We start from the raw sequence: 210588 nt of genomic DNA on the forward strand, positions 1-210588 counted from the left end.
GCCGGGGCCGGCTTCGCTTCTACGACGGGCGCCGGCTGCACCTCTTCGGCCGGGGCCGGCTTCGCTTCTACGACGGGCGCCGGCTGCACCTCTTCGGCCGGGGCCGGCTTCGCTTCTACGACGGGCGCCGGCTGCACTTTCTCATCTGGTGCCTGCTTGGCCTCGTCAGTAGCTTTCTGCTTAGGGTCGCCGGTCGAAGCTGACTGAACTTGGTCCGCAGAGTCAGATAGTGTTATACTTTCGTGCACTGGCACCGGATGATTAATACCCATCGCTTCTGCCTCAGCGGCAAAGGTTTGGGGCATTATGGTCTGCGGCATGACACCATAACCCATAACTACCAAACCTAACGCCAGTACAGTGATCAACCTTTTCAGTTTTCACTCCCCCTTTCCGCAAAAATTTTTTCGGGATGCGGGGCAATAACAAAACCTTAGCATATATCATTATAACTTAGGCAACTAGGCCTTTTCAGCAAGTAACATCTGTATGCTCTAGCATCTAACCTCCAGTCCGGTAAAATATTAACAGAGAACTGCCAAAGGGTCTTTAGATAACTTCAATGATTGAAGGTCCTACAGGAGATTTCAAACCTGCATCGGTAATAACGGAATCAATCAAATCTACATCATTGATCAGATTGACCCCCGTTGGGAATGTGTTCAGGTTACCGGCCACCTGTCCAACACTAATATTTGCTTTAGCCATATATGTCCATGAATCAAAAACGCCTTTACCCTGTGATAAGTTAGCATTATTGCGCAACTGGTTTATTTGATTAAAACCTGTAATAATGGCTACAGCCATAGGTCTTTCCCTCCCTAAAATTAATGAACCTAATTATAGTCTATGCCGGTAAAATTATATTGTGCTTTAGACCCAATCACGAATTTAGTATTTCAGACATAACTTAATAAATAAAAGGCAGGTGATAAACTATGATGGTGGGTTCCCTGCAAATTAATATCAATACATTACGAATAGCTGATGTCGATACCGGTTCTGCTGTAGCAATTGGCAGCAATTATTTTAATGACTGGCGAACCCATAGCAAGGTGAACAGCGGTTTCGGCAGGCTATCCGGAGACTGTAATGCTTTTCATGATCTTATAGCAAGTGTCGAAGACCCAGATTCTGTTGATATGTTCAGCAAAGAGTTTATAGGCGAATCTTACGGACACCCATTATTAGAAAGGAGCCAAAAATGAAGACGGAAATATATATAGGCAACTCTCATTTAACAGTTGCTCAGAATAATGCCGTACTAAATTACGGCGAAAGCAGCCTTCAGGGATGGCGAACACGGTCTAAAACCAATTATTCTTTTGGGCGGGTTAACGGAGACGGCAACTTGATTGGCAGCCGCCTCAATTTACTGAGTGACCCGGATATCTTCGACATGACTGTTAAACCGCTAAATTGTCAGGTGAAAAAGGGGTAATTTGCCTATGAACAGTTTTAATCCTTTTGATGGTCAAAATTTTAATCCCTTTGATGTATTAAAGGAAAGAAATATACCTAGTGTTTCTATGTGGTTTGAACAAATGAAACAATTCCCATGGCTGGAAAAATACATAAACGATATACTGGGACCCAATTTTTGGCGTCAAATTACCGGAGGAAAACAGCAATCTTTTTCCTCCAAAACAGAAGTATTCGAAACTTCCGACGAAGTTATTGTTAAATTACCGATACCGGGTCTCGAAAAAACGACGGATATAAGGGTTAAGTTAAGCGGAGTAACTTTGTGGATTGAAGCAAGTCCACCGGCAAATATTGTTGAACTTGACCATGACAGGATAAAACTGCACAAGGATGCCGAACCTGTCTCGCCGCGGAAAATATCGCACACTGTGAAATTACCGGCACCGGTAAATTATCTTGATGCTAAAGCCATCTATAAATCCGGCACTCTGGAAATTAGATTGCCTAAGGAATTCAATTCGGAAGACACGCATGATATCAGAGTAAATTTTCTGTAACACAGGTAAGAAGGAAAAAGTTCACCCATTTAAAAATTGGTGAACTTTTTCCTGTACAAAATACTGTCGCTCGCTGGCCAGCCACTGTAATGGTGAAACAAGGCAACGATTGTTTCACCATTACAGTAGTCATCACTGGACATGGCAACCGGTCATAAATTTTATTGAGCCCTGTAGCTCATTCTCACTTTTGGAATATAATTTTTTTTGACCTCCATTCCCTGCACTTGCTCCGTTTCTTTATTTTCCCCTTGTTTAACTGATTGCTTGTTTTCATGCAGCGCCTTTTTTTGGCTTTCCCCCTCTTGAGATTCCATTTTAATCACTTTGCCGCCGTAATTTAGTCCCACGCTTAGCACTCCGCTCAATTCTTTAACATCAATTGCATCCAGGTTTATTTCGAACTTATCTGTATGCATATGTTCTATTATTACCTTCTCTATGGTCCAGCACTTATTTTCTATGACATTACGTAATTTCTTTTGTTCCTTTTCCAAGTCAGTTAATCTTTCACGTAGTTCGGCCAGGCCATTTGCTTTGGAAAATGCGGGTGAATTGTTTTTATGCGGTTTAAATATGTTGTTTAAGTAATCCCAGAGCAAAAAACAACCCCCCGAATTAATTTTTAACTACCAATATTTTGCCTAAAATAGCAACTTCTTCGGCACATCTTTTATTTCTTTTACATATTATATAGTATGCACTTTTGAGAAGTATGTGCTCATAACCTACCAGAGAAAATAAAAGAGACCCTTGCAGGTCTCTTATGTATTGGAGCTCAAATTATTTTGCAAAAACATGGTTACCGATTTTTTTGGTGATTATACGTGACCAAACCCATTTACTTGTTGCGGTAGAAGGATTCCAGTAATAAAGAGCCCCACCCGTTGGATCCCAACCACTCAAAGCATCCTGAACCGCTTTATAGGCCGTCTGGTCCGGACGCAAATTGATCTGCCCGTCAGCCACACAACTGAAAGCCAGTGGTTCATAAATAACTCCGGCTATTGAATTGGGGAAGTTTGGGCTTTTTACCCTGTTCAGAATAACTGCAGCTATAGCCACCTGCCCCTCGTAAGGTTCGCCCCTTGCTTCAGCATAAACAACTCTGGCCAGCAGGTCCAGGTCAGAACGTGATGCACTCCTGGATACGGTAACGGTAGGACGGCTGAACCGCTGAGGAATTGTTAAAACTTGTCCCACATATAAGGTATCCTTCCAGTAATTGCTGGCAGACTTAATCGCCTCAACGGTGGTACCAAATCTTTTGGCAATCAGATACAGGGTATCACCTTTCTGCACCACATAGCGGTTACCGGAACTAACTGACGAACTAACAGGTATGTTTAACCTCTGGCCAGGGTAAACGGTATTACTGGTTAAACCGTTACTGGCTTTAAGAGCTGCAGCCGATACGCCGAAGCGTTGCCCTATCAAGTAAAGGGTATCACCCTTCTTTACCGTATATGACACGGCTGCCTCAGCTTTGAATACAAAAAAGCCTCCCAATGTAACCGCCAACAACAATACTGCTAAAGTCAACGCAACAGACCGTTTCATAAAATTTCCTCCTTTCTTAACGCCTCCGGAGTTAGCTGACGGGTTCGGGTGGAAAGGACAACCCTACACATAAGTGAACCTTATGCGATTCACCCCTGGCTGGAATAGCCTTAACTGGTTCCTCCGTACCTAAAATGGATTCGGCTTGACAGGGACAAGTTAATTATACCCTCTTTTGGCAGGGAACAGGATACCTTAAATATTCCCATAATAGCCAACAAATACCTTACAGCCAAAAAATAAAGAATTAGCTATTTAAACTGAGGAAAAGGGTTTCGTCTGAATTTTTGTTCTTCTTTTCATTTTGAAACTTTCTCCGACTAACCACCGTCAGTAAACAGTATAATATCTTTAAAGGCCGGAAACATGCTATAATAAGACTAAAATGATAGTTTTGAAGGAGGAAGTGTATTATGGAATTGGAAGTCAGGCTCTTTGCAGGGTTGCATAGATATGTGGAGGGTACGAAAAGCGGCGAACCTTTTACTGTCCATGCAGGCGAAAACGCTACCATCACTGATCTGCTTAAGCAACTTGGCATACCGGAAAAAGCGGCCTTTGTTACCCTGGTTAACGGAAGCGCTTCGCCCGCCTCAACAGTTTTAAAAGATAGAGACAGGGTGGGCATTTTCCCGCCTGTAGGAGGAGGTTAAAGTACAAAGTAAATCTGTTTTACCGGAACTGCAACGTCAATTAAGTTCCATTTCAACTATTTTATCGCTCTCCAGGCTTTTCTTCACGTCAATAATGCGCTGGTTTCGTGAACCACGAAAAGCCAGGTTCAAGTCTTTTTCCGCCTCAATAAAGGGGCCGTCAATAATGATATCTGAAAGCTCGATTAATTTTTTCACATTTTTGTCGCGTTCCGATAATGCAAGCAATTCTTCCCAAGTGTAACCGGTAAAGGTTAATATATTTAACCCCCGGTCTTTTAATTTACCTGCCAGTGCGGCAAAGCCGGCTGCCTGTAAAAAGGGGTCACCCCCTGAGAATGTTACCCCTTTGACCAAGGGGTTTTTAACTATCGTGGATACTATTTCATCAATATCAACTTCTTGCCCTCCATCGGGATCCAGAGCGTCGGGATTATGGCAACCGGGACATCTTCTCGGACAGCCCTGGGCAAAGACTACCGACCGCAGGCCCGGACCATCGACCACACTTTCCTTTGCCAATCCTGCCAGACGTATTTTCATAACCATTTGTCACCTCTTTGCTTGTTACCATCCATTAAGATATAATAAATATACGTGCAATTATAAATAAAAGGCGGCAAGAAACACGCAAACGGAGGAAAATTATGCTTACAAAATTTGTTTTACCTACGGCAATCATTTTAGGGCTAATAACTTCTTTCTATCAGTTACGCAAAACCAGGGACAGGTCCTTCCTGCCCAGCCTGTTGATTTTTATTGTCCCCTTTGTCGTTGATATATTGTCCGGGGAGCTCGATATGCCGGCAGACAGACGTCTGATACCTGTAAAATTAGCCTTTATTGCCGCCGGGTGGATAGCTTGGACAATCCCTTACCTGAAAAGAAAATAAATCACAAGGGTTTAGACTTTTTCAGAGTCATTGGTGCCAAAAGCCCGATACAAAACTGCCCGGCTTTTTACCGGGTAGTTTTATTTTGTCTTAAAACATTTGTACAGGGAAAAGACCGTTGTACAACGTGCACACTTTTTTTGTACGCCGCATAATATACAACATCAAAAATTAGAAATTGATCAAAACTCAAAGGAGGGATAGTCATGGTAGACGGTTGCGCAGGGTGGAACCCCAGAGCAGCTTTTATCCTTTTCCTCATTTTAATCCTGTTGTTCTATGGTAATTAACCCTGACCCCCAAAAAAGGCTGCACAAAAAGCGCAGCCTTTTCCCTTTCCGTCAGGTCCTATTCCCTTTCCAGTAACCTGTGCGGCACCCTGTCGTATAATTCGGCCCGTTTGGCATCGTTAAACCTATCGACGGTGCTGAGATAACCCGTTATCCGTCTGACCCTTTTTATATCTATCGAACCGCACATGGGACACTCATCTTTATTAATCACTCCTATATAACTACAGCTCATGCAGAAATCTACGGGGAAATTTATACCGGCATAACCTATATCGCTGTTTTTCATGTGCCTTAAAATATCTTCTACGGCCTCCACGTTGTGAATCGGCGGGGCAGAAAATTCCACATAACTTATATGCCCGGCATTGCAGTATTTATGGTACGGCCCTTCGATACTTATCTTTTGGAAGCAACTGATGTCCTGACCGACAGGTACATGGAATGAGTTAGTGTAGTATTCTTTATCGGTTACTCCCGGAATTATTCCATATTCTTTACGATCCAAGCGAACAAACCTGCCCGACAGGCCTTCAGCCGGAGTAGCCAGCAAAGTATAATTTAAATGGAAGCGTTCTGTCGCCTCGTCCATTTTTTCCCGCATATGGGCAACAATCTGCAACCCCATCTCCTGGGCTTCCGCAGATTCACCATGATTTTTGCCGGTTAGTACTTTTAAAGTCTCAGCCAGGCCAATAAAACCTACGGACAAAGTCCCGTGTTTGATAGCCGGTTCTATTTCGTCACAGGGTTTCAAGTTTTCAGAATCCAGATAAAGGTGTTGTCCCATCAAAAACGGCATGTCTTTAACTTTCAGCCTGGCCTGAACCCGATACCTGTGGTACAACTGATTTATGCATAATTCCAGGATACGGTCCAATTCACGATAGAATTTGTCAATGTTGGTGCCCGATTTAATAGCTATACGGGGCAAGTTAATAGTGGTAAATGAAAGATTACCACGTCCTTCTGTCACCTCGGGACCGTTAACATTGGACATAACCCTGGTACGGCAGCCCATGTAAGAAACCTCACATCCATAGGGGCTGTTAAAAGAAGAATCCATAAAGCTGAAAGTAGGATTTAAGCGGCGGGAGGCAACCCTTATGGCCAGTTTAAATAAGTCGTAATTGGGATCCCCTTCATTTAAGTTAATTCCTTCTTTAACTCTGAAAATAATATTGGGGAATATCGGGTTTTCTCCCCGGCCCAACCCTTTTTCATAAGCCAAAAGCAGGTTTTTTACCACCTTCCGGGCTTCAGGCGATGTGTCAGTACCAATGTTCAAACTGGAAAAAGGAACCTGAGCGCCGGCCCTGGAATGCATGGAATTCAGATTATATATAAAGGCTTCCATAGCCTGGTATACTTCGTCGTCAGAGGCGTCTTTCACAAATTGAGCTATATCGCGGTCAAAAAAGGCAAAAGACTGCCCTCCATGCATATCGTTCTGAGAGCTTTGCAGTATTATGGCAGCTAATGCTGTTGCTGAAGTAGGCCTTTTTGGCGGCCTGATATAGCCATGTCCGTTATTAAATCCTTCGCGCAGCAGCCTTCCGAGAGGAATCTGTATGCATGTAAGCGTTTTACCATAAAAATCCAAGTCATGTATGTGTATATCACCGTTAATATGTGCCTGGGCCTGCTCTTCCGGAATCATCCTGGACAAGTAAAAGTTTTTGCTGGCCGCACTGGCAATTTGCAGCATTTTTGCTGAAGGGGAATTACTAATGTTGGCGTTTTCCCTGTTGGTTTCACGCAATATTTCCTGAACAGCGTCCATCAGTTCCGACCTTGCTTCCCGTATTCTGGTACGGTGAGCTCTATACAAAATATAAGCTTTAGCCGTCTTAGCATGCCCGTTTTCGATCAATATTTTTTCTACAGCATCTTGCACATCTTCTACAGAAAAAAGTTGGCCGTTATATTTTTGCTTTAAATACTTTAATACCTCCAGGGTTAATTCCATTGCAATCTGCCGGTCTTCGCCACCCACAGCCTGAGCTGCTTTAAAAATTGCATCAGTAATTTTCGTTTCATTAAAATCAACTACTCTTCCATCTCGCTTTTTAATAGAAGTAAACATCTACAGGCCCCCTTAAGCTAACCATTAATTCTTTTTCAACAATTTCTCCAGTTCCTGAATAAAATTGTTTACATCTTTAAACTGGCGGTATACCGAGGCAAATCTGACATAAGCTACTTCGTCCAAATTCCGCAGCCGTTCCATTACCATTTCGCCGATTTGCACCGAACCTACCTCCATTTCCATCTTGTTGCGCAACTCTTTCTCGATTTCTTCTACCACTTTTTCCATCTCCGTGAGTGGAATCTGTCTTTTTTCACAGGCTTTGATTATACCGCCGAGAATTTTCCCCCTGTCGAACACCTCCCGCCTACCGTCTTTTTTTACAACAATCAGCGGTATTTCATCCACTTTTTCATAGGTCGTAAATCGACGGTTACATTCGCCACATTCCCGCCTCCTGCGGATGGCATTTCCGTCGTCTGCCGGCCTGGAGTCTAAAACCCTGCTTTCAGAAAAACCACAAAAAGGACACCGCATTTTCCATCCCACCAAATTGTCAGAATAGTGTTTCGCAGGAATATAATGGTCCCGTATAGAATACCAATGTTAATTCCCCAAGAATCATTCACTATACAATATCTTGGGGCATATTTATTATATAACACTATATATGGTATAGTCAAGGAAAAATATGGTGGCAGCATATTAACAAAAAATTTTAAGAGCACGGTAAAATATCTTCCGTGCTCTTTTTAACCAAAAAATTTTTTATACAAATCAGATAAATAATAAAACCTGTCCCGATCCCTCTTGTCCAAAGCATCGTCAATTTCAGCCTGTAATTTCAACCTTTTTTCTTCCTTCAGAAATGCTATTCTGTTTAGTTCGCTCTCTAATTTTTTTAGCCTCTCGGAAAAATCAACCTCCGGCTCTTCGGCCAACTGTTCAATACAGGGACAACATATTAATTCCCGGTCAAAGGCAAGTCTGATATATAGTTCTTCCGGCGGGTTGTTAATTAAAACCTCTGTTACTTCAGCCACATTTTCGTAATAAATGCCGTTTATTCGGCATAGGAAAGACACCGTAGGTGCACCTTCTGCCGAAATAATCAGGGCATTTGGTAAATACCTCACATCATCCACAAAATGACTTATCCGCAGCAACTGTTCTTCATGGAAAAGCAGTTGCAGAATTTGGTATGTATCAGGTCTTTTGAGCTGATTTTTTTCCATAAACCAGGCCAAAAACTTCTTTTTTCTAGCCATAATTTCGTCCATATTACCACCCGATTGGTTTAAGTTTGTTAAAACAATAAATATCAACCTTTATTAGACAAGGACGTAAAAAATCCTTTTAAATTATGGGTGGTAATTAATGGTGTAACATAAAGTCCACCGGGAGCCACTACCGCCAGCGCAGATTCACCGCCATATAAAAATGCGGTAAACCGCCGGTTCTTCCGTAGTGCGCCGGTGGACTACCTGGCTGTTAGACTTCAAGTCTGCTTCCAGTTAACTTTTAAGCCCGTTTTAGATTAACTACCAGACATTACCGGTCTTAATTTTTGTCAATCATTTAATCTAATCCCAATTTAGCCCGCTTTTTAAGAATATGGTTTTCAATACCTTTTGCTGCTTCTACCGGATCATCTCCCAATGCAACCTTACCGCCCGTATATCCTTCCAACTGCTCAGTTAGAAGCTTGACTAATTCGGGGCCTCCTGCTACGGGAGGAGTAGGTGACAAATGGGTATAAAGCCCGTAAGCTAAAGCGAACATCCCGTCAATGGTAGCTTTTTGTTCCAAATACTGGGGGGCGGTTACTGCGATAGGCAAATCTGCTGAATCAACCCCAAGGTGATTTGCCAAGGCCGTCGTCAACATGGAAATCCTCCCGGTATCTGTACAGGTACCGAAACTCAGAACCGGCGGAATATTCAGGCTCCGGCATATTTCCTGTAATCCCGGGCCCGCCATATTAATGGCGTCAAGGTTACACAGCCCGGCTACTTCCAGGCCATGATTACCACACCCGCCACTGACAATCATGATGTCTTTTTTAATTAATTCCTTGGCCAAATTTACGGTCATATAATCATGGGGACCAGTAGACAATGTGGTACAGTTGACCAAGGCCACAACACCTTTAATTTTTCCCGCTTTAATGGCGCTGACCAGCGGATCGGGAGTACCTCCGAGGGCCTTTAAAACTGCTTCCGTCGAAAAACCGGAAATAGCCTTGGTTATTTTTTGCGGCACTTTGGGAGTTACTTTACCTTTACGTGCCTTAAAATTGCCAATGGCCAGATCTATCAATTGATTGGCAATATGTGCAGCTTCCGGCGGCTTGTAATCGAAGTTTTTATCTACTCCGGGAATCCTCACCAGGTCATTGACACTGACTAATGTAACACCGTACTTTTCCTCATAAGGTTTCAGGTAAGGTGGTGAACAGTTTTCATCCATGGCAAAAACATCAATGGCGCCCGTTGCCAAGGCAGGCTCGATAGCTAACCAGTTGCCGGTTAAGCCCCGAAAAACCTCATCCATTGGTAGACGCTGTAGCATTTCCTGCCCTGTTTCAATGGAACCGATAACCCGCAGCCCTCTCGCGCCGGCTTCCCTCGCCCGCTGCTGGACCTGCGGGTTTTTGGCAGCCAGGTAGGTAGCCATGCCGACCCATGGCTCATGACCGTTAAAGACAATGTTCACGTATGCAGGGTCTAAGATCCCCAAATCAACTTCCACTTCATGGGGCATCGGTGTGCCAAAGAGAATATCCTGAACCATTTCCAGCCCGATCTGTGCTCCGTAAATGGTAGCAATCCCCAAACGTAATGCTTTTCTGGCCATAGACAAGAAATCTCCATCCACATTGGTTAAGCAACTGGCTACAGCATCTTTAATTTCATGTAAGGTACCCGCAGGGTAAATGGCCAAATCCTGCCATTTTTTCTGCCTGGGTGGGGGCGCGAAGGCAGCAATAATTTTACTGGGCTCATCATAACCACGGTGTAGTTCATACATCAGGAAGTCTGCCAACCACGAAGCTACCTGTTCGGGACTACCGTTAGTACTTACCCCACATTGTCCGGCAAACCAGAAAAGCTTGTCACGGTCAGTAATTTTAAACGGTGTCTTGCCTTCAACGGTGGACTTTAAAGTTCTGAAAGCTTCATAGGCATGGTGGGCATAGGTTGACGCGCCCATGGCATTTCGGAGCAGCATATCCCGCATGGCCATCGCGTCGGGGGTAATGCCACATACCCCAAGCATAGCCCCTGCTTGGTCGGAAATACGGCAGGGACCGTTAGTACATAGTTGGCAACTGACCCCCGCTGAACAAAAACCACACCTGATCTTCTCCTGAGGGTCAAACCGGTCAAAGGTATTGCTCATGCCGTCTTTATGCAGGCGCTCGTACATTTCCTGAACCGAGTCATGAACACTTACCCGATCACCTGTACGATGCCTAACCATTCGGGCCATAATCATTCCTCCTTAACAGATTTTCTAAAAGAACAAACGTTTCTATTGAAACCTTTAAGGAAACTTTTGTTGATATCCGGAAATCATGTTTTGAGGTTATCCAAATTTTACCTCAAAGCATAATTTCCTAGATATTCAGAAAGTAGTGTACCTCCACAACAGCACTTTATACCATTAAAGAAAACTATTTTGGCAAAAATAAAAGGCTTCAGCCTCTCCAGGCAGCAGCCTTTCCATACGTTTGATATATCCTGGCCTTTAATATTCTTCATACCGGGTATCATTAAAATCATTGAGTTCAACCAATATCACATCTAACCCCATTTTTTTTATCTTATGCCATGGAATCACTATATCATCATTTTTACCCAGCAACCCGAGAACCTTATTACCTCCCGGTAAAATAATGGATTTTATCTTGCCCTGGTCCAGATCAAATTCAATATCTCTGATTAGCCCCAATTTTTTGCCGTTGTAAACGTTGATGACTTCCCTCAAGCGCAAATCAGATACCTTCATCACGGCCTTCCACCTCCTCACTCTATTATATGTGAGGGGTTGTCAATATGTTACTATCTATCTTGTCTGTCTTTATTTTGATTGTAAGGTACGGGAATATACTGGACCGACGGTCTCCGTTGCGTCGGCTGAGGGTAAAGTTCCATTAACCGGTAAATTTCAATGGGCAAATCATTGGTCACCCGCAGGCCCATCTCTTTCAATGTATCGTAAGTTATCGGGTAATCATGGGTCCAGCGGCCCTCCGTAAGTATTTTCGCTAATTCCCGTCCTTTTTCTTCTCCCAGGTTGTCTTTTAATAAACCGTACACAAAATCCTCTACCTGCTTTAATGCCTTTTTGGCCACATCGGCCAGGATAATGGTTTTGTCGTCGATTTCATTTCTTTCTTTTTCTTCCAACACTTTCACGATTGATGCCGCCGGGTATTCTCCAATCTGGGGGTCAACAGGGCCAAGGACAGCATTTTCATCCATCACAATTTCATCGGCCGCCAAAGCAATTAACGTTCCCCCAGACATGGCATAGTGGGGAATATATACAGTAACTTTAGCCCGGTGTTTTTCCAGAGCATGCGCTATCTGCTCCGATGCCAGTACCAAACCCCCGGGGGTGTGCAAAACCAGGCTGATGGGCATATCCTGCGGAGTAAGTCGGATAGCTCTCAAAACCTGTTCTGAATCTTCTATGTTTATAAAACGGCCAAATAATATTCCCAGCAAATTAAAAGACTCCTGCCGGTGAATAAGTGTTATTAACCTGCACCCCTGTTTCCTTTCTATTTCATGGATGAGATTGTACCTGGCTCTGGTAATCTTCTGTTGATTAATAATCGGGATAAGTGACATAACTATAAATATTGCCCAGAATAAATCAAAAAACGACATCTCTGTTACTCCTTCAATCTCACGTATTAATTAAGACCCTGCAGAACAGAGTCTTAATTAAGGCAACCTACAATGGCATGTTTTTACTCAATTAGTAGTTTTTAGCAGTTATACTGCTTTTGCCAAATTCATTGCGCAAAATCTCAAGAATTTTGAACTTTACCTTTACTTCAGTCTCAAATTCCTGTTTATCTTTATTCTTTTCTGTATTGGTAATGTTATCCCCTTTATGGCCGGGTATTTCTCCCGGCAAGGTCTCTGCAGGCATTTCCTTTGAACCGCTGATAAAACAAAGGGGAGGAAATAATACACACCACCAGTTGGCTCCCGCACCTTCGCCTAAAACTATCCGTACAGCCTGGTATTCACCGGCCGGCAGGGTAATACTGCCGTAGGTTTTGGCGGGAAAAGTAAATTTACCCAGTAATGCCTTCACTTTGTATTGGGCTCCCCAACGATAAACCTCCTGTTGGGCAATTTCCTGCATTTCGTCGAGGTATTGGGCAGAAATTTTTCGGGCTTCAGCCGCGTTTTTCGCCTGTTCAAACTTGGGTGTCATATAGTTGACAATTACATCCCTGACCCTGCGCTTTAAGGCCTGATCCCTGACACTGTCGCTATTGGCAATAACATGAAAACGAATCAGGTTATTCTGGTTATAGGCCTGCACGTAAAGCTCGCCCGCATCGTTAAACCCACCGGCTGCAGCAATACCTAAAAAGAAACCGCCCATCAGTACGCCGAAAGCTGCCACAGCCAGGGCTTTCCGCGGGGTCCAACCGGCCGCATACCCTTCGGTACAGTCCAACAATGTTCTCTTTGCAACCTTATTACATTCTTGTGTTTTTATACTCCGCATTTTGATGTCTACCTCCTTAACAATGGCCAGTGACCAAATTCCGTTGCTCCGAGGGTAACTACATATATTTTCTCATGTGTTTTAGGGCCGCTTTTTCCAAGCGGGAAACCTGCGCCTGGGAAATTCCTATTTCTTCGGCAACTTCCATTTGGGTCTTTCCTTCAAAAAACCTCAGGGTCAAAATCAGTTTTTCCCGTTCATTCAGTTTCCTCATGGCTTCCCTTACCGAAATGCCTTCCAGCCAATTTCCGTCGAGGTTTTTCTCATCGCCGATCTGGTCCATCACATAGATAGGATCACCACCGTCGTGATAAATGGGTTCAAATAATGAAATGGGTTCCTGAATAGCATCTAACGCAAAAACTACTTCTTCCCGCGGCATTTTCAGTTCACTGGCTATCTCGTTAATGGAAGGTTCACGAGAATACTTATTAACCAAAGCGTCTCTAACCTGCAAAGCCTTGTAAGCTACATCTCTGAGGGAACGGCTTACCCTGATCGGATTATTGTCTCTTAAATACCGCCGGATTTCTCCAATAATCATAGGCACTGCATAGGTTGAAAACTTCACATTCTGGCTTAAGTCGAAATTATCAATGGCTTTCATCAAGCCTATGCACCCTACCTGAAAAAGATCGTCAACATATTCTCCTCTGTTTGTAAACCGTTGAATCACACTGAGTACCAGTCGCAAATTGCCGTTTATTAATTTAGTCCGAGCTGATTTATCCCCGGCTTGCATCTGTTCGAAAATCTTGCGCATTTCACTACTGGACAAAACCGGAAGCTTTGAAGTATTTACACCGCATATTTCTACTTTGTTTATCATCATATCTGTGCCGTCTCCCTTCCAGGTTTGCAGTATTCGGTTTTTACTAGGATTATTGCCAAAAGAAAATGGGTTTATACATTTAATTGCCGCTGCACCGGTGGATCAACCGTTGCTCCGGGGTTACGGCCAGCAACCATCTACCACAAAGGACTCAGAGGACTCAGAGAACACAGAGAAAAACTGGGAAAAAACCGAACAAAAAAATTACCAAGAAACTAATCAAAATTTCATTGTTTAGACAAGCTATATACTTTGCTTTTACCATTAATTCTCCGTGTCCTCTGTGGATTCTCTGTGGATTCTGCGGTTTAAATAATTACGTTCTCGGGATTGAGGCGTCCGTGCCGGAAACAGTGATTTGAAGCCCTCACTGTCGTTAACACTGTCTATCTGCCCTCCACCAAGTCGCAACTTATTGTTTCACCGGGAGCGGCGGCTAAGTGTGATCGCCGACTGACTACAGAGCGGCCTGTATTAAGGTTCGGTCTGTAGAAGGAAGGGTGGGTGCGGTGCTAAAGCTACCGTCAAGGAGCGACTGCGCCCGCAAAACCGCTGCAAGGTAGGCAGGGGGTTGCCGCATATCCGAAAATGGAAATATTCCGTATAAGGTTGGTTTGCACGGCAAACCTCTTAAAAAAATATCAGGGCTTCCGTAAAGGAAGCCCTATTTGCCCGTGTCCTATTATGTAACTTTATCTTCAATCTGAAGGGCTGTCTAAAGGCAGCCCCTTAAGGAGCGAATGCGCCCGCAAAACCGCAACCGGGCAGGTAGAGAGTTCCCGCATGTCCGAAGATGGCGAAGACCGCTGTGCTACGAAAAAGAAACTGCCGCTGTAAAAGTAAAACAACCGTTGCCTTACTCCATTTTATGTATCTCTTTGCGCAGTCTTTTCAAAATACGCTTTTCCAATCTGGATATGTACGACTGGGAAATGCCCAGCATATCGGCAACTTCTTTTTGCGTCTTTTCGGTCCCGTCAATTAAGCCAAATCTTAATTCCATTATCCTGCGCTCACGCCCGTTAAGTTTCTGCAACGCCAGAGCCAGCAACTTACGGTCAACCTCTTCTTCTATAAATTTATAAATAATATCGCTTTCCGTACCCATAACATCAGACAACAAAAGCTCATTTCCGTCCCAGTCAATGTTGATGGGTTCATCAAAGGAGACCTCAGCCCTGGTTTTATTGTTTCTGCGCAGGTACATGAGTATTTCGTTTTCTATGCAGCGGGAAGCATAAGTGGCCAGTTTTATCTTTTTGGCCGGGTCAAAAGTATTTACAGCTTTAATTAATCCGATTGTACCGATAGAAACCAGGTCCTCAATACCAACCCCGGTGTTTTCAAACTTCCTGGCAATATAAACAACCAGCCGCAAGTTCCGTTCAATCAAAACACTTCTTACTGCCGCATCGCCGGTGGCCAGCTTGGATATAAGATAGTTTTCTTCGGCATTAGATAAAGGTGGCGGCAAAGCTTCGCTGCTTCCCACATAATGAACTTCTGCCCGCAGCCCAAGCCTCAGCAGGAGCTTGATCAGCATCAGCCGCAAGTTCCATTTTACTCGCAATAACCGATTACCCATCAGCTTTCCTCCTAACTAAGCTGAAATTTCCTCTAAAATATCCGGATGCAACAAAGCTTTGTATTTCCCGTCCGGACTTAACGTCTTGTTGTAGATTCCCACAATTACGTTTTTCCGGGTATAGACCTGTTCCCCCTTTCTGACTTCTATTTGGTCCGGTCTGAAACCGACCAGCATTCCGTTGCTTCGCCCCAATGAAGTAAAAGGAATAACCCGAAACCTGGCCGACCAGAATTGGTCTGTTATGCCTCCGGCAATTTTGGCCAAATCCGGTTCTTCCGCTTCAAAGTAATCGCGCATTTCGGCCGGTAAATATTCACTTATGGCCGCATACTCCACTACCAGGACGGGCGTCAGAGAAATAGGGTCCTGCAGTTGATTACCCGTATCCAGTAAAGCCTCGACTTCAATCTGCCGGTTGCCAAAAAGCACCTTCACCGGTACCTTTAACACTCCATGCAACCCATTTTTTTTAAAGAAAGGGAGACCCCATTTTATTAGCATACCCGCCACAATGGAAGTAAAAATAATGCTAATACCAAATTTAGACTGAATTAAAGACGCAAGACCGGTGAATAACTGGGCGCTCAAACCCGAAGAATTGAGCAAAAATATAATACCAAAAAATATGCCCCCAATACTGAAGGACACCAGGAAGAAATATAGCATTCCGAAAATAAAATCTTTTGCCGTTAGTGGGAAAAAGACGGTAAGAAACATAATTGTGCCAAAAACCATTTTTATGCCAAAGGAATACAGAAAAGCCAAATTGGGATAAGCCGCGGCTGCTGAATACAGGGCTCCAATGGCAGCGCCCGTAACTAATCTGAGTTTCCCAGCCCTCAAACGGGCTATCCTGTTGGTACCCCACAGAATTATCAGATTCATAATAAAACTTATGGCAAAAACTAAATCAGGATATACATAGATAACAGTTTTGGAGGACATGGCAAAGCACCTCCGCAACAAACCCGGTTATCATATTAGCAGTATATGCCAGGAATAAGCCCTATATGACAAGTTATATGCCCATTATACTACGACTTACCCGGCAAAATCTGTCACATAGGCTGCACCCACAAAAAAAACCTCCGTCAATTTACGTCCGAAATTGACAAAGGTTTGATTTCAGCCCATAATTTTGGACAATTAGCTAAAAAATAAGATTTTTTAAATGTAGGTAAGTAAGTATGGCAAATAATAACGCTGTTAACAAAGAGGCAATAATAAATAACCTTTTGAACCCCCCGGAAGGTTTAAAAAGATAAAAAAACATTCCGGATGCTTGTTCCAGCTCCTCCTGCCGGACCTGCAAAGCTTCCATCCGGGCAGCACATTCGGGGCAAACCTGTAAATGCTCGTCGATAATTTCTTTTGTATCGGGAGTAAGCTTATTGTCCACGTAATCGAATAACAGATACCGACATTCTTTACAGTTCACCCCTACATCCCTCCCACAAAAACACCAACCATTCTCTTGCTTGTGACAACCGGCCGAAAAGTTTTCCATACCGTTGGCAGGTAAATTGAGCAAAGCTTTTCATGCATTCTGTCGCAAAATAATCCTATCATAAACTCTTTATGCGGGTTAGATAATTTCCATGCATAATTTATTCAAAAATACCCTCTACATAACGTAGAGGGTATGGTACCTCAATTATTTTCTCCGTAAAAAAGCGGGAATATCTAATTCATCTACAGCCGTAAAAGGTTTAATATCTATACCGGCAGTATCGCTGGAAATGCCCCGGCGGGGGTTCCTGTTATCGAAACCTGTGGCAATTACTGTGACCCTAACTTCATCCTGCATATTGTCGTCTATTACCGCACCAAAAATTATGTTGGCTTCCGGGTCAGCAGCATTGGCAATGATTTCGGCTGCCTCATTTACTTCAAAAAGCCCCAAACTGGTTCCGCCGGTAATGTTAAGCAATACGCCGCGTGCTCCTTCGATGGAAGTTTCCAGGAGCGGGCTGGATATAGCCAGTTTCGCAGCTTCCGCAGCCCTGTTTTCCCCGGAGGCAATGCCTATTCCCATAAGCGCTGAACCTGTGTCAGTCATAATTGTCTTTACATCGGCAAAATCCAGGTTTATCAACCCGGGTACGGCAATGAGGTCCGATATGCCCTGTACACCCTGCCTTAGCACATCATCGGCGATACGAAACGCTTCAACAATGGAAGTATGTTTGTCAATCACCTGTAATAACCTGTCGTTGGGTATCGTAATAAGGGTATCGACTTTTTCTTTCAGGTTGTTTATCCCCGCTTCAGCCTGTGTAAGACGTTTCCGCCCCTCAAAAGTAAAAGGCTTGGTCACTACACCTACAGTCAATGCCCCTACTTCCTTGGCTACCTCCGCTACAATAGGCGCAGCGCCTGTTCCGGTTCCACCGCCCATACCGGCAGTAACAAACACCATATCGGCGCCCTTCAGGGCTTGTACAAGTTCTTCCCTGTTCTCTTCTGCCGCTTTCTGCCCAATTTCAGGATTTGCGCCGGCCCCTAATCCCTTGGTAAGTTTAGCTCCTATCTGAATTTTTTGCGGCGCCTGGGACAGGTACAAAGCCTGGGCATCGGTGTTTACGGTTATAAATTCAACTCCTTTCAGGCCAGCTGATATCATCCGGTTAACAGCATTATTTCCTCCGCCACCTACCCCAATAACTTTTATGTTGGCGAACTGGTCCAATTCCATATCAAATTCGAGCATGCTCCGAAAGACCTCCTTTAAAACTTTGAAATGCTCATGATGCAGTTATTTTCCGGAAAACCTTCATACGAACTTTTTAAAAATCCGGATAATTCTCGCAAGGAACCCCATTGATTCATCTTTAACACTGGCCGTCTGTTGCAAACCTGCAACATTTTGGGAGTGACACAAAACCAAGCCAAGGGAACAACTGTAACGGGAGTCGCCCAAGTAAATTCCGTCATTGTGGCCCAGACACACAGGTACTTTTAGATATTCATGGGCTCTTTCCAGAAAACCCGGAACTTTGGTAACACCACCGGTAAAAATCAAACCTTTTCGCACCCTGTCATTGTATCCCGACTGCAGAATTGCCTGTTTAATTAAATCAAATATTTCAGTAATGCGGGAGTCAATTATTTCAGTAACAAACTGCCTGTTAATTTTCTTTGGTCCGTCACCTTTCAGCCCCGGAATGGTGAAAACTTCATGAAAATCATCCCGGTTTAAAGAACCGAACTGCAATTTAATTTTCTCAGCCAATTCCTTGGGTACCTGTAACCCAAAAGATATGTCCGATGTTATGTAATCTCCTCCAATGGGTAAGCTTGTCAACCAGCATAATCCCCGCTCGTCGAAAATACCAATTTCCGTTAAGCCGGCACCAACATCCACTAAAGCGACACCGGCGTCTTCCGGTGATAAAGCTGACCCGGCCGTAGCAACAATACCGGCGTTTACGGAATCAACCTTCAGTCCAAGCCTATTAGCCAGATCCAGCCTTTCTTGCAGCAAATCAGGCGGCGCCAATATGAGCATCGTTTCCACTTCCAGTAGGCGCCCTCTCAACCCAACCGGGTTAGGGGTATAGTTCCCATCAACAAAAAAACTCCGGGGTACTGCACAGATTGTTTCTTTTCCCGTTGGAACGATATTTTGGCGAGCCAATTCCAGAACACGTACCACGTCCCACTCGGTTACCCGGTGACTGGATCTACTTATCAACAAAGAACCCGTACTTAATATACCCTGCACTTCCGGACCGGAAACGTTAACAATTATGTCCCGTATTTCGGTCCTTCCCGCCTCTTCAGCGAGACGAATTGCATTTTCCAGGGACTTTACCGCCCTGTCTATATCTATAATACGGCCTTTTTGCACCCCTTGGCTGGGGTACTCAGCCATGGCTTTAATCACAAAGTTATCTGTACTGTCGGCAACAGTTATCTTTATCCCGGAAGTCCCAATGTCAATTCCGACCAGCACATTTGGCAGGGACAACCTTCCACCTCCGTATGGGAAATTATTTACATATGGGAAATTACTTAACATATAGGAAATTACTTAACATGTGGGAATTTACTTAAAAGGAAAATTCCACATAGAAATCAAATTCCCTCTTTTTACTGGTGAATTTTTTTATTTTTTCAATATATGGCGTCTTATTATGGCCAAATTTTGGAAAAGTCTGACGCCGAAGGCAAAAATGGCAGCCGTGTATAACGCCACCCCCAGCCTTTCGCCAATATAGGCCAAACCCGCCGCCAGTAATGTATTGCTAAAAAATCCCGTAATAAAAACAACATCGTCAAACTTTTTTTCCAAACCGGCCCGCGCCCCGCCAAAAACCGAGTCAAGAGCCGCCAGCACAGCTACGGACATATATTGCACATAGGCCTGGGGCATGCTGATAGGAACAATAAGCCCGATAATCAGCCCCAAAGCCAATCCCAAAACAGGTAGCCACACAATTAATCACCCTCTTTTACCGATTTGGAATACTGAAATACCACAGGTCCGTCGTAAGCAGGTATTTCTACTTTTTGTTTTTGTTGCACATCCGCCTGTAAGCCCCAAAACCTCAGGGTCTCCAGGATACCTCCCTTTATTTCCAGGGAGCTTTGCAGAGCCTTAGGGTCACCGGTAGCCAAGATTGTAATCGGGGGTACAATCTTTTTCGTATTTACCAAAATAGTAGTACCTGCACACCTGATCTCCGAATTGGCAAGCAACCTTTGGCCATTAATCGAAATAGCTTCAGCTCCGCCGGCTCTTAACTCATTCACTACTTTCAGCAAATCTTCTTCATGTAAAATATATAAATTCGGGTCTTCGCCCGGTTCCAGTTTTTTCGGGCTATCATTTAGAACTACTTCCACACCGGGCCCTTCTACCGGGGTAAGACCGGCCACCATGCGGGCCTTATCCAGTTCGTCGCTGATGGCTTTGCCGGCCCCGCCCTTCCGGCCCGTTTGTTCCAATTTTTTTCTTAAATCCGATACCTCGATAAGCAGGCTATCTCTTTCCTCCGTAACATCTTTGAGCCGGGCTGTTAATTCCTGCGCCCTGCTGATAGGTGCGTTCTGTTGGATATCTTTGGTAGTACGAAACTGTACGGCCAGCATCATGCCTAAAACGAGGAGCACAATGGCCACATACAGTTGACCTCTTTTCATTGGTGCATCCCTTACCTTTCTCTGCTATTAAAATTACTACGGCTTGGAGTAAAATTTTACAACAGGTTTGTTATGATAACTCAGATCAATATACTGAATTTTTTGTTGAAATTTTTGGCTTGCTACCTGCCTGTAGATTTCCAGTTTTTCTGTCGCGTTTTCCGTATTTCCCAAACGTACCTCTACCCCATCAATGGTATACATAATTATGTTTTCCGGATCAGCACAGTTAATTTCAGAAACAATGGTGGAAATTTCAGGGGGCATAATGGCCAAATAATCAAGCGCACTCCTTAGCCCCTCCGACTTTATTTTTTGGCCGGTCTTAATTTTACCAAACCGGACTCCGGTAATTATCGGCAAATTTATTTTTTCTATGCTGTCTACAGGGTATAAAAATACCCCCTCACTATCGATTACATAAAATCCGCCGTCTTTGGGCAGTAAGCCTTGTCCAACCCGTTCCTCCAGGTCTATTTTAATTTTCCCCGGCAGCAAACGCTTGACCGTTACCTTTTTCACCAAAGGATGCAGCAAAATTCTCTTTTCGATTTCGTCTATTTTTAACTTGAAAGTATTGGTTCCCAATGTAATGCCTGAAAGATTGACAATCTCCTGGGTTTTAAGTTGCTTGTTCCCGTCTACGATAATCCGGGAAACAGAAAAAAAAGAAGAGTTTAAAAGAGCATAAATTCCACAAATTAAAAGTAAAATAAAAAAAAGTCCCTGCAAAGGCAAACTTTGTCTGGTATGTCGAGGCCTTCCCGAACGTATGTTAGGCACCTGGATCACCTCACGGTTATATTATACCAAAACTGAAAGGAAAAATATATCACAACTTGTCCGTGCCTAAACCAAAAAAAGCAGCTTCCTGCTGCCAATTCAAACACTGTTCACCCGCATTATCCGTGCCCCTAGCGCGGAGTATTTTTTTTCCAAATCCTCATAACCTCTGTCAATGTGCCATATGTTTTCTATTACTGTGGCATCTTCCGCAATCAGGCCAGCCAGTACCAAAGCTGCTCCCGCCCGTAGATCCGTAGCTTCAACAAAGGTCCCGCTTAGCTTTGAGGTGCCTTTTACAATAGCTGTACGTCCCTCGATTTTGATATCAGCTCCCATCCGGCGAAGTTCATCAACATGCTTGAACCTGTTTTCAAAGATACTTTCTGAAATTATACTTGTCCCCTGCGCCACAGTCATTAGAACCATTAACTGCGCCTGGACATCGGTGGGAAACCCAGGATAAGGTAAAGTTTTGACATCTACGGCTTTGAATTTCCCGTCGCTGGCTACTTTGATCCAGTTCTGGCCCACCTGAATGTCTGCTCCTGCTTCACGCAATTTAGCAATTACTGAATCCAGATGTTCGGGGATAACATTTTCCACAACAACTTCGCCAGCCGTAATTGCCCCGGCTATCAGGTGGGTAGCTGCCTCAATACGGTCAGGAATTACGGTATGTTCGGCAAGCTCCAATTCCCCTGCGCCCTCAATTTTAATCACATCAGTTCCGGCGCCGCGCACCTTTGCTCCCAGGCTGTTCAAAAAGTTTTGCAAGTCAACAATTTCCGGTTCTTTTGCCGCATTTTTGATTACCGTCTGGCCGCGGGCCAAAACAGCTGCCATCATCAGATTTTCTGTGGCTCCGACACTTGGAAAATCCAGGTGTATTTCGGCGCCTTTCAGGCAATTTGCTCTGGCCTCCACAAACCCATGTTTTTCCGTAATTTCCGCCCCCAGAGCGGCAAAACCTTTTAAATGCAGGTCCATAGGTCTTGACCCGATGGCACACCCTCCGGGATAAGCAGCTCTCACGTGGCCGAATCTGGCTAACAGGGGGCCCATAACCAGGTTGGAAGCCCGCATACGGCGCATCAAATCTTCGGAAATTTCCTTCGAGCAAACGCGGCTGTTATCTAGCTTCAGGGAAGAACCCCGGCATTCTATCACAGATCCCAGATACTTGAGAACCTCTTTCATCACATCGATATCCTTGAGCTTTGGAACTTCATGAATCAAACAGCCCTTATCGGTCAGTAAACTGGCAGCCAACACGGGAAGTGTGGCGTTTTTTGCTCCGCTTACCCTGATCCTGCCATTAAGCCGCTTGCCTCCGATGACAATGAACTTCTGCAATTTGTCACCTCCAGTTTCGGCTACTCCCCTACTACCTGTACTTCCAATTCCAACATAACATTAAATTTTTTATAAACCGCGTTTTTGACCTGTTCAATCAAGGTCAAAACATCGTGGGCAGTAGCGCTGTCCAGGTTTAGAATAAAATTGGCGTGCTTTTCGGACACCTGAGCGTCTCCAACGGTCAATCCCTTGCAGCCGGCTGCATCTATCAACATCCCTGCAGAAGTCCCGGCCGGGTTTTTAAAAACACTGCCGGCATTAGGTTTGCCTACGGGCTGCAATTGCCTTCTCTTTTCCAAAAACTCAGTCATGCGTTTCTTTATTTCCACAGCAGGAGCTCTTGCTAACAAAAATACAGCTTTTGTGACAATGAAATTCTTTTGGAGTATGTTGCTGTACCGGTACCTAAAATCCAGGTCTCTTCCCGGCAAAACCAACAGTTCGCCGTCGGAGTCAAGAACATTCACCTCCTTAACAACCTCACCGATACTTTTGCCGTGTGCACCGGCATTCATAACAATGGCCCCGCCCACGCTTGCCGGAATGCCGACAGCAAATTCCAGGCCGCTCAAAGCATGGTCGGCAGCGACCCTGGCAACAACCGGCAACAGAGTTCCTGCAGGAGCAAAAATTAAATTCTGTTCCTCGTCAACCTTAATTTCCCCTGCGGCCATTTTTATGACCAGCCCCCGGATACCTCTGTCCTTGACCAGCAAATTAGAACCATTGCCCATAACTAAATATGGTATCCCATATTTTTTGGCAAGTTTTATAGCGGCCCAACAGTCTTCAATATCTTCCGGAATAAGCATGAGGTCTGCCGGCCCGCCTATCCGCCAGGTGGTATGTAATGACATCGGTTCGTTTACGAGGATTTCACCGGATATGAGATTTTGCAGTTCCTCTCTGAACCTGCAAATGCTCATTTACTTTCCCTCTTTCAACCGTCTGACCAACTCAACCCCTACGGCCCATATGTTCCCTGCTCCAAGGGTTAGAACCAGGTCGCCCGACCTGGTATTAGCCAGCAAAAATTCGAGAATATCTTCTTCAGTCTTTAAAAAATAAACCGGCGCCGTAGTATGTTTTTTGACTTCATCGATGATCAGTTGGGCGCTGACCCCGGCAATAGGTTTTTCGCCGGCGCTGTATATTTCAGTAATAATGATAATATCAGGACCATGGAATGCTTCACCAAATTGTCTGTACAGGAATTTGGTCCGAGTAAACCGGTGAGGTTGAAACACACTGATTATCCTTGTAAAACCTGCCTTTTGGGCGGCTTGCAAAGTAGCTTTCAGTTCGGTAGGATGATGGGCATAATCATCAACAACAGTTATGCCTTTTACCTGTCCTATTAATTGAAACCGCCTTCCCACACCGGTAAAGCTGGCCAGAGCATCTGCCACCTGCTCGAAGCTTAAACCTACCAGCCGACCAACAGCCAAAGCGGCCAGGGCATTGGCTAAATTATGCTCGCCGGGAACATTAAGCCGTAACTTGCCCAAATATTCGTTCCTGTAAAAAACGTCTACAGAACTTTGCGTACCCTGGCATAATACATTTCGACCTTCATATTCAGCCGGCACTCCAATACCGTAGCTGATAAAAGGCTTCTTTAATTTGTCGGCCAGAACCTTTACTTTGGGACTGTTGAAGCATAAAATGCAAAAACCTTCGTCGGGAATTTTTTCGGTAAACTCCTGGAAGGCTGCATCTATTTTCTCCGTTGAGCCATAATAATCCAGGTGATCGTCTTCAATATTGGTTATTACTTCAATATAAGGAGACAGCTTCAAAAAAGACCCGTCACTTTCGTCCGCCTCAGCCACCAGGTATTCTCCCTTACCCAGCTTGGCATTGCTACCTATATCGAATAATTCCCCTCCGACGACTACCGTAGGATCCAGGCCGTTTTTTTCCAGCACAAGCGCAATCATTGAAGTAGTGGTCGTTTTTCCATGAGCTCCAGCTACTGCAATCCCTTTTTTCTCTGCCATTAAACCGGCCAGCACATCGCCCCGGTGTAGTATCTTCAATCCCTTCTTCCTGGCTTCCGCCAGTTCCTCGTTATCCGGGGATATTGCGGAGGAAACTACTACGACTCTAATTTCTTCCGATATATTTTCCCGACTATGGCCGAGATAAACCTTTGCCCCAAGTTCTTTTAATTGAGAAAAAGTGCGGCTGCTCTTGATATCAGAACCACTTACTCTCATACCTTTTTGCAGCAAAATTCTTGCTAAACCGCTCATCCCGGCGCCGCCGATACCGATAAAGTGAAATTGTGTCTGGTCCTTACCCAATGACTTGTTCAGCTCCTTCCCGGCAAAAACCTTATCGTATCAACCGAAAGCTCTACCCTATAGTATGCAGATATTGATTAGAGGGTGAATGAACTTGTCCTTTTTAATGATACAACTTGTCCAATCGAAGCTCTATTTTAAAAGGTTTTGCGCTAATTTGACTATATTTTGCAAGGCATCTGGCCTTCCCAGTGCCTTTGACTTTTCCGCCATTTTATGCCAAAGTTGTATATCCTGGCGTAGGAGTTCAACGTTTTCGATAATCTTACGCCCCGTCAATTCGGCGTCTTTAATCATAACTGCCGCACCCTTGTCCACAAGGGCTCTCGCATTGTATTCCTGGTGGTTTTCCGCCGCGTAGGGATATGGAATTAAGATGCTTGGAATTCCTTTGGCTGTAATCTCGGCTATCGTAGTGGCGCCGGCCCGGCATACAATGAGGTTTGCGGCGGCGAGGGCCGCGGGCATATTATGCAGATAAGGCCTAATGATGATATTGTTGAGCTTGGCCGGGTCCAAGCCCCGCAGCTTCAGCCTGTCATTTAATTCGTGATAACCCGATTCGCCGGTGACCAGCAATAGCCGGACACCCGCATGGTTATGGAAATGTTCCAGAACTTCCACCATGGCCAGGTTGATAGACCTGGCTCCTCTGCTGCCGCCAACAACCAAAACATTGAACCGGTCGGGTGCAAAACCCAGGTCTGTTCCATCCTCCGGCCTGGCATTAAGGATTTCCGGCCTGACAGGCAGACCGGTGACAACAACTTTCCCGGGATTTTTAAAATACTTGACCGATTCCGGAAATGTGGTTGCCACCCGATTAACTAGTCGGGCCAGCAGTTTATTGGTTATGCCGGGGAAAGCATTTTGTTCATGAATGAGCGTCGGAATTTTTTTCAGTACAGCCGCCAGAACTACAGGGCCGCATACATAACCTCCGGTGCCGATAACAATGTCAGGCCTGAATTCGTCCATAATCTGCATGGCCTGAAAAAAACCTTTGGTCACTTTAAGCAAAGAAGAAAACAACCGCACCCCTATTTTCCTCGGCAGCCCTTCAACCGTAACAGTTCTGAAAGGAACCCCGGTCTGCAGGACAATCCCTGCTTCCAGGCCTTTGGCCGTGCCCACATAAAGGACTTCAGTACCCGCTTCGGCTTCCTGAAGGCCTTTGGCTATTGCCAAAGCCGGATATATATGACCCCCTGTTCCTCCCCCGGAAACGATAACCTTCATTTGTTATCCCCCTAACGGACTGAGCCATACTTGGAAATATTGAGCAAAATACCTACACCGATTAAGGTAAAGATCAGGGATGAACCGCCAAAACTGATCAGTGGCAGCGGAATTCCCGTTACCGGCATGGAGCCGGTAACCACGCCAATGTTTATGATGGCCTGCAGCGCTACCATTGTAGTGATGCCTACGGCCAGCAAACTGGAAAAGGAATCAGGCGAACTTAGGGCAATCCGGAAACCCCGCCATACAAAAAGTATGAAAAGCAGCAACACCAGACTTCCGCCCAAAAATCCCAACTCCTCACCCAATACGGCAAAAATAAAATCAGTGTGTTGTTCGGGCAAATAGAAAAACTTCTGGTGGCTTTGCCCCAGGCCCAAACCAAAGAGTCCTCCGGAACCCAAGGCATATAGTGACTGAATAATATGAAATCCGCTGCCCAACGGGTCTGCCCAGGGATCAAGAAATGCCAGGAACCGCCGCAGTCGGTAAGGTTCAAAAGCTATTGCCAGGCCGACTGCCCCTATCCCCGCCAGGGCCAGAGCAGATAAGTGCCTAGCCTCGGCTCCCGCTGCAAACAACATGACGAAAACTGTGCCGGCCACAGATACTGCTGTCCCCAGGTCTGGTTGCAGTAATATAAGACCGCAGGCCAAACCGAGAATCAACAAATTGGGCAGTAGTCCCTGGGAAAATTTTTTTATCTTGTGTTTTTGCACTGATAACCCATAAGACATAAAAATTACCAGGGACAGTTTAACCATTTCTGAAGGTTGTATCGTAAACGGTCCTAAACCAATCCAGCGTTGCGCGCCTTTAACGGTTTTCCCAATGCCAGGCAGGAGTACCATAACTAGCAATGAAAAAGCCAAAACCAGAAAAGGAATCGCCATTTTCTTGTACTTCCAGTAGTCTATCCCCATGGCCAGCATCATAGCACCAATCCCGACGCTGGCCCATAAAAGCTGTTTCTTGAGGTAATAATATGTATCGTGCAACCTTTCATGGGCTGTAACCTGGCTCGCGCTGTAAACCATAACGATACCTATAACCAGCAGTAAAATTGTGGCCATAAACAGCAAAAAATCCGGTGATTTTTTACGCAGGGTCAAAGCGCTACCTCCTTAAACTCAGGACAACCTCCTTGAATTTTTCCCCGCGTTGTTCGAAATCTTTGAACATGTCCCAGCTTGCGCAGGCCGGTGACAGCAGAACTATCTCTCCGGGATTGGCAACTTCAGCAGCTTTTCTCACCGCTTCTTCCAAAGTATGAGCACGGTAGATATTACTGAAACCGACTTTATTCATGCTCTCTATAATCTCGTCGGCACACTCGCCCAAAACCACCAGCGCCCTGACCTTTTCCCTGACTTTGGCCGCAAAAGCAGTGAAGTCACTGCCTTTATTGCGGCCTCCCGCAATTAACACCAGGGGTTGATCATAAGAATCCAGGGCCTTCATGGCTGCATCCGGATTTGTGCCTTTCGAATCATTAATATACACCACTCCGTCGATTTCAGCAACATGTTCCATCCGGTGCGGGACACCCCTGAAGGTACGCAAGACTTCCGCTATAACCTCCGGTTCCACGCCCAGGGCTGCTGCCGCCGCCGTGGCCGCCAACGCATTTTCCAGGTTATGGTTGCCCCGAATAAAAATATCTTTAACCGAACAAACATCTTTGGAGCCCTGGCCCAGGTCAATAATAATTCTGTCCTGCCGGACATAGACCCCTTTTTCTAACTTATGCCGGCGGCTGAAAAATATAACCTGGGCTTTAACCTGTTCTGCCCAAGCAGCCACCTTCGGGTCATCAAAATTCAGTACCGCAAAATCTTCGGGGCCCTGGTTTTCAAAAATTCGCGCTTTGGCCAAAATATAATTTTCAAAGGTGCCATGCCTATCCAAATGGTCAGGCGTAAAATTCAGAATGATGGACACCTTCGGTTTAAACCGGTGGATGCATTCCAGTTGAAAACTGCTTACTTCGGCAACAATAATGTCTTCCCGTGCATATTTTTCAACCTCCGCCACCAGCGGCAGCCCAATATTGCCCCCGACCAATACCCGCCGGCCCGCGGCCTTAAAGATTTCCCCGGTCAGAGTCGTGGTGGTGGTCTTTCCGTTGGTGCCGGTAATGGCCACGACCGGCGACCGGGCAAACCGGTATGCCAATTCCAGTTCACTAAGCAAAGGTACTTTGCGTTCCAACGCCTGCCGCAGGGGTTGTTCCGTTAAAGGAACTCCTGGGCTGGTGACAACCATGTCAAAGCTATCAGGCGTCACCTCGGGGTACGCCCCCGCTGCAACAGTCACTTTCTTTGGCAGGCTGTTTACAGCCTGCCCCAGGTCCTGCCTCGCTTTTTTGTCAGTGATGGTTACAGAAGCTCCCTTGCCCGCCAAAAAGCCAGCCACCGCCAATCCGCTTTTGCCAATCCCTACCACCAGTACTCTCTTATTTTTTAAGTTTAAAGCTTCCATACCAATTCACATCCTAACCTGACTCATACATTCCTAGTATTCCCAAAACAGCCCCTGCCACAGCCAGCAGCCAGAAAAAAATAACTATTTTCCATTCCGACCAGCCCTTCAATTCGTAATGATGATGTAAAGGACTCATCAGAAAAACTCTTTTCCCGGTAGTTTTAAAAGAAATAACCTGAATGATTACGGACAAAGTATCCAGCACGTAAACAATACCAATAATCGGTAAAAAAAGTTCTGTTTTAGTGACCACAGCCAGTCCCGCCAGCGCTCCTCCCAAAGCAAGGGAACCTGTATCTCCCATAAACACTTTGGCCGGATGAGCGTTATACCTTAAAAACCCGATACAGCCACCGGCAACAGCCGCTGCTACAACAGCAACCCCTGTTTTACCCATCATTAGAGCGACTATTATATACGCAACCGCCGCCACAGCCGTAACTCCGGCTGCCAATCCATCCAGCCCATCGGTAAGGTTTACAGCATTAGTTGTGGCAACTATGACCAAGGAACCCAGCAGCAGATAAAGGGGCACCCCCAAATTCACCCGGAGCTGGCCACCGAAAGGAATAATCAGGTCCGTTCCCCGGTTTAACACAAATACTGCTACAGTGAGCATCAAAGCTGCCGAAAAAAATTGGCCGACCAGTTTATGCCGGGCCCTAAGCCCCAGGTTTCTTCTCATAACCACCTTAATATAGTCGTCGATAAACCCTAATAAGCCGAAAAGGGTTAAGCCTGCCAAGACTAATAAAACATCGCCCGTCTTATCCGCAATGAGCAGAGAGGCAGCTCCGATGGCCGTAAGAAACATTATTCCCCCCATGGTGGGAGTGCCGGCTTTTTTCAGGTGCTTTTGCGGGCCTTCGGCCCGAATATATTGCCCGAATTTTAATTTGTGTAAAACAGGAATCAGTATTGGCCCCAACATTATAGAAATTAGTAGTGAGACCCCTAGTCCTGATACTACTTTTTCCACTTTCTCTCCCCCTACCCCCGCTTAGGCGCAGGTAATTCCTTCCACAATTTTTTCCATTTTCATTCCCCGCGAACCTTTTACCAATACCAGGTCGCCGGCTTTCAATATATTATTAAGAATCTCCAATGCCTCATTGTTATTTCTACTCACATAAATATTTTTCCTATCCATACCCGCCGCTTTAGCCGCTTCTGCAATGTGCAGTGCTAATTCCCCAACAGTTACCAGGATATCAATTTTTAAATTTTGCACAGTTTCTCCTACTTCGCGGTGTCCCTGTACTGTCCGTTGTCCCAATTCATACATATCCCCTAAAACGGCAACTTTTTTCCCTGCACAGGGCATCTCGGCAAGTATGCGGACAGCAGCTTTACTTGATGCAGGATTGGCATTATATGTATCATTGATTATTTTCAAGCCATTGCAGTCAATAATCTGCAGCCTCATACCGCTAAGCACAACATTATGCAAACCTTCCATGCACATTTCCCACGAAAGCCCTTCCTGCAAACCGACTGTAATGGCCGCCAGGGCATTATATATGTTGTGCCTGCCAGGTACCGGCAGGTGGAAAACCTTTGCAATCTTGTCGCGTATTACGGTGAAACTCGCACCGGCGCCCATGTTACATTTTATGTTGTCGGCATAGACGTGATTGGAATGATCCATACCATAGAATATTACTTTTGCCCTCGTCAGGTGCGCATACTTTCGCTGCCAGGGGTCGTCACCGTTCAAAACTGCATACCCGCCGACAGGAATATGCGGCAGCAGCTCAGTTTTCGCCCGGGCAATATTTTCCACTGTTCCCAATCGCTCCAGGTGGGTTTCGCCGATATTTGTTATTACTCCGGCGGTAGGACAGGCAATCCGGGCCAGGAAATCTATTTCCCCGAGCCCACGCATGCCCATTTCCACAACCACGGCGCCATGAGACTCGTCCAAACCCAAAAGGGTCAGGGGAAGCCCAATTTCGTTGTTAAAATTACCCAATGTTTTCAGAACCCGGTATTTTGTCTCCAACAAAGCAGAAATCATATCCTTGGTGGTCGTTTTACCGTTGCTGCCTGTTACGGCTACAACCGGCCCGGAAAACTTCTTTCTGTTATACCGGGCAAGTTGTTGCAAAGCTGTCAGAGTATTATCGACCAAAAGGATATCACCGTCGGGAAGGTCTTGCTGCATCCGGCTCACAATTACCCCATGCGCCCCAAGCTGCAAAGCCTGCTCTAGAAACTCATGGGCATCAAAACGCTCTCCTTTTAACGCCACAAAAAGGCTGCCCGGAACTATCTGCCGCGAATCGGTACAAACCTGTGTATAAACGCGGTCCGCATTTCCTTTTACCATGCGTGCCTTGATAGCGCCGGCAATTTCTCCGAGTGTCATTTTATACATAGTTCATTACCTCAGGAAAACTTTTCTTTTAATATTTCTATAGCGACCTCACGGTCGTCAAATGGTAGCACCTTTGTCCCGATAATCTGGTACGTTTCATGTCCCTTACCGGCTATAACCACCACGTCACCCGTTTTAGCCATGTTCAGGGCATGCCTAATAGCCTCTTTCCTATCCTCGATAACGGTATAATTTTCTGGCCCGATAATAGGTTTGACGCCTTCCTCAATATCTCTCAGGATTTCTGCCGGGCTTTCGCTGCGGGGGTTATCAGAAGTTAGTACGGTAAAATCACTGAGTTTCGCCGAAACTTCACCCATGATAGGACGTTTTGTCCGGTCCCGGTCTCCCCCGCACCCAAAAACCGTGATCAGTCTGCCTTTCGTAAACTCCCTGGCTGCACTAAGTACATTTTCCAAACCATCCGGTGTATGAGCATAATCAACCAGCACAGCGAAAGGCTGGCCTGCTTCCACTTTTTCCATCCGACCCGGTACACCTTTTACCTCCTCCAGAGCTTCCTTGATTACCGGCAAAGCAATATTTTCGCCCAGACCGGAAGCTACCGCCGCCAATGAGTTGTAAACATTGAACAGGCCTGTCAAGTTTAGCTTCAAATCAACGGAACCCCTGGGAGTAACAGCGGTGAAGATGACCCCATCGGACCGCAAGTCAATTTTCTCTGCCCGCACATCAGCGGCTGACTGTATTCCGTATGTAATCACCTGACCATGTGTAACTTCCAGAAAGCTCTGCCCTTTGGAATCGTCAATATTAATTATGCCATACTTATTTCTGCTCTTCCTAGAATTTTTTCCTAAATTAATGAATAATTTTTGTTTGGCCGCCAGGTAGTTATCCATAGTCTCGTGAAAGTCCAGGTGGTCCTGGGTGATGTTGGTAAAGATGGCCTGGTCATATTCGCAGCCCGCTACCCTGTTCAATTCCAGGGCGTGGGATGACACTTCCATCACAGCGTAATCTACTCCCGCATCAACCATTTCTGCCAACAAAGCCTGCAAATCCAGAGATTCCGGCGTAGTATTGGTTACCGGAAGCACCCGGTCAATGATTTTATTTTTAATAGTCCCGATTAATCCTACTTTCTTACCGGCCTTGACGAGTATGTTTTCTATGAGATGAGTAGTGGTGGTTTTCCCATTGGTACCGGTTACGCCGATAATATTCAGCTTATCGCCAGGATAATCGTAGAAAGCCGCCCCCATATAGGCCAGTGCTTCCCGCGTATCCTCCACCGTTACCACTGTAACAGAAGACGGTACGGTAATAGGTTTTTTCGCAATTATAACGGTCGCCCCGTTTTCCACCGCATTTTGGGCAAACAAATGGCCGTCGGTCTTGTACCCTTCTATGCATATAAAGGCAAAGCCAGGCTGCACTTTCCGCGAATCATAAGCCAGCCCCTCAATTTGCACCGTCAAATCTCCCTGCACCCGGGCGCCGTAAATATTCTTCAGCAGGTCCGTTAATCGTCGCATAATTATCCCCCCTGGTCGTACATTCCCACAAATTTCCTACAAGTTTTATTATTAACGGGAATATAACTGTTTATCCTCTATATTTTTGCGCTGTCTCAGGAACAAAGTAAGGTTGGAGCATGACGATTCCCCTGCTCCAACCTGATTTGTGTTTAAAAAGAGTTGCCTATGTCCTTAAACATGGGCAATGTCTTTTTTACGGAAAAGGCTCGGGCGCCGGTGGGAGGAAAATCACTTTGACTGTCGTCCCGGCTTTCACCTTGGTTCCGGGCTCTATTTTCTGGCTGGCGGCTACCCCTGACCCCTCCGGGTTCATTTTTAGCCCCAAGGCCCCTAACAGCTTACCGGCTTCTCTCATGGTTAAACCCGTTAAGTCGGGTACTGTCACCTCCGTACCCTCTGGAACACTCTTGGCTTCCGGGCCAACATAAAGTATCACCGGGGTTTTTTCCAGCACTTTGGCGCCGCCTTTAGGCTGCTGGTTCAAAACCCATTGGCCGGAACCTTCTAAATTGCTTGCCAAACCTGCCTTTCTCAGAATATCCTGGGCTTCAGTCAAAGGCATGTTAATTAAATCAGGTACTATAACTTCTTTACGTTTTTCTTTTTCTTCCAGTTCAGTTTTGCTGACCCGCGGCCTGACGTTCAGGTAACGAAGTACGTCGCGGGCCACGTTTTTAAATACGGGTGCAGCAATCTGACCGCCGTAATAGGTTCCTCCCTGTGGTTCATCAATAACCACAAGTATTGCCACCTGTGGGTTTTCAACAGGGGCAAACCCTGCAAAGGATGCAATGTATTTGCCGGAGGAATATCCGCCTTTACCGGCTTTTTGGGCAGTACCGGTCTTGCCGGCGGCAGGGTATTCTTCCATATAAGCATTTTTTCCGGTACCCTGACTTACAACCTTCTCCAGAATCCCAGCCAACTGGCGAGCCGTTGACCTGGAAATCACCTGGCGCACTGGTTCAGGTTCAATTTTCCGGACCAAATGCCCTTGACTGTCCCGGATTTCTTTGACCAGTTGGGGCTTCATGAGTACCCCGTCGTTAGCAACTGCCGATATAGCGGTAATCAGTTGAATCGGCGTCACCGAAATAGATTGCCCGATAGATATGGTGGCAAGGTTAATGTTCTTGACCTGTTTTTCCGGGATAACAATTCCTTTGGCTTCTCCGACCAATGGTATGCCGGTCTTTTGCCCAAAACCAAAAGCCTTTATATACTTGTAGAAGCGTTCCCTCCCCAGATCAAGCCCAACCTGAATGAATCCAGGGTTACAGGAGTTTTGGGCCACTTCTTCAAAGGACTGGGAACCATGAGCTCTGGGATACCGCCAACACTTTATCCTTTCACCGGATACTACGGCATAGCCGGGGTCATAGAACCTGCTTTCCGGTTTCACAACCCCCTCTTCCAGAGCAGCGGCGGCTGTAATAACTTTAAAAGTGGAACCCGGTTCATAGTTCAGCCAAATGGCCGGATTTCTCCAACTGGTTTGCGGATATTCGCCATATTTATTCGGGTCAAAATCCGGCCGGTTGCCCATAGCCAGAATGCCGCCCGTTTTGGGTTCCATTACTATAATGGTGGCGCTTTTCGGGTTATAGGTTTCTACGATATTATCCAATTCACGCTCTACGAAATATTGAATAGTTTCATCTATGGTCAGCACCAGGCTGTTTCCGGGCTGTGGCGGTTTGTACTGATGCAGGGCCTGCGGTATTTCCCGGCCCAGGGAATCCTTTTCGACCAAGATTCTCCCCGGAACACCGGCCAGTTCTTTTTCCATTGTAACCTCAATACCGTTCAGACCATAGTTATCAATACCCACAAACCCCAATACATGAGAGGCAAGGTTGCCGTTCGGATAGGACCGCTGACTTTCTTCCACAATATCTATCCCTGGCAGTTCCAGCTTTTTGATTTTTTTGCTAATTTCCGGATCAACTTTTCTCTGGATATATACAAAGTTGCTTCTTTTCGTTATTTTCTTATATATCTCCTCATATTTAAGGCCGAGAATCTCGGCCAGCTTTTTCGCGGTTTCTGCAGGTTTTTTTATTTCCGGCGGAATGGCGTAAACTGTATCCGAACTGATGCTGATCACCAGTTCCTTTCCGTTCCGGTCGTAAATGGTCCCTCTTTTCGCAGGTACTTTAATATCGTCCATCCTGTTTTCCAGGGCCTCGGTGCTAAGTTTATCCCCGTTAACAAACTGAATCCATGCTAACCGACCAATCAAAAATAGCAGGAATGCTCCCATGATCAAGAATAGCTGGGTTATACGCTTTCTCATTAAAACATTGGTGGTCACATGAGTTCAACCCCTCAAAATATACTAATTGGATGCCGTAGTTGCCTCGGCCTGCGCTACCCTCCCCGTCCAGTTGGCCAGCAGCCTACTCAATACGTCTATAAGAGCCATCGGTCTGTGTTTTTCTTTTTGTGGTTTGAGTTGCTCTTCTTTTTGAATTTTTTGCGCCGGTACCTGTTCTTTACCAACTGAATCTTTTGATTCGACAGCTACAAATTGGACTCCTGCAGATGTATCCGGTTTAACCATACCAAGTTTTTCCGTAGCTACTGCTTCAATTCTCTCTAAGGACTGCAATTGGGCTATTTTCATTTCTAATGCCTGGTTCTGTAGCTCCATTGCCTTTATCTGTTTTTTCATTTCCACAATTTTGTACCCTGTAGCAGCAATTTGGGCGTACTTGGTGGCAAGCAGCAAAAATACAGTGAAGGCTATCATCATGATGCCAGTATAAACCAACCTGGACTTGTTCCGCATCCGGCGAACTTTGCGGGTGCGCCGCGGGCGAACAGCCGTTTGTTCCTGGTAGCGGTAATAATCATGACTTTCTCTTGCCAATATCAAAGTTATTCAGCCTCCCCGTTTTTTAGAACCAAGCGTTCTGCCACCCTGAGCTTTGCACTGCGCGCCCTGGGGTTTCTTTCAATCTCTGCCGTCGAAGGTTCAATGGGTTTATTGGTAATAATTTTGAGCATAGGAACGGTCCCGCAGGTACAAACAGGAAATTCCGGAGGGCAAACGCATTCTTTGGCCAAATCCCTGAACATTTCTTTGGTTATCCTATCTTCCAGGGAATGGAAAGAAATGACACAGATTCTCCCTCCGGGCGCCAACACCTCTATTGCATCCCGCAAAGCGGATTTAAATTTACTTAATTCATCGTTAACGGCTATTCTTAACGCCTGAAACGTCCTCTTAGCAGGGTGCGGGCCTTCTTTCCGGGCCCCCGCCGGAACAGCGTTTTTAATAATTTCCACCAACTGCCCGGTCGTCGATATTTCTTCCCTGGCCCGGGCTTCCACAATGAATTTGGCAATCCTTCTGGCCCAACGTTCTTCGCCATACTCCGAAATAATTTTGGCCAACTCGTCTTCCGTGAGGCCGTTCACCAAAATACGGGCTGTAACCGGTTCCAGGGGGTTCATACGCATATCCAGCGGAGCGTCTACTTTATAACTGAATCCGCGTTGAATCTGGTCAAGCTGGTAAGAAGAAACTCCCAGGTCAAAAAGCACCCCGTCCACCCGGTATATTCCCAGTTCTTCCAGAATATCTCTGATGCGGTTAAAATTACTGTGCACCAAACGGTAGTTGAACCCTATATTTTTTAACCGCTTTTCAGCCGCTGCTATAGCATTGATATCCTGGTCTATGCCTACAAGAAATCCGTTTGGTTGAATTTTTTTCAAAATTTCTGCCGAATGTCCTGCTCCTCCTAACGTGCAATCAACATATACGCCATCGGGCTTTATATTCAGGTGGCTGATACTCTCATCCAACATAACCGGCACGTGATGAAAATCCATCTATGTTCACCTTCCGGAACTTTTTAGATTCCCAAATCAAAATCCACAATTTTTTCCGCCAGCTCCTCGTAGGTCGATTCAGATTGCCGGCTGTATTTTTCCCACTCTTCCCTGCTCCAGATCTCTACCCTGGTGGAAACGCCGATAACAACTACCTCTTTGTCCAACCTGGCATGACTTCTGAGATTGGCGGGGAGTAATATTCTGCCCTGTTTATCTACCTCGCATTCGGTAGCCCCGGAAAAGAAAAACCTTACAAAGGCCCGGGCATCAGCCCTGGTAAAGGGAAGTGATTTCATCTTTTGTTCCAAAAGCCGCCATTCTTCCATGGGATATAAAAACAAACAATTATCCAGGCCCTTGGTGGCAATGAACTTGTCACCAAGCCCTTCCCTGAATTTGGCCGGAATAATAACCCTGCCTTTAGCATCAATTGTGTGTTGAAACTCTCCCATGAACATGACGGTTTCCACCTACTTAACACACCCGCTGGGAAATAAAAGGCTATTCCCCCACTTCCCTCCACTTTATACCACTCTATTCTCTATATTCGTAAAAAATCCTGCTAAACTTTATACCAAAATAAAAAATTTTTCCGTGAAATCTCTTTTTTTCTCGCGATTTTTCGTTCTAGCTCCGTTTTACACAATATATAGTGCCCCCTCCACTTTGGCTGCACAATTTGTTGTGCATTCGCAATGCAAAGGCGGTCGGCATCCGACGACCAGTGGTCGGTAGTTACCGCCGCAATGACCATGGGCGTTGATTTGGTTTTATTGGCCGCTTTAAGATAAAAAGTATTGACACAACGAAAAATGGTTATTCTACTTGTAGGTAGAATATTTACTGACGTTCGCGAGGATGTCAGGCAGAATACTACCAAACCCCGCTTTTAATGCGGGGTTTTTCCTTTTCTCCAGTCTTTACGTCGGGAAGGCAGGTAGTTCCCGCATGTTTGAAGATGGCGAAGGGTGCTGTGCTACAAAAAAGAAACTGCCGCTGTGAAAGTAAAACAACCGTTGCTCCGAGGTTACGGGCAGAGACAGTGTAAACTCCGTTCAGTTGAAATCGCTGAACCCGGCCAAATCGCCATCCATGACTCGTGGCCGGGTTTCCGGCGTCCGTGCCGGAAACAGCGATTTCAAGCCCTCACTGTCGTTAACACTGTCTACCCGCCCTCCACCAAGTCGCAACTTATTGTTTTACCTCCACAGCGGCTATTTGTTTTCCTGGCAAGGTTTTGCAGCACAAAGCTCCGGAGTAGCCGGGACACCCCACCCACCCTAATCATTACGATTATTCTCTTTATGTCAGGAGGGCATATTATTCTGGAGCGGGGACTAAAATCGTTCTCCGGCCCGCAATCCACGAAGTGGGAGCGGTTGCCGGAGGAGATTTCGTCCGGGAGCGGAAGAATAATATGCCCTCTTTTTTCAATTTCGCCCAGAGCAGAGGAATCATTTAACCTCCGCTTAGTTCCATGATGAGGTTTGGTGCGCAGCAAGCAGGGGCTGTCTTTAGACAGCCCCCGATTTCTTCTTGCGCCTAACCGGCTTTTTTATTTGCAGTTTTTCTTCAATGATTTCCCCATTCCCGTCTAACTGTACGACCACCCCGTGAACACCGCCTAAATTGGCCAGGTGTACGTCGCTCCATTCAACAGTATAAGTCTGGTCGGCTTTTCTGGTCACATTATAAAAAGGAAATCTTGACCGTTTAAGAAATATATCTACATAATCAGAATCGCGGGATGATTTTACACAGCGGTGAAAGGCGCCGGAGCAAAACTCCTCCTTGCTCAGAATCTCTTTGCGCCGGGTATCAACGCAAAAATGAATGTACCTGTTCCTTTCTTTAACTATAACATCCCAGAGAAAAGGACTGACGGCCGAAGGAAGAACGAAGACAGCCGCTCCTTTATCCGGCCCCAATTCCTCCAATACAATCTTCCGCGCTTTTCTTTTTTGCCTGACCCGGTAAGCCAGATAGGATATAACAACGGCGAACGAAGCCAAATAAGAAAAGGCGGAATTTTCCGGGACCTGATAGCCAAGATAAACCCCGGCTACAAGGCCGGAAATTACGACCGGGTCAAAAAACCAGATCAAGTCCAGGCTGTATTTCTTTGATTTAAACGGGTAAAACAAAGGCAGCCCCCAGGGGGTAAGGATATCCATGGCCAGGTGGGATAACAATCCTGCTCCGACCATGGCTAAAACCGTAGCCCAATCATGCACAGGCGTAAAAAGACGGACACCAATGGAAATTAACAACCCCAAGACTACCGTACCCAACAAAGAATGGGTAATCTCCCGGTGGTACTTGTAAAACGCCTTCGGCCCCTTCAAAAAGGTGATAATATCAAAATCATGGGCTACACTACCAACAATTGTTGCCACGTAGCCAAGGAGCCTATACTTTTTGCCGAAACTCAGACCGGCAATCATAGAACCCAGCAGACCGTGCGAAACCAAATCCACTTTATGCACCCTTTTAATCCTATACCCAAGATAAGGACTGTAACTTTATAATGAAAGTATAGCATAGAGCCGCCTTTATTTCATCTGCCATTTTGTAACGAATTAAAGGGGAAGGAGTCGTCTTTTCCTTTGACTGAAAACGGCAATCTTATCATAGCCAATTTCTAACAATAACTGTTTCGCTTCAGGAAAACACGCTCCCACCTGCTCCGGAGTATGAGCGTCAGACCCCAACGTGACAGGCACCCGTCTTTTAAAGCACTCACGCAGGAAAACTGCCGATGGATATATCTCTCCAACAGGAGCCCTTAAGCCCGCGGTATTAATCTCAATGCATATGTCGGCGTCGGCAAAGCATTTGGCCAAGCGTTCATATATGTATGTAATATCCTTCCGCGGGCGAAAATTCAGTTTTTTGACCAGGTCCGGGTGAGCCAGTATGTCAAAATGGCCGGAAGCGGCAGCCTTTTCCAGCAAGTTAAAATATTCAGCGTAGACTTCATCAATGTCTCTTTTTTGATATTCATCAATAAACCGGGGATTATCAAAACCCCATCTGCCCAAGAAGTGGATGCTCCCTAATACATAATCAAAAGGAAAGGCATTGATGATTCTTTTAAGTTCCGCTTGGCAGTCCGGGTCAAAATCCGCCTCAATACCAAGCTTTATATTGTAAGGATAAAATTGCTTCTGCAATTTTTCTACCGCCTTAACGTATATAGGCAGCTCTTCCTCAGCCATGGCAATGGAAGGGTCCCTTTCAGCCGCCGGAAGAAAATACATGGGTATATGGTCCGCAACGCCTATTTCCACTATACCCTCCCTTTTGGCTTTTAAGACATATTCCTCCATCTCCCCTTCGGCATGACCGCACATTTTAGTGTGCATATGATAATCTATCAGCATTATTATACCTCCGCTTCCAGTAGTTCCCTGCTGAAAAAAATATACTGCGCAAAGCCCCGGACTTCTTTTCCTTCTTTTTCAGCGCCATCAACAATTATCGCCCATGTAAACAGCCGGCCGCTGTTTTGCAGGTGACTAAATTTTTCCAGGGTCTCAGTATTTACCGTACCTAACCCATCGCTGATAAAAAGCATATCCAATTGGTCTTTTGCGTGATTGGCCGCTATCTTCATTACCTCTTCCAGAGGCCGGTTAAAATCTGTAGTCCGGGTGCCAAAAAAGGTCAGTAATATATTTAATATATCACTTTCACCGTAAAATCCTTTAAGGCAACTAATCGTTTCGATGGTCTCGTGGTCGCCAAACAAGATCACTATGCAATCACGCCTGCTCAACCGGGCCTGTTCCAATACTTTAATGGCGATAGCCTTTGCTTTTTCCTCTTTTGGCCCCTGCATAGACCCCGAACAATCAACACAAATTACCAGTGGTCCACGCTGCAGCCGGTCACTGAAATCCAGCATCCACAACTGCTGTTCGATTAGCCTGGCATAAAACCTTCTTTTGCTGGACGGATGAAAAAAGTCCCGCCACTGCTCTGTTAATAAAAATTCTATCACCCCCCCGGTACAAACCCCCTGTAAACCCCCTTCACCCTCTGCTATACAGGGAATCGCACCCGACCATTTTAAAGTTTGCGCCCGGTTGGCAATGTTTTTTAACTTCTGATTACCCGAATACCTGGCCATATAAACCAGGTATCCCCGGAGGCCATTGGAAAGAAAGTGCTTACTTTTTTCCCCGTACACCAAATCACCTGCCACCGGCACCTGAAACCCTTGCTGAAATTCTTGTCCCAATCGGGAAGCAGAGCCGGAAAACCACAGTCGCATCAGCTCGGCCAGCAAAGAACGTTGTACCCGTAAAGCCTTCTCCAGTTCCCTTACTGTGCGCATGTATGCCCGGTAAAGCAAATGGCTGGAAGGCAATTCCCTGTTGGTACCATACCTTCCCTTTCCCAGGAAATCAGCTTGTGTTTTGAGCCGGTTGACAGTAAAACTTACGGATTTTACCTTTAGGGCCACATCAATTAATTCAGGCGGTAAAACCTTTACTATTAGAGCCAGAATTTGAAAAGCAGCAAAAAGAGACTTTTGCCTGCCGCCTCTAGTCACCTGGCGTAGCTGCTGGAACTCCCGACTTTGTAACAGCCTGTTTATAACGAGGATGTTTAACCTGGCAGCAGCGGGAACCAAGTGCATGGGTGAAACCTCTATGGTACCGGAGTAAAGCAGCCAGAATAATTCAGGAATCAGTTCGGGACCGAACGGTTTCGTCTGAAATTCCGCCAGAATTTCCTGCCAGCCAGGCCATTGGGACAATGTTTCCCAAAATATATCCCAGTGATAGGGAGTTAGGTTTAAGGCCTGTTCACGATTCATAGCGCTGAGTTCCTCCAGCGGCAGCCAGATTTTTCAAAACCGTTGTCATCAAGCTGTCAATGTTGTCAACCCTGCTGCCGATTTCCCTGGCCAACTCCAAATCGCTGCCATAAACATGCAACAAGCTTTGTAATTCCTGTTTCAGTTCCATCAATCTGGCGCCTTTTTCGGTTCCCTTGGCGAAATGCCAATTACCGCCCGTTAAATCGGCATAAATTTCCCAGGCTTCGGCAGTAATGCTCTCAAGGCGTTCAAGGACCGGTTTTTGCAAAACCGTCCATATCTCGGCGAATATTTCCCGGTCTCGCGGCGTGTTCCAGAAAATATCCCTTAATATATATAAATCTTCCAAACAGGCCCTTGTCCTGCCTTCCAGCAGAGCCTCAGCCTTAACTACTAAACAACTTTGCCGCACCCGGCGGTCCGAAACAGCCACCCCCTTTTGGCGGACCCCCATAACAATGGCTACCAGCCTTGATATAACTTCCAGGGGCAGTTCTATGTCCAAAACCCGGTTTTGTAGAAAAATAATGTCCTCAATGGACATGAGTGGAGTTTTATTTGCACCGGGTTCTAAGTTAATTAAATTTTTCAGCTCCTGGGCAGTACTCAGATACCCAAGCTCGTACCTCAACAAAAACCGGTCATAAAAAGCACTTAATTCACCCGTGGTTTCCACCGGCAATGAATTAGACGCCCCAACCAGCATCATCAACGGTACCTCCGTTAGCCTGGTACCGTTTAAAATTTTCTTTTCGTTAATAATATTCAAAGTGGCATTCAGGCATCCACTGTTGGAATTAAAAACTTCATCGAGAAACCCAATATGAACATCCGCCAACCGGCCATCCAACACCCGGACAAATTCATCCTTTTCTAACCCTTGCAAGGAAATAGGGCCTATTATTTCATCGGGCCGCGTAAACTTGGTCATCAGATAGGAGAAATATTTGACTCCCGCAATCTTTTGGACCATGCTGTTCACCAACAAGCTTTTGGCTGTTCCCGGAGGTCCAATGAGCAGGACATTGCTTTTCGTTAGAAGCCCTAAAAGCAAACCCCGTATTACATCGTCACGCTGCCGGAATTCCTGTTGCAGCGCTTGTACTATATCAGTTAACGGTCCCATGGCAAATCGCTCCTTGTCCATTATCATTAGTTAATATGAATCAAGGAGCAATAATTTATGATTTCAGCTCTCCAGACCAGTTTTTGGTACCGCTTTATTATAGCTTGGCAAGAGATAAGGCTTCCACCTTAAGCGTAATGCTTTGGGGAAGCCATAGTTTAGAACCCTTCGCGGAATTTTTCGGATACCCGAACGGTAATGTCGTAAACTTTGTTGGCCAGTTCTTCCGTCAAAATCCCCGTTCCGCAGCTAGGCGTAATCAGAGACTGCCTTAATAATATGTCTCTGTCTAAACCTTTTCCTTCCAATGCCTGCAGCCGTTCTCCCAGCAAAGAAGCAAGGGTTTCCGCCGATTCCTGGTACAGTTTCTCCGATGTGGGAACGATTCCCCAGGCGAGAATACCGCCACGGTCCATATACTGTTTCAGTTCACTGCTGTAACTGGCCAACGATACGAAGTATTCATAAGCATCAAAACTGATAATTTCCAGGTTGCTTTCCATTAAAATGGTCCAGTCCATACCGGCGCAACTATGTACCCCTACAGCCGCACCTGCCGAATGGATCTGTTCAAATATGGCATTAAGTTCATCTATTATTTCCTCCCGTTTTAGAGTTACATGGGTAGACATGCCGCAGGCATACAACCCCGGGTCGTCTACGAAAATTATTACCGGCAGCCCGAACTCAGCCAATTCCCTGGCCTGCAGCTTCCCCTGCATGGACAACACTTTTATTAGCACATCCCTGATTTGCGGGTCGTAATAGGCAGCCCGCCTGTTTTGGTCTGTCAAAGCAAACCCCACCGATAACAGGCCACTGATTTGCCCCTTCAGGCACCTGGCCGAGCCGGTACCTTTTTCCGTGAGATATTTGTGGAAATCATAATACCCCTTGGCTGAATCCGGCGGAAAAGCAAAATACTGCAGCGCCTTATCGTCTCCCTCGGCCGCTGCGAGGTATATGGCGTAAAACTCTCCCAGCCTGGCAGCCCAATCCTGGTCATCGGTATTAAAGTAATATTTTGCACCATGCACACTAATGAGCCCCACTTTGGTTAAAGGCCCGATAAACTGGTTTATAAAACCTTCCTGCTCCCCTGCCCTGGGCAACTGGGCCCAGTGCGGAATATCCGCAAACTTCTTCATTATAAATTCTGTAGCTTCTCTCGGATCGGTTAATGGTAAACTGCCGATACCGGTCGGCAGGCCTGAATAATCAAAACCTAAATTCATCTCCTGGCTCCTTTCATATCGTCTTTGGTATAAGTTTTCTTACATGCATTAATATTAATGTTAGCCTTTTTAGAAAGAAAAATCAAGTTACTCTTGATAAAAGGATTTTCCCTGTCTGCTGCGAATAATTTAACGATGGAATAAAAATATATATGGCGGTGATAAACGGTGAGGGAAATACTTAGGTTAATGCAGGCTCTGCAGTATGCCCTGGAAGGGTTGGTTTACCTGGTTAAGGAACAGAAAAACACCCGCCTTTTAATGGTTATAATGGCTTTAACCCTGATAATTTGCCCTTTGTTGGGTTTTTCGGGTTTCCAGACAGCAGTAGTCTTTCTAGCCGTCACCATAACAGCCGTTGCCGAAATAATTAATACTGCCATCGAAATCACCCTGGACCTTATCTGCAACGGCAAATTTCACCCCAGAGTAAAAATCGCCAAAGACACGGCCAGTTGCGCTGTCTTATTCTGTGTCTTCGCTTCTGTAGTTGTTTTCCTGATTATTCTTGCCCAAAACATATTCGCTTAAGCAGAGTAAACAATCTTCCCACCAACTATCGTCATCAGCGGGCGAAACTTTTTGTCAAATACAGTTATATCTGCATCGAAGCCAGGTAACAGGCTTCCTTTTTTGTTGGCCAATCCCAGCAGCCGGGCAGGATTCAGGGAAGCCATGCCCACCGCTTCCTCGACAGTTAAACGCACCTGCTCAACCAAATACTTTATTCCTTCAAGCATAGTAATGGCGCTGCCTGCCAAAGCCCCTGTCAGCAGCCTGGCTGTATTGTTTTCTACCACCACTTCCATGCTGCCCAACGGATAAGTTCCGTCCTTCATGCCTCCTGCGCTAATACAATCGGTAATGACCGTAATTAATTCCGGTCCCTTTAATTCATAAGCCAGGCGAAAAGCCAGCGGGTCCACATGGTGGATTTCCGGTATGATACTCAGGTGCAGGTTTTCCAATAACAGCCCTCCACCCACAGTCCCGGGTTTGCGGTGGTGAAATCCCGCCATAGCATTGTAAAAGTGGGTGATACCCCTAACCCCCCACTGCATTGACTGTTTTAACATCATGTGATCAGCTTCCGTATGACCTGCAAAAACAAGGACTCCACTGCTGGCGGCTTCCCGGACCACCCTTGCAGCTCCGGCCATTTCCGGAGCAAGAGTAATCAACCGTAAGCTACCGGCGGCCATCCGGTTTAAAGTTTGAAAATACTGCTCATCAGGCTCGGTAATAAACCTGTCGTCCAATGCCCCTTTCCAGGCCCGGTTTACAAAAGGTCCTTCCAGGTGTACGCCCAGGACACAGGCTCCATAGCCGTCCTGTTTTTTAATAAACCCGCCCAAACTTTTGACACATTCAGTCAGCTTCCCTCGCTCCAGGGGAACCAGGGTAGCCAATAAAGAAGTGGTTCCGCCGCTGGCGTGAAATTCCGCCACAGTGCGGAAGGATTCCTCTTTTCCGTCAGCAAAATCAGCTCCGCCCCCGCCATGTACATGCAAATCTATGAACCCGGGGCAGATGAACCCGTCAGCAAAGGCAATGACCTGACTCTTTGCAACGCCTGCCGGTGAGAACCCCGGTCCGCGGCCGGTAATTTTCCCTTCGGCAAAAGAAACAAACCCCTCTTGCACACCGTCCATAGGATCTACTATGTTACCGTATAATACAGTTGCCTGTTGAGCACTCGCTGTATTTGCCATGCTAACCTCCCAAAACGGGGATTTCCCTTCCCAAAACTATTTGTGTCTTTTGCACCACACACCTGAAGGCGTGCAACTCAACACCGCACTCGGCAGCCAATTGCAAGTTTTCGGCAAAAACGGGGTCTGTCTCGGCATTGGGGGCAAATGTTTCCGCATCAGGCCTTTGCACTACAAAAATTACCATACCTCTTAATCCCTGCCGTACCGCCTGAACTAATTCTTGCAGGTGTTTGGAGCCCCGTTCGGTAGGAGCATCGGGAAACATGGCCGTATTACCTTTAACCAGGGTAACAGACTTTGCTTCAATAAAGGTTTCTTCCCACCTGCCCCTGCCTGCATCAACAGAAACTTTAAAGTCAAAGCGGCTTTTCCCGAAGGTTACTTCTTTTTTTAGGTCCGTCAATTCTTGGCCCTGCCAAAAAGGCAGGTTGCCTTTTTTTAAAGCCTCCATAATGATTAAATTCGGGACCCTGGAATCAACCGATACCAAAGTCCCGTGAAAATCCACCAGCAGCAAATCATATTTAGTAGTCCTTTCCGCTTTAAGACTCTCCGCCAGGTATACCCGTCCCCCAGCCGTGAGCAGTTCCTGCATCCGGCCCGAATTAGGAACATATACCTTTTCCTTTTTTTCGTGCACCAGAACCAGGGCGCTGAACCTGCTGGTTCTCTGCAAAAAAATACCTTCAACTAAAGCCGGCAGACGCAAATTAATTACCTCCGTTGTCCCAATCGTCCAAGTTCCATATGGGAACCCGGTCTTTGGCTGTTTCTACTGCTTCCCTTCCCAGGCCGTGCAACGTGACCACATAAAAATATACAATACCCAAAACAAGGCTGGCCGCATGCATAACCACCAGAATCATGGGCACTGAATGATAGGAAACATTATCGCCGATGCGAATTAACCCTTGCAGCAAAGAAATGGTAGTATAATCGCCCATGGTCTCAGCAATTTTCAAAGCCGCGGAAACAGAAAGATATTCCATAAAAATGATCAGTAAAGGAATTAAGTGCCAGCCGAACTTTTTTGACATAATACCAGCCCTTTGCAACAAAATTAGACAAATCTACCTAATTTCATTATAATTCCTGTACACACCTGTGGCAACATGCAACCGATTAAAACCTATCAAAGTGGTATCCTTTGAACACCGAGTCTGATATCCTCCCCGCAATTGGGGCAGGAAACCAGGTGGATACAACGAGCCACATAACCATCATTGTTCACCATATGGAATAAATCATGCTCCTCGTAAGGACTGTACGGGCCAAGATAATTATCCAGACTGCCGCCGTCCTCCATAATTTCCGCACACCTGGGACAGCGTAGTGATAAGGTTGTTAATCCGTTGCAAACAGGACAGCCATACTCCATGAAACCAACTCCTCGATTATTTTAAATTTATCTTTCCTCCAAACCTGGAATTAGTTGCATAAATACGCGAACCACGGAGTACACAGCGCAGCCAAGCTGCAATCAAAATTTAAAAGACCAGAAACCCATGATAAAACTGAAAAAATGACGCAGAGATAAAAAAGAAAGGTACTCTCAGGCACTACTTAACGGTCTGAGAACACAGAGAAAAACATAAAACCAAGAAACAACATAAAAAAATCAACAAATCAAAATAAAAAGTAGTCGTTTTCGTTTCTATATAATAACGGCTTTTAATCAAGATGAGAGCCCATAAACTGATTGCTAAAATACCACATTCCTTTCGCTATACTGTGTGTTTTTTCTCTGTTTTCTCTGCGTCCTCTGCGGTGGCTATTTAAGCGTTTAGACAGAAAAAGGTATTTCAGTAAATTATGTAGAAAATAAATACCAGTAACTAACCGGCGGTGAAGTTATGGTGAATATTTTCAGAAACCTGGTCATCACTTTATTTACCGGCTTTTTAATCTTGCTTTATACCCCCCTTATCCAATATGCCGCTTCTCCACTTATCGTAAAGGACCCGCTCCAAAAAGCCGATGCCATAGTGGTGCTGAGTGGAGGCTGGAAAGCAAAAGGGGTACTCGGCACGAGTACCCTTGAACGTTATCAGTATGGCATTAAACTATTTCAGAAAAAATTTGCTCCAGTTATAATATTCTCCGGCGGTAATCTGCTTGGCAGGCCCGCGGAAGCCGATGCTATGGCAGATATGGCTTTATCGGCCGGCTTCCCTTACGAAGCTGTTATTTCTGAAAATGCCAGCGCATCAACCTATGAAAACGTTCTGTTTACAACAAAAATATTGCAGGAAAAGCGCCTCAAATCAATTATTTTGGTCACTTCACCATACCATACTTACCGGGCCAAAAAAATGTTTGAGGATAAGCAAGTCAAAGTAACCGCCGCCCCTGTTCCCAACGGCGAATTTGAGAAAGCCAATGGCCTGGAGCGGCTCAAACTCGCCAAAAACATCGTACTGGAATACGGTAAACTGCTGGTTTACGAAGTATTCAAAATATAGCGGTTAAATCGCCGACCGGTAGTTTTCGATTTTATGGGCATAAGTTGCGGCAATCTCTTCTGCGGTTTTATCATTGTTTGCCTCGCTTAGCACCCGGAACACCGGTTCCTCGTGGTCGGGCAGAATCAAGGCCCAGCCGTTTTTGTGATAAATTTTAATGCCATCTATCAACTCCACTTGCTCCCCTTTAATCTCTTCTATTAAACGGCGCATAACCGTGCCTTTGGCTCCCCACGGGCACTGCACCAACTGCTTATGCAGGTGCGGCTGCGGAATGGCCCGTAGTACTTCAGAAAGTTTTTTATTCTGCATGGCCAGAAACTCAATCAACTTGATACCCATATATACCCCGTCAAAATAAGGCTGAAAGAGACTGTCCTTGGTAACTTCCATCATGGCACGGGGGTTAGCCCTGGTACGAACTATTTCACCGTTATATTGTTCCGCAATGCGTTCAATAATCGAAGGCGCCGTTATGGGAACACCCAACATCCTGCTCTGCCCCGATTTAAAAACAATGTAGGTCCACAGGCACAGCAGATTCTCATCAGTGATAACCTGTCCGTCATCACTTATGAAGACAGCCAGATCGGCATTACTGTTCAGGTAAATGGCCAAATCCATACTATTTTGCAGGACCAGGGACGACAGACTTTCCGGAGAATAATCCTCGAAATGCACGGTTGTTAACCGGCAGCCCAGTTTTTCCAACACTTCCGGCAGGGAGCAGTTGGTGTTTTTACTGTCATAGGCCAGCAATACTTTGTACCGGCGTGCCCTGATCTGTTCTACCGCTACACTTTGCAACATTGTATCTATGTAACCGTCGCACAATCCGGTCATGTATCTTATTTCCCCTAACTGTCGGGGAATTGCCCGGCGGAAATCTTCCTGGTAAAAAGCATTTTCGATTTTCCGCTCAACATCCTTGCCGATATTGATGCCGTTTTCGTCCAGGATTTCTATAAGAATTTTATGGTTGGCAACGGGCGGGAGCATCCGGATATGCAATCCTCCTTTGGCCGCCAATTGCTTAACGGCAAACCTACTGACCGGCGTCCGGCAGATGCCGATATCATGCACTGTAATCCCTGCAGCCAGGAGACCGGCTTTAATGGCCTTCTTCATAACCTGTGAAGCCGAGTGATAATCTGACCCTACGACTACCCTGGTGTTCACCGGTATGGACGCCCCGTAAGCTAAAGCCAGTTTAACTGCCATATCCGGTGTAACCTCAACGTTAACAATACCGCTGATGCCGTTGTACGCAAACAGGTTACGTCTGTATACGTCACTCCAAATCAATGAAGTATTTACCACCGAGTTGTCTTCCACAATTTTTTCCGGCCATAATTTCACCTGGGGTTTAATCATGACCCTGTTACCCAGGAAACAATCGTCTCCAATCACTGCCCCTTCAAATACTGAGGTGTTGGACTGCACCCTGTTATGATGGCATACTACCGCGCCTCTGAGTTCCACATTTTGGTCAATATAATTGTAATCCCAAAGAATACTTCTTTTGATAGAAGCTTTATTCCTAATAGTATTATTGTTTCCGATTATGGTATACTCTCCCAGTTCCACATCCTGGTCTATATAACAGTTATCGCCTATATAAACTGGGCGCCCGGTAAATTTTACGCCAGGATGGATTTCCGTGTTTTCACCGATCCATAAACCATCTTCCACCATGCGCACTTTCAGCGGCACATTTACCAGACCGTCCAGCAAATCGAAATGAGTCTGCCGGTACTGTTCCAGACTTCCTATATCTGACCAGTAACCCGTGGCAATATACCCATAAAGTTCTCTGCCTTTTTCCATCAACAGCGGAAACAGGTCTTTACTGAAGTCAAAGAAAATATCTTTATCAAAGTAATTGAAAATTTCCGGCTCAATGACATAAATTCCTGTGTTTACCGTGTCACTGAATACTTCCCCCCAACTGGGTTTTTCCAGGAAGCGGATTATTTTCCCACTATCATCGCACATTACTACCCCGTATTCCAGAGGGTTTGCCACCTTAGCCAGGACCAGGGTGACGATGCCCTTTTTCTCTTTATGGTAAGCAACAGCTTTGGTCAAGTCATAATCAGTTATACCGTCGCCGCTGATAACCAAAAAGGTTTCGTCAAGAAATTCAGCGGCATTTCTCACGCTTCCTGCCGTTCCCAGCGGAATGGTCTCCTCAAAGTAATGCAATTGAACTCCGTATCGTAAACCATCGCCAAAATATTCTTTGATTTTATCCGGCAGGTATTGCAGTGTGACGGCTATCTCCGTAATCCCGTGCTTCCTTAGTAATTCGATGGCATACTCCATCACCGGCTTGTTCAGTACCGGCACCATCGGTTTTGGTTTGTTGCAGGTCAGCGGCCTCAGCCGCGAGCCCTGCCCCCCAGCCATAATAACAGCTTTCATGTCTCCCACCATCCCTTTCTTTTTTCTCCCTAAAGGCTAAGCAAAACAGAAGTAAAAGCTTTGGAAAAAACTCTTCAAGGGCTGTCAGCATGTTTTTTAAGAAATATAACCGGTGGCCCTGGCTAAACGGAGAATCTCATGGTAAACCTCCATAGTATCCCGGGCAATTATATCCCAATTATAAATTTTGGTAACCTTATCCCAGGCATTGTTGTCTAATCTTTTGGCCAGGGCTTCATCCTTCAACAGAGTTACTATATAGTGGGCCAGAGCCCGGAAATCACCGGGGTAAAATTTCAGTCCATCCACTTCATGTTCTATTACTTCACCTAGCCCGCCGGTTTCCGATACTATGACGGGCGTGTGCGCCGCCATTGCTTCCAGAGCAACAATGCCGAAAGGTTCGTAAAGGCTTGGAAAAACGGCCACATCAGCAGCGTGCAGGAGTTTATTCCGCGTATCGTCATCAGTGAAACCCGTAAAAAACACTTTACCGGCAACCCCCAGTTGGTCAGCCAGCCACTTGAGATGGTCACCGTACGGTCCTTTGCCGGAAATAATAAACTTGGCATTTGGATATTGATTTAACACAACAGGAACGGCTTCCAGCAATACCTGCACTCCTTTTTCCGGAACCAGTCGCCCCACGAAATAGACGATTTTTTCTTCCGGCAGAGCGTACTTGTTTCTAAAACCCGGCTCTATAATCGCTGGGGTTATATTGGCCACGTCTACGCCATTTGGAATTATCCTTATTTTATCCCCCGGCAACTGGAATATCTGCGCTATTTCGGCAGCCATGTACTTACTGCAGCATATTACCTTCCAGGCCTCGTAAGTCAACCCCCATTCCACATCGTTAATATACCTCTGCATATCATTGTGCAGGCCATGATTACGCCCATACTCAGTAGCATGCACCGTCGCCACCAGCGGGATATTAAATTCATGTTTCAAGGTCTTACCGGCATGGGCTACCAGCCAGTCATGGGCATGTATCAAGTCAAACTTGCCAACACTCTTTATAACCTGGGCCGCTTTTTCGGCCATGGCTTCGTTCATCTTAAAAACCCAGCGCAAAAAGTCTTCCTGTTCGCCGGGAATGTGGTCAAGCCTGTAAACGTGCACTCCTTCCACCACTTCGTAATCCTTGCAGCCCGGAACATGGCAAGTAATTACATGCACTTCCTGGCCGTGTCTGACCAAAGCCCTGGACAGATCGTAAACATGCCGCGCTAAACCGCCCACAGTTTTAGGCGGAAATTCCCAGGACAGCATAAAGATTCTGTCGTGTCGCAGGAATATATTTCTGGTGCGTAAAGGAAAGGGAATAATTTTTGAGCTGTGATGGGAATACATACGGTAGTCTATATTGCTGAAAATACTGTCTTGCGCTTCTAAGGCGCTGATTTCTTCTTCATTGAGGCGTTCTTCTTTGATGGCCCAGTAAAGACGGTTAAACTTCGCGATGTGGTCCCTGGTCCTTCTTACGGCGTAATCTACCGCTGTCTGCATTTTCATAATAAAGGCCCAGTCGCTGCTTTGAGCCAGCAGTAGTTCCCTCGCAGCCTGGTTTAAAGCCCGTTTATATAAGCCGCCCGCCTGCGGGAACATATTAGCGAGTTCCAGCATCCGCTCCTCGGCCTGGTGAAGATGCCTGTAAATCCAATCGTTGGCCGGGTCAAGCCAAACCTCGTTAAATCCCTTGTGTCCCCAACTGGACATGGGTAGCTTTGCCACCTGGTTGTTCGGGTATTTATTTAAGTATTCCCAGGGAGTAATTGTTTTGAAAGTGTCCTGGTCGTAACAAATTTTTCTCAGCAGAAAATCCAGCCACTGCGGACCTTCGTACCACCAATGGCCGAAAAGTTCCGCGTCATAGGGAGCAACTATGATAGGCTCACGGTCCATGTTCGCCGCCAGATGTTCAATTTGCTTTTCCCGGTTAAACATAAAATTTCCGGCGTGTTCAGCCGCTTTATCCCGGGCAATATCCGGCTGATAAGGCTCTTTGTAATTTGTTTTGCCGGTAATCCGGTAATATTTAATACCGGTATCTATGCGAATACGGTTTTGAAAAATATACGGGCCTATATAATCAATATCCAAGTCGTAGCCAACATCGCGGTAAAATTCCCGGTAATAAAAATCTCCCGGGTAACCCGTCTGCATATCCCAAACCTGTCGGGAGGTTTCCACATCGCGCCCGAAAGCCGCCACTCCGGCAGGAGTGTACAAAGGCGCATGTACCCCATAATATGGTCTGGGCGTGGCATAAAGCAGGCCATGGGTATCCACAAAGAAATACTTGATACCGAATTCCTTCAGAATCTCATCGACGCCGGGGTTAAAACCACATTCCGGCAGCCATATACCCCTTGGTCCTGTGCCAAATACAGAAACAAATAGGTCTACAGCTGTTTTAACCTGGGCCCGTACAGCCTGCTTGGTAAGCATAAGGGGCAGGTAACCATGGGTAGCACAGCTGGTAATGATTTCGACCTTGCCCGAATCCCTCAGTTGCTTAAACGCTTTAACCAAATCCATCCGATATTTGTCAACATAGGTTTTTCGGATGCCCTTAAATTTTTCCAGATACATTTGGGCAACCCTGTGATACTCAGGCTGCCCCTCTGTTCTTATTACTTCTTTCTCGGCCAGTTCAATCAGTTTATGCAAACGTTTTAAATACCGGTGCTGCAGCATAGGATCCGTCATCATACAAATTAACGGCGGTGAAAGAGATATGGTAATACGAAAATCAACATTATCCCTGATTAAGCCGTCAAAAACATCAATTAATGGTATGTATGATTCCGTAAGGGCTTCAAAAAACCAGTTTTCTTCCAGGTAGGTATCTTCTTCCAGATGCCTTACATAAGGTAAGTGGGCATGAAGAACCATTGCTAAATAACCTTTGGCCACGGGCATTTCCTCCTCCGGGTCATGGTACTGATTGCGCGTTAGATTCCAGGTTAACTTTTTTGAATAAATTATAGCTGCTCAATGTTTCTACCTTAACCAATTCTGACCTGTCAAGCAGGTCGGCCCAGACTAACCCGCTGCCGTCGGCCAGAGAATCTCTTGGCGTAGTCACAGTATTTGACCTTAATATAGTAATAAAGCGTCCATCGGGAGTAATAACTCCCAAATCCACACAATAAGAAGTATTCGCCTTCATATGATGCAGGTACCAGTTATCCGCCATTGCATGGATAGCTATATCAAAATAGCTGTGAGCATTTCTTCCGTTAAAGTTGATCCCTGTTACATCGTAGACCCGCATAATGAGCGGGACTTCTCCCCAGGAACAGTTATATTCCTCAGCCAGAACACTGCGCTGCTTTTCGGAAAATTCCCAGTAGGCAAATAAACAATAGGGGTCTCTTATTAGTAATACTAAGTGATTCTTGTTATAATTGTGCGGAAAATAACTGTCCGTGCTGTGTGAAAGCAAGTTCCTCTCCCCCTTCACCGTTAACCGCGTAAATATCCTTATGCCGCGGTACTCAAAGCATTTAGCTTACTTAGTAAAACTTTTCTCCTCTTAAGAAAATTTTCCTTCAGAAAAATGGTAAAAAATACTGTAATCACTAATAGTCATAATAGTGTGAAAATTACACGGGGCAGTCAACAACATCTCATGCGGTAGGCCCACGCTGATAATTTTATGCAGTAAGGGTGAAAAAAATCCGGTAAATCAAAAAACTGAAGAAAAAGACTGGCCGTAAATTTTTCTGACCTTGAATTATGTAAAAAAAAAGCATGCCTTGTGCGGCATACTTTCTGAAGGACTGTCCCTGCTTAAAAAACAAGGTTTTCAAGCTCAGGACCTGCAAGGCTGTTTTCATATATTTCACAAAACCCTGATAACGATGAAGATGTTTTCTTACACATTCCTTAGTCCATTTCAACCATAACTCCTTTATAAACCGGACATTCCGGAGCATGGTCTGCGCCCCTGTCTTTCAACAAGTTTGCCATCAGCAGATAAGCATATGCAGTTATTACCTGCTACAAGTTCAGAAACAGACTAAAGCTCATGTCACGATACCTTTGAATCATGGTTAAACGTCGGCTCCAATCTACGGTTTGTCCAATGCTTTGTTATTATATTGTAGCATGCCCCGGTAAAGCATGTCAATATTTGTCATAATTTCAACGCTGTCAACCGCTCACACAGGCGGTCTATTTCCCGGCTTTGCCCTTGAATAAGCGTTTCCGCCAACAACTGCAATACACGAAGGTTTGTATTGCTTGCATCATCCAGGTCATCATTGCCCTCGTCGAGCCTGGTCTGAAAACGATAGTACCTTTTCTGACCGTTTCTGTCTGGCAGCAACTGCTGCAACTGGTAGTCGATGGTGTCGCTTACTCCGTCAAAAACCACGTTCAGAATAGGCTGCGCCCACCGGAACAGGCCCCATCCCTTTACCTCTTCGTAGGGAAGCGGGCGGGTCAGCTCTCCAGTGCCCAGTGAAACCAGAACAAAGTCCTCGGCCCCGGGGAACATCCTGATAGCCTCCGCATAAGCACACAGGGCCGGGTTATTGGCAAATACGCCGCCATCAATCAATGCGTAATAGTCCAGCCCGTCATCGGTAATAATCTGTACCGGCTCGAAATAGGTCGGCGCTGCCGATGTAGCCCGGGCCACAGTTTTCATGGGAAAATCGTACTCCGGTTTCTCTTTGGCGTATCGGCTCTTAAAGAAAAAGGGTACCCTTCTTTCTATTTCATAACTGGGCACCAGCACCTCTGTCAGCGCATCCTTCAGCCTGGTCGTTCCGAAATACCGGTCAAGCACACTTTCTATACCGTCAGCCGGATACTTCTCCTCGACAATACTGCCCATAGCCCGGATGCGGTGCCATACGGACCGGGAAAAAATAACCGGCCCCTCGGTTTTATATAACCGGACCAGGTCTTCCGCCCGGTAAGCCGGCTGCCCCGTATCATCAGGTCTGGTCAGCCCCAGGGCCAAAATGCCGCCGGTAGATGTGCCGGCAATCAAATCGAACATCTGACATATGGGTTTACCGGTACGCTGTTCGATTTCAGCCAGAATCAGGGCCGGGATGATGCCCCGGATGCCCCCGCCGTCAATGGACAGGATTTTTATGGTTTTGGACATATCTCTCCTCCCACTAATTGTCGATTTCCATCAATGTCATTACCTTCTTCAACACCATGAGTGCAGCATCAAAAAAAGTAATGCCCCAGCCAGCTCCGACTTAAAATAAACCATTCCTTGCCTGTTTTATTACCTTTGAGTTGACGTTAAATAAAATACCTGATTCCGCCCCACAAAAAATCCAACGCGAGCCCCAGGAGAAATAGACCACACACCGCTATAATTCCCCGGTACACCCTGTTGCTGATAAACCGCCGTCCCCCGGCGACAGCGCCCGAAACCAGTGTATACCAGGCAAAGTCTGCCAATATATGCCCTACAAAAAACAAAGCCACGCCAGCCAATCCAAACTTCCGGGCCATCGTCAGGTAACCCAGCCCGATAGTCGCCCACCAGAGCGACCAGTAAGGGTTGGAAAGGCTGGTGAGAATTCCGGCCATAACAGGACCAAACCCCTTCTGTTCCCCTGTTCCCTCCAGGTTTAAGGAAATAGTACCCCTTACTGCATTCTTCACCATATCAAAGCCCATGAAAAATAGGAAACCCCCGCCGGCAATCCCAATCACTGCTGTAACTGCCGGTTTCTTTATAACCAAATTGAGGCCAAGAATCATGCCAGTAACCAGCACCAGTTCCAAAACAGCATGACCGAGAACCAAAAGAGGACCGGCTTTCGCTCCCCGACGCAGGCTTTCATTTATGGTGACCGTCAATAAAGGTCCCGGCATCATGGCACCCGAAAAACCTACTATAAAAGCAGTTAAAAATATACCCGGTATACCCAAGACTCCTACCTCCTACCGTCCTTCGTATTAGTTTCAGTTAAAGGGGTTACCCCTCAGTATTTGGGGCATATCCGTTCACCACTACTCTGATTTCCCCGTTGTCCGGGCAAAAAAGCAGCCCGTGCACAGGAACTTCGCGGGGAATTAAAGGCGAACGCCGAATGGTTTCGACAGCATGCCGAATGTTTTCTTCCGTATCATTAAAAGAGCCGATCCAGGCAAGGATATTCATGTTTTGAAGTTCTTCTTCCGGCACCCCCGCTTCCCGCATGCGGGTAATCAGAACCCCTTCTTCCACAGTGGCCATACCACAGTCCAAATGGCCAATCACAAGGATTTCTTTTACCCCCATCAGGTAAACCGCCGCCGCCAGACTTCGAATAACATCCGTACAACCGTCTCTGATAGTATTGCCGGCATTTTTAATAATTTTGGCATCGCCTCTGCGAATTCCGAGAGCAGGCTCCAGGAATTCCACCAGTCTCGTATCCATACAGGTAAAAATGGCCACTTGCTTTTTGGGTTTACTGGAAACCTTCTTTATCAAATCCTTATACTCACTGACAAAGAGCTTATTGGCGGCCAGAATTTCCTTTAAAATCAAACTGCTGCCTCCTTTACCAAGGTTTTCGAAATACATAAAAATATATATTCAATTTTCGCAGTTCTATTAGCACGGTAACGGTGAAACAATAAGTTGATTTTATTATACTATATGTTCTTTTTTAGTGAAACAAAAAAGCCGTTAAAAGTAGCTTCCGCTATCTTTTAACAGCCAAAAAGTAATTTAACAAAGCGGCTGGTGGCCCAATATAACCAATGGAACGGTAAAACAACCGTTGTAACAGCAACTCATTTCTTAAAGGTGAATGTTGATCAAATAAACCGTAAAGCTTCAGTCGGGTCAAGCTTAGATGCTTTAGAGGCAGGGTAAAGGCCGGCAATTAGCCCAAGCGCTATTGCTCCTACCACGACGGCGGCTCCGAAAAAGAGGTTCCAATAAATCTCCAGTTCAAAAGTGTTGAACAGGGGGGCAATCAGGATGGCCACGCCCATACCCGCCAGGTAACCAATAATACCACTGATACCGCATACTATACCCGCTTCTGTCAAAATTATCCGACTGATATGAGCCTGCCTGAACCCGATGGCCCTGAAAATACCTATTTCACGGGTCCTTTCGTTTACTGAGGCCATCATGGTAGTGGTAATAATAAGAGCGGCAATTATGACCATTACAAGTGATACCACCAACGAGAACTTGCTGAATTTACCCACCAACTCCTGCCGGGCCTCAGCGGCTTCCTTAACTATGCTGACCCTTGCTCCAGGTACCTTTTTGGCAATTGCCGCCGATATGCTTGCCGCTACCTGCTCATCTTTTACGGTGGTTATTTCAACAAAACTGTAACTGTTCTGTTTTCCTAATACTTTACGGGCATCCTCTATACTGAGAAAAATAATCCCGTCTTCTTCTTCCCCGGTTTCTGCCAGTATTCCTGACACAGTAAAAGTCTGCTCATTTAATTCAACAGTCTTACCAACAACTAAACCCAGCTTTTCGGCGGCCTTGGCCCCGACAAGAACCTCGCCGGGTTTATCGGGGCGGCCTCCAGCGCTTATTTCCCACCAGGATTTTATCTTCCATTCACTGGGAAAATCAACGCCCACGGCAAGAACCTTTATGCCGTTGATTTGGGTAACGCCCATAACCTTGGGAGCGACCACTTTTATTTTAGCGGCATCATTTATAGAATTAATTTTGTCCAAAAGGTCCGGCGGCAGTTCTTTTACGTTATAAGAAACACCTGTAACAACGGGAATACCGCCTACCGAGAATGAAACGGTATCCGTTTGGGGGGTTATAGCCAGCTTTAACCCTGTTTCTTCGATTTTTTTGTTGATGCTTTTCTCCATGGCGCCGGTTAAAGTAAACAGGGTTACAATGGTGGCAATCCCGAAAACCATGCCAAATACCAGGAATAACATCCTGGATTTCCGACGCTGCAGGTTCTTTAATGCTATATCTGTCAACTGCATTAGCCTTCCCCCTAATTTCTTAACGCACCTTTATTGCCCTAGACAGCCATTTTCTTCCCTGGGTGCTTGGTCTCATCAAGGACTCCGTCCCGTATAAAGATGGCCCTTTTGACATGAGACAAGAACTCGGGGTTATGGGTAACCATAATGATGGTCTGCCCGTCACGGTTAAGAAGTTTAAACAGTTCCATTATTTCCTCGCCTGTCTTAGTATCAAGTGCACCGGTAGGCTCATCGGCGAATAGGATTGGCGGTTCGTTAACTATCGCTCTGGCAATAGCTACCCGCTCCTGTTCACCTCCGGACAACTGGTTGGGAAGCCTGTTTTTCTTGCTACCCAAGCCTACCTTTTCAAGAACACGCTCAGCCATGGTCACCTGTTCCCGGTTAGATTTCCCGGTGATGGCCAGGGGTAACATGACATTTTCAAGGGCAGTCAAGTAAGGTATGAGTTGGAACTGCTGAAATACAAAGCCCAGATACTCACTGCGGAAATCCGCCCGTTTTTCATTAGGTAGACTATAAACGTCTATATCATCAATTATTACCTGGCCGGAAGTCGGCGGATTCATAGCCCCCAGTATGGTGAGAAGAGTACTTTTACCGGAACCGGAAGGCCCCATTAAAGCAATAAACTCCCCTTCCTGCACTTCAAAAGTTATACCTCCCAGCGCTACAACTTCACCTTCCCCGCCGTTATATACCTTTTTAACGTTATTTACCCGAATCAAACTCATTAAGCAGTCCCCCTTAAAATTCATGGACTAACACCTAAGCCCCCAGCATACTATGACTTTCCAAACGTCCACAGCACTTCAACCTTTACACGCAACAAGCTTAAACTACATATAGCGAAGGGCTTCCACAGGGTCCTGGCGAGCTGCCTGCAAGGCAGGCAGGAAGCTGGCCAGCAGACCGACAATTATGGCAATTACCAGAGAAGCAAGCCCTGTCTCGTATTTCCAGGAAATAATTACTTCCATCTGGGCAATTACCGGTGCAGTAAATTTAGCAGCTGCCATACCGACCAGGTACCCGGCCAACCCCCCTATTATGCTGATAATGCCGGCTTCCATAAGAATTATAGCAACGATACTGCTTTTTCTGAATCCTATCGCTCGAAAAATGCCAATTTCTCTGGTTCGTTCGTTAACGGAAGACATCATCGTGGTCAGGACAACCAGGGAACCTATCACAAGCACTATGATGGAAACGGAAATTCCCAATTGGCTGAACCTGTCCACAAAGTCCTTCCTGGCCTGCACCGCCTCCCTGATAGCCGTAACTTTGGTGTTTGGCAGTTTTTCAGATATCTGCCTGGTTATCTCTTCGATAGGGCATGTATAACAAAGTGCAGCAACCTCTACAAAGCTGACCGCATCCTTTTTTCCTGTCAGCGCCTGCAAGGTCGATAAATCCATAAAAATCACCGAATCCTCCTGGTTCCCCGTTGGCTCCAGCACCCCGGCAATCTTATACCGGCTCCCGCCAATCTCCAGTTGGTCTCCCGGTTTCTTCCCGAGCGCCCGGGCAGCTTCAGACCCGAGGAGGATATCTTTTTCATTCTCCGGCTTGCTACCGTTTATCTTCCACCATTTTTTCAACCTGAGTTCAGCGGGGAACTGTATACCCATGACCAGCCTTTTCTTCTTTTCAACTTCCAGGGAATCCAGGAGCTTAGGAGCTACAGTAGCTATGTTCTCCTTATTTTTTATTGTTCTGATTTTGGCCACATCGTCCATTGTCATCAGGTTTACGCTGCCGCCCACATCAGAAGCACTGACGCCTTCATAAGACATACTTAGGGAGTCTGATTGCGGCACCACCGTCATGTTCGAACCGATTTGGTCAAACTTGTCCGCAATTTCCTGCTCCATGGCAGTAGTTATTGTGTACAATGTAACAATCGTTGCGATACCTATGACCATCCCGGCGATCAAGAAAGCCATTTTGGTTTTTCTGCGCCGAAGGTTATTTATTGCAATATTGTGCAGCTTCACTTAAAGCACCGCCTTTACAAGCTAACCTTTATTGAATCCGGTATAATGGACCTCCCTGGTAACCGTAACTGGCAATGATTTGTCCCTGGCTATCTATGATATCTATTTGTATATGGCAACCGTAATCGGTAGCTTTAGCCTTTATACCTGATACGGCTGCGGCATTTTGGGCACTATCCTGCCGATATTTCTGCAAAGCCTGTTTTTCTAACGCCAGGAGGTTGTTTGCTGCGGTACTTCCGCCCATTTGTTGGCAGCACTCACTCCCACTATCAGACAAGCTGCAGGCGCCGCCGCTGCTGCCGCTACCTGCCTGTGCATAATTATCCAAAGGGGTAAACGAAACCCCGGAAACATTGTACTGTTTAGGAAAAGCCCGCGTACCGTTTATAACAGGATAACCCTTAATGATAAAGCCTGCAATTCCTGCAACTGCGACAAATCCAACGATACCAACCAAGGCCCGGGAATAAAGCCTTTCCCTCTTGTTAAGCCTTAGCAACTCTTCACTTATTTCTTCAAAGTGCCTATGATCTCCCGGCCCCGGTTCAGCGCAATCTGCATGAGCAGGCTTTTCGGTTTCGGCCATTTGTTACACCCCCGTGAGGTATAAAACCAAATATTAGTTACAGCAGGTTGGCAATTATTACCGGACTGAAAATAACACTGCACTGGAAAAAGTTGCGGTAATGTGCATCATCTTTTTCTAAATTGGCCGTGGCTGCCAATTTTTCAAGACTTGCATATCAATGACCATTTTGTTACCGTCTGCCTGGTATTTAACAGTTTCCGGTGGGTACTCCGGACAGCCGCCTGAAATTCCCTGCAAATTCTCCAGAGACCACCTAGTGCCGCAGGCGTTGCAGACCAACTCTTCCCCTTCAATGTGGAACCTGGTACCACTGCACGGTTCACAAAGGCTTCTTGCCAGAACCACGTTTCCTTGCGGAGAAACATAGGCCACCAGGGGAAGGTAATTAAACGGAGTCCCATTATTCAAAGTAAAAGATATTCCGGGAACGTTGAAAGTAACTATCTTGTTGTTCTTGATGTCGTCCATATTAACAACCACTTTTGTATCGGTTATTTCAGGTTTAATCTCGGTCATTTCTATAGACTGGTTGGTGTAATCTGTTGCGCCAACATTTACTGTTCCTTCAATCCCTTGCGGCTTCCTTAAAGCAAAGAAACCAACAGCAGCCACAATAATAACACCTACACCAATAAGAAACATCGTTGAGGCCTTTCTTGATTTTTGCTCAGTAAATTTCGCTTTTTTATCTGCTCTGCTCACAAAAATACCTCCTCAAACATTATTCTACTACACCTTTTAGTACTACTAAACATATAATAATTTTTATTAATTTTAAAGTCAACTGCTAATTTGATGTTGTAATTATTTTTCATTAACAAACCAGATACAGCAGCAGTAAACTGCTGCCTGCCACTGCAATCAGGGGAAGCAGAATTTTACTCAATCCTGTCTCCCTGTATGCATCGCGGTCTATGATTCGGGTAATCCTTCCTTCCAAAGCGCCTTCGCCGGCCGCAAAATTAGGATAAGGCATAAAGTTATCCAGGGCTATGGAAGCCCAAATATTCTTCGGTGACATGCGCCAAACTTTTATAAGGGCGCCCGCCAGGGCAAGCGGTTTCCCTGATAAGGCTATGGTTATATCATCAGTGGCATGCTCTTTTTCCTGGGACAGATCCCGGAAGAGCCAGTACATTACCGGAGTGAAAAACATTACGTCTCTTAAAAAGACGGTAATCCAGTTTAAAATTGAGTCAGACCTGATGATATGAGCAAGTTCATGGGCCAATACCGCTTCCAGTTCATCTTCATCTAGGTTGTCAATAAGTCCCTGGGAAAGAACAATTACCGGCTTTTTAAAACCAAAGGTAAAAGACCGGGCAAACCGATCCCTTGTGACAAGTACCCTTGGTACCGCAATATCTGCTTTATGGCATAGCCCTTTTAAGATTTTGAACAACACCGGGAAATTTTCCGGCAAGGCAAAACCATAACGCCGAATCATCCTGTTGCAGGCTATCAGGCTGACAATAGCCTTAAAGATGGCCAGGGCGCCTGTAAGAAGAAACAGCGGCGTTATATAAGTGGCTAAGACATTTCCCATGGAACAAAGCCACTGGTTTATCATATTAAATGTCTTATGGTTATAATCAACAGTTAAGATACACTGCTGGTACCGAGTAGTTTGCAGTATAATAAACGCGCCAAAGGGAAGCAACAGGGGAATAAACAGCATGTATACCTTTGCCCTGGCATTTTGAAACCTCGGCATCCTAAATAACTGCTTTATCAGGACATAGGAAAAAAGAGTTCCGAATAATACATATAAAATAAAGGGGTGGGCTACCTGGGAAACAAATAGTTTGAAATCCATTTTTACTTAGCCCCCTTGGACCGCCTTTCCCTGATAAGCTTCTCCAGTTCGGCGATCTTATTTTCATCCTCCGAGCTAATCCTCTCAACTAAATGGGATATCGCAGGTTCAGCAAATTCTTCTAACAGCCCGTCAAGCACTTCACTGACAACTTGCTTGGAAAATTCCTCCTGGGATACTGTGGGCGTATAGACATAAGCATTACCCAAAGGTTCTTTAGTGAGCAAATTCTTCTCCGCCAACCTGCCCATAATGGTCATTACAGTAGTATAGGCTATCTCTCTTTGTAACCGAAGCGCTTCATATACATCCCTAACAGTAGCCTTGCCTTCTTTCCAAATAATTCCCATAATATCGGCTTCTAAATCACCCAAAACCTTTTTCAGCCCCATTTTATGAGGTTTGAAATCTGAAATCAGGCTCTTGAAAAACTTCACCCTCATTCCCTCCCTATATATCTGTAAGAACATCATACTACATATTGGTACTACAGTCAATAGTAGTATTTGGTTTATGACTGTCCGTCATATTTTCGCATATCCCACATAAGAGTTATTGTAACCTCTTAAACCGGAGGTAAAATATGACTGTTTTGTTGAAACTGAGCGCCGGCATGGCCCTGTTGCTGTTTGGCATGCAGTTTATGAAAACGGGTCTGGAAAATGTAGCCCAACGCCGAATGCGGCAGGCTCTGCATACCCTTACCCGAACCGCGGCTATGGGTACCCTGGCCGGCACCATAATTACCATGTTAGTTCAAAGCAGCACTGCGATTACGGTAATGACAATAGGTTTGGTAAATGCCAGAGTTATCAGCTTTACCCAGGCCCTGGGCATTGTCCTGGGCACTAATATAGGTACATGTATAACAACGCAAATCATTTCCTTTAACCTGAATGACCTGGCCCTCCCCGCTATCGGATTAGGCGCCATCATCATGACCTGGAGTAGGAGGAAGGGCTGGTATTACCTGGGGCAGTCAATTGTGGGGTTTGGTATCGTGTTTTTGGGCATTGGCGTAATAACCGGCTCCATGGAGCCCCTAAAAAATTCTTCCTTGTTTAACACCGTAATGCATTCGCTGGGGCAATCGCATCTCCTGGCACTTCTGGCAGGTATAACAGTTACAGCGTTAATCCACAGCAGCAGCACGACCACCGGTATTATCATTGCTTTGTCTCACCAGGGACTGATAGACTTGCCCATGGCAATAGCCATGGTCCTGGGCAGTAACATTGGCACCTGTATTACCGGAATACTGGCAGCCATCGGCAGTTCACCTGCAGCGCAAAGGGTGGCGTGGGCTCACGTTCTTTTAAATGTGGTAGGTGTACTGATCTTCTTTCCTTTAATTGCTCCGTTCAGCAACCTGTTAACCATAACTGCCGATAGCCTGCCCCGCCAGATTGCCAATGCGCATACCATTTTCAACGTCATCAGCTCGCTGGCAGTACTCCCGTTTATCAGGCAGTTCGCCGCCCTGCTGGAAAGGATAGTGCCGGATTAAGACCAGGGCCCTGCCCGACATAAAAAGCAGGCCAGGCCTGCTTTTCCCTTATACTTTAAAACGGCTGACACTTTCCCTGAGCTCATTGGCCAGGTCCGCCAAAACACTGGCTGAGGCTGCCGTTTCTTCCACAGATGCAGTCTGTTCTTCAGCCGCTGCAGCCACCTGTTGGGCGCTGGCGGCTGTTTCCTCGGAAATACTGGCAACGTTTTGAATAGCGGCAACTGCCTGTCCAGCAGCGGCAGCCATCTCTTCGGCAGCTACGGAAACCTCCTGGATCTGGTCCACTACTTTGGATATAGTATTCATAATATTTTTAAATGCTTCGCCGGCATTATTTACAGCCACTGTTCCGTTAGCAACTTCCTGCAAACCTGATTCCATGGCCTGAACCGCCTGCTCTGTATCTTCCTGAATTTCTTTCACCAGGTCGGCTATTTGTTTTGCGGCCTCTCCCGACTGTTCCGCCAATTTTCTCACTTCTTCCGCTACAACCGCAAATCCCCGGCCCTGTTCCCCGGCCCTGGCTGCCTCAATGGCAGCATTTAAGGCAAGTAGGTTGGTCTGCTTCGCGATACCCGTGATTATATCCACTATGTAACCAATCTGCTGGGACCTTTCTCCCAATGCCCTGACAGTTAAAGCTGAATTATTTACAGTTGTACTTATGGACGCCATTTGTTTAATGGCATTTTCAACAGCCTTACCGCCCTCCAGGGCAGCTTCGTTAGCTTCATGGGAGGCGTTTAATACGTTTTGGGAATTGCCGGCAACCTGCTGGATGCCCTTGGACATCTCGTTAATGGTGAGTGATGTTTGTTCTATACTTTTGGACTGGTCTTCCGTTCCCGTAGCCACCATCTGGACAGTCTGGGCTATCTGCTCCGTAATCTTGGAAGATTCGGCTGCGCCGAAATTAAGAGTATCGGCATGATTAGCAACTTTTTCAGCAATGGTCACTATATTATTAACCAGTACACCAATATGGTCAATCATGCTGTTAAATTTTTCGCCGAGAAAACTGAATTCGTCCTGGGTATCGATATCCAGTTTGACAGATAAATCGCCTTTTTCAGCGTTGGTCATTCCGTCTACTATCTGGTTTATCGGCTTGGAAATGATGCGGGTAATCATGTAAAATATAAAACTGGTTACAAAAAGCGCAAAGTAGGCTCCCGCCATCATTTTTATCTGCAGGTTCCGGATCATCACCTTGTGCCTGTTAGCAGGAACAGTTACGATCCAAAACCCGACCTGCTCCCCGCTCTTTGTAACAATTGGCCTGACCCCGACCTGATTACCGGCAATACTTTCCAGCCCGGCCCTGGTAGACCGCGCCAGGCGCTCCAATTCCTGCCCCCCAAACCCTTCCTTATTCACATCACCGGTGCTTCCGGCCAACAGTTGCCCTCTAAAATATAACTGCACAGTATCTCCTGTTAACTTAGCCAGTTTAGTAACAAAAGGAAAATCAGAGGCAATCTGCAAATCGCCTTTGTAAAGATTGCCGCCCCGAACATACCAATCCCCCGGATAGATAACTTCCAGCAGCTCACTCCCAGTCGCTATATCAGACATAAGCTTTTCACTAATCAACGCTTTCATCTGACCATCCATGTTATTCAGCGCGTAAAGTCCGACCCCGGTGGCCACAAAAAACAGCATTATCACAAACACCACAACCAGTTTTAGTCCGAAGCTGCGCTTTAACAAGACTACCACTCTCCCCTAATCCGACTTAGATATAACGTGCAAGTACTTAATTCGTTATTTTTCGACAAGGAGATGGAAAGTTCCTTCTTTTGGCAGAACCGGAGCAAAAAATAAACCTGAGCCGCGGCTCAGGTCTTTAGCTTAATTTCCGAGCGTTTATGACCAATGCCGTCCAGGTAACCGATGGTATAACACTCCCTGGCATGAATATCCAGGAGGTTATCCAGGGCAACCATGATATCCTTGACATTACCCGTTTTGTGTTCCGACATGTAGTTATAAAATACTTTTTTCAAGAGCCGGTTATTTTTAGCCAGCAAGCTCTTAATTCCAGCTTTTTCCGGTGTGTCCAGCCTGTTCATAATCTGGTCATGCAAAATTTCTAATGCAGAACTTTTAAGCAACTTCAAATCTGGTCTTTTGGGGTTTTGGTCCATATTTTCACCTCAATAAATAGTATCTCCCAAATAGACCAATTTATTTAACTAACCTATATCTTTCATACGTTTAATATGTTTGAACCGGTTATAACTCCACCATAAATCAATTAAAAAGAAAGCAACAGTAAGAAAAAAAAGGGCTCCAACAATTGTCAGGTACAGACCAAAAGTCTTCTGAAGCCATACCAGAAAAAAACAATATAAAATCATAAATACAACCCCGAGACCCCATGTTACAAAAGCTGTCGTAACTTTGATTATCTCATCCCAAAAGGCTTCAAAAAACAATTTTACATCCATTTTACCAAACCAACCCTTTCTAACTTTTGCCGTTTACCTGATGGGGCCCCTGTAAAAATGTTTGAAACCTTTTCTGTACCGCCGTAAAGCGCGTTTCCTGTTCCATGTTATTACAAACCCCAGACAAAGGGTGATTCCTGCCACCGGCAGTATCCAAGGGTGCCTTTCCACCATCACTTTTTTATCAACGGCATTGGCCGCCACCAAATATACGCGCCCGATTTCCTTATCGCCGAAGTTATAAGTAATATATCCGACCTTTTGGCCTTTTTTGATAGGAGCAGCCAATCCCTTGAAAATAATGGTTTTTGCTTTGGGAACCTCATTGTCCGCCAGTTTGCCGGTAAAGTATTGTTCCTTTTCCGTGACAACCCGCACTTTACCTGTCCCGTCTTTGACAGAAATCTCCTGTATGAACTTGCCTTTCTCGACAAGTTTGGTTGTCCGGAAATTTTTAAATCCATAGTCAAGCAGGGCCATAGAATCTGTCCAAATGTTATTCCCCACCGAACCCAAAACCACCGCTATAAACTCCTGGTCCCCACGTTTTGCGGATGAAACCAGGCACTGCTGGGCAACCCTTGTGTAGCCCGTCTTAATTCCATTAGCCCCTTCATAGCGCCACAACAATTTATTATGGTTTATGAGTCTGAAGAAATTGGCCGGATCGGCCCGTTTAATTTCCTTTACCTTGGTAGCGGCCATCTCCCGAAACAAAGGCAATTCCATAGCATGTTTGGCAATCATGGCTAAATCCCTGGCAGTGGTATAATGTTCATCATTGGGCAACCCATTAGGGTTGCAAAAATTGGAATTTGTTGCGCCCCATTCTTTCGCTTTTTTGTTCATCAGCTCTACAAAGGCAGGCACAGAACCGGCAATATGCTCGGCTACAGCCACAGCCGCGTCATTTCCAGAGCTTAAAAGTACGCCGTATAACAGGTCTTCCAGAGTCAGGGTTTCCCCTGCCGTCAGATAAATAGATGAACCTTCCTGCGTTACAGCGTTTTTACTTACCGTAACTTTGTCGTTAACATCCCCTTCCTCCAACGCTATGGCCACTGTCAGTATTTTGGTTGTGCTCGCTGGAGGCAGCCGGAGATCCGGGTTTTTGGCGTAAAGCACCTGGCCGCTTCTGGCATCAATCAAAACCCCGGCTTTTCCGACAATACCGGGTTCCTGGGCATATACCGGAGCAATAACCGGTCCTCCTACAACAGTTATTACAAAAAAAACCACCAACAATATACTGATTGACCGTTTACCAAAGGACATTGTTACCCCCTAAATAAATTAATTGTGAAGTACTTATTTCCTGATTTACCTCGTTTTATTTTTTTCGCTATGAAAACAAATAATCCTGTTAAAAAAGAACAAAAGATTATTAACAAAGGCAGAAACCCGATTTCACATAGAGTACGAACCGGGTTTCTGCCATAATGTCATAGCTTTTTTAGAGCCTATTTCTTTTGTTCGGCCAGTGTTTCCATAAGCCGCACCATCATAGCAGCCGCCTGGGCCCTGGTAGTAGTTCCCTGAGGTAGAAATCTGTATTCTCCCGTTCCCTGCAAAAGCCCGGCCTCTACTACCGAAGCAACTTCTATATCAGCAAACTTACTAACCTTTTTGCCATCTACAAAGCTGTCGAGAACTTCCTTGGCCTTGTCATTGTCAAGCATTTCCACATTTGCCGCCCTTGCCAGCATTACGGCTGCCTGCTCCCTGGTGATGGTTCTGGCGGGCGCAAAATAGCTGGCTGAAACGCCGTTCACTATACCCGCCCGCACCGCTGCCTCAACATAGGGAAAAGCCCAATGATTCTCATCAACATCACGGAAGGACTCGCTTTGCGGCTCGTATGGGTCCAAACCGCAGGCCTTGGCCAACATAGTGGCAAATTCAGCTCTGGTAATTAGCCCATCGGGATTGAAACGTGAACTTGGCTGGCCTGTAATAATTCCCTGGGAAATCAGATACTCAATATCCTTCTCAGCCCAATGGTTTATTATATCGTCGAAGGTTTTAAAATATACCATTACCGCATATTTTCCTTCTTTGTCCGTTTTAACGGATATAGTTTTATTTTCTGTATTTATTTTCCCTCCCAGAACCTTCCATTCATCTTTGTCCTCATCATAATAAAACACCGACAGTCTACGGGCCTGCGCATCTTTTATTACCTTATCGTACTTTAATGTCAGGACAAAAGGTTCGAGAGGCGCCCGCTCAAAATCAATGTCTGTTACCGGCCCGACGTAGGCCGCGGAAAGGGGTGGTTCTTCGATATCTTCCGGGTCAACTATTTTCATATTGAGAGTATTTTCGGCGTAATCATTCCCGGCCGTTTTTATATTTAGGAACTCACCGAAAGCCTTGGTTTCTTCTCCTTTTTTCACCGTAAGTTCAACTTCCGCACCGGTTTTGGCGATGTCGTTGTAATAAACGGTATACTTTTTCGTTGTTGTTTTACTCCCTCCGGTCGCGGATATATCGATAGAATTTGCTCCTGCGACAAGAGTTACGGATTTGGAAAAATCCCCGCCCTGGTCAAAATCGACGACCTCATTATTTATCTTCAATCCGCCGGCCTGTGTCCGTTCAACTTGGCCAGTTATTTTAAGCTTGTTGGAAAAGACCGTCATCCCGTCAAAGATTGAATATACTGTCACCCCGGGGGAGTTATCATATTTAACTTTTAACTTTTTTTCCAGGGGTTTGTCTGCTCCGTAATCAACAGTAATCTTGATTTCATTATCCCCTTCTTTTAATTTCACAGGCTGGTCAAAAGCCCCGGTATTCCCGTCACGAACTACCTTGTATGTACGTCCGTCACACTCCATAGTAAAGGAGTTCAAACCGTCTACAGGGTAAACGGTACCCTTGACGTTGATGTAACCGGTGGTCACAGTGGACCCGTCCATGGGTGAGTCAATCTTTAATACAGGGTCTCCGGTATAATAAACTACAATAGTCTTACCGGTTGTAACCCCGTCTTTTGTGGCTTTAAGGACTATATTGTTTACTTTTCTGGTCAGGTTCACCGTTTTCGAGAAATATCCATCGGCGCTTAAGGGAACAAGAGCATCATTGACAGTAAACCCCCACTTATCCGTATTAAACGCATACCCCGTAACAGTAACCGATGTCTGGGGAGTGGAAATACCCGATGAGGGTGCAGTAACGTTTATAATTGGGCTGGTATCACATTTGATGATCAGGGTTTTAGTCACCGTAGTATTACCGTCAGTAGCCGTCAGGGTCACAGTATTATCTCCCTGATTTAAAGTTAAGGTTTTCGCAAAGTTCCCATTGACATCAAAAGCTACTACAGACCCGTTTATTTTTAAACCGTCTTTTACAGTATTGAACACTTGCCCGCCAATGGTTACTGTAGTGGAATACACTATTTCGTTCACGTTAGGGCTTGTTACATTGATTACCGGCACACCGCTGTAAGTAACCTTAATAGTAGTGGTCACCGTTACTCCGCCCGAGGTAGCCGCCGTAAATGTTATGGAGTTTAATCCCGGTTTAAGGTTAATTGTTTTGCTGAAAGATTTATCGCTATTAATGGGAACATTTTCTTCGACAGGATTTAAACCGGTATTGTTTTTGACCTTCAGGGATGTGGTATTGGCATTGACCGTGCCCTTCACTGTAATAGTGTTATTCCCGGTGACATATCCATCGGCCGGTTCTGTGATTGTTACGGCAGGTCCGTTAGTATAGGTTAACCGGTAAGTATAGGTGTTAATTGAGCCGTTTTTGCCTACTTCCATGGGAATGTTATTCAAACCCGGTGTCAAGGTGATATTGGCAGAAAACGTACCTGTAGCGCTTAAAGGAACGCTGTTCCCATTTATTTTCAGGGATGTGGCTCCAAAGGTGGCGCCCGTTAAAGTAACTGTGGCTGAAGTACTGGTTATTACTGAGTCGGGAGCAGGATTGAGGTTATAAACGAAAGGTTGGCCGTTGTCATAAAGGACCCGAAATGTTCTAACTAAGGCGCCATTGTCCACATCGACAGTAAAACTGTTTTCACCGGGTTGAAGGAAAAAATCCTCAGAAAAGGATCCGCTGACGGTCCGGCCGTTAATTGTGCCGCTCAGCGGAGTAAGTATGGAACCGGAAACAGTCACATGCCCCGAATTTACAACCATCCAATCGGTTGCGGGCAGGCCGTTGACCTGCAGACTGTCCAGCAGCGCCGTCTGGTTGTAAGTTAAATAGAGATAGGTTTCGGAAGTAACTACCCCGCCGTCGGTAACTTTTACATGAACAGTATTCAGTCCCTGATTCAGGGTTAAAGGGTAAGTAAACCTGTCATCGGTATTAATGACTGCTTTGTTTCCGTTTATCCACAGCTCAGTCCCAACCGTTCTGTTCTTTACAACGCCCTGAAGATTTATACTCGGCGATGAGACAACATCGTTTGTTTTGTGACTCGTCACCTCTACCTGTGGCGCAGTGGAGTCATAATAGACGTTTACGGTTTTGGTGGTGGTATGTCCGGTGGAACTGGTGGCTGTCACAGTGATTGTATTATCTCCTGCATTTAGTGTTACAGGCCAGTTAAAACGACCTCCCGCATCAAAAGCTACAACGGCGCCGTTGATCCGTAGGCCCGAAGCGGCCACATCGCTCACATAGCCGCTTATACTTACAGTATTGTTGTATACTACAGCCCCGTCAGCCGGACTCAAAATGGTCAGGCTCGGCGTCCCCGCCCAAACAGGCTTAACCGGGAGCAGGCTCAGTAAAAAAATGAAAATTGTCAATGTTACTACTATCTTGCCTCGCACATCAACCAAAACCATAAGACCACTCCTTAGCAAAATTTTGTAACATCTTCTATGTATTTCGACAAATACTAACTTTTTCCTCGTCACCTTTGAAAAAAATAGCTGCCGCTGAAAAAGCGGCAGCTATACGAAATACTCCGTTTTTGCCTGGGGAAAGAATTCCTTCACCATACTTTTCATAAAGCTTTCTATTTCCTGTAGCGTTTCTTTAGGATAGATGAATTTTCCGTATCCGAATTGTCCGAATTTAAATTGCCGTTGTTGTTCTTCCATCGGCAAGTCACTTTGCGGAAACAGGCTTAAAATATTGGCCTTAGCCCGTCTGGTAAACCGGTGAGTAATAAATTCAAAAGTCAGGTCCTGTACCTTGCCCAATTGACAATAAAGCTCTTCAAACAATTTTCTGTAGTCCTGCTGCCACCCATCATATACAAAAATGGGGGCAACGATAAACCCCAGCGGATATCCGGCCTTAAATACTTTGCCCGCAGCCTGTATTCTTTCCTTTAGGGGCGGGGTCCGGCGTTCATAACGTGAAATGACTTGGTCACTGTTAATACTGAATCTGAAACGGGTGTGGCCGTTATGTTGCAGACTGAGCAAACCCTCTACTTCAGTAAATTTTGTGACAAAGCGGAAACGCCCGTATTCCTGCTGCCCAAAAAACTCTATGGCCCGGCGCAATGCCCCAGACAAATACTCAACCGGCACCGGGTCCGATGTAGCCGCCCCTTCAAAAATTGTTATCTCGGGTTTACGCTGATTAATGTATTCGCGGGCCCGGGTCAGAATTTCCTCAATATTGACATAAACCCGGACATAAGGCTTTTTACCCAGAGTGGTATTGAGATAACAGTATTCACACATCCCCGGGCAACTGGTAACTAAAGGCAACTGGTAGTGCGCGGAGGGTTTGCAGGATTCGAAATTTTTACTTCTGCGCACACCAACCACCAAGGTCCTTTTTGCTTCGCGGTAACTCATTTGTGGCGTATCACCGGGTATGCCCGTAACCCTGTTGTGGGACCCGACCATTTTAATTTCCGTCCCTTCTTTTTGGACCCGCTCGTAGATTTGTCTGCCCAAAGGATAATTAAGGGCCTCCTGCTCAAAATAAACGCGAACAGGTTGAAACAAGTTAGTTGTCTTTTTTTTGGAAACCTCTAATGCGGTCTTCATTCTTTTGCTATAGGTGCGTCAACCTTTTTCTCCTTATTCATGATCTGGTTGGCCGGGTCAGGGTTATCTTCTATCATTATCTCCCTGTCAAGGGGGCGGCCCGCCACATTGGCCTGGATGGCAGAACCCAACTCCGTGGGGACAAAGTCATGTACATCACGTCTGTTCTTATCGTCTTTCATTTTCTAACCTCCTTCGGGTTTTATTATCCCCAACTCCGCCCCACCCAACCCGTTCCCCCAAAAAAATTCTGAGTAAATATACTCAATGTTTGAAGATGGCGAAGGCCGCCGGGAAGTCCGGCACTCAACTCAAGTTAAGTGCTCGGACGGGAGGCGGCCTTGCTTTTTAAGAAGTCAATATGAAACTTTGTCTATAACTTTTTCTGAGTAAATGTACACAAATTTTTCTCCAGTTAGATGCCTGTTTTTTGAATTATCTCGCGCACAGCCTGAACTGCCACGGAACCATCGGGAAGATCAAACAATGGTTTGCTCTTCAGGTCAAATTCAGCTACCATCGGGTCATATGGAATGGTACCAATAAGTTCCACACCTGTTGCTTTAATCTCATCCATTAAATCATCTATACCCTGTTCCATTGTCTTGGTTACTATAAGATATACTTTTTTTACAGGAGTGGACAGGTTTTTGACAATCTGGTTAACCCTACCGGCGGAACGAATTCCTCTGGCCGATGCATCACTGATTATAAAGAGATAGTCCACGTTCTGAATAACCTGGCGGCTTAAGTGTTCAAGGCCGGCCTCATTATCAGTCACTACATAATCATAATTATCCCGCAGACTGGCTAGATGGTCCCTTAACAGGTTGTTAGGATAACAATAACAACCGGAGCCCTCGGGTACACCCATTACCAATAAATCGATATACTGGGTTTCAATTAACGCCTGGCTTAGTCTCCATTTCATAAAGGCTTCTTTGGTCATTCCGCTGGGAATTGTTTGACCGGACTTTACTTCGTCGACGGCGTCAGAAATAGTAGTATCCACTTCCAGCCCTAAAGCCTCGTTCAGGTTAGCGTTGGGGTCTGCATCAACGGCCAGTATGGCGGCTTTTTTGTTTTTAACTAACTCCCTTAAAAGTATAGCAGTAAATGTAGTTTTCCCAGTACCGCCTTTTCCGGCAACGGCTATCAGTTTCGACATTGCTGTCCCTCCTTGAAGCATTGGTGTATTGTCTGAAAATTCTATTCATTCTCTTGTTATTATCATACCGCAAAGTCCGGAAATTAACAACCCCCTAAATTACGTAAATGCTAAGAACTAAGCGCCTGATTCAAGAAGTAATCCCGTAACCCGTCGGCCAAAGCTTTGGCCAGCCCTTTTTGATAATCTTGGTTTGACAGTAGCCTTTTTTCTTCGGGATGAGTCATAAAACCCATCTCGACCAGAGCTGCTGGGATTTTAGCATTTCTAAGCAGGTAATAGTTGGCCGTGCACGCCTTATGAATAGCCAGTTCCCCTTCTTTTTTGTAATCGGCTACATAATGGTTTAACTGGGCCGCCAAACATTCGGCCAGCATTTTTCCAGATTCCGAATTTTTATGGTAATAAACAAAAGCTCCCCTGGTTCTGTGCGCCCCCCGACAGGCATTTACATGCAGACTGATAAATACATCGGCTCCACTTTCATTCATTAATTTTCTGCGGCCGTCCATATCCCGGTGGTAACGTTTTTTGCCAGGGTCACCTTTTTCCGTTACGTCACTGTCATCAGTCCTGGTCATAATAACTTCGGCCCCGCCAAGAACCAGCAGCTCTCTAAGTTTCAGAGCCACTTCAAGGTTTACCGTTTTTTCTTTAAAACCGGAAGAATCGTTGGCCCCGCTGTCGACTCCTCCGTGTCCCGGGTCAAGCACTATTTTTTTTCCCTGTAAAGGATAATAAGCCTTACGGGCCAAAGCGCTTGCAGCCCAGTGATAAAGGCCCGTTGTCAAAAAAAGAGCAGCAATAAAAAGTACCACCATTTTTTTTCTGATAATGAAAAGCAAAGTCCTACCAGCCATATCTTTCCCCCTTTTCCTGAATGCCTATCAAGAAAATATATGGGGAAAAACAGCATGGTAGAATTAAAAGTATGGAAAAACCTCTTACTTTTCTGCCGCTTCCTTTGCCGCCCTTGCCTGGTTAATTATTTCTTCGGCCAGCCGAGCCGGAACCTCTTCATATTGAGCAAATTCCATAGTAAACTGGCCACGGCCCTGGGTCATAGACTTTAGATCAATGGCATACCTGTACATTTCTGCCAAAGGAACCTGAGCCTTTACCACTGTATACTTACCTAGCGGATCCATACCAAGAATACGTCCGCGCTTGGTATTGAAGTCACTGATAATATCGCCCATATAACCTTCGGGCACTGTCACTTCTACATTCATAACCGGCTCTAACAATATTGGCTTTGCCTGCAACACACCTTTTTTAAAAGCCTGGGCCGATGCAATTTTAAAGGCCATTTCTGACGAATCAACGGGATGATGTGAACCATCGTAAACCACTGCCTTAATGCCTGTTACGGGGTAGCCGGCTATCACACCCTCAGCCATCGCTTCACGGATTCCTTTCTCCACAGCCGGGATGTATTGTTTGGGCACGGCGCCACCGAAGATTTCTTCGTCAAACTCAAATTCTTTATCCATTAGAGGTTCCAATCTCAACCATACATGGCCGTATTGTCCGTGTCCACCTGTCTGTTTCTTATGTTTACCTTCCACCTTTACGGTAGCTCTGATAGTTTCACGGTAAGGTACCCGTGGGTCCTTCATAACTACATCAACGCCAAACTTACGCTTCATTTTTTCCAAAACAATATCAATGTGGGCTTCGCCCATTCCGGTTAAAATTGTTTCATGGGTTTCCATATTCTTTTCCACACGCAGGCAGGGGTCTTCCTCCAGGCACTTATGAATAGCATTCCCCAGTTTATCCTCGTCACCTTTTGTCCTGGGAGCGATGGCCACCGACAAAGTAGGGACGGGGAATACTATAGGATCAAGTTTGACGTCTTTCTCCTTCAGGCACAATGTATCGTTGGTATCTGTATTCTGCAGTTTTACCAGACCTACTATATCCCCCGCCCAGGCTTCGGTTATGGGTTGGGTAGTCTTCCCCCGCACAAATAAAATCTGCCCCACCTTTTCGGCCTGGTTTTTGGTGCTGTTAAATAAAGGCGTATCGGCAGCAAGCCTACCGCTGTAAATCCGGACAAAATTCATTTTGCCCACATAGGGGTCAACAATAGTTTTAAAGACCAAAGCAGATAAAGGTTCAGTACTTCTGTCTTCAGGACTGGGCATATAATTAACGACAAAATCCAGTAACTGCACGGCGCCCTGGTTTTTATTAGCAGAGCCGCAAAGAACCGGATTTATTTTTCCCTCTTTTATACCCAATTTGAGACCGGTAATAATTTCCTCCTTGGTGAGCTCTTCCCCATTCAAATACTTTTCCAGCGCCTGGTCCGTCATTTCTGCTGCCGATTCGATGAGTTTTTCGCGGTAAGTTGCCACCTCTCCGCTAATTCCCGCCGGTATTTCTACTTCTTTTACCTTACCGTTAGTTTCATATTGGTAAGCCTTCTGTTCCACCACATCAACAAAACCCTGAAAGGTTTCGGCTTCCCCAATAGGGATCTGTAACGGCACAAAGTTTCCGTTCAGGTTGTCCTGTAAACTGGCTAAAGTTTTTTGAAAACTGGCATTTTCCCGATCCATTTTATTTATAAACACTACCCGGGGCTTTTTGTCTCCGTCAATTATATTCCAGATAATTTCCGTTTGCACTTCCACTCCGGCTGCAGCACAGACTACAAAAACGGCACTGTCCACCGCTCGCAAAGTAGCTTTAACGTCGCCGATAAAGTCTGCGTAACCAGGGGTATCAATTAGATTAACCTTACAGTCTTTCCATTCTACCGGCACCAATGTGGCATGAATGGTAATCTGCCTTTTTATTTCTTCAGGGTGATAATCTGCCGTGGTCGTTCCATCTTCTACTCTTCCTAACCTGTTAATGGCTCCGGTGTTAAACAGCATAGCTTCTACCAAACTTGTTTTTCCGGCACCCCCGTGGGCAACAATGCCTATGTTTCTGAGCTGGCCTGCTTGATAATTTTTCATTTACTACGCCTCCCACCATTTTTAAAATTTAAGGAAATCATGCTTTATTTCCTGCCATGGGGTCAAAAACTCTAAATGTCAGTTTGAAAACCGGTTTAGAAAAATCAGGCTATACCCCCTTTGCTTTAATGGTTTTTGATGTCATGCCCCCAAAATCCGCCAAAAAACAATTTTTTATATTAAAAAATTGGACAACGCGAAAAAAAGAACGGCACAAAAATAGGCCGTTCTTATCCATAAATCTGTTTTCCGTTTTTATTTGTCCTACCGACAATCATAGCATCAGCAGCAGTCAAAACCCTGCGGGCCCTGACTATGTCCTCACCGGACCAGACTTTATTCAAGCCCCATGCAGTAAAACTACAAACTAACATAAGACCATCTCCAAATTAAGCTGTCATAAAAGACAAGCAGCTATATTTATATTTTACACCCTCCGGTCATCTGAGTCAATGTCGGTAGTCAAGAATATATATATAGAATTCCGGGTAATATATGCTACAAAAAGATGTTGTTTTTTATTCAAGAAAGGAGACCATATAAATGAGTAAGGAAATTATTGTATTTACTACGCCAACCTGACCGGCATGCCTGCACCTGAAAGAGTATCTTTCAGAAAAAGGTGTTTCTTTTAAGGAACGTAATGTGGCCGAAGACCCGACTGCTCGTGAGGAAATGATTACACAAACCAAAAGTATGGCCGTGCCTACCAGTATAATCGACGGCGAAGTCGTCATAGGTTTTGATAAGTCCAAAATCGAGCGTCTTTTACAGTGAAAAACGTTTGCTTCTCCGTACCCGCCCCCGGTTCATGGCCGGGGGTTTTATGTGGGCCCGTAATTACGAAAATACTAGTAAGAAATATTATTAATTTTTATCTGGAAATTACCAAAAGAAATCGACAATTTGCAGGAATTTGTAGGTTTGTGTCGAAGAACTAATATTATCCATTACTACTATGTTGTGCAGTATGTTTTTCCCCTTAACGGGGACAAAAAAATGTCATGGGAGGGGTTTGCATGCCTGGTAAGAAGAAGCTTCTGTTGTCCATTCTCGCCCTAGTCCTGTTGGTAGGCCTAGCGTTTACTTTTTCAGGCTGCGGTGGCGGACAGGAGGAAGGAGTGGTCCAATCGGATACCACTGAAAACAGCACATCCGAGAACAACACTAATACACCTGCTGCCGACGGCTCCGAAACAGCCAAGATTATTGATGCTACCAACGCTTACTTAAGTTCCGGCAAAGCGCCCACTATCTCAGTTGAAGAAGTATACGAAAAAGCTGTAAAAGGCGGGGACCAAAGTTATTTCCTCTTGAGTGTCAGGAAACCTGAACATTATGCCAAAGGGCATATTAAAGGAGCAATAAACATACCTTATCAGGAAATCTTCAAGAAGGAAAACCTGGCTAAAATACCTAAGGACAAAAAGGTTGTTGTTATTTGCTACACCGGCCATACAGCCAGCCAGGTTACATTGCTGCTTAACCAGTTAGGATACGATGCCTATGCCATGAAATATGGTATGATGGGCTGGACCAGTAACAAAGACGTTCTTGCCATAGAACCCTTTACGAAAGCTGCTGACTACGAAGTTGACACTGCTGCTGTAGAAGCTGAAGCCAACAACGAATTGCCGGCAGTAAATACCGGCAAATCTACTACTGAAGACATCATTCTGGCCCAAACTGAAAAATATCTGACTTCCGGACGGGCGCCGACAATTTCCGTGGACGAGGTATATAATACTGTTATCAGGGGCGGCGACCAGGGATATGTTGTACTTGACATTCGCAAGCCCGAACATTACGCTAAGGGACATGTAAAAGGAGCTATCAACGTTCCCTTCGCAGAAATTGCCAAGGAAGAAAACCTGAAAAAACTACCTAAAGACAAAAAGATTGTTGTCATCTGCTATACGGGACACACAGCCAGCCAAGCCACCATGTTCCTCAACCAGCTTGGTTATGAAGCTTATGCCATGAAGTTTGGCATGATGGGCTGGACCAGCAATAAAGACATTATCGGCCTTGAGCCTTTTGCCAAGGCTCCTGACTACCCGACAGTAGCAGGTTCCAATCCTTAAAATTTTCTAATCCGGTATACTCGAGAGCTTGCCGTTCAGGGCAGGCCCTCTATTTTTTTGTACCTAATTTCAATATCAACTTCCTTATTATTGTTTCGTAATATTTTTTTTCTATTTTTCCTTATTTTTCAATTCTTGCAGGATTTCTGTCAATCTGTGTCGAAGAATATAGTTGTTTAGATAATTCCTGGTATTCCAGTTGGCCTAAATGATCATGTAAATTCTGTCAGGGGCGGGGTGTAAAACTTATGAACTCAGTTAAAAGGATCAAAAAACCGAAAGTAGGATTTAGTTTTAACAAAGATTCGTTAGCCACAAAATTTACCTTATTTGTAGTCGGGTTAATCATAGTTGTTCTGTTTATCTATACTACTTTCGTCATTCAGCAAAACACCAGTATCATGTATGAACAGGTTATCCAGAAAGGGGTCAGTTTAACTTCTGGTCTTTCAGGAGTCGCTTCAAATAACATCGGCTTGCAGCAATTCTTCACACTGCAGGAGGGCCTGGTAACAGTAAAAAACAAAAACCCTGACCTCAAAGAAATTTACTTGATTGACAAAAACGGCAAAATATTTGCTCATAGCGAAAGCAATGAAGTGGGTAAGGTCCTCCAGGATGAATTTACAAAAAAGGTTAGCCAGGTAAACGAGCCTTATTTCAAGAAGTTTACTGCCGGAGACGGAAGTGAATACTACCGGATTGCCATGCCCGTGTCTTATGACCTGGAACGCTGGGGCACCCTCGTAGCCAGTTTGGATACAAAACACGTAGCCATTGCCAACGCTAAAGCCCGCAACCTGGCTATCGGTATTGCCCTCGTACTGATTATCGTAAGTACTATCCTTACCTACTTATTAGTAAGATTAATGATGAAACCCCTCAACTACCTTGGGGACAAAATGAAACTTATGGCCGAAGGAGACTTCAGCCAGGATATTCATTATAAACGAAACGACGAAATCGGCGCGCTGGCAAAATCCATGAATTTAATGCTATCGAATATACGCTCCCTAATCGGCCAGGTTATCAATGCCAGCCATCAGGTCACTACTACCAGCGAGCAATTGTCTTTGAACGCTGATGAGGCCGCCAAGGTGACCCAAAGCGTCGCCGCTTCCATCGGCACTGTAGCGACCGGCAACCTGGAACAGACGGAAAGTGTCAATTCGGCAGTACAAACCTTCACTCAACTAAGCCGGGCCATAGATCAAATTGCCATGGGCGCCCAGGAACAGGCCCGTAGTATTAACGATACCTCAGAAGTGGTTTCCGCTATGGCAAGCGCCATCGAAGACGTTGCTAACAGGTCAAAAAATGTTTCAGAAGCCGCAAATAAAACTGCCGAAGTAGCTGCCACCGGCGGCCATGCCGTTCAATCCGCCATTGTAGGTATGAACCGCATCAAGGAGACAGTTTTTGAAACAGCAAACAGAATCCGGGAGTTGGGCGAATACTCCGGCAGAATCGGTGAAATCATCCAGGTCATTGATGATATAGCTGACCAAACAAACCTCCTTGCTTTAAATGCCGCAATTGAAGCGGCTCGGGCCGGTGAGCATGGTAAAGGCTTTGCTGTCGTGGCTGATGAGGTAAGAAAGCTTGCTGAACGCTCAAGTCACGCTACTAAAGAAATAGCAGAATTAATCACTAATATCCAGCAAGGAACCAACCGGGCCGTAAAAGCTATGGACGAAGGCACCCGGGAAGTGGAAGCCGGCTCCAAATTAGGTCTGGACGCAGGAAAGGCCCTGGAAGATATAGTAAAGAATGTAAACCTGGTTACGGAATATATGCAAAGTATCACAATTTCCACCCAAGGATTATCCGAAAACAGTATTAAGGTTGTAGAATCCATGAACAATATAGCAGCAATAGCCGAAGAAAACTCTGCCTCTACAGAGGAAATTGCGGCAAATAACAAGGTAGTTATTTCTGCTATAGATAAAATTTCCCAGATTGCTGATGAAAATGCCAGGAGTGCAGAACAAGTATCGGCTGCAACCCAGGAAATGACTGCTACCAATGAGGAAATGGCCGCATCTGCCAAGGCCTTGGCTCAATTAGCCGAACAGTTGGATGAAATAGTAAGTAAGTTTAAAATATAACGAGGTCAGTAGGCCGCGCTTAATTGGTAAGATATTTTTCAGCGTTAACTGCTGCTGTTGCGCCATCTCCCGCAGCTGTTATCGCCTGCCTGACTTCTTTTTTTCTGATATCTCCAGCCGCAAATACCCCGGGTAGCTTGGTACGCATTTCACCATCTGTTATAATATACCCTGTTTCATCCATATCTACCTGTCCTTTAAACAGTTCTGATTTTGGTTCTGTACCTATATATACAAAAACAGCATCTGTTTCAACTGTTTCTTCCTGCCCTGTGACAGAATTATAAACAGTAACTTGAGAGACCTTATCGTCTCCGTGTATTTTTCGGATGGTAGAATTCCATCTAATTTTTATCTTGGGATTATTAAAAACTTCTTCCTGGGCAACTTTAGACCCCTGGAAATGGTCAAATTGATGGACTATTGCTACCTGTTCGGCAAACCTGGTTAAAAAGACAGCTTCCTGCAATGCGGAATTTCCGCCTCCCACCACGATAACCCGCTTCCCCTGGTAAAAGGGACCGTCACATGTGGCACAGTAGTGCACACCCCGTGATTTAAAAGTATCAGCTCCTTCTACTTGCAGCTTCCTGGGCTGCGCACCGGTCGCTATAATGACCGCACGACTGGTATAATCCGCATTTTCGGTCTTTACTACTTTCTTATCACTTATGAGGTTAACCTCCTGTACCTTGACTCCGCTTTGAATGTCTGCCTGAAAGTATTCAGCCTGTTTGCGCATATTGTTGGTTAATTCGGCACCGTTAATTACTCCGGAGGTTCCGGGGTAGTTGGCAATATGATAAGTGGTGGCCGCCTGACCGCCTGGAACCCCTTCTTCTAAAACGACAGTTTTCAGCTTAGCCCTGCCGCAGTAAATTGCCGCTGATAACCCGGCCGGACCGCCGCCTAAAATTAAGACATCGCATTCAATCTTTTGTTTTTCCTTATCCACTATGACATTCCCCCTAGACCAATCCGTTAAAAATATTTTACCCGACGATTGTTTCATTATTCCGGTGAAATCACCGACTATCGGCCACTGTCTATATTTGTAAGTAAATATTTGCAAAAATATCCAATTGCCATTAAAATATATATAGAATAATTCACTTTTTTTCACAAACAACCACCATTTCAAAGAAGGTGATTGCGTGCCTGCACAGAATCTTGAAGACAAGCCGATGTACACTATCAGCGTTGTTGCAGAACTAATGAAGGTGCACCCTGAAACTTTACGTATTTGGGAAAAAAACAAGCTTATTACCCCGGCCCGCAGAAACAAACAAAGGCTATACAGCGAAATGGATGTGAAAAAATTACAGTTTATATACTATCTCATTAACGAAAAAGGTTTGAATCTGGCCGGTGTTCACCAGATTGTCTCCATGTATCCTTGTTGGCATATTAAAAACTGTTCGGGCGGCGCTAACCGGGACCAGGAACCTGTCAACCAGTCTAAACCCTGCTGGAAATCTCCTGGAACTTTCTGCAAAGTAATTATAGACCGCTCTGAAATGTGTGCCAGTTGTAAATATTATGTAGAAAATAACTGTTCCTGCCATTAATAACTTAACCGGAGTGATTACTTTATGCGCGTAGCCATTCCCGAGCTTTATGGCAAGGTCAATCCCCATTTCGGGCAGAGTACCAACTTTTCCATTATAGACCTTAATAATTCAGAAATAGTAGGGATGAAAACAATTTCTGCCCACGGACTGCAACATAAATATGACCAGACAGCCCAGTTATTGCAGGCTAACCAGGTAGACGTAGTCTTAGCGGGCAAAATTAACAAAAAGTGTTTTAATACATTAAAGAATTACGGGTTCCTCGTCATATCAGGAGTTGACGGTGATATCATCTCAGCGGCTATTGCCTACGCCCAAGGCGAATTAATAAATTATGAATATAACTGTTCCCGTAAAGAACGCTGCCGCCCTGCATAAAATGAAAAACGCCGGTTAAACCGGCGTTTTTCATTTTACTTCCACTGATATTGCCTTATTGGGGCACACTTCCTGGCACTTGCCACATCCCAGGCAGATGCTCCCATCAATTAATATTTTCCCGTTTTTATAGCTTATGGCTCTCACTGGGCACGCCCTTTTAGCGAAACATCCGCCGGAACGTTCACATTTCTCTCTGTCGATGGTGACCTTCACACCGTTTATTCCAAGGGACACACCGAACACCTCCTAATCAGCAAAAAGCCCTATTTTTTTCAGGTTCATTGACGGATTTATGCGCAGGATAGCGCCTTCATCATATTTTCTCCTTTCCCTCTTTTGTTTCCGGCTCTGCCCCAAGCAGCAATTCCAACTGTTCTTCCAGTTCTTCCAGTTCAATGAGCATGGGCGGCTTCACCGAATGGGCCGGTAACCTTGACTTTAAATCGGCAATCTGCTCCCTTAGTTTGTTGATACGCTCTTGTCTGGTCTCCATAAGCAACTCCTCACACGAATCATCTTTATTTAGGGATGGTTTTATACCCTGCTGGGGTATACTAACATAATGATACTATACTATACTTTTCACTGTCAATATATTACACCTACTTAAAAGCGAAAAGGGCCTCACCCGTAAGGCCAGCCCTTTTATCAACCAACTTTTTTCAGTTCATGATGAAGAATACCCACCCTGTCAACAACAACCATCCTCCGCCACTGAAAACAGGGCGCCAAAGATATTTACCGCCCCATTATGGATAAATTCAGCTTACCCAGGTTTTCAACAGCTTTTCCACCGATTTTGGTATTGAGCCCAGTTTTAACACATGTTCTTTAAGAAAAGAGTTTTCCATAATGGCCTTCATGGACTGAATGGCGTACCTTTTCTTGAAACCGTCCTTAAGCGTGGCCCACTCGGCAATCTTCCCGAAATAAAACTTCTGGTAACACTTCAATACCTGCATAAACAATTCATCAGTAGTCATCCGGGCAGGTTTAATTACCGGCTCCACCAGATTATACCTGGCATAATCAGCAGTAACAATATACTGTTTCAGGTCTTTATACATGTCGGCATAAGGCCAGGGGGCCAGCAGAAGAAAATGGGCAAAATCAGGGTTATACCTGATAGCCGTTTCCAGGGTTCTTTTGATGCTGGCCTTGGTCTCTTGAGGTATCCCCAACACAAAAGAAGTCTCACTGACTATGCCGTGGGCATGGATAATGTCCAACGCCCTCTTGGAATCATCGGCAACTATGCCCTTGTTGAATATGTCCAGATTTTCCTGGGAAGTTGCCTCAATTCCCACGTATATATGTATTATACCGGCCTGCCGGTATTTGTGCATGATGTCTTCATCCCGGATAATATCGTCAACCCTGGTTTCAATCAGAAACATTGCCCCGAGCTGTTTATCTATCAGCCAGTCCAGGATTTTTTCCCAACGTTCCCGATCAGCGGTAGGATATTCATCGGAGATAAAGAAAATTTCCACGCCGTATTCTTTGACCAGGTGTTCTATTTCGGAAGTAACACTTTCCACGCTCCTGGCTCGCCAGGTCCGTTGCCAGAACTTGTGTTGCGAACAAAAACCACAATCATGTTGGCAGCCCCTGGAAGTAGATATAATGCCCAGGCGAGAACCGGGATACACATAAAATGTATAGTCCTCCCAATCCAACAAATCCCAGGCCGGAACCAAAGTATCCAGGTCCTCTATATAGGGGCGTAATTCTGTAACAACAACCTGTCCATTTAACCGGTAAGCTATGCCTTTCACTTCAGCCAGGGGTCTTTGACCGAAATGGGCTTCCAGCAATTCCGGCATGGTATACTCCCCTTCATAGCGTACAACATAGTCGATAAAAGGATGCCCGTTTAATACCTCCTCATACAAAAAGGTAGGATGAATACCCCCGATGACTGTAACAACTGCCGGATGGCATTTTTTGGCCCGGTACAACAATTCCGCCGCAGCGGGCATAGACGCGGTAAAAGCCGTCGTTGCCACAACGTCAGGTTTAATTTTCTTTATCTCTTCGGTAATCCGCACCAGGTCGTGGCCTTTGGACATGGCGTCATATATAATGACGTCAAAACCCCTTTTCCGAAGTTCACCCGCTATATAGACAAATCCTATATGCGGCCACCGACCGGCCGATTCCACTACCCCGCTGTGATAATCGGGGGTTACCAACATGACTTTGACCAATTTCTGGTTACCTCCCCACGAAATTTCGATATTTCCTATATAATCCAACCAGCATCGTTATGCCTACAAGAACTATCGAAAATAAAATGAAATGTTTTATATAGAGGGCCGTTATTTGTCCTTTGCCGGCGGCCGGCAGGTATTCAAAATCCCGGTAAGCCCATGCCCTAATAACGCCAAATACCAGGTTTAGGCCCAAACTTAGCAGGGAGGTTTTCACAAGTACCGGAAAAACTTTCATGTACAGGGCATCGGGTTGCCCTCCCGCCGTCCGAGCGGCCCGGTCCAGGTACCATATAACCATAACAGAAACAAACCATAAAGCAGAGGTCAGGTCATGAAAGAAATTGTTTAGCATAACTAAAATCGCGGTCATTTTACTCTCTCTTTACCCTTTATAATTTTTCTAAATTTTTTCATATGTATCCTCTGTCTTTCGCCAAAATGCCTAAGATTTCCTGCTTTGCCGAGATAATTTTAAGTTTATCTTGTTTGACTATTCCCTTGTTTAGAGGTAAAATAGATTTAATAATATGGTTATCTTTTCCTTGTTGATTAAATTTGCGCAATTTTCTGTACCTTTGTGGAAAGGAGTGTGCCGCCAGTGAAACCCGGTGTAATTAGAAAATACTGCTTGACCATAGTAACAAGCGCCGCATTTTTGGTAACTTACAATTTCGGTCTCTACCCGTTATTAGCAAAGAAAAGTATTGCCTTTGAATCCCCCAGGGCTGCGGCAGAAGTAACCGTTGACGCAGATGATTCTGATGCGGAACAGGGCGCAACAACCCAGGGGACCACTGGTTTAGTTACGCAGGAGCAACCAACTACGGGCGCTAATGAAACCGGAGCAACAACAGCGGTAGAAAACAGCAATTTGGGAACCAACCAAAATTCGGTTGATCCGAACGATGACCGCCAGGATACGGACAATCCTGCCGAAACGAGCGTGGCCGATACGGTATACGGCAATATATACCAAGAAGGCCCCGGAGATACCGTTTTGGAAGAAGTATATGATTTGCCCAACCTTGAGGATTTGCTGGACCTTCCTGTAATACCGGAACTGGGCGAAGAGGTGGTAATGAATATCGTATATAACTCCCTTTCCGGATGTGTTCTAGACAATTTGACGGGCGCCCCTTTAGAGCAAGTAACGGTGACCCTGACCGGGCCCCAGGGCACTTTCACCACAACTACTGACAAAGCAGGTAATTATGATATAATGGTACCAAAGGGAGATTATTATCTGGTCTTTTGGTTATACGGGTATGATATGGAAAAATTTATCGTCCCGTTGCATACGGATGAAGTTCAGGACTGCGTACTGTCCAGGCTCGTACCCGTGAGTTTCCGGGTCACCGGGGCAAAAGACAGTAACTCTTTAAAAATTGTCCGGGCCAAACTCCATGTGGGCCCCGACTTTTCACGGCCCGATTATGAACTGGCCATTGGCTCTGACGGCACTGTTGATGCTGTTATGCTGTCTCCGGGCAGGTACTATGCCAAAGCAGCCAAAGGAGCGGCCATCAGTGAATTTTGGGTTACCAATGAAGGAAACCAGGTAATTATTAAAGAGGATTAACCCAAATTTCCATCTGAGCGGAGTAAAGCGAAGCAAGAGGATAACAGCGGATGAAAGAAACCATGTTCCGGTGAGAACATGGTTTCTTTCTATAGTTACTTTAAAAATTGCTTAGCGGCAAATGGGGAATCCACCAATAGCAAAAAACAATTATGGGGAAAGCTGCCAGCGTCATTATTTGCAGTTTCACCCCCCGCCACCCAAAGGAAAAATATAAGTGCAAAAATAAACCATAAAGCAGCCATGCCAATAAAGTCCATGTTTCCACCGGGTCCCAGCTCCAATAACTTCCCCAGGCCTCCTGCGCCCAAATAGCGCCGGTAATAAGCATCAGGGCATGGCTGACAAACCCGGCAGCCACAAGGCGAACATTATATTCATCCATTAACGCTTCCCCGGCAGCAGCGCTATAATTTTCCCGCCCCAAAGATTTATTCAAGAAATATAAACAGGAAATAGCAAATGACATTAAGTAAAAGGCCAAAGCAGTAAAAGCGGAGAATATATGGGCTACCAACCAGATACTTTGGTATTCCGGCTTTAATGTTTCCACGCCGGTAAACAAAGTTAAGCTCCACCCTAACAGGATTGCGGTGAAGCCAAAAACTACCACCCCCACCACCCGCAGTTCCCGTACTTTCCATTGCAGAAAAAGGTACAGGGCTATGGCCAAACACACCCCTGAAGAGTTTAATTCAAACATATTCACCGGCGGGTGCCCCGCTTGCAGCCACCTTATTACCACTGCCGCAAGATTGAGGAACAAACCTATCCATCCAGCCTTTATTGCATACCTGATGAAAACTTCTTTTTTCGTTACCAGCCCAAAAATAAAAAACAAAAAGATTCCGGAATATAGCAATGCCGTTGCCATTATCAGTATAACATCAGCCTTTAGCAAGATTATCCTCCTTATACTCAAAAGCGTGCAAAATGTTACGAATTAAACCGGCCAGGGAATTCTTGTAATGATAAGCCCAGCCAGAAACGACTAAAACCTGCTGCCCGTTTTGGCTACCCTTTTCTACCGTGATTACCCTGTAGTCAGACAAAAGGGTTATAATAAGACCCCCTGCTCCCAGGAAAAGTCCCGCATACATAACCCATAAGCCTGGTAAAAAAGAAACATTGAAAAATCCGTAGTACCGGACAGCTTCAAACTTGACTGCCAGTCCGCTGGGCAGGGCCAATGCCTCGCCGGGCTTTAAAAACCCTTTCTTTAACAAATTGCTGTCTTCCCACAATTCCAGTTCCATAACCGGGTTTTTTAAAAGTAATGACCGGGAAAGCCATTGACCGGACTTGCTTTCAGCTTCCGGATATATCCTGATCTTGGCCAGGACCGGCGTTTGGGGAAGCTCCACCGTATCATAAAAGGTCAATGGCGGGCCTGTTTTTCCCCCGGCCGCTAAAGTTATAATACTTCGCCAACGCTCCGTGCCGTTAAAATGGACACTTATGACCGGCGCGGCTCCAAAATTGCCCAACATAATTTTTCGCCCACAAAAAGTAATGCCTTTATTGGGTCTGATAGGCTGAGAGAGGCTGCCTCCCTCTTTGTTTTTCAACAGCACGTGTCCTTCCAGTGCAGAAAAACTCTTATTGCCATACCTGAATTCGGGCCTCAGGTTATCTACATAAATGGAAAAACCGGCATGGGATTCGTCAAAAAAAGCGCCTTCCCAAACCTTACCCACATAAGCATCATGCTCCTCGACCACGGCATGCCCAACGGGAATGGCCATGGCGCCGGACATGCCGAATAAATTGTTCAGGATAATCCCCAATCCCGCAATGCTGAAACTGATATGGAAAAGAACAGAACCCCAAATGGCGATTTTCCCTTTCCTGGCCACCCAGCGGGAACCGGCATCACCAGTGACCAGGTAACCGGCTTTTGCAAAAAGTCGCCGCAGCTTTTCCGATATTTTTTCTGTGTCTCCGTCACCGGCAACCACGAATCTTATGTCGTTGTATTGAGCCGGCCCGTCTTCCGGCCTGACCAGCCTTTTAACCGAGCAGGCCGTCGAATTAAGGGCGATTAATATAATTAAGCCGGAAAACCACCATGTCCGGTAAAGAAAAAACTGGGGCTGCAGCCGGTTTGCCCACTGACCGGCGAAAGAAAGGACCAAAGCCACAGCTAGTAAAACAGCATTTGTTTTTCTGGAAGTTAAAAAATTAAGCAGCTTCATAGTCCCAGTCCCTCTTACGAACAGAAGAAGTCTACTGCACAGGCTGGGTATTCATCTGGCATTCACTGATGCCAACCTTGGCAGTGCAGGAACCGCCGTTAGCGGAATCAAACTTGGATATCAGATTCCCATGTATCAGGGCCTCTGTCCGGCCAATAGCCGTGTCATACTTGTAAGTCCGCCCGTGAATACTGCCCCTTAAAGCGCCGCCGCCGATACCCTGCTCTTTGCCGCTGGTCACTTCTTTTAACATGTCCGGGTTGCCTGAATGACAACCGTAGCAACCATAAGCATTGGCCGTGTAATGCGCATATTGCTTGGAGTGGGTTGCCGGTGCAATGGAACCCTCCCCGCTGCCGGCCGTATTCCCAACCCCGTAAGTGGTCTCTTTATGACACATCACACATAAAGCGTCGTATACCAGAACTCCCTGGTTCGTTCTGTTATCAGCGTCAGGATGTAACGCGGTATTGGTGCCAACCCGCTTCAGCATGTATTTGTTGGTGGAGCTATGGGGCCCGGCCGGCCTGGTCCCGTCCGTATTGTGACAATCCAGGCAGACCATGCGGTTATTGGGGTCCTGGTCAAAATTATCCCACGGCGGATAGGCCGTAGTTGAGTTTACATACAGGTTCGGTTTTGGCGCCTGCATAATGGGGTGCCAGGAGTCCGTGCCGTAAACGAAATCGTAAATTCCGGCCGCGCTCTCCGTCCCTCCGGGAGATAAATAGGTATGGTTGTTTTGTTCCACCCGGTGGCAGCTCATGCACAATTCGTTGACACCTCTTTTGTCTGTAGGCAGAATGCCTGAGACAGGCGCAACAGCGGTATTCCCTCCCGTTACCCGCAAGTGTTTGCCCGGGTCAGTCCCGGCGAAAGTTGGCGGATTTTCTTCGTTAAATACGTTGTGGTCCGTATGGCACATACTCAAGCAGGTATAACCTTCGGGCGGATTGTAGTCCGCAGCAAAGGATGTAATCTGGTGACGGTAATTAACGGAATTCATGCCCATCCAGTCAGTAAGTTCATGACAGAGGTCACAGTCTTTCCCGCCCGGGCTCCGGCCGTAAGGTTCGGGAGCATGCGCTGCCTGCATGGGATCTCCATAACCATGGCAGTCCGAACACGGCTTCGCCTTAGCAGGGTCCACATTTCTGGCATGCTGGTTGATGGTGGTAACCTGCGGCCAGGTTGCCGCCAAATCAGGCAATCTGGGCATGTTGTTGCCCCGCCATTGATTAAGTACAGAATCGTCGGTGGCCGTGTGGCACTTCAGACACATTGCCCGTTGGTTCGCTACGGTCCCGTCGTAAAGATTGCTGCCCAGCCTGTCGTTCAGCAGCTTATTATTGTTGTTGGCCGAACCGTGGGGGTTATGGCAGTCGTTGCAGGGGATGCAGTACCCCAGAGGCACCGGCTTTCCGTCAATATAAAACCCATTTTCATGGACATAGTGTCCAGAAGCGGTTACACTTGTACCATCGTCTTTACGGTAACTACCGCTGTAATACCTGGCAATATCCTGGGCCGGCCCGTCGCTGTCATGGCATTTAAAACACAAAGCGTTATATTTAAGGATACCTGCCGTTGAACCGGCATCGGGATCATCAGGCGGCGTAACCTGATAAAGGTCTACCAGCATTTTTCCGTAGGGAGTCCCGTGGGGATTGTGGCAGTTCAGGCATTGTCCCCTTTGCTCTTCGTCGGGGATGCTGTCCGAGGTCCGTGATACGCTGTATGGCCCGCCCGGATAAAGGACCCCGGTGGATTTACGCCCGTGGGCGTTAAGGTAAGTGGCTTCAAAAACAGTTTTCCCGAGGTAAGGGGCATCCCCTGTCCCCATCGGCCCCTCATGGCAGGCATAACATAGGGTGTTATTGTTTCCTTCCACGTTATACTTCCCGCCATTGACACTTTCGCGCAACAGTTTGGGTAACCGCGAACCATGTTTTTCATGACAGGCACAGCAGTTGATCTGCGTCTGCGGGTCAGGCGGAGCCAGAGAAGCATCGGTTCCATTATTTTTATAAACATGGGCCCCTACCATATCACCGTCGTAAACCGTTGCTGCCGTGTAATATGTTTCATGGTCATCCACACCGGATATTCCCGTCAACCGGCGCACGCTGCCACCGTGAAGAGCAGGGCTACCGTGGCAGGCAAAACAGACATCATTGCCGCTGTTGTACTCATGGCCATTGGCATCCCTGGTATCCAGCAGTTTGGGGTAATGGACCCCTGCCCCGTCATGGGGATTATGACAGTCAATACAGCTTTGTTGGTCGTTCGGCACACCATGATGGCTTGTATTAGCCCCCACAGCGTCAATAGAGCCGAATTCGGCCAAAATATTCTTGGTACTGATTCCGCTGGCGTCATGGCACATATAACAGAGAAGCTTTTCGTTTTCCCGTTGCAATAAAACAGGGCCGGCAGCGGCGTGGGTAACATGACAGGTTGCACACAACTCCGATGTCAGGTCAAAGTTGCCATGCGGGTAAAAAGTAGTGCTGCCCATGCCTACAAATTCAAGTTTATTGACATTTGGCGGGTCAGTATTTAGTATGTTGCCCGCAGCGTCTGTAACCGAAGGGTTGACTTCGACAGTATACCTGGTTCCAACCGTCTGGTCAGCAGTTATAAGTCGGATTGTCCTCTGGTCACCTTTCAGTTGAACCGCTGATATCTCTAGAACATTAACGGGATTCCCAGATTCATAAATTTGGTAAACGGCCGGATTTTTAGCGGTTTCGCTATCCATGCAACTGTCAATAAATTCTATGTCTACCATATTTTTGGTGCGTACTATTGCCTGACTCAAAACAGGCCTGGTATTATCCACATAATAAGTAAAGGTCTTGATGGAAGTATCTCCATCACGGTTAGTCGCTACAATTTTGATCAGATATGCACCATCTCCCCCCGCGGCTGCCGTGTCCCAGTTAACGGAATAAGTTGTGCCGTCAGGAGTATGGTCACTTCCGATGAACGTCCAGGTAGCACCCCCATCGGTGGAATATTGCCACTCCACGCCGGCTATGCCATTGGCATCCGTTACGTTGGCAGACAATGTCTGAACATGTCCCCGCAGATAAGACCACATCTGCGGATTTATTTGGGAAATCTCCGGCGGATTATTGTCTATGTGGTAAGTCACACCGGGACTTACGGTCTTGTGACCCCACGGGGAAGAATCAACCGCCGTCACCCTAATCAGGTAATTATTCATATCAGGCAGATCTTCGGTCGGAAATATGTAAGAAAAGGTATAGACACCGCCGGCAACAGATTCCGGTTTCTTGCTGGTACCTATGGGAATCCACGATGTACCGTTATCTGGTGAATATTCCCAGGTTACCCTGCCTATTCCTGCCGGGTCCTGGGCGCTGACGCTCAGTTTTTGGTCTCCTTTTAACCTGGCTCCGTCAACAGGCGTGAAATTTGATAAAACAGGCCCCTGGTTCTCCAGGGTATAATACTTCAGATCAGAAACAGTAAATTCGTCCAGTGAGTCTTTTGCCACCGCCCTGACCTGGTACAGGCCATCAGGCAAAGCGCCGGTATTCCAGTCTATTCCATAGGTATAGCTGTCAACCGTCGAATTGTACGTGGCCCCGATAACATGCCATGTACTGCCGCTATCGCTTGAGTACTCCCACTTAATGCCATCACCCGGCGCTTGTTTGATACCCTTGGGGTCCCACGCCCACAGGGATAACCCGGCAGTCCCGTGGAGCAAAGTACCGTCCTGCGGTTTCAGGTCAAAAATCAGGGGCCCAGCGCTATGGGTATAATCTATGTTTACGTTTACGCTGTCCCAGTAAACGTAACCCATCAATGATTTGCCTGCCTGGTTGCCCACCTTCCAGTAAAGCCTGAGAAGATACCTGTTCCCGGCAGTTAACCCGTTGACTGGAGCAGAAAAACTTTTCCACGTATCGGAAACATCGGTCAAAAGCCCGGCAGCCTTCTGGACGCCGTTCCAGTCACAGATTTCCCAGCCTACCTCCCAAGTCCCATAATTATTTGTTGAACGATAAATTCTATAATTAAAACTAACCGTCACGCTATTTACCCCTTCAGAGGGCAGGGCAAATACATGTTCGTACCCGGCCGTATCGCTATTTAAATTGGTTGCCGTTAAAGAAATATATTGTTGAGCCGAATATACATTTGTGTATGCCGTCGCGTTTGTCTGGCTGAAGGCAGTCCCCCCGCCTTCACTGAAGGTTCGCCACCTGCTGTACTGCGTCCCTTCAAAATCGCCGTCTCCTCCCAATACATCCGCCGTTTCTGCCATTGCTATATTAAGAGCGGCAAGAAGCAAGACGCCCAATAGAAAAACCAGCAGCACCGCAAAAAATTTTTTGCGGCGCCGACCATTGTCATTATTAGCTCCAATAAGCTTGTCCCATCTTGTACTCATGATGTTTCCCCTCCAGACGAAGCCATGTTAACCAGGATAACCCCAAACAGCTACCCGGCCATCGCCTCTGTTGGCCACGTAAATCCTGCCGTCCTCATCTACCGTGATTCCCACGGGTAAATTTAACCCTTCTTCCGGATCTTCCGACTGACCAAAGGTAAACAATAATCTGCCCCGGCCGTCATAAACCAACACCCGGTTGGCAAAGGACTGGGTAACCATCAGACGGCCTAAATTATCCGCCGCCAGCCCTTTGACCATCCCTGTCGGTAAGACTCCTACGGGAACAGTAACCGAACGGACAACTTTTTTACCTGTTATCTTTTTAATCTGACATTGGCCTTCGTCCACCACCCAAAGGTGTCCGCCACTGTCCGCCTGAATTCCCTGGGGATGTGTAAGAGCGGCCTCAATTTCGCCCATGTATCTCCCTCCGGCATCAAAAACAACAATTCCATGCCGGGCCAGGTCCGATATGTAAACCTTACCGTCCTGCCCCAGGCACATTAAGCCGGGCTTAATCCCATAATCAGCCACGCCAATTGTCCGCAAATACCGGCCTTTGGCATCAAATTCCTGAACAGTAAAGTTTTCAGGATCGCTGACCCAGAGCCGCCCGTCGGAAAAAACCGCCAGGCCATATGGATAATTAAACTTGCCGGCTCCTTTGCCCCTTTCGCCGATGGAATAAAGGTAACGGCCTGAATTCTTATCGAAAACGCACACTCTATCGGTGCCCACGTCGGCAACATAAACCAATTCCTTTTCTTCTGATACGGCCACCGCCACCGGCTGTTCCAAGGCCGCTCTTTCCCCTCCGGTAAGGCTGTACAAATAAGACGGTCTGTCCCCTATGGCCCGGGGCAGGTGTAATAACACACATGAGTGACTGTCCCCAATCAGCCAGTCGGCAAAACCGGCCGCTAAAAGTGCCAGGAGTAAACCCAAGTATAGAGCAGGCTTTTTCAAAATATCTTTGCGCGATCCGGTGTCCACTGTCAGGTCACTTCTCTTCTTAATAATTGATTAATGTATTTGTAATCCTTTTTTTATATATTACGAAAGTGATTGGTTCTATAAGACCGTTAAAAACTCCTTCTATTTTCATTAATTTTTCCAATTTTTCTGAATAAAGTAGTGTCCATAATTCCCCGGCAAACGATTAAAACATCGTCGATTCTTCTCATATCAAAACCATGAGATATCAAACCCGCTGGCAAGCAGTTCCCCCTCCTTTCACAACAGAATATTCAAAGGCAGTTTGTTTTATGTCTGCACTGACGTTGTTAATGTTTTTTTACCCCATGCAAAAATAGGTTGCCTAAAAAAGGCAACCTGCTTAATTGAATCAACATCACATAAAATCCGGTATACTTTCAAAATCTAATTAAAAAACAGCGTCATTCCAAAAATTCAAGGTCGGTGATTGGATGAACCAGCATACAGAAAAAAAACTTTCTCCCTTTCTCATCGCGGCGACTTACATCGGAACAGTGGTTGGAGCCGGCTTTGCTTCGGGCCAGGAGGTCCTTCAGTTTTTTGGTTTCTTTGGGCCGGCCGGGATACTGGGCATGTTACTGACATCGGTTTTGTTTGCATTTTTTGGCAGAATTATTATGCAGATGGGCAAAGACTTACAGGCAAAATCCCACCTGCCGGTGATCCAAAAAGCCGGCGGCCTTTGGATAGGCCGGTTTATAGATTATACTATTACGTTCTTTCTGTTCGGAGCCGTAACTGCTATGGTAGCGGGGTCGGGAGCCATTTTTGAAGAACAGTTCGGTATTCCCAGCATTTGGGGTAACCTGGCAATGGCCGTTGCGACCATGATTACTGTATTGATTGGTTTCGGCGGTGTTGTTTCAGCCATCAGTTTTGTGGTCCCGCTCCTTTTAGCGGCCGTACTGGGTATCAGTATTTACACTTTAATTGGTTCGCCGGTAAGTTTATGGAGACATGCCGCCTCTATTGACAACAGAGCTGCTGTACCTTTCTGGCCCTTATCCGCTTTAATATACGTCTCTTATAACCTGGTTATGGCTATAGCAGTATTGTCCCCCCTGGGTATGCATGCTGAAAGCGATGTTGCTCTGGCCCGGGGCGCAAAATACGGTGGATATGGTTTGGGGTTAGGCGCCCTGGCCATTCTTTTGGCTTTACTGGCAAATTTACCTGAAGCAGCCCGTTACGATATACCCATGGCTTTTATTGCCGGCAAAATTTCGCCTATCATTAAAGGCGCCTACGCTCTTGTATTGTTGGCTGAAATTTATACTACCGCCGTAGGAAGCCTGTATGGCTTTTCAGCACGACTGGCGGACCCTGATTCTGCCAGAGCAAAATGGGTAACAATCGGCGCCGCCGCTACGTCGCTGTTGGCCAGCCGGTTCGGTTTCACCAACCTGGTCCGTTTTCTTTATCCCGTCGTAGGTTATGCCGGCCTGCTGCTGCTGGCCGGACTGGCATACAGTTATTTTAGAGAACGGTTATTTTATCTGGTTCCTGCACTCAGGAAAAGAGAATATAGGCAAAAAAACAAATAAAAAAGTACAAAAAAAGAGGCGCCCTGTGCGCCTCTTTGGGGGGTTCATCCCTTCCCCCGCCCGTTCATATAGCTAAAAGCTATCTTGTTTAAATTATACCATATCTGGTAAATCAGTCAAAGACTTTCACCCAGATATATTGTATACATTTCATCACTATTTGGTATACCGGTCCGCCACTTTACTGGCGCCGTAAGAATAGGGTTTTACCCTGGCCAGAAATCCGCTCATATTCACCATACCAACAACCTGCTGAATCAGTTCCTTGGTTTTACCCTTTGTTCCCACATCCAGGTGAATTTCAATGGTAAGTTCAGGGTTAATAGCAGATAACTTTTCCATCAACCGCGCGGCTATATCCAGACTTTCATTGGCTTCGGCAAAAATTCGCTGCTGCAAAGAATGATATGGCTTGTGATAAGTTCGCCGGTAATAGAATTTGGCACCTTTACCTGCGCGGTGAATAATGACCGCAGTAACAAAACAGGTTTTTTCGCCCTGTTGTGAATCAGTCCCAATAATTATCCGGTAGCTGTCTTTCGGGGACTGAACAGTGAAATTAATCAAATCGGTAACCATTTCCTCGAGGCTAATGGAACCCTTGGACGGACTAATGAAACGCATCCGGTTACCTCCGTTCTAAATTGAATTGTTTGTATATACTATATAGTATATCATAATTTGGGCAATTAATTGTTACCAAAAGTACAAATTTTAGTTTCCTACCGGACGCGCACTTTTTTAATATTTGGAAATGATGCTTTAAGGCAAAATTGTGGATAACCTCAAAGCATAATTTCGGATATCAACAAAAGTTTCCAGGAAATCTCGATAGAAACTTTTGTTTTTGCCATGGTTACGAATGCTTTAGCTAATCATTCTCTTGCCGTAAATCACCCGGTGGACAACTTTACTTAATTCCACCATTTTATAAGGTTTGGCGACAACGTCTATAAATCCATACTGCTGGTAATTTGCCATAATCGGGTCATTGGAGTAACCGCTGGAAACAATAGCCTTTATATTGGGATCATAATCCAGCAGCTTCGCAATGGCCTCTTTACCGCCCATGCCACCGGGTATAGTCAAATCCATGATTACTACATCGAAAGGGCGGCCTGCCTCTTTGGCCAGCCTGTATAATTTTATAGCCTCTGCTCCGTCTCTTGCTTCTTCCACATGATAGCCAAAATGGTTCAACATGCTGCGGACTACATAGCGAATGGTTTCTTCATCATCCATAATAAGTACCCGCCCTTTTCCTTGTAGCGGATAACTATGTATGTTCTTCTTGGAACAAACCTGTTTTGGGGAAGCCGGCAAGTAAATGTAAAACCTTGTTCCTTGTCCTGGTTCCGATTCAACCTCAATATGCCCGTTATGTTTTTTGATAATGGAATAGGCCGTTGCCAGGCCCAGTCCACTCCCTTTAGGTTTGGTAGTAAAATAGGGGTCAAAAATCCGGGGCAGATTTTCTTCAGGTATACCTATCCCCTGGTCATCTACAGTTACTTTAACATATCTTCCTTCGGCAAGGGAAATAAACTCACCGGTACCTATATAAACATTTTCCGCCTTTACCTTAAGTACCCCGCCCTCCGGCATAGCCTGTTTGGAGTTAATCACCAGGTTGTTGATAACCTGACTGATTTGCCCTTCATCGACTTTTACCGCCCACAAATCCGGCGGCATGGAAAATTCGCACTTCACGTTGGAACCCCGCAAAACAAAACTTACCGTATCTCTTATGAGCTGTTTTATCGAAGCCGTTGTCAATATGGGAGCGCCACCCTTGGCAAAGGTGAGCAACTGTTTCGTCAAATCTTTAGCCTGCATGGTCACCTTTTCCATTTCTTCCAGTTGAGCATATGCCTCTGAATCAGGCGGCGTGAGCATCTGAACCAGGGAAATGTTACCAAGAATCACCGTCAGGATGTTATTAAAATCGTGGGCGATACCTCCGGCAAGAATACCCAGGGATTCGAGCTTCTCTACCTTAAGGAATTCCTCTTCAATTTTTCTCTGGTCGGTAACATCTCTGATAACCAGCACGACCCCGACAATTTGACCGCTGTCGGTACAAATAGGCCTTGCGCTGTCCACAATAATTCTCTCTGTTCCGTTCCTGTTCACAAGTATCTTTTGTTCTGTAAAAGTAATACCCTGTCCGCTGTCTAATACCTTAGTTCCGGCATCGGCGCACCTTTCTCCTGTTTTCTCGTTTCTAACGTTAACTACTTCCGTCAATAATTTCCCGATGGCCTCTTCCTGACTCCATCCTGTCAGGTTTTCAGCCACCAGGTTCATGAGTACGATTTTCCCTTTACTGTCAGCCGTAATTACTCCCTCATCGATACTGCGCAGGGTTACCGCCAGCCGCTCCCTTTCTGTAGCCAGAGCGCCCTCCGTCTCTTTACGCTGGGTAATGTCCCTAATAATCATCTGGATAGCCGGTTTTCCTTTAAAAGTATAAGGTATCAATGAAAGTTCCACATCTATGACGGCCCCGTCAACCCGCAGAAATTTTTCTTCCGTTACAGGTTTGACTGAACCCTTTTCACCGGTTTGAATCTTTTCCTGAACAGCCTCCCTATGATCGGGGTGGACCAAATCAAGTATAGGTCTGCCGATTAATTCTTCAGGGTCGGAGACACCAAACAGCGTTGCACCTGCCCGGTTAATAAATACGATGTTGCCGTCCATAATTACGGAAATAGTATTCGGGAAAAATTCCACCAGACGGCGGTAGCGCTCTTCACTTTCCCTTAATGCCTTCTCATCTTCTTTTTGCTTCGTTATGTCCCGGCCTATGCCGATCATGGCGGGCTGCCCCTGCCAGTATACCTTGGTAAGAGTCAGATCCATGACCTTTACTTTTCCATTCACCCAGTATTCCGTTTCAACGGTACCACCATTAACCCAATAAGGTCTTTGCTGTTTTAGCATGCCCTCCCGGCCCGGGGGTACAGTATTTTTGACATTCATGGTCAAAAATTTTTTTCTGTCGCATTCCAAAAATTTTAATGCTTCTTCATTGCAGTCTATGTAATTTCCTTTTTTGTCAATGACGATAATGGGGTTCTGGGACTTTTCAAATAAGGTCCGATACATGGCTTCTCGTTCTTCAAGAGCTTGCACCGCCAGGTGCCGTTCGGTTATATCCTGAATTTGAGAAACAAAGTAAGAAGGATTTCCCTCGTTATCCCTGACCAGGGTAGCGCTGAGCAGACAATGGACCACTCGGCCGGACTTATGTATATACTTTTTTTCTGTCCAGTAGTTGGCAAGTTCGCCCTTTTCCATCTGAAACCGCTTACTGACGGCTACATCCAGGTCTTCGGGGTGAGTGATGTCCTGAAATCTCATGGACAACATTTCCTGTTCCGTATAACCAAGTATTTCACACAGGGATTTATTGACTTTTAAAAAACCTCCGTCCAAAGAAACCAGGGCCATGCCAATCGGGGCATAGTTAAATGCCTGCCTGAACCTTTCCTCGCTGGCCTGCAGTAATGCCTCGGCCCGTTTGCGGTCAGTAATATCGCGGACAACACCCATATTGCGACCGCCCCCCAGAGATACGGCATGGATTTCGACAGTAATTTCCGTGCCATCTTTTCTGCGGGCGGTAATCTCGCCTTTACTCTCACCTGTTTCCATCAACTTTTTAAAGTGTTCAAAGCCGTCAGTCTGACCGGAAGCTATTATGTCCGCTATAGTCATATGGAGCATTTCATCCTCAGTATAACCCAGCATGGCACAACCTGCCGGGTTTACTTCCAGGTACCTTCCCTCATTATCAACAATGTGTATACCATCTATAGACTGGTTAATGTATGATTTAAACTTGGCTTCGCTTTTGCGCAAAGCTTCTTCAGCTTTTTTCCGCTCCGTTATATCCTGAAGTTGCATGACAAAATACAACGGCTGTCCCTGGTTGTTTCGTACGAGAGTGGCATTGGTCAGGGCCATAACAACCTGCCCCAATTTATGGATGCACCGTTTTTCTATTTGATAAGTGCTTCTTTCTCCGGCAATTAGCTGCTGCATAAAGTTTTCTTCTACCGGCATATCATTGGCATGGGTTATGTCTTTTAAGGCCAAACTTAACAATTCAACTTTTGGAAACCCCAGCATCTCGCAAAGGGAATTGTTGACTTTGAGAAAATATCCTTCAAGGGACACCAGCGCCATACCTATAGGGGCATATTCAAAGGCACATTTAAATTTTTCTTCACTGGCCTGCAGCGCTTCTTCGGCCCATTTTTGCCAGGTTACATCTTGAAAATAAATCAGCAGTCCTGCCCCGGAAGGAACAGCCCGTACAGAAAACCAAAGATTGCAAGGTTTATGATATATTTCAAATTGAACTGAAATCTGTTTATTCTTGGCTGCATAAAGTTCCTTGTAAAAATTGGAATCAGCAGTTTCCGAAAAGATTTCCCATAAATTTTTACCAATTATCGCTGACCTCGGTTGCTGCAAAATTTGCTCGGCCGCCTTGTTAACACTTACAAATTTCCAGTCATTATCCAATGATAAAAAGGCCTGCGGTATGTTTTCAAAAAACCTGGCGAATAATTTGTTAAGCCTCTTCCAAGTTGCGATATCATGGGTAAGATGCAGCCTTTTTTGTTCCCTTGTAAGGTTTGTGGTACTGGTTAACTTATCAGTCATAATTTCCCCTCCCACTCTACAAAGCCAACCTCATTAAAACCGAAATAACCCGTTACTCTCGACCAATCTTTTTTGTATCAGACCCCTCCTTTTCAGCCCGAATCAGTAATAATTATGGTATTAATTCTTTCTTTCTCAATTATCTTCCTTTATATTTAACAATAAATCGTTCACCAAATTCCTTTGTTTTTCGACACCTGCATCGAAATCCCGGGCAAAATTAGTATAATAGAAAACCGTGTCCCAAAATGAAACACGGTATAGGAATACTTCCCAGTTAAGGAACTCCCAGAGGTCTTACCTGTACATGTTTAAAGCTAACCTTAGTTGTAAATAATTTCTAGTCACGAACCGGTTAACGGATTATTATCAGTATGGTCTTCTTTACTGTGGAACGAAATAATACAAGTGCGGCCGTTCTTGTTGATCTAACCATGTTACTTTCAATGATTTAATCACGTCCCATTTTCCCACCTGAGGTTTTGCCCTTATATGAAACCTGTGCCCAACAATTTGTTTATCATTATGGCCGACTCTGCTCTGGTGATATAATTACCGGGAGCAAAGTAACCGTTTATATAACCGGCTATTATCCCGTTTCGGGCGGCCAGCGCCACAAAAACCTTAGCCCATGGGCTAATCTCCGACTTATCTTTAAATCGGGCCAAAATTTTTTCGCTGTCTATATCGGCAGTGGAAACACCGGCGAATTTCAAGGCCCTCACCATGATAGCCGCTGCTTCCTCTCTTCTGATATATCTGTCAGGCCGGAAAGTTCCGTCCGCATACCCGTTAATCAAACCGGCATTAACAGCAGCGTTAACTGGACCGGAGTACCACGCAGCGCCCTTAATATCCTTAAAATAACTCCAGGTATCTTCTGGTTTTAATCCCAATGCCTTTACCAGCATCGTTGTAAATTGGGCCCTGGTAACTTTATTATTCGGAGCATATGTATTTGGTTTTATTCCCTTGACGATCAATTTGGCCGCTAAATCATTGATATCATTTTCGGCCCAGTGGTTTTGCAAATCCTTAAACCTGGGAATGTTTTCTACAGCGGTGTAAATGCCTGTGTACCTGCTTTTGATTACAGCGGCGGAACGGCCTCCGTCTACCCTGAACCGGGAAGGTACGGGCAATAAAGCATTGTTGTAAATCGATACTCCACCAACGTATCTGTTATTGACGGTTTGAGATAAATAGATGATAAGACTGGCATACCTGTTTAAATTCCCTACTGTAATTCGCTTATCACCGGCCGATGCCTCTATCTTAAATTCAATCGGATATGATAACATTTTCAGCTTATCTTTATTGGTTAATCTGCCTATTAAGTTGACATCTCCCGCCTCGGCATTTTCGACGGTAATTTTTACCTCTAGCTCACCGTTTTGGCCGTCAAGATATCTCCCTATACTTTGTTCGATATCTGGGGCAGACAATACAATGGCCCCTCTAGTCGTACGTACTTCGACCAGCGCGCCTTTTCCGGAGAGTTTATTTAACAACCCACCTTTAAAATACACATTTACGGAGTCCGCTTCCACTACTACCGGAATCAATGCAACCCGCACATTGGAATAACCTTCAATTATTTTCAGGGCAACCTTTTCATCAACCTGCGCATTGACGGTGAACCGGTCATTAATTATGGAGAAACTGCTGGTTACCGCGTCGGATAAATCTACTTTCTCTGTGACAGCCCCCTCCCGGGGAACCCCTTCAGTAACAAAGCTCAACGAATATGACTGCAACAATGGTTTCCCCGCCGTATCGACTACCGCACCCTCAGGAACGGTAACAGTATATTTGGTACCGTAAGCCAATTTCACCGAAGGAATAATGGTCAGAGTATCACCTGTCAATTGAGTTGTAAACTGCAGCTTTCTATCCTCCACCGTGAAAATAATATTATCAAAAGAACTGCCTTTACGTACCAAATCATTAAAAACAACAGAAATCTTTGTATCCACGGGTACCTGTTCGGCCTCCGGCTCCGGAATGCTCGCAGACACCGCTAGGCACGGGTAAAAATCAAATATCCCTCTTCCTTCACGGGTCTTTCCGTAACTGTCGGTGGCCTTAATCACCATAATGTAAGTACCTTCGGCTACGTAATTTCCGGCAGTATCTTTTCCATCCCACGACACCGAATTATACCCTGCCCTCTTTTGTTGTTTATTAATTATTGTCCGGACAAGGGTACCTCCTTGATATACCGCAACTGAAACCTGCGCATCTTCACTTAATATATATCTTGCAGTTAACTGCCTACTTTTATTTAAGTGAAAGGGATTGGGATAGATAGTGAAATCCTTTATAAAAGGAATTTCTTTTTCCACATTGACATTTATTTTAAATGTGGTGTTAAAGGCCGGTACTGTCGGGTTCTCAGCATAAATCCGGCAAGTATAAGTACCGTCGGCGGCAACAGTACCGTCATCCAGCCTACCATCCCATGTGGTACTGTATGTGCCTGCATCTTTCTCCTCTTCAGAAATTAATGTCTTGACCGGAAGGTAGTTTTTGAGGATACTTATTGTAATTTTGGCTTTGTCTGTCAGCGTATAATTAATCATCATTCTCTCTCCGTCCAGGGGGTTGAAGGGGCCCGTCACGCCGGTTACCTCAGCGATTTTGGGAGGTCGGGCAGCTAACACAATTTTTTCCCGCGACCCCAGAGTTATACCGTCTTTACCTTTCGCTGTAATAACAAATTTATAATAGCCGTCACCAACTAACTCGTTATTGACATTTTTTCCGTTCCAGGCCTGGAAGTTGGCTCCGGCATAACGATAGACATTGTCCAGAATAGTTTGCACCTTATGCCCTGTTTCACCCAGGTTGCTGGATTCGTAGACATCAATAGTGATATAGGCTCCTTGCGACAAAGTATACTGAAGATACGCGCCGGAACCAAGTCTTATAGGGTCAGGCCCTATGTCTAAAGGGCCAATTACCATTGAACCCTCGGCCTCAGCCGCTTTGGCATAAAGCATACTAACCAATGCTGCCGTAAGAGCCACAGCAACTAGGAAGGTGGCTAATCCGGAAGGCAGCCTGCCCGACTTCATCTCTTAACACCCCCGTTTTGTACGGAAAATGTCTTTTTACTTTCCGATACTTTTCCGTATTTATCCACTGCGGTAATTTCAACAGTATAATTTCCTGCGCTGACATACTTGCCGTTACTTCCTTTTCCGTCCCACCAGGCGCTGTTCGGACCCGCCCTTCTGGCAGCATCATTGTCAAAAACTTTTATCACATTGTTCTTATTGTCAAGTATTTTTAAGGTTACATCAGCATCTTCACTGAGGGTATAGATTATGTTTAACCATACACCGATAGGCAGTGGATCAGGCCCAACAGTAAAGTCTTTTATAACGGGGGGACCTTTTTCAACAACAATGTTTCTCCTGACCGTTGTTTTAAAAGAAGGTTCAATGGGGTTGACGGCCTCAATCTGATAAACGTATGTACCATCTTCCACCAAATTGCCGCTGCTGTCTTTTCCGTCCCAGTAAACAGTATTTTTACCGGCAGACTTAAGGGAATCAGCGATCAGGGTGACTACCGGAGCATAATTTTTTAGGATGGTCACCGTAATAAGGGCATCACAGGACAGCTCAAATTGGCTAGTCCTACCCCCGTTCAGGGGGTTAAACAATTCCTGCCCATCACTTACCTCGGTGATGATAGGCACTCGGGCAGCAACCTGCACCTTTTCTGCCTTCCCGATAAGCTTTCCCTCTTTGTCTCTGGCTTCCACCACAAGCTTATACTTACCGTCGGCAACCAGATTGCCGTCTTCATCCTTGCCATCCCATACCAGGAACTGGAGACCGGCCGTTTTAAAAACATCCCTGGCAAGGGTGCGTATACAGTAACCGTTAGCGTTATATATCTTCACGGTCACGCAACCATCCACAGTCAGTTTATAAGATATACTAATCCCCGCTCCGATTCTAATCCGATCAGGCAGTGTTAACCCGGTGACCCGGTTGTCGTTATAAATTACCCGGCGGATTATCGTCGCCATATTTCCCGCCTTGTCCCGGGCAGTAATAAACAACCTATTACTGTACACAGCAAGGTCCACAACTTTACTAAAGTTCCTCTCACTGTCAAGCGGAACCTCAGACCAGTTAACATTTACGGTACTTTCCGGCTCAGCGTACCCGGTAACTATCACCATATCATTACCTGTCTCCGTTTCTTCTGTTGGACTGGTTACAAACAGTTCGGGAGGTGTATGATCATAAACTACGGTCCGGGAACAGGTCTGGGCGTTGCCGGCATTATCAATAACTGAAACCGCCAGTAAATTTTTACCGGGGTTCAGGTTAATGAGACTTCTAAAATTGCCCTGGTTGTCCGTTTTGGCAACTCTTCCATTAACCTTCACTATACAGCCTGGTTCAGCATAACCGGCTACAGCCAGGGGACTTTTGTTTGTGAGTAAATTGTCAACGGGCGCTATCACATCAAAATCAGGTGCATACTTGTCATAAATGACAGTACGTTGCAAACTGGCTCTGTTGCCCTTTTGATCAGTAGCTGTGACCGTAATCGTATTGTTACCGGGGGACAAATAAACAGCATCAGAGACGAAACTGCCTGTAGGCTTGAGGTACACCGGTTTATTATTGACAGTGACAGAACTTCCGGCCTGAGCCTTTCCGAAAACAAAGACATAATTTTTGTTCGTTTTAAAATTATCAATAGGGGAATCAACCTGAAAAGCAGAGGTGATCAACTCTGCTTTTCTTAACATTCTGGTGATCATAACAACGGCTTCTGCCCTCGTACAGGGTTTTTCTAGGCTTAGCAGTCCCTCACTGTTACCGGTAATGATGTGGCTTTTTATTGCTATGGCTGTCAACTGCTTAACCCACGGTCTGACGGTACTTTTGTCTTTAAACGGGGCCAGCAGCCCAGCCGTCTCTGTCAGAGTGACAGTATTTTTTTTATTCAGCATATCCAGGGTTGAGGACAGCATTATAACTGCCTGTTCCCTTGTTACAAAGACGTTCGGTTTAAAGGTTCCGTCTTTATAACCTTTGATTATGCCTGCTTCTGCCGCAGCTCCAACTGTACCGGCATACCAGTCGCTCGCCCTGATATCGCGAAATGTTTTTGCCGCCAGCTTAGGTTCTAAACCCAAGGCCCTGGTTAACATGGCCGTAAATTGGGCCCGTGTAATTTTGCTGTCAGGGGCAAAGCTGTTGTTATTAACACCTGCGATGACCATTTTTGACGCCAGTAGGCTAATTTCATCCTGCCCCCAATGAAGCAGTGTATCCTCGAAATTCTTTTCATTGTCAATAACTGTGTAAACCCCGTTCGCCTGGTGTTTGATAATTGCTGTTACCCGGCCATTGGAATCTTCTGTAAATTGGGTCGGGACCGGTATGAGCCTGCCCTGACCGGTTAACGCTGCGCCCGTTGTCCTGTTAATATCTATTGGCGTTTCAACAGTCATGGTACGGGTAATAAAACTCTTGAACTTTTTAATTTCAACAGACCTTTCGCCAGCAACCGCTTCGACCTTAAACTCAACAGGTTTAACCACTTGGCGCAGCATGTTTTCCTCGGTAAATGTTCTGATATAACCTTCCTGCTCGGCATCGACTTTACCAATAATAATGTTTATACAAAACAGATTTTCAGGTACAGCCAACTCTTTGGCAAGGGCAGCAACCGGAATTTCCGAAGCTGGAAGTAAATAGGTGCTGTGTAATGCCGCCACTTCTATCTTGATATTTCTACCGGCTAAAGCCCTTAAAGTCTCACTTGCCAACTGTACCGTAATTGTAGAAGAAGTATTATTTATGGGAATGAGCACATTGGAAGCAACTTGGTCCTGGTTTAGCCGGTCCAGCAAATTTTTTTCGTCAATTTTCACTAAGTTAACAGTTTGTCCACTAATTTGGGAAGAAGAGATATCTACAATCCTTGCAATAATTTTGCCTGTACCTGCTTCTGCCAACCGGAGATTGCATACCGAAAATACGGACAAGAAAATAATGGCTAAACAGATGCAAAACCAATATGAACGCAGTTGTTGTAACATATCTTCTTACCCCTTCCTTAAACTCATGACAATATAAAAACCTGACAAGGATTATAGTGTAAAAAGGGGAGCAGCAACAAAGCCACTCCCCTTTTCCGCCACTATTTATAGATTACCTCTATCCTGTAGCCGGCAGGCAGCGCCTGATCAGAAGCATTATGAGTGGCTCCGCCATAAAACCAGATCATTACCTTATGTTTATCCTTTCTAAAGGTTACATTAAAGAAGTTTGCTCCCGGCATCGGCGCTTCGGAGGCCAGGGTCCAACCTTGGGCCGCCAGTTCAGTTTTATAGAAGTTCCAAACGGTATCCCCTATATGGTCTGGACGACGGTTGGAAATAACCACTTTGCCACCAACCAGGAATTCATCGGGCATCCAGGACTCCCCCGCCCACAGCGAAGCATCCTGCGGTTGGGTCCACTGGGTATAGACAACGTCGCCAACGGTTTTGCGGTAAAGGGGGATGTCTGCCGGAACCGTCTCTGCAAACATTATGTTATGAGCCTCACGGTGACAGGCTGCGCACTGTCTATTACCGGTACTGAGAGCTCCTACTACAGCAGGCTGAGTACTGGCGTGGCAGGTATCACAGGTCCAGGATTTTGCCTGCCCTGTTACAGGATCGGTTTGTGTTTTCGGGTTATTTAAGTGTTCTTGGGTCAGGCTGTTAATATGGCAGGTGGTACAATTGGCATCTAGCGCTGTCGTAACGTGCATTTCTTCATGGCCTGATGTCGGGCCATGGCAGGCGGAACAATTGGTTTGCCGATTGTAAATGGCTTGTTGTACAGTCTCCTTGGTACTCTGGTGACAGGTGTTACAATCATAGGGTACCAGCGTCACGGGGTCCGCATATTTGGGGTGTTCAACAGTCAAATTCCGGTCATGGCATTTTTCACAGTCGGCGCTCACATCGGCCGTATGAATCACATTAATATCCCCGTGTGCAGGAATCTTATAACTGTAGGTAGGATTGTGGCAGAATTCACATTCATATTTTTCCAGAACAGAACCGTCACTATGAGTCTGCCATGTCGGGTGGCAGAAAGCGCAATCCTGAAGGGGTTCATTGTCACCGTGGCAGCCAAAACAGTTGTTCATGGGATGAACAACCGGATACCCCGCATGGCATTGCTTACAATTGTTAGGCTCAGACGGCGGCAATGGAGGCCCGATAAGTTCTCCGGTCACCTCAACAGCGCCGGAGGCCTGAGCAGCCTTATAGTACCCTATGACAGAAGATGCATCTATTGTATATTTAAGAGTACCTGTTACCAGCCGACCGTTTTCGTAGACATTCAAAACAACGGAATCTGCACCTGCCGATATCTTTTCATAAGAACGCAGGGTCTTCCAAACCTGGTTATTGGCATCGAAAACCTTTAATGTCACATAGGAATCCTCAGATACATTATAAGAAATGGTTGTCGTGGTTTGGCCTGTAGACAAATCAATTGTTTGTGGGGTTGCCTTAACATTGGTGATTTGGGGTGGCACTGCTGCCTGGAAAGCCAGTTCCGAGGAGCCTGCTTTACCGAAACTGTCAGTAGCGCTTATTTTAATGATATAGTCCCCGGTTAAAACTAAATTACCCCCATTGTCCCTGGTATCCCAGGTTAAGGAGTAGTAGCCTCCTGCAGTTTTTGTCTCTGACGGGAAGTCACGGACTACTTGCAGGGTTTCCGATTTTAATATTTGGGCACTAACGGTGGCCGGTTCACTCAGGGTATACCTGAAAGTAGCCTGATAACCTACCTTGGCCACAGTGGGGGCTACTATTATGTCATTGATGGCCGGCGCCCCGGATTCTACCGTGACAGTTCCCTTATAAATGCTCCTGAATGTCTCAACCATAGGGCTTACTGCTTCTATCTGGTATGTATAGAACCCATCCTTAACAGGTTGACCGCTATTGTCTTTTCCGTCCCAGGTAATAGTCCGGGAGCCAAATGGTACATTTTTTTCGGAAATAGTCCTTACCGGAAGGGAACCATTCATAATAGTAACAGTTATGTTAGCGTCACTGGACAAATCAAACTTAAAAGTGGCACTGCCCTGCGCCGGGTCATATGGCTCCGGCGTATGGGTTGCATTGCTGATAACCGGCAAATATCCGGCCGTTACAGTACCACTGACTTGACCGGTAAGACCGGTACTGTCAACAGCGCTGACAGTTACGGTATAAATTCCTTCGTCAACAAAGTTGTTGGCCTCATTTTTACCGTCCCAGGAAACTCCGTTACTACCGGCATTCTGGGATTTAGCGGTGATAATTTTCCTGACCAGTAAGTCTCCTTGATAGACATTTACGGATACCATAGCATTTTCACTTAAGTTGTACCTTATGGAAAGAACACCGGCAGCGCCCAATTTGTATGGCTCGGGACTCAATGTAAGGTCAGTTATTTTGGGTGCGCCTTTCTCCACTGTAACCGTTCCTTTGGCCGTGCTGCAGAAGGTATCCACCACTGCGCTCTGCGCCTTTATCTGGTAAATGTAAGAACCGTCAGCCACAACGTTTCCGTTATCGTCTTTACCATCCCATATAACGGAATTGACACCGGAGCCCCTTTGCTGCTTATCAACGATTGTCCTCACCGGCACACTGCCGTTCAGTATTTGCGCAGTTACCAATGCATCGTTAGACAAAGTATAGGAAACAGTAGCCTGATTATTTGTCGGGCCAGTGGGGTCAAAAACAACCGGGGCAACGGAAAGGTTGCTGATAGTCGGTTGAAAACCTGCCTTAAAGTTTACTGTCCGGTCCCCGGAAGATTTGCCGGAATTATCTACTGCATTAATAACAACCGAGTAAGAGCCTTCAGGTATATAATTAGTATTATCAAATTTTCCATCCCAGGAACTGCTGTTGTAGCCAGCCTTTTTGGGGGCATTTTCCAAAATAGTCTTGACAACATTTCCGCCGCTATCGTAAACCTTCATGGTAACGGCAGCATCTTCGCTCAACGTATACCTTATGCTCATGGTGGAACCCGCAATTTTAAACAGGTCAGAACTAAGAGAAAAATCAGTCACCTTGGGCGGATCTTTCTCTACAGTCACATAAGCCCTATAGGCGCTGTTGAAACTGCTGACCAAAGGACTTTCAGCATAAATCTGGTACATATAAGTCCCATCGGCAGCGAAACTGCCATCGCCCAGTTTACCGTCCCAGGTTACGCTGTAAGTCCCGGCGTCTTGCGTCACGTTACTGGCGATAGTCCTGACCGGCACATAATTCTTGAGAATAGATATAGTAACTTTGGCATTACTGGTTAACGTATAATTTAGGGCCCACTGTTGACCAGCGCTTGGATTAAAAGGATCCGGGTCGTCAGTTACCCCGGTAATACCAGGGCTACGGGCAGCCAGTACAGTCTTTTCTGCCGAGCCAATGGTCGCGCCGCCGGCGTCCTTTGCTGTAACCACGATTTTATAATTACCGTCGGGAACCAGGACATTGTTGGCATCCTTTCCATCCCAGGTCTGGTAGTTGGTTCCGGCATACTTATACACATTGTTTAAAACCGTCCGTACCTTCTCCCCCGATTCTTTAAACACGTCGATAGTCACATAAGAATTTTCACCCAAGGTATATACGATATTGGCATTAGACCCTAGTTTAATCGGGTCAGGACTGATAGACAGCGAAATCTCCCCCACAGCCGTAGCAATGGAAATGCCGGCTATGGCCACAAGTACAGCAAGAACCAATATTACTACTTTTTTTGAACCATTGTTTCCTACTTTGCCAATTAATTGAATCATAACTTTAACCTCCTCCCCCTTTCCTCAAATTTTGCACTGCATAATACCTCCTTTCATTTCGTTCTATAGCAGTTGCCCAAAGGTGCAACTTACTACCAACTTTTACCTTTCATAGTTGAATTAGATTGCAAGTCAACCAAAAGGAGGGCGGGGTCAACAAATGATTGAGCACTTTTAATAGCAAAATGAAGGTGGGGACCGGTGCTCCGGCCTGTATTTCCTGACCACCCTATCAGAGTCCCGGTGTTTACCGCGGTTCCATCTTTAATAGGTGCCCAATCACTTAGGTGGCCGTAATATGTAGTTAACCCGTTATTGTGAACGATGTATACATATTTGCCCAAACCTCCATCTCCCTGATCTCCCTTAAAAACTACACCGTTATATGAGGCTATAATCGGCGTCCCTATCGGAACAGCAATGTCTAATGCCCGATGCTTTTTACCTTCCCGGTCTTCATAAAAAGTAGAAGTGATCACGGGGTCTATTCCAGCCACCGGCCATAAAAACACAGAACGTTTTTTGCTAAAAGTCTGTTCAGATAGTCGCTGGTTTGAGATAAGTTCTGTTATTTGGCTTTCAATCTTGGGCTTATGACGATTCGTAAATTTTTTGATACGAGAACTAATTAACCCCTGCTGCAATCCGTGTGGTAGTTGCTCCATTGCAGTCGTAAGGTACCCTTCCCTAGATCGAAGTGCATCGTCCCTGGTTCTTTGGACCGTCCCCAAGCCGGTCATAACAACATCAAAATTTAAAATACCGGTAAAAGGCAGGAACAGAAATATGACCAGAATTGCAGATACTAATTTGTAATTTACTGGCATAAGCTATTCCTCTCCTGTCAAAGGCCAATTATTGAGTTTACTGCGGCCCGTGGGCAGCCGCCACAGGGGAACCGCCGTGGCAGGAACTGCAATACTGCGTATCGGTCGCAGCATGCCCGGGAATATCGTATACAAAACCGGCAACAATACCGTATAATTCAGTTTCATTGTTATGACAACTTGTACAGAATCGCCGTTCATTGGCAGGATCCCAGGTATCCCCTTGTGATAAAAACTGTCTACCCTTGTTATGGCCAAGTTTTTCCCGCAGCATTTTTAAGTTAGAGGAACCGTGCGTATTGTGGCAGTCGGAGCAGGCCAAATGGCCGTTCAGGTAACTGCCGTCCTCGGCCTTGATGGTATGCCGGGAAGGTTGTTTATAATAGGTTGCTATATCAGAAGCGTTAGAACCGTCATGACATCGCAGGCACAGGCTGTAATCCTCGGGAGTTCCTTTGCTTGTATGCCATTTTCGGTAATTGTACATAACGTACGTTACTCTGGGGTCATCTTTGATAGTAGAAAGATGACAGTTTTCACACAATGCTTCCTCGGTACTGTTCGGAAGATACGGATTAGTGGGGTCATTATGTTCGTAATAGTAATAATCCATTAATAAATCGGGGTTTTCTTCAGTCAGGGTCAGATGGGGGTTATGACAGCCTGCACAGGCACTTGGGCCGGCTGTCCCCTCTATGCTCATCCGAAAATTATGGTTGTTCGCCGCAGGCCAATTTTGGGGAAGCGGTGCGGCGGTACCATCATGGCAGGCGTTGCAATAGTCATCTATTATTGGGGCCTGAGCATCTATAGGCCGGCTTAGCTTAGGATCCTGAGCGCGATGCGGTCGGTGGCAGTTCACACATGTATTCACATTTAAAGTATAATTGCCATGTGGGTTCTCATATACCGTAGCGCCGGTAGTCTGGAATTCCCATACCCTGGGATACACGGGGTTTCCGGCAGCATCCTTTAACAGGGGGTTCACCGACACCCGGTACTTTGTATACGGCCTGAGAAGTGCATTAGGTTGAAAGATAATTTCATAATAGGGATCGCCGTATACCGTAGTATAAACAGCGCTGTAAACCGTACCGTACACTGTCTCCCCTGTCGTTCCTCCCACCTCAGCAAGGCTTATGGCTGTCCGCATGGTTTCGGCGTCCATTGGGTATTTCTCAACCAAATATACTCTTGCCAAAACATCCAAGGGCACCTGGGTCATATCTTCGGGAGGACTGAAATCGGGCAGAATTACCGGGCGGGTCGTATCCAGAATAAAAGAACAGTTTGGTGCAGTTGTCACGTTGCCTGCCTTATCTACCGCCGTGGCATATACCGTATGTTGGCCCTCGGGAAGGGTCTGGTCGAAATAAAACCAATTACCAAGCAGATCCGAACGCACCGTGGCCTGTTTACCGTAAACAAAAACCGTAACATCAGTTTCCGGTTCCGTCCTGCCTTCGATTAAAGGCAAATTAACGTAGGAACCGTTGACCGGTTTGGTAATAGTTAACTCTGGCGCCGTCACATCCACTTGAAAATTAACCCTATTGGAGATACCCACATTGCCACCCGAATCCGTCGCCGTGGCATAAAGGCTGTGGGTACCTTCCCCAACACTGACCGCATTGAAAGTCCAGTTGCCACTACTGTCCGGAACAGTGGACCCTTGCCATACATCATCTATATATACATCAACCGTAACGGTTGTTTCTGTCGAACCTAAAATACTCACGGAAGTAGTATTTAAAGCCTGTCCTTCAACAGGACTGGTAATATTAATCATAGGGGGTATTGCCGCAACAGCAAGTTGGTGAATGGGAAGCGGTACTGCTATTGTAACAAAGGCAAGGGCTGTTATGGTCAAAAGCACGATCGGCTTAAGATGCAGGTGGTATTTCATAAGCATCCCCCTTTTGGCAGTGTTGTTGACAAAATACCGGAAAAGAAATTATAATTAAAAGATAAAGAAATTATATAAGTAAGGGCTAAGGTATTATGGGGGGCATAATACCTTAGCCAAATCCGGTTATTTCCCTGTAGAGCTAACAAAGTTATTTTGTTAGCTATTTTTTTACCAGTTGTGCTCCAGGCTGGTGTCAATACCGGTTGAACCACCGTGGGGCACGCCTGCAGTATTCCAGAAGAAGTCATTGTTCTTGAGCTGTTCAGCCTTGGAGTCAGTATGGCACTTCCAGCAAACTGCCATATTGGTGTACCGCTTCAAAGCAGAAGACGGGTTCTTATCGAGGAGGTAAGCTTTGGCAGTTGCTTGGTCAGTCTTACCGGCAGCAACAAGGCGGTCTACTGTCCAGTCATTGGCATCCTTCATAACAGTTACGTCAGTACCGTGAGCGAAGTGGCACTTCAGACAGGTGTAACGGTCGTTGTTGGTGGTGTGCCGGAAGGCTGTAGTGTACATACCGGTACCGTTTACATAGTCTTTTCTGTTACCGGCAGATGCAGCCAGGTAGTCAACGTGGCAGGCGCCGCAGTACTTACCGATAGCGACACCGTATCCGGCTTCATCGTAAATATCGGGGTTGACCTTGGTGATGGCTACGCCGCCAAAATCCGCAATTTTCTGCATAGGCATATCAATAATGGTGCCGTCTTTTTGCTTGGCAGGACCACCGAGTTTAACAACGTAAACGCGGGAGATATCAGCCCTGACAGCCAGGTTAACATCACCTTTGGCATAGGACAGGCCGTATTCAACCTCAATACCCTTCTCATTCAGTTCTTTGTTATTGGCATCCCAGAATGCAGTATAGTGAGGAGCGCTATAATAGGGATAGCCGTATAACCATGGAGTTTTATCCATTACATAAGAATAGGTCTTATCAGCATTTTGAACCTTCTTCATCAGAACGATTATAGGAGTGCCTGTAGTTTCCTGGGTGACACCAACTGCATCAGCAGTTGTCCTGTAGACAACAAAATCAGGTGAAGTTGCAGAAGCTTGAGGAAGCGCATCATATACAGAATCAGAAACCTTCTGTCCACCGTTAGCTATAGAAACTGTGGCCATGCCGTTGGGGTTGTAATGTAATAGACGATCACTGTAGGAACCGTGCGGGCTGTGGCAGGAAGCGCAATCGAACTTGTCGCCCCATGCGCCGTTATTGGTTCCGGTCTTCATTAAGTTACCGCCGGGAGCAAGAGCATGCTCAATGTATCCTTCAGCCAGGTGTACGGAGGCGTTGCCATCCATAGTTCCGCCGAAAGTACCTGCTGTCGGCAGACTGCCATCGATATTCTTGGTGGCAAATACGTTGTAGAAACCTAAAGTACCGTCATGGCAAGCTGTACATGTATTGTATACACCCATCTTGAACAACAGGTCTTTGGATGCGCCAGTATGGGTCTGGTGGCAGCTTGCACAGGAGTTGGTGTTGTTTTGGTACTCACCGTGCGTCCTCTGGGTACGCGGACCGGTGAAATCATTCATCAACATATTTTTGGACTTAATAACGTTGTAAGGGTCCTGGGCATTAGTGGGATTTTCTAACTCCACGCCATTACCGGTAGCGTTGGCGTTACCAGGCCCCAGATCAATTTCGTCACCGTCTGTCAGCGGTGCCGTGTAACTGGGCGCCCCCATGGTATCCGGGGTACCGTTAAGTCCCGAATAAGCAGCGAAGGCGCTGGTTGCTGCACCGAAAACAAACATCCCGGTGAGCAAAACAGTAAACAGCTTTTTCTTCATTTTTTTCCCTCCTGATTGATTTTTTATATAACACCCCCAACCATCAATCAGATATGAGCAGCCTGCTTCCCCCCTTTCTCTTTTATTCTGGGGTTGGGAGGGTTACCCCCTCTTATTCGTAAACAGCTATCCGCTGGTTGACAGTATCCGTTATCAATACCTCATCATTTTCGGTGATGAACAGTCCATTAGGCAAGCTAAACTGATCATTAGCTGAACCATTGCCGCCGAAAGTGAATACCTGGTTGCCCTCTCTGTCAAAGCCATGGACAAAATGGGTCAAGTTGCTGACTACATAGACGATGCCACGGGAATCAATTCCTATGCCGCGGGGATTAACGAATTGTGAGGGCCCCTTACCGTCCGGGGAACCATTGATAATTCTTAAAAACTTTCCTTTTTTATCAAATACCTGTACCCGCTGGTTACCGGTATCGACCACGTAAATGTTGCCTTCTTTATCAGCGGTTACGGCATTAGGGGCCCGTAATTCCCCTTCTTTGATGCCCATTTTTCCGATTTCCAGCAGTTTTTTCCCCTCCATGTCAAAAACATAAACCTTCGACTTAGTAATATCGGTAACGTAAACTTTATTATCAATTATTCTTAAGCCGCCCGGGGTTTCAATAGTTTTCTCCGCAGGTTTTTTTTCCGCGAAATACTTTATAAACTTCCCTTTACTGTCATGCACCGAAATTCCACCATTATATAAATCCGCTACATAGACGTTGCCTTTATTATCCCCGGCTATTCCATAAGGAAACTGAAACTCGCCGGGGCCGTCCCCCTGTTTGCCAAATTTAAAGATGGGCGTACCACCGGTATCAAAAACCTGAACCCGGTGGTTGTTGGTGTCGGTCACATATATAAACTGGCCGATTACAGCAACATCCATGGGCTTCTTCAGGGCTTCTTCGCCAAACCCCCCGTATATCATCCGGCTGAATTTAGGCGGCCCGTTAGGATCTACTAAAGCGGGAATTGCTTCCACCTCTACCTGATTGTAAAATAGGTAGCCGTATATGGCAGACACCGCCAGAAAAGTAAGCAGCATAAGGCTATACACCTTAGACTTTTTAATAGTCCGTTTTACATTTGCCGCGTTTCCCATCTGATTCAACTCCATTCCTGTCTATTTTTGTACCCGCTTCAAAGCTTCGGCGGCCTCTTTATACAGGGGGTCGTAACTCAGAGCCTCTTTATATATACCGGCCGCAGTCTTTTTATCTCCTTTTGCTTCCGCGACCATACCAATTTCATAAATAATATTGGCGCTCCCCGGCGCAAGCTTGTTGGCTTTTTCCAAAGACTCGAGGGCCTCCTTGTACATACCCATTTTTCTGTACGTAATCCCTTTATTCAAGTAACCTTTATGGTCCCTGGGTGATATTTCCACACACTTTTGAAACTCATCTAAGGCATCGTCCAATTTGCCCTCGTCAAGGTAAACCAGCCCAAGATTGTAATGAGCGTTATAGTAATTTTTATCAATCTCCAAAACCTGGTTAAGTTCCTTAACAGCCTTTTCATTTTCACCCTTTAGATAATAGGTATAACCCAAGGCTACCCGGTTTTCCAGGTTTTTAGGCTCGGCCTGCACCTTCTTCTGTAAGTATTCCAACTGCTGTTGTACCCTTTGCATATCCAGGTCCGACCAGAAAAAGTACTTGCCGGCCGCATACCAGCCAACAACACTAACGACAAAGGTGAGTAAAACCAGGGTGACGGCCTGTAGTAGGGTGAAACCATCTTGTTTTTCCTTCCTCTCGATTTTATGCAAGCTGAGTTCTGAGTTGGTAACTGACATTTTTTCCCCTCCCTAATCAAAAATATAATTAATTGGCTCTCTTTTGTATCTTCCCGTGACACCTGCCACAGCTTTCCTGGCTGTGGCAGGTGTAGCATGATTCATCAACCTTCCCATTGGGCGGTAGTTCAAAGGGATGGTAAAATTTCTTGGACCGGTGTATGCTGGGATGACATTCATTGCAGGAAATATTAGCTACCGTATTGGGACCGCCCTGACCTTTGGGCCCCTGGGGCCCCTGGTTGTCATGGCATGTGTAGCACCTCTGTTTGTCTTTTTGGGCCATCTGCCCGTGTTTTTCAATAAACATAGCTTCATTGTGGCTGGGTGGCCTTTTCTGGTGACAGGCCTTGCACCAGGTATTTTCCCTGGAATAAGTAATCACGCTTAGGCTGTTGTTTTGGTTTTTATCACCACCTAAATACTGAAGATATTTTTCAGGCTCTTTTAATGTTTCGATTTTTTTCTCACTCATATAACTATGGCAGGAATCACAGTACCCCAGGTCCCCTGCTGCTATCTTGCCATGACCGCCATTTCTGAAATTCCCCTTTAAGTGGTCTGCCGGTTTCATACCGTTTTTGTGGCAGGCGTCACATGCTACGGTAACCTTCCGCAACTGATGGCAGCGCATGCATAAATCCATATCAGGCCGGACATATTCGGCATTATTTTTCATCAATGATTGGCCCAGTGTGGCATTCCACCTCTGGTAATCTCCTTCATAGGTAATTTTTCGCTTAGCAATGTTGCCATGGGTTATGCCCTGGTGGCATTTAGAGCAATTGACCTTTTGCTTTTTGTGTTTTCCATGTGGGATGATCAAGTCTTCTGAAGTTGTAACTATCCGGTTTTCCATATTGTGACAGCGTTCACAGGCCGCATCAGACATTGGGCCGAGTTTGATAATCGGCGCCACATAAGATTTGGTTGCCATTTTGAAGAAATGCTTGACCCCAGTAATGTTAGCTTTAATAAATGGCCCGGGGCCAGGGGGAATATGACAGGATATGCAGTTTACTTTCGCATGCGACGACGCCAGCCAGGTATAATACTCCGGTTTCATCATGTGGCAGGCGCCGCACATTTTCGAAGGTATGTTGGCCGTCCAGGCCCGAGACGCTATGGCTGCTGCCGTACCAAGTAAAAAAAGAAGGACTAGCAAGACCTTAATAAGCTTATGAAAGGTTTTTATGTTAAAGCCCATGATAGCCCCTCAACTTTTCGTAGATTTTGTATCGGCACATTACAATTAACGTAATGCTATTCATATTTTATTGCTGAAGATGTCCCTTTTGTACAAACTTTGATTTAAAATTCCCTATCTTTGTCCAAAAAGACATAACCTGAATAGCAGTTATTTTTCTTTATGAATTTAACCACATGTTCTGCACAATCTAACCTCTTTCTTATTGCACAATTTTAATTTATCTAAATGGCAATTTGTACAAACCTTGATTTAAAGTTCCTTCCAATTGTTTGAAAAGGTAAAAATATGTTTAAAAAAAACGTCCCTCAAAACAGAGGGACGTCAATCAATAAGATATTTTTCTTGAAACTCTTTCGCCTTATCAAGGGTCATCAAAACCGTTTCCTTTGTGCCCTTCAACCTGACCAGATAAGTCTTATGTCCCCAGGGCGATAGCTCCGTAACCTTATCGGCATTTATAATGTACCCCTTATGACACCGGAAAAAATTTTCCGTCTTTAGGCGGCGGTGGAGTTTTTCCAAAGATTCATTAGTCTTAAAAACTCCTGTAGAAGTATGGATTGCTGTCTTCCGGTCTTCCCTGGTAATAAAAATAATATCCTGGATGTCAATTATATTGCAACTATCCTGGGTCTGTATTTTTAACTTCATGTTTTTGTTACCCATCTGGGATGCCATGCGTTCGATTATTTTAAGGCGTTCTATTTCATCTTTCCAGGCCTTGACCCGGGCTATTGTCTGGTGAATACGTTCCACCTCGAAGGGTTTCATTATGTAATCACAGGCATAAACCTCAAATGCTTCAAGAGTATAACTGTCGTAACCCGTGGCAAAAACTATAAAGATGTTGGGGTTTACACTGAAAATTTCCCTGGCCGCCTGCGCCCCGTTCATTTCCGGCATATCCACATCAACAAATACAATATCAGGTTGCATGTCCTTGACCATTTCCACCAGTTGGCGCCCATTTTCTGCTTCTCCTATTACCGTGACCCCGGAAATACTGTTTAAAATCTTTTTCAAAACATTCCTTATATCCGGACCATCATCGGCAATGACAACTTTTAGCATACTCTCACCTTCCCGGAAGAAGCCCATGAAGGAAACAACCCTTTGTAACTGAATGTTTTGCATGCATCCACAAACAATAATCCAAATATTTTATAATAGAAACAAAAGTTTTTATCGAAACCTCATGGAAACTTTTGTTGATATCCGGAAATCATGCTTTGAAGTTATCCATAATTTTACCTCAAAGCATAACTCTCTAAAATATTAAAAAAATCTTTGTCGGAACTGCCAACAAAGAATGCTTAACCTACAAATATTTGGCAGCCCGGCGGTCATAGAGCATTGGACACAGATTACTGCCCGCTATTCTTCAGACCCGTAGCTTTGCGTCCTTGCCTTTCGACAAGTTTGCTTTTCACAAATATTCCCTTACTTTTATCGGATTTATCAACTTATTCCATTTATTCTATATCCTAAGCTTATTTCCTGCAAAAGCTAGGACAAAAGTTTCTATCGAAACCGCATGGAAACCCGTTGATATCCGGAAATCATGCTTTGAGAATATTCAACAATTCTACCTCAAAGCATAATTCCCTAAATATGAAAAATAGCCCATTATTTTTGTTAATAATGGGCTATTCCAGGCAGGCACAATTTCTCAAGAACCCTTCTTTACAGCTTTGCTAAGGCCTGGTCCAAATCCTCAATCAGGTCATCAACATTTTCCAACCCGACGGAAAGCCTGATGAAATCCGGCGTTACCCCGGCTGCCATCTGTTCTTCCGGCGTAAGCTGCTGATGGGTCGTGGAAGCCGGGTGTATTACCAGCGACTTAGCATCACCAATATTGGCCAGCAACGAATGTAACTGCAAATTATCAATAAAAGTTTTGCCTGCCTCCAGGCCGCCTTTGACGCCAAATCCGACGATGCCGCCGTATAATCCTTTCGTATGGTACTTCCGCGCCACTTCGTAGGACGGGTGTTCAGGTAGTCCCGGGTAATTCACCCAGGATACTTTGGGGTGACCTGCAAGGAATGTGGCTATCTCCATGGCATTCTGGCTGTGGCGCTCCATTCTCAAATGTAAAGTTTCCAGCCCCTGAAGAAGGAGAAAGGCATTAAATGGACTCAAGGCGGGTCCCATATCTCTGAGCAACTGCACCCGAACCTTCGTAATATACGCTAAATTGCCCAGTGCCTCCCAGAAATTCACGCCATGGTAACTGGGGTCTGGTTCGCTCAACTGGGGAAACTTTCCATTGCCCCAGTTGAATTTACCGCCATCTACAATAACCCCGCCAATGGAAGTTCCGTGACCCCCGATAAACTTGGTGGCAGAATGAACCACGATATCGGCCCCATGGGCAATGGGGTTAACCAGGTAAGGAGAAGGCATGGTATTGTCAATAACAAGAGGTATCCCGTGTTGATGAGCTATCTCAGCCACCGCCTCAATATCGAGGGTATCCAACTTTGGATTACCCAGGGTTTCCGCGTAAAGGGCCTTGGTCCGCGGGGATATAGCCTTGGCAAAGTTTTCTGGTTCCGTTGGATCAACGAAAATAACCTTTATTCCCAAGTTGGCAAAGGTATAATGCAGCAGTGTATATGTCCCACCGTAAAGGTTTGCTGAAGCAACAATCTCATCGCCGGCATGCGCCAGAGTTAAAAGGGCCAGGGAAATTGCCGATTGTCCTGAAGCAACCGCCAATGCACCAACTCCGCCTTCCAGGGCGGCAACTCTCTTTTCAAACACATCAGTAGTAGGATTCATGATCCGGGTATAAATATTGCCTGGTTCCTGCAAGCCAAAAAGGCGGGCCGCATGGTCGCTGTTGTTGAAAACATAGGAAGTGGTCTGATAAATGGGAACGGCCCTGGAATTTGTAGTGGGATCCGGCTGTTGCCCAGCATGCAGGGCCAGGGTTTCCGGTTTGTATTTTCTTGCTTTTTCCATTTTCCATTCCTCCTTCAAATTTGTTCATTGTTAACCTGATGGTGTCACTTGATAGCACTTAAATCGTATGGTGTCTCCTGATATACGTAATAATTTGACCAGTTGGAAAAGAGCAGGTTGGCATGGCCCCGCCAATTGACTACAGGCTCTAGCGAAGGGTCGTCATTGGGGAAATAGTTCCGGGGAATATTAACTTTGAGCCCTTTGCTGATATCCCGCTCATATTCGGCTTTCAAGGTCAGCGGATCATACTCGGCATGGCCGGTTATAAAAATCTGCCGCCCGTCTCTGGTTGCTATGATGTACATACCCGCGATGTCTGACTCTGCCAGCACTTCCAGCTCCGGGATTCTCTCCACATCCTCCCGGCGGTTTTCCGTATGGCGCGAATGGGGCACGTAAAAGATATCGTCAAACCCCCGCAATAACTTGACGTTCTTCTTGGTAACCACGTGCGAAAAAACGCCAAACATTTTTTCTTCCAGAGGGTATTTGGGAATACCGTAATGGTGGTAAAGACCCGCCTGGGCTGCCCAGCACAAGTGAATTGTCGAAGTAACATGATGTACCGACCAGTCCATTATTTCTTTCAGCTCTTCCCAATAGGCCACCTCTTCAAAAGGCATCTGTTCCACAGGAGCCCCGGTAATGATCATACCGTCAAATTTCTCGTCTTTTACCTGGGGAAAAGTTTTATAAAAAGCAATCAGATGCTCCTGGGGAGTATTCTGCGACGTATATGATTGGGGATGCAGAAACTCCACTTCAACCTGTAACGGGGAATTCCCCAATAACCGTAATATTTGGGTCTCTGTAACAATTTTCGTAGGCATGAGGTTAAGCAGTAAAATTTTCAATGGACGGATGTCCTGGTGAAATGCCCTGTCCTCATCCATGACAAAAATGTTTTCCTGGGTCAGGATTTCTTTCGCTGGTAAATCGTTTGGTATTTTGATCGGCATCTCAGTTTTAACCCCCTATTTTATTGTGTTTCGCCAAAATATTTAATAAACAAAAAACCTCTTCCGATAAGAAGAGGTCAAAATCAAACATTATACCTATCCCTCCTCTCATCTCTCAGGAATGATCCTGCAGGAATTGGCACATTTCCAAAGCTTTTACAGCTTTGGCTGTTGCCGGGTTTCATTGGGCCAGTCCCTCCACCTCTCTGGATAAGAGTCTCCCTGGTAAGGAGAATTGATTATTAACTTTGAATATATACTAACAGATGTAGGAGGCAAGGTCAATAAAAAAATTATTACAAAATTTCGGCAATATTCGGTAAAAACAAAAAAACCGCTCTGACGCGGCAAACCTGCAATGTACCTTAGGCTGTTAATTATTTTGTTCCGCAAAACAGTCATAAATCATGGCCCACGTGGCCACTACCAATACAACTGCAAAAGTAACAGCCAAACCAATCTGGAGAGCTACCATAAAACCACCTTCTTACTTTAAATCTACTTGTCGCCGCGAATGGTCGTTTTCAAACCGTTAACGGTCGTTTTTCGAAGTTGATTGGTTTTCCTAGGTTAATATTAGCAATATTTATTTAAAATTTCAAGGGCATCAACCAAATCCAGAATATTTTCACGAACACTAAAAGAGGCCTGTTGGCCTCTTTTACATCATATTCATACCGCCCATGCTTGCGAAATTGCCTCCCATATTGCCGGTGCCGCTCATGGAACCGGCACCGCCCATATTTGTTCCTACGCCCGTGCCGCCAGGCATACCCTGGGTGCTCATCTGCCGGTTCATATACATTTCAGTTATTCGGGCAAGCTGCTGCCGCATCTGCATCATGTTCACCTGAAGATTATAGATTTGAGCCTCCAGGCTCCCTGTTGCCAAACCGTTATTATAACCGGGCACCTGAGTTGCTACAGGTACAAAACCGGGCGCCTGATATGCCGGCACATTAACGGCGGCGCTGCCTCCATGGGCAGAATGGATATCCTGGCCACCGGAAAGGCTGTTCACAAATCCCAGGGCAAAAGAAGCGATAATGATACCTACAAAAGATGTAATAGCAAGCTTGATCCACTTATTCATTGATTTTCCTCCCTTTTTGTCAAGGTAATTTTCTACAGTATCCCAATATTTTCTGGCCAGGGTTACAGCTACTACCGCTGTCCCGGTAACCAAAACAAGAATTAGCAGCAAGACGTAAAAGTTACCCACAGATCCCAGTACACTCATTCTTTCACCTTTCCTATATCCATAGTACGACCAGCAATGCGGAAGCGCCCACCATAAGCGGTAGCATCAGCAATATGGCCGCTGAACTTCCCAAATCCAGGGAACTTATATAAAAGGGTAACGGGTGATGACCTGCGACTGTCTCAGCGTGGTGCGGCAGGTTGGCATTAAATAACCCGTCTAATATATTGCTTAAGCTAAACCCCCATACATGCTCATTTTTCATCATAAATCCCATTGACCCATTCATATCTTTGACAGTTTTCAAACCATAACTATCGCCACTGACAACAGCCATCATGGTAACAACAGAAAACACAATTACAAGAAGCCAAAATCCCGTTTTCCCCTTGACAGTCATTTTCTCTTCCTCCATATTTTCAAGAACAAACCTGCTTCAATACCCACAAATATCATTAATAACGATAACTGGCCCGATTGTCGGAATAAATAGCTAAAAACCTCAGAATTATCCATGGACGCACCCATAAGCGAATTATGCATTGCTGACATCATGCCTTCCATCCAGCGCATAACCTGCAATTCTGTAGGACCTGGCTTTAAAAGGGCTATTGCCACCGTTGCCGCAACAAAAACATAGAACGAACTTAGGGCCCAGTAGAGGAAACGCATGATTTTATTCCCGTTAACTTGTATTGCTATCGCCGACCACCCCCGAAAATGAGCACATGGGATTTGTCGTACAAGTGCCAAGTCATACCTATTATCATAGCAAAGGTCACTGTCTGGTGAACAACGGACGCTAGGGCTGTTACCCCGTGGTCGTCTTCGGTACAATGCCATAACAGCAGGCCTGAAATGATCAGAAGCCAGGCAGAAATAAAGGTAATCAGGGCAAAACCACTTTTCCCAATGACCAACCAGGGTTCCCGTTTCGAATCATTAAAAAGAATTCGCTTTAGTTCCAATAATATTTCTATAAATAACAGCCCCGTAAATAAAATCGCCACTGTACGGTGCAGGTAATCTGCCATTGCCAGGTTGTAATTGAGTGCCCAGCCGTATCTGGGCCCGAGAAGGGCCAGGCCGGTAATAAGCAGTATTCCAAAAACCGCTGCCCATATCCAATGTAGGATAAATTCTAACCTAAACCTGTCCATCGATTTCATCCTATTCTGAACCAAATACTGTTTCTTGGTTTGATTATTGTAAAATTAAAGGTTTGGCCGCGGAACATTCTCTGCAAATAAGCTCCCAATAAACCCTACCATAGAAACAATGGCAATAATAACTGAAACAATCAGTACCAGGCTGAAAATCAATTTAATGGTGTTGGCATTCAAAAAGCCGTTGCCCGGAACACTGTGGTTTTGATGTAAATTCGCCTGACTGCTACCAGGCTGGCCTGTCACGCCGCTTTGAGATTGATTGTCTGCCGTCTGTCCCTGGGCAATCCCCTGCTGGCCGTTACCTGAGCTGTAATAATTCTGGTTATAAGGGCTCTGATAAGGGTTTTGTGCAAGGTAAGGATTATACTGATTATAAGTCGGCGGTAAGTTTTGCCCGTACCCATAGGGAATACCCGTTACAGGCGGCAGTTGCTGGGTCTGGGTGTCCAGGTCTTTGGACATATTATCGATGAGATATTCCATGCCAGCTATATCCTGTCCAAGACTATAAAATTCCTCGTGTAATTCATTCATATTACCGGCGCCTGAAGAAGTCGTCCCGTTTGACTGGACCACTGTTTCCCCACCGCTGTTAGCAGCTATCTTCGCATTGGCTTTATCGATGGACTTGAGTCTCTCCTTCAACAGGTCTACGTAGAACCGGGGGTCTGTTTTCGGCACCTGAACGGGGACCTGTATTACAACAGGGCCCTGAGCCTCATTAGGGTTATTTTTTTCTATAGCTGAGCTACTTTTGTCTTTGCTGTCCGCGGATTCCGTATTGGCAGCATCTTTGTCATGGTTTTCTTTTGCAGGTTCGGAGCTCGTTTTTTGCTGTCCCGTGCCCACATTAACTGCCGTCGCTTTACCATGGTCCATGTTGCCCATTCGGACAAGATAAATCCCTCCTGCCGCTATAATAAAAACAAAGATTACTACCATTACTGTCAAAACTTTTTTCAGCGCCTCCACTATAGATCTCCTTTCCTTTTTGTTATTTTTACGTTCTACGGTAAATTCTAATACCAAGGCTATAAACGTTCCATAATCATGCACAATCTTCACAAAATCTTCACAAACGCTTTTTACTATAATTTTTGAATGCCATATTTTAGTGGAGGTATGCTATGAGGGTTTTAGTCGTTGAAGATGAGCCGGATATCCGGAGATTGTTAAGGGCTTACCTGGAAAAGGAAGGCTTTATTGTAGAGGAAACCAATAACGGCCAGAGGGCCTTGACCATGGTTGACCGGAATTCATATGACTTGATAATTCTGGATATTATGATACCGGAGATAGACGGATGGGCAGTCTGCCAAAGAATCAGAAAAAAGTCCAATATTCCGATCATAATGGTCACCGCAAGGGGGGCGGAACCTGATAAGATAATGGGCCTGGAATTAGGAGCGGACGATTATCTTGTGAAACCCTTCAGTCCTAAAGAGCTTATCGCCAGGATTAAAGCGTTGTTTCGCAGGATAAAGGCAAAAACTCCCCCTGCGGAAACAAATGACCGCATCAGCCTCGGGCAAATGTCCATTGACCCACAAAGCCGTGAAGTTAAGGTGAACGAGTGCCCCATACCGCTGACCCCGAAAGAGTTTTCGATACTGTATACACTGGCCAGACATCCCAATAAGGCTTTTACCAGAAATGAACTCCTTCTGGAGGTATGGGGTGACCAATTTAACGACACAAGGACTGTAGATGCTCATATTAAACAGCTCAGGGAAAAACTGCATAAAGCCGGGTTAAGCAAAGATGCAGTCAAAACTGTATGGGGCGTCGGCTACAAACTTGGGGATGTCAATGATGTTTAGAAGTATAGTTTTTAAGCTGTGGATTACTATATTTGCCCTTACCCTGGGCATTTTGCTGGTATTTTCGTTATTTTTATATAACCGTATCGAAGATATTTATTTTTCTAACCAGGTACAGCTTATGAACGAGCGCGCTTTGCAGTGGAAACAGGTCATGCTAAGCGACTTGCCGCCGGAAAAGATACAGGACGAAGCAGAATTTTGGGGGAAAGTGTCGCGCTACAAAATAACTGTATTTGATAAGCGGGGCATTGTTCAATATAGTTCCGATGTTAGGCATTCCCCCATTGGAATGAAATCCAGTTGGAAGCATTTTAAAGCCGGAATCGAAGGCAAGGAAACATATTACACCGGCTACAGCCCGGAATTTAATACGAAAATGACGGCTACCTTCATGCCTTTTGAAAAAAATGGTGAGAAGTACCTTATTATGGTACATGCTCCCACTGATGATCTACTGGAAATAATTAAGGCAACAAGGCGGACAGGGCTGGAAGTACTAATTTTGTTCTTTATTCTCAGTGGAATACTGGCCTGGCATTTTTCTTTCTTGATAGCGCGCCCTATTATTAACATAAAAAAAGTTGCCATGAACATGGCAAAGGGCGATTTCTCCACCCTGGTAGAAAACCGCCGGAAAGATGAACTCGGTGAACTCGCCCAAACCATTAACACATTAAGCGTGCAGTTGAAAAAAACCCTTGATTATTTGTCACGTTCCAATGCTGAACTCAACTCGCTCCTTAAAAAATGGAAGGAATTTGTAGCAGACGTTTCTCACGAACTTCGCACCCCCCTTTTTTTAATTCAGGGCTATTCCGAAGCCATTATCGAAAAGGTGGTCGACGACGAAAAAACAAGAGAAGAGTACTTGAAGGTAATAAACAAGGAAAGTCTCCGCCTCCAAAAGCTGGTTAACGACCTGTTGGCCGTCGAGGGAGGGCTTCCTCTCAAAAAAACCCCTGTTTCCCTGTATAATCTTGTGGCGGAAACCATTGCTCCTTTTGAAATAAAAGCTAAAGATAAAAAAATAACAATTATAATTGATGACTGCCTGGATGAAATCGGACCTGTACTGGTAGATGCCGATAGGTTTGGAGAAGTAATTTACAACCTGATAGATAACGCCATCAGGCATACTCCGGAAGGCGGGCTAATATCTATCGCCGGCGCCGCCGAGGGAAATGACCGGGTTAGAATAACTTTCTCCAATACAGGGCAGGGAATTCCCGCCGAACACCTGCCATATCTTTTTGAGCGTTTTTACCGAGTAGATAAGGCCCGCAGCCGGGCCGAAGGCGGCACGGGCCTTGGTCTGGCCATAGTTAAAAGAATTGTAGAACAGCACAATGGGAAAATACGGGCGGAAAGCAAAGAAGGCAAAGGGGCTACTTTCATCATTACCCTGCCCCGAACCTAACGCCCTCCAATAAAATAAGGCCTAATGAATTAAACCCTGTCAGGCCGTTGCAAAGAAATTTCAGTAAATCAGGGGAGGTTAAATGTATTCAGAACCTCCCCCGTATGCTACAACTATTTTAATCCGCTGGGCCTGATGAATTAAGCCCTGTTTTTATCTCATCCCGTACATACCCATTCCACTGCGCATACCCATTCCCATACCGGGCACATTAATTTCCATGTATCCAGGGCCCATTTTGTAATCCATCCAGTAATGACCTTCTTCCGCCGGCCCCAACGTGTTCCATGTGCCTGTGCCACCCATATACATGTGGTTAGACGGGGTAATTATGCCTAAAAGAAAGGTACCGATGAGAATCCCCAAAAATGCATATAAGGCTATCTTAAACCACTGATTCATTTTTTTCACCCTTCCTCTTATTGTTTATTTCTGTGCCGCACGCAGGGCAGCATTTCCAACCTGGCTGAAGGCTATTGCCACACTGGTTGCAAGTGCTGCTCAGGACAGCCCTGCAATTTGGGCAAAACTTATACTCAGGAGCCACTTTGGACCCACATTCCGGGCAGGCTGCTGTTCCGGCAGCCGATGGTACCAGGTTTCCTAAAAACTGCAGGTTAATGTTCTTCTCTTCCACAAAATATTTTTTTGCAAACATAACTATACCGGCGATTAAGCTGATAACAAAGACAAGCCATAGCAGCTTTACTGCCAGTGTAAACAGGGATGCCAATAAACCGTTCAGCTCAAGGCCTGTGCCCCGGCCATACATGCCGTAGCCCATTCCAGAACCGCTGCCAGTCAGTAAATTAAAGATTAACAGTACTCCCAGCAATACCAAACTCAAAACGCCTATGTTTTTTAATGTTTCCTGACTGTTATTTTGTGACATATTTTTTCACTCCTTTGTTGTTTGTTATTGTGGAGGAATCCCACCAATCGGCTCTAATTTGACCTGCACATCACCTCTTTGTTTTCCGGTTCGCTTTTATTGTACAAATTATTTATGAAGATATTATGAAGTTTTTCAAGAACAAATAAATGGCTGTCGGGACATATGACCCGGCAGCCATTTTGCATTATTTGTGCAGCTATTACATTATTTATGCTGTTTGCGGTTCGGTTGAAGGCTGTGGAACAACTTTAGATTGGCCACACTTGGGGCAGCAGGTCCATTCGTTTTTCAGGACGGTACCGCATTTAGTGCAGGCTGTATTGGATCCCCCGGCAAATAAAGCACCGTTCAGCACATATTTTTTGATCAGCACTGCAGCGCCAACTACCAAGCCTACCAGCAGTAATATCACAAATACGTCCACAGCCAGAGTTAGCAAAGTACTTAACAAGGAATTCAAATCCAGATTGCCTAGACCCAGCAATCCACTGGAATGTGTGGCTGCGTCGTGCATTTGCGCTGCAGCATTGGGGTCTATCATTCCAGGCATTCCGGCGTGGTTGACCATGCCGTCAACAGGAGCAGGAGTTGCCATTCCCGGCATGTTACTCATGTTGTTTGCCCCCCAACTGATGTTCATGGACCCCGAGCCCATGGTTACCATGTCATTCATAGGCATGTTGTCCATCGCCATTTCAGCGGACCGTCCCATCTCACTCATCATCATCATGACCAATTCCTCCTTAATTTAAATTTTCACTTGGTTCGAAATTAATTATAATAGTATCTTGTGAAGATTTTATGGAGTTTGCAAAAATTACTACGCTATGTCGTATTTCAGTCAGGTTACATCATGGGCATCCTATTCATTTCATTCATGTCATTCATGTTACTTGGACCGGACATGTTCATATTCTCTCTTTGGGACATTTGATTCATAAGAAAATTCATCTGGTACCGCATCTGATTCATCTGCTGATTAATCATATTGATCCGGTTCTGCATTTCCAGTGGGTAATGGGCATTATTTGCGTGCCCGATACCCCAAAACGGACCAGGAAATTGATTGGGAATAAACCCCTGGTAGCCATCATGCTGAAACTGTCCAGTAAAATTACCGGTGGGTTGGTTGGCGCCACCCTGTATCTGGCCTTGTAAATAGGTTGTATGATTTGTTCCGGAATGGGTGTTCTGCCCGTCAAAAGCCTGGACAAAATACAACCCTCCAAGGCTAATAACTATTCCAGCAAAAGCTACCACTGCCAACTTAAACCACTTGTTCATTGCCTTCCCCCCTTTCCTTTAATCATTAAAAAAATTTCAAATCCTTTACCCAAGCGAAAATGCCCAATACCAGCCCTACAATCATGGTCAAATATAAGACTTTTACCGCCAGGACCAATAAACCGGCCAAGGTCAGGGACCCTCCGCCGAAAAGTAGGGCGTAAACAAGATTTAAGGCGATAATTCCTATAAAAGAGTTTAAAGCCAACCTTAACCACTTATTCACCGCTTATTTCACCTCCTTCATTTATCTGATTTGATTATAGCCCTGACTTATGTAGATTTTATGGATAATTGCGAAAAAGCCGCCCGTCTTTTTTGGGCAGCCTTTCTGGAAGCAGTAACCTATAAAATCAGGTGATGAATAAAGTAGCCCAATACTCCGACAATGGCTAAACCGACAATAACAATCAGGGCTATCATTGTAGATTTGCTCATTATTGCTCACCTCATTTCCCTGAATAGTAAAAATTTGGCCGCTAAACCTTTTTAAGGCCCAAGCCGGCATGTTTAAATATTACAGCTTCAATTGTAGAAATCTTAAATGGCCATTTCAATAAATGGGCCCGAACTTCACAAAATCTACACATTTATAAACTACAATCATGGCAGTTGATACGTTCTGCAAAAAACTAAGGAGGAACCAAATGATTCCTCCTTAGTTTTTTTGCTGAATATTAATTGTTACTTCTCCCGGTCCCGCACCAAGGACAGCTTTTCCAGCCAACCTGAAGGTCTTTCCCACATCGTGCACAAACATCTTTAAGGCTCGCTTTACAATTAGGGCAAAACTTGAATTCAGCGGTCAGGCGCGTACCACAGCAGGGGCAGGTGTATCCTTGTTCATCACTCGGCCCTGTAAATGCCAAGCCTATTTTTTTACCGTCAACAAGATACTTTTTAGTCACCATCACAATACCCACCACCAGACTAATAATAAAAGTGAGCCACAGCAACTTGACAACAAATACGAGGGATCCGGTTACCAAACTATTGATATCAAGGCTCTGCCCGTAATATATTCCTAAACCGAAGAAAAGCCTCTGCCTAAGAAAAAGACTATAAAGAATAATTGAAATTACTGCCGTCAGGAAAATGATTAATAACATTTTCACCAAATTATCCCGGTTATCTCCACGTGTCATTTTCTTCACCCCTTATTCCCGAATTGGAATTTCAAGCTAAATAACAACTGCTTCCCTTCCGCAGGCAAAATTACATTGCCAATCATGCTGCAGTTATTTGTTGCTTACCATAGGCGCCTTCAATTCCGTACCACAACTTGGGCAGTATTTAAACTGTTTTTTTACAAATGCACCACACCGGCATTTCACCTGTGGGGCAAGGTTTCTAATCAGGTCTTCCCGGTTAATATTCATTCCGGGAAGATATTGTCTCCCCATAACTATAACAGTCGCTATCAAGCTTATCAAAAATACCAACCAGAAAATCTTTCCTGCCAGAAAAAAGATATCAGAAATAAATCCCGTGGTCTTTACCCCATAATTCATTCCATTATTTATCCCTTCCTGCATCTCATAACCAAAGCCGGCAGGTCCTCCTAACAGAGCGTTATATAACAGAGCAAAAATAATTACTGATAAACATAAAATGCCGATAAACCTAACCTTGCTGTCAAAGTTTTGATTTTGAGCCACTTTTATTCTCCCCTCCCAGTTTACAATTCTTTTGTGTAGATTCTGTGAAGATTTTTTATTTATTACCGGGCATCAAATCTATCAGCCCCTTGGCAAAATCACGGTTATTTCGGTACCCAATCCTTCCTGGCTCACCACATCAATCGAGCCGCGGTGCGCCTCGACAATGGATTTGGCTATAGTTAATCCAATTCCGTATCCTCCCGTTGACCTAGCTCTGGAAGCATCACTCCTGTAAAACCTGTTAAAAACGTGGTTTATATCTTTTGTCGGTATACCAATTCCGCTATCATTAATGACCATATAAACATGCTCCCTGTCACCTTTCAGGTCAATTAAAACTTTACCACCCCGATTAGTATATTTTATACTGTTAGAAAGCAGGTTTATAATAACCTGGCTTATTTTATCTTTATCAGCATAAATATCCTGCTCTTCACCTGAGATTGTCAATGCTATGCCTTTAGTTTTCAACTGACCCTGAAAATTTAATGTTATGCTGTTTATCAGTTCTTTCAGGCCGAAATTGGTTTTTTCAAGGACTATATTCTCATCTTCGATCTTGGATAGTTTTTCCAGGTCCCCAACCAACCTTATCAACCTCAGTATTTCTTCGTGACAGGAAACAAATCGTTCAGCAGTCGGCTCCCATACGCCTTCAATGAGGGCCTCCAGGTGGGCCTGCAAAGTTGTGAGCGGGGTTCTCAACTCATGGGCCAAATCGGAGGTCATTCTTTTCTTCAGTTCTTCTCTCTTGAAAGTAATATCCCTTAATGCGTTTAATTCATTAAAAAGAGATTGCACCTCATAATACCTGGGCTTACTTTCAAAGCTATATGACGAACCCTTCACCAGGCTTGATGCGTAATCTCTGGCTTTATCCAGGTCAGCCTTTAACAAACCGGCGGTAGCTACACCTGTAGCGGAAGAAAAACCTACAGCAAAAATAATAAACATAAGGGTAAGGCGTAAAAAAGCCGAGAAAAACTTCGGCGTATTACGCCCCGCGAAATAAGGGACGAAATAGGTAAGTACCGCCTTTCCTTTACCCTCTGGCAACAAAATTTCCTGTTTTTCCAGGCGCCCGCCGAATTCAAGCCGAAGAATCAAGATGTTTTCATTAAGCTTCCGTTCCTTTGTATTTCCTTCTGCATCGATGAGAGCCAGGCCCACGTTGTTTAATTGGGCTACCCTGAAAGCCTCTACAGGCGATTTTTCCACTAAAGCCAGTATTTGACTGTTAATTTGGTTTTGGGTCTTTGTCATGTATTCCAGGTTCCTGCCTATAAAAAAATAGGTGCCCAGAAAATAGAGAAGCGATAGAAGTATGATGTTGAAGTTATATGAAACTGCAAGCTGCCAGGTTAGTTTTTTCAACTTCAGTCGCCTCCAAATTTATACCCTATTCCGTGGACAGTCAAAATATATAACGGGTTTTTGGGGTCAGCCTCAATTTTGTGCCTAAGATTTTTTATATGAGTATCTATTGACCTGTCATTCCCTTCGTAGTTCCAACCATAAACAGCCTGAATAAGTTCCTCCCTGGTAAAGACTTTTTTCATGTTTTTTGCCAGGGTCTGCAATAACCTGAATTCCACAGCTGTCAGATTTACAGGAGCGCCTCTGACAAGCACTTCGCGGCTGACACAATTTATTTCCAGTTCCCCCTGTCTGAAGCTGATGATATCGGCTACAACCTGGGCACTATCGGCATATCGCCTTAGAACAGCCCTTACCCGTCCCATCAGAGCCCTGGGGCTGAAAGGTTTCGTCACGTAGTCATCGGCCCCCAGGTCCAGGCATTGAACCGTATCCTCTTCACCTACCCGTGCCGTAAGCATAATAATAGGAACTTTGGATTTTTTCCTTATCATCTTACAAAGTTCTTTCCCATCAATGTCCGGAAGCATTATATCTAAAATTACCAGATCCGGCTTAACGTTTTCAAACAACTTCAGGGCCCTGTCACCGTTTTGGGCCACATAAGCCCTGTAGCCGTCGGCCTCGAGGAAGGACTTGACTACTTCGAGGATTTTTGTTTCATCGTCAACTACCAGGACTGTATGCTTCTTTTCCACTCTGATCCCCCCGTACTATGGTTCGTAATAAGTATAAAAAGTTCCCTATAATGGTTCAACGATTTAACCGGAACTTCACAAAATCTACACAATTCCGTTCTGTCCTGCTAAGAAAGGAAAATAATAAGAGACAGGTCCAGATACCTGTCTCTTCCAACTGATGGATTTTCCAATTTGGTTCCCCGAAAACTGTATTTACAACGGGGCTTCTGCTGCATAGCCCATTGAGCGCCGATTATTTATTGGGCTTAGCCACTATTAATTTTAATATTTCCATGCCCACCGTTTCTACTGTCTCCACATGTAATCCAGCCTTTTTCATGTTTTCCACGGTTTCCCTGTTGATATTTGATCCTATCACTCTGACCACCAAAGGGTTAAGGATATCCATTAATATACCCAAAACCTGGTTTGCGCTCCTGACATGTTCCAGGAACACCATTTGCCCGTCAGGTTTACATACCCTGTTTAGCTCCCGGAACCCTTTGATGGGATCCGGCACAGTACAGAAAACACAGGTACCAATTACCGTATCAAAGGTATTGTCGGGGAAATCCAGGTTCTGCACATCCATTTCATAAAGAGTAACATTAGCCAAACCTTTGGCCCGCTGCCTAGCTTTTTTTAACATGCCCGGGCTGAAGTCGATGCCTGTCACCTCGCAGGCGGGAGAATAAAATTTCAGGTTTTTGCCCGTGCCCACACCTACTTCCAGTACCTTACCGTAGGCCAATTCAATAACCTTTTTCCTTATTTCATCGTTAATCAGCCAGTCCATACAGTCATAAAAGATGGAGGTTCGATCGTACCTTCGCCTGATGATTTCGGTAGTTGCCGCCACGTGAAAACACCTCCGCAAACAGAACTTAAAATATATTTACCCATCGGCACAACAATTAATGCAAAAGAACAGTGGCTCGACCGGTCGGTTTACCCAGGTTTACAGCGGTAAAGACCAAGTGAACTTTCTTTCCGAAACGCCCTGCAGCTCTTTGAGGTTTAATTCAATAACTGTGTTCGACTTCAAAACCGGAGTTCCTTGTGCGTTTTTCGGTGAAAAGATGAGCAGCCCTACCGGGTGATGACCTTCATCTGCCGTTAATTTCCAACCGGCCGGTTTTATTACTTTCCCATTCACCAACAACTCAGCTTTTTCAGCAATGGGATACTCCCTCAAATCTCCCATATGAGTAGTCATGGCTATTTCAAATAAAATACTTTTTTGCAAATCATAATTACCCGGTAGTTTCATTCCTGTTAACCGGATGTACTCCGGTGTTAATAATACCGCTGTAACCTGTACCCCACCCTGTCCTTCATCGTAGCGAACATACTTCTGTTCAAGACTTGTACCCGCAGCACCGGTCCCACCGGCACTTGAAGCAGAAGCTTCTTTTCTTTGTGACAAACCATATCCTATCATTGCCATGCCGGCAATAATGATGAGCACCAAAACCACTATTAACTTCTTTGTCATAACCATACCCCTTCCGAATAGTCATTATTTCTCAACAAGGATACCGGGCCATAGACGGTTTTTAACAATCAACCGCAACATCAGCCCAATCCCTATCAGGTTAATAACAATTCCGACTCCCATAACAGGGTACCGGTACCGTTCAAAAAATAAGGTCACGCCTGAAAGTCCTATGAGAGGTAACACGTCCCCCAAATGGTGCAAACAGCAGGCCAGCATAGAAACTGTTGAAGTTCCCGTACCGGAGGCAGTGATAGCCGCCAGTTTTCTACTTTTTATAAGTTTTTGCACCCTTTTAACATAACTATAAAGGCCTACCTGCGTCCCGAAACCGCCGGCAATTGCCATAACAAACCAGAAATCTCCTGTGAAAAGGTCAACTGCATGGTCCCAGGACTGAATAAAGCCAACCAGTGAAAAATAAAACGATACCAGCAAAAGGGCAGCAACTATACCAATGGCAGTCGATTTATAAACAATTTTTGACCTGTCCGTCACTTGGGCATCATCCTCTAAAATAGTTTTTCAACGGATTAAACTTAAAAAAATAAAAGGGCAGTTTAAAGTCATACCCAGGACCCAATCTATTTTAAGGCCCACTGGATTAAAGTGGGTTCCAATAGGAGGGGGTAGTATTATTTCTTATCCGGCCTTATTCAAACCCTTCTTTTCCCCTTGTTCGTGGTCGCATGACTGACCATGATTCATTCCACGCATCATTAAGAAATGCATCAGCGGGCATAACAGGGCCATGGCCAGAAATAAAAAGGATTCACCGTTTACCTTTTCAGGCAGAGTTCCGCCGGTAAAATAGAAAAATACAGCAATCATAGGAATAATACAGGCAAGCATAAGCAGGTTGTGCCAGTTAAATCGATTCTTTCTCACACCAATTCTCCCCTCTGTCCCTTATGAGCGAAAACGCCACTCAACGTAGTACTACTTTTTGTAGTAATTTGATTGTACAATAAACTCCGATTAATTTCAACCCCCACTTTGAAAAATGTTTAAAAGAGGCCATGAAAGCCAAACCTTGTATAAACAGAATGCCTGGCGTCCATGGCCTTTGTTATCTTCACAGTACCTGGTAGCCCTGATCCGTAATGGCTTTCTTCAGATCTGCCTCGTTAACCTTGTCTGCTTGGAAAGAAACAGTAACTTTTTTTCCATTCAGGTCAACATCTACGCTGTTAACTCCTTCTATGGCCGAAAGAGCTTTTTCAACTGATGCCTTGCAGTGACCGCAAGTCATTCCTTCTACATTAAGGGTTACAGTTTTTACATTTCCGCCTCCGCAACAATGGGACATGTTATCACCTCCTCTCCCTTTATGCCCGCTGTGACCATGACCGTGGCCGCCGCAGCATCCACCGCGCCGCATCATAAAAAACATAACCGCTATGAATAACAGCCAAGGCCCGTAGTTACTGAAAAATTCGTTCATGTTCCGTCTCCCCCATACTTTCTCTACTTATTGTACTTTTTCTTAATCCATGGAATAATTGCAGGCATCAAGATAATCATGGACAGGATAAATACCCATACAGCCCCGCCGTATCGGGCTACAGCGTCATATTTTCCTCCCCCCGTGGCCAGATAAAAGGCCAGGGCCAGGCCCAGGGAAATTCCTGTATACCAGACAGCGCTTATGGTAGCAATCTTTTTCTCGTTAGTGTTCCCCATAGTCTTCCCTCCTTAAGCCATCCGGGGCTTTTTAATGGATGGCACAAAACCTTTCAGCATCAAGGTATTCATGGTAACGGAGAATGAACTTAACGCCATGAATAAGGCAGCCAACTGCGGGCTGACAATCCATCCCGTCAATGGATAAATCAGGCCTGCCGCAATGGGAATACCAAGAGAGTTATATCCGAAAGCCCAGAACAGGTTCTGCCTTACTTTACGCATGGTAGCCCTGCCGATCTCAATGGCAGCAACTACGTCCCGCAGGTCACCTTTAATGAGGATGATATCACCTGTTTCCTTGGCCACATCAGTACCGCTGCCAATAGCTATGCCAACATCAGCCTGGGCCAGCGCCGGAGCATCATTTATTCCGTCACCCACCATGGCTACTTTATTATTTTGCTTTTGTAGTTTTATTACCTCATTAGCCTTATCTTCAGGCAGAACTTCAGCCAGAACATAGTCTATGCCTGCCTGTTTAGCAATAGCTTCCGCGGTCCGCCTGTTATCACCGGTGATCATGCCAACCTTTATGCCCATTTCTTTAAGCCGCCGCACAGCTTCTACAGAACTCTCTTTCAGTGTGTCAGCAACGGCAATTAACCCGGCCGGTTGTCCGTTAATCCCCATGAACATTACAGTCTTACCTTCCCTTTCCAGTTTTTCTACTTGGCCTGTGTAACTGGAAATATCAATATTGCGCTGCTGCATCAACCTCCTGTTGCCCAACAGTACAAGGTTTCCGGCAATATCGGCTTCAATGCCATGGCCCGGAATAGCGTTAAAGGACTTGGCTTCCTGAATTCCCAAGCTTTTTTCTTCGGCACCTCTTACAATCGCTTCACCCAGCGGATGCTCTGAGTTCTTTTCAGCGGAAGCGGCAAACTTCAGGATATCATCCTGTGAAAAACCTCCCAGAGCAATTACATCTGTCACTGAAGGTTCCCCCTTTGTCAGGGTCCCTGTCTTATCAAACACAACAGCATTCAGCCTGGCGGTAGTTTCAATCGCCTCTGCACCTTTAAAAAGAATACCGTTTTCAGCTCCCTTACCGGAACCGGCCATAATAGCGCTCGGGGTGGCCAGGCCGACAGCACATGGGCACGAAATAACAAGAACTGTTAAGCTCAGGAGCATAGAAAATCCGAATACGCCTATACTGCCAAGTTTAGTTGCGGACAGAAGGAAAACACTGTCGGGAGTAAACCACTGGTTATATCCTATAAAGAACCAGAATCCGAACACGATTAACGCCAACAAGTGTACACCCAGGATAAAGTGCCCCGCCACCACGTCGGCGATTTTTTGAATAGGCGCCTTGGAACCCTGAGCATCCTCCACCAGTTTTATTATCTGGGACAGCGCCGTATCTTTGCCTACCTTAGTTGCTTTAAATTTAAAAGTACCGGTTTTGTTGATAGTCCCGCCGATAACTTCGTCTCCCTCTTTTTTCTCCACGGGAATACTTTCGCCGGTAATCATGGATTCATCTACGGCCGAGTAGCCTTCAATAACATTACCGTCAACAGGGATACTCTCGCCGGGCCTTACTGAAATAATGTCACCTATCTCCACCTGTTCAACCGGGATTTCTATTTCCTTACCGTTCCTGATAACTCTTGCCGTCCTGGCCTGAAGGCTCATCAGTTTACGGATAGCCTCTGAAGTACGTCCCTTCGTTAATGCTTCGAGATAACGCCCAAGAACGATAAAGGCTGTCAGCAATGCTGCGGACTCATAAAAGGTTGCCTTGGGGCCGCCGAACCCGGCATTGGGCCAAACTGTATTTATGACTGCAATCAGGTAAGAAGCGCCGATACCTGTGGCATACAACAGGTTCATGTCAGTAACGCCTCTCTTCAGCCCCTGCCAGCTCTTGACAAAAAACTGCCAACCACCAAAGACCACAACGGGGGTAGTTATGGCCCAGAGAAAATAATTATGGGCCATCCATTCGGGGATGAACCGCCCCAAAGGCCCCACCATCTCCCTCATAGTGCCAAGCATGGCAATGAGGCCCAAAGGCCAGGTGAGCCACATATTACGGCGCTGTCTGCGAATTTCCTCCTCCCTGGCCCGCCGCTCCCGGTCCAACTCAGACTGAGCGTCTGCCCTCTCCTCAACCCCATAACCAAGGCTTTCAATAACTTGTCGGATTTGGGCCTTATCAATAGTCCCCGGGTAAAAACTGACTTTAGCTGTTTCATTAGCAAGGTTTACCACAACGCCGGTAACACCGGGAAGAGCCTTAATTGCTTTTTCCACTTTATTTACACAGGCGGCACAGGACATTCCGGTAACCTTTAAAGTTAGTTCCTCCGTATCCACTTCATAACCTATATCCCTGATAGCTTTAACCATGTCGCTAACCCCAACTTTATCGGAGTCATAGTCAACAGTTGCTTTGCCTGTCATCAGGTTGACCTTGGCTTCCTCTACCCCTGCCAGGCCTTTTAAAGCCTTCTCCACATGGGCCACACACGATGCACAGGTCATACCTCTAACCGGAAGAACAACCTGATCCTTATGAGTCATTTTTACCCCTCCTCAAAATGATAAATTTTAAAATTTGAACAATGGTTTCTATCGAAACCTCAAGGAAACTTTTGTTGCTATCCGGAAATCATGCTCTGAGGTTAGCAACAATTTTACCTCAAAGCAAAATTCCCTAGATATTTAAAAGCTTCCAACCTTCGCCATCATAGGACCCCTCCCCCCAGGGGGGGTAGTTTTAATTAAATAATATCTGCTTATTTTTATTTTGTCAAGAGATATAGAAAAATATTTCATAAAAGTAAAAGAGGCCCCAAACCCAAGCCCCCTAAACTGCATCGCAAAAATACTTTTAAACTTAGTTAATAAATATTGGAACGACATCCATTATTTGTCTGTCGGAATTGCGCATTCCGGCAGTTCATAGTCTATAAGTTCCCTGATAGTCGGATTTTCGCCGCAAACCGGACACGCAGGATTTTTCTTTACCTGCACTTCCCTGAAGGACATTTCCAGCGCATCATAGGTCAGCAGCCTGCCGATCAGCAGTTCACCTATACCCAGGATGTATTTGAGTACTTCCGTTGCCTGTATTAACCCTATAGTACCGGCAAGCACCCCTAAGACACCTGCTTCTGAACATGTGGGTACAGAGCCCGGCGGAGGTGGTTCACGAAAAATGCACCTGAAACACGGACCTGCACCCGGAACAACGGTCAGGGCCTGGCCGGCAAACCTGAGAATTCCACCGTGGACGAAAGGCTTTCCCGCCATAACACAGGCGTCATTGGTAACAAAGCGAGTGGCAAAATTGTCGGTTCCGTCAACTATTATGTCATAATCCCTGATTATGTCCATAATGTTATGGGCCATCAACCTTTCATGATAGGTGACCACATTGCAATCAGGATTGAGGGCCACCAGTTTTTCCCTGGCTGAATCCACTTTTGGCCGTCCAATATCTTTAGTACTGTGTAAAATCTGCCGTTGCAAGTTACTCAAATCTACTACGTCGTCATCAATGATACCCAGGTTGCCCACCCCGGCCGCGGCCAGGTAAAAGGCTACCGGCGACCCCAGCCCCCCTGTTCCGATAACCAGCACTTTAGCATTATTTATCTTCATCTGGCCTTCCCCGCCCACTTCGGGGAGAATTATATGTCTGCTGTACCTATGCACCCACTCTTCTGAAAAGTTCAACTAAATCACCTCTTAATTTATTTAAGTTTATTTAATTTATTAAAGTTCAATCCCCCGTCTCTGCAGATCCATTCGGAAGTAAGATGCCATGCTCAGGTAACGTTCCCCCGTATCGGGGAAAATAGTCACTACCTTTTTCCCCGGCCCCAGCTCACGGGCAACTTGTATGGCAGCGGCAGCAGCCGCTCCGGAAGAATAACCCACCAGCAGCCCTTCTTCTCTCGCCAGGGTAACCGAAGTTAAATAGGCATCAACGTCCTTAATGGTTATTACCCGGTCCAACACATTAACATCAAGGGTCTTAGGAACGAACCCGGCGCCAATACCTTGAATCCTGTGGGGTCCGGCTTGTCCTCCCGACAGGACTGGGGATTCGGCGGGTTCAACACCAATAATTTGCACCCCGGGTATTTCTTTTTTCAGGACCTGGCCCACCCCCGTTATAGTTCCTCCTGTACCTATGCCGGCAACAAAGGCATCTACTTTACCGCCTATTTGTTCGAGAATTTCTCTGGCCGTAGTCAGGCGGTGAATTTCCGGGTTAGCCGGATTTTCAAATTGCCTCGGCATGTAATAGCCAGGATTTTGGGCCAGGATTTCTTCCGCTTTATCCACTGACCCCTTCATGCCATCCTGTCCCCGTGTGAGAACAAGCTCAGCGCCATAAGCGGTAAGGATTTCCTGCCTTTCCCTGCTCATGGTTTCGGGCATAACCAGAATGAGGCGGTACCCTTTTGCTGCCGCTACCATAGCCAGGCCAATCCCCGTATTACCGCTGGTAGCCTCCACTATCACGCCGCCCGGTTTTAGAAGTCCCTCTTCTTCGGCCTTTTCAACCATATGCATGGCTATACGGTCTTTTACACTACCACCTGGGTTAAACATCTCCAGCTTGGCATAAACATCGGCAGCCCCGGCAGGTACAATGGAAGAAAGCTTGACCATGGGGGTATTTCCTATGAGGCTGATCGCATCCCCGGCTGCGCCTGAAGCCATTTTAATTACCTCCACCCATGAACAGCAGGATATCTACTGTGTCACCATCTTTAATAAACTTATTCCCCAACGTATCCCTGGCCAGGATATCTCCGTTAACTGCCACAGTTACTATATCCGGGTTAAATTCATATTTCTCCAGTAGTTCAGCTACGGTATACTCTTTATCCAGGACTTCCTTTTCGCCGTTTAACACTATTTCCATGCTACTACTCCCCTTTCTCAATTAATAACCTGAATTTATCCGAAACCTTCTCCACAGTAATAATTTTGTGCCCTTCGTCCTTGACACTCCTGGGAACGTTTTGGATAGGTTCCCCATCGTTGAGGATTACTTCCAGTATTTCTCCTTTTTTCATCTGCTCCAGTTTGAGTTTTGTTTTCACGAAAGTAATAGGACAGACATCAGAAGTAATATCCAGCGTCGCATCAACTTTTACATCAGCCATTTCTAAACAGCCTCCTTTTCCGATCCTCCGTCATGTGTATGGCGCTTTAAGCTATCACCGGCATCCTCCGGCTTAAGCTCTTTTTCATCAGCCTTTACTCTTTCATACTCGGCCTTGAAAGCTGCTATACCAACCCTTGTTACGGTATCGCCTATCCGTTCTCTGTCCCGGCGAAGGGTTGTAAAAGCCCGGAGAACCCTTTCTACGGCCACTTCAACTTCCTCTTCTTTTATAAATTTATCTATGACCTGGCCCAAGCGGGGTTTGCGGCCTATTTTTCCGCCCGCATAAAGGAGATAACCCCTTCTCTTCTCCTGCCAGGCATCAGACGGACAGGAAAAAATGCAGTTTCCTTCCAGAAGACACCTGGATTTATCTATGACAGGTTTCCCTTCGGCCATTTGAATAGCCCTGTTCGGACAAACTCTCTCACAGAGCCCGCATGAAATGCATTTATTTTCGTCCAATTCGGGTTCAATGGCCCCTACGAAACCGATATCATTTTCCTGGGGTTTGGCACAGGAATTGGGACAGCCTGATACGCCGATCTTTGTCTTGATGGGAACCTCCCGGCAAAAAAATGCTCTATCCAGCTTGATGGCCGTTTCTCTACAATTCATCAGGCCAAACTGGCAAACTTCCATACCGGGACAGGCTACCACAGTCCTGATCCTGGGACCGCAGGTACCGGTATTTAAACCGCGTTCCATAATCTCTTTTTTCATTTCATTATAATCATTAATGTTTACCCAGGGAATTTCAGCCCCCTGGCGGGTGGTGACATGAACGTACCCTTGGCCGTACCTATCGGCCAGATCGGCCAGGTGGCGCAGTTGCTCACTTGTCAAATTCCCGGCCAGGCTGCGGAAACGGACAATGAAAAGGTCTTTCTGCCTTTGCTTGAGGAAACCGCCTTTTTTCAACTCATTGTAATCAACTGACATTTTTCAGACCTCCGTTAATTTGTTTTTTCAGCTCCCCTGATAGTACCGGATAAGCACTTCGGCAACTTCTTTCCTCGTAAACTCTTCCGGCGGCGTTTGCCCTGCCGCCAACATCTCCCTCACCTTGGTCCCGCTCAGGAAAACATGATGCTCTTTATCGTGCGGACAGGTTTTACTGCTGCCCATACCGCCACAGACTTTGCAGTAGAAGGTATGTTCAAAGAAAAGCGGGGTTATGCCCAATTCTGCCGGTGTGAAGTTGTCAAAAATCAGTTGGGCATCATAAGTTCCATAATAGTTTCCTACCCCGGCATGGTCCCGCCCGACTATAAAATGAGTGGCGCCGTAATTTTTTCGCACAATGGCGTGGAAAACAGCTTCCCGGGGCCCAGCATATCTCATGGCTGCCGGGAAGGCCGACATAAAGGTCCGCTCGGCAGGATAATATTTGTCCAGGAGAACATTGTAGCACTCCACCCGTACTGCCGCGGGAATATCATCCTCTTTCGTCTCACCGACCAGGGGGTTGAGGAAGAGACCGTCACAGATCTCCAGGGCACACTTTTGCAGGTACTCATGAGCCCGGTGAATGGGGTTGCGCGTCTGAAAAGCCACAACCCGCCGCCAGCCTTTTTCGGTAAAAATCCGGCGGGTTTCTGCCGGGTCCAGGTACATTTCGGGAAACAATTTGGGTTTAACCCTGTTGACCAGGCTGATCTGGCCCCCAACAAGAAGAGGGTCTCTCTGATAAAGGCGCTTCACGCCGGGATGAGCCTCGTCCTTGGTCAAAAATACTTTTTCCGCTTCCAAGTCTTTATTATAACCGAATATCTCTTCAACTTTAATAATGCCTAACAATAAGCCATCTTCTGAGTACAGGGCCGCTTCACCGGCGACCTTCAAATCTTCGGCTTCCTCAGGGGTAACCCCCAGGACAATGGGGAGGCTCCATACGGTCCCGTCAGCCAGCCGCATATGATTAACCACATGCTCATAATCGTCTTTTTTCATAAACCCGGTCAGGGGGCTGTAGGCTCCGTTGGCAATAAGCTCCAGATCTGATACTTCCCAGTTATCCAGCACCAGCCTGGGTAAGCTATCTGCCCTGGCGATGACCTTTTCTCTTTCTGTACCGGTCAAAATCCGGTTTATCAAAACACCTCCGTGAGGTTTTATCGTCATATTTGCATCTCTCCTTTATAGCATTAGTTTTGTTCGAAGCGGCAGATTAACTCTGCGACTTTTCCGTTCTTGTTTTGATAATGAAGGTTTCTGTAGTGCCGTCCGGTTTGGTCAGAAACCAACTAAGAACTCCCTGTTCGGATTTTGCTTTTAAAGTTGCCCCCCGGCCTCCTATCTGCACTGGCAGGTACATTTCCAGCGCCTGTCTGGGACATTCCTTGATGCAGGCGGCACAATCCCAGCAATCGCGGGGGTCCCGGACAGCACACCTGTTGGCACTGTCCTTAAAAAGCAGGTCACCCGGACAAACCCTTACACACCTGGGTTCAGTTGCGTTACCGCAGCCATTGCAAAGATTTTTATCAACTTTAACGGGCATGTTCTGTCACCACCCCTTCCGCAGGGCGTTCGATAATTGTAATACTGTTGTTTTCATGATTAAACCGGGAATTTACAAAGATAAACCAACGTTCATCATTTCGCCGCGGATAATCGACCCTTTCCTGATAGGAAGGCCATCTGGTCTCTTTTCTGTATAACAGGTGTTCCACCAAAACCCGGGCCACCAATACCCGGTCCGTTACCTCGTGGGCTTTTACCAGTTCAAACATATTACGGGCTTTAATTTTGTTGTTTACTTCCTCCTGCAGTACAAGCAGCAGCTCCCGGGCCTTTAACAGCTTTGCTTCACAGAGTTCGTAATTAGCCGAAATCCCACCGGCATAATCATCCATAATTTTCTGCAGCCGTTCCTCGTATTCGTCGGGAGCCGGTCCCCTGTCCCTGAACAGCGGTGTGAAAACCCGGGTCAGCTCAGCCTCCGTTTCTTCCGGACTGATTTCGGCTGTATGTTTATCCTTTATGTATTGCAAAGCTGCCAAACCGGCTATTTCCCCTTCGGCAAAACACCCGCTGACATACTTTTTGGGCGCGCCCCCTACCACATCGCCGGCCGCAAACAAGCCCGTCACGGTAGAACGCCTGAAGATGTCCACCCAGTAGCCTGCCTGCCCATGCCCACCTACAATATAGGGCTCCGAACCACAAATCTCCAGCGGCCGGTGATTCGGCTCCACACCCTCATCAGCCCATTTAAGGAGTATGCCGGGCGACATATTCAGGTAAGCTTCTTTCAGGCGAATGTTAACCTGCTCAGATAAATGGGTAAAATCCAGGTAACAGGGACCGCGCCCTGCCTTGTTCTCTGCCACGGTGGCGTACAGGCGCATGGGGGTGGAGCGGTTTTCATACCGGTCCAGGTATTCCTCCCCCAGAGCGTTGACCTGTCGGGCTCTGACCCCCTGAGCTACTGTACCCGTAGGGGACATGACGTCTTTTACTCTCAGGGCGATAAACCTCATTTCAAATGTGGTCATTTCCGCCCCCGCCCGGAGCCCCATCGCAAACCCGGTCCCCACATTAAAAGGGCAGTACCACATTTTATGCCTGGCGGCGCCCTCATTATTAGGTTTATATATGCCTGCGGCCCCTCCGGTAGCACAGATCACTGCTTTGGCAGAAATAACATAAAACTTTTTCTCCCGTGCGGAAAAGGCGTAAACTCCAACAATGCGGCCCTCACTCATTATGTAGTTGGTGGCCACGGTGCGGTTCAGTACCCGCGCCCCCGACTTTTTGACGGCATCAGCAATTACCGGTTTAATACTTTCACCGATTATTTCGACACTTCGCTTACCCCGCTCAAGATATGAACCGTCTTCGTTCTTCTTAAAGGGAAGTCCCCAGGATTCCAGTTTTTCTGTCACCTTATTCAACCGTTGACCGATGGAAAGTACCAGGTCATCCCGCACTAATCCGGCCGATTCTTTCTTCACGTACTCAAGATAACTTTCAGGTGACTGACCGGGGTTCAGATAAGCATTAATGGCATTTACTCCGGCGGCCAGGCAACCGCTTCTTTTTATATGGGCCTTTTCGATGATCAGCACCTCGGTTTGGGGGCTGTTCTCTTTAATGGTAACAGCCGCAAAACAGCCGGCCGTCCCGCCGCCGACAATGGCTACATCGGTGGTCAGTCTGACGACCTCCACGCCGTTATTCCCTGTTGCCAAATAGTCTTCATTCATTCTATATCACCCTTCTGTTTGATAACCCCCTGCGCAACCAGGAAGTTTATAACCTTATTCGTCGATTCTTCCAGGGTTTCTGTAGCAGTTTCCAGAACCAGTTCCGGCGTCAACGGTTCCTCGTAGGGAGCGGAAATACCGGTAAACTCCTGTATTTCACCGGCCCTGGCTTTTTTATACAGCCCTTTGACATCCCTTTTTTCGCATTCCTCAACAGAACACTTGACGTATATTTCAAAAAATTCTCCCTTCGGCAACAAGGCCCTGGCATTGTCCCGATCGGCCCGGTAAGGAGAAATGAACGCGGTGATGGTTATTACCCCCGCATCGGCAAAAAGTTTGGCCACTTCACCGATGCGGCGAATATTCTCTTTCCTGTCTTCGGGTGAGAAACCCAAGTTCTTGTTTAAGCCAAACCGTATGTTATCTCCATCCAGAACATAAGCCAGATGTCCTGCTTCATAAAGCCTTCTTTCAACTTCTCTGGCTACCGTCGATTTCCCGGAACCTGAAAGACCTGTAAACCAAAGGACAACCCCTTTCTGGTTTAACAGTTTTTCGCGGTCGTTTTTGGTGACGTTTCCACCGTGCCAAACAATGTTGGTCGCTTTCTGAACAGTCATTTCCATTCCTCCTTTGATAGTGGCCAGTGGTCATTAACCGGTGGTAGGCGGCCGATGACCGGTTCAAATGAGTACGCCGGCTTTTTAACTATTTTATGCTGTGTTAAGCCCGGTCCAGACCCCAGCGGTACCGGATAGACGACTCCAAACGGCCAAAAATCAATTTATCTATAACCAGACCCAAAACTATGATGATAATCATAACACTGACAACCTGGTTCATGTCAGCCAAATCACGGCCCACAGTCAAGGCGTAACCCAGGCCGTCTTTTGGCGACAGCATTTCTCCGGCCATCAGGGCCCGCCAGGCAAAGGACCAGCCTTGCTTCATTCCTGATATAATACTGGGTAACGCCGCCGGAATAACTACGGTTGTATAAGCCTTTAATCCCTTTGCCCCCATGGTTTTGGCCACTCTCATATAAAGCGGTGGAACATTCTTAATCCCCGATACTGCAGCCATACTGATAGAAAAAATTGAACCAATGGCAATCACAAAAATAATGGAATCCTCACCTATACCGAACCATAATATAGCCAAGGGGAGCCAACAAATACTGGGCAGTGTCTGCAAACCCAAGAGCAGGGGACTTAAGTTTTCATCCAGGTACCGAACCCTTACCACAGTGAGCCCTAGAGTAAGACCAATAACCAGTGATATGAAGTAACCGGTAATCACCCTTTTTAAACTGACTGCTATGGCAATTAGAAAACTGGTATCACGAAAACCCGCCCAGAGGTTACTCATCACCCCGACAGGGGAAGGAAACGAAAATTCCGGCCATAACCCGCTTCTAAATACCATTTCCCAAATCACTATAAGGATTAGGTAGAAAAGAATTTTTTTCAAGAGACCAATCACTGTCAAATTCTGCTTTGGCAACCTTTTCCACCTCCTCCTTGAGGTCGGCCATTATTTCACTGACGACAAAGGCGACGTCAACATTGTCGATATCTCTGGGGCGGGCCAATCGAACATTAAATACCCTTTTAATTCGCCCCGGGTTCGCTGCCATCACAATAACCCTGTCGGCCAACAATACTGCTTCCTCAACGTTATGGGTAACAAAAAGTATGGTCTTCCGGGTTTGCCACCATATCTGCTGCAGTTCCCGGTGCAGTATATTGCGCGTTTGGCTGTCTAAAGCGGCAAAAGGTTCATCCATCAGCAGGACATCGGAATCCATCGCCAGGGCCCTGGCCAGCGCCACTCTCTGCCGCATGCCACCGGACAATTCATGAGGGTAACAATTGATAAAACGGGTTAGGTGTACCATCTTTAAAAAATGCAAGGCTTTCTCACGGCGCCGTTCCTTTGATAAACCGGCTATTTTCATGCCGTATTCAACATTTTCAATAACCTTTAACCACGGAAACAAAGCTGCTTCCTGAAACATTACTACCCGGTCCGGACCGGCTTCCGTGACTTTTTTGCCGTTTTTGGTTATCTGACCGCTTGTGGGTTCCTCCAGTCCAGCAATGATGTTCAAAAGGGTCGACTTACCGCAGCCTGACGGCCCAACCAGGGAAATAAACTCCCCGTCAGCTATTTCTATGTTTATATCCTGCAACGTATGGGTATGACCATTTTTAGTAGCAAAGCTTTTACTTACACCTTCAACTCGCAGCATATTAACACATCCTTATCCGTTTCCCCGTTTTTATCACCGCAATTCCGTCAGTTTCTTTTCCGCTAATATCTTGTTGATTAAGCTCAAATCAAAAAGGTTGGAAATATCGGGGGTTTCTTTAAGGTATTTGTTTTCTACGGAAATTCTGACAAACTCGTTTACAGATTCTATCTCCGGATTATATGTAACGGTAATCCGTCTAAAGGCGTTATTTAAAACATCCGGCGGCAAACTTTTTCCGGTCAGTTTTTTAATTTGGCTGTTAATCACTACCTGGCTGGCCTTAGGGTCTTTGCCTATCCGTTCAGTGATTTCCACATGGGCTTTCAGCCACTTTTCAACTAAATCAGGGTGTTCCTTTAAAAACTTACTGCTAGCAATTACCACTGCCGTAGAGTATTTGCCATTCCGCCATACTTCTTTGGCATCCAGCACTACCCGGGCGCCTGTTTCTTTGACTATCCTGGAACCCCAGGGTTCCGGAACCAAAGCTGCATCCACTTCCCCTTTACTGATCAAAGTCAATATATCGGGGTTTTCGGCCGGAATTACCGTAACCGTGCCGCCTTTGGAGGCATCTTTTAAATTTGCCTGGCTGAGAAGGTTACGTAAAGAAATGTCCTGGGTATTGCCCAGTTGGGGAACTGCCACCCGCTTACCATCCAGATCCTTCACTTTCTCTATATCTGCTCCTTTTCTGGCAATAAGAACGGCACCTGCGTCAGCAGCCCCGGAAATAATTCTGAGTCCTCCCTTAGATTTAACAAAACCATTAATGGCTGGAACCGGTCCTATGTAACCCAGGTCAATCTCACCTGCCAGGAGGGCCTCGATTTCAGTGGGCCCGGCATTAAAGATATGTTCCTGGATCGTAACTTCAGAACCCATCGCTTTTTGGAAAGTCCCGTCCCCAAATCCTGCCAGGGCCTGCGCATGGGTCAGATTAGGAAAATAACCTACTCTGATCACCTGTTTCCCATCCTGGCTTTTCTCGGTTTTATCACCGCTACAGCCGGCAAGCGCCACTATAGCCAAAACACTTAAAATTAGTACACCCAGCTTTAATTTCCTTCTATTTAACATTTTTATAAGATCCCCCTTTATTTTAACTCCTAGTTCTCCTATCGGAATTAATGTTTTTAGTTGTTTTTAATATTAACAATATTTATGGGTATTGTCAATTACAAATTCATTACAATGTAGATGACAAAGCCGCATTACAAAATTAAGGGGAGGTTAAATGATTCCTCCGCCACAGGCGAAATCAAAAAATGGAGGGCATATTATTCTTCCGCTCACGGACGAAATCTCCTCCGGCAGCCGCTCCCACTGCGTGGGTCGCGGGCCGGAGGACGATTTAAGTCCCCGCTCCGAATAATATGCCCCCCTGACACCAGAAGAACAACAGGACGATTTTAGCCCCGCTCCGGAAAACATTTAACCTCCCCGAATTTTTCAGAATAACCTTGTCAACAGCCTGAGGGCTGCCCATAACGGCAGCCCTCAAGCCACAGTTGTTTACCTCTGAACCCTGCCTGAACCATCGCCGGACATGAGGTTTTTTACTTCTTCAACAGTAACGTGATTAAAATCGCCCAAAATCGTGTGCTTCAGACATGAAGCAGCAGCAGCAAAATTAACGGCATCTTCTGGTGTATAGTCGTTTAGCAACGCGTAGAGCAGTCCGCCCACAAAAGAATCGCCACCGCCAACTCGGTCCACAATTCTGATGTTGTATTTCCTGGAGAAATAATAGTCTTTTCCGTCATAGAGCATACCAGACCAGCCGTTATCAGAAGCAGAATAGCTTTCCCGCAGGGTGATAGCCACATATTTAAAACCGAACTTCTCCGCCAGTTTCCGCGCTACATCTTTATATCCTTCCCTGCTCAATTCACCGGAAGTAATATCAGTATTGTCCGCTTTGATGCCAAAAACTTTTTCCGCATCCTCTTCGTTACCTATTGCCACGTCGACGTACTGCATCAATTCGGTCATCACCTGGCGGGCTTTTTCCGTTGACCATAGTTTTTTCCTATAATTCAGGTCACAGCTTACAGTCAGGCCCATTTCCTTGGCAACTCTGGCTGCTGCCAGGGTAAGTCTGGCAGCAGAATCACTCAGGGCAGGCGTTATCCCGGTAAAGTGGAACCATGCAGCACCGGAAAAAATCTGTTGCCAGTCAAAGTCTCCTTCTACAGCCGTAGCAATAGCTGAATTGGCCCGGTCGTAAACTACTTTGGAGGGACGCTGGGAAGCGCCGGTCTCAAGGAAGTAGATACCCAACCTTTCGCCGCCCCTGGCAATATAGTCCGTTTTAACCCCAAACCTCCGGAGGTGGTTAATAGCGCTCTGGCCTATTGGATTATCAGGTACCTTGGTCACAAAGTAAGCATCTTCGCCAAAGTTGGCCAGGGATACCGCCACATTGGACTCCCCGCCTCCGTATGTAACATCAAAGCTCTCCGCCTGTACAAATCTCTGATATCCGGGTGTGGACAACCGCAACATGATTTCCCCGAATGTTACTACCTTCTTACTCATCGTCATTCCCCCTGTATGCTTAGAGTGTAACTTTCAGTATAAAGTTTTTACAAGCGGCAGTTGTTAACCGGCCTTCCTCGCCGCTTTAACCGCTTCCACAAAGAGACTGGCGGTCCTGGTCACTTCATCGTAATCTCCCCGCCTGGCTCCTGCCGTTAGGTCCGATCCCACACCGACAGCAATGGCGCCAGCCTTAATCCATTCACCCACATTCTGCAGGCTCACCCCACCCGTAGGCATTAGCGAGGCCTGGGGCAACGGGCCTTTGATATCTTTAATTATCCGGGGTCCATATACGTCACCGGGAAAAACCTTGATTATATCGGCTCCTGCCTCCATAGCGGTAATGGTTTCGGTTACAGTCATGCAGCCAGGCATGTAAGGTACCTGGTAACGATTGCATAATTTGGCTGTTTCCAGATTAAAAGACGGACTGACAACAAACTCAGCGCCCGCCAGTATGGCAATCCGGGCAGTCTCAGCATCCAAAACCGTTCCCGCTCCTACCAGCAATTCTTCCCTGGAAAATTTCTTCCGGAGAATCCTGATCACTTCGTCGGCGCCTGGCACCGTAAAGGTTATTTCTATCGCATTAACACCCCCCCTGATACAGGCATCGGAAATCAACTCCGCCTTTTCGGGGCTGTCCGCTCGCACAACTGCTACAATTCCGGTATCAATTATTCTCTGTAAAATTTCCATCTTACGCATTACCTTCATCTCCTACTCCCTGGTATAAGCTGTCTGCAATTTCTTTAAAAGATTGGTATATGATTCCCGTATCAACGGAATAAGCAATGTACTGAACCCCTAAGGCCAGCCATTTCCTGGCCGCGTCAACATCATCCACAAAGGTACCTACGATTTTACCCGCTTCCCGGGCCCGGTCAATAATTTCCCGCATCCTGGCAACCACCAGGGGGTGGTCAACCTGACCGGGCAAACCCAGGGACTGGGATAAATCGTAGGGGCCGATAAATATGACATCAATGCCCTCAACCTGGAGAATATCCTGGATGTTTTCCATCCCTTCTTCCCCTTCGATGTGAATAATGGTCCGGGTGTTTTGGTTGGCCAGAGTAAAATAGGCCTGCCGGTCCACCGAAGAATAGCCTGCAGCGCGTACATACCTGCAAACGCCCCGTTCACCCAGGGGAGCAAACTTGGCGGCCTGCACAACCTTCTCGGCATCGGTTCGGGTACTTACCTGGGGTACCTGTACCGCATCTGCCCCGATATCCAGTGCCCTGGATATCAACGCAGGGTTGTTTTCTGAAACCCTAATAACAGCCGAGAGACCCGATAATTTGGCCGCCCTGACCATCTCTTCGGCCACCAGCATATCTAACGGTCCGTGCTCACAATCAATGATTACAAAATCAAAACCTGCGATGCCAATAATCTCTACAAGGGCAGGGTTCGGCAATTTTAAGAAGGGACCGAAAACCACCTGTTTTTTTTCAAACATCCTGTTCAGCGTCATAGGCATACATCTCCGCTAAGTTTTTAGTGAGTCCAACTGGATTGTCCTTTAGTTCCGTCCCCAATTAATAATCTTTTCCCCAAAACTAGACAAGAGCTTTTTCAGTGGAGTTTGAAAAATAATAGGCTTTTAACATATCCATATTTACAGTCACCTTATCTCCGTGTTTGATTTGCACCGTCGGTAGGAGTTTAGCCGTTATCTGGATTCCATCAGCGATCTCCAGATAAGCCAGTTGGTCGGAACCATGAAGTTCCACAATATCTACCCCGGCATCCAGCCGACCGTTATCGGCACCAAAAGCTTCCCCACCTACGAGTACCGCATCGGGCCGGATTCCTAAGGTTACAGATTTTTCACCGGCTGAAACCAGGGCATTCCGGTGGGCGCCCGAAACGGGCAACCTAAAACCGGCGCCTACAAACCAAAGTTGCCCGTTTTCTTCAGAAAGGGTGCCGTCCAAAAAGTTCATCGGAGGAGAGCCTATAAAGCCGGCGACAAACTTATTAGCCGGATTCTTATAAATGTTCAACGGTGTATCTGCCTGCTGGATAACCCCGTCTTTCATGACCACAATCCGGTCTGCCATGGTCATTGCTTCAATCTGGTCATGAGTAACATAGATAATGGTTCTCTTCAACCGCTGGTGCAGGCGGGTAATTTCAACCCTCATTTGCACACGCAGTTTTGCGTCCAGGTTACTCAGGGGTTCATCCATAAGGAAAACCTGGGGTTCACGCATGATGGCCCGTCCCAGGGCAACCCTTTGCCGCTGACCCCCGGACAATTCACCCGGTTTACGTTTAAGCAGGTGTTCGATGCCTAAAATCTGAGCAACCTGCAGTACCTTACCGGCAATTTCACTTTTCTTCTTGCCTTTAATCCGCAGTGAAAAGGTCATGTTGTCTTCAATGGTCATATGGGGATAAAGGGCGTAATTCTGAAACACCATGGCTATATCCCGGTCTTTGGGCGGCAAATCGTTAACAATTCTGTCCCCGATTTTAATGGTCCCCGAGGTGATTTCCTCCAGCCCCGCAATCATCCTTAAAAGCGTGGTCTTTCCGCAACCGGACGGTCCGACAAGAGCAACAAATTCCTGGTCCGCGAAATGTAAGTTGACATTGTTGACCGCAACAACATCGCCGTACTGTTTGACTACGTTCTCTAAAGTAACTGAAGCCATTAGTTTTTCATCTCCCCTCCATTCGTTTTACCTAGACCTTGACTGTGAATTCTGCGACAGCGTCTTGATCCAGTTCAATTCCGAACCCGGCGCCTTCCGGCAGGATCAGGCAACCACTTTTATATTCCAAAGGTTTTTTAAGAATATCCCGCTTCAGCAGAAGCGGCCCTACCAATTCAGAAGTCAACGACAAAGCTGCATTGGCAGCAACAAAGTGAGCGCTGGCGACGGTTCCCGGGCCAAGTTCCAGCATACTGCCGGCGAATGGAAACTGCCCTGCGGCCTCGGCAATGGCTGCAATCTTCCTGGCTGCAACAATTCCCCCGACTCTGGAAACCTTTATGTTAACCATGTCTGCCGCATCAGCCCTGGCGATTTCCATAGTATCATAAGGTGTTAAAATACACTCATCGGCAACAACAGGTATGGGGCTGTGCTCCCGGACAAACCTGAGACCGTTAATATTCCAGGCCGGCACAGGCTGTTCCACATGGTTAGGTATGAATTTGGCAAACTCTGTAATGCGCCGCAGGGCTTCTTTTGGTTCCCAGGCCTCGTTGCCGTCTAATCTTAACGAGGTATCATAGCCAATGGCATCACGCAGTGCTTCTACATTTTCCAGGTCTTTCCGGGCATCGGTGCCAACTTTAAGTTTAAAGGTACGGTAGCCTTCGGCCAGTTTTTCCTTGGCCTCCCGGTTCACCTGCACAGGGTCCTTGGCGCTCAATACCCAGCAAACTTGCACTTCTCTCGCTTTGCCCCCCAGCAGGTCATATACCGGCATATCGTATATCTTACCAACCAGGTCATGCAGGGCAAAATCCACGGCGCACTTGGCATACCTTTCACCCTTTACCGCAGCGGCCAGGTTTTCCATAATTTGGGTAATATTCCGGGGGTCCCGGCCTATAAGCAGCGGTTTAAAGTATTTGTTGATTACAAAGACTACTCCGGCCTGGCTGCCTTCATCATAAATCGGAATACATGATGCTTCCCCCAGCCCTATTCGTCCCTGGTCATCTTCAATTTCAATGATAACAAAATCAGCCGTGCTTCTTGTGCCATAGGCCGCTTTAAATTCATGTAGGAGCGGTACGCTTACGGCAGTAGCCCGAACATCAACAATTTTCATTTTCCAGGTCTCCTTTTTGCATCTTTGTGATTAATCTGGCCAGTTCCGCAACAACGGCCTTAAAAACAGCTTCGCCGAAATCAGGCGTGGCTTTGGTCGGATCACCCACATGCCCGTACTCCGACAATTGTCTGTACGGCTTATACATAGCCACCCTGTTAGAAGCGAACATCTCCGGGCTCCAGTATTCATTTCCCTTGACCACGTTAGCCCGTAGCAGGTCCTTTCTCACATCTTCCGGCGCTATGTGCATCTTTAAAGAAGTTTCCAGTTCGCACCCATGGCTGATGCCGCCAAATTCGGATTTTCGCAACCTGGCCACCAGGTCCGCAACCAGGTGCCAATAGGTGACCAGCACCGGTTCCACTTCGCAATGGGCGCCTACTTCATCTATGGCATAGCGCAGAGCAGCCATGTTGCCACCATGGCCGTTGACGACCAAAAACTTCTTCACTCCGTGGCGGGCCAGGCTTTTAAGAATATCGAACACCATGGCCGTTAATGTTGATTGCCTCAGGGTAATAGTGCCGCTAAAGCTCATATGGTGTTCGGAAATACCAAGCCAGAGGGGAGGAAGCAGGGCGCAGGGAATCCCGGTACTACAGGCCTTGCCCACCGCTTCTTTGGTAATCTCTAGGACTATATCAGTATCGGTATTCAGCGTCAAATGAGGTCCGTGCTGTTCATAAGCCCCTACGGGCAGGACAACCACCGGATCCTCTTTGATCAAATTTGCCAGTTCGTTACTTGTATAAGAACCCCAGTATATTTTGTTTTCCATACCGCATTCGCCTCGATTCCAATATTTCTCTGCAATTACTCGATCTCAAAAATGACTTCAATTTCAACCGGGGTATTAAAGGGCAGTACATTAGTACCGAGAGCCGAACGGGCATGCCGCCCGCTGTCGCCAAAGATTTCGGCAAAAAAGTCGGAAGCCCCGTTGATCACTTTGGGTTGCTCGAAAAAGTTCAGATCGCTGGCCACAAAACCCAAAAGTTTGACAACCCTTTTAACCCGGTCCAAACTGCCCAGTTCCTGCTTGACGATAGCCAGGGTATTAATGGCCGCAATCCGTGCTGCCTCGTAACCCTGCTCCAGGGTCAGTTCCTTGCCTACCTTGCCTGTATATTTCATTTCACCGTCCACCACACAGGCCTGGCCGGAAACATACAACAGGTTTCCGGTCCTTACAGCCGGGACGTAATTAGCCACCGGCACCGGCGCCGCAGGTAAAACAATGCCCAGTTCTTGCAAGCGCTGTTCTGCACTCATTGACTTCAACTCCTTTTAACAAAATAAAGCATAAAATCTATTTAACTGCCCCCATAGTGAGCCCGCGTACCAGGTACCGGCGCATAACTATAGCAAAGATAATGGGAATCAGACTGCCTATAGTGGAAGCGGCAGCCAATTCACCCCAAAGGATCCGTTTGGACCCGAAGAAGGAAGTTAAGTGTACAGTAAATGGCTTGGCTATACTCTGCGTAAGTATGGAGGCAAAGAAAAATTCATTCCAGGTAAAAATAAACATCAATACGCCTGTGGCTATCAAACCACCTGCCGTCAAAGGCACTGTAACTTTCCAAAAGGCCTGAAGGCGCGAACAGCCGTCTATCATGGCTGCTTCTTCCACATCCGGGGGTATTTCTTCAAAAAAGCCCCGGGTCAGCCAGATACAAAAAGCCAAATTCATGAAGATATAAATCGCTATTAACCCAACGTAGGTATCGACAAGGCCAAACCGCACCATCAAGAGGTACAAAGGTACCGCAAAAGCCACCGGCGGCGCCATCCTGGTAGTCAGGACCATAAAAAACCAGTTGTCTTTGTTCTTGATCTTGAACCTGGCAAAGGCGTAACCGGCCAGGCTGCCGACAGGTAGCGTTATAAGTACTGTTATCAGACTGATAATTACGCTGTTCCAAAGATACTTGGGGAACATATCGTTAAACAAAACTACTTTATAGTTTTCTAAGCTTGGCACAAAGGTTCCCAATGGCTGGGTGGAAAAAACCTCCAAGGGCGGTTTGAAGGAGGTGGTCACCAGCCAGTATAGCGGGAACAGAGCGATTACTGTGTAAAGCAATAATACGGCATATTTGACAATATTGGCTATTATCTTGTTATTTTTCATGCTTTCACCTGCTTACTTTTAAAAGCGCCAGTATACTTCACAAGTATCATGGCCAAGAATGTAGTAAAGTACAGCGCAAAAATACCCAACGCCGAAGCATAGCCTATGTCAAACCACTGGAAACCAACGGTGGCCAGGTAAGTATTTAACGTTTCGGAAGCATTTCCGGGCCCCCCGGCGGTCATCAGTTGAATGGTCTCATAAACCTTCAAAGCATCCATGGCTCTGATAATTAAGACTACGACAATGAACCGGTTAAGCAGAGGAAGAGTCATATAACGGAACACCTGCCAGCCGCTGGCCCCGTCTATCAGTGCGGCTTCAAAAGGTTCCCTGGGTAGGGCTTCCAACCCCGACAACAACACCAGGATGACCAACGGCGTCCACTGCCATACATCCACAGCCACTGCTGACCATAAGGCCAGGGACGGGTTCCCCAGGAAGTCGATTTTGTCCAAACCTATCGCTTGCAAGAGCTTGTTAATGATACCCAGGTTATAGTTATACATAAATTTGAAATTTAAGGTTGATATGGTGGGGGCAATAACCATGGGAACCAGAAATACTATCCGAAAAAAGCCCTGAAACCATTTGGTCTTTTGCAGGATCAAGGCTATCATCAAACCCAGGACAAAGGAAATACTTACACTGACAGCAACAAATTCCACAGCCCTGGCTAAAGCCATCCAGAAACGAACATCTTTAACCAAATGCAAGTAGTTACCTAAGCCTATAAAGACTTTGCCTGCTGCTGGGTCAGTTAAGTTATAACGGGTTAAGCTGGTGTACAATGCCTCAATGGTCGGGTAAACACCCAAGGCTGCAAACACTATTAAGGCCGGCAATAGCATGATCCATTTGGTACGCCTGTCTTCCAAGTTTTTATTCACTCCTTTTATAGCCAGTAACCCTTGGTTTAAGACAGGGGCGGGTTTTTGCCCCGCCCCTCCCTCTTATAACTTACTTTTAACTTACTTTTTAGCTCCAGCCATTATTTTGTCAATGTCCTGTTGCGCTTTGGTCAGTGCGCTGTCTACAGTCTGCTTGCCTGAAATGGCCAGGGAAATTTGTTTTTGGAAGGCTTCGGCAATCTTCTCAAACTCGGGTACATTCGGCCAGTAAGAAGTATCTACTGAACCGATGATCTCGTCAATCTGGGAAGTAAAGAATTCCAAACCCTTGGCCTTTTCCTTGTATTCTTTGCTTTCATAAACCCTGGAATCAGGGAAATCAAACCTGATGCCTTTGTTTACTTCTTTCAGGGAAACCTCAAGACTGTCGCGCCATTGCAGGAACAACCATGCCGCTTCTTTGTTCTTGGAATACTTACTGATAGCCAGGCCTTCGCCATACATCCACTGGGCATACTTATCGGCAGGTCCTTTTATTAAAGCGACACCAATTTTATCCGCTACTGAGGAAACTTCCTTATTGGCGTATACACTGGGGAAACCGCTCATTTCAAAGTTCATGGCGGCCTTGCCCTGGCGGAACATTTCAGACATAACGTCCCAGCCTATCGCAGCCTGATCCGGAGGACCATATTTTTGAGCCAGTTCAACAAAATCGGTCATGGCTTGTTTCATTTCCGGGGTATTTACAGTCACCTTGCCGTTTTCATCCAGCACCCGGGCGCCATAAGCCCACGCCCAGCCGGCAGATGTTCCGAAGGATGCCAGTGAAGACTCCCCGCGGCCAATGAACGGATATACATCCTTTTCTTTACCAGCCAGCGCCTTGGCTGCCTCTAAAACATCCTTAGTAGTTTTCGGCACCTGCAGGCCGTATTTCTTAAATAAATCAGTTCTGTATATCAGCACACCGCCGGAAGCAGAAACGGGTACCGCATAGAGTTTATTATCACTCCCACGGTATGTATTCAGCAGGCCTTTTGGTATGTAGTCGAGGGAATTCCATTCCTTATCGGCTTTATTCTTGATGTAATCATCCAGCGGTTCCAGGGCTTGAGCCCTTAAGTACTCGGGCATGTACCAAAACTGGGTGGCCACAACGTCGTAAGCTCCGGTTCTGGAGGTAGCGTCAAGGATTAATTTGTTACGTACTGTCGGTTCATCATAGATTTCATATTCAACTTTGATACCGGTAGCTTTTTCAAAATCCCCTACAAACTGTTTAATTGCTTCAGTTTCGTAACCGGTTTTTAATAACACTTTTAAAGTCGTGCCTTCATAGGCTTTGCGGGGGTCTGAACTCTGACTGGAAGTCTTGCCGGTCCCACCGCATCCTGCAACCAGCAGAGCGCCAATCAACATAATAACTAACAATAAACTCTTCTTGCGCATTGACATCCTCCTTTAACTTCTGGCTTACTCTCTCAAAACTTTGACGCAGGATTTAACACTTATGTAACTTCTGACCCACCACCCTCCTTCATCATCAAAGATAGACAAGAAACCCGTTTGGACTGCCCACAAAAACTAAGCGGAAACCATGCTCATCCCTTGCGCGAAGCATTTCCTCCTGCAGACCGGTAATATTCGTTCAACGCTGCATCCAACAGGGAGCTGATAAACAATACTTCCGGGTCTGTCAAGGCACCGGCACGTGCAACGGTCTCTTCAAGTTTTTCACGCAAATCCATAATTTTCTGTAAATTGACTTCAGCGGCTGTTTTCATTACTTTCACCAGCTTTTTTTAAACCGTATTACTAAATTAACCAGTCCAGTCCGAGTTCTTTTAACTTCCCTGGGGAAGGCGCGCCCGTTTCATGGTCCCAACCCATTATTTCATAGTAATTTTTTACGGCCTGCTGTATTTGCTCCGGTTCAACCCTGGACCCTTTGGATTCTCCGGTCGTCAGAGGCTCGGTTAACCGGCGGGGGATAACATCGTCCTGTACTCCAAACCCCTCACGGAGGTTAAAAATCCGGGTCATGACGATTCCGCGTTCTCCCGCTTTCATCAATTCATACAAACTGGTATCCCACCCGGTGGCACACTTTACTAAATCGCATAAACCGGTCAGCGGCAGGACATGTCCGGGCGCCGGAACAAAAATACAAATATCCAGCATGTTATACAGTCCCCAGACAATTTGATTCAGAACAAATAACCTTACTTTGTCAATACCCAGGTCCATGGTGGGCACAGGTTCTATCACGCCCAAAGGTTCGAAGGACTTCAGGAAAGGACCCTTCTGTGAAAATTGGAAATCGTGTTCCATCTGGATATGATCTCCTCCGTTATGGGCTACGGCATAACCGATGGCGGCTCCGACCTTGCCTCCCCTGGGATCCTGCAAAGCCAACTCTTCGCCTTTACCATGGACAGCAAGTGCTTCAGCGCCGTTGCCGATTCTGGCAGCCATTCTTTTCGTGCCTTCCGCCATTATATCGCCAATTCCCCGGCGGTAGGTAATCATTTCTATACATCTTAAAATAGTTTCGGCACTACCGAATTCTACAGGCATGTCCCCCTGCAAATCTTTCGGTAATATTCCTTTTTGTGCACATTCCATGACAAAGGAAATGGTTACTCCGGTCGATATGGTATCCAAGCCATATTCGTCACACATTTCCGCGGCTTTTATGACTACTTTCGGGTCAGTAATGCCGCAGTTACTGCCTAATGCCGCAATGGTTTCATACTCGGGACTGTGAACTTCCGACTTCGTGTCCAGCTCCCCGGAGTTCTCCACCCTGGCAATTTTTCGACAGGCAATGGGGCAAGCAAAACAACGGGTTTTTCCTATCATCAATCCCTGTTCTTTCATGTACTCGCCTGTAAGCTTCTCGGCTCCTTCAATGGTGCCCCCCTGGAAATTGTAGGAGGGCAAAGACCCGATAGCGTTGTACATGGCGACCCCTCCCGATGTGCCGTATTCATAAAAAAGGCCGCATGTATCAGGTCTGTTAAAGTTTTGCGCCACCCAACGCGAAATCTCTTTAATCTTTTCTGGCTCTTTAGTCTCCGGCCGTTTACCGCCGCTAACGGCTACGGCTTTTAAGTTTTTCGAACCCATAACGGCACCCAGGCCGAGACGTCCGAATACGTTATGGCGTCCGGCAGTAATACAAGCATAACGAACCAGGTTTTCACCGCCAGGACCGATGCAGGCAACTTTCACCCTGGGGTCGCCGGTGTCATCAAAAATCCTCTTTTCAGTCTCGCTGGTATTCAATCCCCACAGGTTACCGGCATCCCTTATTTCAACTTGTCCATCCCGCAGGTAAAGGTAAACGGGCTTTTCAGACTTCCCGGTGATGACTACGGCATCGAAACCGGCAAATTTCAGCTCAGGACCCCAGTTCCCGCCGGCCTCTGCTTCCCCAAACCCGCCCGTCAGCGGCGACTTGGCTACTACTGAAGCGCGGGCATTACCGGGAAAGGGAACACCAGTAACAACACTCACCGCAAAAACAAGGATATTTTCCGGCGCCAAGGCATCCGTGCCGGCGGGCAGGTCCTTAAGCAGGTAATAAGCGCCAATGCCCCTACCGCCTAAATACTTGCGGTACCAGCTTTCCGGCTTTTCTTCCATTCTGGTGCTACCGTCTGTAAGGTTTACACAAAGAATTTTACCATTGTATCCATACGGCATATGTAAAACCTCCAGTTGTTTAATTATAAGCGGACCGGCGGCGGCCAATCTCCCACATACCCCATAGCGCGGGAAAAAGCTTCCGCAGTCTGGCTTAACAAACCGGCATACTTGGCCAGTTCCTCTTCCGGGGTATATGTTATCGTTGCCGATATGCTGATACTGGCTATGACCTTGTTGGTAAAATCAAAAACCGGAGCAGCCATACAGTAAATATCATCCTCATGCTCTCCGCGGTCCCAGGCTATACCATTAACACGTATTTCCCGTATCTCATTCATCATATGTTCCCTGTCTACAATCGTCCTGGCAGTAAAGGATTTCATTTTAATCTGCGCCAGTATCTGATCAATTTTTTCGTCAGGAAGATAAGCCAACAACGCCTTGCCTACACCGGTGCAATAAACATGGGCCCGTTTGCCGATTCTTGAGTACATGCGGATTGGTCTACTTGTGTCAATTTTATCCAGGTATACAATCTCTATACCGTCCAATACAGCCAGGTGAACCGTCTCGTTTGAAGTTTTATTTAACTGTTCCAAAAAAGGGCGCCCAATTTTTCTGACATCCATTCCTTCACTTAAGGCATGAGCCATCTCAAAGACTGCATATCCTAATTCGTATTTCCCATTTGAATTCAACCGGACAAAATTATGGTCACGCATTGTTGAAAGCAACCTTGAAGCCGAACTTTTATGTATTCCCAGTTTTTCGGCTGCCTCCTGTACCCGTAAGGGGCTGATAGCCAAAAGTTTTAAAAGGCATAAGGCTCTTGCTACAGTATCGATATACGTCACCCTTTCCAATTGTTGCTTTATTTGCAACAATATTGCTCTATTTGCAATTCTTAATTTCATGTTAACAGGAAGTTAACCTGGTGTCAATTACAAATCAATAAATGTAATAAATTATCGATTAAAAGAGAAACCCGGTTGGACTTCACTTGTCCGGATTAATCCACTATACTTATAAATGAAGTTGTGAAAAGTATTTAAATTAATTGAGGCAGGTGAATGACCATAGGCAAAGTAACCGTATATTTCTGCCCTCCGTTAAACAGTATTACAAAAAAAGAAAAGCTTGACATTCCAGTAGAAGAGAACATCAAGCTTACCGATTTGGAAGAACACCTGATTAAACAGTTTCCCGCTTTGGCAAATCTCTCCATCAAACATATTTACTATGTAATCGGGGATAAATCCGTATCAAACAGAGAATTCCTTATCAATGCCGGCGAAAAGGTTAAATTGCTTTTTCCCATGTACGGCGGATAAGCCGCCGAATAAAAAGGGGTTATCCCAATTAACTTTGGGATAACCCCTTTTTGGAAAATGTTAAAACACCGGTACTACAGCACCCTGGTATTTATCTTCAATAAATTTCTTGACTTCCGGTGAAGTCAGGACCTGGTCGAGGATTTTAATGGCTTCTTTGTTTTCGTCACCCTTGCGGATGGCGATGATATTGGCATATGTCTGGGCAGCCTCGGAGTTTTTATCTTCGGAAAGCAGGGCATCCTTGCCTGCTGTCAATCCTGCCTCGACAGCATAATTTCCGTTGATGACAGCCAGGTCAACATCAGGCAGGGACCTGGGAATCTGCGCAGCTTCCAGTTCCTTAATTTCAATCTTTTTGGGGTTTTCTATAATGTCATTCTTGGTAGCCTTCAGGCCAGCGCCCGGTTTAATCTTTAACAGTCCTGCCTTTTCCAGCAGCAGTAAAGCACGGGCCTCGTTAGTAACGTCATTGGGCACCGCAATTTGCGCGCCCTCTTTCACTTGGTCCAGGGATTTAACTTTGCCCGGATAGATTCCCATGGGCTCAAAGTGAACCTTGGTGGTATAAGTCAGGTCCAGGTTATTTTCCTTACTGAATTCCTCCAGGTAAGGAATGTGCTGGAAATAATTGGCATCCAGTTCCCCGCTGGCTAAGGCCTTGTTGGGCAGAACATAATCAGTAAATTCAACAATTTCCAGGTCTACGCCTTTCTCTTTAAGCAGCGGCTTGGCAAACTCGAGAATTTCTTTATGCGGTACCGGAGTAGCTCCTATCTTAAGCGTTAAAGCGCCCTTTTCGCCGGATTGCCCGGTTTCTTTAGCCCCACTGCAGCCAACGGCAATAACGGCCACTAACAAAACCGCTGCCAGCAACAATAAAATTTTTGCCCTTCTCATTTTTTCCCTCCTATTTCACTTTTTTGTTTAATTTACGGGAAGCATAGTTCCCCAAACTTTGAATCAATTGTACCATTACCAGCAGCAAGAAAACGGTATATATCATAATATCGGTTTTATAGCGGTAGTATCCGTACCGGACGGCAATATCACCCAAACCGCCGCCACCGATAAACCCGGCCATGGCCGAATACCCAATCAGGGTGATAAAAGTTATGGTCGCGCCTAAAACCAACGAAGGTATTACTTCGGGAATAAGTACCTTGTAAATAATCTGCCACGGAGAAGCCCCCATGGCCAAAGCCGCTTCCACTATCCCACGGTCCACTTCCTTCAGGGAAGTTTCCACCATGCGGCCGACAAAGGGAATGGCGCCTATTACCAGGGGAACTATGGCCGCCGTTGTCCCTATGGTGGTGCCGGTAATCGCCCTGGTGATGGGAATGACGGCAACCATCAGAATAATAAAAGGTACTGACCTGGCGGCATTAACAACAGCGCTTAAAACCTGATTGACAGGCCTGTTTTCCAGAATATGCCCCTCTTCGGTAGTAACCAGGGCAATACCCAGGGGCAGCCCTACCAGGTAGGACAGAATCAGGGATACCGTTGTCATGTACAATGTTTCCAGAGTTCCGTTATATATAAGCTGCCAAGTTTCAGCCGGCATGGTCCAGGACCTCCACATACAGTTTTTTGTCCTTCAGGTACTGAATGGCCTGTAATATATCGGCCTGTTCCCCCGCCAGATCCAGTGTTAAAATGCCAAGCGGCGCACCCTTAATATAATCAATGTTCCCCGCCATGATGTTTACCTGGATGCCACAATGGCGGACCAGTTCCGCCACTACCGGTTCAGCGGCCGGGGCTCCCGTAAAAACTACGCGGACAAGGCGGTGGTAGCGGCCCGCCGCCTTGATCTGCCTGTAAAATTCCTGTGGAATTTCTACGTTGTAAAGGCTCTGAATAAAGCCTTTGGTAGTTTCCTTCCGCGGATGGGCAAAAACATCCATAACAGGACCCGATTCAATTATCTGCCCATTTTCTATGACAGAAACAGTGTCACATATTTCCTTGATGACCTGCATCTCATGGGTAATTACGACAATGGTTAGATTTAACTCCCGGTTTATGTCTTTCAATAAAGACAGAATTGACTGGGTAGTAGATGGGTCGAGAGCTGAGGTGGCTTCGTCGCAGAGCAGGACCTTGGGCTCGTTGGCCAGTGCCCTGGCTATACCGACCCTCTGCTTCTGTCCGCCGCTAAGCTGGGCGGGATAGGCCGCTGCCCTTTCGGAAAGGCCAACCAGTTCCAGGAGGTCGGCCACCCTTTTATTAATCTGGGTTTTGGACATCCCGGCTATCTCCAGGGGAAAAGCCACGTTGTCCCGGACAGTCCGGGAATACAGCAGGTTAAAATGCTGGAATATCATGCCGATTTTTCTTCTGGCATCACGCAGCTCTCTGCCCTGCAGTACCGTTATCTCGCGTCCGTCAACGATAACGGACCCCTCTGTGGGTTTTTCTAGCAGGTTGATGCACCGGACCAGGGTACTCTTCCCGGCTCCGCTATAACCAATAATGCCTGCAATTTCACCCTTCTTTATATGCAAATTGATATTCCGCAGGGCAGCAATCTCACCCGCCGCTGTATGGAACACTTTGCTCAGGCCTTCGATTTTGATCATTGCACTCAATACCTCATCCAAAATTTTGTCCAAAATGTATACCCAGTCTATTGTACTACATTTAACGCCTGTTGGAAATCCCCAATTAAATCCTGAATATCTTCTATCCCCACACTGACCCTGATCATATCGTCAGTGACACCTGTAGCCTGCTTCTCTTCTTCGGAGCACTCCGCAAAAAGGGAGGCGTAAATCGTTGAGGCCGGGTGGACCACCAGTGTCCGTAAATCGCCAATATTCGAAAGGTTATAGGCATATTTCAGGTTGTTAATTACCTTAAAGGCATTTTCCTTCGACCCAACACCAAAGGTCAATATAATACCAAATTTCCCGCCAAATTGGCCTTCAGCTAACCGGCGATAGGGATTACCCACTAGGCCCGGATAGTTAACCCAGGCGACTTTCGGGTGTTCGGCAAGGAATTGGGCTAAAGCCAGGGCATTACTACACATTTTCTCCATCCGCAAGCCCAGTGTGTCAAGTCCTAAATTGTTTAAATAGGCGTTAAAGGGAGACATGCATACTCCAAAATCCCTGTGGATGCCTTGCCTAAGCTTAGCCAGATAAGCAAAAAATGAGTATTTCTTCTTGTATTCATGCAGCTTTGGAAACTTGGTTTCATCCCAGTTAAACCTGCCCTGGTCAACGATCACACCACCGATGGAGTTGCCGCTCCCGTTAATAAGTTTGGAGGTTGAATGCACGACAATATCGGCGCCGTGTTCAAAGGGTCTGAACAGGTATGGAGTGGTAACAGTATTATCCACTACCAGCGGAATATTATGCCTGTGGGCCAGTTCAGCCAGCTCGCTGATATTTGGAATATCCATTTTGGGATTGCCAATGGTTTCAACAAAAATGAGTCTGGTTTTACCGGTAATCTCTGCGGCAAAACTCTCAACGGAAACCGTTTTGGCAAACCGGGCTCTTATCCCGTAATCGGCGAGGTTCATAAAAAGTGAATATGTACCGGCAAATATTCCTGCCGAAGAAACCAGTTCGTCTCCCTGTTCCAGCAAGTTGAGGACAGCCATGCTGATAGCGGCCATCCCGGACGCGCATGCCACAGCGCCAATGCCCTTTTCCAGAAAAGCTATTCGCTTTTCGAAGGCTTCAATGGTGGGATTGTTTATCCGGGTATACACATAACCCGGCTCGGCGCCGGCAAATATTTTCTCCAGTTCCTCAGCGGTCTTGTGCCGGAAGGAGGTAGATTGAAAAATAGGAACAGTGGTTGCCCCTGTCCCCTCGTCAGGTTGATAATTTCCATGCAACAGCCTTGTATTAAATTCCATCAGTTATCTCTCCCCTGCTCCATCTACTGTTCAAATTACCTGCATCGGTATTTCCCGGTAATCCCCATTCTCAATGTGGAAGGCCTTCAGTACAGGAGGGTTGGTCATCAGTGACAGGATCATATAGACCGCTGCCGGGTCAAAGGCCAGCCTGATGTCTTCCCTTGAAGGCCTGGAAGGTGTGGCAGGGTGGCTGTGGTAGTTGCCCAACACCTTAAGGCCCCTTTCCCGCACAGATTTATAGACCTCCAGTTGTTCTTTCGGGTCCAGGGAAAAATGCTCGGGGCTGTGGTCGATATTGGTCATAGGGTATATTTCCACTATTTCAATTATCCCTTCAGCAGCCTTCCCCGCCAGGATACCACAACATTCATTGGGCAGCTCCTCATTTGCCTGCCTGATCATCTGTTCCACCAATGTTTCCGGAATCTTGATCATATTGGCCTCCTGCTTCTGTTAAGGAATGTATATCATTAATTTTAACCATAATATACATATTTGTCTATAGGAATTTATGGGTTTAAATCGCCTCAACCGGCCCGTATCCTAACCCGTAGTATATGGCCACTGATACAGCAATAGCTAAAAGTACTAAACTTAACTGCACCCAGAATAGGTCTAAAGCGGAAGTTTGCAGGGTAAGGCCCCGGTCTTTAACAGAAAGCTGCTTGTTCCCGCTTCTGCCCAGCCAGAAGTAAACGACTGCAGCGGCCATTATGAACACCAGGCTGGCCAGGTGGGCCACACTGATAACTCCTCCCACTGTGGGATTATACCTGAAGAATTCCACAATGCCCCTGGCCGCGGCATATAGCGCTATATAAATCAAAAATAACTGACCGTCAAACCTGGTTCTCTGCCTGAATCTCCACAGCAAAAAGAAAATAAAATAATCCAGTACAAACTCATACAATTGAGTAGGGTGCAGTACTTGGCCCTTTACGTTAACTCCCCAGAACCAGGGTTTGGACATGGGGACGCCAAATACATCGCATCCCACCCTGCCAATAGCTGTACCCAGCGCTATAGCAGGGGCTACTGTATCGGCTAAAACCCAAAAATTCAACTTATGCTTACGGATAAACCAGGCGCCGAATATGAAGCCGCCCAATAGGCCTCCGTGAATGGACAGACCGCCATGCTGGAGCATAATTATTTCAGCGGGATTCTGGATATAGTAATCCAGATTATAAACCAGGATATAAAAAATTCTCGCTCCCAAAATGCCAGAAATAACCAGACCCATGGCCAGGTTATACAGCATTTCCGTATCAATCCCTTTTCTTTTTGCTTCTCGGAGCGCAAAATAAAGGCCTACCAATACTCCCACGGCAATCATAAACCCGAAAGAGTAAATCTGGAAGGAGCCTATTTGAAACAGTACGGGTTTCATATCTCTACCCCCAACTTACTTGACCTTATCCATAACTTCCTTTACCAGGGCTTCCCGGTTACCTTCACCCTGGATAGCCACCCAGTAATTAATTTTGCCTTCCTGCCAGTAAAAGTGTTCCTGCCCCATGCCGTTAACCTTGATGACTTCCCGTCCGGCCAAAGTAACAGGCTCCCGACCGGTAAAGACCTGGCTGGCCGGTACTTTTTGGTCCATCTCCCTGAACAGTTGAGCCGCCTCTTCCACCGAAGAAGACACCGATAACCACAGGGTTATCCTGGTATTTGGTTTACCGTAAACCAGGATATAAGCGTTTACAACATTTATACTGGTGCGGTGCATTTTGCTTATAGCATCTATAGCAGTAGGACCTGACTGTTCCTGCATCTTTTTGGCGCCAAGCAGCTCATCGGGGATTCTTAGAACCCCCTGGCCCGAAAGGTCCCGGTCACCCTCACTCTGGTTGTACCCCGCCGGCCTGCCCTGGTCATATCCGGGCTGTCCACCCTGGTTTTCAACGGGGGCAAGGAACAGGGTCCAAACCAAAAAGCCGATGGCTGTCAGCATAACAGCAATTATTATGAGGTAAAGATTTTTCCTATGCATATTTTCCTCCTAACCCATAACATCTTCGGTAAAGAACCTGGGCTGCCAATCTTTAATCACGGACTCAGGCAGTACGATTTTATCACCCTCAACAGTATACTTCAATTCCTCGGGCGGGTATTTCACACAGCCGCCGGCCTCACCAAACAGGTCCGTATTCCTCCATCTTGTTCCACAGGCTACGCATACCAAACTGTCGTCTTGAAAATAAAATTCGGTGCCGTAACAGGGTTCGCAAATACTGGATGCCACAACAACTCTCCCGGCGGTCGTCAGGAAGGCCATGATAGGCATTTTCCCCTTAATTTGGCCGTAGAAGACATGTTCAGGATCACTATCCTTATATTCAAACCTGACTATCTTTTTATCTACGACCTCTGACAGGGGAATCATAATCTTTCCATCCTTTTGTTCTGCCTCAATCAAGGACATTTCTACTTTTTTACCTTTATAAGAGGGGGTCTCTTCCACAAAATAGTTACCCCCGTCATCACTTTTATAAGGCCCGCTGTTGGAATACCAAATGCCTCCCACAGCCAAAATAACTGCCATAACGGAGACAATGATGATTTTCTTCCTCTTTTTCCTGCTGGCCTCTATATATTCCTGCATAAACTTCTGTTTTTTATCTTCTCTCATGCCAATCATTCCCTTCCCATTTGGCGCTTGGCCAGGCTTTCCAGCTTACCCACTTCGCCTTCCAGACGGGTCAGTTTTCTTCCTGATGCAAATATGAACACTGATATAAGTAGCCAAATTATCGTATAAGCAACTGTCAAATACGCCATTTCCCCTCAGCTCCTTAAGTGTTTTTCTTATTTTGTACGTTCTGATTGCTAATTTCTTACCTCTGTTTCTTTCCTTCGATTTTTTCCTTTTTTCTACTTCTTATCTACTCCGGTTTCTTACCTGTAATTTCTTACTTCTTCCTTAAGCCGGTCAAACCTCTCTTCCAGCCTTTCAATCCGGTAAAGCCTCGGCATCAACCATCCGTACAGGGCTGTAAAGGCTGCCAGGCTAACCATCAGCGTAGTAAACATCTTCGGTGAAATTGCCATTCCGGAACTGTTTAAAATTTTAGGGTGAATAGTATTCCACCAGCTTATGGAGAACCAGACGATGGGAACATCGAGAAAACCGATTATTCCAAAAAGGGCGGAAAATCTTTCCCTTTTTTCTTTTTCATCAACGGTAACTCTGACCAATACGTACCCTGCATAGATAAACCATAATATAAGGGTTGTTGTCAGCCTTGGATCCCAGGTCCACCAGGCGCCCCAGGCTGATTTACCCCAGATAGGCCCTGTCAGGATAACAATTGTCGTGAAAAGCAGGCCGATTTTTGCTGAGGCGGCTGCCCACCAGTCCCATTTGGAATTACGCGTTTTCAGGTAGACAATGCTGGCGATGAACACTACGAAAAAGGCAAAGAAGGCTATCCAGGCCGATGCCACGTGGAAATAAAAAATCTTCTGTACCGGGCCCATTATCTTCTCATTAGGTACCCAGGCAAAAACAAGGTATATCGCAACTGCCATCAGCACAGTTGCCACTACACCAATTGCCTGTTCAATTTTGGCCAACATTTTTTACACCTCCACCAGGTAATCAAATAACAGCCACGGAACCACTAGGTATATCAGGTCAAAGGCGCCTACCAACTTTAACCATCCCAGCCACTCAGCGGCGGGCTGGCCATTTAACAAGGCCACTGATATTTCCACCGCTCCAATTACCAGTGGTACCAGTAAAGGAAACAGCAACACCGGTAGTAGCAATTCACTGTTCTTGGTATACGAAGTTAAAGCCGCTATAAAGACCCCTATCGAAGCAAAACCTGTAGTGACAAAAATAGCGACGATTGCAAACAGAAGTAGACTGCCTTCGGGTTTATATGAAAAAAGAAGCATTATTAATGGGAAGGTAACGGCTTCAACTGTTAAAAGCAGGACCACAGTTGTCATGGCCTTGCTCAGGAATATCATTCCCGGGCCGACCGCGAGGGTGAGTCCCGCCAGGCAACCGTTTTCTTTTTCAGGGGTAAAAGCCTTGTTCAGGCCTATGGTGCCGGCAAACACAAAGATAACCCAGATTATTCCCGGCACCCACATTTTAACCTCTTTGGCCGGTGGAAGGGCAAAATTAAGGATAAGGGTTGCCAACAGGACGAAAAGCAGTACCCCTCCCACCTGCTCCTTCCGCCGCAATTCACTCCGCAGGTCTTTCCAAATTAAAAGCCTTAACTGTCTGAACATAGAGATTTTTCACTTCCTTGGAGGGCCTCCTGATAAAGTTTCAAGACTTCCTCCGGGCTGTTCGGGCACTCTCCCAAGTAGGCTGGATGCCCCTTTTTCAGTATCAAAAGCCTGTCTACCAGGCCAAAAATATCGTCACAGGAATGGGTTACCAGAACCATAGCTTTACCATCGGCCTTCCACTGTCTTATAAATTCGCAGAGCAGCTTTAATCCGGCCTGGTCCAACCCTGTCTGGGGCTCATCGAGCAAAATTATTTCAGGGTCCTGCAGTAGAAGGCGGGCCATGGCCAGCCTCTGCTGCATGCCCCTTGAATACCTGCCCACTTCTTCGTCCCCATCCCATTCGAGACCCACTTTTTGCAAAACGTCTTCTATTTGGGCAGGGGTTATTTCCCGGCCTGTTATAGAACCATAAAAATACAGGTTTTCCTTGCCGGTAAGTGAACTGTACAGGTAAGTCTGGTGTGAAAGCATACCCATGGCGGGGCGCCCTTCATTTTTAACATTGCTCCCCTGCCATGTGACTTTCCCTTCCGAGGCTTTCATAAGCCCGGACAGTAGCTTAAGAAGGGTAGACTTGCCGGCCCCGTTAGGTCCCATTACAGCCATGATTTCACCCCGGGGAACCTGGAAACTGACAGGTCCCACCAAGTTGCGATGCGCTACATATTTTGCAAGTTCATGGGCTTCCAGCATGCTACCCCTCCTCGGTTATTGTGCATCCAGTTCTTCCTCAACAGCTTTTAACTTAATTTTTACTTCCCTTAAAAGCTCCCAGTAGGCCTTCTTTTTCTTCAGAAGCTCTCCATCGTCAGGATTATTCTCCAACTGTTCCTCTATCTTCACCAGGTTATTCAGCAGTTTTTTATGCCTTGCCTGTAATGAAAGGAACAGCTTGTGCAGTTTTTCTTCGTCTTCCTTCTCCCTGGCCTCTTTTACTCTTTTTCGGATATACAGGCTGGTAGCCACCAGGAAGGCCACAATCAAGACACCCAGGAACACCAGCCATAAATGGGGATTCGTATTGCGGAGCGGTGAATTGTACCAGCGGTTCAGATGCTCCGGGCTGTGAAAATCTATTTTTCCTGTAGGCGAAGTTTTGCTGACAATACCTCTACCTGTTGAGGCCTTTCCGCCCATGATAATCTCAAACTCAAGTCCTATGCCGCTGGGCACATTTTGTCCGCCAAATACCCTGAACTCCTTGGACTCCATATTCTGAACACCCAAGTCCTGCAGTTGCTTAGTTGATATACTGAGTTCATCGGTGGGAGCAAGGGCATAAAGAACCTCGTTGGCATAAACAAGCTGGGTGCTCAATACGGCTTTGCCACCGGTTACAGGAAGCTTATAAGTTAACCGTACTTCATTATTCCCCTTGGTCCACTTAAAAGGGGTTACTACTTTATCTCCGTTACGTTCCAGATTGTCAGCTTTAACAGGCTGCGGGGAACTCCCTTTATAAAGCAGGACCTCAACAGCATTATCGGGTACTCTCAGTTCAATATTGCCCTCAGGTGTGTCACCGGTAACATTCCATTGAAGCACCTCATCAACGGAAATATTACCATCCTGCCCTGTCTTAAACAGAAAGTGGTGCAGCTTAACTGCGGGAAGAGGGGCCTGCTGCGCCGCCAGGGCCAGGTTGGGGATAAGCAGCAGTACCATGGTAACAGCAAGAATTATTATATGCTTCTTCTTCAACTGTTTCCCCTCCCGGTTTTTAGACGTTTCAATTCCTCTTCAATCTCTTTATCGATGGCTTTTGTTGCTTTTTCACCACCGGCCCTGTTGTTCTCATCCCCATCCAGGGAAACTATATCTTCTTCTTCCTCTTCAAGGTACTCAACAGCCATCAGTTGGTATTTCTTTTTCAGGGCATGGTAATCATCTTCTGACAATTTCCCTGTGGAGTAGTCAAATTCTATTTCATTCAGTGTTGTCAACACTGCTTCCTTATCCATCTCTCCCAGACCGGCCAGTTCATCTTCCCACCACCGGGCCTGTGTAGCTTTAAAGTTGCGGCTGACCAAAGGCCATCCTACCCAGTAAATGATCAGACCCAGGGCGGCTATTTCCACTATCAAAAACAGGCTGTCCATTTATTTTCCTCCTTCCACGGAAAATTACCACCTTTTCCGCAGTTCCTCCTGTAATTTATCTTGGTATAGTTCCAGCTTTTCTTCCTGTAATTCTGAACTTTCCATTTCACTGTCATCTTCCTCAAGCCTGTTTGTAAAAACCCACTTGTCAACTACAGTATAGATCAGGATTCCACCGGCCAGGACAAAGATAAAAGGAGTAACCCAGGCCGTGATATTGAAACCCTTTGCGGGGGGAGCAGCCAAAACCTGCTCCCCGTAGATACTTACAAAATAGGCCAGAATTTCTTCTTTACTCCTGCCTTCGGCCATTTTCTGCTTGATAATTCCCCGCATATATTCAGCGGTGGAGTTTTCACAAGCGCTTACCAGCATACCGCAGGAGTCCTGGCAGACCAGCATGTCCTCCAGTTCCTTTTGCATTTTGGCTGCCTGCAACCCCGTTGGACCCCTGTTTTCAGCGGCAGTGGCAACCATGGTATTAGCGGTCAGGAGGAGTCCGATTATGCCAAGTAAAATCATCAACCTTTTTGCCACGGCTCTCAGCTCCTTTGAATATATTTACCGCCAACGGCACTGCCACGGCCGGGCCATAAGGCAAATATGGTGCCGAACACGGTAACCCAGCCGCCGATCCACATCCATTTAACCAGCGGGTTGATCAGGATTTTAAAGGTACTGGTACCCTGCTGATCCCAATCCGCCAAAATGAGGTAAAGGTCCTCATCATAACCGCTGTGAATGGCTACCTCCGTGGACGGGTTCGGGTGGGTCGGGTAGAATATCCTGGACGGCTCCATAATGCCAAGGTATTTATCACCCTTCCAAACTTCCAACTGGGCATAAACTTCGTCATTTTTACCCACCTTTCGTTCAGCCAGGCGGTCATATTTAATGTTATATTCCTGAACTTTTACCGATTCACCAAGTTTCAGTGACTTTGGCACCTGAACATCATAAGTGTGGGAACCAATGATACCAATCAGGATCAGAATCAGGCCAATGTGAATGATATACCCACCATACCTGCGGCGGTTTCTTATCAATAGTTTGCCCGCAGCCACCGGCATGGCTTCGCCCGTCAGCTTGCGTCTTGCAATTATGCCTTTTACAGTGTCATATATTGTGGCAGCAAGCGCAAAAAATGCTATGCTAAAGGCCAATACAGCCATTGGTTTCATGCCCATTATTATTGAAATCAGGGCAAAGACTGCCGTAGCTCCTACCGGAACCAGAAAATTCTTCATCAGATTGGCCATACTGGCTTTTCTCCAGGCGATTAACGGGCAGATACCCATCAGGAGGAAAAGAGCCAATCCTAAAGGCGCGTTAACCGCATTGAAGAATGGTATGGAAACGGTTATTTTCTTACCCGTTACAGCCTCTGATAAAATCGGAAACACAGTCCCCCAGAAGGTAGCAAAAGTGATACCCAGCAGAACCAGGTTGTTGAAAAGGAAACTGCTTTCCTTGGATATATATGATTCAAACTGTTTTTCTTCTTTCAACATGTGCAGCCGGTCAACCATCAGCCACAGGGAAGCTACTAGCGCACTTACCGTAAAGGCCAGGAAGAACTTGCCCAGGTCAGAGTTTCCAAAGGCATGGACGCTGGTCAAGATACCGCTGCGAACCAGGAATGTCCCGAACAGAGTCAGAACATAAGTGATAATAATCAGGAGAATGTTCCAGATCTTTAGCATGTTCTTACGTTCCTGGATCATAACTGAATGCAGGAAGGCGCTGCCCGTTAACCAAGGCATAAAGGATGCGTTTTCAACAGGGTCCCATGCCCAGTAACCGCCCCAGCCCAGTTCCACATAAGCCCATTGACCGCCTGATAAGTTACCTATGGTCAGGAACAGCCAGGCAATAACAGTCCATCTCCTGGTTACCTTAATCCATGCATCGTCAGTGGTTTTCAGGATTAATCCGGCCATAGAAAAAGCGAAGGGAATCAAGAATCCTACATAACCAAGATAAGTCGTTACAGGATGTATTACCATCCCCGGATTCTGCAGCATGGGATTAAGCCCCTGCCCCTCCGCCGGAGCAAAGGCCAGCTTTTCAAAGGGGTTGGTAACAAAGGCCATCATGAATAAAAAGAACGCTGCGTTAATCATCATAATTATGGCAACCCATGGGGTCATTTCTTTCAACTTATCGGCCCTTACAACAATAGCGGCATAAATGGCCAGCACCCATACCCAGAGGAGTAAAGAACCCTCATTACCGGCCCACCAAGCCGAAAGTTTATAGAAAAGGGGCAGGTCAGTACTGGTATAGGAATATACATATTTAATCGAGAAATCACTGACCGCCAATGAATATAACAGGGCTAAAGAAGCTATCGTTGTCAGCAGAGCAATCCCGTATACTGCGCCTTTTGCGCTGGTTTTCAAACGCTCATTGTCCGTCTTGATGGCCACCGCATTGGCAATTATGACATATAAAGATAACCCAAAGGCCAACATAAGGGACAAGTAACCTAAATCCGCTATCATGGTCCCTCCCCTTCCTAATTCGTATTTGGTAATAAATGCCGAACAGATCTATTTTTTGATTTTCTCGCCAGGGGCCGCACCAGGGGCAACTTTCTCTTCTTCGTATTTGGAAGGACATTTGACTAACAGCTTATCTGCCTGCAATACCCCTTTTTCATCAAACCTGCCCTCGACGATTACAGGGTATCCTGACTCAAAGTTATCGGGCATAACATCTCGGTATACAACAGGAAGTCTATTCTTTCCATCAGTAAGTTCAAATTTTAAAATAGGCACGGTGGAATCGTATTTTATCGTATCATTATCTACTTTAGATTCAATCTGTATAAAACCGGGATTTTCCCCGCGGGAATTTGCCGCCAGGGCTTGTGCTACAGTCATGTTTTCACCCGTTGCGTTCTGCATCCCGGCAGATATCAGGAGTCCAACAGCAATTACAGCTATACCGACAACCACTAAGGCTTTCTTGTTTTTCATACACCCATCTCCCCGTTATAACTACTCTTCATATTCTTCTTCGAGGTCAGCCAGCAACCGGAGGTAAGTTTCCTCGGAAATGGCGCCGTCAAGAAGCTGCTGCCTTAGTTTTTTCTTCTCTTCAACAAGCAACGGATTTTTCGCTCCTTTGGTCCGGTTGGCTTTAACTGCCTTTTTGGCCAACCGGTCAATCCTGTCGGCACGCTGCTTATCTTTGTTCTGCATTACGGCATAGGAAATGAAGCCACCCAGTATCAGTACCATAAACCCTGCCGGCACCCATATCTTGGCATCTTTAAAGCTTGAGGTAAACTGTACTCCCGACGCCTGTTGTTCCCCGCCGTTGTTGTTATTATTAACCTGCTTTTCAACTGACGGTTTGGGGTCTGCTTTTTTATATGATACATTAAGAGTAATCTTGTTGTTAGGAGTTTGGTTGCTGTAAACATAATTGTGGTTCACAAATCCGCCACTGTCGGTATTTGTACTGCTCGGCGCCGGGTCTATCTTAAAGTTTTCGGCTTTCAGCGGCTGCTGTACCGATACGGTCAGGCTATCAATTTTGTAACTGGGCTGGTAAGAGAAAGTGAATTTTTTGTCAACAGAACCTTCTATCGGGTTGTAATAGTACTCCAGGAATACCGGGTATTCTTCCCCAGGGGCAATTGACCTGGTAGTTTTCCAAGTCAGTTCAATCCAGTCACCCTTATCTTTTTGCTCATAAGGCTGGCAGCTATGGCCCCCATTGACAATTTCGCAGGCCATACCTATTTCCAGGTCTTTTCCTTTAGGGATGTTCCATTTAACTTCCCCTTTAAAGGGTGAATCGGAGGCATTGACCATAGTACCTTCCAAAATTACCAGCACCCTTGGGTCATCATATTCAGGCCAAACACTTACCTTTAAGTTCTTGAATTCCATTTGTTCGTCCCCTGCCCATGCGGCGGCAGGTATGAAACTCAATACCGTTACTAATACCAGGACGCTTGTTACTACCGGCCTAATTAATGTTTTAAAGATCCTTTGCATTTTTCTCCCCCCAAAATTTTGATTAAAAGGATGTTAGTTTGGCCAATACTTACAGCCGATCCCTCTACTACTAATCGTAGTATATTCCAGCAAAATAAATTACTACTTTTAGTAGTACTATGTCGAATTCATTGTACACTATTCCTGTAGGTTTAGCAATACTTTATTTAAAAAATATCAAATGAAAAAATTTTCTTGGATTTTGGGGCTTGTTTAACAAACTTCAATATAATATAATTTACATTGGTACTACGTTTTGTAGTATTATCTTTTTTTAGGAGGGTTATAAATGGGTAAAAAAAAGGGTACCACAAAAAAAGCCCGTTCCAGGCGAAATAATAAGCAAAAATTGATTCCCCTGGTTATTATGGCTATTGGAATTGTCGGACTTGCCGTCTGGATTGTCGCATCGGCAGCCAGGTCCGGTAGTGGCGCCGGTACGGGGCCGGCCGTGGCGGCCAAAGTGACGGACGGTGTCCAGGAAATTTCTATGGATCTCAGCCCTGCCGGTTACAGCCCTAATAATATTACCGTGAAAAAAGGCATTCCAGTAAAGATTAATACTAATGCCACAGCCGATGCCGGTTGTGTAAGGGGTATCATGATTCCTGATTTCAACATTAACGTAGCCCTTGATGTTGGTTCTGACTCCTTTACCTTTACGCCTGACAAGACAGGCACCTTTGAATTTACCTGTCAGATGAAGATGTCCAGGGGAACAATCACGGTTATTTAATAATTCCACCAAAATAATGGGGCTGTGATACTTCCACATGCATAACTATTGGGCAAATGATAATAAAAGCAAATCATTGATAAACTCCGAAAATGATGATAAATGCCCTTTCTTTTGTTAATTCAGCCGATTTTGATATTTGTCTTTTGAATAACCCGGTTCTATAATTAGCATAGTTACTACTTGTTGTAGTAAAGTTTTAAGTTAACATGAAGCCTGCTTTTTTTGCAGGTGATTTTTTACAATATTGTCTACTATCACGCGTAGTACTATCTGGATTCCTGATAGTTCAGGCCTATTCTGGTAATGTCAAACATTATGTTACAAAATTATCTGGTCTTTATATTATCAGGTATTCCAACTAAATAACCGATATGGAGGTGATGCAATAAGCACCAAAAAGGTTTTCGCCAACAAATTACTAAAAATCAAACTTATTGAGGAGGTCTTTCTTATGAAGAAGAAATTATTAACTGGTATCATAGCGGCAACATTGATGGTTGCTTTCGCCATTCCGGCTTTCGCAGCCATTTCCGACAGCCAGAAGAAAGAAATCAACAACCTGCTTGAACAAATTGCTTCTTTGCGTAAGCAAGTCGTCGAAAAGTATGTTGAAGCCGGTAAATTGACTAAGGAACAGGGCGAACAAATTAAAAAGAATATTGACCAAGCTACCAAATACCAGAAAGAGAACGACTTATTAGGACCCGGTTTCGGATGCGGCGGCCCGGGCATGATGGGCGGCTATAATATGATGGGCGGCTATAACATGATGGGTGGCTATAACGCCAATACCATTTAACTTTAGTTGAGTTGTACTTACAAAATAAATTATCCCCCACAAAAAAATAATACTTTATCTCTGTGCAGAGAGCCACAAAGGCTCTCTTTTTTTATCGAAAAAAATGAAAGAAAACAGGTGGTATACTTTCTTGGAAAATATACCACCTTAGCCTTGATTATTTCTTCAGGTCCTCAATCATCTGCCGGTATTGTTCTCTTGTAATTTCACCCTTTGCGTAGCGCTGGCGGAGGATCTCTTCGGCGCTGTCAGTATGTCCGGGGTATCCGTGCTCCCGCGGTCCATGACATGCTCCCAATCCTGCTCCCCGCAAGAACCTGGCAGCGACATAAAGTATTATTACCCAAAATACTATCTGTAAAATCATACCTATTCCCATCATCCACCAATCCCCTCCGACGTACGGACCGTAAAACCAGCGTCCCATCATAGTCTTGTCATCTCCTTAACAGTTTTGTTTCTTTTAATTTAACTCTTATTTTTGACCAAAACGAGGCAAAATTATGAACAATATGTGAAATTTATTAAAAACACTCCCCTATTTTCAAGGCCCCATAGCAGTAGTATAATAATTTTATAATTGTTATTGAGGAAGGAGAAGGCTCATTGATCTATAGAAAAGCAAAGATAACCGATGTGGAAGACATCCATGCCCTGCTGGCCCATTATGCCGGTGAAGGGTTAATGCTCGCCCGCCCCAGGTCAAAATTGTACGAAAGTATCCGGGAATTTTCAGTAGCCGAGAAAGATGGGAAAATTGTCGGCGCCGGCTCCCTGCACATCATCTGGGAAGACCTGGCTGAAGTCCGGGCACTGGCGGTAGCGCCGGAATACAGAGAAAAAGGCATAGGCAGGACCCTGGTCAACATTTTTTTGGAGGAAGCACGTAACCTTGGCATCCCTAAAGTTTTTACCCTCACTTACCAACGGGGTTTTTTTGAAAAATGTGGTTTTCGGCTTATTTCCAAGGACGTTTTGCCCCACAAAGTATGGAAAGAGTGTATTGATTGTCCCAAGTTTCCCAACTGCGACGAAAATGCCTTGGTCATAGATTTGTGAAATTCAGTTAGTCATACAAAAACGATGGAACTTTATTCCACCGCTTTTCCATTTACCATCGCGCTAAAAAAAGGACTTATGTGATTTAAGAGAGACTGACGGGACGAACAAACGCATTGTCAACCAAATCAGGGTCAAAAAATATCGGTGCATTTGGTGAGTTATTCAGGCTTATGTCTCCCGCACTAAATGCTCCGGCCACCTTGTTTTTGGTTTCGCTCTGCGGGGTCGTTAACAGGGTATCACCAATGTTTATCATAGCTGTTCCAGCACTGCTGTTGACTTTATAACCGCCAAGGTTGATAATTACCCCAACTCCAGGCAAAATTCTCACCTCTTTATAAATATTTCCTGGTCCCGTTGTATCGGAAGAAATTAAGAAACGCTTACCGGCCTTACAGTGGAACTGTCAATTACATCCGGGTCACTGAAAACAGGCGTGCTGGGGGCATTATTCAAAGTACCGTCGCCGGCGCTGAAAGGACCCGCCACCAGGTTTTTCGTTACGCTTTGTGGCGTGGTGATCAAATTATCACCGATATTGACTGAAGCCGTGCCGGTCATGCTGTTTATTTTAAAAGCCCCGATATTAATAACAACCCCAAAACCGGGCAAGACTATCCACTCCTTTCTCCGGCCATATCTTATTGTATGCTATAACTAACTATTTTGACAGGATGTTCTTTTTAGTTATCTTTCGTTCAAAAGGCAAAAAGAAAGAGCCTTACGGCTCCACGATTTAAAGTGATAATATAAATGAGAATTTTAGTTTTAAGAATACGGCCTATTTTATAAATTTGGAAATGACATCCACGAGCTCCTCTATACGCTCGTCGCCCTCACCTTTTCTGATGGCTGCCGAAACACAGCCCCTGGTATGGGATTCAATTATTGACAAGCCAATTTTATTAATTCTGGCCTTTACTGCCGCCAACTGTATAAGCAGGTCAACACAATAACGGTCTTCTTCGACCATTTTGGCTATACCACGAATTTGACCCTCCACAGTTTTTAAACCGTTGAGTAGGTTTTTCTTAAATTTTTCCGGCCTATCCAAAGATACCTGACGCTCCTTTACAACCCACCGGGGGGATTTTTTTTTATTGTACAACCTGGGGTTTAAGCTTGTCAAATGCTTATATTTTTCAGTTTTATCTGTTAATTTTTTCCGGATGTGGTATAATATTTTTAAATAAATACTTTAAGTGAGGTATTGCTGTATCACCAAAAAAGCTGCATACATGAATTTTTCTGGGAGCACAACGTAGCCAAACTTGACGAAGATTCAGTTTCCTTTAAGAGAGGATGACGTCTATTGTTTAAGAAAAAAAAAACATACCTGACTGATGCGGAAAAACAAAAACTGGCTGAAATACTGGCTGCCGAACCGGCCGTTGAACTGGCTTATATTTACGGTTCTTTCGCCACAGGATTGGCCAATAAAGACAGTGATGTGGATGTAGGTGTCTTAGTAAAACCGGAATATGAAAATACAGTGGATTTCAGTTTTGAGTGTTCGTTGGCCTTGAAACTGGAACAAGCAATTGGCAGAGACATTGACCTGCGGGTAATTAACAAAGCTCCTGTTTTTGCCCAGTACCAGGTTATTTACCCCAACGAGCTTCTATTTGCAGCCAATGATCAGACACGGGTCAATTTTGAAACCTACGTCATTTCACGTTACCTTGATATGAAGTATTACTGGGATTTGTACGATAAATACAGGAGTCTCCGCCTGAAAAGAGGTGAGTTCGGTGCTGGATTTGAACGTGATAAAGGCGCGTCTTGATATTATTGAAGATAACATAGCATATCTGAAAAAAAATAGCTGAAATAAGTTATGACACCTTTTCTTCCGATCCGGACAAAACACGTTCCGTCAGATATGCGTTACAAATATCTATTGAGGCATGCCTTGATATCGGCCAACATTTATTAGCCGGGCTTGGTCTCGGCAGACCGGCCAATTATCAATTATAAGGATGTCTTTTCTATCCTATTATTCTTCCGCTCACGGCTTTGTTGAAATTGCCTGGTTCTCTCTTTTAGCAGTTTCCAAAATATTTTCCTCCGAATATCCAATACTCCCTTCGGAAGTTCCTCTATACTGTATGGTGCCGGTTCTTCCATGCTTTGTCACACCCGCATTACCTTTTGCGATTCTTCACCTCTCAGAAAAGTATAACCTGGATATTACTTTTTTCCAGGCATGTTAAAATGCCGACGATATCTTTCTGGTATATTAATTTCTACATTGTAGCCTATGGCTTTAATTGCTTTGGATATAAGGTTAATTCCGTCATTAAAAAAGGTTTCTATACGCTTATCCTTATTACTGATACCCTTGTAATCGCCAGGGCAAACAAAGGTCCAATCGGCTCCGTCCTGAGTCAATACAACCCGAAAGAACTGATCTATTTCAGTTTCTTTATAATTAAGCTTTCTCAATAGTATTACATGCTCAACTGCATCATCTATGTGAGAAAGTAATAGTTCTTTACCGTTGAAAGAAACAAGCATCAGTAATGGATCATCCACTTGCATTGCTTCCCTGACACGTTTTTCGTCCGGGTAGTATCGAATATCCATATAAAATCTCCCTCCAGTTTATATTATAGGCCAATGTGTGCTGCTTGTCACTTATCTGCACGGTCAAACTGGGGGATTCTTATCTTTCAGTCCCTTCTACTTAAGGGATACGGCTGTAACCGACCGCAAATGCATGGGTAAAACCCTTGTCTGCCAAGGGTTTCATCCAACGCAGAGAGCCCTTGAAACAACTCAAATTTCGCAAATTTATTTTCTGCATGAAAACACCGGATATTTGCGAAATTACCATGCTTTACATTTTCTGCCCCTTTCATTTTTGCCATCTGCTTTCACCCGCAACACACCGCCAGATGCGGACAATTCTCTGGACATTTATTCGCCAGACCGGGGTCGATTTCCTCGTAGATCATGCGCATTTTTTCATCTCTTTCCTCGATAAACCACTGGCGCAGTTCATCGTCGATTATGTGGATGTCTTTAGTTACAATAAGCCGGTCATCCCTGAATTCTGCATAAACAATACAGATTTTGTTATTCTCCTTGACTACCAGGCGCTCGCTCTTTTTGCCCAAGAAAGAACCATAGTTAGAAACTAATACTTGCACAAGCCGCACCCCCATTATTTGGCATTTTTATTGTTGCCAAAATGTGGGAAGATTAATCAGCTTAAACTGATGTGATGCCCGTCGTTTAGACATTCTTCGGCCTGTTAATATTTGCCGGATGTGGTATAATATTTTTAATGAAAATGCTTTTGATGTGAGGTATAACCATGTTGCCGAAAGAGCTGCATAAATTTTTCTGGGAACACAACCCGGCTGAACTTGATGAAAAAACTTATTGGTATTTTACGATAGGACGTCTTCTGGAATATGGCAATGACCAGGCCATCAGGTGGGTGTTCAGTCATTATCCCCAGGAAAAAATTATTGAAGTTATTAAATCCAGCCGGTCGATTTCAAAGAAAACGGCAAATTTCTGGAAGAATTTCTTCCATCTAAGGGAGGAGGAAGTTTTTTGTTTGACGAAGTCATCTCACCAGCCAGGCATAAACTCATGATGCGGAAAAAAGCCCGCCCCTGGATATGCTGTGGTCTGTACAATGGGATGAGGTCAAGAAGTTTTTTCTGGATGAAACCGGGAAACTGGTCAGGGATGAGATTTTGGGGGTATAGGTGTTGAAGAATATAAATTCAGCATCATTGGGATAATTTACGAATTCGTTAGACAGATTGCCAGATTTGTGGGGGAATATGAGAATAAATAGTGTAGAGAATTAACACCTGCCGTGGGCAGGTGTTTTTTAGTATTTAAGAAATTTTTTATAGATTTTAATAAACTTGAAAGCAGGTGAAAAGCCAATGATCCGACAATATACTTTCAATGCTGCCGTATGTAGGAACATAATCCTGTTGCTCCTTTTCCCGGATAACAGCAACTATCTTCTGCAGGGCAGCCTCCAAATCTTCCCGGTGGGGAAATCCTTTCTGCTCGAGCAGTACCCGGGCAGCCACAAAGAGCGCCGTGGCCTCTGCCCCCGAAAAAGAAAGGGGTTTCAGATTATAGGCGCCTCTGGATGCAAAGGTATTAATATTAAATGAGCAACCCTGCACAAGCGTGGCGTACCCGTTTACTAAGTTCGTTTTTGTTCATTCTTCTTTCCTCTGTAAAACCTTTATTGTATCGTCAACCCAAAGTTCAAGCCTTCTAATAAACGCCCTTGGAAAATACTCCCTTGTTAGAACCTGTAACAGTATCCACAACCTGGATGCCCTTTTTTCCGATGCAGCACAATATATTTTGAGCCTTAACTCCCCATACTCTTTAATCATACTATCTTAATAAAAACAATGGTGGGAAACCGAATGTATAAACATACAATCCAGTTTCCCATAAACAAAACCGAGTAAATCGATAAGCCGAGTTCTGTCGTGGATGATCATCTATCTGGGACGACAGTTACCTGCCGCCTCTAGCGACCTTACCCGGGAACGGAACGGGCCGCTCCATTGTTCCCCTATTTGGTCTTGCTCCAGGTGGGGTTTACCTAGCCGGTTAGTCGCCTAACCGCTGGTGAGCTCTTACCTCACCGTTCCACCCTTACCCCATACTAGAGGTTAGAGGTAACCTCCAACCTCCAGTAGGAGGCGGTTTGTTTCTGTGGCACTTTCCTTGGGGTCGCCCCCACTGGGTATTACCCAGCACCCTGCCCTGTGGAGCTCGGACTTTCCTCAGGTATAAACATAAATTTATACCCGCGATCATCTGATTTACTCAGTTTATTTTATGTTTTGTTCTCCTGCTGTGTTTCAGGAGTTTTATACTAACATTTTTTTATCGTCATGTCAAATGCCAAATTTCTCTAATTATTTACCCAAATAACGTGGTTTGGACCTGGGCTCCAGAATTGGCATTGTTATTATCTTCTTTTTTAGGCAACAAATCGAAGCGCATGGGATAATAAGACACTATCTCCCGAGAATCAGCCAGCGCTTCAACTTGGTGTTCAACCTGACCTGTGATGGCCAGTCCCGTTCCTTTGGTCAATATGATATCCCGACCGGCAATAGCATATTTAAGCTTGCCTTTTACCAGGTAACTGGTTTGTTCATGAAGGTGCTTATGAAGAGGTAAAATTAAGCCTTTAGGATAATTAAACTCTACCAACATCAGTTTGGGAGTAAAGGCAATTACTTTCCAGGTAAGGGGGCTTTCCCGGTCAGGTTCAACGGAAACAGTGTGAATGTTTTCTTCAAGGTTAGCGGCTGCTTTAGCCAATTCGTAGGCCTGTTTATTAGTTTCCCGATCTATTAAATAAAGGTTGACCAGAGGATTTTCTTCCAAAAGGCTGCAGGCCCGTTCATGTAGCATTTTGAGCTTTTTATCCCTTACATCAAAAACACCCTTTAACTGTTTAAACATGAGCTCGTTATCGGTGTATATATCAACGGAACCGAAATTCCAATTTACCGCTCTTTCCAGCGCTTTATTCAGCGCCAGGTAACCTGCTTCATTAAGGGAAGTCTGGCCCACATATTCGCCTTTTTCCATTAAAGTAGTGGTTTTATCCGTACACGCTACCATCCCAATACCGGCAGTATTTGTTTTTCTACTGACAGTTCCGCAGAGGTATATAGTTAAATCCGCCATGTTACCACCTCTTGGCTAAATAAATGAATTTTTCACCTTATTATATGTGCCGTGGAAATAAATTGCCAAGGGGTGGCCATGCTTTTGATAATTTTAAAACCTAAAGAGTAAATAAAATCCGTCCGCAATTCTCACAAAAGATATCCTCAGAATTCTCTTGGTTTTTAAGTCTTTTAACTGTTTCGATGGACAAGACCATGTTGCACCCGGTACAAGTATCATGTTGAATTAAAGCCACAGGTTTTTTATCAGGAAACTTTTCCCGCATCTCGGTAAACCACCGCAATATTTCGGGCCCAATACTTTCCTTTAGTTTTTCGATATCATCGCTTATCCGGCTAACTTCCGCCTCCCGGCTATCCTTTTCCCGCTGAAAAGCAGTGCACAAGATTTTAAATTCCTTAATTCCCGCTTCAATCTCCTGTTTAACGCTGCTCAATTCATTCTCAATGCCTTCCATTTTTTCCAGATTGTCTATAATTTCATCCTCTAAAGCTGCTATTTGTTTTTCTATTTGTTCAACTTTATGCTGAGCCTGTTTCAGTTCTTTTGGGGAGGACACTTTATCGCTGTATAGCAGAAAGTTGGTTGCTGCCAGTTTTTCCTTCAAAGACTCTACCTCGTGTTCCCTAGCCCAATTTTTCTTTTTTATTTGTTCAAATTTATTCTTTTTTTGTTCATATATCTGTTTAAATTCTACCAATTCGGTTTTTAACTGCTTCAGTTTTGCTGTGCCGGACTTTAGCGGTCTTCCCAATTCATTTAATTGGCTCTCCAGGTTTTGTAAATCCCATAACAACTTAAGGTATTCTTTCATGGTAAACCCCCCGCAAAAAATAATATAAAGGACAGAAGTCCAGCTCCTGCCCTCATAAAAACGTAAAAGGGTCTGTGTTAACTTGAGATACATAAATTTCCACACCGTCTTTTACCAGGCGCTCTTTTAAAAATGCCGCCAGTTGGTCCAATATGACAATCTCCGTCCCGTTATGACCGGCGTCTATTAAATGCAGGTCCATTTCTTTTGCTTCTAAGGCTTCATGGTATTTCACGTCGCCCGTTACCAATACATCGGCGCCGGCAAAAAAAGCCTTATGCAAAAGGCTGGCTCCACTCCCACCGCAAACCGCCACTCTTTTAACTGTTTTTGCCAAATCGCCTACAACCTTAACAGTCTGCACATTAAGCGTTTTCTTAACCCTGTCGGCAAACCTGCCCAAAGTGGTCTCCTCGTTTAGAACTCCCATTCTGCCCAGGCCAAAAACCTTGCCCCTGTTGAAAAGAGGATACACATCATAAGCAACTTCTTCGTATGGATGGGCTTTTAACATTGCTTTCAAAACGCTGTTTAAATTCTGCTTGGGTAGAATCGTCTCCAAACGCTTTTCCTCTACCTTTTCAAGCTGTCCTACCGCTCCAATGAATGGGTCGGACCCTGCCAAAGGTTTAAAAGTACCTATCCCGTCAACCTGAAAAGTACAATCCGAGTAATTGCCAATCCACCCTGCTCCGGCTTTGGTAACGGCTTCCCTGACGGCATCCTCATGCCCTGCGGGAATAAAAACAACAAGTTTAACAAGCTCTTCCTCCTTGTCCGGGCTTAGGATTTCTATATTTTGTAAACCAAGTTTTTCCGCCAGAACCGCATTTACCCCTTCCACAGCGCTGTCCAGATTGGTATGGGCTGAATAAACAACTAATCCGTTCAAAACAATCTTTTCAATCAATGCACCAAAGGAAGTGTCAAAACGCAAATTCCTTAAAGGCTTAAAAATGAGCGGGTGATGCGAAACAATCATTTCCGCCCCCATACTTAAAGCTTCGTTGACAACATCAGCCGTAACATCCAGAGTCACTAATACTTTGGAAACCTCCCTTGTGGTCGTCCCAACCTGCACACCCACATTATCCCATTCTTCGGCCAGGTGTTTAGGAGCAAACTGTTCTATGTAATTTATAACGGTTTGGCATTTAACAGACATTCTAACACCTCTTCCAGCCTTTTTATCTCTGCCGACATTTTCTCTGATTGCTCCCGGGCCTGAATAGAACCCTGCCGTTTAATCTGAGCCATGATGCGCTTACGGTGCTCCAATTCCTTTTCCAGTTTCTCTTTCAGCAGCGGGTGTTTCCTGGCCAAGAGCACAGGGCCATACAAAATTTCCTCTTCCTTCAGCCGAAACCCGGCGCCTCTCCTGGCCATAATAACGGTATATATTTTATCATCTTCCTGTACCAGTTCTTCGTCGTCAATTACCCACCCATTGGTCATTAGCCACTTTCGCAGGATATCTTCATCAGTCATGGGCTGTAAAACCAGCTTTTTGAGTCCTTGCACAATCAATGGTTGGCCATTTAAAATATCCACAATGGTAGCCCCTCCCATGCCGGCTATAATTGCAGTATCTACTTCGCCCGGTTTTAAAACTGATAAGCCGTCACCCAACCGCACATCTATTTTTCTACTCAGTCCCATCTTTTGTACGTTTTTTAAAGCTGTTTCATAGGGACCTTTGTTCAGATCAGCAGCAACGATATAGTTATTGCCCCTGTTGGCAAGAAATATGGGTAAATAACCGTGGTCTGTTCCAATATCAGCTAATCTGTCGCCGATATCGATAAATGAAGCCAGCGCCAATAATCTTTTTGATAAATTCATAGTCACACCTTAAGCTAAAAGATAACTCTGTTTTATTATTTCAACATCTTTGGTTTAAATACCTTTAAACAACCCAACCCATACTTAATTTACCAAATAAAAATTAAACTTTTGGCGAATTAATATATTTTCCACGGAGATAATAATTAATGAAAAGGGTTCATAACAGCCGAGCGAAGATCATTGCAGGCTCTTTACAGGGTCTGTAATGGTCGGGCAAAGGTTATTACAGGGTCGCCGGTTACCTTTTGGCTCTGTAATAGCCGGAGCGCAGATTGTTATGGGTTCCGCATGGGTTTGCAGCAGCCCGAACGGTTGCTGTAGGCTCAGTAGGGATTCATAACAGTCGGGCCACGATCATCATGGGTTCTGGAAGGTTTTCCCCGGAGTCCGCCCTTTAGAATTATTCTAAAGGTTCCCCTCCGGATGTACAACCTATAGGGTCTGTAGCAGCCGAGAGGTTGCTGCAGGCTCGGTAAGGGTTCATGATGGTCAGACAAAGGTTGTTGTATGTTCCGTAAGGGTTCGTAGCAGTCGAAAGATTGCTGCGGGCTCTGTAGGGATATACAGCAGCCGGCGGTAGGTTGTTATGGGCTCTTTTTTATGTGACTTCCGCCTCGGCCTTATGGTGGGCAAAGGGTCCTTACAAGCAGGGGGTCGGCTAAAACAAAAGCTGTTGGATCTATCCAACAGCTTTAATCCTCCTCTGGTGGGCGATGACAGGATCGAACTGCCGACCCCCTGCTTGTAAGGCAGGTGCTCTCCCAGCTGAGCTAATCGCCCTAACTATCTATATAAATTTTGATTATTATTAATTGGTGACCCCTACGGGATTCGAACCCGTGTTACCGCCGTGAAAGGGCGGTGTCTTAGACCACTTGACCAAGGGGCCTCTATTGGAGGTTGGAAATTGGATGTTAGAGGTGGATATTCGGTTGGAATTCGCTTCAGCGAATTCCTTCCATTTTTCCAACTTCCAACTTCTAACCTCTAACTTCCAGTAAATGGTGGGCCCACCAGGACTCGAACCTGGGACCAACCGGTTATGAGCCGGTTGCTCTACCAACTGAGCTATAGGCCCTTTTCTATTAAATGGCCAGTGCCTTTGGGACACCCACCATATTTGATTTAGTTATGGCTCCCCGGGCAGGACTCGAACCTGCAACCTACCGGTTAACAGCCGGGTGCTCCACCATTGAGCTACCGAGGAACATCTCAAGTGACAAAATACATTATACGATACATTTATAACTTGGTCAATAATATTGTTACTGGAAAATTTAAATTTATTCCTACTTAACAGAAAATATGTCGTGAATACTCAAAAACCCTTCGCTATTCTAAAAAGTCCTTTAATTTTTTACTTCTGCTGGGGTGTCTTAATTTTCTTAAAGCCTTCGCTTCTATCTGCCTGATACGCTCTCTGGTTACCCCAAATTCCTGGCCTACTTCCTCCAAAGTCCTGGACCTTCCGTCATCAAGGCCAAACCTCAACCGCAGGACTTTTTCCTCTCTTGGAGTAAGGGTCTCCAATACCTCTTCCAGTTGTTCACGCAGCAATATAAAGGAAGCTGCTTCTGCCGGAGCGGGCGCATCCTGGTCTTCTATGAAATCACCAAGATGGGAATCCTCCTCTTCGCCGATAGGAGTCTCCAATGAGACAGGTTCCTGGGCAATCTTCATAATCTCCCTCACCCTGTCCACCGGGATATCCATTTCAGCCGCAATTTCCTCAGGAGTTGGTTCGCGCCCAAGCTCTTGCAGTAATTGCCTGGAAACCCGGATTAACTTATTAATAGTCTCCACCATATGCACAGGAATTCGTATAGTTCTGGCCTGGTCCGCGATGGCCCTGGTAATTGCCTGTCTGATCCACCAGGTGGCATAGGTACTGAATTTATAACCCTTACGGTAATCAAACTTTTCTACGGCCTTAATCAAACCCAGGTTACCTTCCTGAATTAGGTCCAGGAATAACAATCCTCTGCCAACATACCTCTTGGCAATACTTACCACCAAACGCAAATTCGCTTCAGCCAGCCGCCGTTTAGCTTCCTCATCTCCTGACTCCATTCTCTTAGCCAGTTCAACTTCTTCTTCAGCGGTCAACAGCGGAACTCGCCCTATTTCCTTAAGGTACATACGGACAGGGTCATCTATACCAATACCGTCGGGTACAGTTAAATCCACTTCAATTTCGGCCTCTTCAGCGTCAGCTTCGATAGCCTCACTATCCAAGGGCTCCAGGTCAGGTACTTCAGGAACCACATCTATTCCCATATTGGCTAACTTTTCATAGATTTCATCTATCTGTTCGGGGTTCAGGTCCACACTCTGCAAAGTGTTCATAATCTCGGTGTAGGTTAAAATACCCCTTTTCTTTCCATTTTCAATTAATTCTTGTACCCCTTCAACTTGTATAATATCCTTGGACATGTATTCCCCCCCTTCCCCAGGGTATTGGTATTTTATATAAGTTTGGAAAACTCCATTAAAAGTTTATCTCGCAGTTCCATATCTTTAGACTGTTCCGCCTGCTCAATTTGTTTCAATAATGTTTCACGGCGGCATTTTATGTCATCATCCTTAATCACCTTAATATAGTCGGCAATTAAGGAGTGCGGGTCGCCCGGCGGTTCCTCCTGCATCATCAAAGCCGAGAGTTTCTGCCTTAGTTCTTTATCTGCCACTTTATCAATAAAAGCAGCAGGTTCAAATTCAATGCCAGAGGCCAAAATTTCATCCAAATAATTTATAATAACAATATATTCCGGAACATCGGTGAAATTCACACCCAGTTCCTCTTTGACTCTTCCATAAAGCTCCTGATGTGTAATCAGCAACCTTATCAGGTTGTCTTCCGCTTGCCGGCGTGCGCTTTTTTTAATTACCTGTTCAGGATTTGTTACCTTGGGGGTTCCTTTAGGCGCTTTAAACTCAGTGTTATTATCCCTTTCTAAGGTAATTTTATCCCATTTGGCCATATTTTTTCTGAATTGCTGCTGATATTTCTTAATTTCTCCCCAAAGTGAATGGGAACTTATGCCTAAAGTTGTTGAAATTAACTTTATTTGTTCTTCTCTTTCAATTTCGCTGGGAATTCTGATTATATTAGGTATTAATTCGCCAACAATTCCTATTTTCCCTTCAATCGTATTACAATCAAATTTTTCCATACCTTTGGCCAATTTATATTCAATCAAAGACTTAGAACCTTCCCTGATTAAGCGGGTAAAACTTTCCGGTCCTTTCTTCCTAATCAATTCATCGGGATCCTTGCCATCCGGGATGGTCACCACTTTCACCCGGCACCCTGTGTCCTGCAGAATCTCTAAACCGCGCAGGGTAGCTGCTACCCCGGCTGTATCCGCATCATAAGCAATATATACATTTGGCGCGTAGCGGGCCAAAATTTTACCCTGTTCCCTGGTCATTGCCGTACCAAGAGAAGCGACCACATTTGAAACCCCATACTGGTGACAGGTAATTACATCCATGTAGCCTTCAACTATAACGACGTGTTCTTGTTCTCTTATAGCCGGAATAGCAAAATTAATCCCGTATAAATTTTTACTTTTGTTAAAAACACTGGTTTCAGGAGAATTCAAATACTTCGGCAGGCTATCATCCAAAACCCGCCCTCCGAAACCAATAACATTATTTTTGTGGTCCCAGATTGGGAACATCACTCTGTTGCGAAACCGGTCATAATAGCCGGTCCCGGTGGACCTTTTTGTTACCAGGCCCTGCGCCTCTAAATAATCTGGCGAATATCCCCTTTTTTGCAAAAATCCCAGCAGGCTGTCCCAGCCAGGCGGCGCAAAACCAAGTTGAAATTTTTCTATAGTAGCCCGGTCAATACCTCTTTTCAGGAGGTATTCCCTGGCTCCGGCAGCTATGTCATGATTAAGCAAAATATAGTGATAAAAGTTTTTAACCAATTCATTTAACCTGTACGCCTTTTCCCTCTGCCTGAGTTTCTGTGCCGCAGCGGAATTTTTACCCTCAGGAATAACTATACCCGCTTTATCGGCCAGAAACTTAGCAGCCTCAGGAAAGTTCAGGTTTTCTATCTGCATAATAAAGGAGATTACATTCCCTCCTGCCCCACAGCCAAAACAGTAATACATCTGCTTTTCAGGGTTCACTGTAAAGGAAGGAGTTTTTTCATTATGAAACGGGCACAACCCCACATAATTCCTGCCCTGTTTTTTCAAACGCAGGTATTCGGATACTATTGTATAAATGTCATTCCTTTGCCTTATTTCATCTACTATATCATCGGGGATAAAACCCAATTAAACCACCCTCAAATCCGACAACTCGTAGTAAATAAGTGATTCGCCAAATATTGATATTTTCCTGCTGCCGGATTTTAAAACCCCCTCTCCTCAAGAGACGGGGTTTTTGCTTCTTTTAATATCCCCTCGATTAATCTAGTTAAATTAAGGCAAAACCTTTGCCTATCAGATTTGGTAAAGGCTTTCGGACCCTTCGTGCGCCCTCCGCCCCGGCGAATTTTAACGCCAAGGTGGCGTTCGACCAACAGCCTCTCCATACTCGCTTCGGAATAAATATATCCTCTTGGGCTTAAAGCCCGGGCCTCTTTGGCCAAGACCAAACTGGCCAGCCCGTAATCACCGGTGACTACAATATTATTTCTCTTTACCCTGTTCAGAATTTCCATATCTACAGCCTGAGAGACATTATCAACATAAATCAAATCTTCCCCAGGTCGCACTTCCCGGCCAAAATGCGCTATACTCGCAATTAGTATAACCGGAATATTAAATTTTTTTGCAACATTGGTTATTTCTGAAAGCACTGGGCAAGAGTCCGCATCGACGAGTATTTTAATGGGATAATTAGTATTATTCGATGTCACATAAAATTTTCCTTCCCGTTTTGACAAATTTTAAAAAGATTCTGCCAAAACATATATTATTTTAACCATAAATTAACAGATTATACAGGTTTAAAAAAGTATTATAACATATAAAGTCTTTTTTATCAAACTATCCAGGGGTCAGGTAAAAATAACTCGGTATATTGTTTTATGGCATAACGGTCTGTCATACCGGCTACGTAATCACAGGCAATTCTGACTATAGATTCGGATTTCTTCAAAACATCCCATTCTTCAGGAAGGGCTTCCGGATGCTCTACAAAATGCATAAACAAGCTTACCAATACTTTTTTCGCTTTTTGTTCTTCTTTTTTGGCGGTAGAACCCACATAAACACGTTCAAACAGAAAGGAACGAAGTTTGTCCATGGCCTCTTTTACTTCCGGGCTCATTTTTATTTCCGGTTGGTCTGTGCTGGCTGTTATCATGTCTCTTACCATAGTATTAATACGCGTACTGTGGTCTTCGCCAAGAACCTTTAAACAATCCCTCGGCAGGTCACTCAACCTGATGATCCCACCCCTGATGGCATCATCAATATCATGGTTAATATATGCCATCCGGTCAGCAATTTTTACAATAGCGCCTTCCAGGGTAGCCGGGGTAACAGGGCCTGTATGGTGCTCGATGCCGTTCCGGACCTCCCAGGTCAGGTTCATGGGTTCAAGCACATCAACCACCCGGAGGCTCTGTTCATTGTGTTTGAAATGCATGCCAAAATGCTCCTGCATAACCACATTTAAAGCCTCTTCGCCGGCATGCCCGAAAGCCGTGTGTCCCAGGTCATGTCCCAGGGCAATGGCTTCTGTCAGGTCTTCATTTAAACGCAGAGCTTTGGCAATAGTACGGGCAATCTGCGCCACTTCAAGGGTATGGGTCAGGCGGGTTCGGTAATGGTCTCCTTCCGGCGCTATAAACACCTGGGTTTTATGTTTGAGCCGCCGAAAAGCCTTGGAATGGACTATGCGATCCCGATCCCTTTGGAATGCCGTCCTTACTTCACATTCCGGAGCCGGTTTCATGCGCCCTCGGCTGTTTCTGGACAAACAGGCATATGGTGAAAGCTGCCGTGCTTCCATTTGTTCCGTTCTCTCCCGGATATTCATTTGCGCACCCCCTCAACCGGAACACTAGGTAAAGAAAAGTCGCGGGCAGTCCCACGACAATTAAGCTATAGCAATTATCTCTGCCTTAAAGCTTTTGTAGCTTCAGCTACTTCATAAACCCGCCGGCCAAGAATGCGGGCCCGCAGCAATCCTGTTTCATCAGCATTGGCAGGCCGCTGGGCACAACCGCCGTGGTGACCGGCGTCATCTTCAATATAACCGTCGCCGACTACCGTCATACCCTGCACCAGCATCATGTCATGAATGGCCTTAACAGTAGTTTCCTGTCCGCCAAAGCGGGCGGCACCCACCGTAACTGCTCCGCCAACAACGTTTAACAGTTTCTTGTTGGCCCGCAGTTGCCTCGTTTTATCCCAGAAACCTTTCAACTGAGCGGAAACAGTACCGAAGTAAACCGGGCTGCCAATAATTATTCCATCGGCTCGGCCGAGCAGTTCATAAACCTTGCCCAGTTCCCGATCCTTAAAACAGTGACCGCCGCAAGGGTTGGAACAGCAGTTGCAAAAAGGTATCGTCGCACTCTTCATAGCCTCAGCAGCATGAATGATAACAATTTCAGCCCCCTTTTCCCTGGCCGGTTCCAGGGCGGCACTTAATAATGCAGCAGTATTATCTTCTTTATTCGGGCTGCCGTTCAAGCCGATAATTAACACTCTGTTCACCTCTCCGCAGCATCAACTAAAAACATAATTTAATTTTATTCTAGCTCGGGCAAAATGTTCCTGCAAAAAAAAAATATTTAGCCGGTACTTAATGGAAACCTTGCAAGACTTTTATAAACGGGGCCGGCAGGCGTAAGCCGGCTTTCATACAATATTACTTCGCCAACATGGACTGTTAACCCTGTAATCCCTTCCACCGTTCCCTGTGGGGACAAATGAAATACCTTTTCCGGCTGCTTTTTTAACCGGCCGAGGGTCAGATGGGGAATATATTTCTTGGTATCCCGGGCTAAACCAATTTCCTCGGCGATTTCGTCTATAATTTCGTGCAATCTGGCCAGGTTACTACCCGGATCACAGACCCCAGTCCACAGAACATTAGGATTTTTCAAGTTTGGAAATCCTCCGATTTTCGTGAGCTTAAACCGAAAACTTCCTACACTGCTCAGCCTTTCGGGAATCATATCTTTAAGCCTGCCGATTTGCTGTTCTGAAATATCGCCGAAAAATTTTACAGTCAAATGCAGGTTCTGTCGTTCCACCCATTTTATTCTAAAACCCTCTGGTCCGGCTACCTTCTCAATGGATTCCTGCACAGCGGAAAGCTGCCGTTTGGCCTCACCGGACAGCGGAACAGCCAGAAAGCAGCGTTTCAAACTCAGGGCGCTCACCCCTTTTGACTAATTTTCCTGATCGCTTTTACCGCCTCATCTACCGTATAAGGTAATGTATCTGGCGTAAATTCCGGCAGCCGGCTGAAAATCTGCGCTACGATGGGTAGGCGTAAATTAGCCTGAGAGACAATATCTTTATTCACCAGCAGTTCTTTACCTCCTTCGGCCAGTGTCCTACCCGATTTGATGACAATAATCCGGTCAGCCCATTCCGCGGCCAGATCCATATCATGAGTGGCTAACAGAATAGTTTTACCCCTCTCATAAAAGCCGGCCAGAATCTCCATAAGCACGTCCTGTCCCCCAGGATCCAGATAAGCCGTGGGCTCATCGAGAATTATTACTTCCGGGTCCATGGCCACAACCCCGGCAATGGCCACCCTTTTCTTCTGGCCGAAGCTCAGGTGGTGAGGCGCTTTATCCTTGAATTCCCACATACCTACTAATTTCAGGGCATCCTCTACCCGGGATTTAACTTCATCGCGGCCCAAACCCATATTCAGCGGGCCAAAAGCAACATCGTCCCATGCCGTCATAGCAAATACCTGGTCATCAGGGTCCTGAAATACCAAACCCACCTTATTCCTGATCTCTTTTTCTGTAGCCGGTGATACCTCTATCCCCGCCACTTTAATGCTTCCCTGCTGAGGCAGGTTGATGGCATTCAAGTGCAACAACAGGGTTGACTTACCTGCTCCGTTGGGTCCGACCAAAGCCGTCCGTGAACCCTTTGGTACGGAGAGGGATATTCCTTTTAAGGCGTGGGTATCATCTTTATACCGGTAATGCAGGTCATTTACTTCTATGATATTTTCTATGTCGGCTCCCTTGTTTACCGTACCCATTCTATAACCCCCTCCTGTCCAGGATAACGAGAACAATACCGGCACCAAGCACCAAAACTGTCCAGATAAAATCCTTCGGCATCATCCTAAAATCATGCAGTGTTTTCATTTTCCCCGTATACCCCCGGGAAAGCATAGCCAGATATACCCGTTCTCCCCTCTCATATGCTCTTATAAACAGCGAACCCACCAACTGCCCGAGGGTGCGCAGCGTATGCAGGTGCCAGATATTCTTGCCGGCCACAAAGGCCCTGGCCTTGCGGGCCCGCCGCATACGTTTTAATTCATCCATGGCCACAAAAATATAGCGGACGGTAAATTCAAGAAGCTGTAGAAAAACAGCCGGAACCCGCAGTTCGGCCAAAGCCTTTAAAAGGTAGTTGAACCTTGTCGTCAAGGTCAGAAAAAGCACGGCCAATATGGAGGCCAAAACCCGGCCAAAGAGCATAACAGCTTCCCGGACTCCCTCTTTCGTCGCCGTTAACGTTACCACCCAGAGGTTCACATGAAGCAAAGTCTCTCCCGGCTTAATAAAAGGGAAAATCAAAATCATTATCCCGGCAAAAGGTATGACCCAGGTAATTCGGCTGAAAATATAACTTAAAGGTATTTGGGCAAATATCAGTAACAAAATCCAAAAGAAAGCGGTCGCGAACAAAAGGGCCGGCGTCTTAACCCCGGCAGCGAGGAAAATAAAAACAAGAGTGGTCACCGTCTTGGCCCTGGGATCAATGCGATGAAAAAAGGTATCCATTTGGGCGAATTCGTCAAGGTGAAAATGTTTCATGGTTTGGCTCCCCTGTTGTAATATTCCGGATTTATTATATCACCAACTGGAGCCTTCTTGAAACTTTTTTCAGCAAAGTTTTTATTTCTTAACCCATACGTTTTTGCATGCGGCGTCCTATCCACCTGGCTAAAATGTTAAACAGCAGCACCACTATGATTAAAACTGCAGCCGACCCATCTGCCACGGCCCGCACATCGGGTATAAGACTTTCGGAATTAACCTTCCATATATGAACCGCCAAGGTTTCCCCGGGTCTGAATGGATTGAACGGCGACGTAGGATAAGTTGGGAGCCAGCGTGAAAAATTGAGGTTCGGGCTGCTCATTCCGGCAGTATAAAGCAGCGCCGCAGCCTCGCCAAAGATCCGCCCGGCAGAAATAACAAAACCGGTTATAAGTCCCGGAAATGCTGTTGGCAGCAAAACTTTCACTATCGTCTGCCATTTTGTCGCCCCCAGGGCCAAACTGCCTTCCTTATATTCTTTCTGTACACCGGTAATAGATTCTTCCGTTACCCGGACAATAAAAGGCAAATTAATAACAGACAAAGCAAAGGCCCCGGCCAGTATGGAGTATCCCCAGCCGGTCATATTGACAAAAATTATTAAACCAAAAAGCCCTACAACAATCGAAGGCAAAGATGCCAGGGTTTCTATACAGGTCCTGATGATTTTTACCAGCGGCCCGTTTTTGGCATATTCAGCCATATAAACGCCTGCCAGTAAACCTATAGGCACTGTAATAAGCATAGAAAGGACCAACAGGTAAAAAGAGTTGAAGATTTGAGGCCCAATCCCGCCTCCGGCAGCTATATTTGTCGGAGGACTGGTTAAAAAATGCCAGTCAATCACTTTAGCGCCATGGTAAAGAATATATCCGATCAGAAACAAAAGAAGAGCAATTACAGTAAGCGCTCCGGCCCAAAACATCCCAGTGGCCAATTTATCGGCTGTTCTGGCGTTCACTGGTTAACCCCCCTTTTACTCACCAGTCTGATTATGATAATAAAAAAGAATGACATGATTAGCAGCACCAGGGCCATGGTCCAAAGAGCATTGTTCCAGGGGGACCCCATAGCAGTATACCCCATGTCCATAGTAATTCCACTGGTCAATGTGGTAGCCGGATCAAGTAGGGAATGTGGTATCTTCCTCACATTGCCCAGCACCATTTGGACTGCCAGCGCTTCTCCGAAAGCTCTGGCCAGGCCCAGGATCAGTCCTGTCATGATGCCGGGCAAGGCTGCCGGAAACAGGACTCGGCGAATTAATTGCCAGCGCGTACTACCCAAAGCATAGGAGGCTTCTTTATATGAATTAGGGAGTGCCTTAATCCGGTCTGTGGCAACACTGACGGTAGTAGGCAGAATCATAACGGCGAGGACCAGACCGGCAGCCAAAACACTGACCCCTAATCCGCCAAAGGTGCTTCTTATGAAAGGTACCAGGACACTCAGGCCAATCCACCCGTATACTACAGAAGGGATACCGGCTAACAGTTCAACGGCAGGCTGCAAAAATCTTTGACCAATGCTTGGCGCTATTTCCGTAATAAAAAAGGCGGAAATGATGCTTAACGGCGCGCTTAGCAACACTGCGAACAATGAGACTACAATCGAGCCTGCCAAAAAAGGCAAAATCCCGAATGAAGGGCCTCCTTCGGCTGCGCTACGATCGGGGAACCAATCGGTGTTTAAAAATACATTGGAAAAACTAATGTGGTTGCTGAAAAAGATGGCCAAACCTTTGGAAGCAATAAAGAAAATAATTGAAATCGTGAGCACAATTACCAGAGCTACACATAAAAAAGAAGCCCATTTACCAATTAACTCGTTTTTCACATTTTTTAAATTCAACGTTCCAAACACCCCTAATCAAAATAAAAACCACTCATTAATAAAAGCATGATGGGACAGCCCCAACAAAATTGAAGCTGCCCTGGCCTGAATTAACTTTCTTAAAAATATGCTTTTACTTCGCGCCTTTCTCTACCTTCATTTCAGTTACCGGTATATAGCCCAATTTTGGAACAAGAGTTTTCTGAACATCGTCGGAAAGCATATAATCCAGGAAAGCCTTGGTTAAACCCTTAGGTTCACCCTTGGTATACATGTGCTCATAAGACCAGACAGGATACTTTCCTTCGACAATGTTTTCCTTGGTGGGAGCGACTCCATCAAGGCTTACAGCCACTACGCTCTTATCAACATAGGATAATGCTAAGTATCCAATCGCGCCAGGGGTTTCTGCAATAATCTTCCTAACGGTTCCCGAAGAATCCTCTTCAATTCCACTGGCTTCCTCCGCACCATCCAACGCGTATTTCTTGAAGGTAGCACGAGTACCGGAACCTTTTGGCCTGTTCACCAAGGTAATTTTTTGGTCTATACCTCCAACATCTTTCCAATTAGTAATTTTGCCGGTAAAAATATCAATTAACTGCTGTTTGGTAAGGTTGTTGACCTTAACCTTGGGGTTTACCACCGCAGCCATGCCCACAACGGCTACCTTGTGGTCAACTAACTGGCTGGCATCGATACCGTCTTTTTCTTCAGCGAAAACATCAGAGTTTCCGATATTAGCTGCTCCCTGGGAAACCTGGGTAAGACCTGTACCGCTTCCTCCACCGTTAACAACTATTTGGGCATCCGGATTCTCACTCATAAACTGCTGTGCTGCCTGGTCCACCAATGGTTGTAAAGCTGTTGAACCAACAGCGGTAATTGAACCGGCAATCCCATTTTCTCCTGCTGTTTGTCCCTGATTGGTTCCTTCCTGGTTTGTCTTATTGGTTCCTTCCTGGTTTGTCCCACTGCATCCTACGACAGCGAAAACTAGCAATGCTGCCAAAGTTACTAATAAGATCTTTTTCAATTTTTGCACTTTTTTGCCCCTCCTTTAAATATTCTAATTATTTTTCGATGGCCAACCTTTGCCACAATTCACATTATAAAACACAACTGTTAACATCCAATTATGACATTGTTAAGGTTATGTTAATTAATGTGAACTTTGCGTAAAAGAAAAAAGGCGGCACCAGATGCCACCTGTTTAGGTGAAGAAATTTCATGCAAACAGTCTTCTTTTTTCAGATTAATGAAAAGGTATTCTTCTTTAGGCCAATTCTTTAAAACGATAACCCACACCGCGCACTGTTTCTATAAAGCCGGGCTGAGAAGGATCCCGTTCAATTTTCTGACGTAAGTGGTAAATGTGTACATCAACTGTACGGGTGTCACTCGTATAATCAAAACCCCATATGGTAGATAACAGGAAATCCCTGCTGAAAACCTTACCCGGGTTGTTTATCAGGAGGACAAGTAATTCATATTCTTTTAATGTCAGGTCCAGTTTCTCCCCATTTAAAAAAACCTCATACCGGGCAGGTCGCACAACCAAGGGCCCATAGACTATCTCTTCTTCAACCTTTCTATCGGCATGTTTAATAAGGCCGGTTCTTCTCCGCAACCTGGCCTTCACGCGCGCTACCAACTCCCGTGGGCTGAAAGGCTTTGTTACGTAGTCATCGGCCCCCAACTCGAGGCCAATGATTTTGTCCATTTCATCAGACTTGGCCGTCACCATGATTACCGGTATATCTGCCGTTTGCGGCTTTTTGCGCAAAGTCCGGCATACTTCCAGCCCGTCTATCCCAGGTAACATCAGGTCAAGAAGAATTAAATCAGGCCTATAATTTTCTGTTTCCTTGATGGCAGTAAGTCCGTCTTGGGCTACTTTAACATCGAATCCTTCCTTTTGAAGAACGAATCTAACAAGTTCAATTATGTGATGCTCGTCGTCAACAATTAATATTTTAGCCACTTTTACCACCATACCTAAAAGAATTCTAACCCCATTTTAGGATAGGTATGTAAAGGGGCTATTATTTAATAGTTAAATTTTTGTTAATCTTTAGTTAAAAAACTAAATTAAATAAGTTTGTTAAAGTTTTCCTTCCATAACCAACCGCATTATATCCCGCCTGCTAACAAGGCCAACTAATTTTCCATCGGCCAATATGGGCACGTTTTTTATTTTTTCCCGGACCATCACTCTGGCTATTTCCGAAATGGGGGTATCCTCACTGGCTGTAAACAGCTCTTCGGTCATTACTTCCCTCGCTGTAGTTCCCGACCTTTTATTTATTGATTTAATCATTTCGCGAAGTTTTCCTAAAAAAGCTACTCCTACATCGACAGGCTCCCCATCAGAATAAGCACGGTAGATTATATCACCTTCCGTAACCACTCCTAAAACCTTTAAATTATCATCAACAATAGGCAGCATACTGACGTTGAAGTTCAGCATCATCCTTATTAATTCCTGAATGCTGTTTTCAGGTTTGCCGGTAAGCACATTGGTATGCATTACTTCTTTAGCCAGCATTGATTCCACTCCTTACCGCGTTTTTGATCTTAATTCATGTTATCATACAAAACCTGGTTTTGTAAACATTGGTAAAACTCTTGCTGGCGTGACTGGCATCTTTATATTAACATTTGTTTTTCATTGAGAAAAAATCAAGAAATGATGTAGTAACAAGCATCCACTTCCTCGTCATCAGCCTGAGCCAGGACAGCACCCAGTTGAGAAAGGTGTTCCGCTTCCCTGAGGCTTTCTCCTGTACCGATCATGCGGCGTCCTACTGCCCTGCTGGCCTGTGATTCCGGATGGTCCATTACGAATTGCATAATTTCTTTTACTTTTTCGTTTTTATCCATTTCCTTAACACCTCCGGTTTTAGTATGCCTCAAGCCGTTCTAAAAAAACCGGAGTTAAACTTGCCCGTCTCTTGTAAACTTGAATACATAATAGTTTTGGCCGTGTATTTGGGTTTTTCCACAAAAAACGGTCTGTTTTTTAATAAATTTTCCAAGACTGTCCTGATCCTTGGTAAAAAGCGGCCATTTGTTGAACTGGGCAATATTTGTATCAATTACTATGTAATCGGGGGATATTTCCTGCAAAGCCGTTTCCGCGGTTTTGCGTTCCAGATCCATAATCATGCGTACATTATGAAAACCTATGACACGACAGTCATCCAAATAAACAGCCAGGCTGGGCTGGGCGATCACCGTGGAATGAGGTTCGACCAAATTTTGCAGTGTCGCTGCACCATCATTGCCGTTTCTATACCCGGAAAAACTTTTTACTATACCTATCCCATTTGTGAAAATGAGCACAATCAAAAGAAAAACTAAACCTGTGCTTCTGTGTTTTTTCAGAGAATAGGCAGCATATAATGCCATGTAAGGAATTACCAAAGCGACGTAATAATTAATATACTTATTTGGCACAAGAACAACCAGTCCCAGGAAATTGACGGCCTGAATGAGCAGCAAGGTTTTGGCCTCGTTATCCTGTTTCTTGGTTAGACCAACAATCATCAATAAGGCTAACGGAATGAGCCAGAACAGCCATTGCCTGGCCTCCTGCAACAGCCGCAAAAAATTTTTTAACTGGACTAAAGGACCGCCCAGCCACCCGCTGTTTGCATAAAGATACCTCTGTACCGTAAAGTACTGTCTGACAAATTCATTCAGATCCCCAATTACAAAGGAAAAAGTTATAAGTACGGGAAAAGCAAGGGCAGCAAAAAACCGTTTATCTACTGACGCTTTTAACTTAAGTAATATTAAACCATCCAAAACGGTAAAAATACCAACCGGATGGTTCAGCACAGCCAAGCTGCCAATGAACCCGGCCTCTACCGGTCGTTTGTTCCAGGCAAAATAAAACGACGCCAGGGATAACAACAGGGTAAGCATCTCCATGCGCCCTATACAGGCCACCCAGATGAAAAGCACATTAAATACCAGTAAAATAGGAAACAGATGAGGTACCCCTAGGTTTTTGCCTATTTTATAAGCGAGGAGTAATGACAATAATCCCAGGAAGGCAGACAGTATTTTGATGGACCAGCAGTTAAAGCCGAACAATTTTATTGGTATGTACATTAACATTATGTATAAGGGATGTTGCCAGTAGGTTTTCGTCTGAAATTGAAATAGCCCGCTCATGGACGTGGTACCGAAATGACCTTCCTGAACAAAGTTTCTGGCCGGCTCCGCAAACAGGACTTCATCCATGGTTACCGGCATTTTCCCAAGCAAAGGAAAAGTATTGGCAATATAAAACATTAAAGCCAGAACCATTAATAACCTGGACAAGTTTTTGTGTGACAAACCAATTTGCATACGAACTCCACCAACCAAACCATGGTCCCGCCCGAAAAAATGAATTGTACATTACTGTTAATTGTTACCTTATTAATTATATTGTAACAATCTTCTAATTGCGCCGTCAATGAAAAACCGTAAAAAAAAGATAGGCGTCTGCCTATCCCCTTTGAAAAATCTTTTTAACTGGCCAGATTGGTTCTTTTTTCATTTAATATCTTATTAAATTCCTCCTGAGCCGAACGTCGCTTTACTTCTTTTTCTATAAGTTCTTTTATTCTGGCAGCCCGCGATTTGATAGACATGGGGCCGTTACTGGCCTCCTGCTCCTGCCATAAATACTCGTCTGCCAAACGCTCCAAAATCATTTTGGGAACTTGTCTTTTAGCATCGCTGGTAATGGTAAAATGAAAAAATCTCTGCACGTCTATTCCCCCTCAATTTTTCCATCTTTTTTATGGAGTTCACATCAAAAATTATCATTTTTCCAATATTTTACCTTAATATGTGATTAATTTCAACATTTTTTGCTCATCTTTCAATAAAACTTGATTTTTATATTAATATTGGAAAATTATGTTTTGGGGATTTCAACAGTCAACCGGTTGCCTTTAAAATAAACCTGGGCTTTTTCCGCCGCAATTCTCTTTGGCAATCTGTAGCACTGGTAAAAACTTTTCCAACTGGCAGCAGCCGAATGACTGTTTTTCTCTGAACTGCTTGTTTGCCCAAATACTTCCACCTTATCCCCTTCAACTCTTACATCCAATTTATTTTTTAATTCTTCCGGGACGATAAAATGCAGCAGGGTCCTGTCCCGCTCCTCCTGCACCTTTATGTTGTGCACGTCTATACCCTCAAAAAACTTATCCAAAGCCTTCAACTGAGCATTAAAGTAATTCTCAACAGCCCTGAAAAAATGCTCCAGGTTCCTGATGGCATCCCACGGTATCAGATCACTCATAAAAATCACTCCCCAAAAGGCCGTTTCTACTACTATTATATTAATCACCCTTTGCGGTTGTGATTTTTACCAAATCCTGGAATTCTGACAGTACCAGGTCAGGTTTATACCTGCGCAGCGTTTCAATACCATGGACACTCCACTTCACAGCAGCCGAACCTACACCGGCATTGACAGCACACTGGATGTCGAAGGGGCTGTCACCAACCATGAGAACTTTTCTTTTTGCCGGATGGTTGAGAATTTCCATGGCTCTGTTGATGGGAGCAGGATTGGGCTTATGGGCTTCCGTATCTTCAAAAGCTATCAGAGCATCAAAAAAACGGTCCAGGGAAAACAGACGCAGCCCCTTAAGAGCCACCTTTTTGATTTTTGAGGTAACTACCGCCATTTTAATACCTTTCTTACGCAGTTCCGTTAAAGTCTCCCTGACACCGGGAAAAAGAGTGGTAAGCTCGTCATGTTTTTCCTGATTAAAGGTTCTGTATGTATGGAGCATTTCCTCTACCTGGTCAGGGTCAAAAACTTTCATTATATCGACCAAAGGCACCCCAAAATAGGGATACAGCTCTTCATCAGAAACTTCCCGCCCCAAGTGTTTTTTAAAGGTATACCGGAAAGACTCCAGTACCAAAGTATTGGTATTGAGTAATGTTCCGTCCAGGTCGAACAAAATGCAATTATAGGCCATCCGATTATACCTCCTGGAAAATTTCAGTACAAAAATAGTATATCATCATTGTGAAGGCTATTTTTCTATGCCTGTAAAGCCTCACAAATGCCATATTTATAAATTATTGCCGAAGATCAAAAGTTATAACAACAAGCACCACAGCAGCCCTAAGGGTAATACGCCAAGTAATTTAAATCATTATTAAAAATCAAAAACTACAGATGATCCCTGGTTTTGCTTGGCAACTCGTTTTAATTCTGCTGCAATTTCGCCGATTTCCAAATAATTGCGGAATTTTCGTTTAGTATTATTAACTGCCGCCAATGATATGGACATAATCGGAAATTTTTCCGGCCGGCCGCGCCGGTTAGTAACTTCTATAAATCCTAGGGCAAGGTCCTTAGGATCGTATAAATTCCGGATATTTTTATCAAAGTTTTCAAGAATATAGTTGGCTATGTTTTTCGCGTATTCCGGTTTTGTGATTATAACAAAATCATCGCCGCCGATATGGCCAACAAAATCATCACCTGAACCAAACCTTACCAGGCTGTCACTTAAAATCTGGGCAGTTAGGAGAATAGCTTTATCTCCATTTTCAAAACCATACTTGTCATTAAATGCTTTGAAGTTATCCAAATCGGCATACAAGACCGTAAAGTCCCCATTTTCTTCCACTAAGGCTTTTAATTTTGCCTCAATGATAAGGTTACCCGGCAGACCGGTAAGTGGATTTGAATTTTGAGCACAGGAAATTCTCATTTTGGTAATGTTATTGAGCATGCTCATTATGGAAACTACTCCAGCATATTTCCCTCCCTTGTCAACCACTATTATAAGGTCATAAAGATTATATTCGTCACGGCTCATAGCAATTTGTGAAGCATCTTCAAGAGGCATGTCCGCATGCACAATTAAAGGCGATTTATCCATAATTAACGCTACCGGCCTGTTTTGATAAAGAGATACACCATAGTTCGTACCAAGTCTGTAATAAAGTTTGTTTTTCATAACAAGGCCGACAGGCTGACCATTTTCTACTACAACCAGACCGTTTAGATTTTTTTCATGTAAAATTTGTTCAACTTTGCTGACAGGGGTTTCTTTTTCTATTGTCTGTGTTAACTCTGCAATCTCTCCTATACGTATACCCAACCCGATGAACTGGTTATGCAGCTTAAGCGGTTTCGAGGTATTATTCAGATTTGCAATAAGCCTCATTGCTTCCGGAGTAATCTCCGGAGCCGGGTAGGACGGCCTGGCCAGATAGTACCCCTGCACATAATGTACTCCCAAATTATAAAGGGCTATTAACTCTTCACGGGTTTCCACTCCCTCCGCAATTATCTTTGCATTTACCGCGGCAGCAAGCTTTACCATTGCCTCAACAATAGCCTGTTTTGGGAGACTGGTATGAATTCCCCTGATGATAGACATATCAAGTTTTATATATTCCGGCCTCAATTCGACTATGGCCTGCAAACTGGAATAACCCGCGCCCGCATCATCAACGGCTATTGTGTACCCCTGCTCCCGGTAATGACATAATGATCGGCAAAAACTGTCAAAATCAGTAATAGCTGTGCGCTCCGTTATTTCAAAAGTAACCTGTTCGGGTTTAAAACCGCGGAGGGTAACACATTTTTTCGTTTTTCCGTTTTGGAAATGGGGGTCATTAACAACTTCTGCATTCATGTTGAGAAATAGCTGTTGGTGCGATTTTAAATCATGGATGTTGTTTAATGCTTCTTCGCGGCAAATTTGTTCCAACGCAAAAAGCAATTGGTTGTCCATAGCGGCCTGAAAAAGGTCAACTGGAGAAAATAATGGACTGCCCTCCGGCCCACGGGTAAGGGCTTCGTAACCCATAATTTCTCCGGTTTTTATATTGACAATCGGTTGGTATACAATCCTGATTTTCCTTTCTCTTATTATGTTTTCAAGTTCTTTACGTCTAAACGGCGGGTGATTAGAACAATCCTTTCGTTTTGTCTCGCTTACATTAACCGTACCTTCCATTTCCGCACCTACTCTCTTCCATAAAAGTATTGGAGTAAAAAACCATATCACTTATTATAAGTGTAGCTTATCTTTTTAAAAATTACGTTAAAAGATTTTTAAACTTTAATTAATTGCGTTGACCAGAAATTTTTAACCAGATTTTGAGATGGGCCAACTTCACGTTAATTTGGCTTTAACATGAATAGGAGATAATAGGTGCATAACTAAAATATCAGGAAAGTGGGTTAATTTGCCTCAATTCAGTGTGAAATAACGCCGGAAAACGGCCAAATGTTTTAAACTTACTTTTTCCCTTTTTTACCCACCACAATGTATTTGACCGTCATTTTATACGGCAGGACAGAAGCATTGCCTAAATAATCATAAACCTTTAAAAAGTAAATTCCGGATTTTTTAATCGGCAGGGTGAACAGCTCTTCTTCCCCCACCAGAGCCTGGTCTACCCGGGTAATCAAACGACCGGCGGAATCATATAGCTCAATAACCCCGTCAATATCGTTGGGGGGCTCCAACTTTAGGGTCAGTTGGGAAGAAGCAGGTATAAATATTTTAAACCAGTCCACGTCTTCTGTTCCCATGAATGTAGGGCTGAATACGGCATTGTTGCCCAAAGGTTTGGCCGTTTGCATTGTATTGTTGTTTTCCCAATAATCAGGCACAGCTTTAAAACTCCGGACCAGTAACGTATATGTCCCTTTGGGGACCTTGCCGGGGAACTCAGCCCAGCCATTTACAGCCAAATAATACCGTCCCGGCTTGGAAGCCATGAAAACCCCGGCATCGACACTCCCGCCGCCGCCGGAATTGATTTGAACAACATAATCCAGGTCAGGGTAATCATACTTACCTTCATTTGCTTTGTCGTTCCCGATATCTTCCCTTTTCCTGCCCTCCGGCTCCCGGAAAACTGCTACCATAGTATCCAGCCCCTGAGGCGGAATTATCTTTATCAGTACCGGTCCTTTTTCATAGATATCCAGGACATAATAATCTATATCATTCATCGGATAAAGGGTGCCTGTTTTCGTCTCTCCCAAGCCGATAGGAACAGATTTCTCGTATGTATCATTTATCTCGGCATCCACAAAGTTAAAGCTGTCAAAAGTCAGGGTAAATTTGTAGTCACCTGTTATATCCCCCAGATAATTAGCTATACTGATGTAGTATTTCCCTGGAGCAACTTTAAACCGCTGAGATTCGGCCGGGTCGGGCGGGACCGACACAAAAGGATCCGGCGACCCGTAATTTAGAAAGCTCACGGGTTCCATTTTTTCGTCATAAATTGTTATATCCGGGATAAGGGTTGTTACCGCCTGCCAGTCAAAGATAACAATCCCCGTCTTACTTACCTCAAATTGGTACCAATCCCGGTCTTCCGCACCGGAAAAATTGGCTTCAACTTGGCTGCCCAGTTCTATCGGGCGGGCATCTTTCTCTGATTCGTTCGGTTCATACCGGTCCTTAGGAGGATTGTACTCCGTTACCTGTAAAGTATATGGGCTATTCACCGCACCATTGGTTTTATCATATACCCTGAGATAGTAATATCCGGCCCCTTCTATATACGGTTTAAAAGTTCCTGTTTCATTTTTACCCTGTCCACCGGTATCAATTATCTGGTCGGCATGTTGGCCATTATCCCATAAATCTCCTTCCGTTCCCTTGTCTCCGGCGAATCCATCAGCCGGCGGCTCACCTATAACCTCGACAGCAAGATCAAGACCGGCCGGGACTTCCGTATCAATTTTGTAGATATTCCCTGGCATTACATATACCTTATACCAGTCTTCGTCGCCACAAGGATTTATGGCTGCCGATACTTTGCGGCCCAATTCCACTTTTTTGGCATCCTCCAAAGTATCATTTCTCTCCCACATATCAGGAACCAATTCATTTTTCTCCAATATCTGAGCCGTCAAAGTGTATAACTCCTGAGACCAACGGTTATGGTTGCCAAAGACCCTGAAGAAATAATCACCGGCAGGCAAATCGCCAATGATACCGTATACTGCTTCGCCGACTTTCACATTAGAATCGGGTTTAGGAAAAAGCCCCCAGGCATCAAAGCGTGTATCGGCATCTCCCGCTTCTTCCATAGAGTTAAAAGCGTTCAGCATTTCTCCCTGTTCACTATAAATTTCTATGGCAGGAGTAACTTTACCGGCCGGCAGTAATTCAAACTGCAGGCTTGCTCTGTCTGGCACAGAAATCCGGTACCAGTCCTCATCAGCCCCATAATCAAGTTTTTGGGTCACTGGCCGGCCACTTTTTATATATTGGGCATCTTCCTGCCGATTGTTGGCCACGTCTATTTTATCAAAAGAAGTAGTCAGCGCTTTAAATATATCTATCCTTCCGTGACCATACTGAGGGTCCCAACCGGGTTCTCCCAGGTCCTTTGCGGAAGATTCTATGATTTGCCTGACCTCATCAGGCGTCAACCAAGGTTTGGCGCTTATCAGCAAAGCCGCCAGGCCTGCAACCTGCGGCGCTGCCATGGAAGTTCCGCTTAACTCGCCATAGGTAGACCCTTTATGTGGGTCCCAATATGTACTGAAGATCTTTTCGCCGGGCGCACATACATCAATTTCCGGTCCATAACTTGAAAAATCAGCCAATTTATCGTTTTTATCAGTAGCGGAAACAGCAATTACCTGTGAAAGAGCTGCCGGATAACTGATATACTGATTCGCCCAGTTTCCAGCGGCTGCCACCATAATGACTCCCTTTTTTCGGGCATACTCTATAGCCTCATTCAACATGGTTGAATTGGCCATGGTGCCAAAGCTCATGTTAATAACATTGGCCCCATGGTCAGCAGCCCAGATTATTCCGTCGGCAACACTGATATCACTGCCGCCCCAATAATCAAAAACCTTGACTGGCATTATTTTGCAGTTACCGGCCACTCCGGCAATGCCAATCTCGTTATTCGATACGGCAGCGGCTATTCCGGCCACATGGGTTCCGTGTCCGTCATCATCACGGTTACTCTTTAATGGATTTACAGTGTTCGTCCCCGGAACAAGCTTGTTGCGCAAGTCCGGGTGGTTCACGTCCACACCGGTATCTAAAACCGCAATAATTACGCTTTTTCGACCCTGGGTAATATTCCAGCCCTGTTCAGCATTGATTTTCTTTAATGCCCACTGCCTGAAATACATGGGGTCCCTGGGCAAAGCAAAGGGTTTGTAAATATAGTTTGGCTGGACATTCTGCACCAGAGGGCTGGTTTTTAGTTTTTTAACCAGCATGGGAATATCCTGCCCTCCGGTTGTACCGGCCAGTATATAATTGAGCCTGGTATCCTTTTTTAATACGGTAAGCCTATTTTTTTTAAGGAATTCCCGCTGTTCCCGGTTATTACCCCTGAGTTTCAGAATAACTTGATCCTTTAAAAACATAGTATCCATTTTAACAGGTAGCCTGGCTGAATTGCTTGTCGTAGTTCCTGTTGCGCTTCCCGCCGGGGATATCCCAGGAAAAAGCACTGATATAACCATTGTCAGCAGCAAAATAATACTAAATATTTTCTTGGCTTTGAACACGTCCGCTCCCCCTTAATATTTATGTACATGCTATATAAGTATTAACCGTTTTCCAGCTTTATCCTGCAAAATAAGGGGAAGTCTAAAAAATATTTTCTTAACCGTTACTCCGGGAATGCAGGTTGCTGCTGCACCGGTGAAGCAGCATGTTGGCAGGATGAAGGAAGGGTGGGATGACCCGGCTACCCCGGAGCTTGGTGCTGGAGAATGGAGGCAGGGTAGGAGGGTGTCTCCGCTACCGGGGAGCTTGGTGCTGCAAACCCTTGCGGGCAGGCAGCGTTCCCGAACTCGATGGCTCATGTTGCATTTCTAATAAGCCGGGCCGCCTCCCGTCCGGTCACTCAGCATATGTTGCGTGCCGCAGATAGGAAAAGGGGAGGTTAAATGATTCCTCCGCTCCGTGAC

At 45.6% G+C, this 210588-nt stretch carries 210 protein-coding genes, 4 tRNA genes, 1 other RNA gene, 1 pseudogene and 3 riboswitches; of the genes and pseudogenes, 24 read left to right on the forward strand and 192 right to left on the reverse strand.

The features are described from left to right. A pseudogene (locus Tfer_RS16790) lies at positions 1-368 on the reverse strand (hypothetical protein); the annotation flags it as partial. 181 nt (positions 369-549) lie between these two features. After that, a complete protein-coding gene (locus Tfer_RS03025) occupies positions 550-807 on the reverse strand; it encodes a hypothetical protein (RefSeq protein ID WP_052216836.1) in 258 nt (85 codons plus the stop codon). A gap of 131 nt (positions 808-938) precedes the next feature. Between Tfer_RS03025 and Tfer_RS03030 the strand changes: the two genes are divergently transcribed. Genes Tfer_RS03030 through Tfer_RS03040 form a run of 3 tightly spaced genes read left to right on the forward strand, consistent with a single transcriptional unit; the run spans position 939 to position 1982 of the window. Beyond that, complete coding sequence (locus Tfer_RS03030; protein ID WP_052216837.1) at positions 939-1208, forward strand: hypothetical protein; 270 nt, start codon at positions 939-941, stop codon at positions 1206-1208. Continuing rightward, the gene (locus Tfer_RS03035; protein ID WP_013120980.1) at positions 1205-1441 is read left to right on the forward strand and encodes a hypothetical protein; all 237 of its coding nucleotides are present in this window, start codon (positions 1205-1207) and stop codon (positions 1439-1441) included. The genes Tfer_RS03030 and Tfer_RS03035 overlap by 4 nt, the downstream gene beginning before the upstream one ends. A 7-nt stretch (positions 1442-1448) precedes the next feature. Then, positions 1449-1982 (forward strand): Hsp20/alpha crystallin family protein, encoded by a 534-nt coding sequence (locus Tfer_RS03040; protein ID WP_052216838.1) that lies wholly within the window; start codon positions 1449-1451, stop codon positions 1980-1982. Positions 1983-2143: 161 nt separating this feature from the next. Here the strand turns inward: Tfer_RS03040 and Tfer_RS03045 are convergent, their stop codons facing one another. After that, on the reverse strand, positions 2144-2584 hold the full coding sequence (locus tag Tfer_RS03045) for a hypothetical protein (protein WP_052216839.1): 441 nt from the start codon (positions 2582-2584) through the stop codon (positions 2144-2146). Positions 2585-2765: 181 nt separating this feature from the next. After that, on the reverse strand, positions 2766-3542 hold the full coding sequence (locus Tfer_RS03050) for a cell wall hydrolase (RefSeq protein ID WP_083436746.1): 777 nt from the start codon (positions 3540-3542) through the stop codon (positions 2766-2768). A gap of 6 nt (positions 3543-3548) precedes the next feature. Further along, positions 3549-3698, reverse strand: a riboswitch (cyclic di-AMP (ydaO/yuaA leader). Positions 3699-3955: 257 nt separating this feature from the next. Between Tfer_RS03050 and Tfer_RS03055 the strand changes: the two genes are divergently transcribed. Next, a complete protein-coding gene (locus tag Tfer_RS03055) occupies positions 3956-4195 on the forward strand; it encodes a MoaD/ThiS family protein (RefSeq protein WP_052216840.1) in 240 nt (79 codons plus the stop codon). 36 nt (positions 4196-4231) lie between these two features. On the opposite strand, the gene nrdG is transcribed toward Tfer_RS03055, so the two are convergent. Beyond that, positions 4232-4744 carry an anaerobic ribonucleoside-triphosphate reductase activating protein gene (nrdG, locus tag Tfer_RS03060; RefSeq protein WP_152908952.1) on the reverse strand — a complete coding sequence of 171 codons (513 nt, stop codon included), beginning with the start codon at positions 4742-4744 and terminating at the stop codon, positions 4232-4234. Between the two features lie 98 nt (positions 4745-4842). Here nrdG and Tfer_RS03065 point away from each other — a divergent pair, with 98 nt between their 5' ends. After that, the gene (locus tag Tfer_RS03065; RefSeq protein ID WP_052216841.1) at positions 4843-5088 is read left to right on the forward strand and encodes a hypothetical protein; all 246 of its coding nucleotides are present in this window, start codon (positions 4843-4845) and stop codon (positions 5086-5088) included. A 348-nt stretch (positions 5089-5436) separates the two neighbouring features. Here the strand turns inward: Tfer_RS03065 and Tfer_RS03070 are convergent, their stop codons facing one another. The 35 genes from Tfer_RS03070 to Tfer_RS03240 form a co-directional block, all read right to left on the reverse strand. Continuing rightward, positions 5437-7464 (reverse strand): anaerobic ribonucleoside triphosphate reductase, encoded by a 2028-nt coding sequence (locus Tfer_RS03070; protein ID WP_052216842.1) that lies wholly within the window; start codon positions 7462-7464, stop codon positions 5437-5439. A gap of 24 nt (positions 7465-7488) precedes the next feature. After that, positions 7489-7944, reverse strand: a complete 456-nt coding sequence (nrdR, locus tag Tfer_RS03075; RefSeq protein WP_013120988.1) for a transcriptional regulator NrdR — start codon at positions 7942-7944, stop codon at positions 7489-7491. 215 nt (positions 7945-8159) lie between these two features. Further along, positions 8160-8687 carry a YpiB family protein gene (locus tag Tfer_RS03080; RefSeq protein WP_052216843.1) on the reverse strand — a complete coding sequence of 176 codons (528 nt, stop codon included), beginning with the start codon at positions 8685-8687 and terminating at the stop codon, positions 8160-8162. Positions 8688-8985: 298 nt separating this feature from the next. Then, positions 8986-10899 (reverse strand): anaerobic carbon-monoxide dehydrogenase catalytic subunit, encoded by a 1914-nt coding sequence (gene cooS / locus Tfer_RS03085; protein ID WP_013120990.1) that lies wholly within the window; start codon positions 10897-10899, stop codon positions 8986-8988. Between the two features lie 258 nt (positions 10900-11157). Then, the gene (locus Tfer_RS03090; protein ID WP_083436747.1) at positions 11158-11418 is read right to left on the reverse strand and encodes a YlmC/YmxH family sporulation protein; all 261 of its coding nucleotides are present in this window, start codon (positions 11416-11418) and stop codon (positions 11158-11160) included. A 53-nt stretch (positions 11419-11471) separates the two neighbouring features. After that, positions 11472-12305, reverse strand: a complete 834-nt coding sequence (locus Tfer_RS03095) for an SDH family Clp fold serine proteinase (RefSeq protein ID WP_013120992.1) — start codon at positions 12303-12305, stop codon at positions 11472-11474. Between the two features lie 91 nt (positions 12306-12396). Continuing rightward, a complete protein-coding gene (gene spoIIR / locus Tfer_RS03100) occupies positions 12397-13164 on the reverse strand; it encodes a stage II sporulation protein R (protein WP_052216845.1) in 768 nt (255 codons plus the stop codon). Positions 13165-13222: 58 nt separating this feature from the next. Further along, positions 13223-13996 (reverse strand): RNA polymerase sporulation sigma factor SigG, encoded by a 774-nt coding sequence (gene sigG, locus Tfer_RS03105; protein WP_013120994.1) that lies wholly within the window; start codon positions 13994-13996, stop codon positions 13223-13225. Positions 13997-14852: 856 nt separating this feature from the next. Further along, the gene (gene sigE / locus Tfer_RS03110; RefSeq protein ID WP_052216846.1) at positions 14853-15581 is read right to left on the reverse strand and encodes an RNA polymerase sporulation sigma factor SigE; all 729 of its coding nucleotides are present in this window, start codon (positions 15579-15581) and stop codon (positions 14853-14855) included. 15 nt (positions 15582-15596) lie between these two features. Next, the gene (locus Tfer_RS03115) at positions 15597-16529 is read right to left on the reverse strand and encodes a sigma-E processing peptidase SpoIIGA (protein WP_052216847.1); all 933 of its coding nucleotides are present in this window, start codon (positions 16527-16529) and stop codon (positions 15597-15599) included. Between the two features lie 205 nt (positions 16530-16734). Further along, positions 16735-17022 carry an anti-sigma factor family protein gene (locus tag Tfer_RS03120; protein ID WP_052216848.1) on the reverse strand — a complete coding sequence of 96 codons (288 nt, stop codon included), beginning with the start codon at positions 17020-17022 and terminating at the stop codon, positions 16735-16737. Positions 17023-17238: 216 nt separating this feature from the next. Continuing rightward, positions 17239-18294 (reverse strand): cell division protein FtsZ, encoded by a 1056-nt coding sequence (gene ftsZ, locus Tfer_RS03125; RefSeq protein ID WP_052216849.1) that lies wholly within the window; start codon positions 18292-18294, stop codon positions 17239-17241. Positions 18295-18357: 63 nt separating this feature from the next. Beyond that, on the reverse strand, positions 18358-19554 hold the full coding sequence (gene ftsA / locus Tfer_RS03130) for a cell division protein FtsA (protein WP_052216850.1): 1197 nt from the start codon (positions 19552-19554) through the stop codon (positions 18358-18360). Positions 19555-19692: 138 nt separating this feature from the next. Further along, positions 19693-20022 carry a small basic family protein gene (locus Tfer_RS03135; RefSeq protein WP_013121000.1) on the reverse strand — a complete coding sequence of 110 codons (330 nt, stop codon included), beginning with the start codon at positions 20020-20022 and terminating at the stop codon, positions 19693-19695. A gap of 2 nt (positions 20023-20024) precedes the next feature. After that, complete coding sequence (locus tag Tfer_RS03140; RefSeq protein ID WP_052216851.1) at positions 20025-20729, reverse strand: DUF881 domain-containing protein; 705 nt, start codon at positions 20727-20729, stop codon at positions 20025-20027. Positions 20730-20765: 36 nt separating this feature from the next. Then, positions 20766-21512, reverse strand: a complete 747-nt coding sequence (locus tag Tfer_RS03145; protein ID WP_160315516.1) for a cell division protein FtsQ/DivIB — start codon at positions 21510-21512, stop codon at positions 20766-20768. Between the two features lie 99 nt (positions 21513-21611). Further along, the gene (gene murA, locus Tfer_RS03150) at positions 21612-22868 is read right to left on the reverse strand and encodes a UDP-N-acetylglucosamine 1-carboxyvinyltransferase (RefSeq protein ID WP_052216853.1); all 1257 of its coding nucleotides are present in this window, start codon (positions 22866-22868) and stop codon (positions 21612-21614) included. 20 nt (positions 22869-22888) lie between these two features. Further along, positions 22889-23797: a UDP-N-acetylmuramate dehydrogenase gene (murB, locus tag Tfer_RS03155; protein ID WP_052216854.1), complete on the reverse strand. Its 909-nt coding sequence runs from the start codon at positions 23795-23797 to the stop codon at positions 22889-22891. Then, positions 23798-25177 (reverse strand): UDP-N-acetylmuramate--L-alanine ligase, encoded by a 1380-nt coding sequence (gene murC / locus Tfer_RS03160; protein ID WP_083436751.1) that lies wholly within the window; start codon positions 25175-25177, stop codon positions 23798-23800. Between the two features lie 132 nt (positions 25178-25309). Continuing rightward, the gene (murG, locus tag Tfer_RS03165; RefSeq protein WP_052216855.1) at positions 25310-26416 is read right to left on the reverse strand and encodes an undecaprenyldiphospho-muramoylpentapeptide beta-N-acetylglucosaminyltransferase; all 1107 of its coding nucleotides are present in this window, start codon (positions 26414-26416) and stop codon (positions 25310-25312) included. A gap of 11 nt (positions 26417-26427) precedes the next feature. Next, positions 26428-27531: a stage V sporulation protein E gene (gene spoVE, locus Tfer_RS03170; RefSeq protein WP_013121007.1), complete on the reverse strand. Its 1104-nt coding sequence runs from the start codon at positions 27529-27531 to the stop codon at positions 26428-26430. Between the two features lie 4 nt (positions 27532-27535). Then, entirely contained in the window at positions 27536-28900 is a 1365-nt protein-coding gene (murD, locus tag Tfer_RS03175; protein ID WP_052216856.1) for a UDP-N-acetylmuramoyl-L-alanine--D-glutamate ligase, read from the reverse strand. Positions 28901-28913: 13 nt separating this feature from the next. Beyond that, a complete protein-coding gene (gene mraY / locus Tfer_RS03180; protein ID WP_083436752.1) occupies positions 28914-29882 on the reverse strand; it encodes a phospho-N-acetylmuramoyl-pentapeptide-transferase in 969 nt (322 codons plus the stop codon). A 21-nt stretch (positions 29883-29903) separates the two neighbouring features. Next, the gene (locus tag Tfer_RS03185) at positions 29904-31280 is read right to left on the reverse strand and encodes a UDP-N-acetylmuramoyl-tripeptide--D-alanyl-D-alanine ligase (RefSeq protein WP_052216857.1); all 1377 of its coding nucleotides are present in this window, start codon (positions 31278-31280) and stop codon (positions 29904-29906) included. Between the two features lie 11 nt (positions 31281-31291). After that, positions 31292-32779 carry a UDP-N-acetylmuramoyl-L-alanyl-D-glutamate--2,6-diaminopimelate ligase gene (locus Tfer_RS03190; protein ID WP_052216858.1) on the reverse strand — a complete coding sequence of 496 codons (1488 nt, stop codon included), beginning with the start codon at positions 32777-32779 and terminating at the stop codon, positions 31292-31294. A gap of 196 nt (positions 32780-32975) precedes the next feature. After that, complete coding sequence (locus tag Tfer_RS03195; protein WP_242843545.1) at positions 32976-35096, reverse strand: stage V sporulation protein D; 2121 nt, start codon at positions 35094-35096, stop codon at positions 32976-32978. A 24-nt stretch (positions 35097-35120) separates the two neighbouring features. Continuing rightward, complete coding sequence (locus Tfer_RS03200; protein ID WP_052216859.1) at positions 35121-35660, reverse strand: septum formation initiator family protein; 540 nt, start codon at positions 35658-35660, stop codon at positions 35121-35123. Positions 35661-35662: 2 nt separating this feature from the next. Next, a complete protein-coding gene (gene rsmH, locus Tfer_RS03205) occupies positions 35663-36622 on the reverse strand; it encodes a 16S rRNA (cytosine(1402)-N(4))-methyltransferase RsmH (protein ID WP_052216860.1) in 960 nt (319 codons plus the stop codon). 23 nt (positions 36623-36645) lie between these two features. Further along, positions 36646-37083: a division/cell wall cluster transcriptional repressor MraZ gene (gene mraZ, locus Tfer_RS03210; protein WP_013121015.1), complete on the reverse strand. Its 438-nt coding sequence runs from the start codon at positions 37081-37083 to the stop codon at positions 36646-36648. Positions 37084-37680: 597 nt separating this feature from the next. Continuing rightward, the gene (locus Tfer_RS17070; RefSeq protein ID WP_282432046.1) at positions 37681-37815 is read right to left on the reverse strand and encodes a hypothetical protein; all 135 of its coding nucleotides are present in this window, start codon (positions 37813-37815) and stop codon (positions 37681-37683) included. 324 nt (positions 37816-38139) lie between these two features. After that, positions 38140-39102: a metal-dependent hydrolase gene (locus Tfer_RS03220; RefSeq protein WP_052216862.1), complete on the reverse strand. Its 963-nt coding sequence runs from the start codon at positions 39100-39102 to the stop codon at positions 38140-38142. 102 nt (positions 39103-39204) lie between these two features. After that, positions 39205-40008 carry a histidinol-phosphatase gene (locus Tfer_RS03225; protein ID WP_052216863.1) on the reverse strand — a complete coding sequence of 268 codons (804 nt, stop codon included), beginning with the start codon at positions 40006-40008 and terminating at the stop codon, positions 39205-39207. A 2-nt stretch (positions 40009-40010) separates the two neighbouring features. After that, positions 40011-41450, reverse strand: coding sequence for a VWA domain-containing protein (locus tag Tfer_RS03230; protein ID WP_052216864.1), 1440 nt, complete (start codon positions 41448-41450; stop codon positions 40011-40013). After that, a complete protein-coding gene (locus tag Tfer_RS03235; protein ID WP_052216865.1) occupies positions 41440-42579 on the reverse strand; it encodes an AAA family ATPase in 1140 nt (379 codons plus the stop codon). The genes Tfer_RS03230 and Tfer_RS03235 overlap by 11 nt, the downstream gene beginning before the upstream one ends. A 158-nt stretch (positions 42580-42737) precedes the next feature. Next, the gene (locus tag Tfer_RS03240; protein WP_052216866.1) at positions 42738-43814 is read right to left on the reverse strand and encodes a uroporphyrinogen decarboxylase/cobalamine-independent methonine synthase family protein; all 1077 of its coding nucleotides are present in this window, start codon (positions 43812-43814) and stop codon (positions 42738-42740) included. Positions 43815-43982: 168 nt separating this feature from the next. Between Tfer_RS03240 and Tfer_RS03245 the strand changes: the two genes are divergently transcribed. Continuing rightward, positions 43983-44345 (forward strand): diacylglycerol kinase family protein, encoded by a 363-nt coding sequence (locus Tfer_RS03245; protein WP_052216867.1) that lies wholly within the window; start codon positions 43983-43985, stop codon positions 44343-44345. Here the strand turns inward: Tfer_RS03245 and nagA are convergent. The 4 genes from nagA to Tfer_RS03265 all read right to left on the reverse strand — a co-directional run bounded on the left by nagA (position 44342) and on the right by Tfer_RS03265 (position 46907). Further along, a complete protein-coding gene (nagA, locus tag Tfer_RS03250) occupies positions 44342-45526 on the reverse strand; it encodes an N-acetylglucosamine-6-phosphate deacetylase (RefSeq protein ID WP_052216868.1) in 1185 nt (394 codons plus the stop codon). The two genes, Tfer_RS03245 and nagA, sit on opposite strands and share 4 nt — an antisense overlap. A 1-nt stretch (position 45527) precedes the next feature. Further along, positions 45528-46238: a DNA/RNA nuclease SfsA gene (gene sfsA, locus Tfer_RS03255; protein WP_052216869.1), complete on the reverse strand. Its 711-nt coding sequence runs from the start codon at positions 46236-46238 to the stop codon at positions 45528-45530. A gap of 1 nt (position 46239) precedes the next feature. Further along, positions 46240-46566 (reverse strand): hypothetical protein, encoded by a 327-nt coding sequence (locus Tfer_RS03260; RefSeq protein WP_152908953.1) that lies wholly within the window; start codon positions 46564-46566, stop codon positions 46240-46242. A 95-nt stretch (positions 46567-46661) separates the two neighbouring features. Continuing rightward, a complete protein-coding gene (locus Tfer_RS03265) occupies positions 46662-46907 on the reverse strand; it encodes a hypothetical protein (protein ID WP_013121024.1) in 246 nt (81 codons plus the stop codon). Positions 46908-47382: 475 nt separating this feature from the next. Between Tfer_RS03265 and Tfer_RS03270 the strand changes: the two genes are divergently transcribed. Next, on the forward strand, positions 47383-47991 hold the full coding sequence (locus Tfer_RS03270) for a YdcF family protein (RefSeq protein ID WP_013121025.1): 609 nt from the start codon (positions 47383-47385) through the stop codon (positions 47989-47991). A 3-nt stretch (positions 47992-47994) separates the two neighbouring features. Here the strand turns inward: Tfer_RS03270 and Tfer_RS03275 are convergent, their stop codons facing one another. The 13 genes from Tfer_RS03275 to Tfer_RS03340 all read right to left on the reverse strand — a co-directional run bounded on the left by Tfer_RS03275 (position 47995) and on the right by Tfer_RS03340 (position 63219). Continuing rightward, complete coding sequence (locus tag Tfer_RS03275; RefSeq protein WP_160315517.1) at positions 47995-50415, reverse strand: sugar phosphate nucleotidyltransferase; 2421 nt, start codon at positions 50413-50415, stop codon at positions 47995-47997. Between the two features lie 96 nt (positions 50416-50511). Next, positions 50512-53346, reverse strand: coding sequence for a 1,4-alpha-glucan branching protein domain-containing protein (locus Tfer_RS03280; RefSeq protein ID WP_052216872.1), 2835 nt, complete (start codon positions 53344-53346; stop codon positions 50512-50514). A gap of 13 nt (positions 53347-53359) precedes the next feature. After that, positions 53360-53872, reverse strand: coding sequence for a DUF4912 domain-containing protein (locus tag Tfer_RS03285; protein ID WP_052216873.1), 513 nt, complete (start codon positions 53870-53872; stop codon positions 53360-53362). 693 nt (positions 53873-54565) lie between these two features. Continuing rightward, the gene (locus tag Tfer_RS03295) at positions 54566-55549 is read right to left on the reverse strand and encodes a CBASS cGAMP-activated phospholipase (protein ID WP_013121029.1); all 984 of its coding nucleotides are present in this window, start codon (positions 55547-55549) and stop codon (positions 54566-54568) included. Positions 55550-55695: 146 nt separating this feature from the next. Further along, the gene (locus Tfer_RS03300; RefSeq protein ID WP_013121030.1) at positions 55696-56334 is read right to left on the reverse strand and encodes a LysE family transporter; all 639 of its coding nucleotides are present in this window, start codon (positions 56332-56334) and stop codon (positions 55696-55698) included. A gap of 46 nt (positions 56335-56380) precedes the next feature. After that, a complete protein-coding gene (locus Tfer_RS03305; RefSeq protein WP_013121031.1) occupies positions 56381-56938 on the reverse strand; it encodes a beta-class carbonic anhydrase in 558 nt (185 codons plus the stop codon). A 272-nt stretch (positions 56939-57210) separates the two neighbouring features. Further along, entirely contained in the window at positions 57211-58374 is a 1164-nt protein-coding gene (locus Tfer_RS03310) for an ABC transporter permease (protein WP_052216876.1), read from the reverse strand. 38 nt (positions 58375-58412) lie between these two features. Next, positions 58413-59111 carry an ABC transporter ATP-binding protein gene (locus Tfer_RS03315; protein ID WP_052216877.1) on the reverse strand — a complete coding sequence of 233 codons (699 nt, stop codon included), beginning with the start codon at positions 59109-59111 and terminating at the stop codon, positions 58413-58415. Between the two features lie 105 nt (positions 59112-59216). Beyond that, entirely contained in the window at positions 59217-60374 is a 1158-nt protein-coding gene (locus tag Tfer_RS03320; protein WP_052216878.1) for an ABC transporter permease, read from the reverse strand. Between the two features lie 28 nt (positions 60375-60402). After that, positions 60403-60963 carry a hypothetical protein gene (locus Tfer_RS03325; RefSeq protein WP_052216879.1) on the reverse strand — a complete coding sequence of 187 codons (561 nt, stop codon included), beginning with the start codon at positions 60961-60963 and terminating at the stop codon, positions 60403-60405. A 117-nt stretch (positions 60964-61080) separates the two neighbouring features. Then, positions 61081-61668 carry a Fe-S-containing protein gene (locus tag Tfer_RS03330; protein WP_052216880.1) on the reverse strand — a complete coding sequence of 196 codons (588 nt, stop codon included), beginning with the start codon at positions 61666-61668 and terminating at the stop codon, positions 61081-61083. 112 nt (positions 61669-61780) lie between these two features. Next, positions 61781-62782, reverse strand: a complete 1002-nt coding sequence (locus Tfer_RS03335) for a M56 family metallopeptidase (RefSeq protein WP_052216881.1) — start codon at positions 62780-62782, stop codon at positions 61781-61783. A gap of 2 nt (positions 62783-62784) precedes the next feature. Then, complete coding sequence (locus tag Tfer_RS03340) at positions 62785-63219, reverse strand: BlaI/MecI/CopY family transcriptional regulator (RefSeq protein ID WP_013121038.1); 435 nt, start codon at positions 63217-63219, stop codon at positions 62785-62787. 146 nt (positions 63220-63365) lie between these two features. Here Tfer_RS03340 and Tfer_RS03345 point away from each other — a divergent pair, with 146 nt between their 5' ends. Beyond that, a complete protein-coding gene (locus Tfer_RS03345) occupies positions 63366-64289 on the forward strand; it encodes a Na/Pi cotransporter family protein (protein ID WP_052216882.1) in 924 nt (307 codons plus the stop codon). Between the two features lie 48 nt (positions 64290-64337). Here Tfer_RS03345 and Tfer_RS03350 read toward each other — a convergent pair whose 3' ends face one another. The 11 genes from Tfer_RS03350 to Tfer_RS16465 form a co-directional block, all read right to left on the reverse strand. Further along, complete coding sequence (locus tag Tfer_RS03350; RefSeq protein WP_052216883.1) at positions 64338-66002, reverse strand: methyl-accepting chemotaxis protein; 1665 nt, start codon at positions 66000-66002, stop codon at positions 64338-64340. 128 nt (positions 66003-66130) lie between these two features. Beyond that, positions 66131-66439, reverse strand: coding sequence for a hypothetical protein (locus Tfer_RS03355; protein ID WP_013121041.1), 309 nt, complete (start codon positions 66437-66439; stop codon positions 66131-66133). Positions 66440-66487: 48 nt separating this feature from the next. Further along, positions 66488-66742 carry a hypothetical protein gene (locus Tfer_RS03360; protein ID WP_052216884.1) on the reverse strand — a complete coding sequence of 85 codons (255 nt, stop codon included), beginning with the start codon at positions 66740-66742 and terminating at the stop codon, positions 66488-66490. A gap of 33 nt (positions 66743-66775) precedes the next feature. Next, positions 66776-68017: a D-alanyl-D-alanine carboxypeptidase family protein gene (locus Tfer_RS03365; protein ID WP_052216885.1), complete on the reverse strand. Its 1242-nt coding sequence runs from the start codon at positions 68015-68017 to the stop codon at positions 66776-66778. Positions 68018-68202: 185 nt separating this feature from the next. Beyond that, complete coding sequence (locus tag Tfer_RS03370; RefSeq protein WP_052216886.1) at positions 68203-71559, reverse strand: S-layer homology domain-containing protein; 3357 nt, start codon at positions 71557-71559, stop codon at positions 68203-68205. A 108-nt stretch (positions 71560-71667) separates the two neighbouring features. After that, positions 71668-72723, reverse strand: coding sequence for a spore photoproduct lyase (gene splB, locus Tfer_RS03375; protein WP_052216887.1), 1056 nt, complete (start codon positions 72721-72723; stop codon positions 71668-71670). Continuing rightward, positions 72720-72905, reverse strand: coding sequence for a hypothetical protein (locus Tfer_RS03380; RefSeq protein ID WP_013121046.1), 186 nt, complete (start codon positions 72903-72905; stop codon positions 72720-72722). The genes splB and Tfer_RS03380 overlap by 4 nt, the downstream gene beginning before the upstream one ends. A gap of 233 nt (positions 72906-73138) precedes the next feature. After that, positions 73139-73891, reverse strand: a complete 753-nt coding sequence (locus Tfer_RS03385; RefSeq protein WP_013121047.1) for an ATP-binding protein — start codon at positions 73889-73891, stop codon at positions 73139-73141. A 110-nt stretch (positions 73892-74001) separates the two neighbouring features. Then, the gene (locus Tfer_RS03390) at positions 74002-74751 is read right to left on the reverse strand and encodes an N-acetylmuramoyl-L-alanine amidase family protein (RefSeq protein WP_052216888.1); all 750 of its coding nucleotides are present in this window, start codon (positions 74749-74751) and stop codon (positions 74002-74004) included. 84 nt (positions 74752-74835) lie between these two features. Next, positions 74836-76863, reverse strand: coding sequence for an elongation factor G (gene fusA / locus Tfer_RS03395; RefSeq protein WP_052216889.1), 2028 nt, complete (start codon positions 76861-76863; stop codon positions 74836-74838). 230 nt (positions 76864-77093) lie between these two features. After that, positions 77094-77237 carry a hypothetical protein gene (locus Tfer_RS16465; protein WP_160315518.1) on the reverse strand — a complete coding sequence of 48 codons (144 nt, stop codon included), beginning with the start codon at positions 77235-77237 and terminating at the stop codon, positions 77094-77096. Positions 77238-77406: 169 nt separating this feature from the next. Here Tfer_RS16465 and Tfer_RS15835 point away from each other — a divergent pair, with 169 nt between their 5' ends. From Tfer_RS15835 to Tfer_RS03405, 3 genes are all read left to right on the forward strand, one after another. Next, positions 77407-77640 carry a glutaredoxin family protein gene (locus tag Tfer_RS15835; protein WP_083436756.1) on the forward strand — a complete coding sequence of 78 codons (234 nt, stop codon included), beginning with the start codon at positions 77407-77409 and terminating at the stop codon, positions 77638-77640. Positions 77641-77882: 242 nt separating this feature from the next. Further along, a complete protein-coding gene (locus Tfer_RS03400; protein ID WP_052216890.1) occupies positions 77883-78947 on the forward strand; it encodes a rhodanese-like domain-containing protein in 1065 nt (354 codons plus the stop codon). A 248-nt stretch (positions 78948-79195) separates the two neighbouring features. Continuing rightward, positions 79196-81055, forward strand: coding sequence for a methyl-accepting chemotaxis protein (locus Tfer_RS03405; protein ID WP_052216891.1), 1860 nt, complete (start codon positions 79196-79198; stop codon positions 81053-81055). Positions 81056-81074: 19 nt separating this feature from the next. On the opposite strand, the gene trxB is transcribed toward Tfer_RS03405, so the two are convergent. After that, entirely contained in the window at positions 81075-82010 is a 936-nt protein-coding gene (trxB, locus tag Tfer_RS03410) for a thioredoxin-disulfide reductase (RefSeq protein ID WP_052216995.1), read from the reverse strand. 199 nt (positions 82011-82209) lie between these two features. Between trxB and Tfer_RS03415 the strand changes: the two genes are divergently transcribed. Together Tfer_RS03415 and Tfer_RS03420 are read left to right on the forward strand one after the other, a co-directional pair. Further along, positions 82210-82623 (forward strand): MerR family transcriptional regulator, encoded by a 414-nt coding sequence (locus Tfer_RS03415; protein ID WP_013121055.1) that lies wholly within the window; start codon positions 82210-82212, stop codon positions 82621-82623. Positions 82624-82647: 24 nt separating this feature from the next. After that, entirely contained in the window at positions 82648-83004 is a 357-nt protein-coding gene (locus Tfer_RS03420; RefSeq protein WP_013121056.1) for a NifB/NifX family molybdenum-iron cluster-binding protein, read from the forward strand. Between the two features lie 30 nt (positions 83005-83034). On the opposite strand, the gene Tfer_RS03425 is transcribed toward Tfer_RS03420, so the two are convergent. The 4 genes from Tfer_RS03425 to Tfer_RS03440 form a co-directional block, all read right to left on the reverse strand. Beyond that, entirely contained in the window at positions 83035-83241 is a 207-nt protein-coding gene (locus tag Tfer_RS03425; protein WP_013121057.1) for a 4Fe-4S dicluster domain-containing protein, read from the reverse strand. Positions 83242-83320: 79 nt separating this feature from the next. Next, positions 83321-83500: a hypothetical protein gene (locus Tfer_RS03430; protein WP_052216892.1), complete on the reverse strand. Its 180-nt coding sequence runs from the start codon at positions 83498-83500 to the stop codon at positions 83321-83323. Positions 83501-83768: 268 nt separating this feature from the next. Beyond that, complete coding sequence (locus tag Tfer_RS03435; RefSeq protein WP_083436759.1) at positions 83769-85217, reverse strand: B12-binding domain-containing radical SAM protein; 1449 nt, start codon at positions 85215-85217, stop codon at positions 83769-83771. Between the two features lie 7 nt (positions 85218-85224). Then, positions 85225-85593: a hypothetical protein gene (locus tag Tfer_RS03440; protein ID WP_013121060.1), complete on the reverse strand. Its 369-nt coding sequence runs from the start codon at positions 85591-85593 to the stop codon at positions 85225-85227. A gap of 228 nt (positions 85594-85821) precedes the next feature. Here Tfer_RS03440 and Tfer_RS03445 point away from each other — a divergent pair, with 228 nt between their 5' ends. Continuing rightward, entirely contained in the window at positions 85822-86802 is a 981-nt protein-coding gene (locus tag Tfer_RS03445) for a carboxypeptidase regulatory-like domain-containing protein (RefSeq protein ID WP_052216893.1), read from the forward strand. Positions 86803-86902: 100 nt separating this feature from the next. On the opposite strand, the gene ccsA is transcribed toward Tfer_RS03445, so the two are convergent. From ccsA to Tfer_RS17075, 5 genes are all read right to left on the reverse strand, one after another. Next, the gene (gene ccsA, locus Tfer_RS03450; RefSeq protein ID WP_052216894.1) at positions 86903-87703 is read right to left on the reverse strand and encodes a cytochrome c biogenesis protein CcsA; all 801 of its coding nucleotides are present in this window, start codon (positions 87701-87703) and stop codon (positions 86903-86905) included. Then, a complete protein-coding gene (locus Tfer_RS03455) occupies positions 87690-88997 on the reverse strand; it encodes a cytochrome c biogenesis ResB family protein (RefSeq protein WP_052216895.1) in 1308 nt (435 codons plus the stop codon). Before Tfer_RS03455 ends, ccsA begins: the two co-directional genes overlap by 14 nt. Before the next feature lie 31 nt (positions 88998-89028). Continuing rightward, the gene (locus tag Tfer_RS03460; protein WP_052216896.1) at positions 89029-93423 is read right to left on the reverse strand and encodes a cytochrome c3 family protein; all 4395 of its coding nucleotides are present in this window, start codon (positions 93421-93423) and stop codon (positions 89029-89031) included. Between the two features lie 27 nt (positions 93424-93450). Next, complete coding sequence (locus tag Tfer_RS03465; RefSeq protein ID WP_052216897.1) at positions 93451-94419, reverse strand: 6-bladed beta-propeller; 969 nt, start codon at positions 94417-94419, stop codon at positions 93451-93453. Between the two features lie 89 nt (positions 94420-94508). Beyond that, on the reverse strand, positions 94509-94643 hold the full coding sequence (locus Tfer_RS17075; protein ID WP_282432049.1) for a hypothetical protein: 135 nt from the start codon (positions 94641-94643) through the stop codon (positions 94509-94511). A gap of 210 nt (positions 94644-94853) precedes the next feature. Here Tfer_RS17075 and Tfer_RS03470 point away from each other — a divergent pair, with 210 nt between their 5' ends. Then, positions 94854-95966, forward strand: coding sequence for a YkvI family membrane protein (locus Tfer_RS03470; protein WP_052216898.1), 1113 nt, complete (start codon positions 94854-94856; stop codon positions 95964-95966). A 156-nt stretch (positions 95967-96122) separates the two neighbouring features. On the opposite strand, the gene Tfer_RS03475 is transcribed toward Tfer_RS03470, so the two are convergent. The 19 genes from Tfer_RS03475 to Tfer_RS03565 form a co-directional block, all read right to left on the reverse strand. Further along, entirely contained in the window at positions 96123-96590 is a 468-nt protein-coding gene (locus Tfer_RS03475) for a ribonuclease H-like YkuK family protein (RefSeq protein WP_052216899.1), read from the reverse strand. A 243-nt stretch (positions 96591-96833) separates the two neighbouring features. Further along, complete coding sequence (locus Tfer_RS03480; protein ID WP_052216900.1) at positions 96834-100643, reverse strand: PAS domain S-box protein; 3810 nt, start codon at positions 100641-100643, stop codon at positions 96834-96836. Between the two features lie 488 nt (positions 100644-101131). Next, positions 101132-103720: an S-layer homology domain-containing protein gene (locus Tfer_RS03485; protein ID WP_052216901.1), complete on the reverse strand. Its 2589-nt coding sequence runs from the start codon at positions 103718-103720 to the stop codon at positions 101132-101134. Then, positions 103717-106719, reverse strand: a complete 3003-nt coding sequence (locus Tfer_RS03490; protein ID WP_052216902.1) for a FlgD immunoglobulin-like domain containing protein — start codon at positions 106717-106719, stop codon at positions 103717-103719. Before Tfer_RS03490 ends, Tfer_RS03485 begins: the two co-directional genes overlap by 4 nt. A gap of 101 nt (positions 106720-106820) precedes the next feature. Continuing rightward, complete coding sequence (locus Tfer_RS03495; RefSeq protein WP_052216903.1) at positions 106821-110489, reverse strand: FlgD immunoglobulin-like domain containing protein; 3669 nt, start codon at positions 110487-110489, stop codon at positions 106821-106823. A gap of 92 nt (positions 110490-110581) precedes the next feature. Then, complete coding sequence (locus tag Tfer_RS03500; RefSeq protein WP_052216904.1) at positions 110582-111316, reverse strand: M23 family metallopeptidase; 735 nt, start codon at positions 111314-111316, stop codon at positions 110582-110584. 37 nt (positions 111317-111353) lie between these two features. Next, positions 111354-113222: an Ig-like domain-containing protein gene (locus tag Tfer_RS03505; protein ID WP_052216905.1), complete on the reverse strand. Its 1869-nt coding sequence runs from the start codon at positions 113220-113222 to the stop codon at positions 111354-111356. A gap of 171 nt (positions 113223-113393) precedes the next feature. Continuing rightward, on the reverse strand, positions 113394-115028 hold the full coding sequence (locus tag Tfer_RS03510) for a cytochrome c3 family protein (protein WP_052216906.1): 1635 nt from the start codon (positions 115026-115028) through the stop codon (positions 113394-113396). A 112-nt stretch (positions 115029-115140) separates the two neighbouring features. Beyond that, positions 115141-116082: a 6-bladed beta-propeller gene (locus tag Tfer_RS03515; protein WP_083436771.1), complete on the reverse strand. Its 942-nt coding sequence runs from the start codon at positions 116080-116082 to the stop codon at positions 115141-115143. A 78-nt stretch (positions 116083-116160) separates the two neighbouring features. After that, positions 116161-116835 (reverse strand): tetratricopeptide repeat protein, encoded by a 675-nt coding sequence (locus Tfer_RS03520; protein ID WP_052216908.1) that lies wholly within the window; start codon positions 116833-116835, stop codon positions 116161-116163. Positions 116836-116863: 28 nt separating this feature from the next. Beyond that, positions 116864-118042: a NapC/NirT family cytochrome c gene (locus Tfer_RS03525; RefSeq protein WP_052216909.1), complete on the reverse strand. Its 1179-nt coding sequence runs from the start codon at positions 118040-118042 to the stop codon at positions 116864-116866. Positions 118043-118366: 324 nt separating this feature from the next. After that, a complete protein-coding gene (locus tag Tfer_RS03530) occupies positions 118367-119116 on the reverse strand; it encodes a LytR/AlgR family response regulator transcription factor (protein ID WP_052216910.1) in 750 nt (249 codons plus the stop codon). Positions 119117-119372: 256 nt separating this feature from the next. Further along, positions 119373-119479, reverse strand: a riboswitch (cyclic di-GMP riboswitch). A gap of 249 nt (positions 119480-119728) precedes the next feature. Next, positions 119729-121015, reverse strand: coding sequence for a homocysteine synthase (locus Tfer_RS03535; protein WP_052216911.1), 1287 nt, complete (start codon positions 121013-121015; stop codon positions 119729-119731). A 44-nt stretch (positions 121016-121059) separates the two neighbouring features. After that, a complete protein-coding gene (gene metA, locus Tfer_RS03540; protein WP_052216912.1) occupies positions 121060-121977 on the reverse strand; it encodes a homoserine O-acetyltransferase MetA in 918 nt (305 codons plus the stop codon). Between the two features lie 105 nt (positions 121978-122082). Beyond that, positions 122083-122194, reverse strand: a riboswitch (SAM riboswitch). A gap of 444 nt (positions 122195-122638) precedes the next feature. Further along, on the reverse strand, positions 122639-123217 hold the full coding sequence (locus Tfer_RS03545; RefSeq protein WP_052216913.1) for a hypothetical protein: 579 nt from the start codon (positions 123215-123217) through the stop codon (positions 122639-122641). Between the two features lie 13 nt (positions 123218-123230). After that, a complete protein-coding gene (locus Tfer_RS03550) occupies positions 123231-123578 on the reverse strand; it encodes a hypothetical protein (RefSeq protein WP_052216914.1) in 348 nt (115 codons plus the stop codon). Further along, complete coding sequence (locus Tfer_RS16470) at positions 123575-123850, reverse strand: hypothetical protein (RefSeq protein WP_052216915.1); 276 nt, start codon at positions 123848-123850, stop codon at positions 123575-123577. Before Tfer_RS16470 ends, Tfer_RS03550 begins: the two co-directional genes overlap by 4 nt. 26 nt (positions 123851-123876) lie before the next feature. After that, the gene (locus Tfer_RS03560) at positions 123877-124338 is read right to left on the reverse strand and encodes a cytochrome b/b6 domain-containing protein (RefSeq protein WP_052216916.1); all 462 of its coding nucleotides are present in this window, start codon (positions 124336-124338) and stop codon (positions 123877-123879) included. A 54-nt stretch (positions 124339-124392) separates the two neighbouring features. Beyond that, positions 124393-125319 (reverse strand): hypothetical protein, encoded by a 927-nt coding sequence (locus Tfer_RS03565; RefSeq protein WP_052216917.1) that lies wholly within the window; start codon positions 125317-125319, stop codon positions 124393-124395. Positions 125320-125474: 155 nt separating this feature from the next. Between Tfer_RS03565 and Tfer_RS03570 the strand changes: the two genes are divergently transcribed. Both Tfer_RS03570 and Tfer_RS03575 read left to right on the forward strand, forming a co-directional pair. Next, positions 125475-126167, forward strand: coding sequence for a response regulator transcription factor (locus Tfer_RS03570; RefSeq protein ID WP_052216918.1), 693 nt, complete (start codon positions 125475-125477; stop codon positions 126165-126167). Then, positions 126157-127587 (forward strand): sensor histidine kinase, encoded by a 1431-nt coding sequence (locus Tfer_RS03575; RefSeq protein ID WP_160315519.1) that lies wholly within the window; start codon positions 126157-126159, stop codon positions 127585-127587. The genes Tfer_RS03570 and Tfer_RS03575 overlap by 11 nt, the downstream gene beginning before the upstream one ends. 153 nt (positions 127588-127740) lie before the next feature. Here Tfer_RS03575 and Tfer_RS03580 read toward each other — a convergent pair whose 3' ends face one another. The 41 genes from Tfer_RS03580 to Tfer_RS03780 form a co-directional block, all read right to left on the reverse strand. Continuing rightward, entirely contained in the window at positions 127741-127989 is a 249-nt protein-coding gene (locus tag Tfer_RS03580; RefSeq protein ID WP_052216920.1) for a hypothetical protein, read from the reverse strand. Beyond that, the gene (locus Tfer_RS03585) at positions 127973-128479 is read right to left on the reverse strand and encodes a zinc ribbon domain-containing protein (protein ID WP_052216921.1); all 507 of its coding nucleotides are present in this window, start codon (positions 128477-128479) and stop codon (positions 127973-127975) included. The genes Tfer_RS03580 and Tfer_RS03585 overlap by 17 nt, the downstream gene beginning before the upstream one ends. A gap of 211 nt (positions 128480-128690) precedes the next feature. After that, positions 128691-129212, reverse strand: a complete 522-nt coding sequence (locus Tfer_RS03590; RefSeq protein ID WP_052216922.1) for a hypothetical protein — start codon at positions 129210-129212, stop codon at positions 128691-128693. A 116-nt stretch (positions 129213-129328) separates the two neighbouring features. After that, positions 129329-129766, reverse strand: coding sequence for a hypothetical protein (locus tag Tfer_RS03595; protein ID WP_052216923.1), 438 nt, complete (start codon positions 129764-129766; stop codon positions 129329-129331). A 25-nt stretch (positions 129767-129791) separates the two neighbouring features. Beyond that, positions 129792-129992: a hypothetical protein gene (locus tag Tfer_RS03600; RefSeq protein WP_052216924.1), complete on the reverse strand. Its 201-nt coding sequence runs from the start codon at positions 129990-129992 to the stop codon at positions 129792-129794. A gap of 451 nt (positions 129993-130443) precedes the next feature. Beyond that, positions 130444-130911: a zinc ribbon domain-containing protein gene (locus Tfer_RS03605; protein WP_052216925.1), complete on the reverse strand. Its 468-nt coding sequence runs from the start codon at positions 130909-130911 to the stop codon at positions 130444-130446. A 93-nt stretch (positions 130912-131004) separates the two neighbouring features. Further along, positions 131005-131424, reverse strand: coding sequence for a hypothetical protein (locus tag Tfer_RS03610; RefSeq protein ID WP_052216926.1), 420 nt, complete (start codon positions 131422-131424; stop codon positions 131005-131007). 81 nt (positions 131425-131505) lie between these two features. Further along, entirely contained in the window at positions 131506-132801 is a 1296-nt protein-coding gene (locus Tfer_RS03615) for a sensor histidine kinase (protein ID WP_052216927.1), read from the reverse strand. Positions 132802-132803: 2 nt separating this feature from the next. Next, positions 132804-133502, reverse strand: a complete 699-nt coding sequence (locus Tfer_RS03620) for a response regulator transcription factor (RefSeq protein ID WP_052216928.1) — start codon at positions 133500-133502, stop codon at positions 132804-132806. Positions 133503-133737: 235 nt separating this feature from the next. Beyond that, positions 133738-134343, reverse strand: coding sequence for a class I SAM-dependent methyltransferase (locus Tfer_RS03625; protein WP_052216929.1), 606 nt, complete (start codon positions 134341-134343; stop codon positions 133738-133740). A 99-nt stretch (positions 134344-134442) separates the two neighbouring features. Further along, on the reverse strand, positions 134443-134979 hold the full coding sequence (locus Tfer_RS03630) for a hypothetical protein (protein ID WP_052216930.1): 537 nt from the start codon (positions 134977-134979) through the stop codon (positions 134443-134445). 24 nt (positions 134980-135003) lie between these two features. Continuing rightward, the gene (locus tag Tfer_RS03635; protein WP_052216931.1) at positions 135004-135477 is read right to left on the reverse strand and encodes a hypothetical protein; all 474 of its coding nucleotides are present in this window, start codon (positions 135475-135477) and stop codon (positions 135004-135006) included. Positions 135478-135621: 144 nt separating this feature from the next. Next, complete coding sequence (locus tag Tfer_RS03640) at positions 135622-135867, reverse strand: DUF2933 domain-containing protein (protein ID WP_052216932.1); 246 nt, start codon at positions 135865-135867, stop codon at positions 135622-135624. Positions 135868-136054: 187 nt separating this feature from the next. Beyond that, positions 136055-136423 (reverse strand): copper chaperone CopZ, encoded by a 369-nt coding sequence (gene copZ, locus Tfer_RS17230; protein ID WP_013121082.1) that lies wholly within the window; start codon positions 136421-136423, stop codon positions 136055-136057. A gap of 23 nt (positions 136424-136446) precedes the next feature. After that, on the reverse strand, positions 136447-136662 hold the full coding sequence (locus Tfer_RS03650) for a hypothetical protein (RefSeq protein WP_013121083.1): 216 nt from the start codon (positions 136660-136662) through the stop codon (positions 136447-136449). Positions 136663-136674: 12 nt separating this feature from the next. After that, positions 136675-139200, reverse strand: a complete 2526-nt coding sequence (locus Tfer_RS03655) for a heavy metal translocating P-type ATPase (protein ID WP_052216933.1) — start codon at positions 139198-139200, stop codon at positions 136675-136677. Between the two features lie 345 nt (positions 139201-139545). Then, positions 139546-140358: a HesA/MoeB/ThiF family protein gene (locus Tfer_RS03660; RefSeq protein WP_052216934.1), complete on the reverse strand. Its 813-nt coding sequence runs from the start codon at positions 140356-140358 to the stop codon at positions 139546-139548. A 39-nt stretch (positions 140359-140397) separates the two neighbouring features. Next, positions 140398-141354, reverse strand: coding sequence for a cysteine synthase A (cysK, locus tag Tfer_RS03665; RefSeq protein ID WP_052216935.1), 957 nt, complete (start codon positions 141352-141354; stop codon positions 140398-140400). A gap of 1 nt (position 141355) precedes the next feature. Next, on the reverse strand, positions 141356-141559 hold the full coding sequence (thiS, locus tag Tfer_RS03670) for a sulfur carrier protein ThiS (protein WP_052216936.1): 204 nt from the start codon (positions 141557-141559) through the stop codon (positions 141356-141358). Positions 141560-141563: 4 nt separating this feature from the next. Continuing rightward, entirely contained in the window at positions 141564-141803 is a 240-nt protein-coding gene (locus Tfer_RS03675; RefSeq protein ID WP_013121088.1) for a sulfurtransferase TusA family protein, read from the reverse strand. Positions 141804-141805: 2 nt separating this feature from the next. Beyond that, positions 141806-142747 (reverse strand): 4Fe-4S dicluster domain-containing protein, encoded by a 942-nt coding sequence (locus Tfer_RS03680; protein ID WP_052216937.1) that lies wholly within the window; start codon positions 142745-142747, stop codon positions 141806-141808. Between the two features lie 27 nt (positions 142748-142774). Next, complete coding sequence (gene sat, locus Tfer_RS03685; RefSeq protein ID WP_052216938.1) at positions 142775-143929, reverse strand: sulfate adenylyltransferase; 1155 nt, start codon at positions 143927-143929, stop codon at positions 142775-142777. A 46-nt stretch (positions 143930-143975) separates the two neighbouring features. Next, complete coding sequence (locus Tfer_RS03690) at positions 143976-144308, reverse strand: 4Fe-4S dicluster domain-containing protein (protein WP_013121091.1); 333 nt, start codon at positions 144306-144308, stop codon at positions 143976-143978. After that, entirely contained in the window at positions 144298-146016 is a 1719-nt protein-coding gene (locus tag Tfer_RS03695; protein WP_052216939.1) for an adenylyl-sulfate reductase subunit alpha, read from the reverse strand. The genes Tfer_RS03690 and Tfer_RS03695 overlap by 11 nt, the downstream gene beginning before the upstream one ends. Further along, positions 146013-146639, reverse strand: coding sequence for an adenylyl-sulfate kinase (cysC, locus tag Tfer_RS03700; protein ID WP_052216940.1), 627 nt, complete (start codon positions 146637-146639; stop codon positions 146013-146015). Before cysC ends, Tfer_RS03695 begins: the two co-directional genes overlap by 4 nt. Before the next feature lie 103 nt (positions 146640-146742). After that, on the reverse strand, positions 146743-147522 hold the full coding sequence (locus Tfer_RS03705) for an ABC transporter permease (protein ID WP_242653662.1): 780 nt from the start codon (positions 147520-147522) through the stop codon (positions 146743-146745). Next, the gene (locus Tfer_RS03710; protein ID WP_052216941.1) at positions 147434-148270 is read right to left on the reverse strand and encodes an ABC transporter ATP-binding protein; all 837 of its coding nucleotides are present in this window, start codon (positions 148268-148270) and stop codon (positions 147434-147436) included. Before Tfer_RS03710 ends, Tfer_RS03705 begins: the two co-directional genes overlap by 89 nt. 33 nt (positions 148271-148303) lie before the next feature. Beyond that, the gene (locus Tfer_RS03715) at positions 148304-149353 is read right to left on the reverse strand and encodes an aliphatic sulfonate ABC transporter substrate-binding protein (RefSeq protein ID WP_052216942.1); all 1050 of its coding nucleotides are present in this window, start codon (positions 149351-149353) and stop codon (positions 148304-148306) included. Between the two features lie 435 nt (positions 149354-149788). After that, the gene (locus tag Tfer_RS03720) at positions 149789-150814 is read right to left on the reverse strand and encodes a sugar kinase (protein ID WP_013121097.1); all 1026 of its coding nucleotides are present in this window, start codon (positions 150812-150814) and stop codon (positions 149789-149791) included. Between the two features lie 63 nt (positions 150815-150877). Next, complete coding sequence (locus Tfer_RS03725; protein ID WP_013121098.1) at positions 150878-151525, reverse strand: bifunctional 4-hydroxy-2-oxoglutarate aldolase/2-dehydro-3-deoxy-phosphogluconate aldolase; 648 nt, start codon at positions 151523-151525, stop codon at positions 150878-150880. After that, positions 151518-152297: an HpcH/HpaI aldolase family protein gene (locus Tfer_RS03730; RefSeq protein ID WP_052216943.1), complete on the reverse strand. Its 780-nt coding sequence runs from the start codon at positions 152295-152297 to the stop codon at positions 151518-151520. The genes Tfer_RS03725 and Tfer_RS03730 overlap by 8 nt, the downstream gene beginning before the upstream one ends. A gap of 85 nt (positions 152298-152382) precedes the next feature. Further along, positions 152383-153483 carry an ABC transporter ATP-binding protein gene (locus Tfer_RS03735; protein ID WP_052216944.1) on the reverse strand — a complete coding sequence of 367 codons (1101 nt, stop codon included), beginning with the start codon at positions 153481-153483 and terminating at the stop codon, positions 152383-152385. Positions 153484-153514: 31 nt separating this feature from the next. Continuing rightward, entirely contained in the window at positions 153515-154615 is a 1101-nt protein-coding gene (locus tag Tfer_RS03740) for a mandelate racemase/muconate lactonizing enzyme family protein (protein ID WP_052216945.1), read from the reverse strand. Beyond that, positions 154602-155396 carry a creatininase family protein gene (locus Tfer_RS03745; protein WP_052216946.1) on the reverse strand — a complete coding sequence of 265 codons (795 nt, stop codon included), beginning with the start codon at positions 155394-155396 and terminating at the stop codon, positions 154602-154604. The genes Tfer_RS03740 and Tfer_RS03745 overlap by 14 nt, the downstream gene beginning before the upstream one ends. A gap of 35 nt (positions 155397-155431) precedes the next feature. After that, positions 155432-155890, reverse strand: a complete 459-nt coding sequence (locus tag Tfer_RS03750) for a RidA family protein (RefSeq protein WP_013121103.1) — start codon at positions 155888-155890, stop codon at positions 155432-155434. Positions 155891-155927: 37 nt separating this feature from the next. Then, positions 155928-156752: a carbohydrate ABC transporter permease gene (locus tag Tfer_RS03755; protein WP_052216947.1), complete on the reverse strand. Its 825-nt coding sequence runs from the start codon at positions 156750-156752 to the stop codon at positions 155928-155930. Continuing rightward, positions 156749-157630 (reverse strand): carbohydrate ABC transporter permease, encoded by an 882-nt coding sequence (locus Tfer_RS03760; RefSeq protein WP_013121105.1) that lies wholly within the window; start codon positions 157628-157630, stop codon positions 156749-156751. Before Tfer_RS03760 ends, Tfer_RS03755 begins: the two co-directional genes overlap by 4 nt. Before the next feature lie 93 nt (positions 157631-157723). Beyond that, a complete protein-coding gene (locus Tfer_RS03765) occupies positions 157724-159055 on the reverse strand; it encodes an ABC transporter substrate-binding protein (RefSeq protein ID WP_013121106.1) in 1332 nt (443 codons plus the stop codon). Between the two features lie 152 nt (positions 159056-159207). Continuing rightward, positions 159208-159390: an aspartyl-phosphate phosphatase Spo0E family protein gene (locus tag Tfer_RS03770; protein WP_041587791.1), complete on the reverse strand. Its 183-nt coding sequence runs from the start codon at positions 159388-159390 to the stop codon at positions 159208-159210. A 31-nt stretch (positions 159391-159421) separates the two neighbouring features. Continuing rightward, complete coding sequence (locus Tfer_RS03775) at positions 159422-161314, reverse strand: aldehyde ferredoxin oxidoreductase family protein (protein WP_013121107.1); 1893 nt, start codon at positions 161312-161314, stop codon at positions 159422-159424. A gap of 23 nt (positions 161315-161337) precedes the next feature. Next, entirely contained in the window at positions 161338-162138 is an 801-nt protein-coding gene (locus Tfer_RS03780; protein ID WP_052216948.1) for an IclR family transcriptional regulator, read from the reverse strand. 189 nt (positions 162139-162327) lie between these two features. Here Tfer_RS03780 and Tfer_RS03785 point away from each other — a divergent pair, with 189 nt between their 5' ends. Then, positions 162328-162588, forward strand: coding sequence for a MoaD/ThiS family protein (locus tag Tfer_RS03785; protein WP_052216949.1), 261 nt, complete (start codon positions 162328-162330; stop codon positions 162586-162588). A gap of 60 nt (positions 162589-162648) precedes the next feature. Here the strand turns inward: Tfer_RS03785 and Tfer_RS03790 are convergent, their stop codons facing one another. From Tfer_RS03790 to Tfer_RS03870, 18 genes are all read right to left on the reverse strand, one after another. Beyond that, the gene (locus tag Tfer_RS03790; protein ID WP_013121110.1) at positions 162649-163488 is read right to left on the reverse strand and encodes a MetQ/NlpA family ABC transporter substrate-binding protein; all 840 of its coding nucleotides are present in this window, start codon (positions 163486-163488) and stop codon (positions 162649-162651) included. 10 nt (positions 163489-163498) lie between these two features. Continuing rightward, the gene (locus Tfer_RS03795; protein WP_013121111.1) at positions 163499-164158 is read right to left on the reverse strand and encodes a methionine ABC transporter permease; all 660 of its coding nucleotides are present in this window, start codon (positions 164156-164158) and stop codon (positions 163499-163501) included. After that, entirely contained in the window at positions 164148-165176 is a 1029-nt protein-coding gene (locus Tfer_RS03800) for a methionine ABC transporter ATP-binding protein (RefSeq protein ID WP_013121112.1), read from the reverse strand. Before Tfer_RS03800 ends, Tfer_RS03795 begins: the two co-directional genes overlap by 11 nt. Before the next feature lie 47 nt (positions 165177-165223). Beyond that, the gene (locus tag Tfer_RS03805) at positions 165224-166471 is read right to left on the reverse strand and encodes an O-acetylhomoserine aminocarboxypropyltransferase/cysteine synthase family protein (RefSeq protein ID WP_052216950.1); all 1248 of its coding nucleotides are present in this window, start codon (positions 166469-166471) and stop codon (positions 165224-165226) included. A 30-nt stretch (positions 166472-166501) separates the two neighbouring features. Further along, complete coding sequence (locus tag Tfer_RS03810; protein WP_052216951.1) at positions 166502-166909, reverse strand: M67 family metallopeptidase; 408 nt, start codon at positions 166907-166909, stop codon at positions 166502-166504. 82 nt (positions 166910-166991) lie between these two features. Beyond that, complete coding sequence (lgt, locus tag Tfer_RS03815) at positions 166992-167864, reverse strand: prolipoprotein diacylglyceryl transferase (protein WP_052216952.1); 873 nt, start codon at positions 167862-167864, stop codon at positions 166992-166994. Positions 167865-167879: 15 nt separating this feature from the next. Further along, on the reverse strand, positions 167880-168470 hold the full coding sequence (locus tag Tfer_RS03820; protein ID WP_013121116.1) for a hypothetical protein: 591 nt from the start codon (positions 168468-168470) through the stop codon (positions 167880-167882). 9 nt (positions 168471-168479) lie between these two features. Beyond that, positions 168480-169109 carry a Fe-S-containing protein gene (locus Tfer_RS03825; protein ID WP_160315520.1) on the reverse strand — a complete coding sequence of 210 codons (630 nt, stop codon included), beginning with the start codon at positions 169107-169109 and terminating at the stop codon, positions 168480-168482. A 5-nt stretch (positions 169110-169114) separates the two neighbouring features. After that, positions 169115-169258, reverse strand: a complete 144-nt coding sequence (locus tag Tfer_RS15840) for a CcmD family protein (RefSeq protein WP_013121118.1) — start codon at positions 169256-169258, stop codon at positions 169115-169117. 117 nt (positions 169259-169375) lie between these two features. Further along, positions 169376-170056, reverse strand: coding sequence for a cytochrome c biogenesis protein (locus tag Tfer_RS03830; RefSeq protein WP_013121119.1), 681 nt, complete (start codon positions 170054-170056; stop codon positions 169376-169378). A gap of 3 nt (positions 170057-170059) precedes the next feature. After that, positions 170060-170725, reverse strand: coding sequence for a heme exporter protein CcmB (locus Tfer_RS03835; RefSeq protein ID WP_013121120.1), 666 nt, complete (start codon positions 170723-170725; stop codon positions 170060-170062). Further along, the gene (gene ccmA, locus Tfer_RS03840; RefSeq protein ID WP_052216954.1) at positions 170710-171423 is read right to left on the reverse strand and encodes a heme ABC exporter ATP-binding protein CcmA; all 714 of its coding nucleotides are present in this window, start codon (positions 171421-171423) and stop codon (positions 170710-170712) included. The genes Tfer_RS03835 and ccmA overlap by 16 nt, the downstream gene beginning before the upstream one ends. A gap of 15 nt (positions 171424-171438) precedes the next feature. Continuing rightward, complete coding sequence (locus Tfer_RS03845; protein ID WP_052216955.1) at positions 171439-172431, reverse strand: hypothetical protein; 993 nt, start codon at positions 172429-172431, stop codon at positions 171439-171441. After that, entirely contained in the window at positions 172428-172829 is a 402-nt protein-coding gene (locus Tfer_RS03850) for a hypothetical protein (RefSeq protein ID WP_052216956.1), read from the reverse strand. Before Tfer_RS03850 ends, Tfer_RS03845 begins: the two co-directional genes overlap by 4 nt. A gap of 24 nt (positions 172830-172853) precedes the next feature. After that, positions 172854-173366, reverse strand: a complete 513-nt coding sequence (locus Tfer_RS03855; RefSeq protein ID WP_052216957.1) for a cytochrome c-type biogenesis protein — start codon at positions 173364-173366, stop codon at positions 172854-172856. 5 nt (positions 173367-173371) lie between these two features. Beyond that, positions 173372-175333, reverse strand: a complete 1962-nt coding sequence (locus Tfer_RS03860) for a heme lyase CcmF/NrfE family subunit (RefSeq protein ID WP_013121125.1) — start codon at positions 175331-175333, stop codon at positions 173372-173374. Between the two features lie 48 nt (positions 175334-175381). Further along, positions 175382-175810, reverse strand: a complete 429-nt coding sequence (locus tag Tfer_RS03865; RefSeq protein ID WP_052216958.1) for a cytochrome c maturation protein CcmE — start codon at positions 175808-175810, stop codon at positions 175382-175384. Between the two features lie 21 nt (positions 175811-175831). Further along, complete coding sequence (locus Tfer_RS03870; RefSeq protein ID WP_052216959.1) at positions 175832-176839, reverse strand: hypothetical protein; 1008 nt, start codon at positions 176837-176839, stop codon at positions 175832-175834. Between the two features lie 289 nt (positions 176840-177128). On the opposite strand from Tfer_RS03870, the gene Tfer_RS03875 reads away from it, so the two are divergent. Then, positions 177129-177575: a cupredoxin domain-containing protein gene (locus Tfer_RS03875; protein ID WP_013121128.1), complete on the forward strand. Its 447-nt coding sequence runs from the start codon at positions 177129-177131 to the stop codon at positions 177573-177575. A gap of 454 nt (positions 177576-178029) precedes the next feature. Then, complete coding sequence (locus Tfer_RS03880) at positions 178030-178377, forward strand: YckD family protein (RefSeq protein ID WP_013121129.1); 348 nt, start codon at positions 178030-178032, stop codon at positions 178375-178377. A 157-nt stretch (positions 178378-178534) separates the two neighbouring features. Here Tfer_RS03880 and Tfer_RS03885 read toward each other — a convergent pair whose 3' ends face one another. Further along, the gene (locus Tfer_RS03885) at positions 178535-178807 is read right to left on the reverse strand and encodes an SHOCT domain-containing protein (protein ID WP_013121130.1); all 273 of its coding nucleotides are present in this window, start codon (positions 178805-178807) and stop codon (positions 178535-178537) included. Positions 178808-178983: 176 nt separating this feature from the next. On the opposite strand from Tfer_RS03885, the gene Tfer_RS03890 reads away from it, so the two are divergent. Beyond that, positions 178984-179436: an N-acetyltransferase gene (locus Tfer_RS03890; RefSeq protein ID WP_013121131.1), complete on the forward strand. Its 453-nt coding sequence runs from the start codon at positions 178984-178986 to the stop codon at positions 179434-179436. An 85-nt stretch (positions 179437-179521) separates the two neighbouring features. Here Tfer_RS03890 and Tfer_RS03895 read toward each other — a convergent pair whose 3' ends face one another. From Tfer_RS03895 to Tfer_RS03905, 3 genes are all read right to left on the reverse strand, one after another. Beyond that, the gene (locus tag Tfer_RS03895; protein WP_013121132.1) at positions 179522-179761 is read right to left on the reverse strand and encodes a spore germination protein; all 240 of its coding nucleotides are present in this window, start codon (positions 179759-179761) and stop codon (positions 179522-179524) included. Between the two features lie 50 nt (positions 179762-179811). Further along, positions 179812-180051 (reverse strand): spore germination protein, encoded by a 240-nt coding sequence (locus Tfer_RS03900; protein WP_013121133.1) that lies wholly within the window; start codon positions 180049-180051, stop codon positions 179812-179814. Positions 180052-180220: 169 nt separating this feature from the next. After that, complete coding sequence (locus tag Tfer_RS03905) at positions 180221-180493, reverse strand: metal-sensitive transcriptional regulator (protein ID WP_041587792.1); 273 nt, start codon at positions 180491-180493, stop codon at positions 180221-180223. Positions 180494-180751: 258 nt separating this feature from the next. Between Tfer_RS03905 and mntA the strand changes: the two genes are divergently transcribed. Beyond that, positions 180752-181225: a type VII toxin-antitoxin system MntA family adenylyltransferase antitoxin gene (gene mntA / locus Tfer_RS03910; protein ID WP_052216960.1), complete on the forward strand. Its 474-nt coding sequence runs from the start codon at positions 180752-180754 to the stop codon at positions 181223-181225. 44 nt (positions 181226-181269) lie between these two features. Further along, positions 181270-181416: a DUF86 domain-containing protein gene (locus tag Tfer_RS17250; protein ID WP_427916551.1), complete on the forward strand. Its 147-nt coding sequence runs from the start codon at positions 181270-181272 to the stop codon at positions 181414-181416. A 213-nt stretch (positions 181417-181629) separates the two neighbouring features. Here the strand turns inward: Tfer_RS17250 and Tfer_RS03915 are convergent, their stop codons facing one another. Both Tfer_RS03915 and cas4 read right to left on the reverse strand, forming a co-directional pair. Beyond that, positions 181630-182025: a hypothetical protein gene (locus tag Tfer_RS03915; protein WP_052216961.1), complete on the reverse strand. Its 396-nt coding sequence runs from the start codon at positions 182023-182025 to the stop codon at positions 181630-181632. A 290-nt stretch (positions 182026-182315) separates the two neighbouring features. After that, a complete protein-coding gene (gene cas4 / locus Tfer_RS03925) occupies positions 182316-182591 on the reverse strand; it encodes a CRISPR-associated protein Cas4 (protein WP_052216963.1) in 276 nt (91 codons plus the stop codon). A gap of 167 nt (positions 182592-182758) precedes the next feature. Between cas4 and Tfer_RS03930 the strand changes: the two genes are divergently transcribed. Then, on the forward strand, positions 182759-183046 hold the full coding sequence (locus tag Tfer_RS03930) for a DUF6922 domain-containing protein (RefSeq protein WP_052216964.1): 288 nt from the start codon (positions 182759-182761) through the stop codon (positions 183044-183046). 271 nt (positions 183047-183317) lie between these two features. On the opposite strand, the gene Tfer_RS03935 is transcribed toward Tfer_RS03930, so the two are convergent. From Tfer_RS03935 to Tfer_RS04075, 30 genes are all read right to left on the reverse strand, one after another. Next, on the reverse strand, positions 183318-183599 hold the full coding sequence (locus Tfer_RS03935) for a hypothetical protein (RefSeq protein ID WP_052216965.1): 282 nt from the start codon (positions 183597-183599) through the stop codon (positions 183318-183320). Between the two features lie 286 nt (positions 183600-183885). Next, an RNA gene (rnpB, locus tag Tfer_RS04085) (RNase P RNA component class A) lies at positions 183886-184263 on the reverse strand. A 93-nt stretch (positions 184264-184356) separates the two neighbouring features. Then, a complete protein-coding gene (locus tag Tfer_RS03940) occupies positions 184357-185136 on the reverse strand; it encodes a reverse transcriptase-like protein (RefSeq protein ID WP_013121138.1) in 780 nt (259 codons plus the stop codon). A gap of 100 nt (positions 185137-185236) precedes the next feature. Then, a complete protein-coding gene (locus Tfer_RS03945) occupies positions 185237-185953 on the reverse strand; it encodes a zinc ribbon domain-containing protein (RefSeq protein WP_052216966.1) in 717 nt (238 codons plus the stop codon). 52 nt (positions 185954-186005) lie between these two features. Next, positions 186006-187118, reverse strand: a complete 1113-nt coding sequence (locus Tfer_RS03950) for a Nif3-like dinuclear metal center hexameric protein (protein WP_052216967.1) — start codon at positions 187116-187118, stop codon at positions 186006-186008. Next, entirely contained in the window at positions 187091-187795 is a 705-nt protein-coding gene (locus Tfer_RS03955) for a tRNA (adenine(22)-N(1))-methyltransferase (protein WP_052216968.1), read from the reverse strand. Before Tfer_RS03955 ends, Tfer_RS03950 begins: the two co-directional genes overlap by 28 nt. 707 nt (positions 187796-188502) lie before the next feature. Beyond that, positions 188503-188578: transfer RNA gene (locus Tfer_RS03960), tRNA-Val, on the reverse strand. A 33-nt stretch (positions 188579-188611) separates the two neighbouring features. Then, positions 188612-188687: transfer RNA gene (locus Tfer_RS03965), tRNA-Glu, on the reverse strand. A 113-nt stretch (positions 188688-188800) separates the two neighbouring features. Beyond that, a tRNA-Ile gene (locus tag Tfer_RS03970) sits at positions 188801-188876 on the reverse strand. Positions 188877-188930: 54 nt separating this feature from the next. After that, positions 188931-189005, reverse strand: a tRNA-Asn gene (locus Tfer_RS03975). A 125-nt stretch (positions 189006-189130) separates the two neighbouring features. Then, positions 189131-190231: an RNA polymerase sigma factor RpoD gene (gene rpoD, locus Tfer_RS03980; RefSeq protein WP_052216969.1), complete on the reverse strand. Its 1101-nt coding sequence runs from the start codon at positions 190229-190231 to the stop codon at positions 189131-189133. Between the two features lie 32 nt (positions 190232-190263). Further along, complete coding sequence (gene dnaG, locus Tfer_RS03985; protein WP_052216970.1) at positions 190264-192093, reverse strand: DNA primase; 1830 nt, start codon at positions 192091-192093, stop codon at positions 190264-190266. Between the two features lie 77 nt (positions 192094-192170). Further along, on the reverse strand, positions 192171-192680 hold the full coding sequence (locus Tfer_RS03990) for a YaiI/YqxD family protein (protein WP_052216971.1): 510 nt from the start codon (positions 192678-192680) through the stop codon (positions 192171-192173). Between the two features lie 125 nt (positions 192681-192805). After that, a complete protein-coding gene (locus Tfer_RS03995) occupies positions 192806-193807 on the reverse strand; it encodes a deoxyguanosinetriphosphate triphosphohydrolase (RefSeq protein WP_052216972.1) in 1002 nt (333 codons plus the stop codon). Positions 193808-193881: 74 nt separating this feature from the next. Next, positions 193882-194481 (reverse strand): flavodoxin family protein, encoded by a 600-nt coding sequence (locus tag Tfer_RS04000; protein ID WP_052216973.1) that lies wholly within the window; start codon positions 194479-194481, stop codon positions 193882-193884. An 86-nt stretch (positions 194482-194567) separates the two neighbouring features. After that, positions 194568-195146: an RNA 2',3'-cyclic phosphodiesterase gene (thpR, locus tag Tfer_RS04005; RefSeq protein WP_160315521.1), complete on the reverse strand. Its 579-nt coding sequence runs from the start codon at positions 195144-195146 to the stop codon at positions 194568-194570. Positions 195147-195157: 11 nt separating this feature from the next. Next, positions 195158-196009: an ATP-binding cassette domain-containing protein gene (locus Tfer_RS04010; RefSeq protein ID WP_052216975.1), complete on the reverse strand. Its 852-nt coding sequence runs from the start codon at positions 196007-196009 to the stop codon at positions 195158-195160. Position 196010: 1 nt separating this feature from the next. Continuing rightward, positions 196011-196796 (reverse strand): cobalt ECF transporter T component CbiQ, encoded by a 786-nt coding sequence (cbiQ, locus tag Tfer_RS04015; RefSeq protein ID WP_052216976.1) that lies wholly within the window; start codon positions 196794-196796, stop codon positions 196011-196013. Positions 196797-196884: 88 nt separating this feature from the next. Further along, the gene (pstA, locus tag Tfer_RS04020; protein ID WP_052216977.1) at positions 196885-197763 is read right to left on the reverse strand and encodes a phosphate ABC transporter permease PstA; all 879 of its coding nucleotides are present in this window, start codon (positions 197761-197763) and stop codon (positions 196885-196887) included. Then, entirely contained in the window at positions 197760-198653 is an 894-nt protein-coding gene (gene pstC / locus Tfer_RS04025) for a phosphate ABC transporter permease subunit PstC (protein ID WP_083436768.1), read from the reverse strand. The genes pstA and pstC overlap by 4 nt, the downstream gene beginning before the upstream one ends. Before the next feature lie 115 nt (positions 198654-198768). Further along, a complete protein-coding gene (locus Tfer_RS04030; protein WP_052216979.1) occupies positions 198769-199680 on the reverse strand; it encodes a phosphate ABC transporter substrate-binding protein in 912 nt (303 codons plus the stop codon). Between the two features lie 231 nt (positions 199681-199911). Beyond that, the gene (locus Tfer_RS04035) at positions 199912-200619 is read right to left on the reverse strand and encodes a response regulator transcription factor (protein ID WP_052216980.1); all 708 of its coding nucleotides are present in this window, start codon (positions 200617-200619) and stop codon (positions 199912-199914) included. A gap of 120 nt (positions 200620-200739) precedes the next feature. Beyond that, complete coding sequence (locus Tfer_RS04040; protein WP_052216981.1) at positions 200740-201183, reverse strand: CBS domain-containing protein; 444 nt, start codon at positions 201181-201183, stop codon at positions 200740-200742. Positions 201184-201317: 134 nt separating this feature from the next. After that, positions 201318-201518 (reverse strand): hypothetical protein, encoded by a 201-nt coding sequence (locus Tfer_RS04045; protein WP_052216982.1) that lies wholly within the window; start codon positions 201516-201518, stop codon positions 201318-201320. A 54-nt stretch (positions 201519-201572) separates the two neighbouring features. Next, the gene (locus tag Tfer_RS04050; protein ID WP_052216983.1) at positions 201573-202994 is read right to left on the reverse strand and encodes an ArnT family glycosyltransferase; all 1422 of its coding nucleotides are present in this window, start codon (positions 202992-202994) and stop codon (positions 201573-201575) included. Between the two features lie 164 nt (positions 202995-203158). Then, on the reverse strand, positions 203159-203401 hold the full coding sequence (locus Tfer_RS04055; protein WP_052216984.1) for a hypothetical protein: 243 nt from the start codon (positions 203399-203401) through the stop codon (positions 203159-203161). Positions 203402-203550: 149 nt separating this feature from the next. Further along, positions 203551-203940 carry an Hsp20/alpha crystallin family protein gene (locus tag Tfer_RS04060; protein WP_052216985.1) on the reverse strand — a complete coding sequence of 130 codons (390 nt, stop codon included), beginning with the start codon at positions 203938-203940 and terminating at the stop codon, positions 203551-203553. A gap of 40 nt (positions 203941-203980) precedes the next feature. Further along, positions 203981-204631, reverse strand: a complete 651-nt coding sequence (gene ppaX / locus Tfer_RS04065) for a pyrophosphatase PpaX (RefSeq protein ID WP_052216986.1) — start codon at positions 204629-204631, stop codon at positions 203981-203983. A gap of 183 nt (positions 204632-204814) precedes the next feature. Next, positions 204815-206632: a GGDEF domain-containing protein gene (locus tag Tfer_RS04070; RefSeq protein ID WP_052216987.1), complete on the reverse strand. Its 1818-nt coding sequence runs from the start codon at positions 206630-206632 to the stop codon at positions 204815-204817. Between the two features lie 284 nt (positions 206633-206916). Further along, positions 206917-210183: a S8 family serine peptidase gene (locus Tfer_RS04075; RefSeq protein WP_052216988.1), complete on the reverse strand. Its 3267-nt coding sequence runs from the start codon at positions 210181-210183 to the stop codon at positions 206917-206919. Positions 210184-210588: the final 405 nt, after the last annotated feature.

The organism is Thermincola ferriacetica, assembly GCF_001263415.1.
Taxonomy (GTDB): Bacteria; Bacillota; Thermincolia; order Thermincolales; family Thermincolaceae; genus Thermincola; species Thermincola ferriacetica.

Excerpts from the sequence above, each read along its gene's own strand:
- Tfer_RS03025 (WP_052216836.1), bottom strand. The coding sequence starts at position 807 with ATGGCTGTAGCCATTATTACAGGTTTTAATCAAATAAACCAGTTGCGC.
- Tfer_RS03030 (WP_052216837.1), top strand. The coding sequence starts at position 939 with ATGATGGTGGGTTCCCTGCAAATTAATATCAATACATTACGAATAGCT.
- Tfer_RS03035 (WP_013120980.1), top strand. The coding sequence starts at position 1,205 with ATGAAGACGGAAATATATATAGGCAACTCTCATTTAACAGTTGCTCAG.
- Tfer_RS03040 (WP_052216838.1), top strand. The coding sequence starts at position 1,449 with ATGAACAGTTTTAATCCTTTTGATGGTCAAAATTTTAATCCCTTTGAT.
- Tfer_RS03050 (WP_083436746.1), bottom strand. The coding sequence starts at position 3,542 with ATGAAACGGTCTGTTGCGTTGACTTTAGCAGTATTGTTGTTGGCGGTT.
- Tfer_RS03055 (WP_052216840.1), top strand. The coding sequence starts at position 3,956 with ATGGAATTGGAAGTCAGGCTCTTTGCAGGGTTGCATAGATATGTGGAG.
- nrdG (WP_152908952.1), bottom strand. The coding sequence starts at position 4,744 with ATGGTTATGAAAATACGTCTGGCAGGATTGGCAAAGGAAAGTGTGGTC.
- Tfer_RS03065 (WP_052216841.1), top strand. The coding sequence starts at position 4,843 with ATGCTTACAAAATTTGTTTTACCTACGGCAATCATTTTAGGGCTAATA.
- Tfer_RS03070 (WP_052216842.1), bottom strand. The coding sequence starts at position 7,464 with ATGTTTACTTCTATTAAAAAGCGAGATGGAAGAGTAGTTGATTTTAAT.
- nrdR (WP_013120988.1), bottom strand. The coding sequence starts at position 7,944 with ATGCGGTGTCCTTTTTGTGGTTTTTCTGAAAGCAGGGTTTTAGACTCC.
- Tfer_RS03080 (WP_052216843.1), bottom strand. The coding sequence starts at position 8,687 with ATGGACGAAATTATGGCTAGAAAAAAGAAGTTTTTGGCCTGGTTTATG.
- cooS (WP_013120990.1), bottom strand. The coding sequence starts at position 10,899 with ATGGCCCGAATGGTTAGGCATCGTACAGGTGATCGGGTAAGTGTTCAT.
- Tfer_RS03090 (WP_083436747.1), bottom strand. The coding sequence starts at position 11,418 with ATGAAGGTATCTGATTTGCGCTTGAGGGAAGTCATCAACGTTTACAAC.
- Tfer_RS03095 (WP_013120992.1), bottom strand. The coding sequence starts at position 12,305 with ATGTCGTTTTTTGATTTATTCTGGGCAATATTTATAGTTATGTCACTT.
- spoIIR (WP_052216845.1), bottom strand. The coding sequence starts at position 13,164 with ATGCGGAGTATAAAAACACAAGAATGTAATAAGGTTGCAAAGAGAACA.
- sigG (WP_013120994.1), bottom strand. The coding sequence starts at position 13,996 with ATGATGATAAACAAAGTAGAAATATGCGGTGTAAATACTTCAAAGCTT.
- sigE (WP_052216846.1), bottom strand. The coding sequence starts at position 15,581 with ATGGGTAATCGGTTATTGCGAGTAAAATGGAACTTGCGGCTGATGCTG.
- Tfer_RS03115 (WP_052216847.1), bottom strand. The coding sequence starts at position 16,529 with ATGTCCTCCAAAACTGTTATCTATGTATATCCTGATTTAGTTTTTGCC.
- ftsZ (WP_052216849.1), bottom strand. The coding sequence starts at position 18,294 with ATGCTCGAATTTGATATGGAATTGGACCAGTTCGCCAACATAAAAGTT.
- Tfer_RS03140 (WP_052216851.1), bottom strand. The coding sequence starts at position 20,729 with ATGAAAAGAGGTCAACTGTATGTGGCCATTGTGCTCCTCGTTTTAGGC.
- murB (WP_052216854.1), bottom strand. The coding sequence starts at position 23,797 with ATGAGCATTTGCAGGTTCAGAGAGGAACTGCAAAATCTCATATCCGGT.
- murG (WP_052216855.1), bottom strand. The coding sequence starts at position 26,416 with ATGAAGGTTATCGTTTCCGGGGGAGGAACAGGGGGTCATATATATCCG.
- murD (WP_052216856.1), bottom strand. The coding sequence starts at position 28,900 with ATGGAAGCTTTAAACTTAAAAAATAAGAGAGTACTGGTGGTAGGGATT.
- Tfer_RS03185 (WP_052216857.1), bottom strand. The coding sequence starts at position 31,280 with ATGTATAAAATGACACTCGGAGAAATTGCCGGCGCTATCAAGGCACGC.
- Tfer_RS03190 (WP_052216858.1), bottom strand. The coding sequence starts at position 32,779 with ATGCGACGATTAACGGACCTGCTGAAGAATATTTACGGCGCCCGGGTG.
- rsmH (WP_052216860.1), bottom strand. The coding sequence starts at position 36,622 with ATGGATTTTCATCACGTGCCGGTTATGTTGGATGAGAGTATCAGCCAC.
- mraZ (WP_013121015.1), bottom strand. The coding sequence starts at position 37,083 with ATGTTCATGGGAGAGTTTCAACACACAATTGATGCTAAAGGCAGGGTT.
- Tfer_RS03225 (WP_052216863.1), bottom strand. The coding sequence starts at position 40,008 with ATGCTGATAGATTATCATATGCACACTAAAATGTGCGGTCATGCCGAA.
- Tfer_RS03230 (WP_052216864.1), bottom strand. The coding sequence starts at position 41,450 with ATGAATCGTGAACAGGCCTTAAACCTAACTCCCTATCACTGGGATATA.
- Tfer_RS03235 (WP_052216865.1), bottom strand. The coding sequence starts at position 42,579 with ATGGGACCGTTAACTGATATAGTACAAGCGCTGCAACAGGAATTCCGG.
- Tfer_RS03240 (WP_052216866.1), bottom strand. The coding sequence starts at position 43,814 with ATGAATTTAGGTTTTGATTATTCAGGCCTGCCGACCGGTATCGGCAGT.
- nagA (WP_052216868.1), bottom strand. The coding sequence starts at position 45,526 with ATGGCAAATACAGCGAGTGCTCAACAGGCAACTGTATTATACGGTAAC.
- Tfer_RS03260 (WP_152908953.1), bottom strand. The coding sequence starts at position 46,566 with ATGTCAAAAAAGTTCGGCTGGCACTTAATTCCTTTACTGATCATTTTT.
- Tfer_RS03265 (WP_013121024.1), bottom strand. The coding sequence starts at position 46,907 with ATGGAGTATGGCTGTCCTGTTTGCAACGGATTAACAACCTTATCACTA.
- Tfer_RS03270 (WP_013121025.1), top strand. The coding sequence starts at position 47,383 with ATGGTGAATATTTTCAGAAACCTGGTCATCACTTTATTTACCGGCTTT.
- Tfer_RS03275 (WP_160315517.1), bottom strand. The coding sequence starts at position 50,415 with ATGAAAGCTGTTATTATGGCTGGGGGGCAGGGCTCGCGGCTGAGGCCG.
- Tfer_RS03280 (WP_052216872.1), bottom strand. The coding sequence starts at position 53,346 with ATGCCCGTGGCCAAAGGTTATTTAGCAATGGTTCTTCATGCCCACTTA.
- Tfer_RS03295 (WP_013121029.1), bottom strand. The coding sequence starts at position 55,549 with ATGTCCAAAACCATAAAAATCCTGTCCATTGACGGCGGGGGCATCCGG.
- Tfer_RS03310 (WP_052216876.1), bottom strand. The coding sequence starts at position 58,374 with ATGCAGTTGACAGATATAGCATTAAAGAACCTGCAGCGTCGGAAATCC.
- Tfer_RS03315 (WP_052216877.1), bottom strand. The coding sequence starts at position 59,111 with ATGAGTTTGATTCGGGTAAATAACGTTAAAAAGGTATATAACGGCGGG.
- Tfer_RS03325 (WP_052216879.1), bottom strand. The coding sequence starts at position 60,963 with ATGGCCGAAACCGAAAAGCCTGCTCATGCAGATTGCGCTGAACCGGGG.
- Tfer_RS03335 (WP_052216881.1), bottom strand. The coding sequence starts at position 62,782 with ATGGATTTCAAACTATTTGTTTCCCAGGTAGCCCACCCCTTTATTTTA.
- Tfer_RS03345 (WP_052216882.1), top strand. The coding sequence starts at position 63,366 with ATGACTGTTTTGTTGAAACTGAGCGCCGGCATGGCCCTGTTGCTGTTT.
- Tfer_RS03355 (WP_013121041.1), bottom strand. The coding sequence starts at position 66,439 with ATGGACCAAAACCCCAAAAGACCAGATTTGAAGTTGCTTAAAAGTTCT.
- Tfer_RS03360 (WP_052216884.1), bottom strand. The coding sequence starts at position 66,742 with ATGGATGTAAAATTGTTTTTTGAAGCCTTTTGGGATGAGATAATCAAA.
- Tfer_RS03365 (WP_052216885.1), bottom strand. The coding sequence starts at position 68,017 with ATGTCCTTTGGTAAACGGTCAATCAGTATATTGTTGGTGGTTTTTTTT.
- Tfer_RS03370 (WP_052216886.1), bottom strand. The coding sequence starts at position 71,559 with ATGGTTTTGGTTGATGTGCGAGGCAAGATAGTAGTAACATTGACAATT.
- splB (WP_052216887.1), bottom strand. The coding sequence starts at position 72,723 with ATGAAGACCGCATTAGAGGTTTCCAAAAAAAAGACAACTAACTTGTTT.
- Tfer_RS03380 (WP_013121046.1), bottom strand. The coding sequence starts at position 72,905 with ATGAAAGACGATAAGAACAGACGTGATGTACATGACTTTGTCCCCACG.
- Tfer_RS03385 (WP_013121047.1), bottom strand. The coding sequence starts at position 73,891 with ATGTCGAAACTGATAGCCGTTGCCGGAAAAGGCGGTACTGGGAAAACT.
- Tfer_RS03390 (WP_052216888.1), bottom strand. The coding sequence starts at position 74,751 with ATGGCTGGTAGGACTTTGCTTTTCATTATCAGAAAAAAAATGGTGGTA.
- fusA (WP_052216889.1), bottom strand. The coding sequence starts at position 76,863 with ATGAAAAATTATCAAGCAGGCCAGCTCAGAAACATAGGCATTGTTGCC.
- Tfer_RS16465 (WP_160315518.1), bottom strand. The coding sequence starts at position 77,237 with ATGTTAGTTTGTAGTTTTACTGCATGGGGCTTGAATAAAGTCTGGTCC.
- Tfer_RS03400 (WP_052216890.1), top strand. The coding sequence starts at position 77,883 with ATGCCTGGTAAGAAGAAGCTTCTGTTGTCCATTCTCGCCCTAGTCCTG.
- Tfer_RS03405 (WP_052216891.1), top strand. The coding sequence starts at position 79,196 with ATGAACTCAGTTAAAAGGATCAAAAAACCGAAAGTAGGATTTAGTTTT.
- Tfer_RS03420 (WP_013121056.1), top strand. The coding sequence starts at position 82,648 with ATGCGCGTAGCCATTCCCGAGCTTTATGGCAAGGTCAATCCCCATTTC.
- Tfer_RS03430 (WP_052216892.1), bottom strand. The coding sequence starts at position 83,500 with ATGGAGACCAGACAAGAGCGTATCAACAAACTAAGGGAGCAGATTGCC.
- Tfer_RS03440 (WP_013121060.1), bottom strand. The coding sequence starts at position 85,593 with ATGACCGCGATTTTAGTTATGCTAAACAATTTCTTTCATGACCTGACC.
- Tfer_RS03455 (WP_052216895.1), bottom strand. The coding sequence starts at position 88,997 with ATGAAGCTGCTTAATTTTTTAACTTCCAGAAAAACAAATGCTGTTTTA.
- Tfer_RS03460 (WP_052216896.1), bottom strand. The coding sequence starts at position 93,423 with ATGAGTACAAGATGGGACAAGCTTATTGGAGCTAATAATGACAATGGT.
- Tfer_RS03470 (WP_052216898.1), top strand. The coding sequence starts at position 94,854 with ATGAACCAGCATACAGAAAAAAAACTTTCTCCCTTTCTCATCGCGGCG.
- Tfer_RS03475 (WP_052216899.1), bottom strand. The coding sequence starts at position 96,590 with ATGCGTTTCATTAGTCCGTCCAAGGGTTCCATTAGCCTCGAGGAAATG.
- Tfer_RS03480 (WP_052216900.1), bottom strand. The coding sequence starts at position 100,643 with ATGACTGATAAGTTAACCAGTACCACAAACCTTACAAGGGAACAAAAA.
- Tfer_RS03485 (WP_052216901.1), bottom strand. The coding sequence starts at position 103,720 with ATGAAGTCGGGCAGGCTGCCTTCCGGATTAGCCACCTTCCTAGTTGCT.
- Tfer_RS03490 (WP_052216902.1), bottom strand. The coding sequence starts at position 106,719 with ATGTTACAACAACTGCGTTCATATTGGTTTTGCATCTGTTTAGCCATT.
- Tfer_RS03495 (WP_052216903.1), bottom strand. The coding sequence starts at position 110,489 with ATGATTCAATTAATTGGCAAAGTAGGAAACAATGGTTCAAAAAAAGTA.
- Tfer_RS03500 (WP_052216904.1), bottom strand. The coding sequence starts at position 111,316 with ATGCCAGTAAATTACAAATTAGTATCTGCAATTCTGGTCATATTTCTG.
- Tfer_RS03505 (WP_052216905.1), bottom strand. The coding sequence starts at position 113,222 with ATGAAATACCACCTGCATCTTAAGCCGATCGTGCTTTTGACCATAACA.
- Tfer_RS03510 (WP_052216906.1), bottom strand. The coding sequence starts at position 115,028 with ATGAAGAAAAAGCTGTTTACTGTTTTGCTCACCGGGATGTTTGTTTTC.
- Tfer_RS03515 (WP_083436771.1), bottom strand. The coding sequence starts at position 116,082 with ATGCTGCTTACTTTTCTGGCGGTGTCTGCCATATACGGCTACCTATTT.
- Tfer_RS03520 (WP_052216908.1), bottom strand. The coding sequence starts at position 116,835 with ATGTCAGTTACCAACTCAGAACTCAGCTTGCATAAAATCGAGAGGAAG.
- Tfer_RS03525 (WP_052216909.1), bottom strand. The coding sequence starts at position 118,042 with ATGGGCTTTAACATAAAAACCTTTCATAAGCTTATTAAGGTCTTGCTA.
- Tfer_RS03530 (WP_052216910.1), bottom strand. The coding sequence starts at position 119,116 with ATGCTAAAAGTTGTCATTGCCGATGATGGTCCGGATATAAGGAATGTT.
- Tfer_RS03535 (WP_052216911.1), bottom strand. The coding sequence starts at position 121,015 with ATGGAAAAAGCAAGAAAATACAAACCGGAAACCCTGGCCCTGCATGCT.
- metA (WP_052216912.1), bottom strand. The coding sequence starts at position 121,977 with ATGCCGATCAAAATACCAAACGATTTACCAGCGAAAGAAATCCTGACC.
- Tfer_RS03545 (WP_052216913.1), bottom strand. The coding sequence starts at position 123,217 with ATGAGTGTACTGGGATCTGTGGGTAACTTTTACGTCTTGCTGCTAATT.
- Tfer_RS03550 (WP_052216914.1), bottom strand. The coding sequence starts at position 123,578 with ATGACTGTCAAGGGGAAAACGGGATTTTGGCTTCTTGTAATTGTGTTT.
- Tfer_RS16470 (WP_052216915.1), bottom strand. The coding sequence starts at position 123,850 with ATGCGTTTCCTCTACTGGGCCCTAAGTTCGTTCTATGTTTTTGTTGCG.
- Tfer_RS03560 (WP_052216916.1), bottom strand. The coding sequence starts at position 124,338 with ATGGACAGGTTTAGGTTAGAATTTATCCTACATTGGATATGGGCAGCG.
- Tfer_RS03570 (WP_052216918.1), top strand. The coding sequence starts at position 125,475 with ATGAGGGTTTTAGTCGTTGAAGATGAGCCGGATATCCGGAGATTGTTA.
- Tfer_RS03575 (WP_160315519.1), top strand. The coding sequence starts at position 126,157 with ATGATGTTTAGAAGTATAGTTTTTAAGCTGTGGATTACTATATTTGCC.
- Tfer_RS03580 (WP_052216920.1), bottom strand. The coding sequence starts at position 127,989 with ATGAATCAGTGGTTTAAGATAGCCTTATATGCATTTTTGGGGATTCTC.
- Tfer_RS03585 (WP_052216921.1), bottom strand. The coding sequence starts at position 128,479 with ATGTCACAAAATAACAGTCAGGAAACATTAAAAAACATAGGCGTTTTG.
- Tfer_RS03590 (WP_052216922.1), bottom strand. The coding sequence starts at position 129,212 with ATGATGATGATGAGTGAGATGGGACGGTCCGCTGAAATGGCGATGGAC.
- Tfer_RS03595 (WP_052216923.1), bottom strand. The coding sequence starts at position 129,766 with ATGAACAAGTGGTTTAAGTTGGCAGTGGTAGCTTTTGCTGGAATAGTT.
- Tfer_RS03605 (WP_052216925.1), bottom strand. The coding sequence starts at position 130,911 with ATGACACGTGGAGATAACCGGGATAATTTGGTGAAAATGTTATTAATC.
- Tfer_RS03630 (WP_052216930.1), bottom strand. The coding sequence starts at position 134,979 with ATGACAAAGAAGTTAATAGTGGTTTTGGTGCTCATCATTATTGCCGGC.
- copZ (WP_013121082.1), bottom strand. The coding sequence starts at position 136,423 with ATGAACGAATTTTTCAGTAACTACGGGCCTTGGCTGTTATTCATAGCG.
- Tfer_RS03650 (WP_013121083.1), bottom strand. The coding sequence starts at position 136,662 with ATGGGGAACACTAACGAGAAAAAGATTGCTACCATAAGCGCTGTCTGG.
- Tfer_RS03655 (WP_052216933.1), bottom strand. The coding sequence starts at position 139,200 with ATGACTCATAAGGATCAGGTTGTTCTTCCGGTTAGAGGTATGACCTGT.
- cysK (WP_052216935.1), bottom strand. The coding sequence starts at position 141,354 with ATGGCTTCAGGCGCAGCCGGGGATGCGATCAGCCTCATAGGAAATACC.
- thiS (WP_052216936.1), bottom strand. The coding sequence starts at position 141,559 with ATGGAAATAGTGTTAAACGGCGAAAAGGAAGTCCTGGATAAAGAGTAT.
- Tfer_RS03675 (WP_013121088.1), bottom strand. The coding sequence starts at position 141,803 with ATGGCTGATGTAAAAGTTGATGCGACGCTGGATATTACTTCTGATGTC.
- Tfer_RS03680 (WP_052216937.1), bottom strand. The coding sequence starts at position 142,747 with ATGTCAGTTGATTACAATGAGTTGAAAAAAGGCGGTTTCCTCAAGCAA.
- sat (WP_052216938.1), bottom strand. The coding sequence starts at position 143,929 with ATGACGATAAAACCTCACGGAGGTGTTTTGATAAACCGGATTTTGACC.
- Tfer_RS03690 (WP_013121091.1), bottom strand. The coding sequence starts at position 144,308 with ATGCCCGTTAAAGTTGATAAAAATCTTTGCAATGGCTGCGGTAACGCA.
- Tfer_RS03695 (WP_052216939.1), bottom strand. The coding sequence starts at position 146,016 with ATGAATGAAGACTATTTGGCAACAGGGAATAACGGCGTGGAGGTCGTC.
- cysC (WP_052216940.1), bottom strand. The coding sequence starts at position 146,639 with ATGACTGTTCAGAAAGCGACCAACATTGTTTGGCACGGTGGAAACGTC.
- Tfer_RS03710 (WP_052216941.1), bottom strand. The coding sequence starts at position 148,270 with ATGCTGCGAGTTGAAGGTGTAAGTAAAAGCTTTGCTACTAAAAATGGT.
- Tfer_RS03715 (WP_052216942.1), bottom strand. The coding sequence starts at position 149,353 with ATGTTAAATAGAAGGAAATTAAAGCTGGGTGTACTAATTTTAAGTGTT.
- Tfer_RS03720 (WP_013121097.1), bottom strand. The coding sequence starts at position 150,814 with ATGAGTAAGAAGGTAGTAACATTCGGGGAAATCATGTTGCGGTTGTCC.
- Tfer_RS03725 (WP_013121098.1), bottom strand. The coding sequence starts at position 151,525 with ATGCGTAAGATGGAAATTTTACAGAGAATAATTGATACCGGAATTGTA.
- Tfer_RS03730 (WP_052216943.1), bottom strand. The coding sequence starts at position 152,297 with ATGACGCTGAACAGGATGTTTGAAAAAAAACAGGTGGTTTTCGGTCCC.
- Tfer_RS03735 (WP_052216944.1), bottom strand. The coding sequence starts at position 153,483 with ATGGCTTCAGTTACTTTAGAGAACGTAGTCAAACAGTACGGCGATGTT.
- Tfer_RS03740 (WP_052216945.1), bottom strand. The coding sequence starts at position 154,615 with ATGAAAATTGTTGATGTTCGGGCTACTGCCGTAAGCGTACCGCTCCTA.
- Tfer_RS03745 (WP_052216946.1), bottom strand. The coding sequence starts at position 155,396 with ATGGAAAACAAAATATACTGGGGTTCTTATACAAGTAACGAACTGGCA.
- Tfer_RS03750 (WP_013121103.1), bottom strand. The coding sequence starts at position 155,890 with ATGAGTGCAGAACAGCGCTTGCAAGAACTGGGCATTGTTTTACCTGCG.
- Tfer_RS03755 (WP_052216947.1), bottom strand. The coding sequence starts at position 156,752 with ATGAAAAATAACAAGATAATAGCCAATATTGTCAAATATGCCGTATTA.
- Tfer_RS03765 (WP_013121106.1), bottom strand. The coding sequence starts at position 159,055 with ATGCGCAAGAAGAGTTTATTGTTAGTTATTATGTTGATTGGCGCTCTG.
- Tfer_RS03770 (WP_041587791.1), bottom strand. The coding sequence starts at position 159,390 with ATGAAAACAGCCGCTGAAGTCAATTTACAGAAAATTATGGATTTGCGT.
- Tfer_RS03775 (WP_013121107.1), bottom strand. The coding sequence starts at position 161,314 with ATGCCGTATGGATACAATGGTAAAATTCTTTGTGTAAACCTTACAGAC.
- Tfer_RS03785 (WP_052216949.1), top strand. The coding sequence starts at position 162,328 with ATGACCATAGGCAAAGTAACCGTATATTTCTGCCCTCCGTTAAACAGT.
- Tfer_RS03790 (WP_013121110.1), bottom strand. The coding sequence starts at position 163,488 with ATGAGAAGGGCAAAAATTTTATTGTTGCTGGCAGCGGTTTTGTTAGTG.
- Tfer_RS03795 (WP_013121111.1), bottom strand. The coding sequence starts at position 164,158 with ATGCCGGCTGAAACTTGGCAGCTTATATATAACGGAACTCTGGAAACA.
- Tfer_RS03800 (WP_013121112.1), bottom strand. The coding sequence starts at position 165,176 with ATGATCAAAATCGAAGGCCTGAGCAAAGTGTTCCATACAGCGGCGGGT.
- Tfer_RS03805 (WP_052216950.1), bottom strand. The coding sequence starts at position 166,471 with ATGGAATTTAATACAAGGCTGTTGCATGGAAATTATCAACCTGACGAG.
- Tfer_RS03810 (WP_052216951.1), bottom strand. The coding sequence starts at position 166,909 with ATGATCAAGATTCCGGAAACATTGGTGGAACAGATGATCAGGCAGGCA.
- lgt (WP_052216952.1), bottom strand. The coding sequence starts at position 167,864 with ATGAAACCCGTACTGTTTCAAATAGGCTCCTTCCAGATTTACTCTTTC.
- Tfer_RS03820 (WP_013121116.1), bottom strand. The coding sequence starts at position 168,470 with ATGCATAGGAAAAATCTTTACCTCATAATAATTGCTGTTATGCTGACA.
- Tfer_RS03825 (WP_160315520.1), bottom strand. The coding sequence starts at position 169,109 with ATGAGAGAAGATAAAAAACAGAAGTTTATGCAGGAATATATAGAGGCC.
- Tfer_RS15840 (WP_013121118.1), bottom strand. The coding sequence starts at position 169,258 with ATGGCGTATTTGACAGTTGCTTATACGATAATTTGGCTACTTATATCA.
- Tfer_RS03830 (WP_013121119.1), bottom strand. The coding sequence starts at position 170,056 with ATGTTGGCCAAAATTGAACAGGCAATTGGTGTAGTGGCAACTGTGCTG.
- Tfer_RS03835 (WP_013121120.1), bottom strand. The coding sequence starts at position 170,725 with ATGTTCAGACAGTTAAGGCTTTTAATTTGGAAAGACCTGCGGAGTGAA.
- ccmA (WP_052216954.1), bottom strand. The coding sequence starts at position 171,423 with ATGCTGGAAGCCCATGAACTTGCAAAATATGTAGCGCATCGCAACTTG.
- Tfer_RS03850 (WP_052216956.1), bottom strand. The coding sequence starts at position 172,829 with ATGGACAGCCTGTTTTTGATAGTGGAAATAGCCGCCCTGGGTCTGATC.
- Tfer_RS03860 (WP_013121125.1), bottom strand. The coding sequence starts at position 175,333 with ATGATAGCGGATTTAGGTTACTTGTCCCTTATGTTGGCCTTTGGGTTA.
- Tfer_RS03865 (WP_052216958.1), bottom strand. The coding sequence starts at position 175,810 with ATGAAAAACAAGAAAGCCTTAGTGGTTGTCGGTATAGCTGTAATTGCT.
- Tfer_RS03870 (WP_052216959.1), bottom strand. The coding sequence starts at position 176,839 with ATGCAAAGGATCTTTAAAACATTAATTAGGCCGGTAGTAACAAGCGTC.
- Tfer_RS03875 (WP_013121128.1), top strand. The coding sequence starts at position 177,129 with ATGGGTAAAAAAAAGGGTACCACAAAAAAAGCCCGTTCCAGGCGAAAT.
- Tfer_RS03880 (WP_013121129.1), top strand. The coding sequence starts at position 178,030 with ATGAAGAAGAAATTATTAACTGGTATCATAGCGGCAACATTGATGGTT.
- Tfer_RS03885 (WP_013121130.1), bottom strand. The coding sequence starts at position 178,807 with ATGATGGGACGCTGGTTTTACGGTCCGTACGTCGGAGGGGATTGGTGG.
- Tfer_RS03915 (WP_052216961.1), bottom strand. The coding sequence starts at position 182,025 with ATGGATATTCGATACTACCCGGACGAAAAACGTGTCAGGGAAGCAATG.
- Tfer_RS03930 (WP_052216964.1), top strand. The coding sequence starts at position 182,759 with ATGTTGCCGAAAGAGCTGCATAAATTTTTCTGGGAACACAACCCGGCT.
- Tfer_RS03940 (WP_013121138.1), bottom strand. The coding sequence starts at position 185,136 with ATGGCGGATTTAACTATATACCTCTGCGGAACTGTCAGTAGAAAAACA.
- Tfer_RS03945 (WP_052216966.1), bottom strand. The coding sequence starts at position 185,953 with ATGAAAGAATACCTTAAGTTGTTATGGGATTTACAAAACCTGGAGAGC.
- Tfer_RS03950 (WP_052216967.1), bottom strand. The coding sequence starts at position 187,118 with ATGTCTGTTAAATGCCAAACCGTTATAAATTACATAGAACAGTTTGCT.
- Tfer_RS03955 (WP_052216968.1), bottom strand. The coding sequence starts at position 187,795 with ATGAATTTATCAAAAAGATTATTGGCGCTGGCTTCATTTATCGATATC.
- rpoD (WP_052216969.1), bottom strand. The coding sequence starts at position 190,231 with ATGTCCAAGGATATTATACAAGTTGAAGGGGTACAAGAATTAATTGAA.
- Tfer_RS03995 (WP_052216972.1), bottom strand. The coding sequence starts at position 193,807 with ATGAATATCCGGGAGAGAACGGAACAAATGGAAGCACGGCAGCTTTCA.
- Tfer_RS04010 (WP_052216975.1), bottom strand. The coding sequence starts at position 196,009 with ATGGGTACGGTAAACAAGGGAGCCGACATAGAAAATATCATAGAAGTA.
- cbiQ (WP_052216976.1), bottom strand. The coding sequence starts at position 196,796 with ATGAAACATTTTCACCTTGACGAATTCGCCCAAATGGATACCTTTTTT.
- Tfer_RS04040 (WP_052216981.1), bottom strand. The coding sequence starts at position 201,183 with ATGCTGGCTAAAGAAGTAATGCATACCAATGTGCTTACCGGCAAACCT.
- Tfer_RS04045 (WP_052216982.1), bottom strand. The coding sequence starts at position 201,518 with ATGGATAAAAACGAAAAAGTAAAAGAAATTATGCAATTCGTAATGGAC.
- Tfer_RS04050 (WP_052216983.1), bottom strand. The coding sequence starts at position 202,994 with ATGCAAATTGGTTTGTCACACAAAAACTTGTCCAGGTTATTAATGGTT.
- Tfer_RS04060 (WP_052216985.1), bottom strand. The coding sequence starts at position 203,940 with ATGAGTGATCTGATACCGTGGGATGCCATCAGGAACCTGGAGCATTTT.
- ppaX (WP_052216986.1), bottom strand. The coding sequence starts at position 204,631 with ATGGCCTATAATTGCATTTTGTTCGACCTGGACGGAACATTACTCAAT.
- Tfer_RS04070 (WP_052216987.1), bottom strand. The coding sequence starts at position 206,632 with ATGGAAGGTACGGTTAATGTAAGCGAGACAAAACGAAAGGATTGTTCT.